General features: G+C 38.9%; 229 protein-coding genes, 1 tRNA gene, 1 other RNA gene, 1 riboswitch and 7 other annotated features (2 of these 239 only partly in view). Of the genes, 26 read left to right on the top strand and 205 right to left on the bottom strand.

Going from position 1 to position 230686, the window contains the following annotated elements; translation table 11 throughout:
* From AC0C45_RS01815 to gpr, 14 genes are all read right to left on the bottom strand, one after another.
* Positions 1–180, bottom strand: partial view of an NfeD family protein gene (locus tag AC0C45_RS01815; RefSeq protein WP_237892970.1) — the start only. 1152 nt of this gene lie to the left of the window's left edge; the window shows 180 of its 1332 coding nt (coding positions 1–180); its start codon is at positions 178–180; the stop codon falls past the left edge of the window.
* Positions 181–357: 177 nt separating this feature from the next.
* Entirely contained in the window at positions 358–801 is a 444-nt protein-coding gene (locus AC0C45_RS01810) for a GatB/YqeY domain-containing protein (RefSeq protein ID WP_013059236.1), read from the bottom strand.
* 15 nt (positions 802–816) lie between these two features.
* Entirely contained in the window at positions 817–990 is a 174-nt protein-coding gene (gene rpsU / locus AC0C45_RS01805; RefSeq protein ID WP_013059237.1) for a 30S ribosomal protein S21, read from the bottom strand.
* A gap of 226 nt (positions 991–1216) precedes the next feature.
* Positions 1217–2575 carry a tRNA (N(6)-L-threonylcarbamoyladenosine(37)-C(2))-methylthiotransferase MtaB gene (gene mtaB, locus AC0C45_RS01800; protein WP_237892971.1) on the bottom strand — a complete coding sequence of 453 codons (1359 nt, stop codon included), beginning with the start codon at positions 2573–2575 and terminating at the stop codon, positions 1217–1219.
* A gap of 5 nt (positions 2576–2580) precedes the next feature.
* Complete coding sequence (locus AC0C45_RS01795; protein WP_034648864.1) at positions 2581–3333, bottom strand: 16S rRNA (uracil(1498)-N(3))-methyltransferase; 753 nt, start codon at positions 3331–3333, stop codon at positions 2581–2583.
* A gap of 19 nt (positions 3334–3352) precedes the next feature.
* Entirely contained in the window at positions 3353–4294 is a 942-nt protein-coding gene (gene prmA, locus AC0C45_RS01790) for a 50S ribosomal protein L11 methyltransferase (protein ID WP_013085059.1), read from the bottom strand.
* A 117-nt stretch (positions 4295–4411) separates the two neighbouring features.
* Positions 4412–5542, bottom strand: coding sequence for a molecular chaperone DnaJ (gene dnaJ / locus AC0C45_RS01785; RefSeq protein WP_013059241.1), 1131 nt, complete (start codon positions 5540–5542; stop codon positions 4412–4414).
* Positions 5543–5777: 235 nt separating this feature from the next.
* Positions 5778–7604 carry a molecular chaperone DnaK gene (gene dnaK, locus AC0C45_RS01780; protein WP_098580655.1) on the bottom strand — a complete coding sequence of 609 codons (1827 nt, stop codon included), beginning with the start codon at positions 7602–7604 and terminating at the stop codon, positions 5778–5780.
* A gap of 30 nt (positions 7605–7634) precedes the next feature.
* A complete protein-coding gene (grpE, locus tag AC0C45_RS01775) occupies positions 7635–8195 on the bottom strand; it encodes a nucleotide exchange factor GrpE (RefSeq protein WP_016765598.1) in 561 nt (186 codons plus the stop codon).
* Positions 8196–8313: 118 nt separating this feature from the next.
* Positions 8314–9342 carry a heat-inducible transcriptional repressor HrcA gene (hrcA, locus tag AC0C45_RS01770; RefSeq protein ID WP_013059244.1) on the bottom strand — a complete coding sequence of 343 codons (1029 nt, stop codon included), beginning with the start codon at positions 9340–9342 and terminating at the stop codon, positions 8314–8316.
* 91 nt (positions 9343–9433) lie between these two features.
* The gene (gene hemW / locus AC0C45_RS01765) at positions 9434–10573 is read right to left on the bottom strand and encodes a radical SAM family heme chaperone HemW (RefSeq protein ID WP_047932588.1); all 1140 of its coding nucleotides are present in this window, start codon (positions 10571–10573) and stop codon (positions 9434–9436) included.
* 175 nt (positions 10574–10748) lie between these two features.
* Positions 10749–12572, bottom strand: coding sequence for a translation elongation factor 4 (gene lepA / locus AC0C45_RS01760; protein ID WP_013059246.1), 1824 nt, complete (start codon positions 12570–12572; stop codon positions 10749–10751).
* Between the two features lie 128 nt (positions 12573–12700).
* Complete coding sequence (locus AC0C45_RS01755) at positions 12701–13036, bottom strand: DUF3679 domain-containing protein (protein ID WP_013085063.1); 336 nt, start codon at positions 13034–13036, stop codon at positions 12701–12703.
* An 84-nt stretch (positions 13037–13120) separates the two neighbouring features.
* The gene (gpr, locus tag AC0C45_RS01750; protein WP_034648856.1) at positions 13121–14233 is read right to left on the bottom strand and encodes a GPR endopeptidase; all 1113 of its coding nucleotides are present in this window, start codon (positions 14231–14233) and stop codon (positions 13121–13123) included.
* A 256-nt stretch (positions 14234–14489) separates the two neighbouring features.
* Here gpr and rpsT point away from each other — a divergent pair, with 256 nt between their 5' ends.
* Positions 14490–14756, top strand: coding sequence for a 30S ribosomal protein S20 (rpsT, locus tag AC0C45_RS01745; RefSeq protein WP_013059249.1), 267 nt, complete (start codon positions 14490–14492; stop codon positions 14754–14756).
* A gap of 34 nt (positions 14757–14790) precedes the next feature.
* On the opposite strand, the gene holA is transcribed toward rpsT, so the two are convergent.
* Positions 14791–15807, bottom strand: coding sequence for a DNA polymerase III subunit delta (gene holA, locus AC0C45_RS01740; protein ID WP_013059250.1), 1017 nt, complete (start codon positions 15805–15807; stop codon positions 14791–14793).
* 326 nt (positions 15808–16133) lie between these two features.
* Here holA and AC0C45_RS01735 point away from each other — a divergent pair, with 326 nt between their 5' ends.
* Positions 16134–16268 carry a YqzM family protein gene (locus tag AC0C45_RS01735; RefSeq protein WP_013059251.1) on the top strand — a complete coding sequence of 45 codons (135 nt, stop codon included), beginning with the start codon at positions 16134–16136 and terminating at the stop codon, positions 16266–16268.
* A gap of 57 nt (positions 16269–16325) precedes the next feature.
* Here AC0C45_RS01735 and AC0C45_RS01730 read toward each other — a convergent pair whose 3' ends face one another.
* From AC0C45_RS01730 to AC0C45_RS01720, 3 genes are all read right to left on the bottom strand, one after another.
* Positions 16326–18617 carry a DNA internalization-related competence protein ComEC/Rec2 gene (locus AC0C45_RS01730; protein WP_237892973.1) on the bottom strand — a complete coding sequence of 764 codons (2292 nt, stop codon included), beginning with the start codon at positions 18615–18617 and terminating at the stop codon, positions 16326–16328.
* Positions 18618–18685: 68 nt separating this feature from the next.
* Positions 18686–19252 carry a ComE operon protein 2 gene (locus tag AC0C45_RS01725; RefSeq protein ID WP_013085067.1) on the bottom strand — a complete coding sequence of 189 codons (567 nt, stop codon included), beginning with the start codon at positions 19250–19252 and terminating at the stop codon, positions 18686–18688.
* 96 nt (positions 19253–19348) lie between these two features.
* On the bottom strand, positions 19349–19984 hold the full coding sequence (locus AC0C45_RS01720; RefSeq protein WP_047932585.1) for a helix-hairpin-helix domain-containing protein: 636 nt from the start codon (positions 19982–19984) through the stop codon (positions 19349–19351).
* Between the two features lie 96 nt (positions 19985–20080).
* Between AC0C45_RS01720 and comER the strand changes: the two genes are divergently transcribed.
* Positions 20081–20911 carry a late competence protein ComER gene (gene comER / locus AC0C45_RS01715; RefSeq protein WP_013085069.1) on the top strand — a complete coding sequence of 277 codons (831 nt, stop codon included), beginning with the start codon at positions 20081–20083 and terminating at the stop codon, positions 20909–20911.
* 40 nt (positions 20912–20951) lie between these two features.
* Here comER and AC0C45_RS01710 read toward each other — a convergent pair whose 3' ends face one another.
* The 8 genes from AC0C45_RS01710 to AC0C45_RS01675 are packed head-to-tail and all read right to left on the bottom strand — an operon-like array spanning position 20952 to position 26044.
* Positions 20952–21710 carry a class I SAM-dependent DNA methyltransferase gene (locus AC0C45_RS01710; protein ID WP_047932583.1) on the bottom strand — a complete coding sequence of 253 codons (759 nt, stop codon included), beginning with the start codon at positions 21708–21710 and terminating at the stop codon, positions 20952–20954.
* On the bottom strand, positions 21707–22060 hold the full coding sequence (gene rsfS, locus AC0C45_RS01705) for a ribosome silencing factor (RefSeq protein WP_472927887.1): 354 nt from the start codon (positions 22058–22060) through the stop codon (positions 21707–21709). Before rsfS ends, AC0C45_RS01710 begins: the two co-directional genes overlap by 4 nt.
* The gene (yqeK, locus tag AC0C45_RS01700) at positions 22053–22625 is read right to left on the bottom strand and encodes a bis(5'-nucleosyl)-tetraphosphatase (symmetrical) YqeK (protein WP_034648849.1); all 573 of its coding nucleotides are present in this window, start codon (positions 22623–22625) and stop codon (positions 22053–22055) included. The genes rsfS and yqeK overlap by 8 nt, the downstream gene beginning before the upstream one ends.
* Entirely contained in the window at positions 22612–23184 is a 573-nt protein-coding gene (locus tag AC0C45_RS01695) for a nicotinate-nucleotide adenylyltransferase (protein WP_171777810.1), read from the bottom strand. The genes yqeK and AC0C45_RS01695 overlap by 14 nt, the downstream gene beginning before the upstream one ends.
* A gap of 60 nt (positions 23185–23244) precedes the next feature.
* Positions 23245–23544, bottom strand: a complete 300-nt coding sequence (yhbY, locus tag AC0C45_RS01690) for a ribosome assembly RNA-binding protein YhbY (protein WP_013059260.1) — start codon at positions 23542–23544, stop codon at positions 23245–23247.
* Between the two features lie 18 nt (positions 23545–23562).
* The gene (aroE, locus tag AC0C45_RS01685) at positions 23563–24402 is read right to left on the bottom strand and encodes a shikimate dehydrogenase (RefSeq protein ID WP_016765605.1); all 840 of its coding nucleotides are present in this window, start codon (positions 24400–24402) and stop codon (positions 23563–23565) included.
* Positions 24403–24421: 19 nt separating this feature from the next.
* Entirely contained in the window at positions 24422–25528 is a 1107-nt protein-coding gene (yqeH, locus tag AC0C45_RS01680; RefSeq protein ID WP_013085075.1) for a ribosome biogenesis GTPase YqeH, read from the bottom strand.
* A gap of 3 nt (positions 25529–25531) precedes the next feature.
* The gene (locus tag AC0C45_RS01675; RefSeq protein WP_013059263.1) at positions 25532–26044 is read right to left on the bottom strand and encodes a YqeG family HAD IIIA-type phosphatase; all 513 of its coding nucleotides are present in this window, start codon (positions 26042–26044) and stop codon (positions 25532–25534) included.
* 549 nt (positions 26045–26593) lie between these two features.
* On the opposite strand from AC0C45_RS01675, the gene AC0C45_RS01670 reads away from it, so the two are divergent.
* Positions 26594–26734, top strand: a complete 141-nt coding sequence (locus tag AC0C45_RS01670) for a sporulation histidine kinase inhibitor Sda (protein WP_013059264.1) — start codon at positions 26594–26596, stop codon at positions 26732–26734.
* 73 nt (positions 26735–26807) lie between these two features.
* Here AC0C45_RS01670 and AC0C45_RS01665 read toward each other — a convergent pair whose 3' ends face one another.
* Entirely contained in the window at positions 26808–27590 is a 783-nt protein-coding gene (locus tag AC0C45_RS01665; protein ID WP_013085076.1) for a phosphatidylserine decarboxylase, read from the bottom strand.
* Between the two features lie 114 nt (positions 27591–27704).
* Between AC0C45_RS01665 and pssA the strand changes: the two genes are divergently transcribed.
* Positions 27705–28244, top strand: a complete 540-nt coding sequence (gene pssA / locus AC0C45_RS01660; RefSeq protein WP_034648840.1) for a CDP-diacylglycerol--serine O-phosphatidyltransferase — start codon at positions 27705–27707, stop codon at positions 28242–28244.
* 174 nt (positions 28245–28418) lie between these two features.
* Here pssA and AC0C45_RS01655 read toward each other — a convergent pair whose 3' ends face one another.
* Positions 28419–28568 (bottom strand): hypothetical protein, encoded by a 150-nt coding sequence (locus AC0C45_RS01655; RefSeq protein ID WP_013085077.1) that lies wholly within the window; start codon positions 28566–28568, stop codon positions 28419–28421.
* Positions 28569–28784: 216 nt separating this feature from the next.
* Between AC0C45_RS01655 and sigK the strand changes: the two genes are divergently transcribed.
* A complete protein-coding gene (gene sigK, locus AC0C45_RS01650; RefSeq protein ID WP_013059268.1) occupies positions 28785–29513 on the top strand; it encodes an RNA polymerase sporulation sigma factor SigK in 729 nt (242 codons plus the stop codon).
* Between the two features lie 170 nt (positions 29514–29683).
* Here sigK and AC0C45_RS01645 read toward each other — a convergent pair whose 3' ends face one another.
* The 6 genes from AC0C45_RS01645 to AC0C45_RS01620 form a co-directional block, all read right to left on the bottom strand.
* Positions 29684–29824 (bottom strand): YrzI family small protein, encoded by a 141-nt coding sequence (locus AC0C45_RS01645; protein ID WP_013059269.1) that lies wholly within the window; start codon positions 29822–29824, stop codon positions 29684–29686.
* Between the two features lie 391 nt (positions 29825–30215).
* Positions 30216–30446, bottom strand: coding sequence for a YrhC family protein (locus AC0C45_RS01640; RefSeq protein ID WP_013085078.1), 231 nt, complete (start codon positions 30444–30446; stop codon positions 30216–30218).
* A gap of 81 nt (positions 30447–30527) precedes the next feature.
* The gene (locus tag AC0C45_RS01635; RefSeq protein ID WP_047932577.1) at positions 30528–31661 is read right to left on the bottom strand and encodes a bifunctional cystathionine gamma-lyase/homocysteine desulfhydrase; all 1134 of its coding nucleotides are present in this window, start codon (positions 31659–31661) and stop codon (positions 30528–30530) included.
* A gap of 1 nt (position 31662) precedes the next feature.
* Positions 31663–32586 carry a PLP-dependent cysteine synthase family protein gene (locus AC0C45_RS01630; RefSeq protein WP_472927886.1) on the bottom strand — a complete coding sequence of 308 codons (924 nt, stop codon included), beginning with the start codon at positions 32584–32586 and terminating at the stop codon, positions 31663–31665.
* A gap of 142 nt (positions 32587–32728) precedes the next feature.
* Positions 32729–33424: a 5'-methylthioadenosine/S-adenosylhomocysteine nucleosidase gene (mtnN, locus tag AC0C45_RS01625; protein WP_013085081.1), complete on the bottom strand. Its 696-nt coding sequence runs from the start codon at positions 33422–33424 to the stop codon at positions 32729–32731.
* A 17-nt stretch (positions 33425–33441) separates the two neighbouring features.
* Positions 33442–34083: a class I SAM-dependent methyltransferase gene (locus tag AC0C45_RS01620; protein WP_472927885.1), complete on the bottom strand. Its 642-nt coding sequence runs from the start codon at positions 34081–34083 to the stop codon at positions 33442–33444.
* A gap of 138 nt (positions 34084–34221) precedes the next feature.
* On the opposite strand from AC0C45_RS01620, the gene AC0C45_RS01615 reads away from it, so the two are divergent.
* Positions 34222–34437 (top strand): DUF2536 family protein, encoded by a 216-nt coding sequence (locus AC0C45_RS01615; protein WP_013085082.1) that lies wholly within the window; start codon positions 34222–34224, stop codon positions 34435–34437.
* A gap of 13 nt (positions 34438–34450) precedes the next feature.
* Here AC0C45_RS01615 and AC0C45_RS01610 read toward each other — a convergent pair whose 3' ends face one another.
* From AC0C45_RS01610 to cymR, 21 genes are all read right to left on the bottom strand, one after another.
* Positions 34451–35131 carry a YrrS family protein gene (locus AC0C45_RS01610; RefSeq protein WP_328142806.1) on the bottom strand — a complete coding sequence of 227 codons (681 nt, stop codon included), beginning with the start codon at positions 35129–35131 and terminating at the stop codon, positions 34451–34453.
* 117 nt (positions 35132–35248) lie between these two features.
* Positions 35249–37015, bottom strand: coding sequence for a peptidoglycan D,D-transpeptidase FtsI family protein (locus tag AC0C45_RS01605; RefSeq protein WP_171776598.1), 1767 nt, complete (start codon positions 37013–37015; stop codon positions 35249–35251).
* Between the two features lie 121 nt (positions 37016–37136).
* Complete coding sequence (locus tag AC0C45_RS01600; protein ID WP_026106703.1) at positions 37137–37694, bottom strand: isochorismatase family protein; 558 nt, start codon at positions 37692–37694, stop codon at positions 37137–37139.
* Between the two features lie 119 nt (positions 37695–37813).
* A complete protein-coding gene (gene greA / locus AC0C45_RS01595; protein ID WP_013059279.1) occupies positions 37814–38290 on the bottom strand; it encodes a transcription elongation factor GreA in 477 nt (158 codons plus the stop codon).
* 218 nt (positions 38291–38508) lie between these two features.
* On the bottom strand, positions 38509–39144 hold the full coding sequence (gene udk, locus AC0C45_RS01590; protein ID WP_013059280.1) for a uridine kinase: 636 nt from the start codon (positions 39142–39144) through the stop codon (positions 38509–38511).
* Between the two features lie 7 nt (positions 39145–39151).
* On the bottom strand, positions 39152–40414 hold the full coding sequence (locus AC0C45_RS01585; protein WP_034648827.1) for a peptidase U32 family protein: 1263 nt from the start codon (positions 40412–40414) through the stop codon (positions 39152–39154).
* 39 nt (positions 40415–40453) lie between these two features.
* Positions 40454–41383 carry a peptidase U32 family protein gene (locus AC0C45_RS01580; RefSeq protein WP_016765613.1) on the bottom strand — a complete coding sequence of 310 codons (930 nt, stop codon included), beginning with the start codon at positions 41381–41383 and terminating at the stop codon, positions 40454–40456.
* Positions 41380–42036 carry an O-methyltransferase gene (locus AC0C45_RS01575; protein WP_013059283.1) on the bottom strand — a complete coding sequence of 219 codons (657 nt, stop codon included), beginning with the start codon at positions 42034–42036 and terminating at the stop codon, positions 41380–41382. The genes AC0C45_RS01580 and AC0C45_RS01575 overlap by 4 nt, the downstream gene beginning before the upstream one ends.
* A gap of 181 nt (positions 42037–42217) precedes the next feature.
* Positions 42218–43321, bottom strand: coding sequence for an endolytic transglycosylase MltG (mltG, locus tag AC0C45_RS01570; RefSeq protein WP_013085087.1), 1104 nt, complete (start codon positions 43319–43321; stop codon positions 42218–42220).
* A 412-nt stretch (positions 43322–43733) separates the two neighbouring features.
* Positions 43734–44018 (bottom strand): DUF1292 domain-containing protein, encoded by a 285-nt coding sequence (locus tag AC0C45_RS01565; protein ID WP_013059285.1) that lies wholly within the window; start codon positions 44016–44018, stop codon positions 43734–43736.
* A gap of 154 nt (positions 44019–44172) precedes the next feature.
* Positions 44173–44589: a Holliday junction resolvase RuvX gene (ruvX, locus tag AC0C45_RS01560; protein ID WP_013059286.1), complete on the bottom strand. Its 417-nt coding sequence runs from the start codon at positions 44587–44589 to the stop codon at positions 44173–44175.
* Positions 44590–44859, bottom strand: a complete 270-nt coding sequence (locus AC0C45_RS01555; RefSeq protein WP_013059287.1) for an IreB family regulatory phosphoprotein — start codon at positions 44857–44859, stop codon at positions 44590–44592.
* 84 nt (positions 44860–44943) lie between these two features.
* Positions 44944–47577 (bottom strand): alanine--tRNA ligase, encoded by a 2634-nt coding sequence (gene alaS, locus AC0C45_RS01550; protein WP_257061253.1) that lies wholly within the window; start codon positions 47575–47577, stop codon positions 44944–44946.
* A 388-nt stretch (positions 47578–47965) separates the two neighbouring features.
* Complete coding sequence (locus AC0C45_RS01545; protein ID WP_013059290.1) at positions 47966–49027, bottom strand: AI-2E family transporter; 1062 nt, start codon at positions 49025–49027, stop codon at positions 47966–47968.
* Between the two features lie 113 nt (positions 49028–49140).
* On the bottom strand, positions 49141–49275 hold the full coding sequence (locus AC0C45_RS01540) for a YrzQ family protein (RefSeq protein ID WP_013059291.1): 135 nt from the start codon (positions 49273–49275) through the stop codon (positions 49141–49143).
* 25 nt (positions 49276–49300) lie between these two features.
* A complete protein-coding gene (locus AC0C45_RS01535) occupies positions 49301–49492 on the bottom strand; it encodes a hypothetical protein (RefSeq protein ID WP_013059292.1) in 192 nt (63 codons plus the stop codon).
* Between the two features lie 141 nt (positions 49493–49633).
* Positions 49634–51991, bottom strand: coding sequence for an SF1B family DNA helicase RecD2 (recD2, locus tag AC0C45_RS01530; protein ID WP_034648822.1), 2358 nt, complete (start codon positions 51989–51991; stop codon positions 49634–49636).
* 24 nt (positions 51992–52015) lie between these two features.
* Positions 52016–52675 carry a tetratricopeptide repeat protein gene (locus AC0C45_RS01525; RefSeq protein ID WP_013085089.1) on the bottom strand — a complete coding sequence of 220 codons (660 nt, stop codon included), beginning with the start codon at positions 52673–52675 and terminating at the stop codon, positions 52016–52018.
* A gap of 157 nt (positions 52676–52832) precedes the next feature.
* Entirely contained in the window at positions 52833–53945 is a 1113-nt protein-coding gene (mnmA, locus tag AC0C45_RS01520) for a tRNA 2-thiouridine(34) synthase MnmA (RefSeq protein ID WP_034648820.1), read from the bottom strand.
* A 106-nt stretch (positions 53946–54051) separates the two neighbouring features.
* Complete coding sequence (locus AC0C45_RS01515; protein ID WP_237892986.1) at positions 54052–55194, bottom strand: cysteine desulfurase family protein; 1143 nt, start codon at positions 55192–55194, stop codon at positions 54052–54054.
* 23 nt (positions 55195–55217) lie between these two features.
* Positions 55218–55634 carry a cysteine metabolism transcriptional regulator CymR gene (gene cymR / locus AC0C45_RS01510; protein WP_013059297.1) on the bottom strand — a complete coding sequence of 139 codons (417 nt, stop codon included), beginning with the start codon at positions 55632–55634 and terminating at the stop codon, positions 55218–55220.
* Between the two features lie 226 nt (positions 55635–55860).
* On the opposite strand from cymR, the gene AC0C45_RS01505 reads away from it, so the two are divergent.
* Positions 55861–57138: a replication-associated recombination protein A gene (locus tag AC0C45_RS01505; RefSeq protein ID WP_016765622.1), complete on the top strand. Its 1278-nt coding sequence runs from the start codon at positions 55861–55863 to the stop codon at positions 57136–57138.
* Between the two features lie 46 nt (positions 57139–57184).
* Here AC0C45_RS01505 and pstA read toward each other — a convergent pair whose 3' ends face one another.
* The 8 genes from pstA to AC0C45_RS01465 form a co-directional block, all read right to left on the bottom strand.
* On the bottom strand, positions 57185–58114 hold the full coding sequence (gene pstA / locus AC0C45_RS01500; RefSeq protein WP_016765623.1) for a phosphate ABC transporter permease PstA: 930 nt from the start codon (positions 58112–58114) through the stop codon (positions 57185–57187).
* Positions 58111–58998 carry a phosphate ABC transporter permease subunit PstC gene (gene pstC, locus AC0C45_RS01495; protein ID WP_013059300.1) on the bottom strand — a complete coding sequence of 296 codons (888 nt, stop codon included), beginning with the start codon at positions 58996–58998 and terminating at the stop codon, positions 58111–58113. The genes pstA and pstC overlap by 4 nt, the downstream gene beginning before the upstream one ends.
* A gap of 124 nt (positions 58999–59122) precedes the next feature.
* Complete coding sequence (locus AC0C45_RS01490; RefSeq protein ID WP_013059301.1) at positions 59123–60007, bottom strand: phosphate ABC transporter substrate-binding protein PstS family protein; 885 nt, start codon at positions 60005–60007, stop codon at positions 59123–59125.
* A gap of 422 nt (positions 60008–60429) precedes the next feature.
* Complete coding sequence (locus AC0C45_RS01485; RefSeq protein ID WP_013059302.1) at positions 60430–61194, bottom strand: tRNA threonylcarbamoyladenosine dehydratase; 765 nt, start codon at positions 61192–61194, stop codon at positions 60430–60432.
* A gap of 162 nt (positions 61195–61356) precedes the next feature.
* Positions 61357–61538: non-coding RNA, 6S RNA (gene ssrS, locus AC0C45_RS01480), on the bottom strand.
* A gap of 118 nt (positions 61539–61656) precedes the next feature.
* Positions 61657–63435, bottom strand: coding sequence for an aspartate--tRNA ligase (gene aspS / locus AC0C45_RS01475; RefSeq protein ID WP_237892988.1), 1779 nt, complete (start codon positions 63433–63435; stop codon positions 61657–61659).
* A 12-nt stretch (positions 63436–63447) separates the two neighbouring features.
* Positions 63448–64716, bottom strand: coding sequence for a histidine--tRNA ligase (hisS, locus tag AC0C45_RS01470; RefSeq protein ID WP_237892990.1), 1269 nt, complete (start codon positions 64714–64716; stop codon positions 63448–63450).
* A gap of 68 nt (positions 64717–64784) precedes the next feature.
* Positions 64785–65017 (bottom strand) — a binding site (T-box leader).
* An 87-nt stretch (positions 65018–65104) separates the two neighbouring features.
* Positions 65105–65281, bottom strand: a complete 177-nt coding sequence (locus tag AC0C45_RS01465) for a hypothetical protein (RefSeq protein WP_013059305.1) — start codon at positions 65279–65281, stop codon at positions 65105–65107.
* Positions 65282–65447: 166 nt separating this feature from the next.
* Here AC0C45_RS01465 and AC0C45_RS01460 point away from each other — a divergent pair, with 166 nt between their 5' ends.
* Entirely contained in the window at positions 65448–66332 is an 885-nt protein-coding gene (locus AC0C45_RS01460; RefSeq protein ID WP_280168731.1) for an N-acetylmuramoyl-L-alanine amidase, read from the top strand.
* Here AC0C45_RS01460 and dtd read toward each other — a convergent pair.
* The 6 genes from dtd to AC0C45_RS01430 all read right to left on the bottom strand — a co-directional run bounded on the left by dtd (position 66323) and on the right by AC0C45_RS01430 (position 74863).
* Positions 66323–66784 (bottom strand): D-aminoacyl-tRNA deacylase, encoded by a 462-nt coding sequence (dtd, locus tag AC0C45_RS01455; protein WP_016765630.1) that lies wholly within the window; start codon positions 66782–66784, stop codon positions 66323–66325. The two genes, AC0C45_RS01460 and dtd, sit on opposite strands and share 10 nt — an antisense overlap.
* A gap of 15 nt (positions 66785–66799) precedes the next feature.
* Positions 66800–68998: a RelA/SpoT family protein gene (locus AC0C45_RS01450; protein ID WP_013059308.1), complete on the bottom strand. Its 2199-nt coding sequence runs from the start codon at positions 68996–68998 to the stop codon at positions 66800–66802.
* 185 nt (positions 68999–69183) lie between these two features.
* The gene (locus tag AC0C45_RS01445; protein WP_013059309.1) at positions 69184–69696 is read right to left on the bottom strand and encodes an adenine phosphoribosyltransferase; all 513 of its coding nucleotides are present in this window, start codon (positions 69694–69696) and stop codon (positions 69184–69186) included.
* A 15-nt stretch (positions 69697–69711) separates the two neighbouring features.
* Positions 69712–72054, bottom strand: coding sequence for a single-stranded-DNA-specific exonuclease RecJ (gene recJ / locus AC0C45_RS01440; RefSeq protein WP_237892996.1), 2343 nt, complete (start codon positions 72052–72054; stop codon positions 69712–69714).
* A gap of 140 nt (positions 72055–72194) precedes the next feature.
* A complete protein-coding gene (gene secDF, locus AC0C45_RS01435; protein ID WP_016765632.1) occupies positions 72195–74432 on the bottom strand; it encodes a protein translocase subunit SecDF in 2238 nt (745 codons plus the stop codon).
* A gap of 137 nt (positions 74433–74569) precedes the next feature.
* Positions 74570–74863 carry a post-transcriptional regulator gene (locus tag AC0C45_RS01430; protein WP_016765633.1) on the bottom strand — a complete coding sequence of 98 codons (294 nt, stop codon included), beginning with the start codon at positions 74861–74863 and terminating at the stop codon, positions 74570–74572.
* A gap of 64 nt (positions 74864–74927) precedes the next feature.
* On the opposite strand from AC0C45_RS01430, the gene spoVB reads away from it, so the two are divergent.
* Positions 74928–76538, top strand: coding sequence for a stage V sporulation protein B (spoVB, locus tag AC0C45_RS01425; RefSeq protein WP_080743079.1), 1611 nt, complete (start codon positions 74928–74930; stop codon positions 76536–76538).
* A 20-nt stretch (positions 76539–76558) separates the two neighbouring features.
* Here the strand turns inward: spoVB and AC0C45_RS01420 are convergent, their stop codons facing one another.
* Positions 76559–77212, bottom strand: coding sequence for a DUF421 domain-containing protein (locus AC0C45_RS01420; protein ID WP_412762250.1), 654 nt, complete (start codon positions 77210–77212; stop codon positions 76559–76561).
* A gap of 146 nt (positions 77213–77358) precedes the next feature.
* On the opposite strand from AC0C45_RS01420, the gene AC0C45_RS01415 reads away from it, so the two are divergent.
* Positions 77359–77742: a TIGR04086 family membrane protein gene (locus AC0C45_RS01415; protein ID WP_014458132.1), complete on the top strand. Its 384-nt coding sequence runs from the start codon at positions 77359–77361 to the stop codon at positions 77740–77742.
* Positions 77743–77777: 35 nt separating this feature from the next.
* On the opposite strand, the gene yajC is transcribed toward AC0C45_RS01415, so the two are convergent.
* From yajC to AC0C45_RS01380, 7 genes are all read right to left on the bottom strand, one after another.
* Entirely contained in the window at positions 77778–78041 is a 264-nt protein-coding gene (gene yajC / locus AC0C45_RS01410; protein ID WP_013059316.1) for a preprotein translocase subunit YajC, read from the bottom strand.
* Positions 78042–78113: 72 nt separating this feature from the next.
* On the bottom strand, positions 78114–79253 hold the full coding sequence (tgt, locus tag AC0C45_RS01405; protein ID WP_013059317.1) for a tRNA guanosine(34) transglycosylase Tgt: 1140 nt from the start codon (positions 79251–79253) through the stop codon (positions 78114–78116).
* 23 nt (positions 79254–79276) lie between these two features.
* Positions 79277–80305: a tRNA preQ1(34) S-adenosylmethionine ribosyltransferase-isomerase QueA gene (gene queA / locus AC0C45_RS01400; protein WP_034648797.1), complete on the bottom strand. Its 1029-nt coding sequence runs from the start codon at positions 80303–80305 to the stop codon at positions 79277–79279.
* Between the two features lie 23 nt (positions 80306–80328).
* The gene (locus AC0C45_RS01395) at positions 80329–80529 is read right to left on the bottom strand and encodes a DUF2905 domain-containing protein (protein ID WP_016765637.1); all 201 of its coding nucleotides are present in this window, start codon (positions 80527–80529) and stop codon (positions 80329–80331) included.
* A complete protein-coding gene (ruvB, locus tag AC0C45_RS01390) occupies positions 80526–81527 on the bottom strand; it encodes a Holliday junction branch migration DNA helicase RuvB (RefSeq protein ID WP_016765638.1) in 1002 nt (333 codons plus the stop codon). Before ruvB ends, AC0C45_RS01395 begins: the two co-directional genes overlap by 4 nt.
* A 16-nt stretch (positions 81528–81543) precedes the next feature.
* Entirely contained in the window at positions 81544–82155 is a 612-nt protein-coding gene (gene ruvA / locus AC0C45_RS01385) for a Holliday junction branch migration protein RuvA (protein ID WP_237892998.1), read from the bottom strand.
* A 297-nt stretch (positions 82156–82452) separates the two neighbouring features.
* On the bottom strand, positions 82453–82989 hold the full coding sequence (locus AC0C45_RS01380) for a BofC C-terminal domain-containing protein (RefSeq protein ID WP_053215313.1): 537 nt from the start codon (positions 82987–82989) through the stop codon (positions 82453–82455).
* 291 nt (positions 82990–83280) lie between these two features.
* Here AC0C45_RS01380 and AC0C45_RS01375 point away from each other — a divergent pair, with 291 nt between their 5' ends.
* Complete coding sequence (locus AC0C45_RS01375) at positions 83281–84360, top strand: YsnF/AvaK domain-containing protein (RefSeq protein ID WP_013085108.1); 1080 nt, start codon at positions 83281–83283, stop codon at positions 84358–84360.
* Positions 84361–84463: 103 nt separating this feature from the next.
* Here the strand turns inward: AC0C45_RS01375 and AC0C45_RS01370 are convergent, their stop codons facing one another.
* The 6 genes from AC0C45_RS01370 to nadB form a co-directional block, all read right to left on the bottom strand.
* The gene (locus tag AC0C45_RS01370; RefSeq protein ID WP_013059324.1) at positions 84464–85123 is read right to left on the bottom strand and encodes a YhcN/YlaJ family sporulation lipoprotein; all 660 of its coding nucleotides are present in this window, start codon (positions 85121–85123) and stop codon (positions 84464–84466) included.
* Positions 85124–85217: 94 nt separating this feature from the next.
* Positions 85218–86183, bottom strand: coding sequence for a phosphotransferase (locus AC0C45_RS01365; RefSeq protein WP_230586505.1), 966 nt, complete (start codon positions 86181–86183; stop codon positions 85218–85220).
* A complete protein-coding gene (gene safA / locus AC0C45_RS01360; protein WP_047932158.1) occupies positions 86173–87453 on the bottom strand; it encodes a SafA/ExsA family spore coat assembly protein in 1281 nt (426 codons plus the stop codon). The genes AC0C45_RS01365 and safA overlap by 11 nt, the downstream gene beginning before the upstream one ends.
* A 214-nt stretch (positions 87454–87667) precedes the next feature.
* On the bottom strand, positions 87668–88768 hold the full coding sequence (gene nadA / locus AC0C45_RS01355) for a quinolinate synthase NadA (RefSeq protein WP_026106706.1): 1101 nt from the start codon (positions 88766–88768) through the stop codon (positions 87668–87670).
* Positions 88725–89618, bottom strand: coding sequence for a carboxylating nicotinate-nucleotide diphosphorylase (nadC, locus tag AC0C45_RS01350; RefSeq protein WP_237893003.1), 894 nt, complete (start codon positions 89616–89618; stop codon positions 88725–88727). Before nadC ends, nadA begins: the two co-directional genes overlap by 44 nt.
* A 36-nt stretch (positions 89619–89654) precedes the next feature.
* Entirely contained in the window at positions 89655–91199 is a 1545-nt protein-coding gene (gene nadB, locus AC0C45_RS01345) for an L-aspartate oxidase (RefSeq protein WP_171776590.1), read from the bottom strand.
* Between the two features lie 89 nt (positions 91200–91288).
* Here nadB and AC0C45_RS01340 point away from each other — a divergent pair, with 89 nt between their 5' ends.
* Both AC0C45_RS01340 and AC0C45_RS01335 read left to right on the top strand, forming a co-directional pair.
* Positions 91289–92425 (top strand): IscS subfamily cysteine desulfurase, encoded by a 1137-nt coding sequence (locus AC0C45_RS01340; protein WP_472927884.1) that lies wholly within the window; start codon positions 91289–91291, stop codon positions 92423–92425.
* A gap of 15 nt (positions 92426–92440) precedes the next feature.
* Positions 92441–92986, top strand: a complete 546-nt coding sequence (locus AC0C45_RS01335; RefSeq protein WP_047932161.1) for a transcription repressor NadR — start codon at positions 92441–92443, stop codon at positions 92984–92986.
* A 28-nt stretch (positions 92987–93014) separates the two neighbouring features.
* On the opposite strand, the gene pheA is transcribed toward AC0C45_RS01335, so the two are convergent.
* The 23 genes from pheA to AC0C45_RS01220 form a co-directional block, all read right to left on the bottom strand.
* On the bottom strand, positions 93015–93887 hold the full coding sequence (gene pheA, locus AC0C45_RS01330) for a prephenate dehydratase (protein WP_028410569.1): 873 nt from the start codon (positions 93885–93887) through the stop codon (positions 93015–93017).
* 28 nt (positions 93888–93915) lie between these two features.
* The gene (locus AC0C45_RS01325; RefSeq protein ID WP_013059332.1) at positions 93916–94365 is read right to left on the bottom strand and encodes an ACT domain-containing protein; all 450 of its coding nucleotides are present in this window, start codon (positions 94363–94365) and stop codon (positions 93916–93918) included.
* 33 nt (positions 94366–94398) lie between these two features.
* Entirely contained in the window at positions 94399–95685 is a 1287-nt protein-coding gene (obgE, locus tag AC0C45_RS01320) for a GTPase ObgE (protein ID WP_013085117.1), read from the bottom strand.
* 51 nt (positions 95686–95736) lie between these two features.
* Positions 95737–96273, bottom strand: coding sequence for a Spo0B C-terminal domain-containing protein (locus AC0C45_RS01315; protein WP_047932163.1), 537 nt, complete (start codon positions 96271–96273; stop codon positions 95737–95739).
* 171 nt (positions 96274–96444) lie between these two features.
* Entirely contained in the window at positions 96445–96738 is a 294-nt protein-coding gene (gene rpmA, locus AC0C45_RS01310; protein WP_013059335.1) for a 50S ribosomal protein L27, read from the bottom strand.
* Positions 96739–96754: 16 nt separating this feature from the next.
* Positions 96755–97087 (bottom strand): ribosomal-processing cysteine protease Prp, encoded by a 333-nt coding sequence (locus tag AC0C45_RS01305; protein ID WP_013059336.1) that lies wholly within the window; start codon positions 97085–97087, stop codon positions 96755–96757.
* Positions 97088–97096: 9 nt separating this feature from the next.
* Positions 97097–97405: a 50S ribosomal protein L21 gene (gene rplU, locus AC0C45_RS01300; protein WP_013059337.1), complete on the bottom strand. Its 309-nt coding sequence runs from the start codon at positions 97403–97405 to the stop codon at positions 97097–97099.
* A 14-nt stretch (positions 97406–97419) separates the two neighbouring features.
* Positions 97420–97491 (bottom strand) — a sequence feature (ribosomal protein L21 leader region).
* Positions 97492–97569: 78 nt separating this feature from the next.
* Positions 97570–99039, bottom strand: coding sequence for an Rne/Rng family ribonuclease (locus tag AC0C45_RS01295; RefSeq protein ID WP_016765650.1), 1470 nt, complete (start codon positions 99037–99039; stop codon positions 97570–97572).
* An 83-nt stretch (positions 99040–99122) separates the two neighbouring features.
* A complete protein-coding gene (locus AC0C45_RS01290) occupies positions 99123–99989 on the bottom strand; it encodes a M50 family metallopeptidase (protein ID WP_016765651.1) in 867 nt (288 codons plus the stop codon).
* Positions 99982–100764: a M23 family metallopeptidase gene (locus AC0C45_RS01285; RefSeq protein ID WP_171776587.1), complete on the bottom strand. Its 783-nt coding sequence runs from the start codon at positions 100762–100764 to the stop codon at positions 99982–99984. The genes AC0C45_RS01290 and AC0C45_RS01285 overlap by 8 nt, the downstream gene beginning before the upstream one ends.
* Positions 100765–100884: 120 nt before the next feature.
* The gene (gene minD, locus AC0C45_RS01280) at positions 100885–101685 is read right to left on the bottom strand and encodes a septum site-determining protein MinD (RefSeq protein WP_013059341.1); all 801 of its coding nucleotides are present in this window, start codon (positions 101683–101685) and stop codon (positions 100885–100887) included.
* A gap of 2 nt (positions 101686–101687) precedes the next feature.
* Complete coding sequence (minC, locus tag AC0C45_RS01275; RefSeq protein ID WP_472927883.1) at positions 101688–102371, bottom strand: septum site-determining protein MinC; 684 nt, start codon at positions 102369–102371, stop codon at positions 101688–101690.
* A 116-nt stretch (positions 102372–102487) separates the two neighbouring features.
* A complete protein-coding gene (gene mreD, locus AC0C45_RS01270; protein WP_013059343.1) occupies positions 102488–103006 on the bottom strand; it encodes a rod shape-determining protein MreD in 519 nt (172 codons plus the stop codon).
* Positions 103006–103887: a rod shape-determining protein MreC gene (mreC, locus tag AC0C45_RS01265; protein ID WP_013059344.1), complete on the bottom strand. Its 882-nt coding sequence runs from the start codon at positions 103885–103887 to the stop codon at positions 103006–103008. Before mreC ends, mreD begins: the two co-directional genes overlap by 1 nt.
* Before the next feature lie 19 nt (positions 103888–103906).
* The gene (locus tag AC0C45_RS01260) at positions 103907–104932 is read right to left on the bottom strand and encodes a rod shape-determining protein (protein WP_013059345.1); all 1026 of its coding nucleotides are present in this window, start codon (positions 104930–104932) and stop codon (positions 103907–103909) included.
* 229 nt (positions 104933–105161) lie between these two features.
* Entirely contained in the window at positions 105162–105848 is a 687-nt protein-coding gene (radC, locus tag AC0C45_RS01255) for a RadC family protein (protein ID WP_128819570.1), read from the bottom strand.
* Between the two features lie 15 nt (positions 105849–105863).
* A complete protein-coding gene (locus AC0C45_RS01250) occupies positions 105864–106433 on the bottom strand; it encodes a Maf family protein (RefSeq protein ID WP_034648762.1) in 570 nt (189 codons plus the stop codon).
* Positions 106434–106543: 110 nt separating this feature from the next.
* Positions 106544–107626 (bottom strand): SPOR domain-containing protein, encoded by a 1083-nt coding sequence (locus AC0C45_RS01245; protein ID WP_171776586.1) that lies wholly within the window; start codon positions 107624–107626, stop codon positions 106544–106546.
* Between the two features lie 118 nt (positions 107627–107744).
* Positions 107745–108500, bottom strand: a complete 756-nt coding sequence (locus AC0C45_RS01240) for a prepilin peptidase (RefSeq protein ID WP_026106707.1) — start codon at positions 108498–108500, stop codon at positions 107745–107747.
* The gene (locus AC0C45_RS01235; protein ID WP_047932168.1) at positions 108497–108691 is read right to left on the bottom strand and encodes a hypothetical protein; all 195 of its coding nucleotides are present in this window, start codon (positions 108689–108691) and stop codon (positions 108497–108499) included. The genes AC0C45_RS01240 and AC0C45_RS01235 overlap by 4 nt, the downstream gene beginning before the upstream one ends.
* Before the next feature lie 186 nt (positions 108692–108877).
* Complete coding sequence (locus tag AC0C45_RS01230) at positions 108878–109435, bottom strand: DUF420 domain-containing protein (protein WP_013059351.1); 558 nt, start codon at positions 109433–109435, stop codon at positions 108878–108880.
* A gap of 156 nt (positions 109436–109591) precedes the next feature.
* A complete protein-coding gene (locus AC0C45_RS01225; RefSeq protein WP_237893006.1) occupies positions 109592–110890 on the bottom strand; it encodes a bifunctional folylpolyglutamate synthase/dihydrofolate synthase in 1299 nt (432 codons plus the stop codon).
* A gap of 96 nt (positions 110891–110986) precedes the next feature.
* A complete protein-coding gene (locus AC0C45_RS01220; RefSeq protein ID WP_016765658.1) occupies positions 110987–113629 on the bottom strand; it encodes a valine--tRNA ligase in 2643 nt (880 codons plus the stop codon).
* 82 nt (positions 113630–113711) lie between these two features.
* Positions 113712–113956 (bottom strand) — a binding site (T-box leader).
* A gap of 230 nt (positions 113957–114186) precedes the next feature.
* Here AC0C45_RS01220 and AC0C45_RS01215 point away from each other — a divergent pair.
* The gene (locus AC0C45_RS01215; protein WP_013059354.1) at positions 114187–114384 is read left to right on the top strand and encodes a hypothetical protein; all 198 of its coding nucleotides are present in this window, start codon (positions 114187–114189) and stop codon (positions 114382–114384) included.
* 11 nt (positions 114385–114395) lie between these two features.
* Here AC0C45_RS01215 and ysxE read toward each other — a convergent pair whose 3' ends face one another.
* The 8 genes from ysxE to hemA form a co-directional block, all read right to left on the bottom strand.
* Complete coding sequence (ysxE, locus tag AC0C45_RS01210; protein ID WP_013085128.1) at positions 114396–115445, bottom strand: spore coat protein YsxE; 1050 nt, start codon at positions 115443–115445, stop codon at positions 114396–114398.
* A 77-nt stretch (positions 115446–115522) separates the two neighbouring features.
* Positions 115523–116671, bottom strand: coding sequence for a stage VI sporulation protein D (gene spoVID, locus AC0C45_RS01205; RefSeq protein ID WP_280168734.1), 1149 nt, complete (start codon positions 116669–116671; stop codon positions 115523–115525).
* A gap of 147 nt (positions 116672–116818) precedes the next feature.
* Entirely contained in the window at positions 116819–118108 is a 1290-nt protein-coding gene (gene hemL / locus AC0C45_RS01200) for a glutamate-1-semialdehyde 2,1-aminomutase (protein ID WP_237893007.1), read from the bottom strand.
* Positions 118109–118124: 16 nt separating this feature from the next.
* Entirely contained in the window at positions 118125–119105 is a 981-nt protein-coding gene (gene hemB / locus AC0C45_RS01195) for a porphobilinogen synthase (RefSeq protein WP_171776583.1), read from the bottom strand.
* Between the two features lie 17 nt (positions 119106–119122).
* The gene (locus AC0C45_RS01190; RefSeq protein WP_016765661.1) at positions 119123–119896 is read right to left on the bottom strand and encodes a uroporphyrinogen-III synthase; all 774 of its coding nucleotides are present in this window, start codon (positions 119894–119896) and stop codon (positions 119123–119125) included.
* Positions 119896–120828, bottom strand: coding sequence for a hydroxymethylbilane synthase (gene hemC / locus AC0C45_RS01185; RefSeq protein ID WP_016765662.1), 933 nt, complete (start codon positions 120826–120828; stop codon positions 119896–119898). The genes AC0C45_RS01190 and hemC overlap by 1 nt, the downstream gene beginning before the upstream one ends.
* Positions 120829–120841: 13 nt before the next feature.
* Positions 120842–121675, bottom strand: coding sequence for a cytochrome C assembly family protein (locus AC0C45_RS01180; protein WP_013059361.1), 834 nt, complete (start codon positions 121673–121675; stop codon positions 120842–120844).
* A 14-nt stretch (positions 121676–121689) separates the two neighbouring features.
* Positions 121690–123030, bottom strand: coding sequence for a glutamyl-tRNA reductase (gene hemA / locus AC0C45_RS01175; protein ID WP_034648743.1), 1341 nt, complete (start codon positions 123028–123030; stop codon positions 121690–121692).
* A 329-nt stretch (positions 123031–123359) separates the two neighbouring features.
* Between hemA and AC0C45_RS01170 the strand changes: the two genes are divergently transcribed.
* Positions 123360–123845, top strand: a complete 486-nt coding sequence (locus AC0C45_RS01170) for a LiaF transmembrane domain-containing protein (protein WP_047932173.1) — start codon at positions 123360–123362, stop codon at positions 123843–123845.
* Between the two features lie 93 nt (positions 123846–123938).
* Here the strand turns inward: AC0C45_RS01170 and yihA are convergent, their stop codons facing one another.
* From yihA to AC0C45_RS01050, 24 genes are all read right to left on the bottom strand, one after another.
* A complete protein-coding gene (yihA, locus tag AC0C45_RS01165) occupies positions 123939–124526 on the bottom strand; it encodes a ribosome biogenesis GTP-binding protein YihA/YsxC (protein WP_013059364.1) in 588 nt (195 codons plus the stop codon).
* Positions 124523–126847 (bottom strand): endopeptidase La, encoded by a 2325-nt coding sequence (gene lon / locus AC0C45_RS01160; RefSeq protein WP_016765665.1) that lies wholly within the window; start codon positions 126845–126847, stop codon positions 124523–124525. The genes yihA and lon overlap by 4 nt, the downstream gene beginning before the upstream one ends.
* A gap of 259 nt (positions 126848–127106) precedes the next feature.
* A complete protein-coding gene (gene lonB, locus AC0C45_RS01155) occupies positions 127107–128774 on the bottom strand; it encodes an ATP-dependent protease LonB (RefSeq protein WP_013085136.1) in 1668 nt (555 codons plus the stop codon).
* A gap of 153 nt (positions 128775–128927) precedes the next feature.
* Positions 128928–130193: an ATP-dependent protease ATP-binding subunit ClpX gene (gene clpX, locus AC0C45_RS01150; RefSeq protein ID WP_013059367.1), complete on the bottom strand. Its 1266-nt coding sequence runs from the start codon at positions 130191–130193 to the stop codon at positions 128928–128930.
* Between the two features lie 384 nt (positions 130194–130577).
* Complete coding sequence (gene tig, locus AC0C45_RS01145; protein WP_016765666.1) at positions 130578–131864, bottom strand: trigger factor; 1287 nt, start codon at positions 131862–131864, stop codon at positions 130578–130580.
* A gap of 221 nt (positions 131865–132085) precedes the next feature.
* On the bottom strand, positions 132086–133087 hold the full coding sequence (locus AC0C45_RS01140) for a tetratricopeptide repeat protein (protein WP_472927882.1): 1002 nt from the start codon (positions 133085–133087) through the stop codon (positions 132086–132088).
* Positions 133088–133188: 101 nt separating this feature from the next.
* Complete coding sequence (gene leuD / locus AC0C45_RS01135; RefSeq protein WP_013059370.1) at positions 133189–133779, bottom strand: 3-isopropylmalate dehydratase small subunit; 591 nt, start codon at positions 133777–133779, stop codon at positions 133189–133191.
* Positions 133780–133793: 14 nt separating this feature from the next.
* Positions 133794–135209, bottom strand: a complete 1416-nt coding sequence (gene leuC, locus AC0C45_RS01130) for a 3-isopropylmalate dehydratase large subunit (protein ID WP_472927881.1) — start codon at positions 135207–135209, stop codon at positions 133794–133796.
* 58 nt (positions 135210–135267) lie between these two features.
* Positions 135268–136377: a 3-isopropylmalate dehydrogenase gene (gene leuB / locus AC0C45_RS01125; protein WP_013059372.1), complete on the bottom strand. Its 1110-nt coding sequence runs from the start codon at positions 136375–136377 to the stop codon at positions 135268–135270.
* Between the two features lie 19 nt (positions 136378–136396).
* Positions 136397–137932 (bottom strand): 2-isopropylmalate synthase, encoded by a 1536-nt coding sequence (locus AC0C45_RS01120; protein WP_472927880.1) that lies wholly within the window; start codon positions 137930–137932, stop codon positions 136397–136399.
* Entirely contained in the window at positions 137919–138944 is a 1026-nt protein-coding gene (gene ilvC, locus AC0C45_RS01115) for a ketol-acid reductoisomerase (protein ID WP_013085141.1), read from the bottom strand. The genes AC0C45_RS01120 and ilvC overlap by 14 nt, the downstream gene beginning before the upstream one ends.
* A gap of 64 nt (positions 138945–139008) precedes the next feature.
* Entirely contained in the window at positions 139009–139521 is a 513-nt protein-coding gene (gene ilvN, locus AC0C45_RS01110; RefSeq protein ID WP_013059375.1) for an acetolactate synthase small subunit, read from the bottom strand.
* Complete coding sequence (gene ilvB, locus AC0C45_RS01105; RefSeq protein ID WP_211186082.1) at positions 139518–141245, bottom strand: acetolactate synthase large subunit; 1728 nt, start codon at positions 141243–141245, stop codon at positions 139518–139520. The genes ilvN and ilvB overlap by 4 nt, the downstream gene beginning before the upstream one ends.
* A 68-nt stretch (positions 141246–141313) precedes the next feature.
* Positions 141314–141567: a binding site (T-box leader), on the bottom strand.
* 324 nt (positions 141568–141891) lie between these two features.
* Positions 141892–141965: transfer RNA gene (locus AC0C45_RS01100), tRNA-Arg, on the bottom strand.
* Positions 141966–142090: 125 nt separating this feature from the next.
* Positions 142091–142603: a metallophosphoesterase gene (locus tag AC0C45_RS01095; protein WP_013059377.1), complete on the bottom strand. Its 513-nt coding sequence runs from the start codon at positions 142601–142603 to the stop codon at positions 142091–142093.
* Positions 142604–142618: 15 nt separating this feature from the next.
* Positions 142619–143212 (bottom strand): XTP/dITP diphosphatase, encoded by a 594-nt coding sequence (locus AC0C45_RS01090; protein WP_472927879.1) that lies wholly within the window; start codon positions 143210–143212, stop codon positions 142619–142621.
* Between the two features lie 9 nt (positions 143213–143221).
* Positions 143222–143968, bottom strand: a complete 747-nt coding sequence (gene rph / locus AC0C45_RS01085; protein WP_013085143.1) for a ribonuclease PH — start codon at positions 143966–143968, stop codon at positions 143222–143224.
* A 134-nt stretch (positions 143969–144102) separates the two neighbouring features.
* On the bottom strand, positions 144103–145188 hold the full coding sequence (locus AC0C45_RS01080; RefSeq protein WP_013059380.1) for a GerMN domain-containing protein: 1086 nt from the start codon (positions 145186–145188) through the stop codon (positions 144103–144105).
* 113 nt (positions 145189–145301) lie between these two features.
* Complete coding sequence (racE, locus tag AC0C45_RS01075) at positions 145302–146096, bottom strand: glutamate racemase (RefSeq protein WP_013085145.1); 795 nt, start codon at positions 146094–146096, stop codon at positions 145302–145304.
* A gap of 10 nt (positions 146097–146106) precedes the next feature.
* Positions 146107–146550, bottom strand: a complete 444-nt coding sequence (locus AC0C45_RS01070; protein WP_013059382.1) for a MarR family winged helix-turn-helix transcriptional regulator — start codon at positions 146548–146550, stop codon at positions 146107–146109.
* A 211-nt stretch (positions 146551–146761) separates the two neighbouring features.
* Positions 146762–147376, bottom strand: coding sequence for a PH domain-containing protein (locus AC0C45_RS01065; protein ID WP_013085147.1), 615 nt, complete (start codon positions 147374–147376; stop codon positions 146762–146764).
* A gap of 113 nt (positions 147377–147489) precedes the next feature.
* Positions 147490–148488 (bottom strand): inorganic phosphate transporter, encoded by a 999-nt coding sequence (locus AC0C45_RS01060; RefSeq protein WP_013085148.1) that lies wholly within the window; start codon positions 148486–148488, stop codon positions 147490–147492.
* Positions 148489–148503: 15 nt separating this feature from the next.
* The gene (locus tag AC0C45_RS01055) at positions 148504–149136 is read right to left on the bottom strand and encodes a DUF47 domain-containing protein (RefSeq protein WP_029711160.1); all 633 of its coding nucleotides are present in this window, start codon (positions 149134–149136) and stop codon (positions 148504–148506) included.
* A gap of 442 nt (positions 149137–149578) precedes the next feature.
* Complete coding sequence (locus AC0C45_RS01050) at positions 149579–151597, bottom strand: penicillin-binding transpeptidase domain-containing protein (RefSeq protein ID WP_257061245.1); 2019 nt, start codon at positions 151595–151597, stop codon at positions 149579–149581.
* A 240-nt stretch (positions 151598–151837) separates the two neighbouring features.
* On the opposite strand from AC0C45_RS01050, the gene AC0C45_RS01045 reads away from it, so the two are divergent.
* Positions 151838–152044, top strand: a complete 207-nt coding sequence (locus AC0C45_RS01045) for a hypothetical protein (RefSeq protein ID WP_013059387.1) — start codon at positions 151838–151840, stop codon at positions 152042–152044.
* A 66-nt stretch (positions 152045–152110) separates the two neighbouring features.
* Here AC0C45_RS01045 and ssuD read toward each other — a convergent pair whose 3' ends face one another.
* From ssuD to AC0C45_RS00980, 13 genes are all read right to left on the bottom strand, one after another.
* The gene (ssuD, locus tag AC0C45_RS01040; RefSeq protein WP_016765674.1) at positions 152111–153235 is read right to left on the bottom strand and encodes an FMNH2-dependent alkanesulfonate monooxygenase; all 1125 of its coding nucleotides are present in this window, start codon (positions 153233–153235) and stop codon (positions 152111–152113) included.
* A complete protein-coding gene (gene ssuE / locus AC0C45_RS01035; protein ID WP_016765675.1) occupies positions 153232–153786 on the bottom strand; it encodes an NADPH-dependent FMN reductase in 555 nt (184 codons plus the stop codon). Before ssuE ends, ssuD begins: the two co-directional genes overlap by 4 nt.
* 69 nt (positions 153787–153855) lie before the next feature.
* Positions 153856–154710, bottom strand: a complete 855-nt coding sequence (locus AC0C45_RS01030; RefSeq protein ID WP_016765676.1) for an ABC transporter permease — start codon at positions 154708–154710, stop codon at positions 153856–153858.
* Between the two features lie 10 nt (positions 154711–154720).
* Positions 154721–155707 carry an aliphatic sulfonate ABC transporter substrate-binding protein gene (locus AC0C45_RS01025; RefSeq protein WP_237893013.1) on the bottom strand — a complete coding sequence of 329 codons (987 nt, stop codon included), beginning with the start codon at positions 155705–155707 and terminating at the stop codon, positions 154721–154723.
* A gap of 33 nt (positions 155708–155740) precedes the next feature.
* Entirely contained in the window at positions 155741–156484 is a 744-nt protein-coding gene (locus AC0C45_RS01020; RefSeq protein WP_026106708.1) for an ABC transporter ATP-binding protein, read from the bottom strand.
* Between the two features lie 190 nt (positions 156485–156674).
* A complete protein-coding gene (locus AC0C45_RS01015; RefSeq protein WP_025750630.1) occupies positions 156675–157886 on the bottom strand; it encodes a cation:proton antiporter in 1212 nt (403 codons plus the stop codon).
* Entirely contained in the window at positions 157887–158387 is a 501-nt protein-coding gene (locus AC0C45_RS01010) for a cation:proton antiporter regulatory subunit (RefSeq protein WP_013085158.1), read from the bottom strand. It lies immediately after the preceding gene.
* A gap of 148 nt (positions 158388–158535) precedes the next feature.
* On the bottom strand, positions 158536–158865 hold the full coding sequence (locus AC0C45_RS01005; protein WP_237893016.1) for a hypothetical protein: 330 nt from the start codon (positions 158863–158865) through the stop codon (positions 158536–158538).
* 200 nt (positions 158866–159065) lie between these two features.
* On the bottom strand, positions 159066–159290 hold the full coding sequence (gene gerE, locus AC0C45_RS01000; protein ID WP_013059396.1) for a spore germination transcription factor GerE: 225 nt from the start codon (positions 159288–159290) through the stop codon (positions 159066–159068).
* 174 nt (positions 159291–159464) lie between these two features.
* On the bottom strand, positions 159465–159914 hold the full coding sequence (locus tag AC0C45_RS00995) for an acyl-CoA thioesterase (RefSeq protein WP_280168739.1): 450 nt from the start codon (positions 159912–159914) through the stop codon (positions 159465–159467).
* A 63-nt stretch (positions 159915–159977) separates the two neighbouring features.
* Positions 159978–160751, bottom strand: coding sequence for a succinate dehydrogenase iron-sulfur subunit (sdhB, locus tag AC0C45_RS00990; protein ID WP_013059398.1), 774 nt, complete (start codon positions 160749–160751; stop codon positions 159978–159980).
* A 3-nt stretch (positions 160752–160754) separates the two neighbouring features.
* Entirely contained in the window at positions 160755–162542 is a 1788-nt protein-coding gene (sdhA, locus tag AC0C45_RS00985; protein WP_237893018.1) for a succinate dehydrogenase flavoprotein subunit, read from the bottom strand.
* A gap of 29 nt (positions 162543–162571) precedes the next feature.
* Positions 162572–163180, bottom strand: coding sequence for a succinate dehydrogenase cytochrome b558 subunit (locus AC0C45_RS00980; RefSeq protein ID WP_013059400.1), 609 nt, complete (start codon positions 163178–163180; stop codon positions 162572–162574).
* Positions 163181–163669: 489 nt separating this feature from the next.
* On the opposite strand from AC0C45_RS00980, the gene AC0C45_RS00975 reads away from it, so the two are divergent.
* Positions 163670–164197: a YslB family protein gene (locus AC0C45_RS00975; protein WP_013085162.1), complete on the top strand. Its 528-nt coding sequence runs from the start codon at positions 163670–163672 to the stop codon at positions 164195–164197.
* 49 nt (positions 164198–164246) lie between these two features.
* Here AC0C45_RS00975 and AC0C45_RS00970 read toward each other — a convergent pair whose 3' ends face one another.
* From AC0C45_RS00970 to AC0C45_RS00935, 8 genes are all read right to left on the bottom strand, one after another.
* Positions 164247–165479: an aspartate kinase gene (locus AC0C45_RS00970; protein ID WP_034648714.1), complete on the bottom strand. Its 1233-nt coding sequence runs from the start codon at positions 165477–165479 to the stop codon at positions 164247–164249.
* A 141-nt stretch (positions 165480–165620) separates the two neighbouring features.
* Positions 165621–165798: riboswitch (Lysine riboswitch) on the bottom strand.
* Positions 165799–165863: 65 nt separating this feature from the next.
* Positions 165864–167630, bottom strand: a complete 1767-nt coding sequence (uvrC, locus tag AC0C45_RS00965; protein WP_472927876.1) for an excinuclease ABC subunit UvrC — start codon at positions 167628–167630, stop codon at positions 165864–165866.
* Between the two features lie 224 nt (positions 167631–167854).
* Positions 167855–168169, bottom strand: coding sequence for a thioredoxin (gene trxA, locus AC0C45_RS00960; RefSeq protein ID WP_013059404.1), 315 nt, complete (start codon positions 168167–168169; stop codon positions 167855–167857).
* A gap of 408 nt (positions 168170–168577) precedes the next feature.
* Positions 168578–169558 carry an electron transfer flavoprotein subunit alpha/FixB family protein gene (locus AC0C45_RS00955; RefSeq protein WP_034648713.1) on the bottom strand — a complete coding sequence of 327 codons (981 nt, stop codon included), beginning with the start codon at positions 169556–169558 and terminating at the stop codon, positions 168578–168580.
* Positions 169559–169591: 33 nt separating this feature from the next.
* Positions 169592–170365 carry an electron transfer flavoprotein subunit beta/FixA family protein gene (locus AC0C45_RS00950; RefSeq protein WP_237893022.1) on the bottom strand — a complete coding sequence of 258 codons (774 nt, stop codon included), beginning with the start codon at positions 170363–170365 and terminating at the stop codon, positions 169592–169594.
* Positions 170366–170383: 18 nt separating this feature from the next.
* The gene (locus tag AC0C45_RS00945) at positions 170384–171157 is read right to left on the bottom strand and encodes an enoyl-CoA hydratase (RefSeq protein WP_013059407.1); all 774 of its coding nucleotides are present in this window, start codon (positions 171155–171157) and stop codon (positions 170384–170386) included.
* Positions 171158–171236: 79 nt separating this feature from the next.
* A complete protein-coding gene (locus AC0C45_RS00940; RefSeq protein WP_013059408.1) occupies positions 171237–171821 on the bottom strand; it encodes a TetR/AcrR family transcriptional regulator in 585 nt (194 codons plus the stop codon).
* Between the two features lie 112 nt (positions 171822–171933).
* On the bottom strand, positions 171934–173631 hold the full coding sequence (locus AC0C45_RS00935; protein WP_034648708.1) for an AMP-binding protein: 1698 nt from the start codon (positions 173629–173631) through the stop codon (positions 171934–171936).
* A gap of 211 nt (positions 173632–173842) precedes the next feature.
* On the opposite strand from AC0C45_RS00935, the gene AC0C45_RS00930 reads away from it, so the two are divergent.
* A complete protein-coding gene (locus AC0C45_RS00930; RefSeq protein WP_047931076.1) occupies positions 173843–174949 on the top strand; it encodes a 5-methyltetrahydropteroyltriglutamate--homocysteine S-methyltransferase in 1107 nt (368 codons plus the stop codon).
* Between the two features lie 151 nt (positions 174950–175100).
* Here AC0C45_RS00930 and AC0C45_RS00925 read toward each other — a convergent pair whose 3' ends face one another.
* From AC0C45_RS00925 to zapA, 5 genes are all read right to left on the bottom strand, one after another.
* Positions 175101–175508, bottom strand: coding sequence for a DUF350 domain-containing protein (locus AC0C45_RS00925; protein ID WP_013059411.1), 408 nt, complete (start codon positions 175506–175508; stop codon positions 175101–175103).
* Positions 175509–175689: 181 nt separating this feature from the next.
* Entirely contained in the window at positions 175690–178053 is a 2364-nt protein-coding gene (locus AC0C45_RS00920) for an endonuclease MutS2 (RefSeq protein ID WP_237893028.1), read from the bottom strand.
* A 19-nt stretch (positions 178054–178072) separates the two neighbouring features.
* Positions 178073–179785: a DNA polymerase/3'-5' exonuclease PolX gene (gene polX / locus AC0C45_RS00915; protein WP_237893030.1), complete on the bottom strand. Its 1713-nt coding sequence runs from the start codon at positions 179783–179785 to the stop codon at positions 178073–178075.
* Positions 179786–179982: 197 nt separating this feature from the next.
* On the bottom strand, positions 179983–180540 hold the full coding sequence (locus AC0C45_RS00910) for a CvpA family protein (RefSeq protein WP_014458067.1): 558 nt from the start codon (positions 180538–180540) through the stop codon (positions 179983–179985).
* On the bottom strand, positions 180537–180797 hold the full coding sequence (zapA, locus tag AC0C45_RS00905; protein ID WP_013059415.1) for a cell division protein ZapA: 261 nt from the start codon (positions 180795–180797) through the stop codon (positions 180537–180539). The genes AC0C45_RS00910 and zapA overlap by 4 nt, the downstream gene beginning before the upstream one ends.
* A gap of 143 nt (positions 180798–180940) precedes the next feature.
* On the opposite strand from zapA, the gene rnhC reads away from it, so the two are divergent.
* A complete protein-coding gene (gene rnhC / locus AC0C45_RS00900; protein WP_237893032.1) occupies positions 180941–181855 on the top strand; it encodes a ribonuclease HIII in 915 nt (304 codons plus the stop codon).
* 33 nt (positions 181856–181888) lie between these two features.
* Here rnhC and pheT read toward each other — a convergent pair whose 3' ends face one another.
* The 3 genes from pheT to AC0C45_RS00885 form a co-directional block, all read right to left on the bottom strand.
* Positions 181889–184303: a phenylalanine--tRNA ligase subunit beta gene (gene pheT, locus AC0C45_RS00895; RefSeq protein ID WP_095378889.1), complete on the bottom strand. Its 2415-nt coding sequence runs from the start codon at positions 184301–184303 to the stop codon at positions 181889–181891.
* Positions 184304–184316: 13 nt separating this feature from the next.
* Positions 184317–185351: a phenylalanine--tRNA ligase subunit alpha gene (pheS, locus tag AC0C45_RS00890; protein WP_014458064.1), complete on the bottom strand. Its 1035-nt coding sequence runs from the start codon at positions 185349–185351 to the stop codon at positions 184317–184319.
* A 54-nt stretch (positions 185352–185405) separates the two neighbouring features.
* Positions 185406–185641, bottom strand: a binding site (T-box leader).
* Positions 185642–185689: 48 nt separating this feature from the next.
* Complete coding sequence (locus tag AC0C45_RS00885) at positions 185690–186454, bottom strand: TrmH family RNA methyltransferase (RefSeq protein ID WP_171776576.1); 765 nt, start codon at positions 186452–186454, stop codon at positions 185690–185692.
* A 140-nt stretch (positions 186455–186594) separates the two neighbouring features.
* Here AC0C45_RS00885 and sspI point away from each other — a divergent pair, with 140 nt between their 5' ends.
* The gene (gene sspI, locus AC0C45_RS00880; protein WP_013059420.1) at positions 186595–186801 is read left to right on the top strand and encodes a small acid-soluble spore protein SspI; all 207 of its coding nucleotides are present in this window, start codon (positions 186595–186597) and stop codon (positions 186799–186801) included.
* A 56-nt stretch (positions 186802–186857) separates the two neighbouring features.
* On the opposite strand, the gene AC0C45_RS00875 is transcribed toward sspI, so the two are convergent.
* Both AC0C45_RS00875 and AC0C45_RS00870 read right to left on the bottom strand, forming a co-directional pair.
* On the bottom strand, positions 186858–187943 hold the full coding sequence (locus AC0C45_RS00875) for a M42 family metallopeptidase (RefSeq protein ID WP_472927875.1): 1086 nt from the start codon (positions 187941–187943) through the stop codon (positions 186858–186860).
* 77 nt (positions 187944–188020) lie between these two features.
* On the bottom strand, positions 188021–188509 hold the full coding sequence (locus tag AC0C45_RS00870) for a dUTP diphosphatase (protein WP_025750644.1): 489 nt from the start codon (positions 188507–188509) through the stop codon (positions 188021–188023).
* 132 nt (positions 188510–188641) lie between these two features.
* On the opposite strand from AC0C45_RS00870, the gene AC0C45_RS00865 reads away from it, so the two are divergent.
* On the top strand, positions 188642–189019 hold the full coding sequence (locus tag AC0C45_RS00865) for a hypothetical protein (protein ID WP_237893034.1): 378 nt from the start codon (positions 188642–188644) through the stop codon (positions 189017–189019).
* Between the two features lie 18 nt (positions 189020–189037).
* Here AC0C45_RS00865 and AC0C45_RS00860 read toward each other — a convergent pair whose 3' ends face one another.
* From AC0C45_RS00860 to AC0C45_RS00750, 23 genes are all read right to left on the bottom strand, one after another.
* Positions 189038–189298 (bottom strand): DUF1294 domain-containing protein, encoded by a 261-nt coding sequence (locus AC0C45_RS00860; protein ID WP_237893036.1) that lies wholly within the window; start codon positions 189296–189298, stop codon positions 189038–189040.
* Between the two features lie 60 nt (positions 189299–189358).
* Entirely contained in the window at positions 189359–189718 is a 360-nt protein-coding gene (gene rplT, locus AC0C45_RS00855) for a 50S ribosomal protein L20 (protein WP_013059425.1), read from the bottom strand.
* 39 nt (positions 189719–189757) lie between these two features.
* Positions 189758–189958: a 50S ribosomal protein L35 gene (rpmI, locus tag AC0C45_RS00850; RefSeq protein ID WP_013059426.1), complete on the bottom strand. Its 201-nt coding sequence runs from the start codon at positions 189956–189958 to the stop codon at positions 189758–189760.
* Between the two features lie 21 nt (positions 189959–189979).
* Entirely contained in the window at positions 189980–190483 is a 504-nt protein-coding gene (infC, locus tag AC0C45_RS00845) for a translation initiation factor IF-3 (protein WP_013059427.1), read from the bottom strand.
* 69 nt (positions 190484–190552) lie between these two features.
* Positions 190553–190675 (bottom strand) — a sequence feature (ribosomal protein L20 leader region).
* Positions 190676–190846: 171 nt separating this feature from the next.
* Positions 190847–192805, bottom strand: coding sequence for a threonine--tRNA ligase (gene thrS / locus AC0C45_RS00840; protein ID WP_211186090.1), 1959 nt, complete (start codon positions 192803–192805; stop codon positions 190847–190849).
* 44 nt (positions 192806–192849) lie between these two features.
* Positions 192850–193098: a binding site (T-box leader), on the bottom strand.
* A 60-nt stretch (positions 193099–193158) separates the two neighbouring features.
* Entirely contained in the window at positions 193159–194019 is an 861-nt protein-coding gene (gene ytxC / locus AC0C45_RS00835) for a sporulation protein YtxC (protein WP_047931071.1), read from the bottom strand.
* A 96-nt stretch (positions 194020–194115) separates the two neighbouring features.
* The gene (gene dnaI, locus AC0C45_RS00830; protein ID WP_237893038.1) at positions 194116–195048 is read right to left on the bottom strand and encodes a primosomal protein DnaI; all 933 of its coding nucleotides are present in this window, start codon (positions 195046–195048) and stop codon (positions 194116–194118) included.
* A gap of 32 nt (positions 195049–195080) precedes the next feature.
* A complete protein-coding gene (locus AC0C45_RS00825) occupies positions 195081–196508 on the bottom strand; it encodes a replication initiation and membrane attachment family protein (protein WP_028410528.1) in 1428 nt (475 codons plus the stop codon).
* Between the two features lie 72 nt (positions 196509–196580).
* The gene (gene nrdR / locus AC0C45_RS00820) at positions 196581–197042 is read right to left on the bottom strand and encodes a transcriptional regulator NrdR (RefSeq protein WP_013059432.1); all 462 of its coding nucleotides are present in this window, start codon (positions 197040–197042) and stop codon (positions 196581–196583) included.
* A 243-nt stretch (positions 197043–197285) separates the two neighbouring features.
* Positions 197286–197672 (bottom strand): hypothetical protein, encoded by a 387-nt coding sequence (locus AC0C45_RS00815; RefSeq protein ID WP_013085185.1) that lies wholly within the window; start codon positions 197670–197672, stop codon positions 197286–197288.
* A gap of 93 nt (positions 197673–197765) precedes the next feature.
* Positions 197766–198146: an adenosylmethionine decarboxylase gene (gene speD, locus AC0C45_RS00810; RefSeq protein WP_013059434.1), complete on the bottom strand. Its 381-nt coding sequence runs from the start codon at positions 198144–198146 to the stop codon at positions 197766–197768.
* Between the two features lie 423 nt (positions 198147–198569).
* Positions 198570–199601 carry a glyceraldehyde-3-phosphate dehydrogenase gene (locus AC0C45_RS00805; protein WP_016765702.1) on the bottom strand — a complete coding sequence of 344 codons (1032 nt, stop codon included), beginning with the start codon at positions 199599–199601 and terminating at the stop codon, positions 198570–198572.
* Positions 199602–199819: 218 nt separating this feature from the next.
* Positions 199820–200416 carry a dephospho-CoA kinase gene (coaE, locus tag AC0C45_RS00800; RefSeq protein WP_074893726.1) on the bottom strand — a complete coding sequence of 199 codons (597 nt, stop codon included), beginning with the start codon at positions 200414–200416 and terminating at the stop codon, positions 199820–199822.
* 23 nt (positions 200417–200439) lie between these two features.
* Complete coding sequence (ytaF, locus tag AC0C45_RS00795; RefSeq protein ID WP_016765704.1) at positions 200440–201069, bottom strand: sporulation membrane protein YtaF; 630 nt, start codon at positions 201067–201069, stop codon at positions 200440–200442.
* Positions 201070–201129: 60 nt separating this feature from the next.
* A complete protein-coding gene (gene mutM / locus AC0C45_RS00790) occupies positions 201130–201963 on the bottom strand; it encodes a DNA-formamidopyrimidine glycosylase (RefSeq protein ID WP_013085189.1) in 834 nt (277 codons plus the stop codon).
* Between the two features lie 20 nt (positions 201964–201983).
* Positions 201984–204611, bottom strand: coding sequence for a DNA polymerase I (gene polA / locus AC0C45_RS00785; protein ID WP_034648666.1), 2628 nt, complete (start codon positions 204609–204611; stop codon positions 201984–201986).
* A 328-nt stretch (positions 204612–204939) separates the two neighbouring features.
* Positions 204940–206712, bottom strand: coding sequence for a two-component system histidine kinase PnpS (pnpS, locus tag AC0C45_RS00780; protein ID WP_472927873.1), 1773 nt, complete (start codon positions 206710–206712; stop codon positions 204940–204942).
* The gene (locus tag AC0C45_RS00775; RefSeq protein ID WP_013085192.1) at positions 206705–207421 is read right to left on the bottom strand and encodes a response regulator transcription factor; all 717 of its coding nucleotides are present in this window, start codon (positions 207419–207421) and stop codon (positions 206705–206707) included. Before AC0C45_RS00775 ends, pnpS begins: the two co-directional genes overlap by 8 nt.
* 178 nt (positions 207422–207599) lie before the next feature.
* On the bottom strand, positions 207600–208076 hold the full coding sequence (locus tag AC0C45_RS00770) for a MaoC family dehydratase (RefSeq protein WP_016765707.1): 477 nt from the start codon (positions 208074–208076) through the stop codon (positions 207600–207602).
* 133 nt (positions 208077–208209) lie between these two features.
* Entirely contained in the window at positions 208210–209148 is a 939-nt protein-coding gene (gene mdh / locus AC0C45_RS00765) for a malate dehydrogenase (RefSeq protein ID WP_016765708.1), read from the bottom strand.
* A 28-nt stretch (positions 209149–209176) separates the two neighbouring features.
* Entirely contained in the window at positions 209177–210469 is a 1293-nt protein-coding gene (gene icd, locus AC0C45_RS00760; protein ID WP_255255780.1) for an NADP-dependent isocitrate dehydrogenase, read from the bottom strand.
* A gap of 75 nt (positions 210470–210544) precedes the next feature.
* Entirely contained in the window at positions 210545–211663 is a 1119-nt protein-coding gene (gene citZ / locus AC0C45_RS00755) for a citrate synthase (protein ID WP_013059445.1), read from the bottom strand.
* A gap of 360 nt (positions 211664–212023) precedes the next feature.
* Entirely contained in the window at positions 212024–212485 is a 462-nt protein-coding gene (locus AC0C45_RS00750) for a DUF441 domain-containing protein (protein ID WP_013059446.1), read from the bottom strand.
* A gap of 113 nt (positions 212486–212598) precedes the next feature.
* Between AC0C45_RS00750 and ytvI the strand changes: the two genes are divergently transcribed.
* Positions 212599–213708 carry a sporulation integral membrane protein YtvI gene (gene ytvI, locus AC0C45_RS00745; RefSeq protein ID WP_171776574.1) on the top strand — a complete coding sequence of 370 codons (1110 nt, stop codon included), beginning with the start codon at positions 212599–212601 and terminating at the stop codon, positions 213706–213708.
* 39 nt (positions 213709–213747) lie between these two features.
* On the opposite strand, the gene AC0C45_RS00740 is transcribed toward ytvI, so the two are convergent.
* The 7 genes from AC0C45_RS00740 to dnaE all read right to left on the bottom strand — a co-directional run bounded on the left by AC0C45_RS00740 (position 213748) and on the right by dnaE (position 224002).
* Complete coding sequence (locus tag AC0C45_RS00740; protein ID WP_025750656.1) at positions 213748–214140, bottom strand: FxsA family protein; 393 nt, start codon at positions 214138–214140, stop codon at positions 213748–213750.
* Between the two features lie 79 nt (positions 214141–214219).
* The gene (gene pyk, locus AC0C45_RS00735) at positions 214220–215980 is read right to left on the bottom strand and encodes a pyruvate kinase (RefSeq protein WP_013059449.1); all 1761 of its coding nucleotides are present in this window, start codon (positions 215978–215980) and stop codon (positions 214220–214222) included.
* 479 nt (positions 215981–216459) lie between these two features.
* Entirely contained in the window at positions 216460–217437 is a 978-nt protein-coding gene (gene accA / locus AC0C45_RS00730; RefSeq protein WP_013059450.1) for an acetyl-CoA carboxylase carboxyl transferase subunit alpha, read from the bottom strand.
* Entirely contained in the window at positions 217431–218312 is an 882-nt protein-coding gene (gene accD, locus AC0C45_RS00725; protein WP_013059451.1) for an acetyl-CoA carboxylase, carboxyltransferase subunit beta, read from the bottom strand. The genes accA and accD overlap by 7 nt, the downstream gene beginning before the upstream one ends.
* 227 nt (positions 218313–218539) lie before the next feature.
* Positions 218540–219142 (bottom strand): FadR/GntR family transcriptional regulator, encoded by a 603-nt coding sequence (locus AC0C45_RS00720; RefSeq protein ID WP_237893040.1) that lies wholly within the window; start codon positions 219140–219142, stop codon positions 218540–218542.
* Between the two features lie 79 nt (positions 219143–219221).
* Positions 219222–220451, bottom strand: coding sequence for an NADP-dependent malic enzyme (gene ystJ / locus AC0C45_RS00715; RefSeq protein ID WP_013059453.1), 1230 nt, complete (start codon positions 220449–220451; stop codon positions 219222–219224).
* A 200-nt stretch (positions 220452–220651) separates the two neighbouring features.
* On the bottom strand, positions 220652–224002 hold the full coding sequence (dnaE, locus tag AC0C45_RS00710; protein WP_472927872.1) for a DNA polymerase III subunit alpha: 3351 nt from the start codon (positions 224000–224002) through the stop codon (positions 220652–220654).
* A gap of 141 nt (positions 224003–224143) precedes the next feature.
* Here dnaE and ytrH point away from each other — a divergent pair, with 141 nt between their 5' ends.
* Both ytrH and ytrI read left to right on the top strand, forming a co-directional pair.
* Positions 224144–224479 carry a sporulation membrane protein YtrH gene (gene ytrH, locus AC0C45_RS00705; RefSeq protein ID WP_013059455.1) on the top strand — a complete coding sequence of 112 codons (336 nt, stop codon included), beginning with the start codon at positions 224144–224146 and terminating at the stop codon, positions 224477–224479.
* Complete coding sequence (gene ytrI, locus AC0C45_RS00700; RefSeq protein ID WP_016765717.1) at positions 224476–224994, top strand: sporulation membrane protein YtrI; 519 nt, start codon at positions 224476–224478, stop codon at positions 224992–224994. The genes ytrH and ytrI overlap by 4 nt, the downstream gene beginning before the upstream one ends.
* A gap of 38 nt (positions 224995–225032) precedes the next feature.
* On the opposite strand, the gene AC0C45_RS00695 is transcribed toward ytrI, so the two are convergent.
* On the bottom strand, positions 225033–225971 hold the full coding sequence (locus AC0C45_RS00695) for a DHH family phosphoesterase (protein ID WP_237893044.1): 939 nt from the start codon (positions 225969–225971) through the stop codon (positions 225033–225035).
* A gap of 251 nt (positions 225972–226222) precedes the next feature.
* Between AC0C45_RS00695 and AC0C45_RS00690 the strand changes: the two genes are divergently transcribed.
* Positions 226223–226519, top strand: coding sequence for a YtpI family protein (locus AC0C45_RS00690; RefSeq protein ID WP_013085203.1), 297 nt, complete (start codon positions 226223–226225; stop codon positions 226517–226519).
* A 26-nt stretch (positions 226520–226545) separates the two neighbouring features.
* Here the strand turns inward: AC0C45_RS00690 and AC0C45_RS00685 are convergent, their stop codons facing one another.
* The 5 genes from AC0C45_RS00685 to AC0C45_RS00665 all read right to left on the bottom strand — a co-directional run.
* The gene (locus AC0C45_RS00685) at positions 226546–227862 is read right to left on the bottom strand and encodes a CBS domain-containing protein (protein WP_013059459.1); all 1317 of its coding nucleotides are present in this window, start codon (positions 227860–227862) and stop codon (positions 226546–226548) included.
* 81 nt (positions 227863–227943) lie between these two features.
* On the bottom strand, positions 227944–228180 hold the full coding sequence (locus AC0C45_RS00680; protein ID WP_013085204.1) for a hypothetical protein: 237 nt from the start codon (positions 228178–228180) through the stop codon (positions 227944–227946).
* A 346-nt stretch (positions 228181–228526) separates the two neighbouring features.
* Entirely contained in the window at positions 228527–229204 is a 678-nt protein-coding gene (locus AC0C45_RS00675) for a metal-dependent hydrolase (RefSeq protein ID WP_034654962.1), read from the bottom strand.
* Positions 229205–229317: 113 nt separating this feature from the next.
* Positions 229318–230439: an alanine dehydrogenase gene (gene ald, locus AC0C45_RS00670; RefSeq protein ID WP_016765722.1), complete on the bottom strand. Its 1122-nt coding sequence runs from the start codon at positions 230437–230439 to the stop codon at positions 229318–229320.
* Between the two features lie 150 nt (positions 230440–230589).
* On the bottom strand, positions 230590–230686 hold the 3' portion of the coding sequence (locus AC0C45_RS00665) for a hypothetical protein (protein WP_013059463.1). The gene runs 71 nt beyond the window's last position; the window shows 97 of its 168 coding nt (coding positions 72–168); the start codon falls outside the window, past its right edge; its stop codon occupies positions 230590–230592.

Raw genomic sequence — 230686 nt, 5'->3', positions numbered from 1 at the left:
CAAATCTGCACCGTCATTTTCCGCATCTTCAATGGATCTGTTTAAAAAAGAAAGCAATCCATTTTCTACCGTTTTATTGACAGGAATAACGTGTACGCGCTTCACGTCAGCGGTGCTAATAGTGGGGAATAACCCAGTGGCTAAAATAAGAAAGCACGCGAAAGAAAATAAGGTTTTCACCGAATACACTTCCCTCCTTCCATAGATAGTATGAGTATGTACCTGTATATACGTATAACTTTAACAATAGTTTCAAATTTTTTAAAATTTATCTATTTCTTCTTTACACTCGAAACACAAAACATAAGTTCGATTATTATCCATATAAAAAACACCTTACACAAGGTAAGGTGTTTTTTATGATAAGTGTTGAAGGACAAGCTTATTAACAAGAGAGCCATCCGCTTTGCCTTTTACTTTCGGCATAAGCGCTCCCATAACTTTCCCCATATCAGCTTTAGAGGAAGACTGCGTTTCTTCAATCGTCGTTTTAATAATTTCAGATAACTCTTCTTCGGTTAGCTGTTTAGGAGCGTAAACTTCTAAAACCGCTAATTCAGAATGAATTTTATCAACAAGATCTTGACGACCTGCTTTCTCAAATTCATGGAGGGAGTCTTTACGTTGTTTGAATTCGCGAGAAATAACCGTCAACTCGTCTGCTTCAGTTAGGTCAGTCCCTAACTTAATGGCTTCGTTTTGAAGAGATGCTTTGACCATACGAATGACCCCAAGCTTCTCTTTCTCTTTGTTTTTCATCGCTTGTTTCATATCACTATTTAAACGCTCGAGAAGACTCATAAATCCACCCTCTTATTAGAACTTGCGTTTTCTAGCAGCTTCAGATTTCTTCTTACGCTTTACGCTAGGCTTTTCATAGAATTCGCGCTTTCTTGCTTCTTGTAACGTACCAGTTTTTGAAACTGAACGTTTGAAGCGACGAAGAGCATCTTCAAGCGATTCGTTTTTACGAACAACTGTTCTTGACATTCTAATTCCCTCCCTCCGAACAAAACCACTAACATCATAATGAAATGACATGTTAGACATGTCTTTTGCAATTATAATATAATGATTCCTTAAGGTCAACCGCTTTACATAAAGTAATGCAGTTATTCCCCCTTTATTTTATGAACTTTCTTGATAAAACATTACTCGCTCAGCTGTTTTATACGTATGAAAAAAGCTGCGTAAACACGCAGCTTTCCAATAAGTGTTATGAGCTCATTTTTACCTGATCTTGAAGATGAACCTCATCTAGCACGCGAACAAACTCACCTTCATTGTAAGGATATCCAGCTTTTGTAATTTTAACTTTTACAAGCTTTCCAACCATTTCTTCAGACGCTTTAAACACAACCTTTAAGTAGTTATCGGTATATCCTACGTATAAACCACTTTCAGGGTCTTCTTTATATTTTTCTTCCGGAATTACTTCTAGTACTTCTCCTTCAAACGTTGAAGCATATTCTTTTGCCAATTGATTTGAAAGTTCGATTAAACGATGCACACGTTGATTTTTTACTTCTTCATCAATTTGGTCGGTCATACGAGCCGCTGGCGTACCTGTACGTTTAGAATACGGGAATACATGAAGCTCTGAAAAACCATGCTCTTTAATAAAGTTATACGTCTCCATAAACTCTTCTTCTGTTTCACCTGGGAAGCCAACAATAACATCTGATGTAATCGCTAATCCTGGAAGAGCTTCTTTCAGACGGTTTAAGCGCTCACCAAAGAACTCCATTGTATACTTACGACGCATGCGCTTCAATACCGTATTTGAACCTGATTGAAGAGGAATATGCAAATGACGTACAACCATTTCTGATTGATCTAGTACCTCAATCACTTCGTCCGTAATTTGACTTGCTTCAATTGACGAAATACGAATGCGTTTTAATCCTTTTACTTGAGACTCTAAATCACGAAGAAGCTGGGCAAGATTGTAATCTTTCATGTCTTCTCCGTATCCGCCAGTGTGAATACCTGTTAACACGATTTCTTTATAGCCCGCATCCACTAGCTGCTGTGCTTGTGCTACTACTTCTTTAGGATCACGAGATCGCATTAAACCGCGCGCCCATGGAATAATACAGAATGTACAGAAGTTGTTACAGCCTTCTTGAATCTTTAATGAAGCACGCGTACGGTCTGTAAAAGCCGGTACATCTAGCTCTTCATATACGCGTGTTTTCATAATGTTTCCTACGCCGTTAATCGGCTGACGCTCTTTTTTAAATTGTTCAATATAATCAAGCATCTTAACGCGATCTTGTGTACCTACTACGATATCAACACCAGGAATGGCCATAATTTCAGCTGGCGAAGTTTGAGCATAACACCCAGTTACACAAATAACCGCATCTGGATTTTTCCGCACAGCTCTGCGAATAACTTGACGGCTTTTTTTATCTCCTGTATTTGTTACCGTACATGTATTAATTACATATACATCGGCAGCTTGTTCATATTCAACACGCTCATAGCCTTGGCTTTTGAACAATTGCCAAATTGCTTCTGTTTCATAGTGATTTACTTTACACCCTAGCGTGTGAAAAGCAACTGTTGACATAATCGTCACCTCATTAACTCAGTTTGATAAGATATAGCAGACAGCGCATATAAAGGAGCTGTTTCTGCTCGTAAAATTCGCGGACCAAATCCGCTTATTGTAAATTTATTTTCTTCTAATACTCCTACTTCCTGCTCGGTCAAACCACCCTCGGGGCCTACAACCACAAGCACGGAATGGCCGGGTTTTAAAGCCGAAAGAACAGCGTGCAGATGAGATGTTTCTCCTTGCTTTGCTCTTTCTTCATAGGCTACAACTTTATGAGTATAGTCACCGCTAATTTCTACTAGTTTTTTAAAAGAAATTGGGGCTTCTACTGCTGGTACAATCGTACGATGAGATTGTTCTGCAGCCTCTTTAGCAATCTTGTTCCAGCGATCTACTTTTTTTTGACTCTTTTTATCATCCCATTTAACAACTGAACGAGCCGCAATAAAAGGGATAAACTTATACGCCCCAAGTTCTGTCCCTTTTTGGATAATAAGCTCGAGCTTATCCCCTTTAGGCAGACCGTTCACAATTGTAACATGGACTGGAAGCTCTTTTTCTTCGCTTATCCATTCTATAATAGATGCTTTCACTTCGTTAGCGGAAATATTTTCAATTTCACACAAAGCAGCTTGCCCCTGTTCATTACAGGCAATAAACTGTGATCCTTCATTCATTCTCATGACGCGTGAGATATGATGGGCATCATCCTGTGTCACTATGACACTTTGCTCTTGAAATTGATCATTTGGCAGAAAATAACGTTGCATCTTGACACCTTCTCACTTGTTAAGCTTGTTTTTGCGCAATAATTGCTACCCAGTCTTCCATAAGCGTTACTTCTTGAATAACAAAGCCCGCTCCCGTTAACGCTTTTTTGACATCTTCTTTTTTCGCACTAATAATACCTGATGTAATGAACATGCCTCCTGGCTTTAATACCTTTGCAGCATCGTCTACAAAACGAACGATTACTTCAGCTAGAATATTCGCCACAACAATGTCAACCGGTCCTTCTATACCTTGCAATAAGTTGTTTTGACCTACTGTTACGACGTTCCCAACTTGATTTAGTTCAATATTTTCGCGAGCAGAACGTACCGCTACTTCATCAAGGTCTAGAGCTTGTACATTACTTGCTCCTAACAGAGCTGCGCCAATGCTTAGCACTCCTGAACCTGTACCCACGTCAATAACGGTATCTCCTGCTTTCACTGTTCTTTCCAATGCTTGAAGAGACATAACCGTTGTTGGATGCGTACCTGTCCCAAAAGCCATTCCGGGATCAAGCTCGATAATCAATTCATCTGTGCTTACTTTTTCATAGTTTTCCCAAGTTGGTACAATCGTAAAACGCTCTGAAATTTTCACGGGATGGTAATATTTTTTCCAAGCAGTGGCCCACTCTTCCTCGTTCACTTCACTGATCGTAACTTTGTTAGCTCCTAAATCAAAGTCGTAAACAAGCAGTCCATTAATTTCTTTTTTGATACCATCCACAGTTTCTGCTAAAAAGCTGTTAACTGGAAGATATGCTTTAATCACTACACCTTCTTCTGGGTAGTCTTCTACGTTTAAATCGTAGATTTCACCAAAAGTTGTATCTCTGTCTTTCACTAAATCAGCAGGATCTTCAATGACTACCCCGCTAGCTCCTGATTCATGTAAAATATGAGAGATGGGTTCAATTGCTTCTTGCGCTGTATGAATACAAATTTCAGACCATTTCATTGCTACCAACTTCATCCTTTCTGCCTTCAGTAATATAGGATTTTAAATATGAACATGACAGATGACAGGTTGGCAAAGTACCTTTACCAACCTGTCTCTGTTTACTATGAAAGACAATTATTCTCCTTTAATTGCTCGTTTTACTTTTGCAAAAAAGGAATCATGCTGCTCATCAACGGCTTCTTGACCGCTCAGTTCAGCGAACTCACGCAATAATTGTTTTTGTTTTTCTGATATTTTTGTTGGAGTTACAACTCGAACGTGAATATGCTGATCTCCTTGACCATATCCTCGTACGTTTGCCACACCTTTTCCTTTTAAACGGAATTTCGTTCCCGTTTGTGTACCAGCAGGAATCTTCAACTTCACCTTGCCGTGTAGAGTTGGTACTTCTACTTCATCACCTAGCGCTGCCTGAGCAAACGTTAAAGGCATTTCGCAGTAGATATCGTCTCCATCACGTTCAAAGAATTCATGAGTGCGCACGTGGAACACTACGTATAAATCTCCCGGAGGACCACCATTTACCCCTGGTTCTCCTTGAGCACTTACGCGCAGCTGTTGACCATCATCTACACCAGCTGGAATTTTAACATTAATTTTACGTCGTTTTGTTACTTTACCGTCACCGTGGCACGTTGCACATTTGTCTTTAATGATTTTTCCCGTACCATTACAATGATGACACGCACGTCGATTTACCACGCGGCCAAACGGCGTGTTTTGTTCAACGTTTAACTGACCTGAACCATTACAGTGCGAACATGTATCGACTTTTGTTCCAGGTTTTGCACCTGAACCGTGACATGTTTCACACGTTTCTTCACGTGGAATTTCAATTGTTGTTTCTTTTCCGAAAACAGCTTCTTCAAAAGAAAGTGTCATCGTGTATTGTAAATCGGCACCTTGTCTCGGAGCATTAGGGTCACGTCTGCGACCACCACCACCAAAGATCGAGCTGAAAATATCTTCAAAGCCGAAGCCGCCAAAGTCTGAGCCGCCTCCACCAAAGCCGCCAAAGCCTTGATTTGGATCAGTATGACCAAATTGATCGTATTGTGCTTTTTTTTGGTCATCACTCAATACTTCATATGCTTCTTTTACTTCTTTAAATTTGTCAGCAGCATCTTCCGCTTTGTTAATATCTGGATGATATTGTTTAGAAAGCTTGCGGTATGCTTTTTTTATTTCATCTTTTGTAGCGCTCTTACTGATACCGAGTACTTCATAGTAATCTCGCTTACTCATCAATACTCACTCCCGAATCGTTTCACATAAACGTAATTGTATCATTATTAATAATTCCATAGCAACATAAAAGTTACTTTCTATTGCTCCCGTGCACGCAGAGAGCCAAGTGAAAAACTTTCCCTTTCGCTTTTCCACGTTAAAAAAGTCAAAGCCAAGAAATAAGCTTGACTTTGACTTTTTAAAAAGATGTGAATCGCACTATGGCGTCATTCACGTTAGTCGTCAAGATGCATTATTTTTTGTCGTCGTTTACTTCTTCAAACTCTGCATCTACAACATCATCATTTTGAGCGCCTTGTTCACCTGCTTGCTGAGCTTGTTGAGCTTGTTGAGCTTGCTCATACAATTTTACAGTTAACGCTTGAACGATTTCTTGAAGTTCATCTTTTTTCGCTTTGATTTCTTCAAGGTCATTCTTTTCAATCGCTGCTTTTAAAGCATCTTTTGCTTCGTTAGCTTTTGTTACTTCAGCTTCTTCTACTTTTCCTTCAAGATCTTTTAATGTTTTTTCAGTTGTAAACACTAATTGATCTGCTTCATTGCGTAGTTCCACTTCTTCTTTACGTTGCTTATCAGCATCTGCGTTTTCTTCCGCTTCTTTTACCATACGGTCGATTTCATCATCTGATAAACCTGTTGAAGATTTAATTGTAATAGCTTGCTCCTTGTTTGTACCTAAATCTTTTGCACGAACGTTTACGATACCGTTTTTGTCAATATCGAATGATACTTCGATTTGAGGTACTCCGCGTGGTGCAGGTGGAATATCAGTTAACTGGAAACGACCTAGCGTTTTGTTGTCTGCAGACATTGGACGCTCACCTTGAAGAACATGAATATCTACAGCCGTTTGGCTATCTGCAGCCGTTGAGAATACTTGTGATTTACTTGTTGGAATCGTCGTATTACGCTCAATTAGCTTTGTAAATACGCCACCCATTGTTTCGATACCTAGTGATAAAGGGGTTACGTCTAGTAATACAACGTCTTTTACATCACCAGTTAATACGCCACCTTGAATTGCTGCACCAAGTGCAACTACTTCATCAGGATTTACACCTTTATGAGGATCTTGACCAGTTTCTTTTTTGATTGCATCTTGTACCGCCGGGATACGAGTTGAACCACCAACTAAGATTACTTTATCAAGTTCGCTTGCAGAAAGACCTGCATCTTTTAAAGCTTGACGCACAGGAGCCATTGTACGCTCTACAAGACCTGCTGATAACTCGTCAAATTTAGCACGTGATAAAGATACCTCTAAGTGAAGAGGACCAGCTTCTCCAGCAGTGATAAATGGTAAAGAAATTTGTGTAGATGTTACACCTGATAAATCTTTTTTCGCTTTTTCAGCCGCATCTTTTAAACGTTGAAGCGCCATTTTATCTTTGCTTAAATCAACGCCGTTTTCTTTTTTGAATTCAGCTACTAAATAGTCGATGATTACTTGGTCAAAGTCGTCACCACCAAGGCGGTTGTCACCTGCAGTTGCGCGAACTTCAAATACGCCGTCGCCAAGTTCTAGAATAGATACGTCAAACGTACCGCCACCAAGATCATAAACTAAAACTGTTTGATCTTCATCTGTTTTTTCTAATCCGTATGCAAGTGCTGCTGCAGTAGGCTCGTTAATAATACGCTCTACTTCTAAACCAGCAATTTTACCAGCATCTTTTGTTGCTTGACGCTCAGCATCATTAAAGTAAGCAGGAACTGTGATAACAGCTTTTGTTACAGGCTCACCTAAATACTCTTCAGCATAACCTTTTAAATGTTGAAGAATGATAGCTGACATTTCTTGAGGCGTGTATTGCTTGCCTTCAGCTTCCACCTTATGGTCTGTACCCATATGACGTTTAACTGAAATAATTGTGTTAGGGTTTGTAATAGCTTGACGTTTCGCTACTTCCCCAACTTGACGCTCACCGTTTTTGAATGCCACAACTGATGGCGTTGTACGGTTTCCTTCTGGATTTGGAATTACTTTTGGTTCGCCGCCTTCTAATACAGCGACACAAGAGTTAGTTGTACCTAAATCGATACCAATGATCTTACTCATTGACAATGACCTCCTTCATAATATGTAGTGTTATTGATTCACTTTAACCATCGCAGGGCGGATGATTTTATCTTTTAATTTGTAACCTTTTTGAAGCTCTTCTACTACCGTGTTCGGTTCATATTCATCGTCTTCTACTTGCATCACTGCTTGATGCTCGTATGGATCGAATGTTTTCCCGACTGATTCAATTGCTTCAACACCTTCTTTTTGAAGTGCCTCTACTAATTGACGGTATACCATTTCTACACCTTGCAGCACAGATTTAGTTTGTTCGTCCGCTGTGTTAACTTGTAATGCACGTTCGAAGTTATCAAGTGCTGGTAAAATATCCGAAACTAATGATTGAGCACGGTATTTTTGAGCAGCTTCTGCATCGAGACGTGAACGACGACGGAAATTATCGAAATCAGCTTGTAGACGTAAGTAGCGATTCTCTTCTTCTTCAAGCTGTTGCTTTAATTGATCATTTTCTTGTTGAAGAGGGTTTACTTCCTCAGACACTTCAGCTTCAGTTGCTTCAGCAGCGTCTGTTTGAACTTCTTCAACCACTTCTTCGTTTTGTTCTTCTACTTGCTTTTCGTTTGACAATTCATTCACCTCCCTTAAATGTTTACACAAAATGTTTACACACATTTTCACATTTTAAACAACGTTTTTTATTTTATCACAGGGAAAGGATGGAAGTAATATATTCCACCCGATTCCTTTATTCTTTATACAAGTTTGTTAATACTTGAGACATATCTGATGACAGCAGTGTAAGCAAACTAATCACACGCGCATATTCCATGCGGGTCGGTCCCAGTATAGCAATTGTGCCAAGCTGTTCGTGACCAAAGGAATAACTAGCTGTAATTAAGCTGCACCCTACCATTTCATTCAATTTATTTTCATGACCAATTTTCACATGTATGCCAGCCTCATTTGGGCTTAACAGCTTATAAAACTGCTGTTCATGTTCAATAATGTTAAACAGCCCGCGAATTTTATTAAGATCATGAAATTCCGGCTGAGCAAACATATTCGTTTTGCCGCCAACTACTAATTTGCCATTCATGTTGAGCTTTAATGCATCATTGAGTATATCCATCGTCTGCTCATACCCTTGAATGTGGCTTTTTAAGAGCGTCGCTACTTCTTTGTACATTTTATCATGTAAATCAGTAATGCGAACGCCGATGAGCTTTTCGTTTAAAATGTTAACCATTTTTTCAATATCGGAAGGTTGAATACTGCTCGGCAGCGTAATCGTCCGACTTTCAACGTGCCCTGTATCGGTCACAATAATGGCAACAGCTGACTGAGCCGTTAAAGGTAAAATCTGCAGCTGTTTTAACTTATGGCTGACCGCTTTTGGTCCTAGCACAATAGACGTTAAACTCGTTAAATCAGATAAAATTTGCGCTGACTTTTGAACGAGCTGCTCCAGTTCTACAATGCGTTCAGCGAATACCGAACGCACCGTGGAAACGTCGCTTGCTTTCAAGTGCTGCGGGGACACTAGATGATCAACATAATAACGATAACCTTTCTCAGACGGAACGCGCCCTGAAGAAGTATGAGTTTTTTCAATAAATCCAAGTTCTTCTAGGTCTGACATCTCATTACGAATCGTAGCCGAACTAAAATTAAACTCTTCTTTCTTAGATAATGTTCGAGAGCCTACCGGCTGCGCAGATCGAATGAAATCATCAATAATGACTTGTAAAATTAATAACTGTCGATCAGTAAGCACGCTTCATCACCTCTGTTAGCACTCTAAAACTCTGAGTGCTAAATCTAATAATAAATTACCAAATCACTATAGCGATGTCAACGATTTGATATTAGATTATCCCAATAAAGGCTTGAAAAACTTCATTCCCCAAAAATCGACCATTGTGTGTTAAAAAGACTGAGCTATTGTCTTCACCCAGAAGTCCTTTCTCTTTGTATTCTTGAATAGGTTCTCCAAATACATCTTTTAATTCTCGATTGAATTTTTTCTTAAACTCCTCTTTTGAGACTCCTTTCGTTTTACGAAGGCCCAAAAACATTTCTTCTTCCATTTTTTCAGCCTCGGTCACGCTCACTTCATTGAGATATGCATTTCCGTTTTGCTCGACCGAATCAATGTACTTTTTTAATGGTCCAATATTTGCTCGTCTTATTCCGTCTATATAGCTATGTGCGCCTGCGCCAATTCCGTAATAATCGTCGTTGTTCCAATATGTTAAATTATGAATACTCTCGTAGCCTGGCTTTGCGAAATTACTGATTTCGTATTGATGAAAACCTTGTTTGTCCATTTCTTTCATAAGCAGCTCATACATCGCTGCTTCTTCTTCTTGAGCAGGCAACGGCAGCTTCCCCTTGTTCATTAGGTTATAAAATACCGTTTTAGGTTCAATAATCAACGAATAGGCAGACATATGCTCTACCTCTAATGAAAAAGCCGTTTGAAGCGTCGAAGAGAAATCAGCTACCGTTTGTTCTGGCAGGCTATAAATTAAGTCTAAGCTTATATTCGACATTCCAATCTTTCTCGCTTGCTCAACACATTCAAATACCTGTCTGTTTGAATGCACACGTCCAATTTTCTCCAATAATCTTTCATTAAACGTTTGTACACCAATGCTTAAACGATTCACGCCATAATCATGGAGAAGCTGAAGCTTTTCTTTTGTCAATTCATTCGGATTGGCTTCAAATGTAAACTCACCTTTTTCGTCATAAGGGAGGTACATACGAATCGATTCTAAAAAATACTCCAGCTGCTGTTCATCTAAGGCTGTGGGCGTTCCACCCCCAACGAATATCGTGTTTAAATTGGTTGTTGGATAACGTTCGACTGTTTGGTTCATTTCTTCTCGCATGCTTTCCAAATACGGCATAACGGGCTGATTTTTGAAAAACACTTTATTAAAGTCACAATAGTGACAAATATGATGACAAAACGGGATATGCAGATATGCTGCCTTCACCATGGACTTCCACCTCAATCACATTTATAAATGATAAAAATACCGCAGAGTCTCTCTGCGGTATTTTTATCTATGTTCGTTCACACTTATTTACAGCGCTCAAAACTCTTTACTATCGTATCAGATTAGCTTGATTTTCAAAACTAATTTGACATGTTAAATAATAGAATTTCAGCTATTAATCTTCGTCCATGCGAAGCACAGCCATGAATGCTTCCTGCGGTACTTCAACAGAACCAACCTGCTTCATACGTTTTTTACCTTCTTTTTGTTTTTCAAGAAGTTTACGTTTACGAGAGATATCTCCTCCGTAACATTTTGCTAAAACGTTTTTACGAATAGCTTTAATTGTTGAACGCGCGACGATTTTTTGACCGATTGCCGCTTGAATCGGCACTTCGAACTGTTGACGTGGAATAAGCTCTTTAAGCTTTTCTACAATGACTTTACCACGATCGTACGCCGAATCTCTGTGTACGATAAAGGACAGTGCATCGACCGTTTCGCCGTTTAAGAGAATATCCATCTTCACAAGCTTCGAAGGCTGATATCCAATAAGCTCGTAATCAAACGAAGCATAGCCTTTTGTATTTGATTTTAATTGATCAAAGAAATCATATACAATTTCAGCTAGTGGAATTTCATATACAATACTCACACGATTAGCATCCAAGTACTGCATATCAATAAAGTTGCCTCGCTTCTTCTGACAAAGCTCCATCACAGCACCTACATAATCGTTTGGTACCATCATCGTTGCCTTTACATACGGTTCTTCCACACGTTCAATCTTTTGTGGGTCCGGCATATTAGACGGATTATCTACAGACAGATGAGTCTCGTCTGTTAAATACACGTCATAAATAACGCTTGGAGCTGTTGTAATTAAATCAATTTTAAATTCGCGTTCAATACGTTCTTGGATAATTTCCATGTGAAGCAACCCTAAGAATCCACATCGGAAACCAAACCCTAAGGCCTGAGACGTCTCTGGTTCAAACTGAAGTGCAGAGTCATTTAGCTCTAACTTTTCTAGTGCTTCACGAAGATCGTTATACTTTGCTGTATCAATTGGATACAGTCCGCAGTATACCATTGGATTCAGACGACGATAACCAGGAAGAGGTTCACTTGCTCCATTTTTAGCAAGTGTAATCGTGTCCCCTACTCGCGTATCTCCAACGTTTTTAATAGCTGCTGTTAAAAACCCTACGTCGCCAACAGAAAGTTCATCTTTAGCAACGGCTTTTGGCGTTAACACACCTAGCTCCGTTACCTCAAACTCTTTTCCTGTTGCCATCATTTTAATTTTGTCGCCTACTTTTACTCGTCCCTGTACGATACGAATAGATGCAACTACACCTCGGTATGCATCATAAAATGAATCAAAGATTAGTGCTTGAAGCGGTGCATCTGGATCCCCTTCAGGAGCAGGAACTTTTTCAACAATTTGTTCTAAAATTTCTTCGATTCCAATTCCTGCTTTAGCTGAAGCTAATACAGCTTCCGACGCATCTAATCCAATTACGTCTTCAACTTCTTGACGCACTCGCTCTGGCTCTGCACTCGGCAGGTCAATCTTATTAATGACAGGTAAAATTTCAAGGTTGTTATCAAGCGCTAAATATACGTTTGCTAGTGTTTGAGCTTCAATACCTTGAGCTGCATCTACTACTAGAATTGCACCTTCACACGCGGCTAAACTTCGCGACACTTCATATGTAAAATCGACGTGTCCCGGTGTATCAATTAGATGAAAAGTATACTCTTCTCCATCTTTTGCTTTGTATTGAAGCTGCACAGCATTTAATTTAATGGTAATTCCACGTTCACGTTCCAAATCCATCGAATCTAAAAGCTGAGCTTTCATTTCTCGCTGTGTTAACGCATTTGTTTTTTCTAAAATACGGTCTGCTAATGTTGACTTACCGTGGTCTATATGAGCAATAATCGAAAAGTTTCTGATTTTCGATTGTCGTTTCAATCTTGCTTCTCTATCCATATTTTTTTCACTCCTACTGAAAATCGGCAAAATACACTAAACTAAATTATAACAACACATTCGTCAACATTCAATAAGCATTCCATTGGGGATTTTTCCATACAAAAAAGCAGAAAGAGATTCTGCTTTTAATTAAGAAGATGATGGATAGCCTTAAAAGCTTTTCCTATTGTACTTTTTACGCCTTCCGCTAAACTTTGACCTAGCGAGGAGAAAAAGTTAAAAGCCTTTCGTTTTTCTAGAAACTGCTGTTTTTCATCAATATTCACGACTTTTTTTGAACCTAAAACAGCAGCTTCCACCTGACCATCTGACGTTTTAGAAACATTAATAACATGTTCAATCGAAGGGTCATTATATCCCTTCATTTTAATCAACCCTTGCTGAGCCGTCTGCATCCCTAAAAATACAATGCACAGTAAAAAAATGGTTAGCACTACTGATTTTAAAGTAAATTTAATCATATTATTAGGCCCCTTACTTCTTTATCTTCTGTAGTACTAACCATTATGACTATATTGTGAAGAACTCATTCATCTAAAAGCGTATTAATGAGTATATGCCCCAAAGTTCTCTTGATCCACTTCATGATGCAAAGCAGCGTTAAGTCCTCCTGCAACTACATTAGCCATATCTTCAATAAACATATCCACTTCTTTTGGCGTAACCATCAAATTATGGCCTAAAGGTGCAAGCACTTCATGAATAAGACGTCTTTTTTCTTCATCGTGAAGGGTGCCAATCATACCGAGATATGTTTGACGCTGCTCTTCATTAGGTAAATCATCCTCCGTGAGCTTCTTTTTTTCTCCAAACGTCATACCAGACGGAAGCAGCGACTTAGACGGCTTTCCCTGCTCTTTCATTTCTCGGCCAAAATGTTTTAAGATAAAGTCAATTGTATCGCTTGTAATGGAAACAGCATCCACCACCGTTGGAATACCTATTGCAATAACTGGAATGCCAAGTGTTTCATAACTGATTTCTTTGCGTTTGTTTCCAACCCCAGACCCCGGATGAATACCTGAATCTGAAATTTGAATGGTAGCATTTACCCGTTCAATCGAACGAGCGGCCAGCGCGTCGATTGCAATGATAAAATCTGGATTCACTTTCTTTACAACGCCAAAGATAATATCACTTGTCTCAATACCCGTCATTCCCATTACTCCCGGAACAATGGCGCTAACGGGTCTAAAGCCATCTTGCACGCTTTCAGGCTGTAGCTCAAACAAATGTCTTGTAATCAACAAATTATCTACTGCCTTTGGTCCAAGCGCATCTGGTGTAACACTTAAGTTTCCAAGACCCACTACAAGACAGCTAGCATCATCTGGAATGTTGAGGCTTTTAATAAAAAAATTCAGCTCTTTAGCAAATACTTCTTCCATGGCCTCTTGCTTTTCAGTATCCTGTTCGCGAATGCCTACCGATTCAAGGGTTACATATCGGCCTTTTTTCTTACCGATTGCTTCTGCGCCTTCTTCCGTAATTTCTACCATTGAAATTTTGACACCTTGTTCTTCTTTTTCTTTTACAATTACGCCTTTGATTTCTGACTGATTATTCGGTTTAGGCTGATTTTCTAACGCTATGTCTTTTGCTTCGACGGCTAAATCCGTGCGCACGCTATATTGACTTAAATTAAGTTCTTTTTCCATTTCTTAACCTCCTAGACAATCTTTGTTGAAATTATTGTCACCGAGGACTGGCAGATTCATGCATTTAAGAAATGAAAAGTGGAAGGAAGGGCGCAATATCAGCTACAAGCTTTTAAAGAGAGCTCTGTCATATAAAATTCCTTTTCAAGGCTATTGCATTCTGTCCTTGTGTTTGATAAAATATCTTTTGTTCTTATTGTGAAGAATGTCGAGTTCTATATAATCTCGATTGTTATCATTTCGGGAGGTGAAACGGATGCCAAACATTAAATCAGCTATCAAACGTGTAAAAACTACTGAAGCTCGCCGTGCTCATAACATTCAAGCTAAATCAGCTATGCGTACTGCAATCAAAAACTTTGAAGCTTTAGTTGAAAACAACGATGTAGATAACGCAAAAGCAGCATTTGCTGTTGCTTCTAAAAAATTAGACAAAGCTGCACAATCTGGTATTATCCACAAAAATGCTGCAGCTCGTCAAAAATCTCGCTTAGCAGTAAAACTTAACGGTTTATCTGCATAATTGAGACAAAAACGATCCCATTAGGATCGTTTTTTTATTGCGCTCTTTTTAATAAAAACAGCTGTAAAATAAGCGCTTTATCCATTTTCCCCGTCTTCATTTCATAATCTGCCTCTGCTAAATCCTTTAAAATTTCTTTAAGCTGCTGTTCCTCAAAACTTCTGCTCTGCTGCAAAGCAATTTTCACACGAAACGGATGAACCTTAATCGTTTGAGCAATTTGCTGCTGACCGTACCCTTGACTAGACAGCTGCTTCGTATGATAAATCAAACGAAACTGCGTCGCTAACAAAGATAAAATTTTAATAGGCTCTTCGTTATTACGCAGTAAATCCTGATACATATTTAAAGCAGTAGAAACCTTTCGCTGAATAACAGCGTCAATAAGCGTAAATACATTTTGTTCAAGCGTTTTTGCCACAAGCTTAAGCACAACTTCTTTTGTAATGACTCCGTCTTGTCCAACGTATAATACCATTTTTTCAATTTCATTTGTTACAAGCGTTACATTAAGACCCACAAGCTGAATAAGCAGCGTCACAGCATCTTCATCCATATTCACTCCATCTTTTGAAAGTAAATTATGAATCCACTGCTTCATTTCTTTTTCACCAAATTCGTTCGCTTCAATGTAAGCTGCTTGTTTTTTTAATAATTTTGTTATTTTTTTTCTTTCATCCAGCTTTTCATAAGGGGCTAGTAGAATTAACGTTGAAAAAGACGGGGGCTGCTCCACATATTGCTGCAGTTTTGCTAGATCATGCTCGACTTTATCTTTCGATTTTTCAGCCGTTAAAAACGCTGCATTTTTCGCAACCACTACACGCTTGTCTCCTAAAAAAGGAAGCGTTTCAGCATCTTCTAGAACTTGATCAATCGATGTTTCTTCTAAATCGTATAGTGACAAGTTAAATTCTTTATCTTCTTCATTTAACGTATAGTCGACGATTTTATCTCTAATCTTTTTACTCATAAATGCATTGACCCCGTGTATTAAATAAACGGGGGCTATATTATTTTTGGTAATACTTTTTAAGCTATCAACTGCCAACGTATATACGCTCCTCTTTTTTATTCATCTATATTGATTATGTATAGTTACTGATAAACAAAATACAATTTCTATCGTAAAGGTGTTATGAGTTTTTGGCAACAATACAAAAGGAATTGCCTTAAAACGACAATTCCTCAGTTTATGATAAACATTAACAATATAAGCCCTAGGTTACTTATTTGTTAATGATTAAACCCTTATCTCTATTTTCTCCTCATGCTCGTAAAGTATAGTTGTTAACTGTTGTCAGTTTGTGAAAACGCTTTTAAATTGTCTAGATTTTTAAAAAAAGTTAGATTATACTGTAAACAGGAGGGGTGTTAATGAACCAATTTGAAGAAAGTGTCCAAAGTAAACGCAACGACGCTGTCGATTCCGCCGTAGGATTTGGTGTTTCATTTGGCTTTTTCACTGCCTTATTTGTTATTGCAACTGTGATTCACTACTTGGGTTCGTAAAATTGCTTCAAGGCTGCTTCTTAGCAGTCTTTTTTAGTTCGTTTTTCTTACTATAGACTATGGAAGTTGCTGCGAAAACGTTCCTGACTTTTTTGTAAATTCATACATTACCCCACCATCTTCATCCGTTCGATAAATATACACTCCGTAGCTTTTCAGAAGCTCTAATATTTCTTGATGAGGATGACCATAACGATTTTTTTGCCCCGCTGAAACAAGCGCTACTTTAGGATTTAAATGTTGAACAAACTCTTCTGAAGTTGAAGTTTTACTGCCATGATGCCCAACTTTTAATACATCTGCTTTAAGGTTTGGAAAGTCTTTCAATATTCTTTGTTCTCCTTCCTTTTCTAAATCTCCGGTGAATAGCCATCTTAAATTTCCTAACTTAGCGTCTATTACAATTGAGCCGTTGTTGCTCGTTTCTTCGAAACCTGTCGGAGAAATAATCTGAAATAACACACCTCCTTCTTGCCAGCTATCTCCTTGTTGAACAATTTGAACAGGCACGCTTTGTTTTTGAGCAGCGATCACCAAGCCATTCTCTACATCATTTAATTCAGCTTTTTTCCCAAGCACCAGCTCTCCGACAGCCACTTGTGAAAATAAATGCTGTGCCGCCCCTGCGTGATCATAATCGCCGTGTGTAATAATCATTTTATCTACCCTTGTTATTCCTTTTGAATGCAAAAAGGGAACAAGTACATCTTCTCCCACGTCAAAAGAAGAACGACGTTTTTGCCATAGTTCTTTTGGAAATGAAACGGTTCCTCCGGTATCGATCATATACACACCTTTTCGATAAGGAAGCTCAATGATAAAGCAGTCTCCTTGTCCTACATCGACCATTGTGACCGTTCCTTTTGGATTCAAATAAGGATACATACATTGTGCGGCTAACAATGCCACGAGAAGAAACATATAGCGAACGAAAAATTCTCCTTCTTCGAACGCCACAAATAAAGCATAAATGCATAAGTACATGCCCAAAAACAGCACAATGTGGGGTTTTCCCGTTACAAAATCAGCGGGAATCCACTCAAAAGAGCCAAGCAATTTTTCACAAAAAAGTAAAAGAACATGAAGAATCTGCTCCAGCAGTTCACTCACTCCCGGCAAGAAGATACGAACAAAAAGAATGAGCAAACAAAGAGGTAATATAACAAGAGAAAACAGCGGTACAAAAACCATATTTAATGGCAAACTGAGGAGAGATACTCCATAAAAATAGTACAACAATAAAGGAAGTGAACTGACTTGTGCAATCGCTGAAACAACCATGAGCTGGCTGAAAGAAGAATGAAAACGAGGTAAAATCGTCTGACTCGATAAAATCAATGCAAAACTAACGGCAAAAGAAAGCTGAAACCCTACATCAAATAAATAGTACGGCTTAAAAAGCAGCATGGCTATAAAAGCAAGGCTGATGCTATCAACCAAAAGAATTTTTCTTTGTATTTTTATCGATATAAGCATCAGCATACTCATAAAAACAGCTCGGACAACTGAAGCGCTGCCACCGGCCAAAACCATGTATACAGGAAGAAGCAAAAGTAAAAGCGTAATGGCTCGCTCGCGCGTTATTCCAATCCGAATGAGCAAATAAAAACACATTGCTGTCAGCAGTCCAACATGAAGACCTGATATGGCAAGCAAGTGTATTAAACCAAATTGCTGATAGCGCTTGATACTCTCTTCTTCGATGCCGGTGCGCTCGCCGTAAATTAGTGCCTGCATAAACCCAGCGCCTGGATCCGACATATTTTGTTGAATATAATTAATTCCTTTTTGACGAATAAAGGTAAGGTACGTAAGTGGAGTTAGAGTGGGGAGCTGGCATTTTACCAAATCAAGTCTCTTGACGTTAAGCTGCCAATGAATAGACTGATGGTACAAATATTGCTGATAATCAAATGCATGAAGGTTGCGAGCAGGTGAAGGAGAAGTTAATTGCCCCGCTAGTTGACAAACTTGATGAATCGTTAGCTTTTCGAGCTGCTGTTTCTCTTCCAACGTTTTTAGTTTATAAAAAGCCATGACCTCTTCATTTTGAACCGTAAACTTAAAAGTAAGTTTGTCGCCGTCACTATGCGGCACAGATGAAATTTCACCTGTAAAAGAAGAAGATTCAGTTAAAAGAACCGTTTTGTTATGCTTATTTGTCTCAGCTAATAGGTAGACGCACAAAACACTCAACAGTGCAGAAGTAATAACCACTTTCCTCGGACATTGTAGCCATTGAAAAATGAAAAGCACGATTAGCAAAAACAGGCTTACAGCGGAATGATTATCATATACATATAAAGCTAGCATCATGCTAAAAGCACAGTAAATATAATATCCTTTCACTTTTAGCTCCTTTCTTCTTAAAAGAAAGAGGCTTCTTACTGTTACCAAGTAAAAAACCTCTTTTACCTTTAATTTGCCGTAAACAAAGCGAGAGCTTCACGCTGTAAATTCATCACTTCTGCTTCGTCCGCTCCGCTTTTTTCTAAACGAGCGAGAACATCCGTCACAAATTGAAGCTTTTCTTTACTTTTTAAGTCAATGATTGCGTCATCAAGTTCAACTTTTGCTGTTTTCACTCCCGCCTGTTGAAATAACTCAACAGCATACGGATGATTTTTGTAATCATTAGCGTAATATACTGTTTTAATTCCCGCTTGAATAAGGGCTTTACAGCAGTTTAAACACGGAAAATGCGTGACGTATACTTCCGCATCTTCTGTTTTCACACCAAACTTAGCACACTGCAAGAGTGCATTCACTTCTGCATGGACAGTTCTTACACAGTGTCCATCAATCACATAACAGCCTTCGTCAGCACAATGCACGCCTCCGCTGATCGAGCCGTTGTATCCTCCAGCTATAATACGTTTATCACGCACCACTGTAGCCCCAACAGCCAGACGTTCACAAGTGCTTCTTAAGGCTAGCAAATGGCTTTGTGCCATAAAATATTGATCCCATGAAATCCGGTTCATCTCATTCCCTACCTTTTTATTTAAAACTCAATAATTATAATTATACTTGTCTCTTTCATAGTGTAGCGTTTCTTTTCCTTTTTCGTCAATAAGTCTCTACTGTACCGTAATTTGAGCTTTGATTTTTTCTAGCGACTTCTCGCCAATACCTGATACTTGCCCCAAATCCTCTACTGTTTGAAACAAGCCATTTTCCTCTCGATATGAAACGATGGCACTCGCTTTTGAAGGTCCAATTCCATTTAGCGTTTGCAGTTCATCAGTGTTCGCTGTATTGATATTAACCAGGGGCTGATCATTTGAAGTTCCTGAGGAAGAGATTGAAGAAACTGGAGATGAAGGCGGGATTTCTTCTCCAGCAGCTGGAATGTAAACAGCCATTTCATCTTGTAGCTTGCTAGCTAAATTGAGCTGTCTTAAGTCCGCCTCTTTCGTAGCGCCTCCGGCTTGTGCTAGAGCATCTTTTACCCTTGCGTCTTTCGGAAGCTGGTATACACCAGGCTTCTGAACAGCTCCTTTAATATCCACCATAACAAATGGGGAATCTTGGCTCGAAATTACTTGATCAGACGACTCTCCTTCTTTTCTTGCAGCAGAAGATTCTGCCTTTATCATATCTGAGGTTTGAAGAGAACTTTCCGATTTCTCTCCGCCTGTGCGATAGATATAAAAAGCCAACCCAATTGCTAAACAAATACAGCCAATTAGCCATTGTTTTTTTGAAAAAGTCAAATTGTACACTCCTTTGAATTTTGAAGTAACGTCATAAATTCCATTACGTCTTCATAGTGTTTAGAAGAAAAGGCTTTTGAAGGAGGGAATGAATCAGTGAACATAGGGTTTATCGGAACAGGAAACATGGGGAAAATATTAATTGATGCGTTTATTGAATCAAAAGCCGTACGTCCTTCTAAAATTACTATTATGAATCGCACAAAAAAAAGAGCCAAAGAGATTCAACAGCAGCATAAAAAAATTAATGTTGCTGATACAGCTGAAGAAGTTGTTCACGCATCCAAAGTCATTTTTATTTGTGTTAAGCCATTGGATATTCACCCCCTTTTAATAAAATTAGAACCACTGCTGACGAAAGATCATTGCATTGTATCCATTACCAGTCCAATTAGCGTAGAACAAATCGAACGCCTCATTCCGAGTCAAGCAGCTAGAATTATCCCTAGCATTACGAATCGGGCATTAGCAGGTGTTTCTCTTTTCACGTTTGGAGAAAGATGTACGCCTTTTTACCAAAATTATTTACATGAATTATTTTCATCTATGTCAAAGCCTGTGGCTATTGATCAAACGATTACGCGTGTATCATCCGATATCGTAAGCTGCGGTCCTGCATTCTTCAGCTTTTTGCTTCAACGCTTTATTGATGCAGCAGTTCAAGAAACAAATATTTCTGAAGAAGAAGCTACCGTCATGGCCAGTGATATGATTATTGGAATGGGAAAACTGTTGGAAAAAGAAATATTTACGCTTCCTACCTTGCAGGATAAAGTATGCGTAAAAGGCGGTGTAACCGGAGAAGGTATTAAAGTTTTAGAAGCTGAACTCGGAGAGATGTTTGTGCACGTCTTTCAAAAAACACATGAAAAATTTGACGAAGACATTGAGCTTGTTCACAATCAGTTTGATAGTCTTATTCCATAATTTCTGTAGAAATCCTGCTTTGAAACAAAAAAAGAAGCCTCTACTCGGCTTCTTTTTTTTGCGCAGAGAAAAAGATGCGCTCACTGTTTGAAGTAGGCTCACTCATTTTGAAATCTGCACTTACTTCTATATTTATAAAACCAGCTTCGCTCAGCCATGATTGATAATCGTCAATCGACCAAGTGCGCTGAGTATGCACCTCATCAAAGCGATGATATGCATCCATTTCTTCATCATAAGCAAAAAACGTAATATCATGCTCTACGCGCGTGTCTGTATCGTCATAGGTGCAGTTCCAAATATATGACACGTCTTCATCTACGTAAGAAAAAGATTGATTTCCAAATACGTCTTTCATCTTGTGCACTGAATGAACATCAAATATAAAGAGCCCACCTGGTTTTAAGTGCTTATATACACGTTGAATGGTTTCTTGAACTTCTTTATCACTTTGCAAATAGTTCAAAGAATCACAAAAGATTACTACACAGTCGAACTCTTTCAATAACTCAAGTTCCGCCATGTTTTGCTGAAAAAGAGATAGCGTTAACCCTGCTTCTGCCGCCTTTTCCTGGGCTACCATAAGCATATCATCAGACAAATCAACGCCTACTACGGAGAAACCTTCTTGTGCAAATCGAACGGAGAGTTCTCCCGTGCCGCAGGCAAGGTCTAATATACTGTCAGGCTTTTTTTTCGCTTTTGCCACCTGCTGATTAAAAAATTCAGCCCAATCGTCATACGGAACGTCTGCCATTAGCTGATCATATACGTAGGCAAATTCTCCGTACCTGCTCATAGCTGTAGCTCTTCTGAACTTACAAATGGTGCATCTCCCCATAAGCGTTCTAAGTTATAATATCCGCGCTCATCTTTATGGAAAATGTGAACCACAACATCTCCAAGATCAACAAGAACCCACTTAGCCTGCTCAAATCCTTCTAAACGCTTCACAGAAATGCCTTTTTCGTGTGCTTTTTCTTTAATTTCACGAGCGATTGCCTGCACTTGTTTATCTGAGTTACCGTGACAAATAACAAAATAATCTGCCACAAGTGAGATTCCTTCCATATTTAACGCTACGATATCGATTGCTTTTTTATCGTCGGCTGCTTCTACAACAAGAGATAGCAATTCACGTTCAGTCATGTGTTTGACCTCCTAAGATTAAATCATTATATGTCATCATCGTATCGGGATAAACGGCCTGATGTTTCGTCATTAAAAAAGAAATGGTGTTTTTCAGTGATTGAATAAGTGCTGCATTTAAGTCCGTTTTAGCTAACTCCCGCACTTCATCAACACCTGGAAATCTTCTTCCGGGTTCAATGTAATCAGCAACGTACACAATTTTTTCAAGTAACGTCATGCCAGGTCTTCCGGATGTATGGTAAGCAATCGCATCCAATACTTCCTTATCCGTAATCCCTACTTCATTTCTCACTAAAAACGCGCCTACTGGAGCATGCCATAATTCGGTATTGTATTCCAATAAAGAAGGGCTCATGTTTTGATCAATAATAATTTGCTTCATCTCTTCCTTTGGACGAAATTTGGCGTAGTCATGAAAAATAGCAGCCAGTTCTGCTTTTTTTTCGTCTGCTTCAAAACGCTTAGCTAATTCAATTGCTGTTTCCATTACCCCGACAGTATGAATATAACGGCGTTCTGTTAACTGTTTCTTTACGATTTCTAATGCCTCAGTTCGATTCATATAATTGATTCTCCTCGATATATTGTTTAACACTAGCAGGTATAAAATAACGAATGGTTTCTTTCTTTACTACTCGTTCGCGAATAAAGGAAGAGGAGACATCAAACTGCGGAACTTCTACTTCTTTTATCGGGTAAGGGGACGTAATGGTATACCCCGGGCGTTTTACACCTACAAATGTAACCAAATTGACTAATTCATCAATTTCATACCACTTCGGCAAATATTCTACCATATCAGCACCAACGATGAAATGAAACTGATACGTTGGATATTTCTCCGTTAGTATTCTCATCGTATCGTATGTATATGAAGGCTCTTTGCGCTCAAATTCGATCGGCTGCAGGGTAAATTGATCATGTTCTTCAATAGCTAGCTTTAGCATGTGTAAACGATGATATGGCTCAATAGGCTCTTTGATTGTTTTATGAGGTGGAATGTACGACGGCATGAACCATATCTCATCTAATTTCAAGGCATGCAAAACCTCATTTGCCATCATTAAATGCCCCAAATGAGGCGGGTTGAATGTTCCACCTAAAATTCCAATACTCTTCAACAATCCCCGACTCCTTTAATTTACTTCATTTTTAAATAGAGCGGGTTTCCCCGCTCTATTTCATTTCACTTTTGGAAGCATTAACTGCTTATTTTCGCGTGATTCTTTATATAATACAATTGTATTTCCAATCACTTGTACAAGCTCTGCTTTTGTTCCTTTTGTTAATCGAGCAGCAACCGTATCACGATCTTCGTCACAGTTTTGCAGAATGCTTACTTTTAATAATTCTCTTGCTTCTAATGCATCAGCAATTTGACCAATCATATTTTCGTTGACTCCACCTTTTCCTACTTGGAAAATTGGATTTAAATGATGTGCTTTTGAACGTAAAAAACGTTTTTGTTTACCTGTTAACATAAAAACCTCCGTTGTATCTTATCTCTTAGTTAGTGTTGAAAGAACAATGTGTTCCATTGCCTCTTCGTCAGGACGGACGTTCGTCCACTTTTCAAATGCAAGTGCACCTTGCAGTACAAACATACCGACACCGTTATGAGTGCCTGCCCCTTTTGCTTCAGCCTCTTTTAAAAGCTTTGTTTTTAAAGGGTTGTAAATAATATCGCTGACTACGGCTTCTTTTTGCAATAAAGTAAGTGCTAATGGCAGCTCATCCACGTTAGGATACATTCCCACTGAAGTGGTATTAATAATAATATCGAATGTATCTAATTGTTTTTCTGCATCAGAAATAGACATCGCCGCCGTTTTCGTCGAAAAAGGCAGCTCGTTAGCTAATACAGCTGCTTTTTCGACGGTACGATTGCATATCGCAATTACCTCGGGAGCATGCTGAGCTGCAATTGTATAAAAAATAGCTTTTGCGGCTCCTCCAGCTCCAATAATTAAAATTCTTTTTTGGGATAAGCTTCCTTCTACTGCTTTGAGTAAAGACGTCACATACCCCTCTCCGTCGGTATTGTATCCAATATAACGGCCATCTTGATTAACAACTGTATTTACAGCGCCAATTGCCTTTGCTAATGGATCGACTTCATCCAAATGCTTCATAATATCAACTTTATAAGGAATAGTGACATTAAATCCTTGAATGTTTTTATCTTTTAGCTCTCCAATGGCTGACTCAAAATGAACAGGTTCAATTGGAAAAGCTTCATAATGAGCATCCATATTCAGACGTTTAAAGGCATCATTTTGCATCAATGGCGATAGTGAATGCCCAAGCGGATAACCAACTAGCCCATATAATGTACTCAAGATTTTTTCCCCTTTTTGTTTAAATTAAAGAATCGCGCACAAATACGCCGACTCCTTTTGGTGCATGCGCCACAACTTTTGAACCTGACTCATTAACCGTCACCCAGCCCAGCCCTGAAAAAACAATATCCGTTTTTTCATTTTTTATTGTAAATTCATGTGCAACCAGTTCAGGAAACTCATCCATTTGCTCTGGGCGCGGCGGCTGAAGCAGTTCACCTGCTTGCTTTTCATACAACTCATCTGCTTTTTCAAGCTTCGTACGATGGATATGCAAATCGTTTGATACATAACATGTTAATGACTTGCGGCCTCCTTGTACATAATCTAAGCGCGCCAGTCCTCCAAAGTATAACGTTTGCCCTTCATTTAGCTGATAAACCTTCGGCTTTATTTCCTTTTTAGGAGAAATCAGCTTTAAGTCTCGTTTATCTACATAGTGAGCCATCTGATGGTGATTAATAATACCAGGCGTATCATATAAAGATGCGCCGTTATCAAGCGGGATATCAATCATATCCAGCGTTGTGCCCGGATATTGAGATGTAGTAATAATATCTTTTTCTCCCGTTACTTCTTTAATAATGGCATTGATAAATGTTGATTTACCAACGTTTGTACATCCCACAACATATACATCTTTACCTTCGCGATAATGTTCAATGGCTTCGGCAATTTCTCGAATTCCTTGTCCTTTTTGCGCGCTCATGAGGAACACATCCACTGATTTTAGCCCAAGCTCTTTCGCTTCTCGCTTCATCCAATGAATTAGTTTATTTTTCTTTATAGACTTTGGCAGTAAATCTGCTTTATTTCCCACTAAAAGAACCTTGTTATTTCCAACAAATCGATGCAAACCAGGTAACCAGCTGCCGTTAAAGTCAAAGATATCTACAACTTTTACAACTAAACCGTCCGTTTGACCAATTCCATTTAAGATTTTTAAAAAATCATCGTCTGTTAAAGAAACATCTTGTACTTCATTATAATGCTTCAAGCGAAAGCATCGCTGGCAAATAATAACTTCTTTTTCTAGTGCTGATTTTGGAGCATAGCCTAGTTCATCCGGTCGTTCTGTTTGAATCTCCACTCCGCATCCTACGCACTGTAATTTTTCTTCACTCACGTTTTAATCCTCCCAGTTAATCATACCTTTTCGTTTCATCCAACCTAGAATTCTTCGTTCCATTTTACGGTTAAATTTCGTTACAAATCCATCTGTTTGCGCAACTGGTACAACCAAAACCGTATATACGCCGAGACGATTTCCTCCTAATACATCCGTTAAAAGCTGGTCACCAATAACTACAACCTCATCTTTTTGCAGCTCCATATCACGAAGAGCTCTTCTAAATGCTTTACGCATCGGTTTGCGTGCTTTATATACAAATGGAAGTCCAACTGGATCTGAAAACAGCTTGACTCGTTTCTCCACATTATTCGATACAATCGTAATTTTAATTCCACTATCTTTCATTAACTGAAACCACTCAATTAATTCCGGAGTGGCATCAGGGCGATCCCATTCTACCAACGTGTTATCTAAGTCGGTAATAATTCCTTTTATTCCGCGCTCTTTCAAATCGTCTGGCTTAATTTGAAACACGTTTTTCACATGTTCATTTGGTAAAAAAAGTTTCAACACGTATCATGCACCTCGAATATATAGTTACATACTAAAATTAACGCCGTCTATCATTATAACGACTTCTTGTTATTTTCCAACCTAAAATTTTATTCTCTTCAAAAACAGGTCTTTTCTTAGTATAAAGGATATGCCTTGTGAATGCTTTAACTTTATACAGAAAGTTATTGACAAAAGGTAGCAAACCTCTATTTGTTCGTAGGCTTACGATATATTCACTCTCTGCAAACTTAAAATAAAAAATAGTGCAGAAAACGTTTATTACTTATCAAATAGGGTAAGGGGTAAACAAATTCTGTTAAAAGTTTTCGACAAAAAATGATAAGCCTAATTATGTGGATAAGTTTATACACATTATCCTCTGTTATAGTTCAGCAATTAATGGTAATTATAAACAACATACCCACATTTTATCCACCGAAAGCTGTGGATAACAGAACGATTGTTCCTTTATTTGATTCATGTTAGATTATAAATAAGGAATTTAGTAGCATTTAAATATAACTTTTTAGGATATTTATTTTAGTAGGAGGTGGCGGCAATCTTATGAGAAAATTATCAGATGAGCTGCTTATTGAATCATACAGCAAAGCAACCGAACTGCAATTAAGCCCTGATTTTATAAAATTAATTGAAGAGGAAATTGAAAGAAGATCATTAAAGATTAGCATACAAATTCCTTCTTAACGAATAAAAGAGCCTTCTTAATAAAAGAAAGCTGCATCTTCATTTATCTATCTACTCTTTTATTATATAGGCTCTATTTTTTCAAATGAGCAATTGGTTCTCCATACTTTACATAAGAACCTGAGTGAACGTTAGAATCAAAAGTGATTGAGTTCTTCTCAAATAATAAAATGACAGTCGAACCAAACGTGAAGTAAGCCATTTCTTCCCCTTTTTCCACTACTTCTTTTTTAGAAACCGCTTCAATGCTGTTGATAAACATGGCTCCTACTTTTACCATCAGCATGTGACCATTTTCAAATGTTAACTCCGTGAGCTTCCGGAAATTTTTCACCAGCGGTTCTTTCCCGTACTTGATTCCTAATGAATTTACTGGATAAGACTTTTGTCCAACAGTCCACGTATTCCCCACTTGGGCTTTAAGAGGACTGTGAATGCGATGATAGTCTTTCGGACTAAGATAGAGAATAATAAACTGTCCTTCTATATATTTTTCAAGAATGAGATCATTTGAAACCATTTCCTGTATAGAATAAGGTTTGTTTTTTACAATCATTTCTTTTTGAGGCGTAATGACTCCATATGCTTCTATCTTTGCATCTACAGGACTGACAACGCTGTCTTTCTGCTGATCGACCGGACGGGCAGAAGGATTCAAACGGCGAATAAATAGCTCGTGTAAGGTTTGATAGTGATGCAGAGGCTTGTCCATTTCTTCTTTATTTACTTTAAAAACTTTTGTATAGGAGGGTATAACAAACCGACTCCATTTAGAGAAAGTGAATTTTCGAATGAGCTTCGATGATCCTTGATGATTCGTAAGCTCAATAAATGTTCGATACAGGTGCTGCAACAATAATTTTACCTCCACATACTGAATAGTTCTTTACTAGAATAAGGTTTGCGTCTACAATGAAATTACCATTATTTTTACCTTTAGTTCATTCCATCCTTTAAAGGAGTGAGGAAATTGTTTTTATTAGAGTATCTAGATCATACAATTAAAAAGCTGAGATCCCAAGCAGCAAACTCCTTAACGATTGTTAATTTAAGTTTAGGAAGCTTTGCTATTTTATTTGTCATGAAAAATGAATTGAACTTAAGTTTATTACTAATTTTTTTAGCAGCGTTAGCAGACCGATTCGACGGCATGGTAGCCAGAAAGCTGCAAATTGAATCTGAACTTGGAAAACAACTGGACTCCATGTGCGATATTATATCATTTGGCATCGCTCCAGCTCTACTACTTTATCAAAGTATTTTGTCTCACTTTGGTGCTGCAGGTTCAATTGTTACCATCTGTTACATTGCTTGCGGAGCACTTCGTCTTGCCCGCTTTAACATCACAGAAAATACTGGGTATTTTACAGGGCTCCCTATTACCGCAGCAGGTTGTTTATTAACTCTTAGCTACTTGGGCGTCCCTTATTTGCCTTCACACTTTTATATGTTTTTAATTATCGTACTCGCTTGCTTGATGATTAGTACTTTCAAGCTAAAAAAAGTGTAGAGCTCCATTTACTTTTGCAGAGGAATATTATCGTCTTGCTTCTTTTCTTAATTATAGAATAAATCATCTTCTTTAAGAAACAAAGCGAAAATTCCTTAAGAATTCTTAAAAATGAATGGTTCTATTCGGTAGGATATGTCATCTAAAAAAACTCATGCGCATGCATGAGTTTTTTTAATACCAGCAGCTAAAAAACCAATAGAAGCTTCCGAAAATTAATAACAGGACAAACAGAACAATCAACAATCCAAGTCCCCAGCCGAAGCCTCCTCCACATGGGTAAGCTGGATAATTAGGATAACAGCAGCCTCCGTAACCGTACATACTTTCCCTCCTTACACTATGAACTACTACTAGCGTATGTACATACCTTTTCCCTGTATAGGCTGGTAACTATCTATAAAGAAAAATCTGTGGACTTTTTCAAACTCTCTTGTCCCCGGGGGGAATTTTAAACGTACAGGCAAAGACATCCTTCTTTTTACATATAGTGTAATGTTAGTCTCTCACAAGTTGATATCCCCTTATGGAGGTGAAGAGATGTCTGCATTATTTACCGCACTAGGCTATTTCTTTAAAGAATTGGTTTTCCTTGTTTCCTACGTAAAAAACAATGCCTTTCCTCAACCCTTGTCTGCTGCTGAAGAAAAGAGATATTTATCTTTAATGGAACAAGGAGATCAAGAAGCGCGAAACCTTCTTATCGAACACAATCTCCGGCTCGTTGCGCATATTGTTAAAAAGTTTGAAAACACGGGAGAGGATGCGGAAGATTTAATTTCAATTGGGACAATCGGTTTAATTAAAGCAATCGAAAGTTATTCGCAGGGAAAAGGAACAAAATTAGCTACTTATGCCGCACGATGTATTGAAAATGAAATATTGATGCACTTGCGAGCGCTCAAAAAAACAAAAAAAGATGTGTCTCTGCATGATCCAATTGGTCAGGATAAAGAAGGAAATGAAATCAGTTTGATTGATGTATTAAAATCAGAATCAGACGATGTAATTGATATGATTCAACTAAATATGGAATTAGAAAAAATAAAAGAATACATCGATATTCTCGATGATCGGGAAAAGGAAGTAATTGTTGGTCGCTTCGGTTTGGATCTGCAGGATGAAAAAACCCAGCGAGAAATTGCAAAAGAATTAAATATTTCAAGAAGTTATGTTTCGCGAATTGAAAAGCGAGCGCTCATGAAAATGTTTCACGAATTTTACAGAGCCGAAAAAGAGAAAAAAAAGAGCGGAAAGAAGGAGAATTAATCCTTCTTTCCGCTCTTTTTTTAAAATAATTTCCAAATAATAATCCGTAGCAAACACATCATTACTCCCCCTACTAATCATTTAGGTGGAATCTTTCTCCACAAGCAGCCATACAACGATATATCCTTTTTGATTAATCATCATTCATCCACTCCTTTCCACTGTTCAAATTAGAAATGACGGTAAAACTCATACTTGCGGTCTTTTATTTCTTCTTCTAATTGTCTTACATACTGTTCATGCTTAATTTCTGCCTCAGAGTATTGACGAGACTTTATGGTAATAGTTAAAAAGAAAATGTTCAGTGTCATTACAATCACCTCCTTATACACAAAAAAGCCACAGTAATGCATAAGCATCCTGTGGCTGAAAAATAATAAAAACCACAGGGCTACTATTCGCACCTGTGGTGAATTAACGTGTTTTAATGATCAAAGTAAGAAAGTTACTTGATACAGGAACACGGCCGAATAGTATACGTATATAGACGATTTTTGAACATAGTTGAAACTGGATGACCCATAACTGATAAACGTCTTAACATATGACTCGACCTCCTTTTAATAAAGTATTTTCCTTACAATGGTAATTATATCCACGGACTCATAAAAAGTAAACTGTTTTTTTGAAAAATAGGGAATTTTTTTATTTTTTTCAACCCTCATAAAAAAAAGACGATGTATGATCGCCTTTTTATATCTATTATTCTTTTTCTTTCATTAGTTCTTTTTTCAGTTTTTTAGTTTGATAACTAAAATAAAAGGCAAGGGCGGCAAAAAGAATAACGATGGCTTCCATTATTCCAAGCTGCATATCACTTTTTTCACCTTGGCCAATCATAACACCAATGTACAAGAATGTACTTACGGCTAGAAGGACGTAAATAAAGCGGCTGTAATCTTCAATTTTTGCTTTGATGCGTTGAGCTTTCATACAATCACCTTCTCAGTAGAATGTTATAACTCTACTCTATCATAGATCTATAGGTCTATAAAAATCCTATTTTTACCACCCTTATTTCAATGCCTCTTCTAAGTCTTCAATTAAATCTTCTACATCTTCAAGGCCTACAGAAATACGAATTAATCCATCTGTAATTCCTAGCTCTTTACGTCGGTCGCTCGGTATAGAAGCATGAGTCATTTTAGAAGGAATGGAAATAAGGCTTTCAATGGCTCCTAAACTTTCTGCTAATGTAAAATACTTCACTTTGCTCAGTACTTGTTCCGCTTTCTCTTCGCTTCCCACATCAAAAGAAACCATTCCCCCAAAACCTCTTGCTTGCTTTTTAGCAATGAGGTGGTTTGGGTGAGTGTTTAATCCTGGATAATATACTTTTATAACAGCAGGATGAGCAAGTAAAAATTCTACTATTTTCCCAGTGTTGAATTCATGTTCTTCCATTCGTATTCCTAATGTTTTAATCCCCCTCATCAACAGCCAAGAATCTTGGGGTCCTAAAATGCCTCCAGTCGCATTTTGAATAAAATGGAGGTCTTCTGCCAATTTAAGCGAATTCACAACGGCTAGCCCTGCTACAACGTCACTGTGGCCGCCTAGATACTTAGTTGCACTGTGCAGAACGATATCCGCACCTTTTTCGATAGGGTTTTGCCAATACGGGGTACTGAATGTGTTATCAACGATGGTAAGTAAGTGATGCTGTTTAGCTACTGAAGAAGCCTGCTGCAAGTCAGTAATTTTTAGGAGAGGATTCGTGGGAGTCTCGATATAAATAGCTTTTGTGTTAGGGCGAATTTCTTTCTTAATATTTTCGATGTCGCTTGTATCAATAAAAGTAGCTTCAATGCCAATACGGCTCAGCACTTTTGTAATCACTCGGTACGTTCCTCCGTATACGTCATCTGTAATTAGCACATGATCTCCGCTGTTAAACAGCATGAATACAGCAGTAGTAGCTGCCATACCAGATCCAAACGCAAACCCAGCATATCCTCCTTCAATTTCTTTGATAAGTTCTTCTAAGGCGTGTCGTGTAGGGTTACCGGTTCTCGAATATTCGTATCCCGTATGTTTTCCAGCTCCCTCTTGTTTATAAGTGCTCACTTGATAAATAGGAACAGAGACAGCACCCGTCTGTTCATCGCCAACAATTCCACCATGAATTAATTGTGTTTTACGTTTCATCTTATCTTCCTCCACTGTAAATATTTTTACTTAAGTACCGTTCGCTGCTATCGGGAAAAATAGTGACAATATGAGCGCCTTTTTCTGCATTTTTTGCTTCGAGCAGGGCTGCTTCGAAGGCTGCTCCTGAAGAGCTCCCTACTAGTAACCCTTCTTTTAAAGCCAGCTCTTTCACTCTTTGAAAAGCATAAAAATCTTCAACAGTATGAATAGCATTAAAATAAGACCGATCCATATAATCAGGGATGAACTCCATTCCAATTCCTTCAGTTAAGTGAGGGCCGGATTTCCCACCTTTTAAAATCGAACCTTCTGGCTCAACAATGACTGCTTTTAGAGAAGGATTTTTTTCTTTCAAAAATTTTGCTGTACCCATAAATGTTCCACCTGTACCTGCTCCAGCTACAAACACGTCGATTTTCCCATCAAGCTGTTCATATATTTCTGGCCCTAAGGTTTTGTAATAAGTCAGAGGATTGGCCGGATTAGCAAACTGCTGAGGACAATAAGAACCAGGTATTTCACGCAGCAGCTCTTGAGCCTTGTTTATAGCACCTTTCATACCAGCTTCAGTAGGTGTTTGAACCACAGTTGCCCCCAAAGCCTTCATAAGCTGCTGTTTTTCAATACTGAATTTTTCTGGAACACATAATATGACGTTTATTTCGTGCTGAAGAGCAGCTAAAGCCAGCCCAATCCCCGTATTTCCAGCAGTAGGCTCAATCACCGTTCCGCCTCGCTTTAGTCTTCCAGAGCTAAGAGCTTCTTTCAGCAGTTCTTTTCCTAAACGATCTTTTACACTTCCTCCTGGATTAACATATTCCAGTTTAGCAAATATCCTGATTTCTCTGGGTAAATCAAATTGTGTAATCTCAATCACAGGTGTGTTTCCAATCAATTCATGAACGTTTTTGGCTACCTTCATAATCTTGAACACCTCGCTAAAGAATAATATAACTTAACCTATAAATTAAGTCGGAATTAAGGTGAAAATATAGTCTACACCCCATGTTATGATAAACGATGCAGAGTGTAGACGAAAACAAACTCTATATTTTACGAACAGCTTATTTTAATTTTGTAATAAAATTCAATACTAATTTCGTTGAATTAACAGCTGCTTTTTCTAAAAATTGCTCGAAAGAAACATTTGATTCTTTGCCGGCGATGTCAGAAAGAGCACGAAGAATAACAAACGGTACGTCAAATTGATAGCATACTTGAGCAACAGCCGCCGCTTCCATTTCAGCTGCATACAGGTCTGGAAACTTAGAGCGGACAAACTCTACGCGCACAGGATCGTTCATGAACGAATCCCCTGTAGCAATTAGTCCTTTTACAATTTTCATATCCGTTACTTCAAGAGCGCTTTCTTCAGCAAGACGAACTAGTTTTTCATCTGCTTTAAAAGCTGCAGGCAAGTTTGGTACTTGACCGTATTCATAGTTGAATACCGTTACATCTACATCATGATGACGAACTTCTGTTGAAATAACCGCATCTCCTACGTTTAACTCCGGATGGAAGCCGCCTGCTGATCCTGTATTAATAACGTAATCAGGTTTGAACTTTTCTAGTAAGATGGCTGTAGATAACGCCGCATTTACTTTTCCAATACCTGATTTTAATAATACAACCTCCACACCGCTGATTGTTCCTGTCGAGTATTCACATCCTGCGATTACTGTTTCTTGACGATTTTCAATTTTATCGCGTAAAATCGTCACTTCTTCTTCCATTGCTCCAATGATTGCTACTTTCATTTTAAAACCTCTTTCTACTATTGTTTCGTTGCCTCCAATACCCACACAAAGTGATTAAATTGTGTAAAGGTTATGTGAAAACCATTGCTTTCAAAGATTTGCTTTAAGACGGGAATGGTTGTATAGTATTCCCTCTCTAGATCTTCTGCTAGTTGCGTATACCCTTTTCGTTTTGCCTGAACAATGGTATCAGCAAATGAATCCGCTGTTTCAAACATTGTATCAGCAAACACTATTTTACCACCGGTTTGAAGTAACTTTCCATAGTTTATCACAGCTTCTTCTTTTTCTTTATCTGTTAAATGATGAAAAGCATACGTACTAACTAAGCTCTCTGCTGGAAACAATGATGTATCAAATTGTAAAAAGTCTCCTGGTGTGACTAAAACATCTGTCCCTAATTTCTGGTGTGCCAATTGTCTCATTGGTACTGAAGGTTCAATTCCTACTACAGTCAGTTCTTTTTCTAACAGTTTTTTTGTTAAGTTTCCAGTCCCTGTTCCAAATTCTATCACATGCCCTATTGAACGGTCTGCTACATACTCTAAGATTTCATTATAATTGCGAAACACTTCTCTATACTGTTCATCTTTCCCGCTTACCGATGCATCATACTCATTCGCCCACTTTTCAAAGATATCTAAAAACTCTAGACCCATAAAAAACGCCTCCTTATAACTAATAATTCTTATGGATATAGTATGTTTTTAGCTATCGTTTGTTCTTCATTTACAAATATTTTAAGCTTTTAACTTTCTATTTGCTATACTATAGTAATGAGGTAAGGAGGTCGTAAGATGAATTTTGAATTTGAAATGATTGAAGATAAAATAGAATTTTTTGAAGCGCCTGATGTTAAAATGCTTGAGAAACAAATTGCGGAAAAAATTGATCAAAATAAAGCGATTTTGCTTGAGGTGCATAGCGTATCTCATCAAATGTCTGTGGACTATGAACAAGGTAAAAAACTGTACTCTGCGGTTGTTCATTTCAAACTAAAAAAGCAGCGCTAGCGCGCTGCTTTTCTTATTGAAGCTTATCCACTACTGCGGGCTTCCAGCCTTCTCCATCTACCCATTCAATTTGAACGCGATATTTTGTTGATGAGTTGCCTTTAGGACTAACCGTAGCTACGGCTTTACCTACGCCACCGTTATTCCCTAAACGCCATACGGTCATATTGCTTGGGCTAATGCCTGACCCTTCGCCTACAGCTTTTAGCATTTCGTTCCAATCCGTTGATCCTTTTTTATAAGTTGCTGCAGGTGCATCTTGTGACGTACCTACTGAATCCCATGAAGGATCTACCTTGCGTTCTGCCACGCCAGGCTCTGGATTTTTCTCTACTTCAGCCTGTGAATCTGAGTCATTTGATTCTTCATCTGTTGCTTGATCATCTTCAGAGCTTTGGTCATCTTCAGAACTTTGATCGTCCGTTGCTTGATCATCTGTTGCTTGATCATCTGTTGCTTGATCATCTTTCGAAGAATCATCGTCTTTTTTAGCCGTCTTGTCCGTTTTTTGGTCATTTGTTTGCGGATTGTTTTGAGTTGTTTCCGCTTGGTTATCCGATTTATCCTTATTTCCAAGAATCATCGTACCACCGACAAATACAATTAAAACTGCTACGACAGCAATTAACAGATTATATAATCGGTTTACTTTTTTTTCTTTGTTTTCGTGTCTTGAAGAACGATTGTTATTCATTGCTACAATTTCCTCCAACTTTTATAATGCTTTATTCTAACATGTGTTTTCTTATACATGAAGCATCAAAATTTATTTGAAGTATATTTGTAATATTTTTTACAAATTCTTCTTGTTTTAACGTGTATTTAAGTCATACATCCCTTTAACAATATCATAAAATACGCTGTTTGTGGGAGATATCGCACTTTTTGTATTTAAATCCACTACTACCATAGCATATTTTGGATCATCTGCAGGAAAGTAACCCGCAAACCATTTATTGACGATATCGTCTTTCACATTGATTTCAGCAGTTCCTGACTTTCCTGCCACTTCATAAGGAAGGGTTTGAAATCTTCTTCCTGTTCCTTTTTCGCTCTGTACGACACCTTTTAAAAGCTGCTGCATAGAAGCAGCTGTGGCTTTATTAATGGTATCTCCTTTTAGCTTATGCTCTTTAAACGTATACAATGACGTGTTGTTTTTATACTCTAGCGCATCTACAGCTTTTACCTGTTTCTTTTCTCCTCCGCGTGCAATTGTCGCCATCATATTTGCTACTGCAAGCGGAGTCACTTTTACATCAAGCTGTCCAATTGCCGTTTGAGCTACAGCATTTGGTACTTTTTTTTCTCTTTCATTTGTCCAAACTCTTCCCGATTTTTCTCCTAAAAACTGCTTAAAATGTTCAAAATGAAACACATCACCCGTCCATCCTACAGGCTGAATAAGCCCTAACTTATCGGCATATTGTTCAAGGGTATTCGGATTAGATATTATCATTTCTTTTGCTAGCTGTGCAAACGTTGCATTACAACTTTGCGCGAAGCTTTCTTCAAACGTCAGCTGCCCTTTTTGATGATCTTCTTCTACATTATTGCCATAAATACTTTTATCGCAGTTATAGGTAAAAGAAGGCTGAATTTTATTTTGTTCAAGCGCTGCAGCTGCTGTTACGGTTTTAAATATAGATCCAGGAGTTTGTGGCGTCAGCAAACGATTTTCTACGCTGTCTGAACCATTTTGCTTTTTAAATGGATCTTTCTTATTAATCGAAGGCCTGCTGGCCATCGCAATTACTTTATTGTTTTTTATATCAATTAAGACGGCTCCTCCGTCTTTTAACTTATAATGATTTAATGTATTCTCCACTAGCTCCTGAGCAGACAAATCAAGCGTCGTACGCACACTGACTGGATAATAAGGGTTAGCTGTGCCTGTGTATTTTACATCGATGCCAAACATAGGCCCACCTAGGCGATCAACATGATAAAGGAGCTTAGACTCCTGTTCCGGCAGCAAAAACTCGTCAAAAGCCCTCTGCATCCCTGAGATACCTACAGGCGTAGTTGATTTAATTGCTCCATTTTTCAATTTGTCACTATACTTCTCTTCAATTATTTGTCTGCTTTGTGCCTCTAGTCCGATTAAATGTTCAGCAAGAGGAACTGGACGCTCATCTTTTAGAGGAATTCCAAATACGCCAGGTACCTTTAATGCATTTATTTTTTCGACTTGTGCATGGGATAATTCTTTTGTAATAACAACCGGTGTTTTAGCATTCGCTAGTCTGTTCGTTAGTTCCTTTGGTTGCATTCCCACGATTTCACTTACTTGCTGAACAGGCCACTTCATTTTTTCTAAAAACGGAAACAGGACTAAGCGATTATGCGTGATAGATGTTAAAGACTGTCCATTTTTATCTTCAAATTTCCCTCGCCCGTCATCTACCACCATTTCCTGCGTACGCTGTTTTACGCTTCCTTCAATTAAGTTAATCTTTTTGTCAGTAAAAGATTCTGTGCTGACAAGCTGAAGTTGAACAAGCCGTGCTCCCAGTCCACTAATTAATAATAAAATAAAAATAAGAGTAATATAAATTCGCTTGTGAATTATTTTCATGACTACACCTCACTCTTTACAAGTGTCGACGTTGCCATTACTTTTAAAACCATTATCTTAAGAAATATTCATTCTTTTTTTCATTTCACAAAAAACTTGCTGATTCAGCAAGTTTTTATTATTAATTTTCTGTTAAAAATTGTTGAGTTGTTCTTAGCTTTCCTATTTTCGGAAAGATGTAAGAAAGTGTTGCTTCATGCTCTTCTTTTGTAAATGTCGCCATGGCATCCGTGATAAAAATTTGGTTATACCCATACTGAAATGCTTCACGAGCTGTGCTTTCCACACCAATATTTGTTGCAATTCCGCAAAGGACAATTGTATCAATTCCTCTTCGGCGAAGCTGAAGGTCTAAATCTGTCCCAAAAAAGGCTCCCCACTGACGTTTTGTCACAATATAATCATTCTCTTGAACATTAAGTCTTGGATCGAATTCCGCCCAGTCTGCAGGTCTTTCTTGAGGAGCAGATGGCTTTTGATCCGTTTCTGGCGTCAACGCATCTTTTCCATCTTGAAAATCTACTCGTACAAAACTAATAAATCCATTTTGTTCGCGGAAACGATTCACAAGCTGAACAGATTTCTCCACAATTTCGTCTCCTCCAATTGGAACAATCCCTTTTTGTAAATCAATTAAAACAAGCGCTGTTTTAGCAAAATCGATATCTTTCATTTTCATCTTTCCTTTCTTACATATCTTTTCTATTCTCTCCGCTTTTTAAAATCATATAAAAAAAGCTGACGCGTGTCAGCTTTTTTACTTACGAGCATTCAGTAGAACGCTTCCAACCAGATGTTTTACTTAACAGATACAATTTTCACTGACATATCTCCACCAGGAGTTTGAACAGTTACTTGATCTCCAATTTGTTTGCCCATTAGACTTTTAGCAATTGGCGAATCATTTGAAATTTTCCCTTCAAACGGATCTGCTTCTGCACTACCTACAATTGTATACGTTTCTTCATCACCATCTGGCAACTCTACAAATGTTACAGATTTACCTAATGATACAATAGAAGAGTTTTCTACATCTTCTTCAATAATTTTCGCATTGCGAATCATATTTTCAAGCGTTGTAATACGTCCTTCTACGAAAGCCTGCTCGTCTTTTGCAGAATCGTACTCAGAGTTCTCCGATAAATCTCCAAAACTGCGGGCGATTTTGATACGCTCTACAACTTCTTTACGTTTTACTGTTTTTAAATATTCTAGCTCTTGCTCTAGCTTTAGCTTTCCTTCTTCTGTCATTGGAAATACTTTTTCTTGTGCCATAATCCCTTCACTCCTTCTTGAACTCAAAATCTCTAGTGTATACAGTCCATTTCTGTATGTACAAAAAATTTTCCACTCTGTGGAAAAATCAGTTAATAGAGAAATGACAGCTTCAAAATAGAAGCTGCTCGTTTCTCTATTCTTTATAATGTTTGTGTTTAGTTAGCAGAATATGTCTGCATTGTCTTCAAAAAAATTCCTGCATCTATGCTATGTTATTATAAAATGGCATTTTGTTCAAGAATTGTTTGAATTTTAGTGACCATCAAGTCAATCGCTACGTGGTTTTGACCGCCTTCAGGGATGATAATATCTGCATAACGTTTTGTTGGTTCAACAAACTGATTATGCATCGGGCGAACGACAGATACGTATTGATCAACAACTGACTCAAGCGTACGCTCTCGTTCTTTAATATCACGAAGCATACGACGAATGATACGAAGATCCGCATCTGTATCTACGTATAGCTTGATATCCATTAAATTACGCAAGCGCTGATCTTCTAGTACAAGAATACCTTCTAAGATAATAACATCTTTTGGTTCTTCTCTAATTACCTTTTCAGAGCGCGTATGAATTGCGTAATCATATACCGGTTTGTCAATGCTCTCATAATTTAATAAGTTTTGCAAGTGTTCAATCAGCAAATCATTATCAAATGCTAAAGGATGATCGTAGTTTGTTTGCAAACGCTGTTCAAACGGTACATCGCTTTGATCTTTATAATAATAGTCTTGCTCAAGAAGCATAATAGAATGCCCTTTAAAATATTCATAAATAGCTTTGGTTACAGTTGTTTTACCAGAACCGGATCCACCAGCGATACCGATTACAACGGGCTTTTTCCCCATTTTATATTTAAATCCCCTTTCGCATCATGTTATATGAAAATAGAGGTTGGTCCACTTTAAATTTCACAATTTGCAGCGGATGACGCGCAGCATCTAGTTCATTGCCATCTTCGTCCCAAATTTTATCTATTTTTTGCGTAAAGTTTTTAATTTCCGGACCGAAAAATTCCACTTCTTCTCCCGGTTTAAAATAGTTACGCTGTTGCAATGTCACGATGCTTGTTTCTTCATCATAATTCAATACTAAACCAGCAAAATCAAATTTTGTTTTCTTGCCGTGTACGCCAAACATTTGCTCATCTACTCCAGGAACTCCTTCAAAAAAGGCAGGAGCCGTATCGCGGTTTGCACATTTGTCTAGCTCATCAAGCCATTCTTGTTGAATCACAAAATTCTCAGGATCTGCACAGTATGCGTCAATCACCTTGCGATACACGCTCACCACTGTTGCGATATAGTGAATCGACTTCATACGTCCTTCAATTTTTAAGCTATCAATACCCAGCTCAATCATTTGAGGAATAGATTGAATTAAATTTAAGTCTTTTGGACTCATTGCAAACGGATCGTCTTGCTCATCAAATAAAGCCGTTTCCGTTTTACCGTCTTCTACTTTAAATAAATCATAGTCCCAACGGCATGATTGACAGCAGCCTCCGCGGTTTGAATCACGCGCTGTCATATGGTTACTTAGCACGCAGCGGCCTGAATAAGCAATACACATCGCTCCGTGAATAAAAGCTTCAATTTCAATATCCACTTTTTCTTTCATTTCGCGCATTTCTTCAGCACCCGTTTCACGAGCAAGTACAACACGTTCTAATCCTTCTTCTTTCCAAAACTGAACGGCTTTCCAGTTTGAAAGTGATTGCTGCGTACTTAAATGTACTTCAAGCTTAGGTGCAACGCGTCGACAGGTTTCGATAATTAACGGATCAGCTACGATGATTCCAGAAACACCAGCGCGCTCTAATCCCATTAAATAATCTTCAAGTCCGTCCATATTTTCATTATGAGCAAAAATGTTTGTTGTAACATAAATACGTGCACCGTATTTGTTTGCAAACTGAACACCTTCTGCCATTTCTTCAAATGTAAAGTTATCTGCATTTGAACGAAGGCCAAACTCTTTTCCTCCGATAAACACAGCATCTGCTCCATAGTGTACGGCAACTTTTAATTTTTCAAGGTTACCGGCTGGAGCTAACAACTCAGGCTTCTTAGTAATAACTCGTTTACCTTCTACTACAGTATCGATTTGAACAGCCATCGTTTGTACCTCCTTTGTTTATCTTTCTTTGCATGCTTTTTAATATACCGTTTCTTTAAAGAAAAACCCTGTGTCTAACGGACGGTTAATCGGCTGTAAGCTTTCAATTTCTTCTAACAAATCGTCTTTAATGTTTTCGTATTCTTCACGGTCATCTACACATAAATCAATCGCTTGACGATATTTTTTTGTTACTTCTAAAATATATTGCGGTGACTTTAATACGCCGTCAATTTTGAATACATCTACTTCAGCATCAATCATTTCGGAAAGCTCATCGATAATGCACATATCATTTGGACTCATAATGTGCGTTCCATTTTCATCTTCGAAAATTGGATATTTATTGTTTCGCTCATTATCAAGTAAAAACATATCTTTTTCTACTTTACGATTTTCAATTTCCATGACTTTTCCTTGATACTCAAAGTAGTTGCCAAGAAGTGAACGTTTTGATTGGAACATACACGTCATGCCATGCACCTGAACTTCAATTTCTACTTCGGCTTTTTCTTTGATATCAATGATGCTATCCATGCTTAGCTCACGAGCAAGAACTGCGCGTTTAGCTCCTTTACGCCCCCAGTAGTTACATGAATACCAGTTTGTGCCCGTTGTTTCAGTACTCCAGTGCATCTTCATTTCTGGAGCTGTTTCACGCACTGCCATCAATACAGCAGGATCTCCAAATACAATCGCATCCACGCTTGCTTCTTTTAAGAATAAAATATATTCATTTAGTTCGGCGATTTTATCATTGTGAAATAATCCGTTCATCGCTACGTAGACTTTTGCATTATGCTGATGAGCAATATTTACAGCTTCTACGATATCTTCACGTTTGAATTCACCTGCTAAACGCAAACCGTAGCGCTGTTCACCAACCATAACAGCTGTTGCTCCAGCTTGTAGTAATGATTCAATTTCCGAAACTGCAGTGGGTGTCACTAATAGTTCTGGTTTTTTCATTCTTGGTCACCTCTTTTAATACTAATCGCGATTCCGTCTCCAATAGGGAGAATAGTTGTATAATAATCGGGATGATTCATCAGCCACGTATTGTATGCCTGAATTTTTTTAATTAAGCTGCGGCGTCGACGTGTTTCTACTTCGGCCAAATCGGTCGCTACGTGACCTTTAAATAGTACGTTATCCGAAATAATCATTCCTTTAGAAGACAGCATCGGCTCATAATGTTCAAAAAAACGCTGATATTGACCTTTAGCTGCATCAATAAAAACTGCATCATAAGGACCATGACGTTCAATCTCATCTCTAAGCTCTAGTGCATCTCCAAACAACGACACAATTTTATCTTGTTTTCCCGCCCGTTCAATAAATTCTTGCGCTTTTTGGTAACGCTCTTCATTTCGTTCTACCGTAACCACTCGTGCCTCTGGAAGCGCATGGGTCATTCGAATAGACGAATATGCAATCGCTGTTCCAATTTCTAATATATGTTTTGGCTGATGAAGACGAAGAATTTGCAATAGCGTTTCAACACCAATCAATTCCATAATCGGAACGTGATGTTCTTTTGCATAAGCTTCCATTTCTTCAATAAGCTCCTGGCGCTTAGGAATAAGCTTTTCCACATACTGCTCTACGTTTTGTAAAAGCAAAACACTTCCTCCGTTCTCAGAAGTACATTTTACATTATGTTTTCATAACGTTTCATTACTGCAAAATAGTAAGACAACTAGTCTATTATAAGTTTTTTTCGTTTTTACGTAAACCCGATATATTTTAACATAAAAGATGGGGAATGCGAAGTATCGCGATTCCCCAATTTTAAATTCCCACTTATTTTTCGGTATTTTGCTTTTCTTTACCTGTAATATGCTTGGCTTTTTCTTTGTTATGTTCTTCTAACGTTTTGGTAAAAATAACTTTCCCTTCAGGTGTGGCCAAGAAGTATAAATAATCTGTATTGGCTGGATGTAACGCAGCTTTGATTGACATCAAACCAGAGCTGGCAATTGGTCCTGGAGGCAACCCTTTTACTTTATACGTATTGTAAGGAGAGTCCACTTCTAAATGCTTATAGAACACGCGGTCTTTATGCTCTCCTAAGGCATATAAGACGGTTGGATCCGTTTGAAGCGGCATATTTTTTTCAAGGCGATTATAAAAGACGCTGGCAATTTTTTCTCGGTCGACTTTTGCAGTTGCTTCCTCTTCAATCAGAGAAGACATGGTTAACAATTTATGTGCACTGAATTTTTTCTTCTCCATTTGCCCACTGTACTGACCTAATACATTATTTGTTTTCCCTACCATTTTATCCAATATTTCATCTAACGACACATTTTTATCATAAAAATCATACGTAACGGGATATAAATAACCTTCTAGCGGATGTTTAATATCTTTTTGCATCACTTCATCCGTTACTAAATCTGGATATTTTTCTTTCATTTTATTGACGAATGCCTTATCGTCTAGCTTTTTCATGACTTCGTCTTTTGTAAACTTTGTATTTTTAGCAATGATATCAGCAATTTCGACAAGCTGACGTCCTTCTGGAATGGTGACACGAATATCAGGTTGTTTTGAAACCTCGCCTTTTTCCATTTTTTCAACCATTTCCCCTAAGCTCATGGAAGGAGAAAATAAATACGTTCCAGCTTGAAATCCAGACACATGGGTTAATTTTACGTAATAGCGAAATGCACTTTTGCTTTTAATTAAATCTTCTTTTTGCAATACCGTACCAATCGATTGGACGGAAGAACCTTGTGGAATGGTCACATTTACTTTTTTATTGCTGTTTCGATCCACGGGCGTTAAGCGGGATTGAGCATAGAAAAATGCACCGCCAACTAGTAAAAGAAGTACGATAATTGTAATAAAAATAACTCGTTTTTTTCTTGAACGATTAGGTGGTAAAAATGTTTGTTGCGACAAGCAGCTTCCTGGTTAAATCTACTTCTGTAAAAGAAGATACAACCAGTTTCACCTCTTTTCTTCTTGATTTTTTATAAGTATGAACAGAGAGGAGACATGAGATTGCGATTCATTCGTATCGCCTATAGGTGTGAGATGGTATCGCTTCCTTAAACTCTCGCCTCTTCTAAAATTTTTCCATGATTTATGTTATTGTCTACCCAAAGTCTAGTTTCATCCGTTCAAACAATGAATTCTTTTATTAAAATGCACTCTCACACGCAGGAATTATTATACTACAATTTATCTTATTTTTCGTCATTATCATACAATCTGCCCTAAGAATGCAAGGAAAAACCTTTTTATATCTAAAAAGCACAGCCGCTATGTAAAAAAAAGCTGATAACGATTGTCATCAGCTTTTTTACTATAATTATTCGCCTTCTTCGTCAAGGAATGTATTAACCATTTCCTCAACCATGTCCCACTCTTCTTCTGTTTCAATCGGTTGTAGCTCACCGTCTTGACCATCTTCACTTGGTGTGAAAGCAGATGCATGAATTTCAATTTCCTCTTCATCATCTTGGTCTGCTCCGATTGGATAGTAAATTACATATGATTTGTTATATTGATCAGAATCAAATGTGAATAAAATTTCGCATAGCTGCTCATTTCCATTCTCATCGACGATTGTAATTTTATTTTCTTCTACGCTCATGTTTGCACCTCATTTTATATTGTAAGCTCTTAGCTTAACTTTTTCTTCAGTGAAAAGCAAGCCGTTCAGTTATTTCACTTCCCTTTTACGTACAAAAGAATATGCAAAAGGGAAATTCATAACTTTTCAGCTGAGGCAAAGCCTGCTGCTTTTCTTACTGCTTGCTGTCTAAGTATCCTTGAAGAATCATAACAGCTGCCATTTTATCGATTACTTTTTTGCGCTTCTTGCGGCTTACATCGGCAGACAGCAGTACTCGCTCTGCTGCCATCGTCGACAAGCGCTCGTCCCACATCATCGTTTCAATGTTAAGTTTTTCTTTGACGTTGTCAGCAAACTCAATGCACGCTTCGCCTCGAGGGCCAATCGTACCATTCATATTTTTAGGAAGACCCACTACGATTTTCTCTACGGAATATTCGTCAATTAGCTGCTGTAAACGAGGATATGATTGCTCCATCTGCTCATCTGCAATTTTAATTGTTTCAATTCCTTGCGCTGTCCATCCCATTTCATCACTAACTGCCACACCAATTGTTTTGGTTCCTACATCTAATCCTAATACGCGCATTTATGAATCCTTTCGATGCTGTTGTAAATAAGATTTAACAAGTTCTTCAATGAGCTCGTCTCGCTCTAACTGGCGAATTGTGTTTCTCGCATCGTTATGACGAGGAATGTAAGCAGGGTCTCCTGATAACAAATACCCAACGATTTGGTTGATCGGGTTGTAGCCTTTTTCTTGCAGTGCGTCATAAACCGTAAACAATACTTCATGTACGTTTGTTTCAGCTGGCTCATCTTGAAAATTAAATTGCATGGTTTTATCAAATGAACTCACGGTCCCACCTCACTCTCTTAATTTGTGAACACATTGTGCACTATGCTAAGTCTTATTTATATTGTACACCAAGAAAGAAGAGAATTAAACGGATTTAACCCATTCTTCTACAGTGCCAAGTGCTTTTTCAATTTGGCTAGCGTCTTTTCCTCCAGCTTGCGCCATGTCAGGGCGTCCGCCTCCGCCTCCGCCGCAAATCGTCGCTACTTCTTTAACAAGTTTGCCAGCATGATGGCCTTTAGCAATTAAATCTTTTGTTACACCTGCAATAATATTTACCTTTTCACCTTGTGGAGAAGCTAATACGATTACAGCGGATTCTAATTTTTGTTTTAAATCGTCAACCATTGCACGAAGGTTATTCATATCCGTTGCATTCACTTTCGCTGCTAGTACATTCACACCATTAATGTTTTGCACACGGTCAACGAGATTGCCAGCTTCAATATTGCCAAGCTTTGTAGATAGTGAATCATTTTCACGCTGAAGATTACGAATTTCTTCTAGTAATCCTTCAACGCGCCCTACTAAATCACGCGGGTTGGATTTTACTTTTGCCGCAGCTTCTTTTAGTAAGCCTACTTGATCGTTCATTAACTGATAGGCAGCTTTTCCAGTTACAGCTTCAATGCGTCGAGTACCTGCACCGATTCCCGATTCTGATACAATTTTAAATAAACCGATAACAGACGTATTTGGCACGTGACATCCACCACATAATTCTAAGCTGTAGTCGCCTACTTGTACTACGCGCACGATATCTCCGTATTTCTCACCGAATAGCGCCATTGCACCCATCGCTTTTGCTTCGTCAATTGCTTTGTTTTCAATTTGTACAGAGATACTGTCCCAAATCTTTTCATTAACGATTTGTTCAATTTTCTCGAGCTCTTCTTGTGTCACTTGACCAAAGTGAGAGAAGTCAAAGCGCAAGCGATCCGCTGTTACTAAAGAACCCGCTTGATTAACATGCGTTCCTAACGTATCTTTTAATGCTTGATGCAATAAATGCGTTGCCGTATGGTTTTTCACAATCGCACTGCGGTTTTCTTCATCAAGCGTCGCCGTATATGTTTCACCTTTTACAAGCTCACCGTTTGTTACAGCTACCGTTTGGACATTTTGGCCGTTTGGCGCTTTTTGAACGTCTTTTACTTCCGCTGTTCCTGCAGCACTTTGGATCGTACCTTGGTCCGCAATTTGACCGCCGCTTTCTGCATAGAATGGCGTGTGGCTTAAGATGACTTGCGCTTCTGTTCCAGCTTCAGCGCGGTCAACAAGCTCACCGTCTACAATAATTGCTTCAACAACTGTTTCTACTTTATTTTTATCATAGCCAACAAACTCACTTGCAACGGTTACTTCACCAAGTACGCCGCCTTGAACTTGCATAGAACTAGAATCTTGACGAGCAGCACGCGCACGCTCACGCTGTGCTTCCATTTCACGTTCAAAACCTGCATGATCAATTTTCATGTTCTCATCTTCTGCATATTCTTCCGTTAATTCAACAGGGAATCCATACGTATCATATAAACGGAAAACATCTTCCCCTTGTACCGTATCACTGTTTTGCGCTTTTTCTTTTTTAATAACGGTTGCCAAAATAGCTAGTCCGTCATTTAACGTTTCGTGAAAACGCTCTTCTTCATTTTTTACTACGCGCTGGATAAAATCCGTTTTTTCCTTTACTTCCGGATAGAAATCAACCATGATTTCACCTACTACCGGCACTAGCTCGTACATGAACGGACGATTAATGTTTAACTTTTTAGCATAGCGAACTGCTCGGCGTAACAAACGGCGCAGCACATACCCACGGCCTTCATTTGAAGGAAGCGCGCCATCACCTACAGCAAATGTTACCGTACGAATATGGTCAGCAATGACTTTAAATGCCGTATCTTGCTCATCATTTGTACGATATTTAGCGCCTGAAATGTTTTCTGTTGCTTCAATAATCGGCATAAACAAATCTGTATCAAAGTTTGTTTGCACGTCTTGAATAACAGAAACCATACGCTCTAAGCCCATTCCCGTATCGATGTTTTTCTTTGGAAGCGGCGTGTACGTGCCATCAGGATTGTGATTAAATTGAGAAAATACAAGGTTCCAAATTTCTAAATAGCGCTCATTTTCTCCACCTGGATATAATTCCGGATCAGTTAGGTCATTTCCATATGCTTCTCCGCGATCATAAAAGATCTCTGTATTTGGACCACTCGGACCTTCTCCGATATCCCAGAAATTACCTTCCAAACGAATGATGCGCTCTTTAGGCACGCCCATTTTTTCATTCCAAATCTTAAATGCTTCTTCATCTTCAGGGTGAACTGTTACAGATAGCTTATCTGCGTCGAATCCAATCCATTTATCGCTCGTTAAGAATTCCCATGCCCATTGGATGGCTTCTTCTTTGAAATAATCACCGATAGAGAAATTACCAAGCATTTCAAAAAACGTATGATGGCGAGCCGTTTTACCTACGTTTTCGATATCGTTTGTACGAATGGATTTTTGTGCGTTACAAATACGTGGATTTTGAGGAATAACACGACCATCAAAATATTTTTTTAATGTAGCTACTCCACTGTTAATCCATAATAAAGATGGATCTTCATGCGGGACTAAAGATGCGCTTGGTTCTACATCATGGCCTTTTTCTTTAAAGAAATCTAAATACATTTGACGAACTTGTGCTGACGTCAGTTTTTTCATGATTGGTCCTCCTTTAATACTCTTCTTATTTATAGACAAAAAAATGATGACATAAAAGCATCTATTTTCTCTGTGTACAAAACCAATTGCTAGTTATTTGCACACAAAAAAACTCTCATCCCTGTAGCAGGGACGAGAGTTGAACTCGCGGTACCACCCTGATTATAAATGCCTAAAGCACTTATCACCTTCATAGCGTTAACGTTGCTGACACGGCAGGTTTTAGCCTGCACTCTGGACTAGCGTTCAGCTGCTCTTTGTTTAGCGCTTCTTTCAGCCAAGGAAGCCCTTCTCTAAAAACCAGTGTGCAACGTACTCGATCCATCATTGTGTTTAAAATATGTAGCGTTTTCTTATGGCGATATTATGACAAATTAACCGCTCTTTGTCAATGTTTGAGCGTATAAGAGCGGATATGCAAAATAGATATTTTAATGACTGCTAAAATTGGCACAGCCAAAATGAGACCCAATACTCCTCCAAATTCTCCTCCTAAAAGGAGCGCAAGCATGATAAACAAAGGATGAATATGAAGACTCTTTCCTACGATAAGCGGAGACAGCACATTTCCCTCTAGAAATTGCAGCACAAAGATTATAATGACAATGGTAATAACCAACTTTATCGAGATTGTGGCTGCAATAATAGCCGCTGGAACCGCACCAATAATCGGGCCAAAATAAGGAATGATATTCGTTACGCCAATAATGAAGCCTAAAAGAAGTGCATAAGGTACATGAAAGAACCACAGTGCTGCTGTGGCAATCACACCAATAATCAGACAAACAAAAAATTGCCCTCTAATGTAATTGCCGAGCGATTCATTCACATCCGATAAAAAACGTTCGCCTGGTTTGTGCCACTTTTTAGGCGTGACATAAGCTGTTGCTTTCTTAATAGAGGAAAAATCCTTCAGCATATAAAAAACAATAAATGGAATAATGATTAAAATCAAAAAAGAAGTAATCAATGACTTTAATCCTTCGGCCACTTTTGTAAGCCACACGTTGAGCGTAGCCTCTACATCATCAATGCTGCCTTCAATTTTCTCATGTACACCGTTTGGAAGTGAAGTTGTACGATCATGAATCGATTCTACCCAATGTCTATATGTATTCGTAAAATGAGGCAGCTGTTCGTTTAAATCTTTTACTTGTTCCACAAAAATAGGGTACGACTTATAGGCTCCAAACCCAATTCCTCCAAAAAAGATGATGTAGATCAGTAAAATAGCTAGAGGACGAGGCACGCCTTTATCATGCGTTTTTTCAATAAGCGGATGAAGTAAATATGTAATGAATGCTGCAATAAAAAAAGGCAGCAGTGCTTTTAAAAACATGTAAATAACAGGAAGCCATAAAAACTGGACTTTAAAAAAGACTAATATGCACAGCAGCGCTAATAACAGCAGTCCGAATCTATAGAACCATTTGAATGAACTATCTTTCAACGTAAACTCCTCCTCTCTTCTATTTTTTGATAAAGAAAGGAGTTTATACATGCTGTTGTCTCTTCTGCCTGCAAAAAAGCACTATTGCAGCTCAGTGCAATAGTGCTTTTTTATTAGTGAATAGCTTTCATCATACGTTTACGCATTTTTTTCATATTTCTTTTTGTAAACATCTCTCGATCATCTGCCATTTTAAATGCATAAGCTCCAAGACCGAAAGCGACTACTGACGGAATGATTCTGCCCATTGCTCTTCCTCCCGGTAAAAAAGAATTAGAAATTAATTGTGCGCTCGTCGTCTGAGAACAAATCATCAAGCGAGCTCAATGTTCCATCTTCTTCTACTTGGTGAGTATTAATTTGTCCTTTTGAAATAGTCATTTCAATAAAACAATTCCAGCAGTAATACTGATTTACACCAATTTTGCCAACGTCAATACTTTTACAGTTTGGACATTTAAACAAAGTCGACACCTCTTTATACGTTCTACTTATATAAACGCATTATGTCCACTTCTTTCCATGTCCATACTTTATTTTCTGACAATTAGCAAAGAAGGATGGCAACAAAGGAGTTTATTTAACTCTTTGTTAGCATACGAAAGGTTACATGAAATCATACGGCGTAACGTTTTCCATCCCAATATTTGCATCTTTCATAAATGGAATTTCGGGATCTTCTATGTCGTTATCCAAGCTTTCTCGAAGCAACGGCTGTAAATTCGTTTGTCGGATGCTGTCTTCATTTCGGCTGACGCCAAGCTGAAACGCTTCGTCTTCGCCGCATAAAATTAAAAACTGTTTGCTTCGCGTAACAGCGGTATAAAGTAAATTGCGTCGCAGCATCCGGTAATAGCTTTTAACAATTGGAAGCACAACAATGGGAAATTCACTTCCCTGTGATTTATGAATGGAACAGCAGTATGCATGAGTTATTTGATTAAAGTCTTGCTTTGTGTAAGTTACTTCATTTCCTTCATATGAAATAACCAGCATATCCTGTTTTTCCGTATTTTCTTTGGCAAAGAAAACCGAGACGATTTCTCCCATATCTCCGTTAAATACGTTGCTATCCGGCTGATTTACAAGCTGCAGCACTTTATCTCCCACTCGGTACGTGATATCTCCGTGCTTAAGCTCTCTTCTTTGCTCGGAAGCCGGGTTGAATAATTCCTGAAGAACTTCATTCAGCTTATCAATACCTGCAGGACCTTTATACATAGGAGCTAGAACTTGAATATCTTTAGCCGTATAGCCTTTTTTTAACGCATTCCCGCAAACTTGTTGCACGACGTTCGTGATGTGCTGTCCTTGACAACGAATAAAAGAACGATCTCCTTGCTGCCTTGATAAGTCTTCCGGAAGCTTTCCTTTTTTTATTTCATGAGCCAAATCAATAATTGACGATCCTTCCGCTTGCCGGTATACATCTGTAAGACGGACGGTAGGAACTACTTCTGAACTCAGTAAATCTTTTAACACCTGTCCCGGACCTACTGAAGGAAGCTGGTCTTCGTCTCCAACTAAAATAACCTGTAAATTAGCAGGAAGAGATTTAAACAGCTGATGAGCAAGCCACAAATCTACCATTGATACTTCATCCACAATCAGTAATTTTCCGTCAATTGGATTTTCCTCATTATGATCAAATCCTTCTTGTCCGTTCCATTTTAATAATCTGTGAATGGTAACTGCTGGAAGTCCCGTCGCTTCGCTCATTCGTTTAGCAGCGCGTCCAGTAGGTGCCACAAGTAAAACAGGAAAAGCTTCATCTTTTTTATAATCCCCTGGATTTAACGAACATCCGTGAAGTTCTGCATAGAGTTCGACTATTCCTTTAATAACCGTTGTTTTCCCTGTACCTGGTCCACCTGTTAAGAGAAGCATCGGAGACATTAAAGCGGTTTGTATGCCCTTGCGCTGAGAAGGTGCATATTGCACGTCTAATCGCTCTTCTAGTTCACCCAGTGCCAATAAGAATTCTGATTCTGGAAACTGCTCTTCGTACTGCGTTTGAGCCATAATTTTTTGAATAGCTTTAACCAGCCCTTTTTCAGCATAGAAAAGGGGAGGAAAATAAATTTTTTCGTCTTGAATGATAAGCTTTTTGTCTGCTTTTAATGCGTCCACTTCTCTTGTAAGATCCATTTCAGACAGATTCTCATGCCTGCTTTTTCGAAGAAGCTCTGCTGTTTTTCCATACAGCTGATCTGCCGTGACGTATACATGTCCCATTTGATTGCATTCTTGCTCAATGACATATAAAATACCTGCACGCAAACGATCAGGATGATTGGTTGCCATACCAAGCCTCTTTCCAAGTTCATCGGCCCTGCTAAAGCCAATACCTTGAATATCTTCTACGAGCTGATAAGGATTATTTTGAACAATTTCAAGCGCTTCTTGTTTGTACGCTTGGAAAATCTTCATCGAAAGCTGCGGTCCAAACCCAAGGTCTGTCAGCTTTACCATTACTTCTTCTAACCCTTGATGTTCACGAAGCTGCGTGACTAAAGCTTCTGCCTTGTCGGCTGAAAGCCTCGGAACCTCTTTTAGCACAGACTCATTTTGCAAAATACGAAAAATAGCGCGTTCTCCTAGAGCGTCCACAATGTTTTCAGCAGTTTTTTTACCGATTCCGTGAAATAAATCGCTAGACAGGTACTGAACAACCCCTTGCCTTGATTGCGGAAGTTCTTTTTTAAACTGTTCAACATGAAACTGCAGACCAAACTTTGGATGCTCTTTGAAGTCTCCGTAAAACGTGTATACTTCATCTTCATTCAGCTTAGGAAAATAACCTGTGACGACCGTTTCTTTATCTTCAATCTCTAAATTTGTTTTTTTGATCCGTATCCGCGTAACGTTATATAAGTTTTCTTCGTTATGAAAGACGGTTACAATCGACGTGCCGCTTATATAATGACGTTCTGGCTGTGAAGGGTTCACTTGTTCTTCGTTCATGTTATCCTTCCTTTACCCGCTTTCTTAATGTTCTAATGTAGACAGAACTTGTTTGGCATTTGCTGCCATTACGTGATCTGGCTGCACGTTTAAAGCTTCATCTAACATCTCAATCGCCTTGTCTTTGTCATCTTTCATGGCATACGCTACGCCTAAATTATAAAAAGCATCGGCATGTTCTGGCTCTTGATTGACTACCTTAAGGAATTCAGCAATTGCTTCATCTACCATTTCGAGCTGTGCTAAACAAAGACCGTACTGAAATTTTGCTTCTACATCATGTTCGTTTAGTTCTACCGCCCGCTGAAGATAAGGCATCGCAAAACGAATTTCTTCCATATGAAACAGCGTTAAACCAAGCATAAAGTACGCATCGGATGAATCTAAGCCTTTTTTGATTGCTAAATCAAAGTAGTGCTTTGCCTGCTCAAGCTGCTCTGCATTAAAATAAATATTTCCTGCTCCGTAATACGCTGTTGCCGTTTCTTCATCTAATTCAATCGCACGTTCATAAAATTTCAAAGCACGATCCATCTCACTAACAGCCGCTAACAAATTGCCAAAATTCACATACACAATTGGATCTTTTGGATTATCTTCAATTGCTTCTGAAAATGTTTTAGCAGCCTCTTCAAATTTCCCTTCCTGCATATACTGAATTCCTAGCTGATTTTTATCTGTCATTTTTTCGTTCACTCCACTGTTTTAGTTATGATTTAAGAGATTTTCACATCATGAAAATCTAGAATATGTAAGTTATTAGTTTACCCAATAAGTAAAGTATATCATAGAAAAACCTCAGCTATATACGGCCGAGGTTTTTCGTTCTTGCTTATATGAATTATACGTACCAGATTTGCTCTTCTTCTTGAAATACTTTGTCAATTGTTGCTCCGCCAAGACATTCATCATCTTTGTAAAACACAACTGCTTGACCTGGCGTAATTGCGCGAACAGGTTCAGCAAAAATAACCTTAATTGTATTATCATCGACTTTTTCAACGGTTACTGCTGAATCAGTTTGACGATAGCGGAATTTTGCTGTGCACGTCATTGGTGACGACCAGTCACGTTCGCTTACCCAGCTGACATTGGTTGCTGTGAGAGATGTAGAATAGAGCAGCTCATTGTGAAAGCCTTGATCGACGTACAAAACATTTTTTTCTAAATCTTTTCCGACTACAAACCAAGGTTCACCGCTGCCTCCAATACCTAAACCATGGCGTTGGCCAATTGTATAGTACATGAGACCGTCGTGCTTGCCTTTTACTTCGCCGTCAAGCGTTTGCATTACACCTGGCTGAGCAGGAAGATACTGACTTAAAAATTCTTTGAAGTTGCGTTCACCAATAAAGCAAATACCTGTGCTGTCTTTTTTCGTTGCTGTAGCAAGGCCTGCTTCTTTCGCAATTTCACGCACTTTTGATTTCTCAATTTCACCAATCGGGAACATTACTTTTGAAAGCTGATCTTGTCCTAATTGATTTAAGAAATACGTTTGATCTTTATTTCCATCTACGCCTCGAAGCATTTTATACTCCCCGTCGCGGTACGCAACGCGTGCATAATGTCCTGTCGCTAGATAATCTGCTCCTAGCGTCATTGCATGCTCTAAAAAGGCTTTGAATTTAATTTCTTTATTACACATTACATCAGGATTCGGTGTACGACCTGCTTTATATTCATCTAAAAAGTAGGTAAATACTTTATCCCAATATTGTTTTTCAAAGTTGACTGCATAGTAGGGAATACCAATTTGATTACATACGCGAATAACATCGTTATAATCTTCAGTCGCAGTACAAACGCCGTTTTCATCCGTATCGTCCCAGTTTTTCATAAAGATTCCGATCACATCGTATCCTTGTTGTTTTAATAAAAGAGCTGCTACGGATGAATCAACGCCTCCGCTCATTCCGACTACTACACGTGTATCTTTAGGTGATTTTGTCAACTTCGCCACCTCCGTTTTCTTCATTTTAATTAAATTGTTCGCTAAAAAGCGAAAGAAACGACACAAACCATCAGTGAGGGATGAAGACCCTACTGATGGCTGCTATTTACATCGTTAGTCGCTTAACGATGTTTGCTGTTTGACGTGCGGTTTTTTCAATTTGCTCAGCTGTGTTTCCTAAGCCAAAGCTAAATCGAATAGAAGTTGTTAAACGTTCAGACCCTTTTCCAAACATAGCTACAAGCACATGAGAAGGATCGATTGCTCCCGCTGTGCAAGCTGAACCGCTCGATGCCGCAATTCCTGCTAAGTCTAAATTCACGAGCATCGATTCAACATTTGTTTTTGGAAATGATAAATTTAACACATGTGGCAGAGAATTTTCAAGATGTCCGTTAATTTCAAAGGAAATACCTTCTTCTTTCAACACAGCTACCATTATTTCTTTGTATCTTCTATATTCATCTGCACGTGTTTGCAGCGTTTGTTGCGAAATTTTCACAGCCTCTTCAAACCCGACAATACTTGTCATGTTCTCAGTTCCAGCTCGTCGTTTGCGCTCTTGTTCTCCTCCAAATAGCAAAGGAGACAGTGAAACGTGAGCAGCTGCATATAAAAAGCCCATCCCTTTTGGTCCGTTAATTTTATGAGCCGAAACGGATAAAAGATCGACACCTAATTGTTGCACATTTAACGGAATTAATCCATAAGCTTGCACTGCATCCGTGTGGAAATATGCTCCATGCTCTTTTAATAGAACTCCAATTTCCCCAATTGGCTGAATAGCACCTACTTCATTATTTCCAAACATCACCGACACAAGAATTGTTTGATCGGTTAGGGCTGATTTTATTTCATCTACAGATACTTGTCCGTACTCATTAACTGGTAAGTAAGTCACTTCAAAGCCCTGTGTTTCTAAATATTCACACGTATGAAGCACAGCGTGGTGTTCAATTTGCGTGGTAATAATATGATTTCCTTTATGGCGGTTTGCAAGAGCTACTCCGATCAGTGCCATATTATCTGCTTCTGTCCCACCACTTGTAAAAATCAGTTCATTTTCGTGTGCTCCAATACTTGCTGCAATCGTTTGGCGAGCTTCGTCTAAATAGCGTCGACTTTCCCGCCCATAGTGATGAATACTAGACGGATTTCCAAAGTACTCATGCATAAATGTCGTCATTTTCTCAACGACTGCTGGATGTATTGGAGACGTTGCTGCATGATCAACATAAATACGTTCCAAAATAAACGCCTCCTAGCTCATTATTAAATATAAAACATATAAGACGCTTGATCATCATCAGAATGATTTGCTAAATCTTCAAGCGTTGTACTATCTAGCACTTCTTTAACCGCATCTCGAATACGAATCCACAGCTCGCGTTTTGCAGGCTCTTCATCTTCAATTCCTTCTACAGGACTAATAGGACCTTCTAAAACAGAAATAATATCACCAGAAGTAATGTTAGCAGGTTCATGGGCTAAGATGTAACCTCCATAAGCTCCGCGCACGCTTTTTACAAGCCCAGCGTTACGCAGCGGTGAAATAAGCTGCTCTAAATAATGTTCAGATAAGTCATGCGTTTGAGCAATAGTTTTAAGCGAGATAGGACCTTCGCCAAAGCGCTTCGCAAGCTCAATCATAATCGTTAAACCGTAGCGTCCTTTTGTTGAAATTTTCATACGATACACTCCTTCAATACACTTTTTTTATTTATGAAAAAAATAAGACCCTCACGTTGTCACTGAATGCTGTGATGAGTCGTTTTTTACTAAGCTATATGAACTTCTCTATATGCATTTCTTGCAAATGTAACTGTTGATATTATAACATACTATGCCTATAAGATAAATTTCCACCACCTATTCACCGCTTGTGATACAGTGAAAGAAAAGAAAGGAGAAAAACATGGCTACAAAACCTCTCGCATTTCGAATGCGTCCGACTCATTTAGATGACGTTATCGGACAGCAGCATTTAGTTGGCAAAGATAAAATGATTTATCGAATGGTAAAAGCAAATCACTTAAGCTCGATGATTTTATATGGACCTCCAGGCGTTGGAAAAACAACAATTGCCACAGCTATTGCAAAAACAACCAACACGGCGTTTCGTCAGTTAAATGCCGTTGTAAACAATAAAAAAGATATGGAAATTGTCGCCGAAGAAGCCAAAATGTCAGGCAAAGTAATTCTGCTGTTAGATGAAGTTCATCGGCTTGACAAAGCTAAGCAAGACTTTTTGCTTCCTTACTTAGAAAACGGCATGATCATTCTAATCGGAGCGACAACAAGCAATCCTTATCACGCAATTAATCCTGCTATTCGAAGCAGATGCCAAATCTTCGAATTAAAATCTCTTACGCCAGATGATATCAAAATGGCGCTAACAAGGGCGCTCAACGATCCATCAAACGGATTTGGGGATAGAAAAATCATCGTAGAAGATGACGCCATGAACCACTTTGCCAACAGCTGTAACGGTGACGTGCGCTCGGCTTTGAATGCTCTGGAACTGGCTGTTTTATCAACAGGTGAAAGCGATGGTAAAATCGTTATTACCTTACAAACAGCAGAAGAATGTCTGCAGCAAAAATATTTTTCACATGATAAAAATGGTGACGCTCACTATGATGTATTATCGGCTTTTCAAAAATCGATTCGCGGCAGCGACGTAAATGCCGCTCTTCATTATTTGGGACGGCTAATTGAAGCAGGAGACTTGATCAGCATCAATCGTCGCCTTTTAGTCATTGCGTATGAAGACATTGGACTAGCTGATCCGGATGCCGGCATGAGAACTCTCGCAGCTATTCAAGCAACTGAGCGATTAGGTCTCCCAGAAGCACGTATCCCGCTTGCAAACGCCGTTATTGAGCTTTGTCTATCACCGAAGTCCAACGCTGCTTACAAAGCATTAGATGAAGCGATAAGCGATATTAAAAAAGGGTTTTCCGGCGACGTTCCCCCTCATTTGAAGGATGCTCATTACAAAGGAGCAGAGAACCTTGGCCGAGGCGTTGAATATCAATACCCGCATGATTTTGATAACGGATGGGTCCTTCAACAGTATTTACCGGATCGCATCAAAAACAAACAATATTTTCATCCTAAACAAAATGGACAAGAAAAATACTTTTCAAAAGTTTTCAATCGTTTAGAGACATTAAAAAAAGAAAATGGCTGAAACTGTTGCTCAGTTTCAAAGCCATTTTCTTTTTTGTCTTTATCTATTAAGCTGCACTTTTAACTTCTTTGCGTTTTTTCGTTTTTGTTGAACCTTTAAAGTAGCTGTCTAAAAGTTTAGCGACTAAACGAGCGATTATGTTAAACAACAGAACCATAATGATTAGAATAGCAGCTGACTTTGTTGCAATCAATCTTGCATCAGGTACGATTCCTTCAGAGTTTAATTTCCAAATGTGAACGGCAAGCGTCTCTGCTGGTCGAAAAATATTAAACGGGTTTACAGGACTCGTTAAGTCAGCATTTGAATTTAACATCGGCGTGGTTAAGCCAGCCGTATAAATCAACGCAGCTGCCTCTCCAAAGATTCGTCCCGCAGTTAAAATAACGCCTGTGATAATTTGTTGAATCGCTGATGGAATGACGACTTTGACAATTGTTTGCCATTTAGTCGCACCCAACCCTAAACTCGCTTCTTTTACACTCGCAGGAACAGATGCAATCGCACTTTCACATACGCGCGTTAAACCCGGTAAATTTAAAATTGTAATCACAAGTGCTCCACCGATAAGCGTATAGCCCCAGCCTGAAAATGTGACAAAAATTAATAATCCAAATAAACCAACTACAATGGACGGTAATGACGCCATTGTTTCAATACATAAGCGGACGAAATTTAAGAAACGACCTTGCTTCGCGTACTCCGCTAAGTAAATTCCGGCTCCTAAACCAAGAGGAATAGAAATGATCAGCGTTAAAACAAGCATGTAGAACGAGTTAAACAGCTGAGGTCCGATACCGCCTCCCGCCATCGTATTGCTTGGCTTTCCAAATAAAAAGTTCGGGTCCCAAAATCCCCAGCCTTTAGCGATAATTTCAACAACTAAATACACTAATAGCAACACAACTAGAGCGGCAATGCCATAAAAAATACCTGTCCATATATTATTTACTGTGCGTGCATTTTTGTTTCTCATTGATGAGCACCTCGTTTCCCAATTGCTCGGATAATTAAAATGAACACGAAAGAAATAAGCAGTAAAATCATAGCTAACGTCCACAATGCGTTATTCCATGCCGTTCCGTTTAACGTATTAGACATATCCATTGTTAAAATACCTGTTAATGTTGCCGTTGGACTATATAAGCTTTCAGGAAGCTTAACCGTGTTTCCGATAACCATTTGAACAGCTAGCGCTTCTCCGAATGCGCGGGCAAGTCCTAACACGATACCTGTTAAAATACCTGTTTTAGCAGATGGAATAATGACTCGGCTAATTGCCTGCCATCTTGTTGAACCTAGTCCATAAGAAGCTTCTAAATATTCAGGTGCTACGCTTCGAATTGCATCGTCAGCAATACTTGCAATTGTCGGAAGAATCATGACGCTTAAGACAATAATTCCGGCAATCAAACTAAAGCCCACTCCGCCGAAGTTATCGCGAAGAAGCGGTACTAAAATGGTAACCCCTAAAAGGCCGTATACCACTGAAGGAACTCCGACTAAAAGTTCTAAAACCGGTCGTAAAACCGTTGAACCAAATTTAGGCGAAATATAGTTGTTAAAAATGGCGATAGCAATTCCAATTGGAGCACTTATAATCACGGCTCCGATTGATACAAGCATGGAACCCAGAATAAACACAAGTGCCCCGTATTCTTTATTGTTTGGGCTCCATTTTGTTGAAGTCAACATTTCACCGATTGATATATTACTTTGTAAAAATGACTGTATGCCTTTTTCACAAATAAATACGATAATAGCTAACGTAACAAGTACAATTAGAATACCGCAAAATGTAGAAAGCGTACGGCCAATGTATTCGCTTTTTACATAATTAATGGATTTTTTCCCCTTCATCGCTCTGTCTCCTTACATATTCAGTATATATTCGCTTTTCTTTTTATTCGCTATATACTTTATTAACATTCAAATAGAATAAGACTGACTGTGTTAGTCAGCCCTATTCTTTTTAAAAACACTCTTATTTTTTGAACTCAGTCATTGGGATATATCCCATATCTTCTACTTGCTTAGCAAAGTCCTTACCAGCTACGTAGTCAATGTACTCTTTTGCACCATCTTTCGGCTCACCGTTTGTAATCATGTACTCATAAGACCAAAACGGATATTTTTTAGAAACAATGTTTTCTGTTGTTGGCTCTACACCATCAATATTAAGCATTTTTAAACTTTCTTTTTTATCGCCAATTAAATACGACATAGCAAGGTAACTTACTGCTCCTGGCGTTGAGTTTACTGATTGCTCAACCGCTCCGTTTGAATCTTGAGCTGTACCAACGCTGTCATTTACTTTTGCGTCACCCATTAATGTTTTCTCGAATGTAGCACGTGTACCAGATGATGCTGGACGGTTGATTACGTTAATTTTCTCGTCGTTTCCGCCAACTTCTTTCCAGTTTTTAATTTCACCAGAGAAAATCTTTTGAATTTGCTCTTTTGTTAACGATTCTACTTTTACATCTTTATTTACAACAAGTGCGAACCCAATGCCCGCTACTTTCGTATCTACAAGTTTATCTGCTTTTGATTTATCTTCGATTTTATCGGCTGCTGGAACATCAGAGTTTCCAATGTCAACTGCTCCTGATGCTACTTGGTTAACACCCGTTCCACTACCTCCACCTTGTACCGTTACTGAAAGGTTTGGATATTTTTCAGTAATTCCATTCGCTGCTTCTTCTGCAAGTGGTTGTAAAGCTGTAGATCCCGCCGCTGTTAACGTACCTGACACTTCTTCTTTGCTGCCCGAACCACTGTCGTTGCTTGCTCCGTCTTTACCACATGCTGCTAGTGCTCCTACCATTAAAAAAGCTGCTAATGTTACTTTAAAACCCTTTGTTTTCATTACATTACCCTCCAATAAATATATGTGTAATTAGTACTAGTCCTTTGTACTCGAACAACAGGTACAAGACACATTATACGAGTAGATTGTTGTCTTTATATGAAGTGAATTTTAAGTTACTGTAAACTTACTTATTTGGGGTTTATTTTTTCTTATTTCTATCAAAACCCTTGATATATAAGACTTTCTGAATATTGCTGTAGAAGATATAAAAGAAATAAAGCCAAAACGTAAATTTTATGTAAATAAAGCGTTAAATAAATTTACATAAATCTCTTTTTTTAATACAGTGTAAATTCACCATCAAGCCATATTTTTCAATTTATTAGTACTTTTTATACATATCAAACAGAAGATTCCATCCAAAGCATAAATAGAACAGATATTTCCATAAAAAAAAGAAGGCTACGATAGCCTTCTTTTTATTCATCACCTACGCGGCGAATCTTAATATCACTTAATAATTCATTGATAACATGACCGCCCATAATTAATCCTGCTACAGATGGAACAAAAGCATTAGAAGATGGGGGCATTTTCGCTTTGCGAATTTGCGCTTGATCGTTTCCTACTTCTTTGCGAACTTCTTCGCGAATAACGATTGGACGTTCATCAGAAAAAACGACGTTAATTCCTTTGCGAATTCCTTCTTTACGCAGACGAGTACGAACTACTTTTGCAATTGGATCTGTATGTGTCTTTGAAATGTCTGCAATTTTGAAACGTGTTGGATCCATTTTATTCGCAGCACCCATGCTTGAAATAATCGGAATATCACGTTTTAAACATTCTTTCATTAAATGAATTTTATACGAAATCGTATCGGATGCATCCACTACGAAGTCCGGTTTGTAACTAAAGAACTCTTCATATGTTTCTTCCGTATAAAACATTTGAAGAGAAACGACGTCACAGTCTGGATTAATATCCAAAATACGTTTTTTCATTAATTCTGTCTTGGGCTGACCTACCGTAGAAAGCAGCGCGTGAATTTGACGATTTACGTTTGTAATATCAACATCGTCTTTATCTACAAGAATTAAACGTCCTACTCCTGACCGAGCCAAAGCCTCAGCAGAAAACGACCCTACTCCTCCTATCCCTAAAATAGCAACTGTACTGCCTTTTAAAGTAGCTAGCCCTTCTTTTCCTATCGCCAGTTCATTACGCGAAAACTGATGCAACATGTTAAAACACTCCTCTATTAAATACACCAACGTGTATGATTAATTCAAATAAACAACGAAATTGAATATACCATATTTTTAGCAAAACGAACATGAGCATTCGTTATTTATCCATAAAAAAACTCTATGCAAATAATTACATAGAGGATTTTTTATATGTATGCTAGTCCCGATCGTGCCGTCTCGAGTGCCTTCGTTTTGAACCCGCTCTCGGCAGGTGGGTGCTCTGCTTTAACCATTGTAAGTCCTCGAGATGAGGCATGTACGCTCGTTAAAAACTCCGAGCTCCCAAGCAAAAAATTGTTCGGTCAAAACTGGATTAAGGACGAACACATCAGGACTATTTAGTTCTTGAAAGTATCTTATCACAGAAAAAATCACTTTGCAATTAATAAGTAAAACAAAAAAATCGAGCCTGTGACTGGAACGTGACAAGCTCGATTTAACAGACGGTTCAATCGATTACGCTTCTGTTTTTGGCTTTTTTACCTGCAAATGCAGCTCGTCTAATTGCGCTTCACTTACTTCACCAGGTGCGTTTGTTAATAGACAACTTGCACTTGCTGTTTTAGGGAAGGCAATTGTATCACGCAAGTTTGTGCGTCCTGCTAGAAGCATAACCAAACGGTCAAGACCTAATGCAATTCCGCCGTGAGGAGGAGTACCGTATTCAAATGCTTCAAGTAAGAAACCAAACTGCTCATATGCTTCTTCTAATGTAAATCCAAGCGTTTTAAACATTTTTTCTTGAATATCACGCTCGTAAATACGTAAAGATCCTCCGCCAAGTTCGTAACCATTCAATACTAAGTCATATGCTTGTGCACGGACTTGTCCAGGATCGCTTTCTAACATTGGTAAATCTTCACGAACTGGCATTGTGAATGGATGATGAGCCGCGTAGTAACGGTTGTCTTCTTCATCATGCTCAAGAAGAGGCCAATCTGTTACCCATAGGAAGTTAAATTTCGTTTCATCAATAATTCCTTGTTCTTTTGCAAGCTTTAGACGAAGAGCGCCAAGTGCATCTGCTACAACTGACTTTTTATCAGCTACAAATAAAAGTAAATCTTCTTCTTCCGTTTGAAGAGCTTCAGCAAATTGCTTTTGCTCATCTTCATTGAAGAATTTTGCAATTGGTCCTTTTAAGGCATCAGCTTCAACTTTCAGCCATGCTAACCCTTTAGCACCGTAAATTTTCACGAACTCTGTTAGAGCATCGATATCTTTACGTGAATAGCTAGAAGCGGCACCTTTTACGTTAATGGCTTTTACTTCTCCGCCGTTTTCAACTGCTGCGCTAAATACTTTGAACCCGCAGTCTTTCACAAGCTCTGATAAGTTGACTAACTCCATTTCAAAACGTGTATCCGGCTTATCTGAACCGTAGCGACTCATCGCTTCATCATATGACATGCGCGGGAAAGGTGTCGTTATATCTAAATCTTTTACGCGTTTCATTACTTTAGACATCATTTCTTCCGTCATTGTCATGATGTCCTCTTGAGATAAAAATGATGTTTCAATATCGATTTGAGTAAATTCAGGCTGACGATCTGCACGCAAGTCTTCATCGCGGAAGCAGCGAGCGATTTGATAATAACGCTCAACTCCGCTTACCATTAGCAGCTGCTTAAAGATTTGCGGTGATTGAGGAAGAGCATAAAACTCCCCTTCGTGCACGCGGCTTGGCACAAGATAATCACGCGCGCCTTCTGGCGTACTTTTCGTTAGAATAGGTGTTTCAACATCTAAAAAGTCATTTTGATCTAAGAAGTCACGAATTGTTTTTGTAATGTCATTGCGCATTTTAAGCGTGTTAAACATCTCAGAACGTCGAAGGTCTAAATAACGATATTTTAATCGAACATCTTCTGATACTTCCGTTTGATCCGCAATAGCAAAAGGAGGTGTTTTGGCTTTGTTTAATACCGTAATCTGCTCAGCATGAACTTCAATTTTACCTGTTTTTAAGTTCGGGTTAACGGTTCCCTCTTCACGAGCCACAACAGTTCCTTGCACTTCCAGTACAAATTCATTACGTACATCTTCAGCAATTTTTAGCGCTTCAGCAGATTTTTCAGGATTAAATACAACCTGTACAACTCCGCCGCGGTCGCGTAAATCAATAAAGATTAATCCCCCTAAATCACGGCGTTTTTGAACCCATCCTTTTAATAGAACTGTTTCGCCAGTTGCTTGTTCTGTTACATCTCCACAGTAGTATGAACGTTTTGTCATCATGGTTCCCCCTTATACTTGTTTTTGCAAATAGCTGACCAATTGATCAATTGATACTTCTTGCTGTTCGCCAGATTCCATATTCTTTACGTTTACAACTTGTTTTGCTAGCTCATCTTCACCTAGAACAACAACAAATTTTGCTTGTACACGATCAGCTGCTTTGAACTGAGCTTTCATTTTTTTATCTTGATAATCTTTATCGGCTACAAAGCCTGCGCGTCGAAGCGTATTTACAATTGAAACGGATTTTTCTTTTGCTTCATCGCCCATAGTTACTACATAGCAATCTACGCCTGTTTCTACCGGAAGCTCAATTCCTTCTGCTTCCAAGGCAGATAATAAGCGTTCGATACTTAAAGCGAATCCGATACCCGGTGTTTCAGGTCCGCCGATTTCTTGAATCAGCCCATTATAACGGCCTCCGCCACAAAGAGTTGTAATGGCGCCAAATCCTTCTGCTTCACTCATTAGTTCAAATGCTGTGTGATTATAATAATCTAACCCGCGTACTAGCGTCGGATCTACAACATAGTCAATGTCTAAATCGGTTAAGTACTGCTGTACTTTTTCAAAATATTCTTTTGAATAGTCGTTTAAATAATCAAGAATAGACGGCGCTGTAGCCATCAGTTCATGGTCACGATCTTTTTTACAGTCTAAAATACGAAGAGGATTTTTCTCCAATCTGCTTTGGCAGTCGCTGCAAAACTCTCCAATGCGAGGTGCAAAGTGGTCAATAAGCGCTTGACGGTGAGCTTGACGACTTTCTGTATCTCCTAAACTGTTAACAACCAACTTTAATTTTTTCAATCCAAGCGATTGGTAAAAGCTCATTAACAGGGCAAGAACTTCAACATCAATAGCTGGATCATTTACCCCTAATGCTTCTACGCCAAACTGAACGAATTGACGGAAACGTCCCGCTTGAGGTCGTTCATAGCGAAACATAGGACCAATATAAAACAGCTTTGTTGGCTGCGTTGGATTTCCAAACATCTTATTTGAAACAAATGATCGTCCAACTGCAGCTGTTCCTTCCGGACGAAGCGTTAAGCTGCGGTCACCTCGATCTTTAAATGTGTACATTTCTTTTTGCACGATATCTGTTGTTTCTCCCACTCCGCGCAAAAATAATTCAGTGTGTTCAAACATTGGTGTACGAATTTCTTGGTAGTTGAACGCACGGCAGATTTCTCTTGCTCGCTGTTCAACAAACTGCCAATATTCTACTTTGCCCGGTAAAATATCTTGTGTGCCTCTAGGTATTTGAACTGACATAACGTGATATGCCTCCTATTTTTTAAATTTACAATACAAAAAAACTCTCGCCTCTACTATTTTTCCATAGTAGGGACGAGAGTTAATCTCACGTGGTACCACCCTAATTGAAACATATGACATGTTTCCACTCATTTCGTTAACGCACGAACACGTTCATCTCCTACTAAGTTTCCCTTTTCAGAGTGAAGCCTCCTGAGTGTTCTTTCATAAAGTCATCATGTAGAAATGCTTTCAGCCTAAGACATTTCCTCTCTAGCCATGTGTCATCTTTACTACTTTTCTCGATCTTTGGCTTATCAATATAAAAATGTTATACATTCATTTTAATTTAGCAATTGCTTTCTATATTACGAATGAAATGAGCAGTTGTCAAGCACCTTTCATGTTAAGAGCGGTCTAATTGTTTTCTTAGTTTCTGAATATCTCGAAGCGTTAAACCAAATTCAGAAGCCAATTCAAGGGATGAAGCTTCACTTTCTCTGTCAATAAAATCATGAAAATGAATGCCAAATACCGGATTTACCTGCTGAAATGATTGTTCACCTTTTTCACTAAACTTCATCGTTTCTTCCTCCCTGCCTACACTTACTTATCCTTTTATTAGCATTGCCCAAAAAAGATGTTTTTACATAAGAAAAAGGATTTTTTTTATTTTCATCGAATACTCTATTTTGTTATAAAAAGGAGGTCTATCTATTCGCCATCTAAACATGAAGTCTGTATCTGTTTTGGCTGCAAGTATCCTTTTATTACTGTGTTCTTCCTCATTTGAGCGCCCACATGTACCGGTCCATCAACCCATTATTGTAACAGCTGACTCTCTTCATGTACGCAGCGGTCCAGGACGTTCATTTTCAATTACAAATAAATTTACGAAGAATACAAGACTATCCGTTTCAGACCGTCAAGGAGATTGGTATTATGTAGAAAGCTCGGATATTCAAGGATGGGTGTTTAAAAAATTTACGAAAACCGTAGCGCTTCGCAGCGTTCAGCCTAGCATGCAGGTAGCGCAGCGCCAGCCTGTTTATACGCTGAGTAAAAGCTTGCAGCACTTAAAGGGCAAAACAATTATTATTGATGCAGGCCATGGAGGAAAAGACAAAGGAGCCATCGGCACACAGGGCACATATGAAAAAGACCTCACTCTTCGAACAGCACTTATTTTACAAAACAAACTTCAAAAAGAAGGCGCACACGTCATTTTAACCCGCACCCATGATGAGTACCTTCTACTTTCACAGCGCACGCTGCAATCGACTAAAGCAGATGCTTTTATAAGCATTCACTACAACAGTACGAACAGCTCACAGCTAACTGGCCTTATGACGTATTATTACCATCAGCATCAGGACAGTCCACTCACACATTCTATTCATCAGTCCCTTATTAATCATGCAAAATTAAAAGACAAAGGAGAACGTTTTGGAAACTATTATGTTCTTCGCGAAAATACACGCCCGAGTACATTAATTGAACTGGGCTTTTTAAGCAACGAACGGGAAGAAACGTATATTAATTCCATCAGTTATCAGCAAATGATTACGTCCGCTATCGCTGAAGGATTAAATCACTACTTTCAAAGCAAAGAAAAAACGCAGACTCATCTGTGAGCCTGCGTTTTTTCTTTGCTTTCTACAATAAGCGTGACCGGTCCGTCATTTGTAAATGATACGTCCATCATTTCACCAAATGCGCCGGTTTCTACTCGAACATTTTTTTCTGATAATATTTTATTAAAATAGTTGTAAAGCGTTACAGCATGATCTGGCCTAGCAGCTCCCATAAAGTTTGGTCTTCTGCCTTTTCGGCAATCTCCGTACAGCGTAAATTGAGATACCGATAAAATTTCTCCTTCTACATCTAGAAGCGACAAATTCATTTTGCCAGACTCATCATCAAACACTCGCAAATTCACAATTTTATCCGCTACATACTCTGCATCAGCTTCAGTATCGTCATGGGTAATGCCCACTAAAAGCATATATCCGTGCTTAATCTCACCGACCGTCTCACCTGCAACAGTTACTTTTGCATTCTTTGCTCTTTGTACGACTACTCTCATGTATAACGACCTTTCTTAATGCATAATTCGGCGAACTGAATAAATGTCTCGAAGCTGCTTAATGCGCTCAACCACTTTATGAAGGTGACTGATGTTATGAATAGAAATTGACATATGAATCGTAGCCATTTTGTTTCGGTCCGATTTTCCTGAAACGGCTGAAATATTCGTTTTAGTCTCGTTTACAACCTGCAGAACTTCATTTAGTAAGCCCCTGCGGTCGTATCCGGAAATTTCAATTTCCACGTTAAACTCTTTGCCTTCTTTAATATGTGTTTCCCACTCTACAGGAATAAGGCGGCTTTCAGCATCATCTGTGTGAACGTTTAAACAATCTGCTCTATGAACAGATACTCCTCGCCCCTTTGTAATAAAACCAACAATCTCATCTCCAGGAACTGGATTACAGCATTTAGACAAGCGAATCAGCATGTTCTCTACACCCGGTACAATAACCCCGGAATCTTTTCGTTTATGCTGGCGAACACGCTTGGCCGCAGTGTCGCGTGCAATATCATCAATTTGGATCTCTTGTTCTTGATCGCGCTGCTTTCTCCACTTCTCGGTTAAACGATTAGCTACTTGAGCCGCAGTTAATCCGTTATACCCAATAGCTGCATACATATCATCTTCGTTTGAGAAATTAAACTTCTCCGCTACTCGTTTGATATTATCAGCTGTTAATACTTCTTTTAAGTCAAACTCCATTTGACGAATTTCTTTTTCAACCAGCTCTTTGCCTTTTTCAATATTTTCATCGCGGCTTTGCTTTTTAAAGAATTGGCGAATTTTATTTTTGGCTTGAGACGTTTGAGCAAGCTTTAACCAGTCCTTGCTTGGACCATACGAATGCTTAGACGTCAAAATTTCAATAATGTCCCCCGTTTTCAAACGGTAATCAAGCGTAACCATCTTGCCGTTGACTTTTGCTCCAATAGTTTTATTTCCGATTTCAGAATGAATACGATAGGAAAAATCAATTGGAACAGAACCCGAAGGAAGCTCAATGACGTCGCCTTTTGGCGTAAAAATGTAAACCATGTCGGAAAACAAGTCAACTTTTAGAGATTCCATAAATTCTTCTGCATCGTTTGCGTCATTTTGAAATTCTAAAATTTCTCTAAACCACGTCAACTTTTCTTCAAATGAAGCATGCTCAGCTGTTTTTCCCTCTTTGTAAGCCCAATGAGCAGCAATTCCATACTCAGCAATTTGGTGCATGTCAAACGTTCGAATTTGAACTTCTAACGGATCACCTTTTGGTCCGATAACCGTCGTATGAAGAGACTGGTACATATTTTGTTTTGGCATTGCAATATAATCTTTGAAACGTCCCGGCATTGGCTTCCAGCACGTGTGAATAATTCCTAACACCGCATAGCAATCTTTAATGCTATTTACAATAATGCGCACAGCTAGTAAATCGTAAATTTCATTAAACTGCTTGTTTTGCAGTGCCATTTTACGATAGATGGAATAAATATGTTTTGGGCGTCCTGAAATTTCAACTTTAATCGACACTTCATCTACTTGCTCTCGAACTTCATCAATAACTTCAGCCAAATACTGCTCGCGTTCCGCACGCTTTTTCTTCATCAAATTTACAATGCGATAATATTGCTGAGGATTTAAGTAACGTAAAGCTGTATCTTCAAGCTCCCACTTAATTTTTGAAATACCGAGACGATGAGCAAGAGGAGCAAAAATTTCAAGCGTTTCATTTGAAATGCGTCGCTGTTTTTCCTGCGGTAAATGCTTTAGCGTACGCATGTTATGAAGACGATCTGCAAGTTTGATCAGTATGACTCGAATATCTTGAGCCATTGCTACAAACATCTTGCGGTGATTTTCAGCCTGCTGCTCTTCTTTAGACTTATATTTAATTTTTCCCAGTTTCGTTACGCCGTCTACTAACATTGCTACTTCTTCATTAAAAGCTTTTTCTAAATCTTTTAGTGTTATCTCTGTATCTTCAACCACATCATGTAGAAATCCAGCTGCAATTGTTGCTGGATCCATATCTAGATCAACTAAAATTCCTGCGACTTGAATCGGGTGGATAATATATGGTTCACCCGACTTGCGATATTGTTCTTTGTGAGCTTCTTTTGCAAAATCATATGCTTTTTGTACAAAAGCCACATCTTCTTCATTTAAATATCGCTTCGTATTGTCAATGACCTGTTCCGCTGTTAGGACTTGCTCATTTGCCATGAAATCACCTTTTATCAACTAGCATTTTTAATTCATATTGTAACTATTATCTTGAAAAAATCCAAGGATGTAAAGCCTTTGCGTTTAATTTATCAAATTTACATCATTTCCATTTTACGTATTAACGTTTTTTAACGAAAAAAGAGCACCTGTATCAGGTACTCTTTTTTATGTGATCGTTCTTCTTAATACGTCATTAATGTGAATACATCATAACCGTCTAGTTTGTCACGGCCGTCAAGGTAAGAAAGTTCAATTAAGAACGCAGCTCCAACAACAATTCCGCCTAATTCTTCAACAAGCTTAATTGTCGCTTCAATTGTACCGCCTGTTGCTAATAAATCATCTGTAATCAACACGCGCTGACCTGGCTTAATTGCATCTTTGTGAATCGTTAATACGTCTTTACCGTACTCTAAACCGTAATCTACTTTAATTACTTCACGCGGTAATTTTCCTTCTTTACGAACAGGTGCAAAACCGATACCTAACGCATATGCTACTGGACAACCAACGATAAATCCGCGAGCTTCCGGTCCTACGATAATATCAACTTGTTTATCATTCGCATATTTTACAATCTCATCCGTTGCGGCACGGTATGCATCACCATTGTCCATTAATGTTGAGATATCTTTAAATGTAATACCTGGTTTTGGCCAGTCAGGTACAATTGTAATATAATCTTTAAAATTCATTCTAATGTTGCCTCCTCATTCAATCGAACGCTTAAAAATATCTTGAAATTGATTTTTAAGCTGTACATATGACGTATAAATAAAGTTTTTTTCTATTTCAATCTGCTGCTGCTTTTGGCGATAAGTCGCAGATTCTATTAAATCACGTTTCGCAGAATTTTTCACTAACGAAATTAAGCCATTGTTTATTGTAACAAATTCTAACTCAAAAAACACCTTTGCCATAAAATCAATCGTTTCTTTCGACCAGCCCTTATGAATCGCTAAATCTTCTTTGTAGCGTTTTAAATCAAAAGGACCCTTTTTCGCTAAAAAGCCGTAGAACCATTTAAAGTGATCGCGAGTTGGGATTGTATCAAAATAATGGTCTTCTTCCGTTAAGAAAATAGCGTATATTCTAGAAGGAATACCTTGGAAAAACAAACATTCAAGCCACTTCTGTAAAGGAGGCAAATCTAATAAAACAATCTGTTCCCCTGCAAACATACATGCTTTTGCCTGTTCTTCATCTTGAATAAGAACAACATGCTCCATCGGCAGCATCGACTTGTATTTATCAATTGTTGAATCGTGAAAAGCAACAACTTTCATTTGATCCGTGAATACCTGCTCAAAGAAACGTTTGACATCAATAGCACTGCGATAATCAAACATCTGCCACTCATCTACAGAGATATCTTCTACCATCAGCTGCGGTTTGCGCATATTGTTCCACTCATTAATAGATAGTTCACCTACTAATGATACTTTAGCTATAGGAGATACTTCATCTAATATATAGCCTAACCCAAATCCTACTGCATCAACCGATACACCGCTGTCTTCAAATACCAGTTTTAAATGATTTTTATTAGCACCAATTTTCCGCATAGATGTTGTATGAACATCTTTAATGAGAACTTTTGGCTTCGGGTTATGCATACCAAATGGAGCAAGCGCACTCATTTGTTCAATATTTTCCAGCGTAATTTCCTCTGTTGTGCATACTGTATCAACTGATGTAATTGGAATAAAATCCTGTTCGGTTAACACGTTGCTTGCTTGTTCATTAAGACGTGTGCGCAGCTCTTCTACATCATCGCTGTTTAACGTCATGCCGGCTGCCATTGGATGCCCTCCAAAATGCGGCAAAATGTCACGGCATTTAGATAAGTTCGCGAATAAGTCAAAGCCTTCGATACTTCTTGCTGAACCTTTGGCAATACGGTTTTCAGAGTCAATACTTAGTACAATTGTTGGTCTGTAGAACTTTTCTACGAGCCTAGAAGCGACAATTCCAACAACACCTGCATTCCATCCTTCTCCCTCTACAATAAGAACGCTGTTTTCATCCGGAGGATACATATTTTTAACAAATTCAACGGCTTCTTCCGTAATATCGTTTACGATTTGCTGCCTTACCTTGTTTAACGCATCAATTTCTTTAGCTAAACCTTTTGCTTCTTCAGCATTTGTTGTCATAAGCAAGTGAACAGCTGGATCAGCATCTTGAAGACGTCCTACTGCATTAATGCGAGGAGCCATAGCAAATCCAATTGTATCTTCAGTAATTTCTTCGCGTTTTACTCCACATACGCTCAGCAGCGCTTCAATTCCAGTGCGCTTCGTGAGCTTGAGATAGTCAAGACCTTTGCGAGCAATTAAGCGGTTTTCGTCGACTAAAGGAACCAAGTCAGCAATCGTCCCAATCACTGCTAGTTCTAACAAATGTTCCGGAAGCTCCCCTAACAGCGCATGAGCGAGTTTAAAAGCCACTCCTACACCCGCCAGTTCTTTAAATGGATATGTACTTCCCGGCAGCTTTGGATGAATAATTGCATACGCATCCGGTAAAATCGGACCCGGCTCGTGGTGATCCGTAATAATTAAATCAAAATCTAATTCACGTGCATACGCCGTTTCTTCGACTGCCGAAATACCTGTGTCTACCGTAATCACCAGCTGATAGCCGCCTGCGTTTATTTTATCAAATGCTGCCTTATTCGGCCCATAACCTTCTGTAAAGCGATTAGGAATATAAAAATCAGTATCAGCGCCGAGCTGCTGTAAAGCAGATAACATAACAGAAGTACTGCTGACGCCGTCCGCATCGTAATCTCCATAGATCATAATTTTTTCATTATGATCAATTGCTTGCTGAATACGAGCTACCGCTTTGTCCATATCGTGCAATAAAAACGGATCGTGGAACGTTTGTGCATCAACGTGTAAAAACTCACGTGCCGCTTCTACTGTTGTCCTGCCTCTATTAAGTAATAACGAAGCTACTAGAGGTGTAATATTGAGGTTTTCTACAAATTCATTAACAAGTTGTTCATCACATTCTTGAACATTCCAACGTTTTTTTGACTGTAACATGTCTCTTCACCCCTTAACCCACATTATTATACTAGAGTGGATGAAATGGAGCAACGAAAGAAAATAAGCATATTTTTCTGACAGTGCGCCTTGAATTTTCACAAACAAAAAAACGTGCGAACACTTCGCACGTTTTTGAATTACTTGCTTTCTACTTCTTTTTGTTCCTCGCGCTTCAACTGTTTCCCTTTCCACACAAGCCATAGCTGAGCAGCAATAAACACAGATGAATATGCACCAAGAATTAAACCTACTAACAGGGCAATTGAGAAGTTTTGAATTGATTCACTTCCGAATACAAGAAGTGCTACAACTGCAATCACAACTGTTAACACGGTGTTCATTGAACGAGTAAACGTTTCACGCAAGCTTAAATTTACGATAAACGCCAAATCGTCAAACGTTTTGGATTTGAATTTCTGCATATTTTCACGAATGCGGTCAAACGTAACAATCGTATCGTTAATTGAGTAACCAACAATCGTCAAGACAGCGGCGATAAACGTTAAATCTACCTCTAGCTTTGTTAAGCTAAAGACCGTAACGATAAAAAACGCATCATGCAACAAAGCAAGCACGGCTGCAAGCGCCATGTAGAACTCGAATCGAATCGTTACATAGATGATAATTCCAATTGAAGCAATTACAATCGCCATCATTGCATTTTTCGCCAGTTCTTTTCCAACTGTCGGCGAAACGGTGCTTACGTTTGGTTCAGAACCGTATTTATCTTTAAAGTGATCTTTTAAGTTGGCAATTTCTTTTTTATTCAAGACCCCAACTACACGTACAACACCCGTATCATTACTTTTTCCTGTAATGACTACGTCATCCGTTTTGATATCAAGAGACTTCATTTCACGCTGTATCTCAGCCTGCGTAACGGTATGATTTGCCGGAATCTCTATGCGAGTTCCGCTCGTAAAGTCAATACCTAGGTTCAGCCTAAACACAGCAACCGAGATAATACCGATAATGACGAGCACGCTTGAGAATGTGAAGAACGCTTTACGGTATTTAACAAAGTCAATTTTATCCCACACTGTAGGTAAAACGGTTGTGCCGTCATCTTTGCTTAAATCGTGAATTTGCTCTTTCTTCACGCCAAAGTAGCCTGGTTTTTTATCAAACCAGCGGCTGTTTACTAAAAGACTCATTAATAATCGCGTACCGTATACGGCCGTAATAAAACTTAGCACAATCCCGATCATTAATGTTGTTGCAAATCCTTTTACTGAACTTTGACCATAAAAGAATAATACAAGAGCCGCTAACATCGTTGTAATATTGGCATCAAAAATGGTCGCAAGTGAGCGACGATTTCCTGCTCGGTAGGCCGATATAACAGACCTTCCTGTTTTCAGTTCATCTTTAATCCGCTCGTACGTAATGATATTCGCATCTACTGCCATACCTACACCGAGAATAAGAGCCGCGATACCTGGAAGCGTCATAACCACATGCATCAAGTCAAATACAAGCAGGTTTAAATACACGTAGAAGCTGAGTGTAATAATGGCAATAAGCCCCGGTAAACGGTAGAAAAACAGCATGTAAAGGAATATAATTCCAATTCCAATAATACCCGCTAATATAGTCGTGTGAAGAGCTTCTTCCCCAAACTGCGCTCCAACGGATGTAGAGTATAGCTCATCTAATTTAACCGGCAACGACCCGGCATTTAGCAATTCCGCCAGCTGCGTTGCACTTTTCACTGTGAAGTTGCCACCTGAAATCTCAACATCTGGCTGTGTTAACACGCTGCTAACAGAGGCTGCAGACAGGTACTTCGGATTTTGTTTTGTCGCTTCTTTTTGGTACGAGTCTTTTCCTTCTTCATAGTCCAGCCAAATGACAATTAAATTGTTAGGTGCTGGTTTTTGAGAAAGCTCTCGCGTGATCTTTTCAAATTTTTTCGCATTTTTTAACTTTAGTGAGACGCTAGGCTGATTGCTTTGGTCAAACGATTGCTTTGCTCCGCCTTGCGCTAAGTCTGTACCATCCATCAGCACCTTATCGTTCACGTCACGGAACGTTAAGTTTGCTTGAGTTGATAACAGATCCCTGGCTTGCTTTTGATTCGTGACACCAGCTAGCTGAACGCGGATGCGGTCGTTTCCTTCAATTTGAATGCTGGGCTCACTAACTCCCAGTACATCGACACGTTGACGCAGCGCTTCAACCGTGCTGTTAAGTGCCTTTTTGTCAATGACATCGCCTTTTTTAGCTGGACTGACTTTATATAAAATTTCAAATCCACCTTGAAGGTCGAGGCCAAGTTTAATATCTTTTGTAATTCCAGTCATCGTTGTTCCGATTGTACTAAACACAAGCAGTACTAAGAGGAAAAAGGCAACGATACGTCCTCTTTTAACCATCGACAGAAAATCCTCCTTCTTATGTAAAAAACATGAAATGATAACAATAGATAAATGACCAATCTAATTATCATTCATAACCTAATGTCTGTCAAATAAAGACCTTATCAAATTTTAATACATGTATTTTACAAACTCTACTTTAATAATTCTTTCCAGTCTTCTCCATTATTAACACTTGAGAACATATCAGATTTATAAGATTCAATTGTTACATAGCTCATCACCTGCGTGATCTTAACAGATAAAATATCATTTACCACTTGATGGAGAGATAGCTCTCTTTCTTTTTTCCATTTTTTCATTTCTAAATAACCCAATAAATCGTTCTCCGTTACTTCTTCATATCCAAGCATATGAAATTCTTCCATTTTGCTGGATAAGACAGGCTGTATAAGTTCTTTCGAAGCTGAAATAAATGGATGTGTCATATCGATCCTCCTTCCTGTTTGACATTTTGCGTAAAATTTCTTTCTCGTATGAGGAATACTTGTCATGCTTGGACACCGACGGCGCATATATTCACTGTATAAACCTCAAGAAAGCAGTGAGTATATGTCTAAATTTTTACAGGGAACTATTATTTTAATAATTGCTGGCTTAATTACACGTGTACTCGGGTTTGTCAATCGAATTGTGGTGGCTCGAATGATTGGAGACGAAGGTGTGGGACTTTATATGATGGCGGTCCCCACGCTGGTATTAGTAATCACCTTAACACAGCTTGGGCTACCGGTTGCCATATCCAAGTTAGTGGCAGAAGCAGAAGCTTTAGGTGACAGGCATAAAATAAAAAAAATACTTGTCGTCTCTTTAAGCATTACGTGTACGCTTAGCGTTTTATTTACGCTCGGACTAATATTATTCGCTCCCGTTGTAGCAAAAACCTTCTTTACAGATTCACGTACGATCTATCCGCTGCTGGCGATTATTCCTGTTATTCCAATCATCGCCGTTTCGTCTGTCATCCGCGGATATTTTCAAGGAAAGCAGCAAATGAAGCCTGCTGCTTATTCTCAAATTATCGAACAAGTGGTGCGCATTACGTTAATTGCCGTATGTACAAAAGCATTTTTGCCCTATGGAATTGAGTACGCTGCGGCTGGTGCTATGCTATCTTCCGTATTTGGAGAACTAGCTTCACTGTTTTATATGATGTTTATGTTCAAGCGAAAGAAGAAAATAACGGTAAGACGAAAATTTTTTGCTTCTTTACATGCGGGCAAAGATACGTTCTTTGACTTAATGGGAATTGCTCTTCCCACGACAGGAAGCCGCATGATTGGGTCAATTTCTTGGTTTTTAGAACCGATTGTAGTAGCTCAAAGTTTAGCAATTGCAGGAGTAGCGACAGCTGTAGCAACGAAGCAGTACGGAGAATTAACAGGCTTTGCACTCCCTCTCCTGATGCTGCCTTCTTTTGTAACGGTGTCTCTATCCACGTCTTTGGTTCCCGCAATCAGTGAATCTCTTGCACAGAATCAAATGAAGCAAATCGAATATCGACTTCATCAAGCTCTCCGCTTGTCGTTTGTAACAGGCGGGCTAGCCGTTGTTGTTCTTTATGTATTTGCTAATCCGGTAATGGAATTGATGTATGGTTCTGACAAAGCTGCTATTTTTGTCAAAGTAATGGCGCCTTTTTTTATCTTTTATTACTTTCAAGGGCCGCTTCAAGCTGTTCTGCAGGCGCTAGACCTTGCAAAAGCCGCCATGATTAACAGTTTTATAGGAGCAGCGGTCAAAACATCTCTTATCTTCTTACTCGCAACTCAGCCAAATCTAGGCATTATGGGAGCTGGTCTTGCAATTGTTGTGGGAATGATGCTTGTCACTCTTTTACACCTGTCTACCGTCATGAAAAAAATCACGTATAAGATTCATGTGTTTGAGTATCTTCGCAGTTTTTCTGTAATGGGGATATCAGGTTTTACCGGACACTTCGCTTATATGAACCTTTTCACTTCCATCCCTTTGAGCTTACGAACCGTTTTATCGATTGCACTTACAAGCATTGTATACGTACTGTTTTTGCTGCTTTTTAGACTGATAACAAAAGAAGAATTAAACCGTTTTTCTGTTTTACGCTATTTTAAACGAAAATAAAACGCGGAGCAATCCGCGTTTTATTGTTTCACATCTACCAAATCTATAAAAAATTTTCCGTTGTCATAGCTGCAATATGAAACCTTATCTAAGTTTGAATACCCTAGCTTTTCTAGCTCTGTCTTTAACCATTCCGTCGTTTTATGTTCATGCAGCAGATGCTCTTCTTGAATAATGCCATCAATGATAAAAGGCAAATTCAAATTGCCTTTTTTGCCTGGTTGCTGATCTTTCTCAAACACGGATAGCCTTCCTGAAGATTCTAAAATAGCAAATTCAACATCAGCTACATTTTTTATATTTTTATCACGCAGCTGCACGAGCAAGTCATTGAAGTTATATCGCTGCCTTTTCATTTCATGTTCGTTTATTTTTCCATTTTCAATGATAATACTAGGTTTGCCATCAATAAAATTTCGCATTCGATTGCTTTTAAGAGACCATATAGCTAAGCCGATTTGAATAATAAGAAGCGTTAACATCGGAAGAATTGAATACAGCAAAGGATCTTTTGGGTTTTCAATAGCCATTACTGCCATTTCAGCAATCATAATAAAGACAACTAAATCCAAAATGCTCAGCTCTCCTATTTCCCTTTTACCCATGACGCGAAAAATAATTAAAACTACTACGTATAAAAGCACGGTTCGCGCAACCATGATCAATAGTTCCACTGCAAAGACCTCCTTTATGTATTCCCTTGTAGTTTGTACCATTTATTTTAAAATAGCCTTACTTTTATGCGTCTATTTTGAAGTCATCCCGAATATGCTCGTACTAAGGGTTCACCTATCTTTTTATTTCATGGGGGGGAAACAAGTTGGGTGCAAAACGAATGAGCAATGCTGTATTTGCAGGAGTAGCAACAATCTTAGTGATGGCTTTAGCGATTAGCATTATCTTTTCGCTTATTTTAAAATTTACATCGCTTGAAGAACAGTCGGTCCGTTTATTTTTACTTATTCTCTCATTTATTACACTGTTTATCGGAGGATTTATCGCGGGAGGACGAAACGGTTCAAAAGGACTTCTCGTTGGAGGAGCCACTGGTATTTCTTATTCTTTTTTAATGTTTTTACTACAATTTCTCGGCTATAGTCACCTGTTTTCTGCACAGCAGCTCTTATTTCACGCTGGATTTATTGGAGTCGCTATTCTAGGGGGAATTGTTGGCGTAAACATTGCCGGTTCACGAGAAGCATAAAAAAACGTCACGTACATGTACGTGACGTTTTTTTATTAATCTACGCTTCTTACTTCACGAATAGCATTGCGGTCAAACGTTAATTTTGAACCGTCAGTGCTGCGAACCACAACTTGTGACTCATCGATTGCGTCTACCAAACCGTGCATACCGCCAATTGTAACAACCTTATCACCTTTTTTAAGTGCTGATTGCATTTGCTGTACGTTTTTTTGACGTTTTTGCTGTGGACGGATTAACAAGAAATAGAAAATGACAAACATTAAAAGTAATGGCCAAATATTTTGTAAAACACCCATGAAAACTCCTCCTTTTATTTATATTATCAACAGGTACTCATTCATAAATTTGATGAAAATTCCTGTAGTGACCTAGAAATTCTTTGCGTCTGGACCGTTAAACCCATATTTTTCAAAGAACTCATCACGGAAATCGCCAAGTCGGTCTTCGCGAATGGCTTCACGGACTTGCTCCATTAAGTTTAGCAGAAAATATAAGTTATGGTAAGATGTTAAACGAATTCCAAACGTTTCATTACAACGAATTAAGTGGCGAATATACGCTCTTGAATAATTTTGACACGTGTAGCAGTCACAGTTTGGATCAATCGGACCGAAGTCTTCTGCATATTTTGCATTTTTAACAACAAGACGACCTTCGCTTGTCATAAGCGTTCCGTTACGTGCAATACGCGTTGGTAATACGCAATCAAACATATCGATCCCGCGAATCGCTCCATCAATTAACGAGTCAGGTGATCCTACTCCCATTAAATAACGTGGTTTATCGGTTGGTAAGTATGGCGTCGTAAACTCAAGCACACGATTCATCACATCTTTTGGTTCTCCAACTGACAGCCCTCCCACAGCATAACCTGGGAAGTCCATTGAAACTAAATCAGCTGCACTTTGACGGCGTAAATCTTCAAACTCTCCGCCTTGAACAATTCCAAAAAGACCTTGGTCTTGAGGGCGGCTGTGAGCCTCAAGGCATCGCTCTGCCCAGCGGCTTGTGCGTTCAACTGAACGTTTTAAGTAGTCATATTCTGCTGGATAAGGTGGGCATTCATCAAATGCCATCATAATATCAGACCCAAGCGCATTTTGGATGTCCATCGCTTTTTCTGGAGATAAGAAAAGCTTGTCTCCATTCAAATGGTTGCGGAAATGGACGCCTTCTTCTTCAATACGGCGCAAATCACTTAAGCTAAAAACTTGGAAGCCGCCTGAATCCGTTAAGATGGGACGATCCCAGTTCATAAATTTATGAAGGCCTCCCGCTTTTTTAACAATTTCATGACCAGGACGAAGCCATAAATGATACGTATTACTTAAAATAATGCCTGCTCCCATTGCTTTTAAATCTTCCGGAGACATTGTTTTTACTGTAGCTAATGTGCCTACTGGCATAAAAATAGGCGTTTCAAATGAGCCGTGAGGCGTATGGACAATCCCTAAACGCGCTCCTGTTTGTTTACAAGTTTTTATATGTTCGTAACGAATTGCTGTCATTGATGTATTCCTTTCATGTTAAATTACAAAATTAGCATCGCGTCGCCGAAGCTAAAAAAGCGATACTTCTCTACTACAGCTTGTTCATAGGCAGAAATGACGTTTTCTCTTCCTGCTAAGGCACTTACAAGCATAATGAGCGTAGATTTTGGAAGGTGGAAATTTGTAATCATTCCATCAATTGCTTTAAATTCATACCCTGGGAAGATAAAAATGTTGGTCCAGCCTGAAGAAGCAACAAATTTGCCGTTATGCTCAGTTGCAATCGTTTCAAGGGTACGGGTAGAAGTTGTGCCTACTGAAATAATGCGACCGCCTTTTTCGCGTACGCTGTTTAGTAAAGCAGCGGTTCCTTCACTCACTTGATAAAACTCTGAGTGCATATCGTGCTCTTCTAAGTCGTCAACGCTGACTGGACGGAATGTACCCAATCCGACATGAAGCGTTAAAAATGCAATATGCACACCTTTTTCTTTTAACTGTTCAAGCATCTCTTCTGTAAAGTGAAGACCTGCTGTTGGCGCTGCTGCAGAACCTTGTTCGCGAGCAAAAACCGTTTGATAGCGCTCTTGATCATCCAAGCGTTCTTTAATATAAGGCGGCAGCGGCATTTCTCCCAGTTGTTCCAGAACCTCATAAAAGATGCCTTCATAGTTGAATTCTAACAAACGTCCGCCTTGGTCGCTCGTTTCTTTACATACAGCTGTCAGACGTCCGTCACCAAACGAAATAACCGTGCCTTCTTTTACTCGTTTAGCCGGTTTTACAAGCGTCTCCCACGTATCGCCTTGTGTTTGTTTTAAAAGCAATACTTCAATATTAGCACCTGTATCTTCTTTTGTCCCAAATAATCGTGCAGGAAGAACACGCGTGTCGTTTAACACTAAACAATCTCCTTCTTGCACATAATCAAGAAGGTCATGAAACATATGATGCTTCACACTTCCTGTTTCCTTGTTTAATACCATGAGTCTTGACGCATCTCGCTGCTCAAGCGGCGTTTGGGCAATCAATTCTTCTGGTAAATGAAAATCAAATAAATCTACTTTCAAAATGTTCACCTGTTTCTACTTAATTATTTAAATTTGCCAATTACATAAAAAATAAGTGATAATACAACGCTTACTAGAATACATGTCACAACCGGGAAATAAAAGGTTGTATTTCCTTTTTTGATAAAAATATCGCCAGGAAGCTTGCCAACGAACTGCCATAACAGCCCAATGACGACTAAAATGCCCCCTAATGTGATAAGCATCTTAGGCATATCATTCACTGACCAGGCACCTCCAGCTGAAAATGATCATAAACCAAAGGCGTCACAATTCGTCCTCGCGGCGTTCGCTGCAAAAAGCCGATTTGCAATAGATACGGCTCGTATACGTCTTCAATTGTGTGAGACTCTTCACCAATAGTAGCCGATATGGTGTCTAACCCTACAGGTCCGCCCCTAAATTTTTCGATAATCCCTCTTAATAATTTATGGTCAATATGATCAAGACCTAAACGGTCCACCTGCAACATTTCTAATGCTTCGTTGGCAAGCCTTTCGGTTATGGCTCCGTCTCCTTTGACCTGAGCAAAATCTCTGACTCTTCGAAGCAAGCGATTCGCAATACGCGGGGTTCCCCTAGCACGCCTAGCCATCTCAAACGTAGCTTTCTCATCAATCTCTACATCTAAAATAGCGGCTGTCCTTTCTACTATCGAAGCAAGATCTTCTTCTTGGTAATATTCTAAACGGCTTAAAACGCCGAAGCGATCACGCAAAGGAGAAGATAAAAGCCCTGCTCTTGTCGTTGCACCTACTAGCGTAAACGGAGGCAAGTCCAGACGGACGGAACGTGCACTCGGTCCTTTTCCAATAACAATATCTAAACAGAAATCTTCCATTGCTGGGTATAGTACTTCTTCAACTGAACGATTTAATCGATGAATTTCATCAATAAAAAGCACATCTCCAGGCTCTAAGCTGGTTAAAACTGCGGCTAAGTCGCCTGGACGCTCAATAGCTGGCCCTGAGGTCGTTCGGATTTGCACGCCCATTTCATTAGCGATAATAGTAGCAAGAGTTGTTTTCCCCAATCCTGGAGGACCATATAAAAGCACGTGATCTAACGTTTCGCTTCGCATTTTGGCAGCTTTAATAAAAATATCAAGATGGGATTTTACTTTATGCTGACCAATGTACTGCTGTAAGGTTTGCGGCCGCAAACTTTGCTCGATGATTTCTTCTTCACCAAGAACATCTCCCGTTACAATACGATCGTCCATTTTACTCCTCCCTTACTTATTGTTTCAATAATCGCTTTAACGCTTCTTTAATATACTGATCCGTTGTCATCGTTTCCTTCATTAAAGCCGGAACAATTTTTTTGATTTCTCTTTCTGCATAACCTAATACTTTAAGTGCTTCAATCGCTTCATCGAGTGCTTCTGAACTTTGAGATTTGACTTCTTGTGCATTCAAATCTGCAAATAAAGAAGGAACGGCATCTGGTACAATATCTTGCAGCTTTCCTTTTAAATCTAGAATCATCTGTCGAGCTGTTTTTTTACCTACTCCTGGAAACTTAACCAAAAATTTCTCATCTTCCTCTTCCACAGCTTGGACAACCTGCGCTGGATTACCTGACGCTAAAATAGCTAAACCGCCTTTTGGGCCGATTCCTGACACGCTAATTAACTTCATAAATAAATCCTTTTGTTCTCGGGAAGCAAACCCGTAAAGTGCAATTACGTCTTCTCTTACATATTGATAGGTGTAAACCGTCTTTGGTTGTTCATCAATTGAAAATACATATGGATTCGGCGTAAATACTTGATAGCCTATCCCGTTGTTTTCGATTACTACATACTCAGGATTTATATATGTAACAGTACCTTTGATATAATCAAACAATAAGCTCTCTCCTTAATCACGTACGCGCGGGCAGTGACCTTCAACTTTGCCTACGAAGAATCCTGCCCGCATCGTTCTCTATTTTCCTTTAAAGCTGCTTTTTAAAAAGACGTTCAAGAGAACGTTTGCCTCTTTTCATCTTTGCCAACCTATTTTTACAATAGCTATAAAAAATAGAACCGCACATTTTTATTGATGAATGACCTTTTAAAATATATACCATACTAGACTGCTGAATACCATTTTAACATATCGCCAAAAGCAAATAGAAGCAATTTAGAATGTTGAATTCAATAATTATTTTACCATACTAAAAAACGGCTGCTTGATTGAAAGCGGCCGCTGCTGGAGCTGATAGATTTTATAGAAATTAATGAGGGAAAGATATTCATCTTTTGATTGAACGCGAATACCTTTCTTTAATTGTTCATGTTGATAGCTCTCAAGCCTTTTGATGTCAATTTGAAAAAACGATTGTATAATATGCTGTGACGCAGCTGGTTTGCCTTCAAATGCTGAGAGAATACCGTTAACAGAAAGCCCTACATAACCGTTCTCTTTTAAAATAGGTGAAATATCGTCTATGCTTGTTCTAAAAACTAGCTCTTGATCCGTTTCTTTAAGCAGTCGCCAATTTTTATATTTTTTCATTAATTGTTTTTTCGTCATAGAGGGGCTTTTGATCATCTCTTGACTTATAACTCCATCCACATACACGCGCTCAAGAAATAATGTTATCGGCTCCTTTTCATTCGCATCTGCACGGTATGGCATTATACAAAGCACAATACTTACTAGCATTAAAAAAGCTGCTTGATGAATGACTTTCTTCACTCACCTTCACCTCACACGTTAATCATACTCTTTTTAGTATTATCTAAAAAGGTTTTGTGAAAATCTACACTAATAGTTTGACCTACTTATTTTCTTTTATCCTCTTATTTTATGAAGCAAATCCCTTTTACGATATTATGTTAAGAAAACATGGAGTATTTGTTACATTTGCACACTATTTGTAAAATTTTCTCTTGAACGTTTTAATTAAATTTTCGCAGGGTATGTACATAGTGGAAGTAATTGTAAGGACTTCTATTATCTATTTTAATAAAAAAGGGAGCTGAAGTAATGAGAATGAATAAACGTGTAGTCGGAACTTTTTTTTCAGAGAAAGAAGCTTTAGATGTTATCCATAATTTAAAGCGTCAAGGTTATCGAGAAACAGACATTATGGTTATTTCTAACAGTAAAAGCAATACATTTCAAATAGGTCACGATACAAATGTAATTATTGAAGCTGGTTCACCTGCCGTAAGTTCATTAGCTGGCGTCATGATGGATAACTTTTTTACCATGATGACAGGCGGCATGGGGCTCAAACAAGGAAACGGCTTGAAATCAAAGTTAATCCGCATGGGCATACCAGACTTCTCAGCCGTGCAGTGCGAGACAGATGTAGCTGCTGGTAAAATTCTAATCTTGATAGATGCCGTAAGCTCTGAACAAACTCCAGCGTACGGAACCTATACGGAACACAACGAGCATAGAGCCGTCCAACTACGTGAAGAAAAATTAGATGTCTTAAAAGAACGCGTCCAAGTCGGTGAAGTAAAACTCCACAAAAAAGTAATAGAGGAAGAAAGAACTGTACACGTTCCTGTTACGAGAGAAGAGTTTTATATTGAACGTCGGCCTGTAGTTGACGGAGACTATAACGCTGGGCCACTTACAGAAGATGAAATTATTCGTGTTCCAATCATGGAAGAACGAGTGGAAATAACCAAACGACCAGTTATTGTTGAAGAAGTAATTATAGGAAAAAAACTTATTCAAGAAACAAAAGAATGGACTGAAACAATTAAGAAAGAAGAAGCAAGCGTAGAACCTGATGGACTCGCGAGCCCTGAAGTATACGAAAATATGATGAACTATACAGACCATACTTACGCTCAAGTTTCTGCAGCTCTAGCAAGCGACGTGGAAGCTGAATACGAAAATAGTCAGACAACTAACAACGAGAAGCCAAACACACAAGCTAATGAGACAAGCTCTTCTGCAAAAAATGTAAAAAATACAAAGAGTGTCGCTACGGCACCAGCAGATACGAAAAAAAGAGAAGGTCGCCTCAAACAAAATGAAACTAACGCTCAAAAGGAAGAAGCGGAATCCAAAACAACAAACAAATCTGCTTCTAACAAGAAAAATTAATAGTTACATGTTCGAGGAATAGCTGCCTGGCTTCAATGGCAGCTTTTTTATATGTCTTCTCATCAAAAAAACAGCCGTCCTTCACAGACAGCTGCTTCTTCATTTAACGATGTTTATGATTGACATTCTCATCGACTGATTCAAATAGACCATTGAAATTAGTTTGAATCGTATTACGGTCTTTTCCATTTCGAATATCGTCATCAAGAGAGCGAGCGTTCATAAATACATCATGATCTACTTTTACTTGAACATTGTAGTCCTTTGCAATAGGCTTTACTTTATCGAGCACGTTTTGTTTTAAACGGCCGTTATTTATGTCTTTGGCGGGATCCACAGCAACTAATAGCTGATCTCCACGGACAACGGCGCGACTATTTTCTACACCTTTAACGCTTGCAGCCCGATCAGCCACTTTTTCCGTAAAGTCTCTTGGATAATCTTCACCATAATACATATTAGCAACGCCATTTGTACGATCATTTGTATTATTGATGTTTCCATAAGGGTTTGTCGGATTATCAAAACGTCCATCACTTACGTTTAACGGATAATTAGGTGTTCCATTCCCATCTAAAACTTCAGTCATTGGACCTTTCGGATTATCTACGCGATGTTCATTCGCTTTTTCATTTGTATGATACCCAACAGGCTGTGTCGTATCTGTATAGCGCTGTTCCATACCTTGGTCTTTGTTATTGCAAGCGCCAAGTCCCATCATACATGCGAAAGCTAAAGAAGTTGCTACATACCTATTCAACATAATCGCCCCCTAATTTAAGCTCTATTTACTCTGAGCTTACTATTAGGATTAAAAGACGAGCCGTTTCTTATTCGATGAATTGTTTATAAACTCTTTACATGTCATGTAGGTTTTGTAAGTGCTGGTAAATCACTCGATAAAAATGTGTACGCTGTGACCATTCTTCTACTGATTGCTGCATTAACCTTTGGCGATTTGCCCATGATAAAGCAGAGACATTTATATTCCAGTTTCTCATCAGCATCGATGGAAATAGTAAAGAAGCAAGAAAAAAACGCTGCTTGCTTAATTCTTTTATTTTCGAGTGTTGAAGTAGTTCTTTCATCGACCACTGGACGTAAGGCAAAAAGCGCTGCACAAGCTGAACATAGTCATAAAGAGCAGGAGCTTTAGCCGATAAGTCAAAATCAATCATAACAATACCCAAGTGGTTTGTTTTCAAGAAATTATGTGAAGCAACGTCACCGTGAATAATGGAACAATTCAACCCACTATCTTTGAAACGTTCCATTAAGACTAAAGCTTTTTCTCCCCAAGTCACAATGTCTTTATATACATGAAATTGATTAAATTCCCTGAATATATGTGAGGTTTCTCGAAAAGAGGAAAGCCGCTTTTTCCATTTTAAAATAAGGTCATACTCAGAAAGCTTTGTATACGCGGCTAGTTTCTTTTTATGAACTTCTCCATGATAGCGGATCAATGTTTGTAATACTTCTTCCCGATCCTGAAAACTTTCATACGTTACCTCTTTTACTTGCTTAACAAAAGGCATCATCGCCCAGTACAAATGACGGTCCTTTATATAAAGTTCACCTTCTGGGTAAGCTTCGAAATTAACAGCATACCCTTGTTGAATCTGAGATAAAAAATGATAAACATGTTCAATTTTACTTTTGTCTCTGTATGCTTTTATTACTTTTTTTCCTTTATTCGTATCCGCTATGATGACATGAGGCTTTTTCATACGATAGGTCTCAACGTGAATATCTCTTTTTTTCAAATAGAGAAAGAGACGATTTAAATTAAAATCGTCTCGTGTATAATAATCAATCTTCATCTTCGTCGTACTCATCGTATTCTGGAATACTAAATGCATTTGGATCAAACGCAGGATACGGAGGTACACCAATCATGCCATATGGGGCTGGATAGGGTGCCCTTGGGTCCTGAAAGCCATAAGGTACCTGCTGTTGGTACTGTGGATAAGGCTGCTGTGGTGAATAGTCGTCAGGTCTTGGTTCACCGCATCCGCAGTCTCCTTGCTGCTGTGGCGCATATTGCTGCCCATAATGGTAAGGCGCGTTTCCAAAACCATCGGACGAACTTTCATAATGGCCACCTGTCATAGCTCCTTGTACTTGTGGATACATCGGTGCTTGATGATAGGCCGGATAAACGGGCTGCTGATATCCCCATGGAGGCGGACAAGGAGAACATTGTACCGGTCCATAGCAGCTGTGTGGCATCATTGGATACATTGGCATCGGTGCCATGTGAGCGCCCATCGCATGTTCTTCAAACGATTCGTGTTCATAACCGTGATGATACATTGGAGCCTGTTGATACATTGGCATTGGATATGGTTGCGGTGCATACATTGGCGGATGACACGGCATATAATTAAATCCGCAGCCTGGCATCACAGGCGATATCGGCATGATTGGGTAACATGGCATTTGAGGAGGCATTTCTATACTCTCCATCTCAGGACTTTCTGGCGATTCATGCTTAGGCAGTTCTTTTGGTGCTTCTTTTTTTGGAGCCTGCATCGCCATATTAACGGTGTAATAATTGTTAATATCAATCTCAGGTGCAATTGGCTTTAATTTAGGAAGCTTTGGCGCAACTGGCATTTCTTTTTTAGGCTGCACAATTGGTGCTTCTTTTTTAGGCTGTGCGACCGGTGCTTCTTTCTTTGGCTGCGCAATCGGCGCTTCCTTTTTCGGTTGAGCAATCGGTGCTTCTTTCTTTGGCTGCGCAATTGGTGCTTCTTTTATCGGTTGCATAAACGGTGTTTGAGCAGGCTGATTAGCTGACTTTTTCTCATCCGGACTTTCATCAATTTCCGTTACTGGATAAGCTTTTGTGGATTGGTCACTATAAGGGTGTTGAACTTTAGGCATTTCTTTTATACCAGGTGAAGGAGCTCCTTCTTTTTGAACAGGCACTCCGCTTGTCGGCACTTTAATTTTCATTCCAGGCATGATCATGTCTGGATTGCTTAATTGAGAATTCGCTTTTTTTAACTCTTCAAAATTAACCCCATACTTTTCAGCGATTTTCCAAAGGGTATCCCCTTTTTGAACGATATGGATTTTCAACGTCATTCCCCTCCCGAGTAGAGTCTCTGCCATCTATATGTGCAAAATCAAAGTAAGTTCTGTTTGTTCATCACAAGATATGCCTTGAACCATTTTTTTATTCATTTTGCCCACAGTTTGGTTCAAGTTTTTATGATAAAGAAAAAAAGACTTATCAACACAAACAATATGTCAATAAGTCTTCTTTTAGACCTTCTCTTTTTAATTGTCTTAAAAATCTTTATGCTCGTTCTAACATATTCGTTAGCGCTTTGATCGCTCCTTGTGCTGTATGTTTATCCACTTTGATTTGATTCACTTCTGTTCCTTCTTCTATGCTTTCTAAAGCCCACAGCAAGTGAGGCAAATCAATTCGGTTCATCGTCAAACAAGGACACATATAGGGATTAAGCGAAACAATTTCTTTATCCGGATGACTGTTGATAATCCGTTTCACTAAGTTCATTTCCGTGCCAATAGCCCATTTAGAGCCTGAAGGAGCTTTTTCAATTGTATCAATAATATATTTTGTAGAACCTGCATAATCTGATTTTTGCACCACTTCATAAGAACACTCCGGATGAACAATAATATTCATCTCAGGCTGCTTCTCGCGTAAATAATCAATATTTTTAACCGTGAAATTTTCGTGCACAGAACAGTGACCTTTCCATAGAATCACCTTGATGTTGTTTATATCCCCTTCATATTCAAGTATTTCTTCAATAGGATTCCAAATAGCCATTTCATCTAGTCCAACACCTAAATCATAAGCAGTGTTTCTGCCTAAATGCTGATCTGGCAAAAAGAGAATGCGCTCTTTTTTAGAAAATGCCCACTCCACCATATTTTTTGCATTTGAAGATGTTACTGTTGCTCCATCATGTTCACCTACAAAAGATTTAATTGCAGCTGTAGAGTTCACATACGTAAGCGGAATAATCGTATCTCCGAAAAGATCCTGTAAGACAGGCCATGCCTTTTCTGTTTGCTGAATAGTAGCCATATCAGCCATTGAACAGCCAGCTCGCATATCGGGTAAAATGACTTTTTGATTTTCAGCTGTTAAAATATCAGCTGTTTCTGCCATGAAGTGAACGCCGCAAAACACAATATGCTCAGCTTCTCTATTTTCAGCTGCTATTTGAGCCAGCTGCAAGGAGTCTCCTACCGCATCTGCAAATTCGTACACTTCATCTTTTTGATAGTGGTGGCCGAGCAGAAACAATTTGCTTCCGAGCTTTTTCTTTATTTCTAGTACTCTTCTTTTCATTTCATTTTCTGTGAGCTCCGTATATTTAGCGGGCAGCGTTTGCTGCTGAAGCGTTTGTAATAAACTCATGATTTCCTGTTCCCCTTTCTGTTAATAAGTCCAAGCTGATATCGATAGACCCTGCTGAATGCGTTAAAGCTCCAAGTGAAATATAGTCCACTCCGCTGTCTCTAAAAGAATGGAGCGTGCCAAGCGTGATTCCACCAGATGCTTCTGTGACAATATGAGTGGGAACCAGTGGTATCCAACCTTTAATGACTTCTGGAGAACAGTTATCGAACATAATAACATCTGCTCCTGCCTCTATTGCTTCTAGCAATTGACTTTTGTTTTCAATTTCCACTTCCACCTTAACCATATGTCCAACCTGCTCTCTTACTTTCACAACAGCGTCTAGAATAGATCCTGCATGTGCAATATGGTTATCTTTTAACATGACGCCATCGTACAATCCAAAACGATGATTATAACCTCCTCCAGCACGAACGGCATACTTCTCTAACATTCGCATACCAGGCGTTGTTTTTCGCGTGTCACATATACGCGTATGTGAGCTGCCAAGCAGCGCTACGGCTTTGTGCGTCATCGTGGCAATGCCACTCATTCTTTGAAGTAAGTTTAAGATTACCCGTTCACCGGTCAAAATAGATCGCACGGATCCTGAAACAGTAGCTATTTTATCTCCAGGCTTAAGAACATCTCCATCTTTTTTCTCGAAATTCACTTTCACGTTAGGATCTATTAAATGAAATCCTTCTTTAATCAATTCCACTCCTGCAATAATACCTGATTGCTTTGCCGTGAACACAGCCTTCCCTTGGTCAGACGGAGAAAAAATAGCTTCACAGGTTATATCTCCATCTCCAATGTCCTCTATAAAAAAAGACTGCAATAGTTTTTGTAATTTCAACGTGTTCATTGTGCTACCTTCACCTTTCTTTTTAAATTTCCTTGCTTATAAAATCAATGATTGTTTTGTTGAAATAGCAGACTGCTTAATAATTCGCTTATGCTCCCATTCTTGCTTTTCATACGGAAAGTCACTTCGGTAATGACCTCCTCTACTTTCTTTTCTTGCAAGAGAGGACTCAGCAATAAGCAGACCTGCAGTTAGCATATTGCAGATGGTCGCTGCTTCCCTCGAATATATAACTTCTTGGTCAAGAGGTATTCCATCCAGATGATTTGTGAATTCATGCACAATAGTAGCCAATTCGTTTTCATGACGAATGATGCCTACACAATCCATCATCTTATGCTGAATTTGTTTTGTGGCAGGCAGTATTTTAGGCATGCCTTTATACACGTAACGGACGGGGGGATAACGAGATATCGTTCTCGCTTTATGTAAAATATGACGCCCTGTCCGTTTTCCAAATACAAGACACTCTAACAATGAATTGCTTGCTAGACGATTTGCTCCATGAACGCCTGTAAAAGAAACTTCCCCCACGGCATACAATCCTTCAACGCTTGTTTGTCCATAACCATCTACTTCAATTCCACCCATTAAAAAATGTGCGCCGGGAGTAACAGGTATTCGTTTTTTGTCCAGTCGAATTTTATACTTCCGACACAGTGCCGTAATCGTAGGAAATTTTTGTTGGAAATGAGCCACTTTTTCAATGTCTAAAAATACGGATCTTCCTTTTTTCATTTCATTAAAAATTGTCCTTGCTACAACATCTCGCGGTGCTAAATCCTTAAAGGGATGAACTCCTTCCATGATGCGTTCATTCCATTCATTTACCAGTACGCCACCTTCGCCCCGAACCGCTTCGGATACTAGACCTTTCGCTTCCTTTTGATACAAAAGCGTCGGATGAAACTGAACAAATTCTAAGTCCGCTAATTTTGCTCCAGCCCTGTACGCAAGCGCTAGCCCATCTCCTGTCGCCAGCGGCTGGTTAGATGTATGCTTGTACAAAGCGCCGATTCCTCCGGTAGCAATAATCGTTTGACGAGCATGATATATAGTAATTTTGTTGTTTTCACCTTGTCCGATAGCACCTCTGCACGTTCCATCTACAGTTATTAAATGCTGAATCATTTCGTTTTCAATGACTGTAATATATGGCAGTACTGCTTTTTTCAAAAAAGCGAACAGCGCTTGTCCTGTTGCATCCCCACCTGCATGCAGAATACGATTCGTACGATGGGCTCCTTCTTTTCCAAAATGCAGCGTACCATCTGGATTTTTATCAAACTTCATTCCTTTATGAATCAATTCATTTACTACAGCCGCACCTTCTTCCACTAAAGTGCGTACCGCTTGTTCATTGCAATGCTTATTGCCCGCAACCAACGTATCATAGAGATGTTCACTCCAGTGATCGCTGCTTCCAATAGCAGCTGCTACTCCGCCTTGAGCAAGAACTGAGTTATTGCGGTCAAGTTTCCCTTTCGTTACCATTACAACTCTGTTATGACGACACAGTTCATAAGCTGCAGAAAACGCTGCTAATCCGCTTCCAATAATTAAAACATCCGTCTCTAACATTTCACACCTCTTTATTTACATGTGTCTTGACACCTATATTTACATATTATTAAATGAAAGACAAGAAGTTTTTTTATCGGAGGGAGAAAATGATTTATCTGGACTATGCAGCGACAACGCCAATGAGACAAGAAGCAATTGAGGTATATACTGAAGCGGCAACAAGCTATTATGGAAACTCCAGCAGTCTTCACACACTTGGAACACAAGCAGAAAATTTACTGACTCTATGCAGAAAAAAATTAAGCCTGTTAGTAAATTGTCGAGAGGATGATCTTTTTTTTACAAGCGGGGGAACAGAAGCTAATTACTTAGCTATTCGTTCTCTTTTAAAAGGAAAAAATGATGAAAGAAAACATATAGTGACAACGAAGCTTGAACATTCTTCGGTGCTTCATACGTTGCAGCAGCTTGAAAAAGAAGGATTTTCCCTATCTTACGTATCTGTAGATCAAAACGGAGTTGTGTCTGTAGACGACTTAAAGAAGACGATTCGACCTGACACTGTGCTAGTAGCCATTCAGCATATCAATCATGAGCTCGGTACAATTCAGCCAGTTGAGGATATTGGCCATTTTTTATCTAAAAAAGAAATTCTCTTTCACTGTGATTGTGTTCAATCTTTTGGTAAGCTTCCTATTGATGTTAAAAAGCTGAAAGCTGATAGCATCTCAGTCTCTAGTCATAAAATTTACGGACCAAAAGGTGTAGGAATGGTATACATGAATTCAAGTTCTTCTTGGAAGCCTATTTACCATAAAGCAACTCATGAAAAAGGCTTTCGCCCTGGGACTGTAAATACAACGGGCATTGCTGCCTTTACTGCAGCAGCTGAATGCGCATATGCAGAAATGAAGACCGCCCGAAGCCATTATGAGCGCTTAAAATCGTACTTACTGGAAAACCTAGAGCCTCTTACTCCTTTTATAGAAGTAGAAGGCCTTGGGAACTCTCATTTTCCTGGAATTATGGGACTGACGTTTTCAAACATACAGGGTCAATATGTTATGTTACAATGTAATCGTCACGGAATTGCTATCTCTACGGGAAGTGCCTGTCATGTAAATCAGCAGGAACCATTAGCTTCTCTGCTTGCGATTGGCAAATCGACTGCGAATGCTAAGAATTTTGTCCGTATTTCATTCAGTCAACATTCAACGTTTAAGCATATTGATCGACTCATATCCGTTTTTCATTTATTACAGCAAGAATTTATGACAGTGTAAAAGGAGGGATTAAAGGTGCCAGGAACTCAAAAGAAAATTCTTGGAGAAGAAAGAAGAGAACTTATTCTACAATGGTTAAAAACAGAGAATAAACCAATGACAGGCAGTGAGCTTTCGAAACGAACGAACGTTAGCCGCCAAGTCATTGTACAAGATATTTCGCTGCTTAAAGCTAAAAATGAGCCCATTATCGCAACGAGCCAAGGATATATTTACATTCAAAATCCATCTCAAACTACCGTGCATCAGCGAATTATTGCTTGTCAGCATACGCCAGAAGATGCTGAAAAGGAGCTTCTCCTGCTTGTTGACCACGGCGTTCTCGTAAAAGATGTAACCGTTGAACACCCTGTGTATGGTGAATTGACGGCTTCCGTTATGATTCAAACCCGAAAAGAAGTAGAAACGTTTATAGAAAAAATTCAAGAAACAAACGCAACTTATTTATCTCAGCTAACAGATGGGATTCACCTTCATACGATTGAAGCAGATACAATTGAAAAACTGAATGCTGCCTGCTTAGCTCTTGAAGCAGAAGGCTATTTAGTTTCGAATGAATAAGAAGGTGTTATAACAAAAAAATCCCGCTTTAAAGCGGGATTTCTGTTTCAAGTAGTGTATGGGGATAGCTTCCTAAAAGCTCTACGCTACAGCCTAGTGCCTCAAGTTCAGCCATAGCCCCAGGGATTAATACTTCATCCATTTTTTGTTCAATATCAACGATAAAGAAATAGTTTCCAAGCCCTGTTTTCATAGGACGGGATTCAATTTTAGACAGATTTAGCTTACGCCAGGAGAAGGCTGAAAGCACTTGATGCAGCGCTCCTGCCTGATCAGATGGAAGTGTAATCATTAACGTTGTCTTGCACCCGTTTCCAGCTAAAAATGGCACCTCTTGCGCTCCATCTTTATGCAAAATAACAAACCTTGTTGTATTATGATCATAATCATGAATGTTCGGGCAGGCAATATGTAATCCATATTCATGGGCTGCTAACCCATTCGCAATAGCTCCAATATTAAGCTCAGGGTGTTCGCTTACATACTTAGCAGCAAACGCCGTTGATGTCATCTCTTCTACTGCAGTTGACGTACATTCTCCGTGTAAAAATTTATGACACTGCGCAATTGCATGAGGATGAGAATAAATCGTTTCAATGTTTTTCCACTGTTCTGCACGAGATGGATGAACCATTAAATGCTGACGAATCGGAAGCACAATTTCCCCAACAATCGGCAGACGACGTTCATGAATAAGATAATCAAGTGTTAAATTTACAGATCCTTCAAGTGCATTTTCTAACGGTACAATTCCATACTCAATTTCTCCGTTATCCACTGCATCAATGCATGCTGGAATTGTCTTGTATGGAATATGGTCGTGCTGTTTAAATACGCCTTGGACGGCTACATGTGTAAATGTTGCCTTTGGTCCTAAATATCCTACTTTCCCCACAATCATGCCTCTCCTTATCTATATCTGTTTGCCATTATGCCCCTGAACCAAGCACGTCCACTTTATCTACAAACTCTAAGCTTTTCAGTCTTCGCAGCATTTCATTTAATTCAACATTCATGCTTGCTGTATCTAATGAAAGAGTTACGTTGGCACGCCCTTGTAAAGGGATGGTTTGGTGAATCGTTAACACATTGCATCCCGATGATGCAACGGTGCTCAATAAATGCGATAAAGTTCCTGATCGATCTTCAATATGAAAAAATAGTGAAATAATTCGCTGTTTGACAACCGTCTGAAACGGAAAGACCGTGTCGCGGTACTTATAAAAAGCACTGCGACTCAAGTCTACGGCTTGTACAGCATCTGCTACCGATTCAGCTTTTCCCCGTTCAATTAACAGCTTCGCATCCAATGTTTTTTTCATCGCTTCTGGTAATACATCTTCGCGAACTAAATAAAACTGCTTATCGCTCTTATGCAAGTAAAGCCCCTCCCCTTATCCTATGAACAACAATTAGTCAATAAATTCAAATTCATATTCAAACAGCTTTACAATATCGCCATCTTTTGCTCCTCGTTCACGAAGGGCTTCATCGACGCCCATGCCTCGAAGCTGACGCGCAAATCGACGAACGGATTCTTCACGTGAGAAGTCGGTCATCTTGAATAATTTTTCGATTTTTTCACCGCTTAATACGTATGAGCCATCGCTATCACGCGTAATAACAAATTCCACTTCTTTCTTTTCATGCTTGTACAGTACGCGGTGCATAGATAGATCTTCCTCTTCTTGCATTGGGAATTCCGGCGTAGTTTCTACAAGATCAGCTACTGTAAATAACAGTTCGCGGATTCCATTACGCGTTGCTGCAGAAATTGGAAAGACTTTCACTTCGTCTCCTACTTTTTCTTTGAATGCAGCTAGATTCTCTTCAGCTTGCGGGATATCCATTTTATTTGCTACCACTACTTGCGGACGTTCTGTTAAACGCATATTATATTGACGCAGCTCTTCATTAATGGTTAAGTAATCTTCATATGGATCACGGCCTTCTAAACCTGACATATCGATTACATGGACAATAACGCGGGTACGTTCAATGTGACGTAAAAACTGATGACCTAATCCTACACCTTCATGTGCACCTTCGATTAGCCCTGGTAAATCTGCCATCACAAAACTGCGGTTATCTTCTGTTTCAACTACTCCTAAATTCGGATTAATTGTTGTAAAATGATATTCAGCAATTTTTGGCTTTGCAGCAGACGTCACGGATAATAACGTTGACTTTCCAACACTTGGAAAACCAACTAATCCTACATCGGCTAATACTTTTAATTCAAGAATTACATTTCTCTCTTTACCTGGCTCTCCATTTTCTGAAAGCTCCGGTGCTGGATTTGCAGGTGTAGCAAAACGCGTATTCCCACGCCCTCCGCGTCCACCTTTAGCAATCACTGCACGCTGGCCGTGCTCAACTAAATCAGCAATCGTTTCGTTCGTATCTTCATCTAACACAACCGTACCTGGTGGAACTTTTACAACCATCGGCTCAGCGTTACGTCCGTGCTGTCCTTTTGACATTCCATGTTCACCGCGGCTTGCTTTAAAGTGACGCTTATAGCGGAAATCCATCAGCGTACGCAATCCTTCTTCTACTTCAAAGATGACATCTGCACCGTGACCACCGTCACCACCTGCAGGACCTCCTTTTGGTACGTACTTTTCGCGACGAAAGGCAACCATTCCATTTCCTCCGTCGCCACCTTTTACATATACCTTGACCTGATCTACAAACATTTCTTTTTCACTCCGTTCTATATCTTAGCTCCTGCAATAGCAAAAGCGCTGTTAACTTATTGTGAGCATAAGGCTAAATTCATCTTCAGACATATGCTGTTGAACCAATGCAACTCCTTGAGCGCACTCATAACATTGTAGCTTGTTTTGTAGCTTCTGTATATCTGTTAGTATTCCACTAAAGTCAAAAAAGAAACGAATTCCCTGTTCTTCAATGCATACTGAAATACTCAAATAGTTTTCTGCATGATAATCAACATATTTTTCGAGTGCTTCTGTCAAATAGCAACACCAGTTGTATACGAACTCATCGTATTGTGATAAATCCTTCAATTCTCCCAGCACTTCCACATCTAAGCGAACAGCATGGTTATTCCAATGATAGGTCATAACAAAGCCCGCAAACAGTCGCATATTGATGTTTGTTAACTTGGATTCATGTTTGGATTCATTTACAATTTCTTCAATGATTTCATTCGCTCGATCAAGCCGATTCAACGCTAGATTGCCTTTGATTAATTGCAGCTTATTTAACCAATCATGCCGCGCGTATCTTAATACTTCTACGACATCCCATTCTTTTTCCATCTTAGCACTCCTAACTTTGACTCGAGCATAAGTATTTCACAACGCTGACAAACATCTCGTATCAATCTTCTTAGATATGTTCGATTATAACAAATTCCAATGGGTAATAGGTGAAATATTCTACAAAAAGAAAACTCTAACCTACTTGGGTTAGAGTTTTCTTTTTGTATCTTATGCTTCTTGAGCAACAGGGTATACAGATACTTTTTTACGGTCACGACCGAAACGTTCAAATTTAACGATACCGTCGATTTGAGCGAATAAAGTATCATCTCCACCACGACCTACGTTTGCACCTGGGTAAATTTTAGTACCGCGTTGACGGTATAAAATTGAACCACCAGATACGAATTGGCCATCAGCACGTTTAGCACCAAGACGTTTCGAGATTGAATCACGACCGTTTTTAGTACTACCTACTCCTTTTTTAGAAGCGAAGAATTGAAGGTCTAATCTTACTAACATGACATCCACCTCCTGTTTAGTTGTCGTTAATTTTTATATAATTACTGTAATCTAATTCGATCGTTTTCAGTGAAACAACCATACCTTCTAATAGCAATTGAATCTGTTCCAATGTGAACGAATCCACATCTTTTGGGATCTCACAACGGAGATACCCACCATCTCCACCTTGCTCTAAGTGCGGTTCAACCCCACTTATTGAAAAGATAGCATTAATTGTCCCAAATGAAACTGCAGATGCTCCCGCACAAACAAGATCTTTTCCGTGTTCGGAAAAGTCAGCATGTCCACTCATCGTGAACCCGTCAACTTTCTTATTTGCATCACGAGAAATCGTCACCTTAATCATTTGTTATAATTACGCGTTGATAGCGTCGATTACAACTTTTGTGTAAGGTTGACGGTGACCTTGCTTACGACGATAGTTTTTCTTTGCTTTGTATTTAAATACAGTGATCTTTTTAGCGCGACCTTGTTTTTCAACTTTAGCCGTAACTGTTGCACCTTCTACGAAAGGAACACCAACTTTCACGCTGTCGCCACCTACAAATAATACTTTGTCAAAAGTAACTGTTTCGCCTTGTTCACCAGCAAGTTTTTCAACGTAGATTGCTTGACCAGCCTCTACTTTAATTTGCTTACCACCAGTTTCAATAATTGCGTACATTCTCTGCACCTCCTCTAAAAACTAAGACTCGCCATCACAGGTGTTCAAGTGAACTTAAAACCTGTTCTGAGCGGTTGTAGCACGGGTGCTACAAACCAACATATTAAATCTTACTACAAATCAAAGGTTAGTGTCAATTGGAATTCATGTTTTCTTCTAAAATTTTATATAGAAGCAGAGACCCTTTTTTGAATCTGCTCATTCGACCCCAATTGACGCAAAACAAATGCGTTTGTATAATCATCGCTTGGCGTAAGATATACGGTTTTTTTTACCATTTTCTCTAGAGCGTTGAGAAATCCTTGCGCCTTCATTTCATTTATAACATCACTTCGCGTCTCAATCCAAATAGCCTCTTCTTCCGCGCCTCGATGTTCCCAAATTACACGTTCAATTTGAAAAGCAGCCGTTTTGGAATCAATCATTTTACCGGTTCCTTCACACACTTCACAAGGCATAGTTAATGTTGATCCAATACTATTGCGCACTTTCTTCCTCGTTAATTGCAATATGCCGAGCTCTGTAAAGCCAACTACATTCGTCCGCACTTCATCTTGTTCACATAGCTTTTTCATGTATCTTTCTACTTCTGTCCGATCTTCTTTGTGAGGCATATTTATAAAATCAATTAAGATCATGCCGCCTAAGTGACGTAATTGCATCTGTTTGGACAGTTCATACGCAGCTTCCATATTTGTTTGAAGCATTGTCTTTCGAATATTATCTTTTCCTGAAAACTTCCCCGTGTTCACGTCCACGACCGTCATCGCTTCCGTTTCGTCAATAACGATATAGCCTCCGCTTTTGAGCCATACGATTCGCTTTAAAAGCTTCTCTATTTGCCGTTCCACATCGTAAAAAGAGAAAATATTTTCATTTCCTTTATAGTACTCTATTGACGAGTTAGGATAGGTAGTTTGAAGGTGCTGATATAGGTCGAAGTCATCTACTACTATCCCATCAATTCCTTGTTGAAGTGCAGCTTGCACTCTTGTTTCAAGAAAATCTTGTCCTTTGCTGACTAGGGTAGGAGCTTTCATTCCCTGTGTCTGTCGTTCAAGGCGCTCATATTTTTCCTGTAGCTCTTTTATTTTATGTTGGACCGCGGCTTCTGATTTTTCTGCAATCGCTGTTCGAAATAAAAAGCCTTCCATCCCTTGTTTTAACCGCTCACCAAGCTGTTTCCACTGTTGTCGTTTTGGCTCGGCTATTTTTTTGGATACAGCGACATAGTTTCCGTGCGGTAAATATACAAGCTCATCAGAAGAAAATTCAATGATACCCGTCAGCTTGGGCCCTTTTGTCCCAATGCCTTCTTTTACAACTTGAACCAATACTTTTTCTCCTTCACGAATAAAAGCAGACATCGGCTGCTGATCTTTGTGAGGATTCTCTGACTGCTGATAGGATACAAGTTCATTTCGATGAATAAATCCGTTCATTGATAAACCGATATCAATAAAGGCTGCTTGCATATGCGGCAGTACTTTTACTACTTTACCCCAATATATATCACCAATAATTTGATTCTCGCTTTGTTCTTGTAAATAGATTTTTTCTAGTGCTTTATCGTTTATCACGGCTATACGTTTTGAAGAAGTAGCCGCGTTAATAATACATGCCTTCACATACATTGCCTCACTTTAATCTAAATTCATAGGAAAAAGTTCGGTCAGTGCAACCGAACTTTTTTCATTCTATTCTATGTTACTAGAAATCAGTAAACTGTTACAAGTTCGTCTAGTTGGCTATTTGTTCTTTTTTCTACGAAGTAAGCGTGTAAAAGTTCATTTTCATCAATTTGTACATGCTCGCCTGTTTGAGATGTAGCAATAATCATATGCTTACAACCTCTTTGGAATTTTTGCAGAACTTGATGGAGCGTCTCACTGGTTGATACACTTAGTGTTTTTAAAGCTCCAATTGGATGCTCTTTGCCATGATATCTCTCCAACAAAAAGCGCATGTAGACAAATTGCCTGCTCTTCCATTCCAAATATCCGGATATAATTAAAAATGAAATAACAATCCATAAGTGCAGCTGAAAAGGATGCATAATGACGGCATAAATAATACCGACAGCTAAAAAAAACGTTGATAACCGGAGCGCAAGCTTATGCGCTTCTAAAAATGGTAAAGACCGACTGCAAATTAAAAAAAGCAGCTTCCCTCCGTCCAATGGCCAAATGGGCAAAAGATTAAACAGGAAAATCACCGTGCATTGAAACATAAATTGCTCATACGTTTCGAAGGACAACACATTTATTTTCATTAATAAGAAAGCAGCTCCAAACATCCAGAGATGCTGAAGAGGTCCACTTATTGTCACAATAAACTCTTCTCGAAATGGACGATTCCCATGTTCATCTACTTCTGCTACTCCCCCAAAAGGTAAGAGCATAATTCTGCGAATCCGCCAAGAAAAACACTGAGCCGCTACGGCGTGGCCCAGTTCATGAATAATTACAATAATAAATAGCAAAAAAAGCTGCTTTACCGTAGCGGTTAAGATACCAATTACGAAAATCCCCCAAAACAATGGATGAATGTGAATTTTCATCAATAACGAAAAAGCACTATTCAAATTGAATCACCTGACTAGGATCAACAAACTTATCGCCTTTTTTAATAGCAAAATAGAATGTTCCAGCATCGCCTTTTTTACTGTTTTCCACAATTCCTACTTCTTTGCCTTTATTCACAAAATCATACATACTAACATTGATTTTTTTGAGCTGTCCATACCAAGTTTCGCTTCCATCGGCGTGTTGAATAATAACGGTATTCCCAGTATCATTACGCTTTCCTACATACCTTACGATACCTTCACTCATTGCTTCTACAACCGAATCCACTCCTGTTTGAACCGTCACGCCTTGCTTACTTTGAGCAAATGTTTCCGTTACTTTCCCTGAAGCTGGAGTAGCATATTCTCCGCTTACACTTTGCTCCGTTTTTCTAGACTCTTTATTCGGCAATAGCGTTAACGGCTTCCCAAACTTATCTTCATACCAGGAGGAAACAGCTGCAAACTGAAATTCTTTATCCATTGTTTGTTGAACCACTACTCTGGCCTGTTCAAAAGTAGGAGAAGCGTTCTTGAACATAATTCCTACAATTAACACTAAGCAGGCTGAAGCTAAAATTTTAAATAAAAAGCGTTCTTTTCGAAATAACGGGTGGTATTCCTTTGCTGATGGTGTGTATTCAACCGCAGAATAATCCATCGATCCATATTTTTCTTCTTCACTCATTAAGGACGTATGAAGAGGTTCTTGAGGAAGACGCTTCGTTGTATTTAATTGTTTTCGCTTACGCTCAGCAATTCGTTTACGGATTTCATCAGCACGTCGATTCATGATTCATCATTCTCCTTGTTCTTATCGTATAATCAACTATATGACTTGTCCGTGGAGCTTATGACAGCTTGACTCTACAAAATCAAACAAATAAAAAAAGCTTCCTCTATCGGAAGCTTTTTAAGAACGAACACCAAAGAATCGTTTAATACGTGCAAACATTCCCTTATCTTCTTCATCTAACGATTGAAGAGGAACCGTTTCACCTAGAATACGTCTTGCAATATTACGATATGCAATTGATGCTTTGCTTGATGGGTCCATGACAATTGGTTCACCGTTGTTAGAAGCACGAATAACATTTTCATCGTCAGCAACGATTCCAATTAAATCAACAGCCAGAAGCTGAGAAATTTCTTCCACGTCCAGCATGTCTCCATTTTTCATCATATGACTACGGATTCGGTTAATAACCAGTTTTGGAGACTCGATATCCTCTTGCTCCAATAATCCAATAATACGGTCAGCATCACGAACAGCTGAAACTTCCGGTGTTGTCACAACGAGTGCCTTATCAGCGCCAGCTACGGCGTTCTTATAGCCTTGTTCAATACCAGCTGGGCAATCAATAACCACATAGTCATAGTCTTGCTTTAACTGAAGAACTAACTCTCGCATTTGTTCTGGTTGAACAGCTGTTTTGTCACTCGTTTGAGCAGCAGGAAGTAAGTACAAACATTCAAAACGCTTGTCCTTAATCAAGGCTTTTTGCGGTTGGCATCGACCTTCTACCACGTCTACAAGATCATAAATAATACGATTTTCAAGCCCCATTACAACATCCAAGTTGCGTAAGCCGATATCAGTGTCTACTAGACACACGCGCTTTCCAGCTAATGCTAGAGCAGTACCTAAATTGGCTGATGTCGTTGTTTTTCCAACTCCACCTTTACCAGACGTAACAACAATAGCCTCTCCCACTGTCAAATTCTCCTTTCTACCTTGGTCAAATTCGGTCTTAGATGCGGTAAAGTTTGCACGCGATCTATCACCATTTGATCATTATCATCTAAGTATGCACATTCCATTATATTCTCTTCCTTCTCACTGCGCTCTTCTTCTGATCGGGTAATGATATCAGCAATGCGCAGCTGTGAAGGTTTCATTAACGATGCAGCAATAACGGCGTTTTTATTGCCGCGATATCCTGCATGAGCAATCCCTTTTAAAGCACCTAATACAAATAAATTTCCTCCAGCTACAACGGTCCCTCCGGGATTTACGTCTCCGACTAGAAGCAAATCGCCTTCTACATGGAGAACCTGTCCTGAACGAACTACCTTTGTAACAGATACTAATTCACTTTCTTCTCTTACGCGGACTGCATCTTGCTTTAAAATAACGTTACTATCAATTTGTTTAACTACTAAATACTGATTTTCTTCTATGAGCGCCTTCAATTCGGTTTCCTGCTCTGTAGTTAAATAACGATTTCCGATTTTGACATACACTGTGACGATCTGATCGGCATCGCCATGCTTATTTGTCAAAAGCTTCGTCTTAAGTTCCGTCAAAAGCTCTGCAAATGAACATGTATCATTGAGATGCAACGTTAATCCATCTTTTGTTCCTTTAATTGTCACATTTTGTTGCTTTTGTTTATTCAAGACGCTCACCTCAACGAATATATAATTTCGACAGAGACTTACTCAATTCCTTTTTTTCGTTTCTTCAATCAGCATTTTTATCCTATCACGAACGAGAAGCGTAATATATGTTCCGATCAGCGTTCATCGATAAATTTAGCAAAATATTGAAAACATCTTTGAAGCGGAAATGCAAAAATGAGTGCAAATATGGCATTTAAAATGATGGTTGCGTAAAATCGCTCTTGCAAGAAGCGACCAATGGTCATATCAGATATATTAATAATGCTATTAATTCCATATACATAAAACTCAATAATGGCTACAGCTAATAGCGACATGCAGATTACGATAAGCGTATTTTGCTGAAAAATCTTCATTAGTTTTGATACGATATAGCATACGGCCGGTAATCCAAGCGCGTATACTCCTAAGACATCCGTAAAGGCAATATCGTACATGAATCCAAGGATTACCCCATATAGCATCGCTTGCTTTGGGTGATAATACACTGACATAAAAGCCAGTACCACTACAACAAAGTGAGGAGATAGAATCCAGTCTCGCCATGGTGATGCCATGGCGACAAAATTAACAAAGATACTTTCAAACATAAAAACGACAAGCACGAGAATAGGAAGGACAAACCGCTTCATCAGTTAGCCTCCTCCGCCCCTAAATCGTCTTCAGCAGCGGGCGCACTTCTTTTAGCTACAACTACGTTATCTAAGTCATACAAGTCAGCAGCAGGTTTGATATAAGCTTTTTTCGTTAATCCATATTCATCAGGCTCAATTTTTGTGATAACGCCAATTGGAAGATTGCTAGGGAAAATGCCGTCTTCTTGTCCTAGACCAGACGTTACTACTTTTTGCTTTTCTTTAATATCAGCATCAAATGGAATACGACGCATAACAAGCGCCTGTTCTTTATCATCATAGCCTTCAATTAAACCAAATACTTCTTTTTTAGCCTGAATTTTAGCAGATACACGGTTTGTACGATCTGATGAACTAATTAACTGCACAGTAGATGTGAACTTAGATGCATGCTTCACTTTACCAATCAGCCCTTCAGGAGTCATAACAGCCATATTTTCCTGCACATTATGAACCGTCCCTTTATCAATGGCAATTACCTCATGCCAACGGTCTGGATTACGAGCAATAACTGTTGCTTCGATTGGGTTGTATTGACTTAAATCCGTTTTTTTGTCGAGCTGTGCTCTTAATTTTTTATTTTCTTGCTGCAAAGCGTTGGCTTTCGTTTCTAATTGCATGCGTTCGTCTAAACGGGCTTTTAATACCTCGTTTTCTTCGTATGTACGCTTTAAGTCACCTACATTCTGAAAGAAACCCGCTACAAATTGTGCGGGTTCATTAAAGGTAGCCTGAACAAGACCAACCGTATCTTTGACAAACTGTTCAGGCCACGTTACATTTTTACGACCATTTAACGAAAAACCAATCAATGCCACTAATACAATAATACTGACTAATAAAATAACTAAACGTTTATTTAAGAAAAATTGTGGCACGATCTACACCTCTTAATATTTAGCGATATGAATCGCTTGTACGATTTTTAAATAAATCAATGTGTTCTAACGCTTTACCAGTTCCAATTGCAACACAGTCAAGCGGATCTTCTGCGATGACAACCGGCATATTTGTTTCTTCACTAATAACTTTATCTAAATTACGTAGCAATGCGCCACCGCCTGTTAATACAATACCGCGATCCATAATATCTGCCGCAAGTTCAGGTGGTGTTTTTTCTAATGTACTTTTTACTGAATCTACAATAGAAGCCACTGTATCTTTTAGCGCTTCTGCAATTTCTTCTGCTGAAATTTCGATTGTTTTCGGTAGACCTGTTAGTAAGTCACGTCCGCGAATTTCCATGTTTTCAATACCTTCTGGAATTCCGGCAGAACCGACTTCTACTTTTAATGCTTCTGACGTACGCTCACCGATCATTAAATTGTAATTCTTGCGAATATATTGAATAATCGCTTCATCCATCTCGTCCCCAGCGATACGGATTGACTGACATGTTACGATTCCTCCTAAAGAAATAATCGCAACTTCTGTTGTTCCTCCGCCAATATCTACTACCATACTTCCCGTTGGCTCCCAAACCGGTAGATTGGCGCCGATTGCTGCAGCAAACGGTTCTTCAATTGTATACGCATCGCGCGCGCCAGCCTGACGAGTCGCATCAATAACGGCACGTTTCTCAACAGCTGTAATGCCAGAAGGTACACAAACCATTACATACGGCTTACCCGCAAACAAACTTTTTGTTTTTTGAGCTTGATTGATGTAATATTTCATCATCGTCGCAGTTGTTTCGTAATCTGCAATAACTCCATCTTTCATTGGACGAAGGGCTACTACATTCCCAGGTGTACGACCAATCATATTTTTTGCATCGTTACCTACCGCAACGATTTGTTTTGTATCAGTTTGCAAAGCCACAACAGACGGCTCACGCACAACAATTCCTTTTCCTTTTACATAAACGAGCGTATTTGCAGTACCCAAATCTATTCCAAGGTCTCTAGTACCGATTCCAAACATGTGTCTCTTCCTTTCTCTTACCAAAATGCAAAGGTAAAAATTCCATAATTCAATTTCTTCATTTCATAAGTAACATTTTTTATTTTCTATACTTTTTTCATAGATGTCAACGCCAAATATTGTATGATAAAAAGTCATACTTTGTCTATTAATAACGAATGATTGTAAAGAACTTGTCATTTAAAATCATGACTACTATTATAACCCAAGGATTTTAAAAAGCATAGCCTTACATGTATCCTTTTTCTTTTAAACTAATATATTTTCGATCTCCGATAATTAAATGATCTAACAATTCAATTCCTATGATAAATCCGCACTCTTTTAAGCGCTTCGTTACCTCTATATCTTCTCTGCTGGGAGTAGGGTCGCCGGAGGGATGATTATGAATACAAATAAGGGATGCAGCTGAACGACGAAAGGCTTCTTTAAATACTTCTCTTGGATGGACAATAGATGAATTGAGGCTTCCGATAAAAATGGTTTGCTTGTGGAGAACTTGATTTTTCGTGTTGAGGTATAAACAGACGAAATGCTCTTGAGACAGCACGCGCATTTCTTCCATCACATAATTAGCTCCGTCTTCAGGGCCATGAATGGTATATCGCTGACTAGATTTCCGCTGTACAATCCTCTTACCTATTTCAATAGCCGCTATAATTTGAATTGCTTTTGCAGGTCCGATACCTTTAATATTCATCATTTCATCAAGCGATGCATGCTGCAAAAGTTGAAGACCTTCAAAATGCGTTAATATGCGATTGGACAGCTGAAGAACAGATTCATCTTTGGTTCCAGTGCGCAGCAAAATAGCAATAAGCTCGTGGTTAGAAAGACTAGAAGCACCCATTGACATAAGGCGCTCTCGAGGTCTTTCATCTTGAGGAAAATCTTTAATTAACAATGATTGATCCAATTTCGCCACTCCTTTTTAGTAAACGAAACCGTATTGTTTTAGCTCACGTATTGTTCGGGAGAGCGGCAAGCCCACCACGGAGAAATAGTCTCCTTCAATTTTTTTAACTAGCGCAGCACCGAGACCTTGAATTCCATAAGAACCAGCCTTATCCATAGGCTCTCCTGACTCTACGTACTGTACGATTTCATCTTGTTCAATCGGCCAAAACTCTACATCTGTTTGTTCATAAAACGTATGAACTTTTGCATTTGATACGAACGCTACTCCAGTTAATACCTGATGTTTTTGACCTGACAGCATCGTAAGTGTTTCAATCGCTTCTTGTTTCGTTTTTGGCTTTCCTAAAATACGATTGCCATATACGACAACTGTATCGGCACCTAGGACAATATCCTCTTTATGATGCGAAGCGACGTCCACTGCTTTTTGCCTAGCTAAATCCATTACTACCTCGGACGGAGTGTATAATGGATTGACGATTTCTTCAATTGTACTAACGTGAACGGTAAAGGGAATGTGAAGCTGCTGAAGTAATTCTTTTCGACGAGGAGAGCCTGAGGCTAAAATTAATGTTTGTTTCATACATCTCACCTTTGCATTTTGATTTAAAAAAGAAGGACACACCGTTATTTTAGCAATTTCATCTCCAAATGACAATAAACAAGTGAGGCAGCATTACACTACCTCACTTGTTAAGACGTTACAAGGCTTTCATACTGCTGAAGAGCTTTTAACACGTATCGCTGAGCAAGCCAAGCATCTTTACTGCTTTTATTGTCTTCATATGAAGAAAGAGAAGCAGCAGCTTTTTGAAGGGTGCTCACCATGGTTTTAATGTCTTCATTTGACGCTTCTTTCTGAACTTTTGTCAGCTCTTTTTTCAGAGATTTGATATCGGCTACCCGCTGTCCTTCAATCGCTTTAACAGATTGATCTAAGAGATTAGCCATAAACGGCTGCGCTGTGGTTATAACCGTTTGATCTTTTTTCCCTAATTCGCTAGTGGGCTTAATTTCATAAGACTTTACATATACATCTTTACCTTGTTGTTTATACGCTTTACTAAGTGCGTTCGCTTTTTCTTCTCCAGTGGCAGCACCAACGACAAGAGAATAGGTTTTAGGTGAAAAGATCTCGCCTGCTTCGTTCTCTTCTTTCCATTTATCCATTGCTTTATTTGCAGCAGTTTTTGATGAAAAAGCACCTGCTTGAACAATGTAAAAGGAAAAAGGTTCTAAAGTAGAAACAGCAGCTGATGTCCCCTTCGATTCCTGTTCGTTTTTCTTTTCAGCTTTACCAACACTTTCAGTGGCAGACGCTGTTTGAGAAGTTTTTTCTTCTTTCGTTTGCTCACTTGTTTGTGCTTTGCTTACAGGCTGTTCGCTTCCTGTCATCATTTTCACACCAACCATACCGATGCCGCTGCCTATTCCAACTGCTAGCAGTACAATCACAGCTGTTCGTTTGATCACACCGCCGTTTACCGTTTTAATCGAAACATTTTTAGGATGTAATCGCGGCTTTTTCTTTTTTTCATTTCTTACATCTTCAATAAATACCACTTTATTTTCTTCCACATGAGAATCTTTGGATGCCGGCTCCGGAAGAACCCATGTAAATTCGTCTTTTTCTGGCGCTTGTTCTTCCTTCTCATCCTTGGATTGACCATTGATTTTAATTGAAATTTTTCGTTCCTGCTTGTCCACTTCCCCACCGCCTTTAGTTAACGTAGTCTTAATACCGGTTGCAAGCTGAGGTAAACCGACATAAAACATACACTTTTTTCCATGCTATCATAGAAGAAAAAAAAAATAACAAGACATTTGTCGTCTTGTTACAAAAGGTTTTCGCTATTTAGTTACAGAAATTTCAAATTTGTCGAAGATTTGAAGCTCAATAAAAATAGTTGCTAACATACCAATCTATCAATTCGTTTCCATGAAAATAAGCAGCGATTGTCCCTATAAAAATAAAAGGAACGAAAGGAATTGGTACACCTACCTTTGCCTTTTTCATTAATAACGCTCCTATGCTAACGGTTCCGCCTATTAATATAGCTAAAAAAAGCGATAGCAAAACAAGCTTTACTCCAAGCACAATACCAATCAAACCATACAATTTAATATCTCCTTCTCCAAGGCCTCCTCTGCTGAGAAATGCGACTAGAAAGAGGAGAAAAAATGCTATTCCTCCTCCCATTAAGGAATCACTCCACGAAGTTAAAGGAATGAAAAGACGCTCAAGAAGAAAGATAGGCAAAAAGAAAAGCAGTACCTTATTTGGGACAATCATATAAGCTATATCTGAGACAACTATAATTGTTAAAAAAGAAACAAAGGTTAATATGACAATCAGTTCTAACGTCATATTCAACCTAAAAAAAGCATATACAAATAAACTTCCTGTCGAAAATTCTACGAACGGGTAGATGAAGGAGATTTTTTTGCGACACATACTACATTTTCCTGCATTTTTAATGTAGGAGACTATGGGAATTAACTGTTGTGGAGAAAGAACGTATAAACAGTGTGGACAATGAGATCTTGGAGATAAAATAGATTTTTTCTGAGGAATTCTAAGGCCTGCTACATTATAAAATGAACCTAGAGTGAGACCTGAAACAAATAGATAAAGGTAAATTAAACTCATACGACTCCTTCCATTTCAGGGGTACAGAATACTAACTGTAGATTTTCTTTTGAATGAGGCAATGTATCTTTTCCTTTTAAATAGCTGCCAATAAACGGAATGAGAAAAGCTGCTAGAAGACCTATTATGATAACCAGTATGATCACTTGCATTAGAGAAAGTCCTTTATTCTTCGTGGACAGTTTATCCATTTCCACACCTCTCCTTTATTGATTAGTATCAAACAGCTCCTTGATTAATACACTGAATCATAATACCCATAAAAGTCATATTCTGTATGCCTCCTTCCTTAAAACACACCTTTTATAGGTAATAAGGATTATACCACTAAAAAACAATAACAGCATAAAAAAAACGTCTGCAAAAGCAGACGTTTTTTAATAGTAAGGAGCCATAAATAAGTAGACAATTACACCTGTAAGACTTACATAAAGCCAGATTGGCATTGTCCATCGCACAATTTTTTTATGTTTTTCAACTTGCATTGTCCATCCCCACACAAGTGCAAACAGTGCCAGCGGAACAATAATCGCTGCTAGGAAACTGTGTGTGATCAAAATAAAGAAGTAAATGGGACGAACGATTCCTTCTCCACCGAACGTGGCTGTTTCTGTGGAGATGTAGTGGAACGTTAAATATGAAACTAAAAAGAGCAGTGTGGAAGTGAATGCTGCTAAAATAAAACCTTTATGAGCATTAATATTTTTCCTGAAAATTGAAATCAACGCTGCAACTAAAAAAATAAACGTAAAACTATTCAAAATAGCATTTAACCGTGGAAAGATAGTCAAATCAAAACTTACTTTTCCTTGATAGCCAATATTCGAAAAGAATAGCAGTAAAATAATAACATTCGCTATCACTGAAAAGGTAAGAATAATACCGGTAAAGTTTTTATTACTTTTCGGTACAATTTTTTCATTATTCTTACTCATGTTAACAATCTCCTTATTTAGTGATGTACATGTTTATTATATATCACTTACCTAGGGGGTGAAAGTGACAATACTTTGAACTTAGTGCTTACTTATTATCCCTATCCCTTCCTTACATTGTGTTAAAAGCAGCAAGATTCCACTTGCTGCTTTTGCTCATTTGAGAAGAAAAGCCCGCACTTCTGATATAAAATACAGAGACCCTGTAATCACGACCATGTCTTGTTCACCTGTCGCCTTTTCCTTTACGTAAGCAATTGCTTTTTTCCAATTCTCGTCCATATGCTTATTATGATGAGTACTCATCTCATAAAGCTCTGCGGCTGTGCGAGCACGAGGAAAGTCAAACGACGTAAATGTAATACTTGCAGCGATTGTTTCAAGTTCTTGGACCATTCGATCAGCGCTTTTATCATTTAAGCAGCTGAAAACTAAATGAATGTTTCGACCTTCATAATGAAGGCGTAAAGTAGATAACAAGCTATCAATGCCTTCTGCATTATGAGCCCCATCAATAATCGTTAAGGGATGCTCATTTACTATCTCAAAGCGGCCGTTCCACTTTGTATGCTGAATCCCTTTTATCATTTGCTCTTTGGAGATAGAAAGCTTTTTCTTTTCTTTTAAATAACAAACGGCCATGAGAGCCAAAGCTGCATTTTTAACTTGATGATAGCCAAGCATATTTAATTGCAAGTGTTTAAATGTGCTATACGGCGTTTTTAACGTAAAGCCTTCTCCATTTGCTAAGGGCTCATAGTTTTCAATTTTAAATTCTTTTCCTAACACAAATAACGGAGCCTGCTTCGAATTTGCCTCTTCTGTAATGACGTCAAGCGCCTTTACCTGCTCGGCACCCGTAATAATAGGGACTTCTTTTTTAATAATCCCCGCTTTTTCTGCTGCAATTTCTTCTACCGTATCACCTAGTATCGCCATGTGATCAAATCCAATGTTTGTAATAACACTCACCATAGGACTCACAACGTTTGTTGAATCATATCGTCCCCCAAGACCTGTTTCAAACACAGCATAGTCAACTGAATCATGATAGCCGAAATAAAGAAAAGCCATGATTGTAATCACTTCAAATTCCGTTGCTGACCCTAAGTCCGTATGTTCTAGTCGCTCCACTACAGGCTTTACTTCCTGAACAAGAGCGGTCATTGCTTCATTTGAAATAGGCTGTCCATTCACGCTAATCCGCTCATTAAATGTTTCGATATAAGGGGAAGTAAACGTTCCAACTTTATACCCTGCTTCTTCTAACATGTTTCGCAAATAAGAAACAGTAGAACCTTTACCATTCGTCCCAGCAACATGAATAGCATTTATATTTTGCTGCGGAAAATCAAGCTGCTCTAGCATCCATTCCATTCGTTCTAACCCCGGCTTGATTCCAAAGCGAAGTCTGTTATGAATCCAATCAAGCGCTTCTTCATATGTCGTTATCATCTTTTATTCACCTTTCTTTTCCATCGCTATTATTATGTAAAGAAAAAGCGTCGCTATACAAGCCACGCTTTTTCTGTTCATTCATTAACCCATTGATTATCCGCGTAATTCAGCAATACGAGACTGAACAGCTTCACGTTTTTCAACGTAATCTTGCTCTTTTGCACGCTCTTCTTCTACTACTTTAGCAGGCGCTTTTGCAATAAAGCCTTGGTTGTTTAATTTCTTTTGTACACGTTCTACTTCTTTGTTTAACTTGTCGTATTCTTTTTCTAAACGTGCGATCTCTTCTTCGATATTAATTAAACCTTCAAGAGGTAAAATTAATTCTGCTCCTGTTACAACAGCACTCATCGCTTTTTCATCTAATGAAACATCGGTTGAAATCACAAGCTCACTTGGATTACAGAAACGTTCTACATACGCACGGTTCTTTTCAAGCTGGCTTTGAATATTTTCATCTTTAGCTTTAATAAATAATTTTACTTGTTTGCTCATCGGCGTGTTCACTTCAGCACGAATATTACGAACAGCACGGATAATATCTACAAGTAAACGCATATCGTTAGCAGCTTCTTTATCCGAAAGCTCAGCGCGTACTTCCGGCCATTTAGCTACTGTAATTGATTCGCCTTCATGCGGCAAGCTTTGCCAAATTTCCTCAGTAATAAACGGCATGAATGGATGTAAAAGTCGCATTGTGTTATCAAGTACATAAGCTAAAATTGAGCGTGTTGTCTTTTTAGCTGCTTCATCTTCTGCGTAAAGAGGAAGTTTAGCCATTTCAATGTACCAATCGCAGAAATCATCCCAAATAAAGTTATAGAGAATGCGTCCAACTTCACCGAATTCATATTTGTCAGCTAATTTTGTTACGTGCTCAATCGTCTCATTTAAGCGCGTTAAAATCCATTTATCGGCAACGGATTTTTCGCCTGATAAATCAAGCTCTTCAAATGTGATGCCATCCATGTTCATTAATGCAAAACGAGAAGCATTCCAAATTTTATTTGCAAAGTTCCACGTCGCTTCGACTTTTTCAAAGCTGAAGCGTAAATCTTGTCCCGGTGAGCTTCCTGTAGATAAGAAGTAGCGAAGAGAATCCGCACCGTATTTCTCGATTACTTCCATTGGATCTACGCCGTTACCAAGTGATTTACTCATTTTACGACCTTCAGCATCTCGGACAAGACCGTGAATCAGTACATCGTCAAACGGACGTTTACCCGTAAATTCAAGACCTTGGAAAATCATACGAGATACCCAGAAGAAGATAATGTCGTAGCCTGTTACAAGCACATTTGTTGGGTAGTAGCGTTTGAAATCAGCTGCATCCACATCCGGCCAGCCCATTGTTGAGAACGGCCATAGCGCTGAGCTGAACCATGTGTCTAATACATCTGAATCCTGTTCCCAGTTTTCGATATCTGCTGGAGCCTCATGATCTACGTATACCTCTCCAGTTTCTTTGTGATACCAAGCTGGAATGCGGTGTCCCCACCAAAGCTGACGCGAAATACACCAGTCGCGAATATTTTCCATCCAGTGTAAGTATGTCTTTTCAAAACGGTCAGGTACAAAGTTTACTTTTTCTTCTTGTTTTTGAAGATCTACTGCTTTATCTGCTAACGGCTGCATTTTTACAAACCATTGAGTTGATAAATAAGGTTCAACAACGGCACCGCTTCGTTCACTGTGACCTACTGAATGCATGTGGTCTTCAATGTTGAACAATACGCCGTCTTCTTGAAGGTCTTTAACAATTTGCTTACGACAAGCAAAACGATCCATTCCTTCATATTTACCTGCTTTGTCATTCATCGTACCGTCTTGATTCATCACTAAAATACGCTCTAAATTATGACGGTTTCCAATTTCAAAATCGTTCGGGTCATGAGCAGGCGTAATTTTTACCGCACCAGAACCGAATTCCATATCAACATAATCATCGCCTACGATAGGAATTTCACGCCCTACAATCGGAAGGACAACCTTTTTGCCGATTAAGTGCTTATAGCGATCATCTTCAGGGTGAACAGCTACAGCCGTATCTCCTAGCATCGTTTCAGGACGAGTTGTTGCGATTTCAATATGTCCAGAACCATCTGCCAACGGATAGCGCATATGATAAAACGCACCTTGTACATCTTTGTAAATAACCTCGATGTCTGAAAGAGCTGTTTTTGTAGCTGGATCCCAGTTAATAATATATTCTCCGCGATAGATTAACCCTTTTTTGTAAAGCGTTACGAATACTTCGCGCACTGCTTTAGAAAGGCCTTCATCAAGCGTGAAGCGCTCGCGTGAATAGTCTAAGCCAAGTCCTAGCTTCGACCACTGCTGGCGAATAAAGCTTGCATATTCTTCTTTCCATTTCCATGTTTCGGCTACAAAATTTTCGCGGCCTAGATCGTAGCGGCTTTTCCCTTCGCTGCGAAGCTTTTCTTCTACTTTTGCCTGCGTTGCAATCCCCGCATGGTCCATGCCAGGAAGCCATAAAACGTCATAGCCTTGCATGCGCTTCATACGCGTTAAGATGTCTTGTAACGTTGTATCCCAAGCGTGGCCTAAATGCAGCTTGCCCGTTACGTTTGGGGGTGGAATTACAATTGTATATGGCTCTTTTTCAGGATCATTTGTTGCTTCAAAAAACTTCCCGTCTAACCAATACTGATAACGATTTTCTTCAACGGCTTTTGGATCATACTTCGTTGGAAGAGTCACTTCTTTTTCAGACATAATGTATACCTCCATAATATAAAGTTTCAGTCTTTAGAAACTGTGTAAAGCTTTTATAAACATAAAAAAACTCCTTTCCTAATAAAAGGACGAAAGGAGTTGATTTCGCGGTACCACCTTTTTTTATAGACCTATCCCGTTTGATAAGCCTATACACTTCATTTCATAACGGTTGATTAACCGGCTTTTTCTACTGAGCTATGCAGCTGTTCAAAAAAGCTACTCATAGGCGACATTCCGAGTGCACATTCTTAAGAAATCTCACAGCAGCTGATTTCTCTCTCTGAAAGACGAACATCCCGTACTCTTCCTATTCACTGTATTTATGTATGAAATTCTCTTAATTATACTATATGAAAAAATGTTGAATCGTCAATAATCTTCTCCACTTTTTTACGATTATATTCATAATTTTTTTGTTCTGCTCTTTATTTTTTCATTCACTCGCTAATTTTGGAAATAAAATGAAGAGTCCGCTCAAAAAAATGGCACCATTTCTTTCTTTTTTCATATACTTACTTTAACCTGGGCACGTGGATTGAAAGGGGCATGTACAAATGAAGAAACGAATAAATGTAAATTCGTATCAGCTGCAGCGGTGGCTCAAAACAGCAGGAGCGGCTTGTGGACAGTTTATCGTTCCTTTAACAATTTTTCAAGGTATACGTACACTATTTTTCCCTACAACCTTTGATGTACTGTTGTTGGCACTGCTTGCCATACTAGCGGTTGCTTTATATTCGGACTGGATTTAAAAACCCAAGCGCTATTCGTTCGCTTGGGCTTGTGCAGCTGCTTCCGCTGCCATTTTTTTTTGCTGATCTACTTCAAATATTTTAATATTGAGCTGTTCAATGTTTTTCGTCAGCCAGTATGCTCGAATAAATGACTGCATATGTTCAAGCTCTGTTTTACTTTCTTTATGCTGCCTATATTGAACGATACACTGATACAAGGGTTCTGGAAACGCCAAATAACTGTGTAAAAGCAGCCGTTCCTCTTCTCTGAGAGCAAAATGTTTTTCATACGTACTAAACCACTCATAGCTGTCATAGGTAGTTACTGGGTATGTGCGAAGAGTACGGAAATAAAATGAGACCAAATCATAAATCGGTGAAGCATCTTTTGCATGTTCAAAATTAATAAAAAAACCATTTCCCCGTTCGTCATAGATAAAATGTTTAGCCGATAGCTTTCCATGAGACGTAACCAGCCGGATCTTTTCCTTTTCTTCCATTTCATCGTTCCACTGATCGAGCTTTCCAAAACCAAATTCAAGCGCTCTTGTCATTTCATAATAAAATGTACAGTAGTGCAATTCAAACGGGGACATATAAACTTTCTTCTCGCATTCTACTACGTACTGCTTCAGCTCTTCCTGACGTTTTTCCCACGTTTCTTTCATCGATGTATAATGATTTTCTATATCTTCTTTTTTCACTTCTACTTCCTGCGCCGAAGCGCCGTGAAGCTTAGCAAGCTCTTGAAATAATTTATGATATCGAATATCACGCTCTTCGGTCGGATTATTTGGGAGCCACGGCATTAAGTAATACGAGCCGCTTTCATCTGAAACAATGGGCTGAGAACGCTTCGTCTGATAAATAGGGACAAATCCCATCCATCCTTTTTGATACACGTTCTGCAGCTTTTGAATGAAGTTTTGATTTCGTTCTTGATGATTCGCCATTTCTTTAAGCGCAAACACGCCGGTTTTCGTATAGACTTTTTTTACTTTTCCGTAGTCTTCGATAAAGTCAACATCTAAGTCATATTCTTTTAACAATACTTTATAGTCTGCTACTGTCCGCTGCATCTATATTCTCCTTCCTCGTAAAAAATAAAGAAAACAGTTAAGACATTATATGCGTCAAAACTGTTTTCTTTCCGACTTTAACGAACGGGAATATTTAAGATGCTTCCTTCTTCCAGCTCATATTCATCTTCTAAATTATTTACTCGTAAAATGTTTTGTACATTCGTATTATAGCGGTTTGCTATCGTATCAAGCGAATCTCCGTCTTGAACAATACAAAGCTTCCAAGTTGAAAAAGCTTCTTCTTCCCGCGAAAAGAGCTTTGTTAAATAAAGGGCGTTTTCATTTCGGCCGCTTTCATTTTCTTCTTTCCGAAATTCAACAATAATCTTTTCCTCTTCTTGTTCAGCTTCTTCTTGCTCAGCCTCTTGTTGAACGTCAGCATACGTATTCAATTCACTAGCTTGCGATTCTTCGAAGCTTTCTTGCTCTTGACGAAGCTGAAACAGTTCAATCACATTGTCTTCTCTTTCTTCCTCGATTTGGGCCTCTTTTTTCACTTCGACTTCAAATGGTTCATATGCTTCCTCTTCATATTCCACGACCGGCTCAGCACGAGATTCTTTTTTAAATACAGATGAAAAATAACTAGGGGTCTCTTCTGAATGCTCTTCTTCTGAATGCTCTTCTTCAATAGCCTCTGCTTCTAAAAGTGCGGGAGCTTCACGATAGCTTACGTCAAACTCTTGTTCTTCTTCTTGAGCAACGTTTTCAGTATATACCTCTTCATCATCGTCCACTTCTTCATAGGAGACGATGTGCTGTTCCTCCGAAAACTCTTCCTCTTCTTCTCGTTCTTCATGCTGTTCGTACAATCCTGTGATGGACAAGTCAGCCATTAGCTGCAGCTGATTTGTGCCTGGCAATTCATAATCAAATAAATCAATAGATACATATACGTCTTCAATACTTTGAATACGATTTTTAGGAATGGTAATATCAACAGGAAATTGATGTGATAATTCAGCCGTTCCGTCTTCACGGACAGAGATAGATTGCACTTGATTCTCATTTGTATATTCGCGTAACGAGTGCTCTCCCTCGTACGTTTCGTATTCACCTGTTAATTGTAATGCTCCTCGAATAGACACGTATTGGTCATATTCTTGAATAGATACTTGAGGCTCTAAGGAGATAGACAAAAGTTGTGAGACTTCCTGTCCTTTTTGAAACCATACTGATTCTTCTACGGAAAAACGCAGACATGATAAATTATCCTGCGACAAATTGTTCTCCCCCTTCCAACACCCGCCAGGTAATAGCGCGGTCATTAAAGATGTATGAACAAATAAATTAAAATATGTCTTTAAAACTAAAAAAGCTTACGGAATCCTCCGTAAGCCTTGATATAAAAGTCAATCTTATTTAGCTGTTTATCCACGTAACTTCGAAAAAGCTTTTTCAGCTGCTGCAATTGTATGTGCAATGTCTGCATCTGTATGAGAAGTTGATAAAAACATTCCTTCGAATTGAGAAGGAGGTAAAAATACGCCTTCATTAGCCATTTCACGATAGTAAGCTGCAAAATAATCTAAATTCGATGTTTTCGCTGTTTCGTAATTTATTACCTGTTCGTTTGTAAAGAAGAAACCAATCATTGAACCAGCTCGGTTTACGGTAAACGGCACATCATATTTTTCAGCTGCTGCCATCAATCCTTCTTCTAAGCGATCTGCTTTACGAATGAACTCATCGTAGGATTGAGGTGTCAGCTGCGTTAACGTCTCGTATCCAGCTGTCATCGCAAGCGGATTACCTGATAATGTACCTGCTTGATAAATCGGGCCGCTTGGTGCAACTCGCTCCATAATTTCAGCTTTACCACCGTAAGCACCTACTGGTAAACCACCACCGATTACTTTTCCTAAGCAAGTTAAGTCAGGAGTAATATTGTAGTATCCCTGTGCACAGTTGTACGCTACGCGGAACCCTGTCATTACTTCATCAAAAATGAGCAGTGAGCCATATTCTGATGTGATATCACGAAGCCCTTGTAAGAAACCTGGCTGAGGGGGTACCACACCCATATTTCCTGCTACCGGTTCAACGATTACTCCGGCAATGTCATCTCCGAATTCTTTAAAAGCATATTGTACGCTTTCTAGATCATTGTACGGCACTGTAATCGTGTTTTTAGCGATTCCTTCAGGCACTCCCGGGCTATCTGGTAGGCCTAACGTTGCAACGCCTGATCCAGCTTTAATTAGAAGAGAGTCACCGTGCCCGTGGTAACAGCCTTCAAATTTTAAAATTTTGTTGCGACCCGTATAGCCACGTGCTAAACGCAGTGCGCTCATCGTTGCTTCCGTACCTGAACTCACCATACGGACGATTTCGATTGAAGGAACGCGCTCAATCACAACCTTAGCAAGCTCATTTTCAATTAATGTTGGTGCACCAAAGCTTGTACCAGATTCCGTTACTTTTTTGACTGCTTCAACTACTTGATCGTTGGAATGTCCGTGAATTAAAGGTCCCCATGATAAGACGTAGTCAATATATTTGTTGCCGTCAATATCGTAAATCGTAGCGCCTTTTCCTCGTTCCATAAAAATAGGATCCATATCTACTGATTTAAATGCACGAACAGGACTGTTTACTCCACCCGGCATTAATTGCTGCGCTTCTAAAAAAGCTGCTTTTGACTTTTCATAACTTCTCATGTGTAAGCCTCCTTAATTACTTGTCAGATAACCAGCGTGCTGCGTCTTTAGCATGATACGTTACAATTAAATCCGCTCCTGCACGCTTCATGCTAATTAATTTTTCAAGAACAATCTCTTTTTCATTTACCCAGCCGTTTTGAGCTGCCGCTTTAATCATCGAATATTCACCACTCACATTATAAGCCACTACCGGTAAATTAAATGTATTTTTCACATCGCGCATAATATCTAAATAAGATAGAGCTGGTTTTACAATTAAGAAATCTGCTCCTTCTTCTACATCAGATTCTGCTTCTCGAAGTGCTTCTAAGCGATTGGCTGGGTCCATTTGATATGTTTTACGGTCTCCAAATTGAGGAGAAGAATGCGCTGCATCGCGGAATGGTCCGTAAAAAGCAGATGCATATTTAACAGCATAAGACATCACAGGCACATCTTCAAATCCAGCTTCGTCTAGACCATGGCGAATAGCTGCCACAAAACCGTCCATCATGTTTGAAGGCGCAATAATATCCGCTCCTGCTTTAGCTTGACTAACCGCTGTACGCGCTAATAAGTCAAGGCTAGGATCGTTTAAGATTTTTCCGTCTTCAATTACACCACAGTGGCCATGATCTGTGTATTGACATAAGCATGTATCTGCGATAACAACAAAGTCTGGAAAATTTTCTTTAATTTGACGAATACCTTTTTGAACAATTCCCTGGTCATGGTATGCCTGTGAGCCGACCGCATCTTTTTCAGCGGGAACACCAAATACCATAGCTGACTTGATTCCTAAATCGACTAACTCTTGGATTTCATCATTCAAGTAGTCTAAAGAAATTTGATCCACACCTGGCATTGATTTTACAGCATTTCTTTTTTGTTCACCTTCTACAATAAAAATAGGATATATAAAGTCTTCAGGATGTAAATGTGTTTCACGTACAAGCGCACGCATATTTACAGAATTACGAAGACGACGATGACGTGTAAATTGTAAATCTTTCATGTTAAAATCCTCCTTTATTATTCAAAACAACTAACCAACATATCTATCATACCATTTATTGTGTATGTGTTAGGAACAAGATGCTTAATTCCATATTCGCTCGCTGTCTGACTGGTAATAGGACCGATGCAAACAACTTTGGTTCTATTTATAAGCTCAAGCCAATTCGGAATATCTTTAATTGACTCGACAAAAAATTTCACTGTAGAAGAACTTGTAAAAGTAATGGCATCAATTCCTGTTTCTAAATGTTGCTTAACCAAGCGTTCAGAGTCTTGATTTCGAATGGTCTGATATACAACTAAATCCGTTACCTCACACTCTTTTAAGCCATCTTTTAAAACAGAGCGGGCTAATTGTCCTCGTACAAGGAGAACTCGCTCGTGATGTGACACATTTGCTTTTAACGACTCAAGAAGTGATTCCGCCACGTATTCTTTTGGAACAAGTTGCACGTTAACATCATGTTTTTCTAGCAATTTTGCGGTTTTTTCTCCAACCGCAGCCACTTTTAATCTTTTTAAAGCACTCCAACTGATATTTAACTCTTTTAGCCATTCAAAGAAAAAAGAAATGCCGTTTTGACTTGTAAAAACAATCCAATCAAAACAGTCAATTGACAGCAGGACCTCTTCCACTTCTTTTTCATTGTTAGAACGTGCGAACGTGAGGACTGGTAAGCTTAAAGGTATGCCTCCAAGCTTTTTAATCTGTGCTGCAAATGAATGAGCCTGCTTCGCTTCTCTTGTAATCAAAACTGTTTTCAAAAAAAGAGGAGCCTCATGACTCATTATTTGTCCAGCTCCTCTTTTACACGGTCAATTAAAAGCTTAGCTCCTTGAGATGTTAAGCGCTCAGCAGCTTCTGAACCGATAGCAACGGGGTCTTTTCCCGTAATTTGCTCTTTGTAAATCGTTTTGCCATCAGGAGACGCGACTAGCGACGTTAGCTCAATGTTTCCGCCGTCCAATATACGCCCATAACCCGCAATCGGCACTTGGCATCCGCCTTCCATCTCTTTTAAAAATACGCGTTCAGCTCTAACAGCACGAGCGGTTTCATCATGATTTAGAGCTTGAAGAAGCGATAATAATTCATGGTCATTTTCTCGGCATTCGATAGCTAAAGCTCCTTGTCCTACAGCGGGAACGCTTATTTCCGGCTCTAGGTACTGAGTGACCGTATCTCTCGACCAGCCCATACGAGATAACCCTGCAGCTGCCAAGATAATCGCATCGTAATCTTCATTTTTTAATTTCTCTAGGCGTGTGTCGATATTTCCTCGAATCCATTTAATTTCGATATCTGAACGCATAGATAGAAGCTGTGCCCCTCGACGCAAGCTGCTTGTCCCAATCACAGCACCACTTGGTAGCTCCTCAAATCGTTCACCATTTTTTGAAATAAGCGCATCACGATGATCTTCTCGTAAAGGAATACATCCAATCGTTAATCCTTCTGGCAAAACAGCTGGCATATCTTTCATACTATGAACGGCCATATCAATTTCTTCATCTAACATGGCTTGTTCAATTTCTTTTACAAAAAGACCTTTACCGCCTACTTTGGACAGCGTTACATTTAAAATTTGGTCCCCTTTTGTAACCATTTCTTTAATTTCAAACTCAAAAGGAAGACCTTGTTTTTTTAACTGTTCAATGACCCACTTGGTCTGTGTTAACGCAAGTTTGCTTCGACGAGAGCCGACAATAATTTTTCGCATGTTGTCCTCCTAATTACGAACCCCAAAAGTGAAAATTCGATAAACTGCCAAATAAAAAGAAATTAATAAGTAAGACTAAGAACAATCCAATATTCCACATTGCGATTGCCTTTCCTTGAATACCTCTACGCAGTCTAGCATACAAGTAAGCGCTGTATGCAACAAACATTAAAAATGAACCTAACACTTTTGTATCGTACCAATGAAAATCTACGTATTTAATATAAGCCCATATGATTCCTAAGATTAACGAAAGCAATAACAGCGGTACACCAATTAAAATTAATACATAGGACATGTAATCTAGCTTTGTTAAATCTTCAATTCTTAGCAAGCGCTTGCCCCACTTCTTCTTTTTCAATAAATTATACTGAACAAGATACAGAGCGGAAAAAACAAAAGAGACTGAAAAAGCGCCGTAAGATAAAATAGCCATGGTAATATGAATGATTAATAATTCTGACACAAGGCGCTCCGACTGGACAGCAGTGTATGTTTCAAGTGGAGCAAACGTATGAATAGCCATAATTAAGAAACCAATCACATTTGTAAAAAATACCATAAAATCAACGCGAAACAGGCGATTAATCACAAGTGAAAGAGTAATTAAGACCCACGCGTAAAAATACAGCCCTTCAGAAACGGTAAGAATAGGAAACCTTCCCGTCTCAAACATTCGTAAAATTAAAAAGGCTGTTTGCAAAACCCACACAATAGAAAGTAACCAGAAGGCTATCGAGTTTGCCTTCCGGTTATTTTGTACAAAATCAATAAAATATAATAAAACGCTCACCGCGTATAAAATCACAATCAATTCATAGATTCTGGTTAATTCCATATCAACCATTATTCAATCCTCACTTAAGACTGATAAGCTACTGAATGAGACGTAATCGATGTATGAAGCTGCTCTTCTTTTTCTTTTTGCAAAGCAACTTCCTGTTCAATATTAAAAATCTTCATGAACAGCTCTAAAGACTCTTCAGCATGTTTCTCTCCAGCCAATTCTTTCGCGTATAAAATTGGATCGCGAAGAAGTTGATTAATTATACTTTTTGTATGTTTATTTAAAACTTTGCGCTCACGCTCAGATAAATCTGGGAGCTTACGATCAATGCTTTTCATCGTTTCAGCTTGAATGGTAAGTGCTTTTTGACGAAGTGCAGAAATAACAGGCACAACGCCTAATGTACCAAGCCAAGACTTGAAAGCAACAATTTCAGCTTCAAGCATAATTTCAATTTCATCCGCAGCTTTTTGACGCTCTTGCAAATTGGTTTCTACAATCCCGTTTAAATCGTCGATATCATATAAAAAGACCGTCTCTAGCTCATCTAGTTCTGGATCTAAGTCACGTGGAACGGCGATGTCTACCATAAACAATGGACGACCTTTACGCGTACGCTCGGCTTCACTCATCATTTGTTTCGTTACTACATAGTCATTAGCCCCTGTTGAACTAATTAAGATATCTGCTTCGCTTAAAGCATGTTGAAGATCAGCAAATGGTTTGGCTTCTCCAGAAAAACGGTTTGCTAGCTCTTGTGCCTTTTCAAATGTTCGATTCACTACCGTTACTTTTTTAGCTCCGCTGCCATATAAATTCTGTACGGCAAGCTGACCCATTTTTCCCGCACCAAGAATCAACACATGTTTGGACGATAAATCTCCAAAAATCTTTTTAGCAAGCTCTACGGCTGCATAGCTGACAGAAACTGCATTTGCACCAATTTCTGTTTCATGATGAGCTTTTTTGGCTAATGTCACAGCTTGTTTAAACAGCTGATTAAAAACCGTTCCAATTGTTTCTTCTTCTTGAGCAAGCAAAAAGCTTGAACGCACTTGTCCAAGAATTTGTGTTTCACCAATCACCATTGAATCTAACCCACATGCTACTCGGTATAAATGTTCGATGGCTCCATCATTTTCATAGATGGTTAAATAAGGCGAAAACTCTTCTTTATCTATTCCGAACCATTCAGCTAAAAATGCTTTTACATAATAACGGCCCGTGTGTAATTGATCAACAACAGCATAAATTTCCGTACGATTGCATGTTGAAACAATGATGTTTTCCAAAATACTTTTTTGGCCGCTTAACGTTTTCATGGCAGATGCTAGTTCTTGCTCATTAAAACTAAGCTTTTCTCTTATTTCAACAGGGGCTGTTCGAAAGTTTAAGCCGACTGCTATAATATGCATTTGTACATACCCCCTATAATTGAAATGTGCTTATTTATCCGAATTTGACGGGCAGTAACCCCTAAATTCCCAAAGAGCTACAGTGAGATAACTGCCCGTAAAATCCGACGTTCTTCATTCTACTATTCGTAAAAAGCGGCGTACATTACACAGGTGTAAGCTTCGCCTTATCTCTAACTATTATAACATGTTCTATAAGTCATTCGAAAAAAAAATGTGAACAGTCTTTGAAAACATGTGTTAAGATATTAACTGTTATTCCGTAATAAATTGTATCAAAAAAGCAGCGTTTTATCACGTTTTCTGTTTTGAAACACCTGGAGGTTACTATGAAAAAGCAATCAATGTTTTTTGGTGTCTTACTAGTTGGATTTGGAATCTTTTTCTTACTGAATGAACTACATATGAGCATTGCAGCAAAGGTATACACGTGGCCTGTACTGTTAATTTTAATAGGAGCAGCCCTGTTAACTGAGTCTGCTTTATCTCAAGATCATTCAAACTTGCTTGCAAGCTACATATTAATCACTTTAGGTATTCATTTCTATGTAAGTGAACAAATTCCCTTTTGGCCTACGAATATTAGCATGGTCGTTTTTATGGTGGCCATTAGCTTTTTACTTAGTGCTAGAAAAGCCAAATCAGGCTTTTTCCAAGGCGGCACCCTTTTAATTATTTCCATTTTAATGATGTTTTCAGACCGTCTTAAACTATTTTTGCCAAAAGTTGAAGACGGCGTAAATTATTTAACAACCTTCTGGCCTATTTTATTGTTACTAGTTGGGCTATATTTATTATTTTTCAAACGAAAGTAATCTATGTAAACAAGTTAAAAAAATGGAACGTTTGACTCACTTCCTGTTAGAGTGATGATAAACGTTCCATTTTTTTAGCTTCTATTCCTTTGTTTAGTGAGTCATGCGATACTGCAAAGATTTCCACGCTTTATCTTTTCCTTCACCTGTTTCAGATGAGAAATGAATTAATTCATCATTTGGATCCAAGTCCAGCGTTTCTCTCACTACTTTTAAGTGCTTTTGCCATTTTCCTTTAGGAATTTTATCAGCTTTCGTCGCGATAACCATAACGGGAAGGTCATGGTGCTTCAAAAACTCATACATCATAACGTCATCCTTTGAAGGTGCATGGCGTAGATCAACAATCATTAACACAGCTTTAAGCTGCTCACGATTTGTTAAATACGTTTCAATCATTTTCCCCCATGCTTCACGCTCTTTTTTAGACACTTTTGCAAATCCGTAGCCAGGTACGTCTACAAAGTGAAGGATTTCATTAATTAAAAAGAAGTTAAGCGTTTGAGTTTTTCCAGGCTTAGACGACGTACGCGCTAAGCTTTTGCGATTGAGCATCTTATTAATAAAAGATGATTTTCCTACATTTGAACGGCCTGCTAACGCAAACTCTGGCAGGTTTTCTTTAGGATATTGTTCAGGGCGTACAGCACTGATGACAATATCGGCTTGAGTTACTTTCATTTTACCTCTCCTACTAGCGCATGTTCCAATACTTGGTCCACATGTGACACAAGAACGATGTCTAATTCCTCTTGTACACTGTCAGGGATATCTTCAATATCACGTTCATTATCATGAGGGATTAATATTTTAGTTAATCCGGCACGATGTGCACTAAGTGACTTTTCTTTTAAACCGCCGATTGGTAATACGCGACCTCTTAGTGTAATTTCTCCTGTCATTCCTACTTCTCTACGCACCGGTTTACCCGTTAGTGCTGATACTAGAGCAGTGGCAATGGTAATTCCTGCAGAAGGTCCATCCTTTGGTACAGCTCCTTCTGGAACATGGATATGAATATCATGTTTTTCATAAAACTTTTCATCAATTCCTAGTTTCTCTGCATTTGAACGCACGTAGCTAAATGCTGCCTGAGCTGATTCTTTCATCACGTCTCCAAGCTTTCCAGTTAGCACTAGTCTTCCTTTACCAGGGGACAAGCTTACTTCAATGGCTAGCGTGTCTCCTCCTACAGTTGTGTAAGCAAGACCTGTAGCAACGCCGACTTGATCTTCCGTCTCAGCCTGTCCGTAACGGAACCTAGGCTTACCAAGGAATTCTTCAAGCGTTTTGGCCGTCACCACCACGCGTTTTTTCTCGCCAGAGACTACGATACGAGCTGCTTTTCGACAAATGGAAGCAATTTCGCGTTCAAGGTTACGAACACCAGCTTCTCTCGTATATAAACGGATGATTGCTGTTAATGCGTCATCACGAATCTGCAAATTGCCCTTTTGCAATCCGTGATTTTCTAGCTGGCGCAGCAATAGGTGACGCTTCGCGATTTCAAGCTTTTCCAGCTCCGTGTAACCAGCAATTTGAATAATTTCCATTCGATCGCGCAGCGGCCCTGGAATCGTAGCTAAGTTATTAGCTGTAGCCACGAACATCACTTTTGATAAATCATACGTTTCTTCTATATAGTGATCGCTAAAATTATGGTTTTGTTCAGGATCCAATACTTCTAACAAAGCAGAAGATGGGTCTCCACGGAAATCATTTGACATTTTATCGATTTCATCAAGCAGAAATACCGGATTAATCGTTCCCGCTTTTTTCATTCCTTGAATAATGCGTCCAGGCATAGCTCCCACGTACGTGCGACGATGACCGCGGATTTCTGACTCATCTCTCACGCCGCCTAGAGACACTCGTACAAAATGACGATCTAGAGACGTAGCAATTGAACGGGCTAGGGATGTTTTCCCTACGCCAGGAGGTCCTGCTAAACATAAAATAGGACCTTTAAGAGATTTTGTCAACTGCTGCACAGCTAGATATTCTAATACGCGTTCCTTCACTTTTTCAAGGCCATAGTGCTCATCGTTCAGCACTTGTTCAGCATTATGAATATTGAGCGTATCTTCCGTTTCATTTGTCCAAGGTAGCGCAATCAACCACTCGATATAATTTCGAATGACTGAGCTTTCAGCGGAGGTAGCAGGAATTTTTTCATAGCGATCCAATTCTTTAAACGCCACTTGTTTGACGTGGTCCGTCATCCCACTTGCTTCAATTTTTTCGCGAAGTGTTGCTACCTCTCCCGTCTTTCCTTCTTTGTCTCCAAGCTCTTTTTGAATCGCCTTCATTTGCTCACGAAGATAATACTCTTTCTGAGTGCGTTCCATTGATTTCTTTACACGCTGTCCAATTTTTTTCTCCAGCTGCAAAACTTCTTGCTCGTCTTGAATATGAGAAATGATCGTATTTAATCTTTCTTTCACATCAGTTATTTCTAAAATTTCTTGTTTAAGCTGAATTTTTATTGGTAAATGAGAGGCTACAATATCCGCTAATCTTCCTGGTTCTTCAATATCGCTTACGGTTGAAAGAGTTTCAACGGACACCTTTTTGGAAAGTTTTATGTATTGTTCGAAATAGTCTAAAAGCGTGCGCATCAGCGCTTTATCTTCTACATCAACCTGATGTTCTTCGTTTTGCTTTTCCACGTGCACAACAAAATATTCTTCACTGTCTTCAAATTCTGTAACGGTTACGCGATTTAGTCCTTCTACTAAGACGCGCATCGTTCCATTTGGCAACTTTAGCATTTGTTTAATTTTTGCTAACGTACCGGTTCTATATAAATCCTCTTTTGTTGGTTCATCGATACCCATATCTTTTTGTGATACTAAACAAACTAAGTGATCATCCATCATTGCTTTTTCTAATGCTTGCACAGATTTATCTCGCCCAACATCTAAATGAAGCACCATTGTCGGATAGACGATCAAACCTCGTAAAGGCAATAGCGGCATTGTCAATTTTTCTTTTTCTGCCATGCAATGAACACCTCCAATGCTCGTCAATTAAAGTATGTAAAGTGTGAATTCTTTTAACAATTTTATCTCATTTGTATACACATGTCTAACAATAGTAATTACTAATTGTACCATGAGAAAGAATTAAAAGGCAAAATATATCTTTTTAAGCTCTTTTCATAAAAAAACGCCTTTTTCGTTGGCTGTGTATAAAGGTTTTATACGCGAAAAAGGCGATGAATATTCATCTGACCATTAATTTTTAATTATCATGATAGAATTAGCTAGATTCTCTAGTTGAAATAGCTGGATCTACCGACAAATGTGCAACATGCTCATGTACAGACAATAGCGCTTGTTCAAACACCTCTGTTAAATGATGGACAGGAATAATATCGATACCTTTTACCTTTTCTACCATTGCATTCATATTTTCCTTTGGTACAATCACCGTCTGAACGCCTGCTTGTTTTGCTGCCTTGATTTTTGGAATCACACCGCCAATTGGCTTTACGTTACCGTGCAGACCAATTTCTCCTGTCATTGCTACCGTATGTTTAATTGGCACTTCATAAATCGCTGAGTAGATACCTGTTGCCATCGCAATACCAGCAGAAGGCCCATCAATTGGCACGCCCCCCGGAAAGTTTACATGAATATCATACTCATCGGCTGGAACATCCATGGAACGAAGAACCGTTATGACATTTTCAATTGAGCTTTTAGCCATACTTTTACGGCGAATAGACTTCCCTTGAGTCCCTATACTTTCCTCTTCAACGATACCTGTAATAATAATGTTCCCTTTCTCTTTTGCAGGAATCGCTTTGACTTCAATTTCTAAAAGTGCTCCAGAGTTGGGCCCGTACACTGCTAATCCATTAATAAGTCCCACTTTTTCCTCATCTGCAATTTTCGGATCGTGCCTTGGAGATAGTTGACTAGAATGAACAATCCATTCAATATCTTCATTTTTAATGTCCGTTCGTTCCTCTGATATCGCTAATCCAGCCGCAATTTGCATCATATTAACCGTTTCACGTCCATTGCGTGCATATGTAGAAAACAGAGATAAACCTTCTTCTGATATATCCATTCTTACTTTATTTGCTGCTTTTTTTGCAACTGTAATAATTTCGTCGCGATCAAGCTCACGGAAAAATACCTCTACGCATCTGGAACGGATGGCAGGCGGAATTTCATTAGGCGTTCTAGTCGTCGCACCAATCAAACGAAAGTCTGCTGGCAACCCATTTTGAAAAATATCGTGAATATGTGTTGGGATTTGTGTGTTTTCTTCGCTGTAATAGGCGCTTTCCATAAACACTTTTCGATCTTCTAGAACCTTTAACAGCTTATTCATCTGAATAGGATGGAGCTCTCCAATTTCATCAATAAATAAAATTCCCCCGTGTGCATCTGTAACCGCTCCTTGTTTTGGCTGCGGAATTCCAGCTTGGCCCATGGCACCTGCTCCTTGGTAAATAGGATCATGAACAGACCCAATCAAAGGATCAGCAATGCCTCGCTCATCAAAACGCGCCGTAGTTGCATCTAACTCTACAAATACAGCCGATTGTTTGAAAGGTGATTTTTTATTTTTTTTTGCTTCTTCTAACACTAAACGTGCTGCTGCGGTTTTTCCTACTCCAGGCGGCCCGTATACAATCACGTGCTGTGGATTAGGACCGCAAAGGGCAGCCTTTAGTGACCGAATTCCATCCTCTTGTCCGACAATATCGGAGAAGCTAGACGGCCTCACACGTTCGGCAAGCGGCTCAGTTAAAGAGATGGCTCTCATTTTCTGCAATTGCTCCATTTCTTTCTTTGAATCCCGGTCAATTGAGACTTTTTGCGTACGCTGATTGCGTAATAAATTCCAAAAATATAAGCCAATGATGATACCAAAAAAGAGTTGGACCATTAAGGCAATATTCGTCCAGTTCATAGATAAACCTCCTGCGCAGTTTAGTAAGATAATTATCAGTTATTATCTCCCTGCAGCAGTAGGAATAAACAAGATTCTAGTAAAAAGTAAAATTTAGTTGTGCTTCATCAGCATAAAAAAAGCCGGGTACTCAATTTGAGTACCCGGCTTTTTTTATGCTGATGTTTTGCTGCCTTCTTGAATAGTAGATCCGTCTTCTAATACGAACTTAGGAGCCGCTTGATCACGAACAGTTTCACCTGTGATAATACATTTTGTAATATCATCACGTGAAGGAAGATCAAACATTACATCTAACATAATACCTTCAATGATTGAACGTAGACCACGAGCACCTGTTTTACGCTCGATTGCTTTTTTAGAAATTTCTACTAAAGCCTCGTCTTCGAACTCAAGTTCAACGTCATCAAGTTCAAGCATTTTTTGATATTGTTTCACTAGTGCATTTTTCGGTTTTGTTAAAATCTCAACTAGCGCTTCTTCATCAAGAGGCACTAAGCTAGCAGTAACCGGTAAACGACCAATAAACTCTGGAATTAAACCAAATTTTAATAAATCTTCCGGTAATACTTTTGCTAGTAACTCTTTTTCTGTAAAGTCTTGTTGTTTTGTTTCTGAACCGAAACCAATTACTTTTTTACCTAGACGGCGCTTAATAATAGGTTCGATTCCGTCAAATGCACCACCGCAAATAAATAAGATATTTGTTGTATCAATTTGAATAAATTCTTGATGAGGGTGTTTACGCCCACCTTGAGGAGGAACGCTTGCTACAGTACCTTCTAAGATTTTAAGAAGAGCCTGCTGCACACCTTCACCTGATACATCACGTGTAATAGATGGGTTTTCAGACTTACGCGCTACTTTATCAATTTCATCGATGTAGATGATACCTTTTTCAGCTTTCTCCACATCGTAATCAGCTGATTGAATTAATTTTAATAAGATGTTTTCAACATCTTCTCCTACATAACCCGCTTCTGTTAGAGATGTTGCATCTGCAATCGCAAACGGTACGTTTAAAATACGAGCCAATGTTTGAGCTAGTAAAGTTTTACCGCTTCCTGTAGGTCCAATTAATGCAATATTACTTTTTGATAACTCAACGTCATCAATTTTGCTGTTTGAATTGATTCGTTTGTAATGGTTGTATACCGCAACGGATAACGATTTTTTCGCATCCTCTTGACCAATTACATACTCATCTAAAATGTCACGAATTTCTTTTGGTTTTGGTACATCTTTAAATTCTACTTCTTCTTCTGTACCTAACTCTTCTTCTACGATTTCCGTGCAAAGTTCAATACATTCATCGCATATGTAAACACCTGGACCCGCAACTAACTTGCGTACTTGTTCTTGTGTTTTACCACAAAATGAGCATTTTAACTGCCCTTTTTCATCGTTAAATTTAAACATAATTTTCACCCCTTGTAGTATTTACTAAAGTGCTCGAAGCTGATTTCTATCCGCGCTATAGCCCAACAACATGAACAACTCATCTATTTGTAGGTAAATGCCCCTCTTTATTACATAGTAAAAGCGCTATGAAAAGATTTGTATTGCATTTTACCATACATTTTCTTGAATAGATACTAAAACGTTTTATGTATATGTTGTTGATGAGCATAACAGAATGGAGATCTGCTATTATATAGTGTCCTCTTATTGGGCCTATTTCATAACCACGGATTTCAAACAATGGGTTAAAGCTGCTTCTACGGTGTTGGTTATGATATAAAAAAACTATTGAAGTTTATAAAACAAGGCACGATCAAGTCGCGCCTTGTTTCTTACTTACTATTATGCAACAGCTTTGCTGTTTTCTACAAGAAATTCAACTGCTTTACGTACTTTCATGTCTTCTTTAATGCTATCAAGACTGCCAAGCACTTTCTTAATTTCTTCGACAGGCATGTTGTACATTCCTGCCATGTTTTCTAATTCTTTTTCTACTTCTTCTTCGCTTACTTCAAGATTTTCAGCTTTTGAAATAGCTTCTAGCGTTAAGTTGATTTTCACACGCTTTTCAGCATCCGGACGCATTTGGTCGCGAAGAGCTTTTTCATCTTGACCTGAGAATTGGAAGTAAAGTTCAAGGTTAAGACCTTGCATTTGTAAACGTTGTTCAAACTCTTGCATCATACGATCCATTTCAGTGTTGAACATTGCTTCTGGAATTTCTACTTCAGCGTTTTCAGCAGCTTTTTCTACTAAAGTGTCGCGAAGAGCTGATTCCGCTTGATTCTCTTTATCGCTTTGTAATTTTTCTTTTGTTTTTGCTTTTAACGCTTCTAAAGTTTCTACTTCTTCATCTACGTCTTTTGCAAACTCATCGTCTAAAGCTGGAAGCTCTTTAGATTTGATTTCGTGTAATTTCACTTTGAATTTAGCAGCTTTACCAGCTAGCTCTTCAGCGTGATACTCTTCAGGGAATGTTACTTCCACTTCTTTTTCAGCGCCTACTTCAAGACCAACTAGTTGCTCTTCAAAGCCAGGGATGAATGTGTTAGAACCGATTTCTAAAGAATAGTTTTCACCTTTTCCGCCTTCGAATGCTTCGCCATCAACGAAACCTTCAAAGTCGATTACAGCTGTATCACCTTCAGCTACAGTTCCTTCTTCTTTAACAACTAGTTCAGCGTGACGCTCTTGAAGTGTTTTTAATTCAGCTTCAACGTCTTCATCTGTTACAGTTGTATCTACTTTTTCTACTTCTAAGTTTTTGTATTCGCCTAATTTAACTTCAGGCTTAACAGTTACTTTAGCAGTGAAAACTAGAGGTTGTCCTTTTTCGATTGTTTCAACATCGATTTCTGGACGATCAACCGGCTCGATACCAGCTTCAACAATTGCATTGCTGTAAGCTTCAGGTAATAAGATGTCTAGTGCATCTTGATATAAAGATTCTACGCCAAAACGTTTTTCGAAAAGTGGACGAGGCATTTTACCTTTACGGAACCCTGGTACGTTTACTTGTTTTACAACTTTTGTGAATGCTTTATCTAAGGCTTTATCAAACTCAGCAGCTTCAACTTCTACTGTTAAAACGCCTTGATTTCCTTCTTGTTTTTCCCATTTTGCAGACATGAATGTTTCCCTCCAAAATCATTTTAAGTAGTGATTTCTAAACTAGATAATGCAGATAGCCTATCAGTTCAACCCTCAATCATTATCTATTTAACTCCCTATTACTTTAAAGTAAGTAGGAATGTAATGTAAAGATGAAATTCTACTATACGTATTTAAGTGCATTTTACAACCATTATATTATAACATACAACAATGACGTTTCAACTAAACACCACATTTTATATAAAAGAAATTTCTTCAATTTCTTTTAGCTCTTTAATTGCCTTTCTTAATTCAGCTGCGGAGAAACTTCCGTCTTCCTCTGCTACAGCTGCATCTGACTCTTCTCCTTGCATCATCAGACTAACAGCATACACCGCTGCTGTCCAAAGTTTTACATTATCACCCGGTAAAAACGGAAATGTAATAAATAAATGACGCTGCCATATTTCAACGGCAACCTGCAGCAATGTAGGATTTTCATGCTCCAGCTTTCCCATCAGCTGTGCTTCTACTTGCTCGGCAAACAAATACGGTGTTGTTCGTTGAAGCTGAAGCGCATTTACTTTTTTCGTCTCTCCAAACTTAGTAATCATAAAATCAATGTCTACTTCTTCTTCCATAACTGTTTTTAAAGCGACTGTTTTTACGATAGGGTGAACAGCTTCAGATGAAAATAGCTGTTCCAGAAAGACGCGCTGCTTTTCAATTCTCTTTGTTTTTAATGAATGAACCCATTCAAGCTGATCCTGAATATTGTCTAGAGCTGTGAATGATTTAAACTGCTCTAGCTGTTCTTCTTCTGTTTGTTCTTCTATGACTTGTTCTTGATTCATTCTATTCTTGCAGAACTCCAACAGCTGATAAAGCTGTTCAGCATGTTCAGAAGGGAGTTTGTGTTCTTGAATAACTGCTTGTAGAGTGACATATCCTTCATGATAGTGACCAAGCTGAATTAACACCATGAGGTACATTTGCAAATTATGATAATAATCGCCAATATCTTCTTTCAGCATTTGCTCACATAATTTTTTAGCTATGCCTGCATCACCGAGCTCCACGTGACAAATAACAAGGCCAAGCAAGATTTCATGATGCTTATTATCAAGTTCGTAGGCCTGCTCAAATAAAGGAAGTGCTTCTTGAAATTGCTTGTGCTGCATATGATCTGTAGCTTTTTCAACCAACCGTTCTTTTAATAGAGGAAAAGCTACAATTTTGTTTTGTTGTTCATTCGACATGTTTTCTCCCCACTTCGCGGTCCATTTGCTTTACAGTTTAGCAATTCGGTTAACGGAACGCAAAAAAATCGAGCAAAATCATAATTTTGCTCGATTTTTGGTTAATATCTTACCGTTTTTGCTTCATAAGCAGAAATGTCGTCTTCAAAAGAAAGCGTATAGCCAATTTCATCATATCCGTTAACAAGCATATATTTCCAATGACCATTGATATCAAACGTACGTTCAAAACCTGCTTCATCGGTAATTTTTTGCTGATGAAGATCGATTGTACAGGCGTAAGAAGCACTTTGAGACTCTTTCATTAAATAGGAAACATCTTCTTTTGGTAAAACAATAGGTAAAATACCATTTTTTAGACAGTTTTGTTTAAAAATATCCGCAAATGAAGGTGCGATAATAGCACGAAACCCGTAGTCTAAAAGCGCCCATGGCGCGTGTTCACGTGACGAACCACATCCGAAGTTCTCGTCAGCTACAAGAATTGTTGCTCCTTGATTTTGAGGCTGATTTAATTCAAACGTTTCATTTAACGTCTCATCTTCATTATATCGCCAATCAAAAAATAGAAATTGGCCAAAGCCAGTACGCTCAATTCTTTTCAAAAATTGCTTTGGGATAATTTGATCAGTATCTACGTTTGCTCGGTCGAGACCTGCTACTTTCCCTGTGTGGATTGTAAAAGCATTCATCTGTGTTCTCCTCCTTATCGCACCGCTTGTTCTTGTAGTTTGCGTACATCAACAAAATGTCCATATACCGCTGCCGCTGCTGCCATTACCGGGCTTACTAAATGCGTTCTGGCGCCTTTTCCTTGACGTCCTTCAAAATTCCGGTTAGAAGTGGACGCACAGTGTTCGCCTTGTGGAACTAAGTCAGAGTTCATGCCTAGACACATGCTGCAGCCTGAGTCTCTCCAATCAAAACCTGCTTCAATAAAAATAGCAGATAACCCTTCTTCTTCAGCCACTCGCTTTACTTTTTGAGAACCTGGTACAATGATCGCTCGCACATCTGATGACACTTTCTTTCCTTTAATAAAGGCTGCCACGTCACGAAGATCAGACAAACGAGCATTCGTACATGAACCGATAAATACATGCTGAACTGGAATCTCTTCTATTGCCATGCCAGGCTGTAAGCCCATATACTCAAGTGCTCGTGACAAAGACTTTCTCTCAGCTTCTGTTTTACACTCTTCTAATGTAGGAACTTGCTTGCTAACATAAGAACTCATCGCCGGGTTTGTTCCCCATGTTACAACAGGTTCAATTGTATCTGCATCAATTTCCAGCGTTTCATCGTACGTTGCACCTTCATCTGTTGCTAAAGCTGCCCAAGCTTCCACTGCTTTTTCAAACTGTTCTCCTTTAGGAGCATACTGACGTCCTTTAATATAAGAGAACGTGACATCGTCTGGACTGATTAAACCAGCTTTTGCACCGGCTTCAATAGACATATTACAAATGGTCATGCGCTCTTCCATTGAAAGATCGCGAATACATTCGCCCGTAAATTCCACGATTGAACCCGTTCCAAAATTCACGCCGAATTTTTGAATTATTGCTAACACAATGTCCTTAGCATAAACGCCAGGCTGCTTTTTGCCATTCACTTTCACTTGTAGCGTTTTTGGTTTCGCTTGCCATAGCGTTTGTGTTGCTAAAACATGCTCTACCTCACTAGTTCCTATCCCAAAAGCAAGCGCTCCAAATGCACCGTGAGTAGATGTATGACTATCTCCGCACACAATGGTTTTTCCAGGCTGAGTTAATCCTAATTCCGGTCCAATGATATGCACAATTCCTTGCTCTTCACTTGTTAAATCTAAAAGCTTCACACCAAACTCATGACAGTTTTCAGATAGTTTGTCTACTTGTTTCTTTGCAATCGGATCTTTAATATTAAAACGGTCAACTGTTGGAATGTTGTGATCCATTGTAGCAAACGTTAAGTCTGGACGCTTCACTTGGCGATTTGCCACGCGAAGACCTTCAAATGCTTGAGGAGACGTTACTTCATGAATAAGATGAAGATCGATATATAATAAGTCCGGCTTCCCCTCTTCTCGACGTACAACATGTTGTTCCCAAAGCTTATCAATAATTGTTTTTGGTTTCATACTGCTCCTCCTTTCTGATTATGAAAAACGTTTCTCACAAAACGTGAGAAACGCATGATTAACTGTAAGCTGTCATAATGCTTGAAATGGCAGAATCATTGGCAATTACCGCAGTTATCGCCTCCACCATTTTATCGGTACCTAAATAATGATTACCGTCTGCTAAGTCAGCTGTTCGATGACCTGCATGTAATACACTTTCAACCGCTTGTTCAATCACTGCTGCTTCTTTTTCTAATCCAAACGAATGTCTAAGCAACATTGCTGCAGATAAAATAGCAGCAATCGGATTAGCTTTGTTTTGACCAGCAATATCTGGTGCAGAACCGTGAACCGGTTCGTATAGAGACGGACCATCAGCCGTTAAGCTCGCAGATGGCAACATTCCTAACGATCCTGTCAGCATAGAAGCCTCATCACTCAAAATATCACCAAACATATTTTCAGTTACCACTACATCAAAATACTTCGGATTACGAATTAACTGCATAGCAGCTGAATCTACAAGCATATGCTCAAGCTCTACATCCGGGTAGTCTTTTGCTACTTCTTCAGCTACTTCACGCCACACTCTACTAGACTCAAGCACATTCGCTTTATCAACAGACGTTACTTTTTTACGTCGATTTACAGCCGTGTCAAATGCTTGGCGAATAATTCTTTCTATTTCTGTACGCTTATAAAATAATGTGTCGACAACTGTTTCTTCATTTCCTTCTGTTCGGCGCTCGCTAGGCTTACCAAAATATAAGCCTCCTGTTAGCTCACGGACGATAATGAAGTCAACACCTTCAATGTATTCTTTTTTCAGAGGAGAGGCATCCGCTAAGCTATCATAAAACGTCACTGGACGAAGATTAGCATATAAATCCAGTTCTTTTCGAATAGCTAGCAAACCTTTTTCCGGTCGCAAATGTGAAGGGTTACGATCCCATTTTGGCCCTCCAACCGATCCAAGTAATACAGCATCCGCCTGCTTACAAGTCTCAATTGTACTTTCTGGAAGAGGTGTGCCCGCTTCATCAATTGCAGCTCCGCCAATTAGTCCATACGTAAACTCAAATTGATGATCAAAGCGCTCTCCAATTGCTTTTAAAACGGCAACAGCGCCTTTGGTTACTTCTGTTCCTACGCCGTCACCCGGTAATACAGCGACTTTTTTTGTCATGGTGGTCTCTCCCTTCAGTTCACATTACTTCTTGCTTTGAACGATGCTGCTGAATAGCAATTAAACGATTAATGGCGTTCAGATATGCTTTCGCTGACGATTCTAATACGTCAAATGCTACTCCGCGTCCGCTTGCTTCAGTTCCTTCGCTTTCAACCTTCACAAATACTTCAGCCAGTGCATCCGGCCCACCGTTAATAGACTGAATACGATAGTCTAATAGTTTTACATCTTGTTCAACACAGCGCTGCAGCGTATTATAGATAGCTTCCACGCTTCCAGATCCCGTAGCTGCTTCTTGAATCTCTTCGCCATTTTCTTTGCGAAGCGTAATCGTAGCCGTTGGAATATTGTTCGTACCATACTGAACTTGCAGACTTTCAAGCTTATATTCACTTTCTTTGCTAACTTGCTTTTGAATGACTAATGCCAATAAATCATCATCGGTAATGTCTTTTTTCTTATCTGCTAAGTCTTTAAACTTCTCAAAAAGCACGTTTGCTTCTGTATCTTCCAATGTGAATCCAAGCTCTACTAAGCGTGTACGGAACGCATGACGGCCTGAGTGTTTACCAAGCACAATTGGATTTTGTTTAACACCCACAAGTTCTGGGGAAATAATCTCATATGTTAACGGATTTTTTAAGACGCCATCTTGGTGAATACCTGATTCATGAGCAAAAGCATTTTTTCCGACAATTGCTTTATTTGGTGCAATATTCATCCCGGTAAGCTTACTGATAATATCACTCGTACGCTTGATTTCAGGCAAGATAAGACCTGTGCTCGCTTGATAGAAATCTTGACGGACATGAAGCGCAAGTGCTACTTCTTCAAGAGCTGCGTTACCCGCACGTTCTCCGATTCCGTTAATCGTTCCTTCAATTTGAGTAGCTCCTGCTTCAATCGCAGCCATTGAATTGGCCACAGCTAGCCCTAAGTCATCGTGACAGTGAGCTGACAAATCAACTTTATGAATATTTGACACATGTTCTTTTAAGTAATTAAATACTGATTGATAGTCACCAGGAGTGATAAATCCTACTGTATCTGGAATATTAACGACTTTTGCACCAGCATCAATAACTGCTTCTACAATTCTAGCTAAAAACGGTAAATCTGTTCGACATGCATCTTCAGCAGACCATTGAACAACTGGGAATTTTTCACTTGCGTATTTCACCATTTCCACTGCTGTTTCAAGTACTTCATCAGGTGTTTTTTTCAATTTATGCTGCATATGAATTTCGGAAGTAGCGATAAAAACATGCAGTCTTGGTTCTGCACTTTCTTTTAACGCTTCCCATGCAATGTCAATATCTTTTGTAACAGACCTTGCAAGGCCTGTTACAGAAGAATTTTTGACAATAGACGCAATTTCTTTTACGGATTGAAAATCACCTTTTGAAGAAGCGGGAAATCCGGCTTCAATGATGTCGATACCTAATCGCTCTAACTGCTTAGCAATTTCAAGCTTTTCTTGTAGGTTCAAATTGACTCCAGGTGACTGTTCACCATCGCGTAGCGTCGTGTCAAATAGTTTAATTTTTTGCACTAGCGATCACCGCTTCTTTCTTTTGTTTTTTAACAAATGGCATCATTTCACGTAATTGAGCGCCAACTTTTTCAATTAAATGTTCATTTTCACGGTTATTGATAGCAGTAAATTCTGGACGATTTGCTTGATTTTCTAAGATCCAGCCTTTTGCAAATTTACCTGTTTGGATATCTTCAAGCACTTTTTTCATTTGTTCTTTTGAACGCTCATCTACAACGCGTGGTCCTGAAACGAAGTCACCCCATTGAGCTGTATCAGAGATTGAATAACGCATGCCTTCCATTCCGCCTTCATACATAAGGTCAACAATTAATTTTAATTCGTGTAAACACTCAAAATATGCAACTTCCGGTTGGTAGCCAGCTTCTACAAGCGTTTCAAAACCAGCTTTAACTAATGAAGTTAAACCACCACAAAGTACTGCTTGCTCACCGAAAAGATCTGTTTCTGTTTCTTCTTTAAATGTTGTTTCTAATACACCCGCACGAGCTGAACCGATTGCTTTAGCATAAGCTAACGCTACGTCTTTTGCTTCTCCAGTTACATCTTGGAATACTGCGAATAACGCCGGTACACCAGCTCCTTCTTCATACGTTCTTCTTACAAGGTGACCAGGGCCTTTTGGAGCTACTAAGAATACGTCAACAAATTCAGGTGCTACGATTTGGTTAAAGTGAATGTTGAAACCGTGAGCAAATACTAAAGATTTTCCTGGTTTTAGTCCTGGAAGAATTTCTTCGTTATAAACTTTTGGCTGATACTCATCTGGAAGTAATACCATTACTACTTCTGCTTGTTGAACTGCATCTTTTACAGATAATACAGTGAAACCGTCTTGCTCTGCTTGGTCCCATGATTTACCTTTACGTAATCCTACTACCACGTTTACTCCGCTGTCGCGTAAGTTTTGTGCATGGGCGTGACCTTGTGAACCATAACCTACGATTGCTACTGTTTTACCTTGTAATAATTGATCCTTTGCATCTCCGTTATAATATACCTTTGTCATAATAAATCTCTCCTCTTAGTTTATATAGTTTTATATAGTTTACTTGGTTAGTAACTAGCTAGAATTAAATGATTGATGAAAGTTTGGCTGCTGCTTTTTGCGTACCACGCGGAACAGCTACTGTGCCCGTGCGCGTTACTTCTTTTAATCCATAAGGCTGAAGCAGATCAATCATCGCTTCAATCTTGCTGGATTCACCTGTTACTTGAATAATTAAGCTGTCGCGGCTTACATCAATGATGGTTGCACGGAAAGGTTCAATTACTGCATAAAGTTCGTTACGGCTCGCTGGGGTAGAGGCTACTTTCATTAAAGCAAGCTCTCTTGATACCACCGCTTGATCTGTAATATCTTGAACCTTCAACACGTCAATCTGCTTATTTAACTGCTTAATCACTTGTTCAGCAGCGTTATCATGCTCTACGTTTACAACAAACGTCATGCGTGATACATCTTCAGATTCAGTGTGACCTACCGAAATACTCTCAATATTGAAATTTCTTTTTGTAAATAACCCCGTCACGCGATTTAATACGCCCGCACGGTTTAATACAGTTGCTGTAATAATTCGCTTCATGGTTTCACCCCCACCATTTCATGTAATCCTTTTCCAGGTGCAACCATTGGATATACGTTTTCTTTAGGTGCGACAAAGAAATTTAGTAGAACAGGTCCATCTGTTTCCATTGCTTCTTTCAAAGCCGCATGCGCTTCTTCTTCAGTAGAAGCTTGTAAACCTTTGATATCATAAGCTTCTGCAAGCTTCATTAAATTAGGCTGATTCGGAATTAAAGAGTGTGAGTAGCGTTCTTCATAGAAGATTTCCTGCCACTGACGAACCATACCAAGCGACTGATTGTTAAGTACAACCACTTTTACAGGTAAATTTAATTCTCTAATAACTCCTAATTCTTGAAGCGTCATTTGAAATCCACCGTCACCAACGACTGCTACAACTGTTTTATCTTTGTTTGCTAGCTGAGCGCCGATTGCAGAAGGTAATCCAAAGCCCATGGTGCCAAGACCACCTGAAGTTACCCATCGATCTGGATTATTAAATGTGTAGTATTGAGCTACCCACATTTGATGTTGCCCAACGTCCGTTGTAACCACGGCATCTCCATTTGTATACTTGTGAAGCAACTCAACTACTTTTTGTGGTTTTAACACGTCCGCTGAGTTCTGATACCATAATGGATATTCTTGCTTCCACGCCGCTAATTTCTCATGCCATTTCGTATAATCTCCAACTTCTCCTTCTTGCAGAAGCAATTGCTTCAATACTTCTTTTGCATCTCCAACAATTGGAATCTTGGTTGGAACATTCTTTCCAATTTCCGCTGGGTCGATGTCAATGTGAGCAATTTTTGCATTTGGTGCAAAATGCTTTAAGTTACCTGTTACTCGGTCATCAAAGCGTGCACCGATACTAATGAGGAGGTCACTCTCATAAATTGCCATGTTTGCTGTGTACGTTCCGTGCATGCCAGCCATTCCCAAATGAAGCGGATGATCTGCAGGAAAACAGCCCAATCCTAAAAGCGTATTAATAACGGGAATATTTTGACGCTCAGCATAATTTTTTAATTCTTCTGAACCTTTACTCAATAACACTCCCGCACCTGCTAAGATAACAGGTTGTTTTGCAGCTGCTACTGCGTCTGTTAATTTTTTAACCTGCAGCTGATTTGGAAAATAAGTTGGCTGATAGCCAGGTAAATCAATTTCTCCTTCGTAATTAAATGTTCCATCACCCTGTGCCATATCTTTTGGAATGTCGATTAAGACTGGACCAGGTCTTCCTGTTGTCGCAATATGAAATGCCTCTTTGATGATTCTTGGCATATCGCTGATATTGCGTACTTGATAGCTATGTTTTGTAATTGGCATTGTGATCCCTAATACATCTGCTTCTTGGAACGCGTCAGAACCAATTACACTTGAAGCTACTTGACCAGTAAAAACAACTAAAGGAAGTGAGTCAATCATCGCATCTGCCAAACCTGTTACGATATTTGTTGCACCAGGACCACTTGTTGCGATAACTACACCGGGTTTGCCTGAAATTCTTGCGTACCCTTCTGCTGCGTGAATTCCACCTTGTTCGTGACGAGCAAGTACGTGAAACATTCCTGAACCATATAGCTTATCGTAAATCGGTAAAACGGCTCCCCCTGGGTAACCGAAGATGACGTCAACATTTTCTCTTCTTAGAGATTCAATCAACATGTCAGCTCCATTCATTTTTGCCCCAGTGCTTACAGGTTCTTTCGTTTGCATATTGGCTCCCACTTTTCTCATCCTTTCGTTTTCTAGATAAAAGAAAAAAGACTTCTCACCCCTAAATAGACCCTATCAAATGATATAGGTCAAGGGGCGAAAAGTCTTTTGTACTTTACGCGGTACCACCCTCGTTTGTAATCGTAATGATTACCTTATGAATGTATACTGTACATTCTTTTTGATAACGAGTGCTTTGGAAGTACACTCGGTCACCCTTACTGAATTTCAGGGTGACACTCTGAGGTGAGTTCATTTTGAGTTGGTAACGTCGGCTTCCAGCAACCCGACTCTCTGTTGATACCTAAACATCAAAACTACTTATCCTCTTCAACGTTTTAAAACGCTATATGCTTTTTGAACAATGCTTTACACATCATATTTTAAATTAATTACAATTAATTAAAATTTTTAGAAAACTTATATTTGAGGACTATCTTACGCCCATTTTTATGCATAGTCAACCACTTTCCAAGATTTTTTTAGACAATTTAGACTAAACAGAATATTTGAATGCGTTTTCATTATTGATGTAATAAGGGTTTACAGCAGTTCAAAAAGTTTTTCTGAAACGTTCATTTGTACACACTGAATGAACAAACATTCACTTTTAAGATAAATAAAAAAAACGGTTTTTACTTTTTAGTAAAAACCGTTTTTTTTTGGACGTCCCAGGAGAGATTCGAACTCCCGACCGACGGCTTAGAAGGCCGTTGCTCTATCCTGCTGAGCTACTGGGACATAATGTTAAAGTGTATCAAAGACAATACTTATTATATTCAAATATAATTTAAAAGTCAACGTTTTTTTGAAATTTTATGAGAAGAGAGGTAAAAAACCTTCTCTTCTCCCTATATTTGGCTATATTATGCTGAAAGTGTACAGGTTAACTGCATGCTAGGAATATGTTTACCGCTTATATCGTAAAACTGCACGGTAGCTTCTGTACCATCCATTACTAGTATAGCATACGTACGTTCTTTTCTCATACGAGGAAGTAACATACTTCCTGGATTGATAAATAAAACTCCGTCCATGAGCTCAGCTCCCGCTATGTGAGAATGCCCAAAACAAACCACGTTTGCCCCAACTTCTCTCGCTTTGTAATGCAGATTCATCATAGACATTTTAACATTATATAAGTGACCGTGTGTAACCAGACACGTAGCTTCTCCAAGCGACTCTACTCGATCATTAACGTAAGATGCATCGTAGTCACAATTTCCTCGAACGCCTAAAAATGCAGACATTTCTTTGCTGTCTTGCGGCAACTCAGAGTCCCCACAATGGATCATCTTATCTACATCAGCATGTCTCTCTCTGATAGTGAGCAGCTCTTCTTGTAACCCGTGGCTATCGCTTACAATTAATAGTTTCACACGTCATCACTCCTTCTAAAATTGCGCATCAATTAGCGGTGCTAGTCTTTTTAACGCATTTGCTCGGTGACTAATCTGATTTTTTTGCTCTTTGGTCAATTCTGCCATGGAGCATCTCCATTTTTCTACAAAGAAAATGGGATCGTACCCAAAACCGTTTTCCCCTCTTTTTTCCTCCAAGATGTGCCCTTCACACGTGCCTTCTACAATTTCGGTTCTCTTTCCAGGCACTGCAATAGCAAGAGCACAATGAAAGCGTGCCGTGCGCTTTTCAAACGGCACGTCATTTAATTTTTGAAGTACCTTCTCTATATTAGCATTATCATCTTTATTTTCACCAGCATAACGCGCGGAATAAACGCCTGGCTCCCCGTTTAAGGCATCAATAGCAAGCCCCGAATCATCGGCAATGACCGGCTTATTTAATGCGGATGAAATGGCCTTTGCTTTTAGCGTGGCATTCTCTGCAAATGTAACGCCCGTTTCTTCCACGTCTTCAATCTCAGGAAAATCAAGAAGCGATTTTACTTTAAATCCCTTCGGTGAGAAAAGTGTTTCAAAATCTTTTACTTTGCCTGCGTTTTTAGTTGCAATAATGATTTCACGCACGTTAATCCCTTACCTTTCTTTAACCGGAATGTAGGCAGCCAGGTGATCAAGAACTTCCTTTTGCTGTTCAATCAATTGATAAACACCCTTTTCCCCTAAATCTAGAAGATGGTTTAACTGTTCTCTCGAAAACGTCGATTCCTCTCCCGTTCCCTGTAATTCTACAAACTGTCCGCTTCCTGTCATCACAATATTCATGTCAACTTCCGCTGTCGAATCTTCTTCATAATTTAAATCTAAAATCGAATTTTCTCCATGAATACCTACTGAAGTCGCAGCTAAGTAGTCACGAATAGGAATTTCTGTTAGCTTGTTCTCTTCAACCAGCTTTCCAAACGCTAAAACCATAGCCACAAAAGCACCTGTAATCGACGCTGTTCTTGTGCCGCCATCTGCTTGAATAACATCACAATCAATCCAAATTGTCTTTTCTCCGACCTTTTCCAGATCGACTACAGAACGAAGAGCTCGTCCGATTAGACGCTGAATTTCCATTGTTCGTCCTGTGACTTTACCTTTTGATGATTCACGTATATTTCTTTGTGCCGTAGCTCGAGGCAGCATAGAATATTCAGCTGTAATCCATCCTTTTCCTTGCCCACGCATAAAAGGAGGCACTCTGTCGTCTATGCTTGCTGTACAAATAACCTTTGTGTCTCCCACCGAGATTAATACAGATCCTTCCGGATGCTTTAAGTATGAAGTATGAAGAGATACAGATCTCAATTCATTAAATTCCCTACCGTCCAAACGCATTAAGCATGTCCTCCTATTCATTCATTTATATGTAATAGTCTCTTCCATTTAAACTATAAAACAGCGGAAAGAGGTCGCTATTTCAGCAGACCTCTTTCTACTTAGTCCTTTACTAGTATAACAAAAATTTGTTTTTAAAAACTACCTGTGTTCACATTTTTAGGTCTTGAAACTGGTTCCGTTAATTTTTTCCCTTTTTCATCTTTTAGCGTTTTTTTGCCATTCACCTTAATAGCAACGCTGTCTACGGCTTTTTGTTCCGTCAGAGATAACACTAAGGAGTCGAGAACATGCTGAGAAATTTCCGTTCCTTTTAAATTCCCAAAGATGTTTTTATTAAAGTTCAGCGTTAACTCACCGTCCGCATACTTTGGAGCTGCTACGAGCTTTGCATCAGGATTAAAGTCTGTCACTAAACCTGATGCAGGCGCAGGTCCTTCTACAAGCTCGTTCACAATTGCAGTGTACATATCTTTGTCATCAGAAGCAATTCGTTTTGTGACAGGAACATAGTAAGTTTGTTTGCCCTCTTGAGCTAAGTAATAAATCGTAACTGGCTTCGTTTGAGTTACGTCAACTACTCCAGTATTATCAAAGTTAATGCCATCTGCTCTGCTCAACCCTTTACTGATTGGCGTATGATTTACAGGCATCTCATCTTTATCATAGCCGTTAATGCGAATTTTAACTTTATTTACGCCTTCAAACTGCGTCAGCGTCCAAGTGACGGCCTGCAGAATACGGAGTTCATCTTCTTTTTTATACTCAGCAAATTCAGGTGAAAAATCTGCTACCATCGTACCGTCACTTTCCAGCTTTGTCCCTAAAACTCTTGTATCAGCAGGAAGAACCGCTCGGAAATTATTTGGCAATAAGTTTGTGACCGGTCCACCCTCTACTAAATATTCAAGAGACTGTTTAGCGACACCTTTTGATTTAGGAATTTCAAGCGTCTGGGGAACAACGTACCCGTTTTTATCAATTAAGTAGAGTTCTCTTTTGGTAGGCGCAGATGTTTCTGCGGCTTTACTTTGTTTTTTATTAGCTTCCGTTACTTTCGCTTCAGTCGCTAATGATTTTTCATCTTTCACATAGGTGACATCCTTTGGCGGATCAATTTCCTTTGCTGCGTTATCCCCTCCGAAAAGTCCACAGCCGGATAACAATACAGACGTGGTCACCACGGCGGATATGAGAACAAATTGGGTCTTTTTGGACATTCCTTTCCCTCCTCAGACTGTTTGTACTACTATGTATACGAGCTTTTTTGCATTTTAGACCAGCTCAAAAAAGTTTTTGTCCGCAAAAAAAACCGAGCATGATATGCACGGTTTTAAAGCTTGATATGTTCAACATTATATACAGGGTGCTCAAACCATTTAGATGCAATAGATTGAAACAGTTCTGTTGATCCTGTTGTAAAGAAGTAGTGTTCAGGCTCCATGTTTCTAGGAGCTAGTAAATTGCTATAAGAAAGAATGGCACTTACCTCTATTGCCGTTTCTTCGCCAGAACTGATTAACTGAACTCTAGGCCCAATTGCTTCTTGAATAACTGGCTTTAATAACGGATAATGCGTACATCCTAAAATAAGGGTATCCATATCTGTATGATAAAAAGGTTTTAATGTTTCTTTTACAATTCGCTGTGCTTCCGGTCCTTCATAATTACCGCTCTCTACAAGAGGTACAAACAAAGGGCATGCTAAATTTTCCACTTCCACTCTCGTATGAAGAGCGCGGAGTGCATGTGTATAGGCTTGACTTTTCACGGTTCCGTTTGTGCCGATTACGCCTATTTTATGATTTTTAGTTACTTTAAGCGCAGCGCGTGATCCTGGTTCAATGACGCCTATAACGGGAATATCGAGCTGTTCTTGAATTTCATCCAGCACAACTGCCGTAGCCGTATTACACGCAATAACAAGCATTTTAATATCTTTAGCTATTAAATAATTAGTCATTTCCCATGTGAAAGCTCGTACTTCTTCACTAGGACGGGGACCGTATGGGCAGCGGGCTGTATCTCCAATGTACATAATTTGTTCTTTCGGAAGCTGTCTCATAATTTCCTTTGCTACCGTTAATCCGCCCACACCTGAATCTATAACACCAATTGGTCTACTCAAAACAATCGCCTCATTTTTCCTTCATTTCATCATGCAATTTTCGTAACGTTACTCGTAAAACTTCCGTTTCACTAGGGGAGAAGTTTGCCAGTACGCCATTTAAATACGTTTGTCGCTTTTCAATCACTTCTTCGATAACACGTGCTCCTTCAGGAAGCAAATGAATACGCACTACGCGGCGGTCTTTTGGATCTTTCACCCGAACCACCAACTTATTTTTTTCCATACGATCTACTAAATCTGTCGTTGTACTACAAGCGAGAAAAATACGATTTGATAAATCGCCAATCGTCATATCTCCACGTTCAAACAGCCACTGCAAAGCAATAAACTGAGGTGGCGTAATCGTATAATCTTCTAAAATTTCTCTTCCTTTTTGCTTCACAATCGCTGCAATATGTCGAAGTGACTTTTCTAATTCTGCCACTGTATCCTCATTATTTTTTGCTGTCATACCGTAATCCTTTCCACCTATAAGTCTTATTTTCTATTATTTCTTTCAGTTAAACCCGTCTCTACTGTTTCTCTTTTCTATTTTATATTGTGCTCTTTTTTCGGTGATTTTTCAAGGTTAACATGAGGATTCTACGACGTTCATCATAAGTCTACATACTCTCATTCAGCATCAAAAAACAGCTGCTCCATAAAAGGAGCAGCTGTTTCTATTAATTATTGATATACAGCTCGAAAACTGAGCTGAAATCTTTTGTTGTGTAGGCTGTTTTTTTATCTAATAACCAAGAAAACGCAGCTTCGTTAATTTCTTTAAATTCACTAGCAACACTTCCACTTGTATTTCTTGTACTGCTTAGTGTAGAAGAAGCTAGCTGAATGCTTTGTTTAGCAAAATCGAGCGCAATTTCATTTTCACGCGTTATTTCAGACATTTTAAACAGCGCTTTATATAAATCTTTTACCTCTTCTATATGCTTTTTGTGTACATCGATAGAAAAAGTTTCAGAGCCAATTTTAAATTTAATTTCCACATCTAAATCGACAGTTCCAGCCGTTTCTAGCATCACGTTTGAAATGTGATTTGTGCTGTAGTTATAGCGGCGAAGCATTCGCTTTTTACTTGTAGCACTTGTTCCATCAAGGTGAATGAGCGCTTTATTGGTAAAGCAATATTCATCTGACTTTGATTTGATCAGAAAATAAATTTTTTCTTGTTCTTCATGCATAACGTAATCGTCTGCATCTACCTTGTCATAATCAACTGGCTTAATAACAGAACCAATATCACTTAGCCCCAATACATCAGCAGCTACTTTTCCAAACATTTCCCCATCTCCCTTTTAAAAACGATTGTGTTATTTTCATGTTTTAAGTGTACTGTGCAAATGAGGGGATGTAAATAAAAAAAGGAGCTTCTTTACAAGAAGCTCCACATTTATTAAAAGAACAAATTTAAAATCATATAGATAAGTGCAGCTAATGAAGCTGAAATTGGCAATGTGATAACCCATGTAATCACCATGCGCTGTGCAGTTCCCCATTTTACACCTTTCACTCGGTGAGCAGAACCTACACCTAAGATAGAAGATGAAATAACATGAGTAGTACTGACAGGTAGATGAATAAACGTTGCTCCAAAGATAATGGCAGCACCTGTTAAGTCCGCAGCTACTCCATTAACAGGACGAATTTTCATAATTTTACCGCCGACGGTTTTAATGATTTTCCATCCACCAATTGACGTTCCAAGCCCCATTGCTACCGCACAAGCCAGCTGTACCCACCACTGAATATCAGTACCGCTTTGCATATTGTTAGCAATAAGCGCTAGCGTAATGATACCCATTGCTTTTTGCGCATCATTCGTACCGTGTGTGTAAGATTGTAGGGCTGCAGTCAGGATTTGAACGCGTCGAAAACGCTTATTCGTTTTCGTCAAGTTATGGTTTTTAAACGTTAGTTTGATAATCGTATAGACAATATAACCTACTACAAAGGCTAAAACTGGTGAAATTAGAAGGGCTTCAATGATTTTGATGAAACCTTTGTAATTTAAAGCACCAAATCCAGCAGCTGCAATAGCTGCTCCTGCAATCGATCCAATAATTGCATGAGAAGAACTACTCGGGATACCGAAATACCATGTGATTAAGTTCCATGCAATAGCAGAAATTAATGCTGCTAAAATAACGACAGAACCATTTTGAAGCGTATAAGGATCAACGATATCCTTTGTAATCGTTTTGGCTACGCCCGTGAACGTCATAGCACCGACAAAGTTCATGGTTGCAGCTAAAAGAATTGCATGTCGCGGTTTTAAAGCTTTGGTTGAAACAGAAGTCGCAATGGCATTAGCTGTATCGTGAAATCCGTTGATAAAGTCAAAACCAAGTGCACCAACTACAATTAGAATGGTTAATATTAGCATCGAATCCATTATAATATAGCCCCGTTACGCATTCTTCATAATAACTGATTCTAAGTTGTTCGCAACCGTTTGACAATAATCCGCGATTTCTTCTAGCGTTTCATAAATTTCTTTATATTGAATAACTTTAATTGGATCTTTACATGTTGCAAATAATTGTTTTAGTGCACGACGATATAATGTATCACAATGTGACTCATACTCTTTAATTTTAATTGCATGCTCACTAATTTGAAGAAGCTTTTTCTCAGACAACAAATTAATCGTAATTAAAATTTCTTCAGCACAGCCTTGAATATTCTTAACAAATTCAGCTACATATTCATCAAATGTTGTAATTGAATGAATTTCCATTAAAGCAGCAAAGCTGTCGATGCCATCAAGTACATCATCCATGCTCATCGCTAGCTGTAAAATATCTTCACGCTCAATTGGAGTAATAAATGCTTTGTTCAACTCAGTAATCACTGTATGCACGTATTTATCACCTTTTGATTCATACGCTTTTAAAACGTTGGCAAATTCCTTTAGGTCAGATACATTTTGAAGTTCAAAGCTGCCTAAAAACTCCGCTGAGTCCTTAATATTTTGGGCAATGTCCATTAACATTTCAGAAAACTTGTCTTTTTTTCTTTTGATCACGTTGCAATCCTCCATCCAATTTATCGAAACTTTACCACTCGTTTTTTCTCTCTATCTTTTTATATGTGTTCTAGTTTCTTTTTTCATTTAAAGTAATGGATAAAACTTAGCTGTTCATTACTATAACGAGAGAAACCACCTCTCTTGTGTATCAAAAAATTCTAAAAAAACAAACGTTTACCAGAGCAAAAGTCCCAAAAAGTGGTTCTTTCACCTATAGGTTATGCGATTCATTTTTTTACGCCAAGTCAAAAATTACTCCTATTATTGTTAATTGTCAATAACTTTTCAAACACATTTTTTTAAGCTTATTTACAATACATTAACAATAATACGTTGATTCCTTTTAAAATAAGGGTTTTCAGAGTTTGTATAAAACTGGGATTTACAAAAACTTAACATTACTCCCCTTGTGTAAATAATAAAAGCCAGCTCTTTTAGAACTGGCTTTTATTATTTACTTATTATATTGCTGAAATACATTTTTTAGTTTCGGCACGACGTAATGACTTCCGCCTTTATCTTCTACCCCTTCAACCATCATTGAAACGAGTAAGTTTTTCTGTTTTGTGTCCACAGCTACAAACCATCCGTTTTCCTGTCCTTTTTCACCTTGAGTTTTCTTTAGCTCTGCCGTTCCAGTTTTTCCAGCCAGGGTTAACCCATCTATCTTTGCAGCATGACCCGTACCGTTTTTATCTTCAATGACATCAACTAAATCATTTTGAATTAATTGCGCCGTTTCTTTAGATATTACTTGTTTTTTCCATATCCCACTCTCATCACCGTTCATAAGAATAGGCTTTACTATGTTTCCATCGTTTACAATCGATGTATACATCAATGCTAAGTGGAGAGGATTCACTTGCAGTTTCCCCTGGCCATAGCCAGAGTTTGCTAATACTCCCTCATCTTTAATATCTTGATCACCTGCAATTTTAGACGTTTCAAAAGGGTAATTAATAGGCATTTTTTGATTGAACCCAAACTGTTTTAAACCACTGTTAAATTTGTCTAAACCTAGCTTCAAAGCAGTCTGCGCAAAATAAATATTATCAGATGTAACATAAGCATCACGTAAATTAACATTCGGCTTGCTTCCCACTCGTGTTACGTAGAAATTCCCCCAGCTTTTATCTTTTTGCCATTTCTTCCCGCTGATTGATATACTTTCGTTTGGATTTACCACACCTTCATCAACCGCTAAAGCTCCCGTGACTAACTTAAATGTAGATCCCGGAGAATACGTTTTGGTAAAGCGATTCATTAACGGCTTATCGGGATTCGTTGAAAGGGATTGGTACGTATTAGCATCGATTCCAAAAGAAAAAGAATTCGGATCAAAAGCTGGCGTGCTTACAAGACCTAATATTTCTCCCGTTTTAGGTTGAAGAGCAGTAGCTACTCCTTTTTCATCTTTTAACTGTTCATAAAGGGATTTTTGAACATTCGTGTCCACCGTAACTTGAATGCTTTCCCCGTCTTTTGGATTCACTTTTGCAATTTCATTCTTTTTATTACCATCTTTATCTACAGTATAAATCATGACGCCGTCTCGAGCACGAAGCTTATCTTCATATAAAGACTCTAAGCCAATCATTCCAGCTTTAGACTGAGCATTATAGCCTTCATCTTTATGCTCTTTTAAATATTCCGCTGTGACAGGCGCAACGTATCCAACTAAATGGGCACACGCTTCTTCACAAGGATATACGCGCGCATTTACCTTTTTTTGTTGAATGCCTTCTACTTTTTTCAAAGAATTCTCTAAATTAGAGGCGTCTTTTTGACTAACTGTCTTAATAGGAACAAATTGATTCTTTTTCACCCAAGAAGCGCTCAGTGCTTGATTAATACTTTTTTCTGAAAGAGCAAGAGTCTTGCTTAATTGTTGTATAGCTTGCTCGCCGCCTTTAGAAAACTGCTGTGGAACAACTCCAACTTGAATCGCTTCTCCGTTTTGAGCTAAATATTTCCCTGAACGATCCATAATTTCTCCACGCACAGCTGACTGAGTAGCTACTCTTACTTGCTCTCCTTGCTTAAGTCCTTTAAAAATCATATTAGGCTTCCAATTAATATACCAATTCTCTGTATCCCCTTGTTTTTCTTGAACTACAGCAGCATTTTCTTTAAATGAGATTTCACCGGCTACAGAGTTCATGTTTACTTCAAAAGGTAAAACAGCTTTATGGTCTTTTATTTCTAAGTCTTCTATTTTACTTGCCTTCACTTTAAGCTTGTCCGCTTCAATTGCATCATAGATATTTTTATATCGATTTACAAAATCTTTTTCTGAAATCGTCTTTTTAGCATCTTTAGACAAGTATCCATACATGCCTTTAAAATCTTCTTTATTCCACATGGCTACATATTTATCAAATCGTTCCTGTGCTTTCTGTTGATCATTTGAGCAACCGGCAGTTATTAATAAGAGAATTGCCATAGTAAAAAATAGCCACCCAATTCGTCTCATGATGATTTTCCCCCTTTTTTCAATACCATTTCTCTATCATATAAAATTTTACATAAACTTTCCATCGGAAAGTTACAATCAGGAATTAATTGGTATTACAACCCACTAAATTTACATATCGACAAAAAAATCAATAGGTAAATAAGAAAAAAATTGAACATTTTGTGAATATTTTGTGTCTTTTTTGGAAAGTATTTGATATAATAATTGTAAGAAGAAAAAGAATAGGAGGCGACTAAAATGAGAAGATTCTTACAGTTTTACTTTATGTTTAGTTCTCTGTTCTGTTTTGGAAGCGTTTTCGTCCTACTTATGTCTCAAGAATATTATTTTGCACCGTTATTCCTCACACTGGGCTGTTTAAATATTTTTCTCTTTAAAGTATATATTCAAGAAAGTCGAAAAGATAAACAAGCTGCACCTGAAAAACCTAAACCAACAATTTAAGGAACTCGTCTCTCGGCTGAGATGAATGTAAAAGAAGAACCGGTGAATTTTTCACCGGTTCTTCTTTTACGACGTTGAAGCTTTTGGAAACCTATCGTTTGCAATAATCTCACCGATGCTTTCACTCTTTCCTTCACCGTCATCAATATTTAAAAGCGGGAACAATAATTCTCCTACGTGATAAGCCTCTTCTAAATGCGGATAGCCTGATAAAATAAAAGATTCAATTCCTAAAGCTTCATATTCTTTTATTCGTTTCGCTACATTTTCAGCACTGCCTACTAGTGCAGTTCCTGCGCCTCCCCGGACGAGCCCTACACCTGCCCATAAGTTAGGGCTAATCGTAAGTTCCTCTCGGGTTCCTCTATGAAGGCTCGCCATTCGCTGCTGCCCGACTGAGTCATACCTAGCAAAAGTACGCTGTGCAGCTTGAATCGTGTCGTCGTCCAAATGCTGAATTAATCGATCGGCTGCTTGCCAGGCTTCTTCTTCCGTTTCGCGTACAATAATATGCAAACGAATCCCAAACTTAACGGTTCTGCCTTCTGCTTCTGCTTGCTTTCTCACAGCCGTTATTTTTTCTCTTACTTGTTCAGGAGGTTCGCCCCACGTTAAATACACGTCAGAATGTTTTGCTGCAACTTTTTGTCCTGCAGGTGAAGATCCGCCAAAATAAATAGGTGGAGAAGGTTTTTGAACAGGTGGATACAACAGCTCGCTGTTCTCTACATGAATATGTTTTCCTTCATAATTAACCGTATCTCCAGCCAATAACCCTTTCCACACATCTAAAAATTCATCCGCAGCTTCATAACGTTCATCATGTGATAAGAAAAGGCCGTCTCCGGCTAATTCTGCTGGATCTCCTCCTGCTACTACGTTAACTAGTAAACGACCGTTTGAAATTCGGTCAAGAGTCGAGGTCATGCGCGCTGCCACGGAAGGAGCCATAATGCCGGGACGTACCGCTACTAAAAATTTCAAACGCTCTGTTTCAGGTATAAGTGAAGCAGCCAATAGCCACGGGTCTTCGCATGATTTCCCCGTTGGAATCAAAACTCCTTCAAACCCTAACCGGTCAGCTGCTTGAGCAACTTGCCGAAAATATGAATAGTCTGCTGAACGACCTCCTCGATTTGTCCCTAAATATCTTCCATCTCCATGGGAAGGAATAAACCATAACATTTTCATGATTCAACACTCCTTTTCGTTTGTTCTAGATGATATCCCAGCTCTTTTAATGAACGTTTAATTCTCGCTTCTGCTTCTTCCGCAATAAACTCAATTTCATTTTCTTTCGTATAGGCCACCTCAGAATCAACAATATAAACTCCATGAATAAGAGCAGTAGCTCCTAAAATGGATAAAGTCGGCTTAAATACATAATCAAGAGCCAGTAGGTGAGCAATGGTTCCCCCTGTAGCTATCGGCAGCACGGTTTTATTGTGCAAACCTTTTTCAGGTATTAAATCTAAAAATGTTTTTAAAATTCCTGTGTAGCTAGCTTTATATATTGGGCTGACAATAATAACGGCATCAGCATCTGCCACTTTCTTTTGAGCTTCTTGAATCGCAGGGCTAGAAAAGTTAGCATATACTAAGTCTTCAGCGGGCAAGTCACGAACATGCACGGTTTTCACTTCATATTTTTCATCTTGTAGATGTGCTGCAATATACTCGCTTAAAGCAGCTGACCTTGATTGCTTTGAAGGACTTCCTGTAATAATTGTAACCTGACTCATTATCATCTCTCCTTTTAACTTATAAAACTGATAGATTTACAAGGATTAATACGTATATAAATCCTTCTTTTATTTTTCACCTGCGTAGCTGTCTCTCCATTTAAGAAGACGCTTTTCTAATACTCGGACAAATGAATCGGTTAATTTGCCTACAACAGCAAAAATGATAATTCCGACAAAAACTACGTCCGTTTGAGAAAACTGTCTAGCATCCATAATCATGTATCCTACACCTTCACTTGCTCCCATTAATTCAGCAACTACCAGTCCGAGCCATGCAATACCTAAAGACAATCGGACACCAAGTAAAATATTAGGAAGAGCAGCTGGTAAAATAAGTTTTGTAATTTGTTTCCATTTACTAAATTGAAGAACACGAGCAACATCAAATAATTTCGAATCAACGCCGCGAATACCTAGATACGTATTAACATAGATTGGGAAAAATGCACCGTTTGCAATTAGCAATATCTTTGAAATTTCACCAAAGCCAAACCATAAGATAAATAAAGGCGCCAACGCAAGGTGAGGAACAGTTCTAAGCATTTGAATAGATGGATCCATATAGTGCTCCGTTTTCTTTGAGAAACCGACAATTACACCAAATAGTAACCCTAGTCCAGCTCCAACGGCAAAACCTATGGCAGCACGCAAAATACTGATTTGAAGGTTAGCTCCGAGTTCTCCAGATACGATGAGCTGTTTGAAAGAAAGTATGATATCAACAGGTGTAGGAAGAACAGTTTTGGATACATAGCCCGCAGAACCAATGATTTGCCACACGACAATAAGCAGAAGTGGCACGACAAGAGAACGAAGAAAAATTCCCTGCTTATTTTTCGCTTCTTCCTTTCTTTTTTTCATTTTTTGCAAGTGAGCTGCTGAAGACTGGACATGTCCTGAAACCACAGATGTTTTACTCATTTTCATCACCTCATTTTTCTTTTAATGCTTTTTCAATAAATGAATTATCAACGACATCTCCAGTATCAATTTTCTTTTTAATAACGCCTAAAGATTGTTGAAAATCAGCTGTCCGCTGTTGTTCTGCAATAATTTCTTTAGAGGTTGGGCGATTATAGGCAGGATTATTTTTTAACACTTGTCTTACTACGTCTTTATCTAGATTTTTTTGTTTTGCTAAAATATCCACAGATTCTTCAAAATGTTTGTTTTGCCATTCAAGCGCTTTTTGATAAACTTGTAAAAACTTAACGACTAACTCTGGATGATCTTTTGCAAAGCCTTCTCTTACAATAGTAAAACCTGGTGAAGCAACCTTTAATGAATCGCCGTCTGCTAAAATGCGAGCTTCATTTTTTAAGTTTTGCAGTGAGATAAACGGTTCCCAGATTGACCATGCATCCACTGATCCATTTTCAAATGCTGGCTGAGCTTCGTCTGGCTGAAGCTGAATAATCTTTACATCACTTGGCTTCAACCCATTTTGGTCAAGAGCTCTGTACAATAAATTAAAACCGCTGCTTCCTTTCGCAACCGCGATCTTTTTACCTTTTAAATCTTTTACGCTTTTAATCTTGCTGTTTTTCCCTACTAAAATGGCATTTCCTTTCAACCCGTCGCTGGAATTAGCAATTTCTAAAAACGGAATGTCTGCGCCTTGACCAGAAATAACCGGTGAATTTCCAACTTGGCCGAAATCCAAATGTCCAGATGCTAAACCTTCAAATTGCGGAGGTCCGCTTTGAAACTCTGTCCATTTAACATTTACACCTATTTTTTTAAATTCTTTTTCAAACCATTTTTGGTTTTGTGCCAGCATTAAAGGACCTAAGCTTTGTTGGATACCAATATTAATCGTAACGTTTTTTGAATCTTCTCCGCTCGCTTTTTCTTTCGTCCCGCACCCAGCCAATGCGAGAACAAGTACAATAGCTGCAGTTAAAAGTAGCTTTTTCATCTGTTCTGTCCCCTTCTCTGTCTTATTGAATCTTTAATGTTCTCCTGCTTCTTCAAATTCTTTCAGTACTTGCTGCCTTAGCTGCTGAAACGGTAACTCTGTCTTTTTTCGCGGATGACTAATTTCTACTGGAACGACCCGGCTAATTTCTCCTGGTCTGGCACTCATAATCACAATTTTAGTCCCCAAGTAAATGGATTCATCTAAATCATGGGTAACAAAAATCATGGTTGTTTTTTCTTTTTTCCATATGTCTAGCAGTACATCTTGCAAATGAGTGCGCGTAAAAGCATCTAACGCACCAAACGGTTCATCTAACAATAAAACTTCTGGATTTCTTAAAAGAGCACGCGCAATAGCAACTCGTTGAGACATCCCCCCAGATAGTTCTCGAGGATAAGCTTTTTCAAATCCTTTCAGCCTGACAATATCAATTAACTCATCTACGCGGCGCCGAACGTTCGAATCTTTTAGCGATAAGTCAGCCGCTATATTTTGCTCCACATTAAGCCAAGGGAACAAGCGGTGTTCTTGAAAGATCATTCCTTGTTTAATGCTAGGTCCGGCTATGTACTTCCCGTTGATTTCAATACGCCCTTCATAATCCATATCAAGTCCTGCAATCATTTTAAGCAGTGTACTTTTTCCGCACCCGCTCGGACCAATAACGGTAATAAATTCACCTTTATTAATCGTAAGATTTACATTTCGCAATGCTTGAGTTACTTGTTCTCCTTTTTGAAATGAGCGGTTAACAGATTGAATGACAACACTCACAGCAGTTCCTCCTCCTTGAATTTTTAAATCAAAAGCTCGTTCATCTAAAAACACAAAAGCTCCTACCTGAAAAAGGTAGGAGCTTTCGGTTGGCCGATCAGCCCATTGCTATATTTAACTGATTTGTTATTGGATTATTTTGAATTTTATCATATTAATCCTATTTGTCAACTGTGTTTTATATATTTTATCACTTTGATTCTTGAGGATTTGGCTTTTTCCATTTAAATACTGAGTTTAAAAATCCGTATATATGCTTAGACTCCTTCGTTAACAAAGGGCCAATAATAGCTAAAATCAATACATAAAGCGCGGCGAATGGCTGAAGAATTGCGGATAATCCTCCTTCAATTCCAATGTTAGCCATAATGATCGAAAACTCGCCTCGTGACATAATCGTTAACCCAATGTTGGTAGAGGCCTTGTGTGACAGCCCGCTTTTTCTTCCTGAAATCATACCGGCTGTAAAGTTACCAATGATCGTAAGCGCAACTGCGCCAAGCGCAAGCCATCCTGCATCCCACAGCGTAAGAGGATCAATACTTAACCCGAAGCTGAAGAAAAAGATAGCTCCAAAGAAATCACGAAACGGTACGACAAGATGTTCAATCCGATCGCGATGTTCCGTTTCAGAAAATACAAGTCCAAGCAATAACGCACCAATTGCTTCTGCCACGTGAATTGTTTCAGAGAAGCCTGCCACAAAAAACAATACCGCAAAAACGACGATTATAAAGATTTCGTTTGATGAAATATTTAAAAGTTTATTTAGTAGCGGCGTGGCTTTTCGAGCAATGATAAAGAACAGCATCATATAGCCAAACGCAATTAAAATAGATGTTAAAGATCCAGCAAGCGATCCGTGGTCTCCAAGCACCAACCCTGAAACGACAGAAAGATAAACGGCTAAGAAAATATCTTCAAACATGATGATCCCTAATATCAGTTCCGTTTCTGGATTCGCTGTTCGTTTTAAATCAACCAATACTTTTGCGACAATTGCGCTGGACGAAATCGTAATAATTCCAGCGATAATCAGCACTTCAAGGAGAGGATTTCCTGTCAGGTATCCATACAATAATCCTAAAGTGAAGTTAATTAAAATATAAATAGATCCTCCCACTGCGATGGACCTACCTGATTTAATTAGCTTTCCAACTGAAAATTCTAATCCTAAATAAAAGAGTAAAAAGAGAACTCCAATTCTCCCCATGAATTCAATAATCTCTTGGCTTTCAATAAACTTTAAACTGAATGAGCCAAACTCAGGAGCATGGGGACCGACCGCCATGCCCAGCAGAATGAGGAATGGAATAATCGTAAATTTAAATTTATGTGCTAGTATAGCCGCTAAAGCCACTAGTAACAAAGCTGTCCCAACTTCAAATACTAAATGATCCAATTATGAACTACCTCCTTGTGAAAGCAATTCTTTAATGAGCGTTTTTAAATTCCCTCGTTCTCCAGAGATAACAAGCGTATCTCCTTCTTCAATCAACGTATCTGGTCCTGGAGTTGATAATTTTTTTTGCGTGTTTTTAATGACGGCGATGATAGTGACATCATAGTTGCTGCGAACGTCAATTTCACCAATTGTTTTACTGTGAGCTTTCGCTTGTTTTTCAACTTTATACCATTCAATAACTAAGTCATTGAATGCTACTTCAATGGTTTCCATTGCTTTTGGCTTGTAAATCATGCCGCCTAAAATTGCAGCTAGCTGTCTTGATTCCGTATCTGTTAACGTAATATCAAAAATGCTTTCTTCTAAATCTTTTTGATCGAAGTGATAGATTTCACGTCGTCCATCATCATGAATGATAACAACTACGCGGTTTCCTCCGCTTGTCTCAATTTCAAATTTACGGCCGATTCCTGGCAATTCCGTTTCTTTAATCATCATTGAATGATCACTCCTATAAAGTTTTTAAAAAGAATTTTTTAATTTTGCCGCGTTATTTGCCTAGAAAATCCGCATAGCAAATAAGCCTAAGAATAGTTGGTAATTTTAGGTTTGAAGAAAAGGCTGTTGAAATTTCAACCTTTTTTATTTAATTGAGGTAACTTGATTGAAAGATTTTTGGATAAAAAAGTGTTTTCTTGAGGATAAAATACGCAATTTGATGCGTCGGAATGATGAGTTTGGCACTCACCCATACTAAAGCAAAAGTTACTATCACACTTTGTATGAGAGATCCTATTTGTTTAACGCTGTGCTTAGCTCCTGGAGACATGTGCACGATATCCGTGGAATGCTGAACCGAACTTTTTGCGACCTTCACTTTTTCAAAGTCGTTATCAATAAATTTATCTGGCAAACTCGCAAAAGGCAAACAGAATATCATGCATAACAATAAGCTCATCCATATATTTTTCATCATCTCACCTCTCTTTCTTCTGAACTAGTATCTCCTCACTTAAAAGTATACGTACTCTGAAATTCAATTTCAAGCAATAAGTTTTTTTTATAAAGATTTACCTTTTTTATAATTTTTTCTTAACGTTATTCTTTTTAGATATGTATGCGACACTGAAAAAAATATACAAAAAGCTGGCTTTCTAAGAAGAAAGCCAGCTCATGTTATAGTTCAAGTTCTCCCATTCGAAGGAGTTCTACGACTGCTTGAGAACGCCCCTTGACTCCAAGCTTTTGCATCGCATTAGAAATATGATTTCGAACTGTTTTTTCGCTAATGAATAGTTCACTCGCGATTTCTTTTGTTGTTTTGTCCTGTACTAAAAGCTCGAATACTTCTCGTTCACGCTTTGTAAGTAGCGGTTTAGGTTGAAACTCTTTTTCTTTCAATGTAACCCTCCTTGCCTGATCCTGAGTTGAACTATCGGATGGGTGTAAATTTAGTCAACATATCTTATGTGCGGTATGCCTACGCGGTTACTAGTTTTAGAAAAAATATGCAAAAAACTCTTTTTCACTTTTAAAAAAGAAAAAAAGCCTGAAGAAAGAGCCTTCAAGCCATTTTCATATATTTGATAAACGCCTTTTCATCTCTTCATTCCAAGGGACGCTTTTTCCTGTTTTTTTAGAAATTTGCACCATTGTTCCTCTCCCGGTGAGTACAACCTCTTTTTGCTCATTTTGAATCATATAGTGTAAATCAACCGACGAACGTCCAATTCTATGAGCTTTTACAAAAACAGATAGCGCGTTGCCAAAATAAACTTGTTTGACATAATCGCACTGCAAATCAGCCACCACCGGTATCGTTCCCTCATGCTCACTCGTCCACTTTTGCATAAAGCCAATATGGTGAAAGAATTCAGTACGTATTTGTTCAAAATACACAAAAGGGACCGTATTATTTAAATGCCCAAACATATCTGTTTCCGAAAATCTTACCTTGATCTCCTGCTTAAACGAAAATGACTCTTTCCAATGATCCATGTCTTCAATATACGAAATATTATTCATCTGTATTTCCTCCGTTCGTCATAGACAAAATAAAACCTCTCCGCGTGGAGAGGTTTTGAGTGATTATACTTGATCGCTACCAAAGAAACTTCTGAATGCTTGAATTGTTGTATCGCGGTTCAAAGCTGCAATTGAAGTAGTCAATGGAATTCCTTTTGGGCATGATTGAACGCAGTTTTGAGAATTCCCGCAGTTCGCTAGTCCTCCATCACCCATAATCGTCTCTAAACGTTCTCCTTTATTTAACGCACCGGTTGGATGGGCATTAAACAGGCGAACTTGAGAAAGCGGTGCTGGACCGATGAAGTTTGACTTGTCGTTTACATTTGGACAAGCTTCTAAGCAAACGCCACATGTCATACATTTGGATAACTCATACGCCCACTGACGTTTCTTTTCAGGCATACGCGGTCCTGGACCTAAATCGTATGTGCCATCGATTGGAACCCAGGCTTTTACTTTTTTTAGTGAATCAAACATACGGCTGCGGTCTACTTGCAAATCACGAACCACAGGAAATGTTTTCATTGGTTGTAAGCGAATTGGCTGTTCTAGTTTATCAACAAGAGCTGTACATGACTGACGAGGTTTACCGTTGATGACCATTGAACAGGCTCCGCATACTTCCTCTAAACAGTTCATTTCCCAGTTTATCGGAGCAACCTCTTTACCTGAAGCATCAACAGGGTTACGTCTGATTTCCATCAGTGCTGAAATAACGTTCATATTCGGACGATACGGAATTTCAAACTCCTGATTGTAAGGAGCAGATTCAGCTGAATCTTGACGTGTAATAATGAAGCGCACTGTCTTTTGGACTGTTTGTTGTTCACTCATTGATTAACGAACCCCCTCTTGTTGTTTTTTTGGTTTTTCATCTTTTTTCTTTGTGTAGTCGCGCTTACGCGGTTTAATTAACGATACGTCTACCTCTTCATAATGGAAAGAAGGAGCCGTTTTCTTATCCACAAAAGCTGCCATTGTTGTTTTTAAGAATTCTTCATCGTTACGATCTGGGAAATCTGGCTTATAATGAGCACCGCGACTTTCGTTACGGTTGTAAGCTCCTAGCGTTACAACACGTGAAAGCTGAAGCATGTTTTGCAGCTGACGAGTAAATGTTGCCGCTTGATTACTCCATTTAGCTGTATCATTAATGTTGATACGATCATAGCGTTCAATTAATTCTTGAATCTTTTCATCTGTTTTTAACAGTTTGTCATTGTATCGTACGACTGTCACGTTGTCAGTCATCCATTCCCCTAGCTCTTTATGAAGAACGTATGCATTTTCTGTACCTTGAAGATTCATGATATTGTTCCATTTCTCTTCTTCTTCTTTCACATGACGATCATATACGTTTGAAGAAATAGCGTCTGCGCTCTTTTCTAAACCATTGATGTATTCAACCGCTTTAGGACCGGCAACCATACCACCATAAATAGCTGATAATAATGAGTTTGCTCCTAAACGGTTCGCTCCGTGCTGTGAATAATCACACTCACCAGCTGCGAATAAGCCAGGAATATTTGTCATTTGATCGTAATCCACCCATAAACCGCCCATTGAATAGTGTACGGCTGGGAAAATTTTCATTGGTACCTTGCGCGGATCATCGCCCATGAATTTTTCATAGATTTCGATGATACCTCCAAGTTTAATGTCTAGCTCTTTTGGATCTTTATGTGAAAGGTCCAGATAAACCATGTTCTCTCCGTTGATTCCTAACTTCTGCGCTACGCAGACGTCAAAAATTTCACGAGTTGCAATATCACGAGGTACTAAGTTACCGTATGCAGGATATTTTTCCTCTAAGAAATACCAAGGTTTACCGTCTTTATATGTCCAAACGCGTCCGCCTTCTCCACGAGCAGATTCACTCATAAGACGAAGCTTATCATCTCCTGGGATAGCAGTTGGATGAATTTGAATAAACTCTCCGTTTGAATAGTATGCACCTTGCTGATACACGATAGATGCCGCTGAACCTGTATTAATAACTGAGTTCGTCGATTTTCCAAAAACAATTCCAGGTCCACCTGTAGCCATAATAACCGCGTCAGCTGGGAACGTTTTAATTTCCATTGATTTTAAATTCTGTGCAGAAATTCCGCGGCAGCTGCGCTCATCGTCAAGAACAGCACCTAAGAATTCCCATCCTTCGTACTTTGTCACAAGTCCGGCAACTTCATAGCGACGAACCTGCTCATCTAATGCGTACAATAATTGTTGACCCGTTGTTGCTCCAGCAAAAGCCGTACGGTGATGCTGCGTCCCGCCAAATCGTCTGAAGTCTAACAAACCCTCAGGAGTACGGTTAAACATAACACCCATGCGGTCAAGTAGGTGGATAATACCAGGAGCTGCTTCACACATTGCTTTTACAGGTGGCTGGTTGGCTAAAAAGTCTCCGCCGTACACTGTGTCATCAAAGTGTTCCCATGGTGAATCCCCTTCACCTTTCGTGTTTACGGCTCCGTTGATTCCACCTTGCGCGCAAACTGAGTGAGATCTTTTTACCGGAACTAGTGAAAATAAATCTACTTGCTTGCCAGACTCAGCAATTTTTATTGTTGCCATCAAGCCAGCTAAACCGCCACCGACTACGATGATTTTTCCGTTACTCATCGGAACCCCACTCCTTCAAAACCTTAATTTTATGCAAATGCGAATAATGTACGAACACCTACAAATGTAAGTGCTAAGAAGATTGCTAATGTCACATAAGTTGAAATTCTTTGAGAACGTGGTGTTACAGTTAACCCCCAGCTAACTCCAAATGACCATAGACCGTTTGCAAAGTGGAAGATCGTAGATACAACACCAACTATGTAGAATGCAAGCATTGCCGGGTTGCTTAAAATTCGTTCCATCATTTGAAAATCTACTTCTTTTCCAAGCGCAGCTTGTATTCTGGTTTCCCATACGTGCCATGTGATGAAGATAAGTGTGATTACACCTGAAACACGCTGAAGGATAAACATCCAGTTACGGAAAAAACCGTAGTTGTTAACGTTTGTTTTAGCAGTGAATGCGATGTAAAGACCGTATATTGCGTGAAAAACGATTGGTAAGAAAATAATGAAAATTTCTAGAGCATAGCGGAAAGGTAAGCTCTCCATGAAGTGAGCTGCTTGATTAAATGATTCTTCTCCCTTTGTCGCGAAATGATTCACAACTAAATGCTGTGTTAAGAAAATCCCGATTGGTATTACCCCAAGTAATGAATGGATTCTCCGATATTGAAACTCTCTGTTTGCCGCCATCTGCGTAGACCCCCCTTAGTTAAATGAACATAGTTTGTGAAGAACTTTCTTACTCCCACTAGACAAATAGATTAATCGTGAATACAGGAAATGAAAACCTTTGCATTTCCTAATAAAGTATGTGACAGGTTAATTTTACTCCCATCGATTAAGAGCGTCAAGGCAAGATGTTTAAATCTTCTATAAAATATAAATTTATAAAATTTTATATTTGTTAACGCTTACTGTATTGATGTTACAGGTTTTTTCTTTCTATTATAATATTGCTTGCCACAAATAAGTAAGCGTTTACTTTACACTTTTATTGTAAACAAGTTCACAAAACATTTACACAGGTAAAAGTACCCTTTTAAAAGGTATATTATGGATTTTTTATCTTTACATCTAACTCTTTTTACCATAATAAAGATCCTCTTACATTTTATTAAAAAAATGCGTGAGAGGTTTTTTAGATTTGTATATAATAGTAGTAAAGAAAGAGGGGAAACCATGAGCAATTTACAAACAGAATCACAGCAAGAACTTGAAGAGACGATGGAAACATCAGAACCTAATGTCACAGCTGAAACAGAGGGAACTCTTGATCACGTTTCATATTTCGGATACAGCCTTTTGCGTGATGTGTTAATTCCAGAGCTTCTTGGAGACGAGACGAATGCCATTTCATACTGGGCAGGAAAACACCTTGCGCGGAAATACCCGTTAAATACAATGGATGAAATCGTCGCTTTTTTTAAAGCAGCTTCCTGGGGAACACTGACACTTGCAAAAAAAGATAAATATTCACTAGAACTTGAGTTATCAGGTGATGTGGTCAGCAAAAGATTTCAGCAGGAAACTTGTTCGTTTCATCTTGAGTCAGGATTTGTGGCTGAACAGATTCAGCGTCAAAACAACTGCCTAACAGAAGCCTACTTAACACATAAAGAAAAGAACGGAAAAGTGCTGATTTCCGTGCAGTGGGACCGAAAAGATATCTTACCTACCGAAACACGCGCGGAGCGTTATAAAAAGTAGGAAATACGTATATAAAAGACGTGGAGATACCACGTCTTTTTTCTCTTCTTTATACTTGCACTGCTTGCTGCTCTTCTAATTCAAATGCTATGTGAAGCGTCTCAACAGCTTTTACCATATCAGCATGCGGTACAACTGTAGATACTTTAATTTCAGACGTGCTGACCATCTTCACTTCAATTTTCTCTCCTGCCAGCACTTCAAACATTTCCGCTGCAACGCCTGGATTAGAAATCATGCCAGAGCCAACAATTGATACTTTAGCCAGACCGCTTTCATGTTCAATACGCGTATATCCTAAAGTAGATTTATACTCTTTTAAGACGGCAAGAGCGGCGTCTACGTCTACGGTTTTAATAGAAAATGAGATAGAGAGACGATTATTAGCGGTTACGTTTTGAATAATAATGTCCACATTTAACTGTTCTTTTGCTAATGCTGTAAAAATAGTAGAAAGAGTTTGCAACTCGTTGTTTAACCCTTCAATTGTTACTCGTGAAATATTATCTTCAAACGCAATTCCTCTTACGACCAAGTTTTGTTCCATTGAAACTTCCTCCTCAACAATCGTTCCATTCTCGTTTTCTAAGCTTGAACGCACTTCTAGCGGTACCTGATAATTTTTTGCAAACTCAACAGCGCGCGGATGCAGCACCCCTGCTCCCAAATTAGCTAATTCTAACATTTCGTCATATGAAATAGAGTGAAGCTTACGAGCATCTTCTACATAGCGCGGATCTGTCGTAAACACTCCTGTTACGTCTGTATAAATATCACATTTTGCAGCTTTTAATGCTGCGGCAAGAGCTACTGCCGTCGTGTCAGAGCCGCCTCGACCTAATGTTGTAATGCTTCCATCTTCTGAACAGCCTTGGAATCCAGCTACTACTACGATTCGGCCTCTATCTAATTGGCTTTGAATACGAGTCGTGTCAATGTGCTGGATTCGTGCATTGCTGTGAACTGCTTCCGTCTGGATACCAGCTTGCCAACCTGTTAGCGAAGTTGCTTCATACCCTTTATATTGAAGGGCCATTGTTAACAGGGAAATCGTTACTTGTTCTCCAGTTGTAAGAAGCATATCCATTTCGCGTTTGCTTGGACTGTCCGTAATATCACTTGCTAATTTCACCAGTGCATCTGTAGTTTTGCCCATTGCCGATACAACAACTACTACTTGGTTACCGCGCTCTGCTTCTTGAATAACACGGTTTGCTACATTTTGGATACGTTCAACAGAACCAACAGATGTTCCACCAAATTTTTGAACGATTAATGCCATAATTTTGTTCATTCCTTTTCAATAAATTTGCATATGCAGGATGATGAGAAGCTAAATTTTTTTACTCAGACAATAAAAAAAGCAATGAGATGAGCTCTCATTGCTTAACGAACGAAAATTATAAAATATAACCGTCCACTGCCGTGAGATAGCTCTCCAAGAATCTACATCTTGACAATCCTACGTTTATTCAACGCAGAACCAGCAATCATTACTATGAGGTAATGTTCACTTCGGCAAATTTCCCTTTCCGCATCATTCATAAGAGCTCATACCCTTCCTGATACGTACTGATTAAATTTGCACCTCTATCTTCACTTCATTTGATGAAGTGTCGTATGAAATTAGTTAATAGCTTATCAAATATTTTCTATTATTTCAAGACTATTTTTGCAATGTTTCATAAATTTTTTCAGCGATGTTTTGAGGAACACCTGAATTTCGAATATCATCAACCGTTGCTTCTTTCAATTTTTTCACGGAACCAAAATACTTTAACAAAGCTTTTTTACGCTTTTCGCCCACTCCCGGAATATCGTCCAGAACAGACTGAAAAGCAGACTTAGAGCGCACTTGACGGTGGAAGGTAATCGCAAAGCGGTGAACTTCATCTTGAATTCGCTGAAGCAAATAAAATTCTTGACTATTGCGTTCAAGCGGTATGATTTGAGGAGGCTCACCAATCATCAGGTTGGAGGTTCTGTGCTTATCATCTTTGACAAGACCTGCTGTAGGCACTAAAAGTCCCAATTCATTTTCGAGAACGTCCTGTACTGCAGCTAAATGCCCTTTGCCTCCATCTACAACAATTAAATCTGGAAGCGGAAGACCCTCTTTTAACGCTCTGGAATACCGTCTGCGAACGACTTCTCTCATGGAACTGTAATCATCTGGTCCCTTTACCGTCTTAATTTTATATTTGCGATATTCTTTCTTTTCCGGTTTCCCATCAACAAAAACAATCATCGCAGAAACGGGATCTGTCCCTTGAATATTTGAATTATCAAATGCTTCGATCCGATAAGGAACGGCAATTCCAAGCTCTTCTCCTAACCGTTCAACTGCGCCAACCGTGCGCTCTTCATCTCGTTCAATTAAATAGAATTTTTCACTGAGCGCAATTTTTGCATTTTTACACGCAAGTTCTACTAATTCTTTCTTTTTGCCTCGCTTTGGATGCTGAACCTCTACTTCCACTAATTTCTCAGCCAACTCTGCATCAATCGTTGCTGGAACCATCACTTCTTTTGGCTTAATATTTTTGGCATAAAACTGACCGATAAAAGTTAAGAAATCTTCTTCTGGCTCTTTATAAAAAGGAAACATAGAAACTTCTCGCTCAATTAACTTCCCTTGGCGAATAAAGAAAACTTGAACACACATCCAGCCTTTATCATAAGAATAGCCAAACACATCTCGATTAACAAAATCATTAAACGTTACTTTTTGCTTTTCCATTGTCGCTTCGATATGAGCAATTTGATCTCGATATTCTTTAGCCCGTTCAAAGTCAAGTTCTTCTGAAGCTTTTAACATTTTTTCAGTTAACTCTGTTTTGACATGCTCATATCCACCATTTAAAAACCGCGTGATATTTTCAATAATTTGTTTGTTTTGCTCTTCTTTTACTTCTTTTATGCAAGGAGCTAGGCATTGCCCGATATGGTAATACAAACAAGGCCTGTCTGGCATGGTAGAGCACTTTCTTAATGGATAAATGCGATCAAGAAGCCGCTTTGTTTCATTTGCAGCTTGAACGTTAGGATAAGGACCGAAGTATTTCCCTTTATCTTTTTTTATTTTTCTTGTAATAACAAGTCGGGGCTGTTTTTCAGCTGTAATCTTAATAAAGGGATAACCCTTATCATCTTTAAGCATGATATTGTATTTTGGATCATGCTTTTTAATTAAATTCATTTCTAAAATAAGCGCTTCTAAATTAGAAGATGTGACGATATATTCAAAATCGACAATGTCGTTTACAAGTCGAAGCGTCTTTCCGTCATGAGATCCGGTAAAGTAGGAGCGCACTCGATTTTTTAATACTTTTGCTTTTCCTACGTAAATGACCGTTCCATATTTATCTTTCATTAAGTAACAGCCGGGCTGATCCGGTAAAATAGCCAGCTTTTCTTTTAAATAATCGTTCATATTTTTCTCCTTCCTCTTCTCTTACTCTGTCCATCTATACATTCGCTTATGAAGCGTAACCTACATTCTTTCCTGCCTTACAATACATGCACATAAGCCGGATTTATGGCGGTGTTCCTTACATCTAGTATAAAACAAACGAACGCATATTCGCTAAATAAAAGTATTCCCAAAAGAGAAAAAGTGGAGAAAAAGAAAAAACCTAGCCTGAGCTAGGTTTTGACTTACGCGTGTTTATTAATTAATTCTGTTAATGCTTCTTTTGGTTGGAAACCAACTACTTGGTCAACTTTCTCTCCATCTTTAAATAATACTAAAGTTGGGATACTCATAACACCAAATTTTCCAGCCGTTTCTTGGTTTTCATCAACGTCTACTTTCACGATTTTAACTTTATCGTTAAGTTCGCCATCGATTTCTTCAAGAACTGGAGCAATCATTTTACAAGGTCCGCACCATGGTGCCCAAAAGTCAACAAGCACTAGGCCTGATTTAATTTCATCTGTAAAGTTTTTATCTGTAGCATGTGCAATAGCCATTTTAATTCCTCCTAAATATATGCAATATCCAAATTCTACTCACAGTATATCACCTTCAAATAAGGTTTGCTAACTTTTTGCTTACATTTATACTGTTTATTCTCCGATCTAGTTTGTACAATTTGCCTAAAAATATGCGTAGAAAATTTCGCTTTCCACGTAATAAAAGAGATTGAGACCTAACTAAATCAACCGAATCTAAAAGCGAACAGATTGGATAAATAAGCTCGTACAAATCACTTGTTCCACCGCTGTTGATTTCCGTGCAAGACTTCGCTTTCCGCGGGAGTCTTCGCCTTGCCCTCCAATCACCAGCTAAAAGCAACTACGTCCATGAAAAAATCCGAACGATTAATCGTTCGGATCTTCCTTCAACAAAAATACGTTTGTCCTAGCCTCTTTTACTATTTACGCAGACTGCACTTTCAGCTTTTTAAATTCTTCCGTTAACAGAGGCACCACTTCAAATAAATCTCCAACGATTCCGTAATCAGCTACTTTAAAAATATTTGCCTCGGGATCTTTGTTAATGGCAACAATAATTTTTGAATTTGACATGCCGGCCAAATGCTGAATGGCTCCCGAGATTCCGCAGGCAATGTATAAATCTGGTGTGACTACTTTGCCCGTCTGACCGATCTGAAGAGAATAGTCGCAGTAATCTGCATCGCACGCTCCGCGAGACGCCCCAACAGCTCCATTTAACACGTCCGCTAGTTCTTGGAGAGGTCCAAAACCTTCCGTGCTTTTTACACCTCGACCACCTGCAATCACGACTTTTGCTTCGGATAAATCAACCCCTTGCGTTGCTTTCCGTACAACTTCTTTTACAACTGTACGCAGGTTTTTGATTTCAACATTTAAATCCTCTACATGGCCTGTACGTCCCTCATCTTTTGCAAGCGGTGAAATATTATTTGGACGAATCGTGACAAACGTAAAAGCATCGGTCATGATTTTCTTTTCAAATGCTTTACCAGAATAAATTGGGCGGGTGAAGACTACTTGATCCCCTCCAACTTCTACATCTGTCACATCTGAGATAAGTCCTTTGTCTAAGCGAGCTGCCAGTTTTGGCGCTAGATCTTTGCCAAGAGCCGTATGGCCAAATACGATAGCTTCAGGCTGTTCACTTTCAATGATGGCTAATAACGCCTGAGCATAACCATCCGATGTGTAAGCAGCTAAATCTTCATGCTCCGTCACAACAACTTTATTCGCTCCGTACGCAATAAGCTCTTCACTTAAAGCTTTTACGTCCTTTCCTACTAAAGCTGCAACAATTTCCCCACCGTCAGCTACAGTAGACGCTGCGGAAATCGCTTCAAACGATACGTTTCGTAATCCCCCATCACGTGCTTCTCCTAGAACTAACACTTTGCGTCCCATTGCAATACCCCCATTGTTTTGACTTTTGACTTATTAAATGACTTTTGCTTCTTTATGCAGTAAATTGACCAGTTCTGTCACTTGATCTTTTATATCTCCTTGTAGTACGCGTCCTGCGTCTTTTTTCGGAGGCAAATAAATTTCAATTGTCTTTGTTTTTGCTTCTACATCATCTTCATCTAAATCTAAATCATCCAATTCCACTTCAACCAACGGTTTCTTCTTGGCTTTCATAATCCCTGGAAGAGATGGATAGCGAGGTTCGTTAAGTCCCTGCTGAGCTGTTACTAAAAGAGGAAGCGACGTTTCGATAACCTCGGCGTCACCTTCCACATCGCGTACAACAGTCACTTTTTCACCTTCGATATCCAATTTTGTAATCGTCGTAATATAAGGGATTTCTAACTGTTCTGCTACGCGCGGCCCCACTTGGCCCGAACCTCCGTCAATCGCTACGTTTCCTGCCAAAATTAAGTCAGGAGATTGTTCTTTTAAGTACTGTGCCAGCAGCCTAGAAGTCGTGTACTGATCGCCATCTTCTATGTCATCTTCCGTATTGATTAAAACCGCTTTATCTGCTCCCATAGCCAAAGCTGTTCGGAGTTCTTTTTCTGATTCTTCCCCTCCTACACTCACGACCGTAATCTCCCCACCATGCTTTTCCTTTAGCTGAATAGCTTCTTCAACTGCATACTCATCGTAAGGATTAATAATAAATTCAGCCCCATCTTCAACAATTTGACCATTTTTTAATGAAAGTTTCTCCTCTGTATCGAATGTTCTTTTTACTAACACGTAAATATTCATTCAATTCCCCTCCTAAGCTTATTTTCCTAAAAATTTAGGCTGGCGCTTTTCAATAAAAGCAGCTACGCCTTCTTGAGCATCCCGGCTTTTGAATACGCTTCCAAAAAACTGCGCTTCTTTTTTGATACCGCTGTAATAAGCATCTGTTTTTACATGCTGAAGCAGCTGCAAGGTAGCTTTAACAGAGATTGGGCTTTTTTTGGCAATTTTTCTAGCAAGTAAAAAAGTTTCATTGATAAGCTGACTTTCTTCAAAAGCTGCATTTGCCAATCCTAACTCCACTGCCTCGCTTCCGGATATTGGATCACTTGTCAGCATCATCTCACAAGCCTTATGAACTCCTACATAACGAGGTAATCGCTGAGTTCCTCCAAATCCTGGTATAATCCCTAACTGAAGCTCAGGCAAGCCCAGCTTAGCATTTTCTGTTACCAAACGGATATGGCAGCTCATAGCAAGCTCCAACCCTCCGCCTAAAGCAGCTCCATGAATAGCTGCAATCACTGGTTTTGGGTAATTTTCAATATACTCAAAGAGCTCTTGACCGTTAACAGCAAGCTTCTCGTATTCTTTTTCCTGCTGAAGTGATGTGAATTCTTTTATATCAGCCCCGGCACAAAAGAATTTCCCTTCACCTTTAATGACGATAACCCTTGTCTCTTTGCTATCTTCTAAATGTTTTAAAACACTTGAAAGATCTTTTAATAAATCTTGAGACAAAGCGTTAGCAGGTTGTCTATTCAACGTAATGAAGCTTATTGCATCAACAGTTTCAACCTGGATAATCTCCATTTGTTTACGCCACCCTTTCTTTCTATTTTCATTACCTTGCGCTTTTCCCCTCGCAGGGGAGCAGCAGGCTCACTTACGATTATGAGCCGCTGCAGCCGTTTAACAGCAGGGAATGGACTTTATCTACCGATTCTATTAGACCATATCGATGATCGTTCATTACCCATGTTGTGACAGTTTCATCAATCGTTCCAAAAATCATCTGTCGCGCAAGACGAATATCTATATTTTCAGAAAACTCACCCGTTTCGATTCCTGTCTGCAAAATAGAATCAATGAGAGTCAGATAATCTTTTAATACATCGTTAATTTTTAATCTTAAATCTTTGTTCGATTGACGCAGTTCGAGCTGTGTCACTGTAGCTAAATGATGATCCTCCGCTAGAAACGAAAAATGTTTGTCAATTAACACATGAAGTTTTTCTGCCGCGGTTTCAATTCCCGCCAGTTCTTCATAAATTTTTTCTACAAATTGTCCCATCTTCTCTTGAAATAAGGAAATCAAGACATCTTCTTTGTTTTTAAAATATAAATATATCGTACCGTCTGCAACTCCAGCCTGCTTAGCAATTTTAGAAACCTGAGCATTGTGGTATCCGTTTTCTGCTATTACTACTACAGCTGCATCGATAATCTGTTTATACTTTGGCTTATTTCTTCTCAATCTTATACGCTCCTTTAAAATATGAATGATTATTCATTCATATCTTTATAATAAAGAAACCGCAAGTATCTGTCAATTATGTTTCAGTAAAAAAATCAAAGGCGACGATCGATTACGTCGCCTTTTTATGCTTTTCATTTTCTTCATCAATCAGCGCTCGTCGCAGAATCTTACCGACCGCTGTTTTGGGAAGCTCATTTCGAAATTCATAAAGGCGCGGAACTTTATAAGCAGCTAAATACTTTCTAGAAAACTCATTTAACTCTTCTTCAGTACATCTTACACCATTTTTTAATACAATGTAAGCCTTCACCGTTTCTCCTCTATATGGGTCAGGAACACCCACCACTACAGCTTCTTGAATTTTTTCATGCTCATATAATACTTCTTCAACTTCTCGAGGATAGATATTATATCCCCCGGCAATAATAATATCTTTCTTCCGATCTACTACATAAAAATAACCTTTATCATCCATATAGCCAACATCACCTGTTAGCAACCATCCGTCTCGCATAACAGCCTCCGTTTCTTCAGGCTGCTTCCAATATCCTTTCATTACCTGAGGACCTTTAACCGCAATTTCTCCTACTTCGCTTACAGCAGCTTCTTTACCTGTTTCAAACGAGAGAATTTTGGCATCTGTGTCTGGCCAAGGCACCCCAATGCTTCCTGGTATTCTCTCTTTCCAAAGAAAATTAGCATGAGTAACAGGAGAGGTTTCCGTTAATCCATATCCTTCCACTAATTTACCTCCGGTGAGCTTTTCAAACTGCTCCTGCACTTCCACAGGAAGTGGAGCCGAACCGCTCATACATGAATCAATAGAAGATAAGTTGTATTTTGCTAAATCAGGATGGTTTAATAATGCAATGTAAATCGTCGGAGCACCTGGAAATAAAGTAGGCTGCTGCTTATGAATGGTTTTGAGCGTCGTTTTTGCATCAAATTTAGGCAGAAGAACCATCTCATAGTTTTGCAAAACTGATAAAACAAGAACCGTTGTTAAACCATACACATGAAAAAATGGAATAATTCCAAGTACTTTTTCTTCTCCATACCTGCAGCGGTATAACCAATGTGAACACATTGTTGCATTGGCTACCAAGTTTTTATGAGTAAGCATGACTCCTTTTGGAAAACCTGTTGTTCCCCCGGTGTATTGTAAAATGGCGATATCTTCGTCTGAAATTCCCTCAGCGTTACATACTGCGGGAGAGGATTCATTTATAATACGTTTAAATAAATGAGTAGTCTCCGTATGACTCACATCCACACTTATCTTCTGCTGCTTGCGCTGAATAAATGGATAGATTATGTTTTTGGGAAATGGGAGATAATCTTGAATGGAGGTGATAACTACGTGCTTTATCTTTGTTAACGCTTTCATTTTAACTACACGCGGATATAGCAAATCGAGTGCAATAATCATGGTCGCTTCTGAATCATTAAGCTGATACTCTAACTCTCTTTCCGTATACAAAGGGTTTGTTTGAACGACTACTCCTCCGGCAAGAAGAACAGCATAAAAGGAAATGACAGCTTGAGGGCAATTTGGAAGCATAATGGCTACTCTATCCCCTCTTTTTAATCCCAGTTCAATAAGGTAAGATGACAGCTTCAGAGAATCTTGATGCAGCTGGGAAAACGTCATTTTTTTCCCTAGAAAATAGATTGCGCTTTTTTTAGGATCCTTTTGAACTGCTTCTTCAAAAAGCTGTGCTAAATTTTTTTGTTCATAATGAAGCCTATCAGGTATTTCATCCGGATATTGAGAAAGCCATATCTTTTCGGTGGATTCCACACGCATCCTCTCCCTCAAAAAAATAAAAAATTAGAATTTTCTAATTAAAATTATAGTTCATTCTTTTTTTAGATGCAATCGTTATTGAATGTTCTCTTTCCTACCTAATCACTCTTTCATTCTGCAGCGTAATAAATAAAAATTGGATTTACCCCTGTACATTATCCGAATTTTTTGTATATAATAAAAATTAGATTTTTTTAAGGAGCTGTATGAATTGACAACAACATTGACTAAAGGACCGTTCAAAGCAGATCACGTTGGAAGCTTTTTGCGTCCCGAGCGTATCAAACAAGCACGATTACAAGTGGAAAACGGGGAAATGACAAAGAAACAGCTTCGAGCAATTGAAGATGAAGAAATTCGTAAACTCGTAGAAAAGCAAAAACAAATTGGATTAAAAGCCGTCACAGACGGTGAGTTTCGCCGCGCGTGGTGGCACTTTGATTTTCTGTCAGAGCTTGTTGGCGTAGAACTTTACGAAGCAGAGACGGGAATTCAGTTTCACGGAGTCCAAACAAAAGCTCACGGTATAAAAGTGACTGGAAAACTAGATTTTAATCACCATCCTATGATTGAAGATTATAAATTTCTTCATCAAGCTGCTGGAAAAGAACACGTAGCTAAGTTCACCATTCCAAGTCCTAATATGCTGTTTTTCAGAGGTCATATTGAAGAGTCTGCTTACTCGGATACGGATGTATTTTTTGCTGATTTAGTTAAAACATATCAAAAAGCCATTCAAGCATTTTATGATGTCGGATGCCGCTATTTACAGTTAGATGATACTGCGTGGGCAGTCTTTTTCTCAGAAAAAGGACAAGAACAAATCGCGTCAAAAGGTTTCACACCCCAAGAATTACTGAAACGTTTTACAGATGCGATCAATGAATCCATTGCGCATAAGCCAGATGATATGGTCATTACAATGCATATTTGCAGAGGGAATTTCCAGTCCACTTATACAGCAAGCGGGGGATATGAAAATGCGTCCAAAGCTATTTTCAGTCAGTTAAACGTAGATGGACTATTTTTAGAATTTGATGATGAACGCTCAGGAGGATTCGAACCTCTTCGACATGTAAGGCGAGATGATCTTCAGATTGTCCTTGGTCTTATCACATCAAAATTTGGAGATTTAGAAGATCCTGAAGCAGTGAAAAAACGAATTGCTGAAGCAGCAGAATTTGTTTCTCTTGATCAAATCTGTTTAAGTCCCCAGTGCGGATTTGCTTCTACAGAAGAAGGAAATTTACTAACTGAAGAACAGCAGTGGGATAAAGTAAAGCACGTGATTTCAATTTCTGAAGACGTATGGAAGTAATCATTAAAAAAGCTGACCTGCTTTAAGGTCAGCTTTTTTGCTGTCATCATGATGTTAGGAAAAGCTATATAGATAAATAGATAAGACCAATAAGCATAAACACTCCGCATAAAACGAGTAAAATTTTCGCTAACTTCTCCATGACTCTCTCCTATCCTATCCCTGCTCCTATTACATAGGACATACCGATTGAAATAACAAGTGAAATAAACCCAACGGCTCTGTTATCTTGTTCAATTTCGTCATCGATTCGAAATTTTGGCGTCAAAAATTCGAAAATAAAATAGCTGACTAGTAAAAGAACGAATCCATATATTCCCCATCCTAGCATTCTTAACAAGTTGTCGTTATGCTCAATCGAATAGCGAAAAATATTAGCTAATCCAAATATTTTCCCACCTGTTGCCATCGCAACAGCCATATTTCCTTTTTGAATCTCTTCCCAATTCTTATACTTAGTAACGAGCTCAAACACAACAAGAAAGACGACAATGCTCAAGACAACCACGCTGTAATAAGCGGCGGATTCAATATACGGGTCTTTCCAAAAATCCCTCATTTTTGCATCACTCCTAATTTATATTACGCTCCACGCAATGAACTGACAGGTCTCTTTCCTTTACTTGTATCGTTCTTAAAAGAGATAGAAAACCCAGCATAGTCCATGAGCCATGTCGGATTTTCTATCTTCACATATGCTTGTTCAGCGCATCGACTGACACCTTTATTTCAGCGTTCTTTTATTTAAATTCCACAACCGTAACGCCAGAACCTCCTTCAGAAGCTTCTCCGAAACGAATATTTTTGACAGAACTATGATTTTTCAAATATTCCTGTACACCTTTACGAAGAGCTCCAGTTCCTTTACCGTGGATAATCGAAACGCGCGGATAGTTGGCTAATAAAGCATCATCAATATATTTTTCAACTCGAATCAGCGCATTTTCATAGCGCTCTCCTCTTAAATCCAGTTCTAGATTTACATGATAATCTTTTCCTTTTACCGTAGCAAGCGGCTTCGTTTCTACAGGTTTTGGAGAACTGATATATTCGAGGTCTTTTTCATTCACCTTCATTTTCATAATTCCCATTTGTACTTGCCATTCATTATTGCTTACTCGTTCCACAAGCGTTCCTTTTTGTCCCCAGCTTAAGACTTTCACTTCATCTCCAGCTTGAAGAGTGCGCTCTTGTTTTTTCGGCACAGCCGGTTTCTTTTTACTTTTTTCAAGAGTTGGAACTGCATCTTCTAGACGCTTACGCGCCTCAATCAATTCATGCTCTTTTACAAGCGCATGATTTTTTTGACTCATTTTACGCAAATCGCTAATGATTTTCTCTGCTTCTTCAGATGCTGCTTTAACTGTGGCTTGAGCTTTTTCTTCAGCTTTTTCGTACAGCTTATCTCGCTTTTCATTAAACTCAATAATCTGACTCTGTAATTCTTTATGAAGCTTCTGAGCCTCTTTTCTTAGTTCTTCAGCTTCTTCTAGCTCGTGTTCAGATTGACGGCGGCTATCTTCAAGAGAGGCAATCATATTTTCTACTTTATTTGTTTCTGAGCCAATATAGCCTTTGGCACGTTCAATTACTTCAGCACTTAAACCTAAACGTTTTGAAATCTCAAAAGCATTGCTTCGGCCCGGTACACCAATCAGCAGCTTGTAAGTAGGGCTCAATGTTTCAATATCGAACTCTACGCTAGCATTGACCACTCCTTCACGATTATAGCCGTACGCTTTTAATTCAGGATAGTGAGTAGTCGCAACTACGCGAGCGCCTCTTTCATATACTTGATCTAAAATCGAAATCGCAAGCGCTGCACCTTCTTGAGGATCCGTTCCTGCTCCCAATTCATCGAACAAGACCAGACTTTCGTGATCTACTTTTTGTAAAATATCTACAATGTTGACCATATGAGATGAAAAGGTACTCAAACTTTGTTCAATCGACTGCTCATCTCCAATATCAGCAAATACGTGTTTAAACACAGCCATTTCCGATCCATCCAGCGCAGGAATCTGCAAACCTGCTTGAGCCATTAACGTAAATAATCCAAGTGTTTTTAACGTTACGGTTTTACCGCCGGTATTTGGCCCTGTAATAACGATGGACGTATATTGATCACCTAGCTCAATATCATTCGCAACGACATCTTCCTGTGCAATAAGAGGATGTTTTGCCTTCACTAACTTAATATAGCCTCGATCGTTCATTTTAGGTTTTGAAGCTTTTAGCTCATGGCTATAGCGCCCTTTAGCAAACATGAAGTCCAGCTCACCTAACAGATAAACGTTTTGACGGAGTTCATTTGCCACTTCCGCTACCTGAACGGTTAAAGCAATGAGAATACGCTCAATTTCTTGTTTTTCTTTTACTTTTGCTTCTTGAAGCTCATTGTTTAACGTCACAATCGCCTGAGGCTCAATAAATAAAGTTGCTCCGGATGAAGATTGATCGTGCACAATGCCTCCATACGCACTGCGATATTCTTGCTTAACAGGAATAACAAAACGTTCGTTTCGAATGGTAACAATTGCATCTGACAACATTTTTTGAGCAGACGAGGAGCGAATAAGGCTCTCTAGCTTTTCTCGAATACGAGACTCCGTTGAGCGAAGTTTTTGACGAATGCCTCTTAGCTGGTCGCTTGCACCGTCTAGCACTGTGCCATTCTCATCAATACTCATTTTAATTGTTTGTTCTACCTCAGGAAGAGGCATTAGTTTTTCGATATGTTCAGTTATAATTGAAAGCTGTAAATCTTCGTCTTCCACTACTTGCTCGATAAATTGCTTGACTTGTCTTGCAGCATAAATAGTGCTTGCTACATCAAGAAGTTCATTAGAGCTTAGCGTTCCCCCAATTTCAGCGCGCTTCACGCTAGGTCGAACGTCAAAAATGCCCCCTAGCGGTACGTTGCCACGCAATCGCAGCACGGTTGTAGCTTCATCTGTTGCTTCCTGCCATTTAACTACTTCTTCATACTGAGTCGAGGGAATCAAATTCGCTACTTTTTCTCGGCCTAAAGAAGAAGCTACTTTTTTCTGAAGCTGTTCCTTAACTTTATTAAACTCTAGTACATGAAAAATACGTGATTGCAAAACTGATTCCTCCTGTTGCTTATTTATGTCGATTTAAAAAGGCGGTTAATTTTTTGAGGCTATACGTATTTAATACCGTTTCTGGTTTAAGCCAGCCTTTAATTCCCGTAGATATTCCAATTTCCATATGCTCTAGCATGTCTAGATTGTGAGCATCTGTATTAATAGCAATTTTAACTCCTGCCTCTTGGGCTTTTTTTATGTGCTCAGCAGCTAGATCTAAACGGTTTGGATTCGCGTTTAGTTCAAGAGCCGTTTTTGTTTCTTTAGCTAATTCAATCAGCATATCAATATCTACATCATATCCGTTGCGGCGACCAATCAAACGACCGGTCGGATGAGCGATTAAATCTACATGAACATTGTTTAACGCTTGCTTTAAGCGATTCATAATTTCTTCGCGTGATTGCGAAAAACTAGAGTGAATGGACGCAATAACAAAATCTAGCTCAGCTAGCAGTTCATCATCATAATCAAGTGCTGCATCAGGCAAAATATCCATTTCAATTCCTGCTAGTATTGTAAAATCATCGAACTGTGCGTTTAAACGATTAATTTCTTCACGCTGTTTACGAATGCGTTCAGGCGTTAGACCGTTAGCTACTTTTAAATACTGAGAATGGTCTGTAATCGCCATGTACTCATAGCCTCGCGCGCGACATGCTTCCGCCATTTCTTCAATCGAATACGCCCCGTCGCTCCACGTGGAGTGCATATGCAAATCACCTTTTACGGCACCGTAGGTCACAAGCGTTTGAGGCTTTACAAATGCATCTACTTCCGTTCCATCTTCACGAAGTTCCGGCGGAATAAAAGACAGCCCAAAATGTTCATAGAATGCTTGTTCAGACTCAAAAGTCATAACTTCGCCTGTATCCGCATTTTCAACGCCATACTCGCTAATTTTTTCACCGCGCTCTTTTGCTAATTGACGCATACGCACATTATGATCTTTTGATCCTGTAAAATGGTGAAGCGTTGTGGCAAACGCTTTATCTTCTACAAGACGAAAATCCACAGACACATCGTACTCATAGGCTAACGTTACCGATACTTTTGTATCTCCATTTGCAATGATATCCTTCACATTTGGCAGCGATACTAGCTGTTCACGGACAGCATGAGGCTCAGCTGTTGAAATAATAAAATCAAGGTCTTTTACGGTTTCCCTCATGCGGCGAATGCTCCCTGCTTGAGAAAAACGCTCAATGCTATGCATCTGTTTAAGGGCTTCTAAAATTTCTTCCGCTATTGGAAGCATAAAAGCAAGAGGCAAACGATCAGGACGCTTCCCAAACTCTTCAATAGCAGCGATAATTTTTTCTTCGGTCTTTTTACCAAAACCGCTTAGTCCCTGCACTCGATTTTCCATACAGGCCTGATGCAGTGATTCCATATCTCGAATATCTAGCTCTTTATATAATTTAGCAATTTTTTTACCTCCAAGCCCCGGCAGCTTAAGCAAAGGAATAAGTCCTTCAGGAACTTCTTGCTTTAGTTCTTCCAATACGCTTGACTCATTTGTTTCCATATACTCTGTAATGACTGCAGCCGTTCCTTTTCCAATCCCTTGGAGCTTGGTAAAATCCTCAATCTCTGTCAGCGTTCTTTCGTCCGTTTCTAGCGCTGCAGCTGCTTTTCGAAAAGCGGAAATTTTAAAAGGGTTATCTCCTTTTAATTCCATATATGTAGCAATTGTTTCTAACAATTTAATAATATCCTTTTTATTCATCTCTTTTCACCAGCCTATTATCATAATAACGAACTTCCAAAAACATGATGAGTGACATATTTACTCTCTCAAATTTTCATCTAGACATACTTTTATCCTCGTGAAAACCGCAGATTAGACTGCGATAAAAAAAGAGGGTATCTCAAAAGTATTATGACACTTTCGACACACCCTCTCAACAAGCTATTGTAATTTCATTACATTACACCATACTGAGTCCACAAATCTTGAATCGCAGACGATAAGTATGGAGTATTTTGTACGATATTGATTGCAATTGAAGACTGTTGAATTGGCGTTTGAATTTCACTTACAGGGATCACGGCTCCAATGTATAACAAAATAAAAACGATGATATACACTTCAACGAATCCAAGTGCACCTCCGCCCCATTTATTTAACTGGCGCAGAATTGGCAGTTCGGTTAAAGCCGTTAAAACAGAGCCTGCAAGGCGAAGTACAATGTGAGTAGCAAAAAATAAAATCGCAAATGCAATCATTCGATAAAAAGCGTCTTCTATCGTTCCAGAATCAAATACAAACGATGCGACACTTTGCTGCTGAATATTGTCCGGAAACGGAATCAACAAGCGAAGTCGGCTTGCCAAATCTCCACTAAACATATAAGCGACGATAAACGAAACCGCAAAACTGACAATATGAATGAGCTGCAAAATAAATCCTCTTTTAAGACCTGTTACAAAGCCTAAAAGAAGCAATATAATTAAAATGATATTAAGCATTGACTCAGTCATTCCTCTTTTCCATAAAGTTTTTGTTCAAGTCTCTCATAGTCTTCTTTCAGTTTTATATATTCGTGTACAGCATTCACAGCTGTTAATACTGCTAATTTATTGATATCTAAAGAAGGGTTTTTAGTACTGATTTCACGCATTTTTTCATCCACTATAGAGGCGACAAGTCGAATATGGCTTGTACTTTCGCTACCGACGATGCTGTACTGCTGACCAAAGATGTCAACTGTCGCACGTGTTTTATCTTGTCTTGACACGAGAAAATCCTCCGTTCCACGAAAAATCCTAATCCCTATCATACCACGAAGAAGACTTCAATGGAAACATATCTATATTTAAGCTATCATAAGGGATAGTGCTTATAAAGTAAACTAAAATACCCCGAAAGGAGTGAAGCATTATGTCACATGCTGTTATTAAGGTATCAGCTGATCAAATAGCTAAAATGAAGCTTCATTACACATCCTATCTGCAGCCTAAACTGCCGCAGGGAAGTATTTTTTCGGCTAAAACTCCCGGCTGTTCTATCACTGCGTACCGCTCTGGAAAAATACTTTTTCAAGGAAAAGAAGCTGAAACAGAAGCGGCTAAGTGGGGAGGCTCTTTAGATGCTGCGAAAAAGGATCCTGTCTCACACCTCCCATCAAACTTCAGCTCACTATCGGTCATCGGTTCTGACGAGGTAGGGACGGGAGATTATTTTGGTCCTATGACCGTAGTTGCTGCCTATGTTCAAAAAGAGCAGCTTCCTTTGTTAAAAGAATTAGGAGTACGAGATTCAAAAGAGTTAACGGATGCTAAAATTATTGAAATTGCCAAACAGCTTGTTTCGTTTATTCCCTATAGTTTGCTTGTTTTACATAACGAAAAGTATAATGCATTTCAAGAAAAAGGAATGTCACAAGGTAAAATGAAAGCTCTATTGCACAACAAAGCTTTATCCAACGTGTTAAAAAAATTGGATCCTGAAAAACCCGATGCCATTTTAATTGACCAGTTTGTCGAAAAAAACACCTATTATAAACACGTGGTAAAGGAAAAAGAGATTATCAAAGAAAATGTCTTTTTCAGTACAAAAGGAGAAAGCGTTCATTTATCTGTAGCTGCTGCTTCCATTATTGCCAGATACGCATTTTTAAAACAAATGGATTTGCTGACGGAAAAGACCGGGATGGTTATTCCTCGCGGAGCTGGCGCACAAGTTGATATCGCTGCTGCTAAAATTATTAAGAAACATGGCGTCAATGCGCTGAACTCTTTAGCTAAAATTCATTTTGCTAATACAGAAAAAGCTTTAAAATTAGCTAAAAAATAAGAGATGTGGAAATCCACATCTCTTTTCTTATTCTTATGAACGAAGCGTTGCACCAAATTCTTTTTCTACAGCTTCTAACACTGCACCATGTGCTTTTGCTACTTCTTCATCTGTTAATGTACGTTCAGGATCTAAGTAACGTAAAGAGAAAGCTACAGATTTCTTGCCTTCTTCCATACGCTCGCCTTCATATAGATCAAATACCGTCACGTCTTTTAAAAGTTCTCCGCCCGTCGTATAGATGACGCGCTGAACTTCTCCTGCAAGAACGTTTTTATCTACCACAAGTGCAATATCACGTGTAATAGATGGGAATCTTGGAATTGCTGAATAACGAACTTCTTCGACATCTGCAGCTAATAGCTCTTGAAGGTGTAATTCAAATACGTATGTTTCACGAAGACCATACTGTTTCTGAGCAACAGGATGAACTTGACCTACGTATCCAATTTCTTTTTCATCTAGCCATACAGCCGCTGTACGTCCAGGGTGCATACCGTCTTTTTTAACGGGAGCATATGAGATTCGTTTCTCCAAACCAAGCTGTGCAAATAACCCTTCTAGTACACCTTTAATCACATAGAAATCAACGACTTTCTTTTCACCTTGCCAGCCGTGAGCATGCCATAGACCCGTGATTGCACCAGCTACGCGCTCCTGCTCATCCGGTAATTCTCCTTCACCTTTAGATAAGAACACTGAGCCTGTTTCGTATAGCGCAATAGAATCCGACTGACGAGCATTATTATGCTTCACTGCTTCTAGCAAATGAGGCACTAAGCTTTGACGAAGGATACTGCGATCTTCACTCATCGGCATTGCTAAACCAATCGTACTTGTTGCATTTAGTGCAAACTGAGTAGCTTTTTCAGCGCTCGTTAGCGAATATGTTGTCGTTTGTGCTAATCCCGCACCTTCTAAGAAACGGCGAACTTTACGGCGTCCAAGCTGATACTCTGTTAGTTTTCCTGGAGTTGCCACTGTCACAGGAAGCGTTGTAGGAAGGTTGTCATAGCCATACATACGCGCTACTTCCTCGACGATATCTTCTTCAATTGTAATATCGCCTCTACGAGTTGGCACTGTTACAACAATGGTTTCGTCTTCCACTTTGTTTTCAAATTGAAGACGGTTCATAATGTCTTGTACTTCTTCCATTGATAGCTCTGTACCAAGCACATCGTTAATACGTCCAAGTGACACAGCTACAACAGCAGGTTCCACAGTTAGTGTATCTACTTCTACAGTACCGCTTACCACTTCACCTGAAGCGTATTCAGCCATTAATTCTGCTGCGCGGTCAGCAGCTACACGCGTACGGTTAGGATCAATTCCTTTTTCAAAACGAGCGCTTGCCTCACTGCGAAGACCGTGGTCTTTTGAAGCTTGGCGAACCGTTAAGCCTTTGAAGTAAGCTGATTCAATGAGAACATTTACCGTATCGTCTTTTACTTCGGAGTTCGCTCCGCCCATTACACCTGCAAGAGCTACCGGCTCACTGCCGTTTGTAATGACAAGCTGATTGTCTTTTAATACGCGCTCTTGATCATCAAGTGTTACAAACTTTTCGCCTTCTGAAGCGTGACGTACAACAATTTCTTTTGAACCAAGACGATCATAGTCAAAAGCATGCAGCGGCTGGCCGTATTCAAGCAAAATATAGTTGGTAATATCAACAACGTTGTTATGAGGTCGAATACCAGCTGCCATTAAACGCGTTTGCATCCATAATGGTGACGGAGCAATTTTTACGTTTTTCACAACGCGCGCTACGTAAAGCGGATTGTCTTCTTTTGCCTCTACTTTAACGGAAATATAATCAGCTGCTTGCTCATCAGACGTTTGCACGTTTACTGACGGATACTTCACTTCACGACGTAAAATAGCAGCCACTTCATGTGCTACACCTAACATACTTAAGCAGTCTGAACGGTTTGGTGTTAGCCCTAGTTCTAATACTTCATCGTTTAAGTTTAATGCATCTAGTGCATCCGCTCCTACTTCAGCATCGCTTGGGAACACGAAGATACCTTCTTGATAATCTTTTGCCACAAGCTTGCTTTCAATGCCAAGCTCTTGAAGAGAACAAATCATACCGTTCGATTCTTCACCGCGAAGCTTAGCACGCTTGATTTTAAAGTTACCTGGAAGTACAGCTCCCACTTTTGCAACCGCTACTTTTTGACCTTGTGCCACGTTCGGTGCTCCGCACACGATTTGAACGATTTCTCCTCCGCCAAGATCTACTTGACAGCGGCTTAATTTATCAGCATTCGGATGCTGTTCACGTTCTACAACGTGACCAATTACCACTCCGCTGATGCCTTTATTTAAGTTTTCTACACCTTCAACTTCAATTCCACTTTTTGTGATTTTATCTGCTAACTCTTCTGCCCTTACGCCTGATAAGTCAACATACTCTTGTAACCAACGATAAGATACAAACATCGTAGTCCCTCCTTTATACTTGTTTAAATTGATCTAAGAAACGAACATCATTTGTATAGAAATGACGAATATCATCCACGCCGTGTTTTAACATAGCAATACGCTCTACACCGATTCCAAAAGCAAAACCACGATATTTAGTTGAATCGTATCCAGCCATTTCAAGAACATTTGGATGAACCATGCCAGCTCCTAAAATTTCAATCCAGCCTGTTTGTTTACATACATTACAGCCTTTACCTCCGCATTTTGCACACGATACGTCTACTTCTACAGACGGCTCAGTGAATGGGAAGAAACTTGGACGAAGACGAATTTCACGGTCTGCACCGAACATCTTTTTCACAAATACTTCAAGCGTGCCTTTTAAATCGCTCATACGAATGTTTTCGTCTACTACAAGACCTTCAATTTGCATGAATTGATGAGAATGCGTAGCATCATCGTCATCGCGGCGGTACACTTTACCTGGGCAGATAATTTTAACAGGTCCTTTGCCTTCATTCTTGTTCATAACACGAGCTTGAACAGTTGATGTATGCGTACGAAGAAGCGTTTCTTCCGTAATATAGAACGTATCTTGCATATCACGTGCTGGGTGACCTTTTGGCAAGTTCAGCGCTTCGAAATTATAGTAGTCCTGCTCTACTTCCGGCCCTTCTGCTACTTCATAGCCCATTCCTAAAAATAAATCTTCTACTTCTTCAACCACGCTTGTTAGCGGGTGATGCGTACCTGCTTTAACAGGGCGTCCTGGCAGCGTTACGTCGATTGTTTCTGAAGCAAGTTTACGCTCTACCTCAGCTGCTTCTAACGCCGTTTGTTTTTCTTCAATTTTAGATGCAATAGCTTCACGCACTTCATTTGCAAGTGCTCCCATTACAGGACGCTCTTCAGCTGAAAGTTTTCCCATACCGCGAAGTACTTCGGTGATAGGGCCTTTCTTTCCTAAATAAGCTACGCGTACGTCGTTTAATTCTTTTAAAGCACTTGCTGCTTCGACTTTTGCAATTGCTTCTTGTTGAAGTTCTTGTAAACGTTCTTTCATCACTTATTCCTCCTTTTAACGTAAAAAATGACAAATAAAAAAACCTCCTCCCAAAAAAGGGACGAGGATTAGTCGCGTTACCACCCTTGTTAACTATATACACAGACGTATACAGTTCACTTCATTCAAGTTAACGGAATCTCCGGAACACCTTTACATCTATGTAAGATGGTCTAAGTGTCAACTCAAGAGGTGAATTCACTTATTACATTTATAAAAATGCTTTCAGTCGCGGCATTTTCTCCCTGCATAAACGGACATAAGCTACTGCTCTCTTTCATCGTTTTTTACATATGTAACTATTGTATTATTATAGTGAAAACACGTTCTCGATGCAACTACATTCCGCGTAAATAATAAAGTAAGATTCCAGAAGCGATGGCAACATTTAGCGACTCGCTCTTTCCATAGATGGGAATGTACAGATTCTGATCCGTTTGTTCCAGCACTTTCTCGCTTACGCCGTTTCCTTCATTTCCCACAATCAGCGCAAATTCGTTTGAAGGTTTTACGCATGTGTAGACCTTTCCATTTTGTAGAGACGTGCCGTAAACTGCTATTCCTCTTTCTTTTAACAGTGAAATCATTTCGAGTAAATCGCCTTTTACAATTGGAAGATGAAAAATAGCTCCTTGCGTTGAACGAACGACTTTTGGGTTGTACACATCCACGCTGCCCTCTCCAACGATAATAGCGTCCACTCCGGCAGCATCAGCAGTTCGAATAATCGTACCTAGGTTACCTGGATCTTGCACCGCATCTAAAAGCAATACTTTCTGTGCTGTATGAATGATTTCTGCATGCTTCGTTTGAAAACACACAGCGATAATTCCTTGAGGTGTTTCGGTGTCAGATAATAATTTGATTATTGCTTCGTTGACAACGGTTATTTCGATACCGTCTATGTTCCACTGTGCTGGCACTTCGATCGATTCGCGTATAATTAGTTCCTTTACGCAATCCTTATTTTTGATAGCTTCTTCGACTAAATGAAAGCCTTCTACCATAAAAAGGCCCTGCTTATCACGGTCTTTTTTATTATGCAGCTTTTTCCACGCTTTTACCTGCGGATTTTTAACTGAATCAATTTGTTTCACAAACATAACTCCTTTATCTATATAAAAATAAATAGTTCGATTACATTTTGCTCAATAATCATTAGATAAGTTTCACTTTATTGTACATAGAAATCGCAAAGAAAACAAAAACTATTGGTAACTTTACGATAGCTGAGGTGAAAATGATGGATCTTAATTTACGAAATGCTGTTATTGCAAATGTTTCAGGAAACTCAAAAGAAGAGCTTGAAGCTACAATTTCTGACGCTATTCAAAGCGGCGAAGAAAAAATGCTCCCTGGACTTGGTGTTTTATTTGAGGTGCTTTGGGAAAAGTCTCCAGAATCAGAAAAAGAAGAAATTCTGACAACGCTTGAAAACGGTTTAAAATAAATAGCCTTGTCCTATGTACAGCAAAAAGCTCATTCTCCTAGGAGAATGAGCTTTTTTTAATTATACGTAATTGCGTTCACCGTATTTCGGTCTAAGCGTTTAATTACTTCCGCAATTAATTTAACTGCATTTTCATAATCATCACGATGAAGCATCGCTGCATGAGAATGGATATAACGAGTTGCGATCGTAATCGAAAGTGCTGGCACCCCGTTAGCTGAAATATGGATAGAACCTGAGTCCGTACCGCCTCCAGCGATTGCATCAAATTGATATGGAATATTTAATTCATCTGCCAAATCTACCACTGTATCTCGAAGTCCTTTATGAGAAACCATGGAAGCATCATATAAAATGATTTGCGGACCCTCTCCCATTTTAGAAGATGCTTCTTTATCAGAAACACCAGGTGTATCTCCAGCGATGCCGACATCAACAGCAAATGCAATATCCGGTTCAATAAAGTTAGCGGATGTTTTTGCACCTCGAAGTCCAACTTCTTCTTGCACAGTTCCTACACCATACACAACATTTTCATGTGTTTCATTTTTTAAAGCTTTTAATACATCGATAGCGATTGCACAGCCGATACGGTTATCCCAGGCTTTCGCTAGCAGCATCTTTTCGTTGTTCATAACCGTAAATTCGAAATAAGGCACAACCTGATCACCAGGTTTCACTCCCCACTCCGCTACTTCTTCTCTGCTAGAGGCACCAATATCGATGAACATATCTTTAATGTCAACTGGCTTTTTACGAACTTCTGGAGGCAGGATATGAGGAGGCTTTGAGCCAATAATCCCCGTCACCTCTCCTTTAGATGTAACGATGGTTACGCGTTGAGCAAGCATCACTTGAGACCACCATCCGCCTACCGTTTGAAAACGAATAAAGCCGCGTTCATCAATTTGAGTCACCATAAAGCCTACTTCATCTAAGTGACCAGCTACCATAATTTTAGGCCCTTGTTCGTTGCCCACTTTTTTTGCAATCAAACTGCCTAGCCCATCCGTCGTTACTTCATCTGCATAAGGTGCAATATATTTCTTCATAACCTCACGCGGTTCACGCTCATTGCCAGGAATTCCTTTTGCATCTGTTAGTGCTTTAAGCATCGTCAATGTTTCATCTAACTTTGTCATATGGATTACCCCTTTCATATGTATACCTCTATTATAGCTAAAAAGAGGTTGAAGTAAAATTTCCCATCCCTTTATTTCTAGTATCCTTGTTCTTGGCGTTTAAAATTCACTTCATTTTTTGAGATGTACGCCTTTTCAATATGTTCAGCGGAAAAACCAAACATATCGCCAAGCGTCATGTAAGATACAAACATGTCCACATAGTTTTCTTTCGACTGATCCTGCTCGAAAGCAGCAACTTGTGCAAATACCTGTAAAAATTGTGCTGTTTTTGAATCACTTGCTTTTGCATTTGGTAACTCAGTTAAATCATCGTATCCTTTTTCAATCCCTAAAGAAAGGATAAAATGTACGCCGTCCACAAATTCTTCTAAAATAACAGCGTCTTCAGCCGGAGGTTTGACGCTCCAAAATTTGAAGCAGCGCGTTTCGTTTGCCAGCTCTCCCATTTCGACAAGCAGTGCTAAAAGCTTTCTCGGAATCAAATCTTCCTTATGAAGCTCATGCTTATCCTCTATATGCTGATCCAGCTGGCGCTGCATGGTAAATAGCTGCTGTAAATTCAATGTAATCACTCCTGTAATTATGTATATCTTCTTCTTTTTTAACCAATAAAGAAATTATATCAAAAATCATGAAACTTTTTAGAAACTCGAACGTAAAGTAAGAAAACTGTGCCTTGTAAAGGAGGGAGCGTTATGTTTGTTATTATTATCGTTCGCGTGTTCATTTTCGCGCTTGTTACTTACACATTATTAAAGCTGGTTCAGCATTTTCGCAGTCCAAAGCGGAAGCTTGTAGCAGCTCAGGAACATCAGCAATTTTTTGTCGTTGACGAAAAAACGAATATCCGCAAAAATTTTCTACTAACGTATAAAGGTATTTTATTTGAAGGAGAAAAATACAGCAATCCCAATGAACCAGAATCTTTGTCAATTACAATGGTGTTAACAGATCCATCTCGATTACATGAACTGCAAAAACAAGATTTCAAGCTGCTGGAAAGCCACGTACACGACATGTATCCAAATGCTCCTATTCGCTGGAAAAGCCCCGTTCGAGAATTTTTACACTGAGCACAAAATCATTTGTGCTCAGCTGATAACAAAAAAGAAAAGTAAATCAAGAGCAGCAAGAATAGGAAAACCTACTGTAAACGATGTGTGCTTCGTTTTATGACGATAGGAATACATACCAATCAGTCCTCCAAGAGCTCCTCCGATAGCAGCTACCGTCCACAGTGTGCTTTCGGCAATTCTCCACTCATGTCTTTTCGCTTTTTGTTTATCTCTATACATCATTCCTACCCCTACTATATTAATAGCAATAAAATAGGTAAGCAGCAGTTCATTCATGATAGGTCCTCCGATAGCAAAAAAGCCTCATCATCTAAAGATGACGAGACTTTATATTCATTACTTATCTAAGCCTTTTTTAGCAGCAGTTGCTAATTCAGCAAATGCTTTTTCATCAGCTACAGCTAAGTCAGCAAGCATTTTGCGGTTAACTTCAATACCTGCTAATTTTAAACCGTGCATTAAACGGCTGTAAGAAAGACCGTTCATACGAGCAGCTGCATTAATACGTGTGATCCATAATTTACGGAAGTCACGTTTTTTCTGACGACGGTCACGATAAGCATACATGTGAGATTTCATAACTTGCTGATTAGCAACTTTATATAATCTATGCTTCGAACCGAAGAAACCTTTAGCTAATTTTAAAACTTTTTTACGACGTTTGCGTGTTACTGTACCGCCTTTTACGCGTGGCATAATTGTTTACCTCCTGTATTGTTTCTATCTCAACCCAAATTACTTAATGTTATCTAATAAGTGACGGATACGTTTGAAGTCACCTTTGCTTACTAAAGAACCTTTACGTAATTTACGCTTTTGTTTTGTAGATTTGTTAGCGAATAAATGGCTTGTATAAGCACGAGCACGTTTTAATTTACCGCTTCCAGTCTTTTTGAAACGCTTTGCAGCGCCACGATGTGTTTTCATTTTTGGCATGGGGTGTTCCTCCTCGTTCTATTACTTTTCGTTTTTAGGTGCCAAGACTAAGAACATGCTGCGGCCTTCCATTTTAGGAGCCGATTCAACTGAACTTACATCTTCGCAAGCTTGTGAAAAACGTTCAAGTACTTTTTGGCCAATCCCTTTATGAGTAATGGCACGACCTTTAAAGCGAATAGACGCTTTCACTTTGTCACCTTTTTCAAGGAACTTGCGTGCGTTACGAAGTTTAGTGTTAAAATCATGTTCATCAATTGTTGGACTTAAACGAACTTCTTTTAAGTTTACAACTTTTTGGTTTTTACGAGCTTCTCTTTCTTTACGTTGTTGCTCATAGCGGAATTTACCGTAGTCCATAATACGACATACCGGCGGTTTCGCATTTGCAGCAACCATTACTAAGTCAAGATTTACTCGTGAAGCAATTTCTAATGCTTCATTTTTTGATTTAATTCCTAATTGTTCACCATTTTGATCAATTAGACGAACTTCGCGAGCTCGAATGCCCTCGTTTACCATCATGTCCTTGCTAATAAGTAGCCACCTCCAAGGTTTAATGAGCGAATACGCTTGCTTAGACCGATTATTAACTCACACAAAAAAGTGTGAGTACATACTGCACCCACACTTCTATCGTTTTAATTAAGATACGATGTACCTGCTAACTGCTCTATGCGTCACTCAGGTGAGAAGCGGGTGCTTCTTCTTCTGTATAAACAAGTATTCAATTACTTAAGCTATTATAGTATCAACAAAGACAAAAGTCAATGATTTCGTTCTTTTTTCACAACAAAAATTATTGTATCAAAGGAAAAACATTTATGCAACAGTTTTTTATAAATGTTAGATAAAAAAGCAGAGAATTTCAATTCTCTGCTTTTTTCATTAGCGAGATGCTTCTGCTTTTACATTTTGTAAAAAGGCTTGGAAGTCCACTGTTTCTGAATTCTGCTCACCGTATTTACGTACGTTTACTGCTTTATCTTCTACTTCTTTATCCCCTACAACAAGCATATAAGGAATTTTTTGCATTTGAGCCTCACGGATTTTATAGCCGATTTTCTCATCGCGAGAATCAAGTTCCACACGAATACCCGCCAGCTGAAGCTGTTCTTGCACTTCTTTTGCATACTCAAGGTGAACGGTAGGTGATACCGGAATCACTTGAACTTGTACAGGTGCTAACCACGTTGGGAAAGCTCCTTTGTATTCTTCGATTAAGAAAGCTACAAAACGTTCCATTGTTGACACCACGCCGCGGTGAATAACAACCGGTCGATGTTGTTTTCCGTCTTCTCCTACATACGTTAAATCAAATCGTTCAGGAAGTAAGAAATCCAATTGAACCGTAGATAGTGTCTCTTCTTTACCAAGCGCTGTTTTAACTTGAACGTCTAGTTTTGGACCGTAGAATGCCGCTTCGCCTTCAGCTTCATAATAATCAAGGTCAAGCTCATCCATTGCGTCTTTTAACATGCTTTGTGCTTTTTCCCACATTGCATCATCATCAAAGTATTTTTCTGTATCTGCAGGGTCACGGTAAGATAGACGGAATGAATAATTTTCAAATCCAAAATCTTTATAAACCGCTTCAACTAAGCGAACTACACGAATAAATTCTTCTTTGATTTGGTCGGGACGTACAAAGATATGCGCATCATTTAGCGTCATGCCTCGAACACGCTGAAGTCCTGATAATGCTCCTGACATTTCGTAGCGGTGCATCGTTCCAAGCTCAGCAATACGGATTGGAAGCTCACGATAGCTGTGAATACCTTGTTTGTAAACCATCATGTGATGAGGACAGTTCATCGGACGAAGAACCAGGTCTTCGTTATCCATTTCCATTGCAGGGAACATGTCATCTTGGTAGTGCTCCCAGTGACCAGACGTTTTGTAAAGTTCTACACTTCCGAGCACTGGAGTGTAAACGTGCTGATAACCAAGGCTTACTTCTTTATCTACGATATAACGCTCGATAATACGGCGGATCGTCGCACCTTTTGGAAGCCATAAAGGCAGACCTTGTCCTACTTTTTGAGAATTTGTAAATAAGTTTAGCTCTTTACCAAGTTTACGGTGATCACGTTCTTTTGCTTCTTCAAGAAGACGAAGATGCTCGTCTAAATCTGCTTTTGTAAAGAATGCTGTACCGTAAATACGCTGCAGCATTTGATTATCGCTGTCTCCGCGCCAATAAGCACCCGCCACGCTTAATAGTTTAAATTCTTTAATTTTGCCTGTTGACGGCACGTGCACACCTCGGCAAAGGTCAAAGAATTCGCCTTGTTGGTAAATCGTAACCTTTTCACCTGCTGGAATTGCATCGATCAATTCAAGCTTCAGTTCATCGCCAACTTCTTTAAAAAGTTGAATGGCTTCTTCACGAGAAACTTCTTTTCGTTCAATTTCAATATTTGAATTAACGATTTTTTTCATTTCTTTTTCAATTTTACCTAAATCTTCAGGAGTAATTGATTCTTCCATATCGATGTCATAGTAAAAACCGTTTTCGATAACCGGCCCTACACCTAGCTGTACTTTTGTATCTTTGTATAAACGTTTGATTGCTTGAGCCATTAAATGCGCTGTACTGTGACGCATAATTTCAAGCGCTTCAGGAGCATCTTGCGTAATGATTTCAAGACTGCCATCTTCTTCGATTGGCGTACGTAAATCCAGCAGCTCGCCGTTTACTTTGCCTGCTAATGCTTTTTTCTTTAATCCCGGGCTAATAGAAGCCGCAATATCTTCTGTTGATGATCCTTTTGGATACTCTTTAACAGCTCCATCAGGGAATGTCATTTTGATTACTTCTGACACAACTTTCCACTCCTTTAACATAACTGAATAAACTTTTTGTAAAAACAAAAAACTCGTCCCTTATCAAAAGGGACGAGTTGTGTATACACGCGGTACCACCCTTGTTTCCTCTTCGTATCTTGGATAACCCAAAGAACCCGAAGCGGCTCGAGGTTTTATAACGGAAATTCCGTCAGTAATTACTAGAGGCTCTGCTCGTTTACTACTGAAGTTTAGAGGTGGTAAGAATATATTCCGTGTTAGGAGATTTTCAGCCTGGATCTCCCTCTCTACAAACCGTAAATATACACTCATGTCCTCATCATAACTTGTAACATATAGCTGTTTTTCAATATGCATTTATTATATTCATTTTCAAAATAGAAATCAACCTTTCACGTTATATTTTGCTTTTGATCAAAAGGAAATTCATTTTTTTCGTATAACATGACTTTTTCTTGGAAGATATTTTGAATGGTATAAACAAAATCATGATCATGCTGGTCGCTATACAAATGAATAGCAGCTGGAGATAAACTTAGCAAAGGCGCGATAATAGTTGAGTCTATGTATAATGATTCTTGTTCAGATAAAAAGGCCTCTGCTAGAGCTGCACATTCACGTTCAGGAACATATCTACTGTGGTGGTCGTACAGTACAAACTTGTTTTTATTCAAGTGCATTACATACACGTTACCTGTAGATGACTGTCTTTCATTAGCTGCTTGACGCAGCTGATGAATAAGAATTTGATAGTCTTGTTCAAGCTTATATTCATCAATCGCCAGCTCAGCATAATAGCGCAGCCGCTCTTGATATTCTTTTAAACGGAATTGGAGAAAAGACTCAAAGGTGAATGTTACATTATGAATGAAGAAGTCTTGAAGAGCCTGGCGGATAAGTAATTCTCTTGGAAGAGAAAATGTTTTTTGCGGAATTTCGCCTCTCTCTCCTTCCATAATCCCCCCCATAATTTGAAGCAGCAAATCTTGCTCTTCCTCTTCTGAATAGAAAAATTGTTCTTTTAATATGTTTACCATCATCTTTTTTTCTTTCTTTTTTAAAATTACGTGCGTTAATACCGGTATCACCATGTCTTGTAAAATGGCCTCTCTATTGTATGTCTCATCAATGACTAAAAGCTGATTATTCACCAGCTTCAAGCACTGTGAACCATATGATAAAGCGCTTCGCTTCGCGCATAAAGACTCATATACAACGACTGCGTCTTCTACATATTTAAAGAATATTTTCATTCCTCATAGCCCCCCTTTGGACACGCTTTATTAATGTATATGGGGCAACATGCAAAAAAATGAGCAAGTCGTTACAAGAAATGTAAAACGACCTGCTCATCTATTTCGTTTATTCTCTCCATTCATTTCAACAGGAACGGCTAGAGACTTAATTCGTTCCATGACACGAGCGGCTTTGAGCTCTTCCTGCTCGCCTCTTTGGGTATAAGTCAAATGATGTTGAAGCTCTTTAAAATTTAAATTCGAGCTGAAAAATGTCGGCAAATTTTCGAGCATACGGAATTGTAAAATGGTTCCGAGCACATCGTCTCGCATCCAGCTCGTTACGGATTCAGCTCCGAGATCATCAAGCATAAGAACCGGTACTTTTTTGACATACTCTATTTTCTCATTGAAACTTTGATCTTGAAACGAACCTTTTAACTCACGCAAAAACTCAGGGACATACAGAATGGTAGATTTCACTTTCTTTTCGGCTAACGCATTGGCAATTGCTCCAAGAAAATATGTTTTCCCCACACCAAACGAACCATGTAAATATAAAGCTTTCATTTTCTTATTCGGCTCATATTCTCGCACAAAATCTCTTACTAGTTTAATGGCTTCAAATCTTCCCTGCTCAATTTCAATATCAGACATTGTTGCCTGTAAAATTTCTTTAGGCACGTACATACACTGAATAAAAGATTCTTGTTCTTTTCGCTCATCTTCTTGTACTTTTCTAGGACAGCGTTCATACTGCACATCAATATTACGGCCTTTTACAACCAACTGAGGGTGGTATCCTTTCACCATGTTGACACAGCTTTGCAGAGAAGGACACTTGTCACAGCATTTGCTTTGATCGATAAATTCATGCATCTTCATGAGACCTCGGTCGACCATTTGCTCATCTAACTCATGGCGATGCTCTTGCAAAAACGTTTTGACTTCGGGATTAGACAGGATACTGTTTCTTAATGCTTCTAAGCGTGCTTTAAAATCCTTTTTGTTCACTAACTGATTTAGTGAATCATTGATAGGCTTCATCTTTTTCACCTCATCTCTATCATACCTGCTTTTTATTCTTTATGCTTTTGTTTTAGCTCTTGATCTAACTGCTTGAGCTCTTCTTGTAGCTTTCGTTTTTCTTCTTCAAATCCGTCCACTTCTTTTGAAGGCTGCTTTTTCTCTTCTTTTTCTTCATCGCTCAGCCACTCTGGCACCATTTCTTTACGCACAATTTTTCGTCCAGCCGTTTTTTTATTTTGCTTTGCTTCGGTCCAATTCTGATATTCTTTCTGTTCATTTTTAGCTAAATTCATGGCATCTTGAACAGTTTGTACCTTTTTGCGCGCCCAGTGTCCAGCAATCTTCTCTACATAGCTCTTAGATAATTTCATATCGGACCTTAGCATAACATAGTAAATCAGAACATTTACTACCCCTGGTGAAAGCTTTTGATTAAACATCACTTCTTCAATCATTTGCAAATCTGCTTTTGACGGCTCTGCTCCCCCTGAAAACTCGATCAACAGCTGTCGAGGAGAGGTGACTTCAAGCTGTTGAATGAGCTGCTCTTCCTTCGTCTGAGGTTGCTTTTCCTGCATGGTACGAAGCATAGGCGGCTGAATTTGTTCGCTTAGATTGGGAAGCGCTTCTCCATTTTCAAATTGGTAAAAGGACTGTGCTGCTTTTCTAAGCAATTCAATATCAACTTGATCGTTCTCATTTAGCGAGTCGAGCACCACATTTTTCATTTGAAGAGGATCGATACCGTATAAAAAGGCTAGCTTTTCAATCGCTTGTTTTACTTTAGATGTAATGGACCTTTTTGAAATCATTGAATCTGTTAGACCTGCTAAAAATAAATCAAAATCAAAGGAATCCGGGCTCATCTCAATAGAAGCGCGTTTGGAGGAATCCACAAAGTCCGTTTGAGCATCAGGAGAAAATACATCCTTGCTTTCAGACTGAAAACTTGGAGCCAGCTCTGTTGCTTTAACTGATTTAAATACATCATTAAATGAATGCGTCACATCTTTGAACGATTGGTCATCGACGAGTGAATCAGAAAAATAATTTTTTACTTTTTGAAAGATAGATTTTCCGAGTCGGTTATATAAATATACATTTAACACGCCATCGTTAAAAAACTGATGGGGCGTCAGAGGAGGAATGAGCTCATAAATGAACACACGAACATCATCTTCTTCCTTAATATATGTTTTTAACAAACCAATGCCTTCTAATTTTAACCGCTCATGGTAAATAGCTTTCAAATTAATTTGCATCATTGACATTAGATGATGATGCGTAGACTCTTTCCCCCATAAACGATCTTGTTCCAGCTCGCTCCATAACGTCATATACAGACCAAAGCACGTTGTACCCACCAACGGCTGATAGAGCATGGTTAAAATCTTTCGGTCGTATTCCTGCAGTATGCCGTTCGAACGAACAACATAACGATCGACCGGTATCATTTCTTTCCAATGTTGTTCTTTCATGTCGTTCCCTACCTACTTTTAAAGTAATAGAAATGACAAAAAAAGAGCCTAAAGAATACTTCAATAGCTCTTTTACAGTCGTTCCTTCTTAATTAAATCTTTTAATTCATCAATAAATACATTGATGTCTTTAAATTGTCGGTATACAGAAGCAAATCGAACATAAGAGACTTCATCGATAGCAGCTAATCGCTCCATCACCATTTCTCCTACCACATCTGACTGCACCTCTGATGTACCCTGACTGCGCAGCTCTGTTTCAATATCGTGTACGGTATCTTCTAATTGTTTTAAGCTTACTTGGCGTTTTTCGCACGCCTTGATTAACCCTCGAAGGATTTTGTCTTTGCTGAACTCTTCTCTCGCTCCATCTTTTTTTACAACAATTAACGGAAGTTCTTCTACTTTCTCAAAAGTTGTAAAACGATAGTGACACTCTTCGCATTCACGTCTTCTACGAATAGAGCGGCCTTCTTCTACAGGGCGCGAGTCCAGCACTCTCGTTCCATTGTAATGACAGGATGGGCACTTCATATTCTCAGCTCCAATAATAAACCTTGTTTTTCTTTTTGTTTTCTCTTATATAAGTTAATTTCCATCTATGTTAGTCGGCTATTTACCATTTATTATGATTTTTATCATCATTTCCTTTAACAAACACGATGCTGTATTAAAGGATTTGCTTTATTCCATCTTATAGAAAACAAGGCTTGAATACAAGTAAAGGAAAAGGAATTTCCCCATTTTATTTCCTGAAATTCAAAAATGATAAGGAACTTACGAAGAAAGAGGAATAAGTTTTTGATCAAAGCTCTTATAAAGCGTACGTACAAGTTCTTTACTAAAACCAAAATCAACCGGCACCACTTTTGATTCTGTTGTAGCAGAAAAATCGATAGCGGTTTCAAGAGGACGTACGTTAATAATGGTAATCACAACAAAAGCTTTTCTTCCTTTTACAACGTTTAAGCTAATCTCTCCTCGCTCTTCATATGCAGCAAGTATCTCTATCCCTTGCATGTGCTTCAACATTTCATGAACTTGCTTAAATGCATTCCCGGCCGTTGTTTTGTAATAATGCGTTTTTAGAGTCGGATCTGAATGGTGATCGCTTGTTTCTACATGATTAGAAAATAAAGATTTAACTGCTTGTACTACCCCCATGTTCTTATCCCCTTTGTGTTTGCGTATTAAAAATTTATATACCAAAAAGAGGTGTGTAATACACCTCTTAACTTACGTAATCAATCGACACTATTAAAGTGCATTCGCTTTAGTTTGTTTTACCTGAACAGGACCCATTCCACGTGGTAATTCAATTGTTTCACGTGTCTGTGCACTTAGAGCATCTGCAATATAATCTGCTGCGATTGTAGGATCTAAATGACCACAAGTATAAACATCGATACTTGCATAACCATGCTCTGGGAAGCTGTGAATCGTTAAATGTGATTCTGAAATAATAACAACGCCACTTACACCTTGAGGTGCAAATTTATGGAACGCTACTTCGCGAACTTCCGCACCAGATTTTAAAGCTGCATCAACAAACGTTTTTTCAATATAATCAATATCATTTAACTTATCGAAATCGCATCCCCATAATTCTGAGATGACATGACGACCCATTGTTTCCATAATGATATTTCCCCCTTTAACAATTTTTAATCGTTAAACATGAAGTTCTTTCGCCATATAGCATGTTAACTACCACGGGGGAAAGTTAGTCCAAAGAGGTCCTAACCCTTTAAGTAGCCACATCACCGAAAGGTACACAAGAAGTTCACGAAACATAGTATACTTTGTTTACATTTATTTTGCAATACGTGTTTTGATTTTATTAAAGATTGTTCTTGCAGATAGACCTATACAAATTACCCCTGTATTCTCGTGAGACAGTGTGTAAAAGCTGCTAAACGACTATTAATTTTTTATTAAAATTGAGGAAAATAAACACTCCTTTGCATGCTTATCTTATTGCTTTTCCCTATTCTTTTGAATAAAAACAAAAAAAAACAGGGCGACAGCTCCCTGTTTTTTTAAAAGCAATCAATAGCTTTCTTAGCTTACTCTTATTTTTGATCCATTACGCATTTCTGCAGCAATATATCTTACCAAATCGACTACGCGCTGCGAGTAGCCCCACTCGTTATCGTACCAAGCTAACACTTTAATTTTATGATCTTCCATTACGATCGTGGATAGTCCATCTACAATAGCTGAATGAGGATTTGTATTAAAGTCAATTGATACGAGTGGTTCCATTGTTAAATTTAAAATATTCTTTAATGGTCCTTCAGCAGCTTTAATAAACGCTAAATTAACATCTTCCATCGTCACAGGTTTCCTTACATCCACAACTAAATCGACAAGCGATACGTTCGGCGTTGGCACACGAAGCGCCATCCCATGAAGTTTTCCTTTTAAATGAGGAAGAACTAATGAAAGTGCCTTGGCTGCTCCAGTGGTTGTAGGAATAATTGATTGAGCACACGCACGAGCTCTTCGCAAATCTTTATGCGGATTATCGATATTCTTTTGATCATTTGTATATGCATGAACGGTCGTCATTAAACCGTTTTCAATTGTGAACGCTTCGTCTAGTACCTTGACAACTGGAGCTAGACAATTTGTCGTACAAGAGGCATTGGAAATAATGTTATGCTGATTCACATCAAACTCTCGTTCATTTACGCCCATCACAATGGTGATATCTTCTTGTTTACCCGGTGCCGTTAAGACAACTTTTTTCGCACCTGCTTCAATATGTAACTGCGCTTTTTCTCTTGAATTAAATTTTCCCGTTGCTTCAACAACTAGATCAATCCCAAGCTCTTTCCAAGGCAAATTCAGCGGATCACGTGAATTTAATAGCTGAATTCTTTTACCGTTAACAATTAGCGCATCATCATCACATTTGACATCTCCATTAAATGCTCCGTGGATAGAGTCATATTTGATTAAATGTGCTAACGTTTCTGCTGGATAAGATGCATTTATTGCAATAATATCTAAATTCTCCTCTATAATCGCTGTGCGAAACACCATTCTTCCTATTCTCCCAAAACCATTAATGGCAATACGTGCTTTCATGGCTATACCCCTCTCTATATGTGTTATACTATTTAACTTTTTATATTGAATAGTATAACATAAATATTTAAAAAGTGAATAATATTAATTTTTTTTAATAAATTATTTTAATTAAGTTTTACTATATGTATATAGCGAGAACAGATATTTAACACATTCTTTTTTAGAAGCCCTTAAATATTCCCAATAAAAAAAGAGTGAATGCAATCATTCACTCTTTAATCTAGCCATAGGGCTAATATACTTAAAAGCTGTTGTTTTGTTTCTTCCACAGGACCGTTGTTATTGATCACCGCATCGGCTAAGGCTACTTTTTGAATCAAAGGCAGCTGTGCATGGATACGCGCATAAGCATCCTCCACCGAGAGGTTATTACGCGACTTTAACCTTTCTAGCTGCACAGACTCATCGACATATACAACCACTACTTTATCGACTAAATGTGTCAAATCGCTTTCAAACAGCAGCGGAATATCTAATACAACGGCTTCGTAACCTTCCTCTATATAGCTTTCCTTTTGAGAAAGCATTTCTTTTCTTACGGCAGGATGTACAATTGCATTCAACTTTTTACGTTCTTCCTCTTGATAAAACACAATTTCCCCTAAAGCCGCTCGATTGATCTCCGCGTTCTCGTGAAGAATAGAACGGCCGAACGTCTCGACAATTTGTTTGTATGCTTCTTTTCCTGGTTCTACGACTTCTTTTGCAATGTGATCAGCGTCGATTACTGGAATATTGATATCTCGTAGCATTCCGGTTACCGTACTTTTCCCGCTTGCAATTCCGCCTGTTAATCCAATTACAATTGACATCGGCCTCTCCTTTATCTCTTTATTTAAAATCTAAAAATACCTAAAATAATGAGCAGAACTCCTGGTACAAATGAGAACATTTTCATCCATGATAAACGTGAAAAAACCTTGCCAAATTGTATGCCCGCACTTAAAAAAAGAGAACTCATAAGAGCTACAGCAATTGCTAGAGCATACGGCGAATAACCTAATAAAGCCGCTCCAAACCCCGCTCCAAATGCATCAAGAGATAATGCAATTCCAAGTATAAATGCTTCAATACCATTGATGGAACCTGAATTATCTAAATCTGCTGCAATTGGCTTTTTTAATACGTTAATGACTAGGCCAATTGACTTAATTTCAATTTTTACTAATGTTTTTTCTTCTTTCACTCGAGGTGAATCTGCCGGACAAAAAAACTGGTATAAAATCCACATCCCAAGCAGAACAAGAATACCTCCGCCTACTTTATTTAGTACATCCACTGAAAATAGATGCGTAAGTACTTTTCCTAAAAACATAGAAAACATTAAAGAAAATGCTGAGCAACATGAAATGATAAAAATGGATTTCAGCGGGATTTTCACCTTTCGAAGTCCGTATGTCAGGCCAACGCTAAAGCTGTCAAGACTTACGGCAAAAGCAAGAATAAGTAAAGAAAATGTTATCATGATGAGAGGACTCCTTTCCTTTCTGTCTATACGTAGTATATGAAAGGAGCCCATCCATTGTTATTTTTTAGCCGGCTGACAATTTGGGCAGATATGTGTTCCTCTACCGCCTACAACAAATTTTTCAATTGGGGTACCGCACATTTTACAGGATTCGCCTTTTCTTCCGTACACATAAAGCTGCTGCTGAAACATGCCTATTTGTCCCTGTGTATTTACATATGTGCGAATTGTGCTGCCTCCTTGTTTCACAGCTTCTTGAAGAGTCGCTACAATTTCTTTGTACAATTTTTCATACTCTTCGTCTGTTAATTGGCTGGCCACTCGTTCAGGATGAATCCCTGCGCGAAACAGTGCTTCATCTACATAAATATTTCCAAGCCCAACCACGACATTTTGATCGAGTAAAACCGGCTTGATTTTTCGAGAGGTTTTTCCGATTCTCATTTTTAATTGACTAGGATTAAATGTTTCGTCAAACGGTTCAGGTCCAAGGCCAATAAGAGGAGGAAACAGATCTTCCTCTCCCTTTTTAAATAAGTGCATAGTGCCAAATTTCCTTACATCCCGGTATCGCAATTCCGTTCCATCCGTGAAGTGAAAAAAGACGTGTACATGCTTATCTGGTTCTTCTGCATTCTCATGGAGAGCATATTTACCTTCCATACGCAAATGAGAAACCATCGTATAATCATCGAGCACAATTTTCAAAAATTTACCTCTTCGTTCAACATCTCGAATGGTTTGTCCAACAAGCGCATCGCAAAACTGTTCAACTTGTTCAGGGCGTTTGATAATATTAGGCCATTTAACTGTTACACGCTCAATGGTCTTTCCACTGGCTAATTCAATTAACGTACGTCTGACGGTTTCAACTTCTGGTAATTCTGGCACGTTTGTCACATCCTTTTCCACTACTTTGCTTCGTACCAAGTCTTTCCGTAAGAATAATCTACTTTCAATGGAACTTCTAGCTCTAAAGCGTTCTCCATTACTTCTGGTACGATTTTCTCTAAAATTTTAATTTCTTCTTCTGGGGCTTCAAAAATCAGCTCATCGTGTACTTGAAGCAGCAGCTTAGCCTGAAGGTTTTCATCTTTTAGGCGCTTATCCATTTCAATCATTGCTTTTTTTATAATATCAGCTGCCGTCCCTTGGATAGGCGTATTCATAGCCGTACGCTCAGCGAAGCTGCGGAGGTTAAAGTTTCGGCTCGTGATTTCAGGCAAGTAACGTCGGCGGTGCAAGAGCGTTGTTACATATCCCTTTTCTTTTGCATCTCGTACAATCGTATCCATATACTCCTGTACACCAGGGAAGCTTTTTAAATAGCGTTCAATAAAAGTAGCCGCTGCTTTTCTTGTAATTCCTAAACTTTGCGATAAACCGTAATCACTGATGCCATAGACGATTCCAAAGTTAACTGCTTTAGCCTGACGGCGCATATTCGACGTTACTTCTTCTCTTTCGACGTGGAACACATCCATCGCTGTTTTCGTATGGATATCTAAGTCATGCTTAAACGCATCGATTAGCTTTTCATCATCTGCAATATGAGCCAGTACGCGCAGCTCAATTTGTGAATAATCCGCCGCAAATATTAACCAATCAGGCTGTGAAGGCACAAACGCACCTCTTATTTTTTTGCCTTCTTCAAGACGAATCGGGATGTTTTGCAAGTTAGGATCTACTGAGCTTAGCCTTCCCGTTTGAGTTAATGTTTGATTAAAGCGGGTATGAACTTTTCCATCGCTTTCATGAATAACCTTTTTTAATCCTTCAATATACGTAGACTGTAATTTTCCTAGCTGACGGTATTGTAAAATCTCTGGGATAATATCATGGGTACTAGCTAATTGCTCTAATACATCAGCTGATGTGGAATAGCCTGTTTTTGTTTTCTTTATGACTGGAAGCTGCATTTTTTCAAAAAGAACAACTCCTAGCTGCTTTGGCGAATTAATATTGAATTCTTGTCCAGCGTATTCGTAGATTTTCGCTTCAATTTTTTCAAGCTGTTCTCGAAGATCTTCGCCCATTTCATCCAAACGCGCGCGGTCAATTTTCACCCCTTGATATTCCATATCAGCAAGGACAATGGCAAGAGGCATTTCAAGCTTCTCAAACAGCTCAAACTGTTCATTTTCTACCAATTCTTTTTCTAGCACTTCTTTTAAATAAGCTACGGCGGCTGCTTTTCTTATAACATGCTCAGCTAGCTGATCAGCTTCTGCAATACTTCGCTTAGCTCCTTTTCCATACACAGCTTCATCTGATTGCACTTGATGGTATCCTTTTAATTTTGCAATTGTCGCTAGGTCATCATTTGCCTCAGCAGGATTCAAGATGTAAGAAGCAATCATTACATCATGTTCAATTCCTTTAATTTCATGCCCCGCCCATTTTAACGATACAATCGTACGTTTCCCATTAAACACCGTCTTTTTTACACGTCCATCTTCTAACCATGCTTTAAATTTAGAAGATGAAAGAGCTGTATCTTTATCAATAAAATAGTGGCCATTTTTGTTGCTGATTCCAAAACCGAGCAGCTGATTGTGATGGTAGTTTTCTTCATACCCTTCTACGATCAGAGCTGCTTCGCTTGTTAACATATCATCGTGAACTTCCTGCGCTACTTCAAACGTTAGTTCTTCAAAATCTGCTTCCTCTTCTGCTGATTCACCAAATTTAGCAAGCAAAGAATTAAACCCAAGCTCTTTAAATAATGAGATGACCTTTGAAGATTCAAACCCGTCATACTTTGCATCTTCTACAGATACTTCAAGAGGTGCTTCGCAATAAATAGTTGCAAGCTTTTTACTCATGATAGCTGATTCACGATTATCTTCTAGCTTTTCTTTTAATTTTTTACCGCTGACTTGATCGATAGATTTTAATACATTTTCAACCGTTTCGAACTCTTTTAATAACTTTAAGGCTGTTTTTTCGCCGACTCCGGGCACGCCTGGGATATTATCTGAGCTGTCCCCCATAAGGCCTTTCATATCAATAATTTGTGCAGCCGTAATACCATACTTCTCATCAATGGCTGCAGGCGTATAGGAATCGACATCCGTAATTCCTTTTCTCGTAATATCTACGGTTACATGTTCTGACACAAGCTGAAGTAAATCTTTATCACCAGAAATGACTTTTACGGCCATTCCTTTTTGTTCAGCTTGTTTTGAAAGCGTACCAATAATATCATCTGCTTCATAATCAGGCAGTTCATAGCGCTTAATCCCATATGCATCTAATAACTCACGAATAAAGGGAAACTGCTCTGAAAGTTCAGGAGGCGTCTTTTGTCTTCCTCCTTTGTATTCTGTAAATGTTTTGTGGCGAAACGTTGTTTTCCCTGCATCAAATGCCACAAGTAAATGTGTCGGCTTCTCTTCCTCTAAGATACGTGTCAGCATTGTAGTAAAGCCATATATGGCATTTGTATGTATTCCTTTATCATTGTTTAAAAGCGGCAAAGCAAAAAATGCACGGTAGGCAATACTATTCCCGTCAATTAATACTAGTTTTTGTGTCATTCATGTTCCTCCATTTCGCTCTCTTCTTATCTTACCTTTATTTTAGCAAACAATAAGCTTTAAGGACAAAAAGTAATCTTGAGTTCAACGTTTTATTTTCATGTGGTGATAAGATCTGTACATCATAAAATAAAAACACCGCCTAGTTATTTTAGGCGGTGTAACATGTGAATGGATAGAAATTGTCAAAAAGAATCGGCGAAAATAGCACGGTTAAAGCTATTTTCGCCTTACACATTGGCTCCTTGGATGAAGGGGTTTCCATGAAAAATTGTATCAATTAATTATTAAGCTACATTAAATAAATTGTAAAAGGAACGTAAACATTTTACATCTGCGGCAAATACTTGTGCAGCTTCACCGAAAAAGTTGTCCCTTTATTGACTTCACTTTTCACTTCAATTTCCCCTTTATGAGCTTCAACAAGATGTTTAACAATTGCTAATCCAAGACCTGTTCCTCCGGAATTACGGCTTCTTGCCTTATCTACTCGGTAAAAGCGCTCAAAAATACGTGAAATTTCATCAGAATCAATACCGATACCTGTATCTTGAACATGAACCGTAATCGTTTCTTCTTCCTCTTCAAGCGAAACGTGAACAGTTCCTCCAGGCATTGTATACATGAGCGCATTGCCGATTAAGTTAACAAACACTTGCATAAGGCGCTGACTGTCACCATCAATCCACGCTTCTTCTGGAAGCGTATCTAACGTTAGCGTGATTTCTTTTTCAGTTGCTCGGTTTGATAGCACGGTCGTCACTTCGTAAAGAAGCGTATTCAAATCTACTGAATGAATGCTTAGTTTAAAGCCTTGCTGTTCAACTTTAGACAAATCTAAAAGATCTTGAATCAAGCTCTCCATGCGCTGACTTTCCGTTAAAATGATCGATAGAAACTGCTGGCGCAGCTGTGGATCTTCCATGGCACCGTCTAACAATGTCTCACTAAACCCTTTTATAGACGTAATAGGAGTTTTTAGTTCATGAGACACATTCGCTACAAAGTCACGGCGAACTTGTTCTAGTTTTTTTAGCTCGGTAATATCATGAAAAACAAGCACAATCCCTTTCCATTCATCGTTTAAGCCAATAATCGGCGCTCCGTAAACATCAAAATATCTTCGTTCAATATTTAAAGACAGGACCACTTGTTTTCGAACCTTTACTTCCGTCATAAATATTTTTTCCACAAGCTTAATGATTTCTCTATGCTCAAATACCTCGTAATACAAATGATAAAGGAAGTCATCCGGATGTATATGAAACTGCTCTTTATAAGCTCGATTCACTAAGTTTATATAGCCTCGACTATCAATAAGAAGCATGCCGCTTCCCATATTTTCAATTAGCGTGCGCAGCCTGTCCTGCTGCATTTCTTGATTAGTGATAGACTCTTGCAGATTACGAGCAAGTGCGTTAATAGACTGACTCAGCATCCCTGTTTCATCTACATAATCTTCATATGTACGAGCTTTATAATTCCCTTTTGCAAGTTCCATAGCCACTTTGGTTGCCGATTCAATAGGACGGGTATAGCGTCCCATAATCTTTACACCTAAAAGTAAAATCACAATCAAAGCTAGACCTAAGCTTCCAATAAGAAGGCCCCAAATTTGCTGATTTACCTGTTTTAATGAATCAAACGATGTACTCAGCACAACAAATCCCTCTTGCTTACCTTCTATAATCAGCGGGATACCATAGTAATATAAGTCATAATCTTCTTTAATTTGATCAAAGCTTTTTTTACTGTTTAACTGCTTTTTTAATACTTGTTGGATTACGATACTTTTTTCGATTCTTTGCTGCTTGCTGCCTGGATTTGAGTCAACTAATATTTTTCCGTCTTTTTGAACGATAGTCGTTCGTACACTTAACGAATGGCTGATTTGATCAACTTTAGATTTTAAAGCAGGACTTGTGATACCTTCTTCGCTAATGTACATTTCTACAAGCTTTGCCTCTTTTTCCATTCGCTCTTGAAACGTCTGAAAATAAAAGTTTTTAAACAACTGTCCCAGCAGCAGGCCAAGACCTACTAATACAATAATAATAAGTACTAATAGAGCCAAAAGTAGCCTTGAACGAAATTTATTCATCTACCTTTGGTTCCTCCAGCTTATATCCTAATCCTCTAATCGTTTTTATATAAACAGGTTTTCGCGTATTGTGCTCAATTTTCTCACGCAAATGGCTGATGTGAACATCTACAATTCGCGTATCTCCGGCAAAATCATAATTCCACACTGCACTTAGCAGCTGATCACGAGTTAATACCCGTCCTTTGTATTTTGCCAAATATAATAATAACTCAAATTCTTTCGGAGTAAGCTCAAGCTGCTCTTGATTAAAGTAGGCCTCATAATGATCTGGAAGAATTTTTAAATCACCGATCATGATGCGCTCGCCATCTTCCTCTTGTTCATTTTCCTGAGCAATGATTTGTGTTCTGCGTAAAATGGCTTTTACACGCGCTACTACTTCTCGAGGGCTAAATGGTTTCGTCATGTAGTCATCTGCGCCAAGCTCTAGCCCTAATACTTTGTCGAACTCATCGTCTTTTGCAGTTAACATTAAAATAGGCGTCATCACTTTTTGCTGACGAAGCTTTTTACAAACTTCAATTCCATCCATCTTAGGAAGCATCAAGTCTAACACAATTAAATCCGGTTTTCCTTCTAGTGCCTTGTTGTATCCTTCTTCCCCGTCTTCAGCTGTTTCTACTGTAAAGCCAGCTTGCTGTAAATTATATTGTAATAATGTTGAAATTGATTGTTCATCATCTACGACTAATAATTTCTTACTCATATTAACGATATAAGCCTCCATCTAGTTAAATTAAACCGCAGCTTCATCCAAATGATATTATTTTCTATTTATCTTCTCTTATCATACAATGTTTTAGCCTCGTTCTCCAATACATTTCAACATTTTCAGAAAATATGACCAAACAGTTTCTTCTATATTTATAAATATTTAAGGTGTTTTAAAAATTTTCAAAGTCGTGTGTCTCTACTGATGGAAGTCTAAACGGCGGATAAACAAGAAACCGCGCCGTTACTACTTTCTCTTTTTGCTCATTGACCGCTTCCACCTCAATCGTAACAGTTCTAGAAGAAACATCTACCTCTGTCACTTCAAATAAAAATTCAATCGTGCTATAATGATGAATCTTTTTGGGGAAGGCTACCGTATGTTCTGCAACGTGGCTTCCAGGTCCAGGCAAATACTTTGAAATGGCTGCTGTCATAATACCGGTAATCATAATACTTGGCACAATAGGTTTTTTAAAAGGGGTCTGAGATGCGTAATCATGCTGAATGTATAAAGGGTTAGAATCATTTGTCAGCCCTAAGTACAATAAGATGTCTTTATCTTCAATTCGTTCCGTTAGCGTTAATTTTTCTCCAACTTTTATATCTTCAATACTTCGGCCTATTTTTTGTTTTTTACCTAATACCATCATCATTCCACCTTTTGTATAAAGTAATAGCTTTTCTTTATATACAAGAAAAATTCGAGGTTTCCCTCGAATTTTCCTTGTGACTATTGTTTGAATATTGATAAAAACCTATACTCAAACCTATTTTATTGTATTAAGCTAATACACCCATGACAGTTTTAACTGATTTTGCTGATTGATCTAAAGAAGCTTTTTCAGACTCAGTCAGTTCTAATTCAATTACCTGCTCAATTCCTGCAGCTCCTAATACGGTTGGAACACCTAAGTAGATCCCGTTATAACCATATTCACCCTCTAGGTAAGCAATCGCTGGTAAAATACGACGCTGATCTTTTAAGATCGCTTCTGTCATTTCCACTAAGGAAGCAGCAGGCGCGTAGTATGCACTTCCGTTACCTAATAAGTTAACGATCTCGCCGCCGCCTTTGCGTGTTCTTTCAACAATTGCTTCAAGACGCGCTTTTGGAATAAGCGTTTCAAGAGGAATACCGCCAGCATATGAGTAGCGTACAAGAGGCACCATATCGTCGCCATGTCCACCAAGTACAAAACCTGTGATATCTTTTACTGAAATGTTTAACTCCTGCGCTACGAACGTACGGAAACGTGCAGAATCTAATACGCCTGATTGACCGATTACGCGGTTTTTAGGAAAACCAGATTCTTTAAATACTGTATACGTCATAGCATCTACCGGGTTTGTTAACACTATAATGTGACAGTTTGGCGAGTATTTAACAACTTCTTGAGTAACAGACTTCATGATTTTTTGGTTCGTTGTTACTAAATCATCGCGACTCATACCTGGCTTGCGCGCGATACCAGCTGTAATAATGACAATGTCAGAATCAGCTGTGTCTTCGTAGTTGGCTGTTCCTGTAATGTTAGCGTCAAATCCTTGTACAGGACTTGCTTCTAACATATCCAGCGCTTTACCTTTAGCTGGATTTTCTAATTGCGGAATATCAACTAATACAACATCAGCTAACTCTTTTTGACCAATTAAAAAAGCAGTTGTAGCTCCCGTAAAGCCTGCTCCGATAACAGATACTTTTTTACGCATATTTGCCATTATAATTCCTCCCCTAAATGAATAGCTATTAAACTGTTACTTGTTTTCCTAGATTGCTAATTAATTCATCAGCGAACTCTGAACACTTCACTTCTGTTGCACCATCCATTAAACGTGCGAAATCATATGTTACTACTTTTGAAGCAATTGTTTTTTCCATTGATTTCATAATTAAATCCGCTGCTTCGTTCCAGCCAAGGTGTTCAAGCATTAACACACCTGATAATAATACAGAAGATGGGTTTACTTTATCTAAACCAGCATATTTAGGTGCTGTACCGTGAGTTGCTTCAAAGATAGCATGTCCAGTTTCATAGTTGATGTTTGCTCCTGGAGCAATTCCGATACCACCAACTTGTGCTGCTAATGCATCTGAAATGTAATCTCCATTTAAATTCATTGTTGCTACTACATCGAATTCACGTGGACGAGTTAAAATTTGTTGTAAGAAGATATCTGCAATTGAATCTTTCACAATAATTTTCCCTGCTGCTTCCGCTTCTGCTTGAGCTTTGTTTGCAGCCTGTGCACCTTCTTTTTCAACGATACGGTCATATTGAGCCCAAGTAAATACTTTATCGCCGAATTCTTTTTCAGCTAGCTCATAGCCCCAATTTTTAAATGCGCCTTCTGTATATTTCATAATGTTACCTTTGTGTACAAGCGTAACAGACTTGCGGCCTTGTTCAATTGCATAGTTGATTGCTGCACGCACAAGACGCTCTGTTCCTTCAGAAGAAATAGGCTTAATACCTAATCCAGAAGTTTCAGGGAAACGGATTTTATTTACGCCTAATTCCGTTTGTAGGAATGAAACAAGCTTTTGTACTTCTTCAGAACCCTTCGCATATTCAATACCAGCATAAATATCTTCGGTATTTTCACGGAAGATAACCATATCTGTATCTTCAGGGCGCTTAATTGGAGAAGGTACGCCGTCAAAGTAGCGAACAGGACGTAAGCATGTGAATAAGTCTAATTCTTGACGCAATGCCACGTTTAGAGAACGAATTCCACCGCCTACTGGTGTTGTTAATGGTCCTTTGATTGCAATTATGTATTCGCGAATTGCATCTAACGTTTCTTCCGGTAACCATTCTCCAGTTTGATTAAATGCTTTTTCACCTGCTAATACTTCTTTCCAAACGATTTCTTTTTCACCATTGTATGCTTTTGCAACCGCTGCTTCTAATACGCGAGAAGCTGCTGCCCAGATATCCGGGCCAATTCCGTCACCTTCGATAAATGGAATAATTGGGTTATTTGGTACGTTTAACACGCCGTTTGCTACAGAAATTTGTTCACCTTTTGTCATGAGAATGACCTCCCTAAAAAATTTGTCTACTTTCACTTATGGAAAAGTGCTCAACGAACGTGAGCACCTTCGTCACATTGTTTAGCTGCGCTCTTCAAGCGGAATGTACGTTTGTTTTCCAGGACCGATATAATCAGCTCTTGGACGAATCAAACGATTGTTTGAATACTGCTCTAAAATGTGAGCAATCCATCCTGATACGCGGCTTACGGCAAAGATCGGAGTAAATAGATCGTGATCAATCCCTAAGCTGTGGTATACAGAAGCTGAATAGAAATCAACGTTTGGCGGAAGTTTTTTCTCGCCTGTTACGATCTCTTCAATTTTCACTGACATATCGTATAGCGTTGTATCTCCTGCTTGTTTGGTAAGTTTTTCAGACATTTCTTTCAAGTGCTTGGCACGAGGATCACCCTGCTGATACACACGATGTCCAAATCCCATAATCTTTTCTTTTTTCGCGAGCTTTTCGCGAATATAAGGTTCCGCGTTTTCAACTGTTTGAATGTCAGACAACATTTTCATAACAGCTTCATTCGCTCCCCCGTGAAGAGGACCCTTTAACGCTCCAATAGCGGCTGTAATTCCTGAATAAATATCGGATAACGTTGCCACACAGACACGAGCTGTAAAAGTTGAAGCATTTAGCTCATGATCAGCATGTAAGACAAGTGCTTTATCAAATGCCTCTACTTGGATATCAGTTGGCTCTTCGCCGGTTAACATATATAAAAAGTTAGCGGCAATGCTATAGTTTTCGTTTGGTTCAATTGGCTCTAATCCGTTACGGACTCTTGAAAAAGCCGTTACCACCGTTGGTAATTGTGCTTGCAAACGAACAGCTTTGCGATAATTTGCTTCTTCATCCATTAAATCAGCTTCAGGATCGTACAACCCCAATAATGATACGACTGTTCTTAAAGCTGCCATTGGATGAACATCTTTAATTGGATAAGTTTTGAAATGCTCTAAGACTTCTTGGGGTAATTTAGCGTTTTCTGCTAGTAATCTAGAAAACACAGATAATTCTTCTTTGTTAGGTAATTTTCCGTGCCATAGTAAATACACCACTTCTTCAAATGTTGCATAATTCGCTAAATCATCAATATTGTAGCCTTGATATGTTAAAGTGTCATCAATAATTGAACTTACTGCTGACGTTGTAGCGACTACCCCTTCTAGACCTCGAGTTGCTGTCATAAATCTCCACTCCTTTACAGAAAAAATTCCCCATACCTTTCTGTGTAAAACGTGAAAAACAAAATTGAGCCTCTGCTCAACTAGACATTAAATGATATACGAAGCGCCTCTTTTGAATATATATCTTGGAAGAACATTCCTTCACCCCACGTAAAGAAAATGCTTACATTTCCATTTGTTTCAATAACACACAAAATCAAAACATCTGCATGTGTCATTGCTTTGTTACAGCCCTATAGGTAAAACATACAATTGTATGTAAAAAGATGCGGCCTCAAAATATATTATAAACAATTATCTGACTTTTGTGAATCAAAAGAGAGAAGAAATTTTAAAAAAATTATTATTATACAAAAATTTCTACGAAAAAAGTTCGGTTAATTTCATAAATAAATAAGCGATTCCAGCACCGATTAACGGACCTACTGCTACCCCTTGAAACAGCGCCACAGCAAGAATTGTGCCAAAAACTAAAGCGGTCGTAATATGCGGATCATCTTCCAAGAGTGTAAGTCCATATTTAGCAATAATTGCTACAGCAATTCCGGCTCCTAGAGCAATCCAGGCATACGAAGATTTCACAGCTTCTCCTAATTGTTTGAACCCTATGTCTCCTGTTGCAATTGGCACAAGAACGGCAATTGTAATAACCGTTACTCCAATATTAATTCCTTTTGATTGTAGAAACGGAAAAACCTTACCGTCTAACCCGATTAATTTTAAAATAAGTAAAAATGCAACTGCAATGATTAATGATTGATTTTTAGCCACTAATCCAATTACGAGTAAAACAGCTAAAAAAAGCATGGGTTGTGAGAACATTTTACTCATCCTTTCTTTTTTTATTGTGATAAATCTAAAGCGTATTACGTAAATATTTTATGAGTAGCTTTTTCTTTTGTTGACTATCGTTTACAAGGAGGCCTCTATTTATTGTGTACAAGCTTCATTTACATCGACTATTTCGCTTAGCTTGTGTGTTGGTAATTATTGCAGCATCTATATTTCTTAGTTATTATGTCTCTTCTCTCATATATCCATTTATTATCGCCTGCTGCATCGCTTTTTTTATAAATCCTATGGTTAATCTATTTGAATTGAAGCTGCGTTTACCTCGCTACTTAGCTGTTTTACTGTCAATGGTTCTTATCTTCTCTCTTTTGGCCGGACTTATTACCTTACTTATCACAGAAATCATTGCAGGAAGTACGTATTTAGCGAAAGTTGTTCCCACAAATTTCAAAGAAGTGGTCATATTTATTGAAAATATTGCTACAGAACAAATACTTCCGTTTTATGAACGCATTACTTCTATGTTTAATAACTTAAATACTGGTCAGCAAGCAACTATTTTATCGAACATTAAAGGGGTAGGCAACCATATCGCTCAAACGGTGGGCGATTTTCTGCAAAATGTATTGCAAAGCATCCCAGTACTTTTATCCGTATTGCCTAATGCAGCTACTGTGATTATTTTTTCATTGCTGGCTACTTTTTTTATTAGTAAAGATTGGTACAAGCTGATGGCTAAAAGCAGCGTGTTTATTCCTAAAAAAGTAAGAGAAAATGGACAGACAGTTGTTCTGGAGCTTAAAAATGCACTGTTTGGATTTATTAAAGCTCAGCTTACGCTTATTTCGATTACCACAATCATCGTTCTTTTTGGTTTACTTGTTCTTAGGGTTGATTATGCTATTACAGTCGCTTTATTGATTGGCCTAGTAGATATTCTTCCTTACCTCGGAACAGGACTGGTTTTTGTTCCTTGGATGATTTATGCCTTTGCCACAGATAACGTGTCATTTGCTGTAGGGCTTTCGGTACTATATGCTGTAGTACTTGTGCAGCGACAAATTATGGAACCAAAAATTTTGTCATCAAGTATTGGTCTTGATCCTCTCGCTACATTAATTTCTTTATTTGTAGGATATCAATTGATTGGATTTTTCGGATTAATAGCTGGCCCTGTGATTCTTGTTATTCTAAAAACACTTCATACAACGGGGGTTTTTAAAGAAACGTGGGAATTTATTATAGGAAAATGAAAAAGTGTGTGAAAGAAGCTTCTTTCACACACTTTCTAGTTAACGAATAATCGTCATTCGATTACGTCCTTGAAAAAATCTTCTTAGCCACGTTAAAAGAAAAGGCTTAACGATTCTGCGTGTAAACGGCAGTAAAAAGATAAAGCCCACAACATCTGTCAAGAAGCCTGGAAACAGCAGAAACAGTCCGCCAAATAGTACACACATACCATCAAGGATTTCACCGCTTGGAACATGTCCCTGGCTCATCTGACGCTGTGCCTTTTGAAAAAGAGATGTTCCTTGTTTTTTCGCTAGAAACGCACCAATAAAACTGGTAGCAATAATCAGTAAAAATGTTGACATTACACCAATGAGATGACTTGAATAAATCAAAATCATTACCTCAACAGCAGGTACAATAAGAAGGAGCGGAAGGAGCTTCCTCACCATCATCACCTCTTCGCTTATTGAATTGCCTAAACAAAAAGAGAAGGATTCCCCTTCTCTTTTTTCTATCATCTACGTGTTCTTACAGTACGCTTGCGTGTCCGTTGTATACGACACCACGTGAAGCATCAACTGTAATATCTTGATCTTCTGAGAATACGCTTGTTGCATTTTCTACGCCTACAATGACAGGAATGCTTAAGTTTAACCCTACTACAGCTGCATGGCTTGTTAGACCGCCTTCTTCTGTAATAAGAGCTCCTGCTTTTTCGATTGCACTGATCATATCGCGATCTGTGCTGTTTGTAACAAGGATAGCACCTTCAGTCATTTTTGCATTTGCTTCTTCAGCAGTTTTAGCAATAACTACTTTACCAACTGCTGCTTTACGGCCAATTCCTTGTCCTTTAGCAAGAACGTCACCTACAACTTGAACTTTCATTAAGTTCGTTGCACCTGATTCTCCAACTGGAACACCAGCTGTAATAACCACTAAGTCGCCGTGTGCTACAACGCCTGTTTTTACTGCGTCATTTACAGCGTGATCTAACATATCGTCAATTGTATTTACGCGCTCACCAACAACTGGTGTAACCCCCCATACTAGAGACAGACGACGTGCAACAGAATCGTTTGCTGCAACAGCTACGATTGGAGATTGCGGACGATATTTAGAAACGATTTTCGCTGTATAACCACTTTCTGTTGGCGCTACGATTGCACTAGCGTTTAAGTTAAGCGCTGTGTGTACAACAGATTGTCCAATTGCATCTGTAATAGATGGGCCAACTTGCTTGCTGCGCTGTTGTAAAATCTCAGAGTAGTTTAGAGCTTGCTCAGCACGAGAAGCGATTGAATGCATTGTTTGTACAGCTTCAACTGGGTAAGAACCCGCAGCTGTTTCACCAGATAACATAATTGCATCTGTACCATCAAAGATAGCATTGGCAACGTCACTTGCTTCCGCACGAGTCGGGCGCGGGTTGCGTTGCATTGAATCAAGCATTTGTGTAGCTGTAATAACTGGTTTACCAAGCGCATTACATTGTTTGATTAGATCTTTTTGTACTAATGGTACTTCTTCAGCAGGAATTTCTACTCCTAAGTCACCACGAGCAACCATTAAACCGTCTGAAACTTCAAGAATTTCCTTGATGTTATCTACGCCTTCTTGGTTTTCGATTTTTGAGATGATTTGAATGTGAGCTGCATTGTGTTTTTCTAGTAGTTCACGAATTTCTAATACATCAGATGCGCGACGCACAAAAGAAGCAGCGATAAAATCAATGCCTTGTTCGATACCGAATACAATATCGCTTGCATCTTTTTCAGTGATACCAGGAAGGTTTACACTTACGTTTGGCACGTTTACACCTTTTTTATTTTTTAATGTACCAGGGTTAAGTACTTTTGTTTTGATTTCACCATCAGTTTTATTGATGTCTAGTACTTCAAGACCGATTAAACCGTCATCTAAAAGGATTTTTGATCCTACGTGTACGTCATCGATTAGACCTGGATATGTAATTGAGAATTTTTCAGTTGTTCCCACTACTTCTGTCATAGAAACAATGATTTCAGAGCCTTCTTCTAACTCAATTGCACCATTTTCCATTGTGTTTGTACGAATTTCAGGTCCTTTTGTATCAAGTAAGATACCTACTGTTTTACCTGTTTGTTTCGCAGCTTCACGAATGTTAACAATACGTGCACCGTGCTCTTCAAAGTCACCGTGAGAGAAGTTTAGACGACAAACGTTTAAGCCTGAGTTAATTAGTTCAACTAATTTTTCTACACTTTCACTCGCTGGTCCAATAGTACATACAATTTTAGTTTTACGCATTCAAATTTCCTCCTATATATTTACTATTTACTCTTTAGATAGGGCAAATAGCTATTTCTTTTACTAACCTTGTACTAGCAGGCTGTGAACAAACATTTTGTTGCCCTGACTTGTTCACCTTGCTTTACGTGTAACTTATGAAATACCTATGTAGCGCTGAATCAAATAGCAAACAAATACACAGCACTTTAACGATGAATTTCTTCATCGTTTGCTTCTTGTTTTACTATTCCCTGCAATTCATACAGCAATACTTGCTGCCTGATTTGTCTTATATATCTCACGTTTTAGAGAAAAGACAAACGCTAGCACAGCTGCTAATAACCATAGGAAATTTTTTAAAAACACTCTTTTTCTACTTTTACTTAAAGGTTTTTGCTGTCTATAAAATACCACGAAGAACTTGTAAACACAATAGAGAAGGGCTATACAAACCGCACAAAAACGCGCACCCTTATTTTTCAAGAGTGCACGTTTCTTTATTTTATAGTAATGGCATCGTTTTCAGCTGCAAATTGTCCGATTTTTTTGTATTTTAAATAACGCTCTTCCACTAGCTCTTCTTTTGATAAATTCATCAGCTCTTTTAATGATTTCTTGATAATGCCCTCCATGTATCCAGCTTGTGCATCGATATCTCGGTGAGCTCCGCCTTTTACCTCTGAAACCATTTCATCTACAATACCCAGTTCTTTCAAATCTGGTGCTGTAATCTTCATCGTTTCAGCAGCTTTTTTCGCAAGAGAAGAATCTTTCCAAAGAATGGCTGCCGCTCCTTCTGGAGAAATAACTGAATACGTCGAGTTCTCAAGCATATGAAGGTGATTTCCTAAGCCTAATGCCAAGGCTCCCCCGCTTCCTCCTTCTCCAATTACAATGCAAATAACAGGTACAGTTAAGCCAGCCATTTCGAAAAGGTTTTTCGCAATAGCTTCGCTTTGTCCGCGCTCTTCTGCCGCTTTCCCTGGATAAGCTCCTTTTGTATCAATAAAGCAAATAATTGGGCGGTTAAATTTCTCCGCTTGCTTCATTAGACGCAGTGCTTTACGGTAGCCTTCAGGATGAGGCATACCAAAATTACGGCGAATATTTTCTTTCGTATCTTTACCTCTCTGATGTCCAATCACGGTAACAGGCACGCCATTAAACTTAGCAATTCCTCCTACGATTGCTTCATCATCTCCATAAAAGCGATCTCCATGACACTCTAAAAAGTTTGTAAACAAGCGAGAAATATAATCGAGTGTTGTAGGACGCTCAGGATGACGAGCAATTTGAACACGGTTCCATGGGCTTAGATGATTGTAAATATCGTTTTCTACTTTTTCTAAGCGATTTTCTAACTTATCAATTTCGCTAGATAAATCCACTTCTGTATTTTTAGCAAACTCTTTAAGCTCTGCAATCTTGTTTCGCAACTCAACAATTGGACGTTCAAATTCTAATTCGCTTACCACTCGATGTCACCTCCTGCTACGTGTATATCTAAAATAGTTGTTAACGTTTCTTTTAAATCATGACGGTCAATAACTCCGTCTAGCTGACCATGCTTCAACAGAAATTCCGACGTCTGAAAATCTTCTGGAAGCTCTTCTCTAATTGTTTGTTCAATAATACGTCTTCCAGCAAAGCCAATTAACGCGCCCGGCTCGGCTAAATTATAATCACCTAACGAAGCAAAGCTTGCTGACACGCCTCCTGTAGTAGGATGTGTCATAATCGAAATGATTAAGCCGCCTTCATCACTGAACATTTTAAGAGCTGCGCTAGTTTTAGCCATTTGCATCAAGCTCAGAACACCTTCTTGCATACGTGCACCGCCTGAAGCTGTGAAAATAAGGAATGGAACGTGCATTTCCTTCGCTTTTTCAATGGCGCGAGTAATTTTCTCGCCGACTACAGAACCCATGCTTCCCATACGGAAGTGTGAATCCATAACAGCAACTACTACTTTAATGCCTTCAATATCTCCTTCACCCGTAACAATCGCTTCACTTAAATTAGTTTTCTCACGATCTTTTTCGAGCTTTTCAAGATAATCAGGGAACCCAAGAGGATTTTCTGACGTCATATCTTTGTCGTATTCAACAAACGTTCCGCTGTCGATTAAGCTTTCGATACGCTCTGGTGCTGTCATTTGGTGATGATATCCACAGTTTAAGCATACTTTTAAGTTTTTATTTAACTCTTTCGTATACATTATTTTTTTACACTTTTTACACTTGGTCATAATTCCTTCAGGTACATCTTGTCTCATATGCTCAGAAGGAATCGTAGCATATTTTCGTTTTTTTGGAGTTTTTGTGTTTTTTGTAAATAAATCTCGTAACAAGGTGTAACCTCCTTTTGGTTCTTTTCTTTATCATAAGAACCTTTATTCTTCCTCTTCTTCTACTATTTACAAGTTGTGAAAATCCGCCTCAAATACAAATCAAGTGACGGATAGACAAAAATTGGACGAATTGTTCGCTTCACTTTATTAGTTGCTATTTACTTTACTAGATGACTGTTTGATTTTGTGTAGAAAGATGGCATGTCTCTTTCGACAAATTCCTTCTTTCACACTTGTTTGTAGCACTGATGGTGAAGATTTAATACAGCTGCTTCATCTTTTTTAGCTAACGCCTCTACTAATTCACTTATCAGAATGTCGCTTGGCGCTGAGTTTTGTTGAAAAGTTTGAGAAAAACGGCAAATAATCAGCCAGATTCGGTGTAATAGCCGATTAGGCTGCAAAGAAAACAAATAGTCAAACAAGTTCTTCAAACAATCGTCATTCTGCTTTTGAATTACTTTCGAAACATTGATTTCGTCCTGTTCCGCTAAAACAAAATACAAACAGCTCTTTTCAAGAATATATCTAGTCTGAATTAAATCTGATTTTGTTTTACCGTCTTGTACTAAAAAAGTAGCTAATAAATCAATAAATTGATGATCCCCTACTTCTTTAATAAACGTACCTTCACCTCTTCTAGTTTCAATCAACCCAATTAGCTCTAACGCTCTGAGCGCTTCTCGAACGGAAGAACGTCCTGCGCCTAACCGTTCAGAAAGCTCTCGTTCTGACGGGATTTTATCCCCCGTAGTTAAACGATCGTCTTCCATTAGCTGGCGAATTTGTTTTAGAATTTCTACATATACTTTTGAACGTTCATTCTTCAAGTTTACTACCACTCACTTTACATTACTTTAACAGGCATGCTTGAAGCATCATGCCTGTCAAAGAACAGTTGATGTAACCTTATTCAATAATCGCTAAGCGACGTGTGTTTTCAGCTACGGCTTCTGGCTTTACCTTTATCCGGGCAACGCCTGTTTCCATAGCTGCTTTTGCAACAGCGGCGGCTACTGCCGGAGCCACTCGTGCATCAAATGGACCTGGAATCACATAGTCTGTATTCAAGTCCTCTTCCGTAATTAAATTAGCAATGGCCTCAACTGCAGCCATTTTCATTTTTTCATTAATATGAGTAGCACGTACATCTAGTGCACCTCGGAATATCCCCGGAAACGCTAAGACATTGTTCACTTGATTAGGAAAATCAGAACGTCCGGTGCCGATTACTTTCGCGCCAGCTTTTTTAGCTTCTTCTGGCATAATTTCAGGCACCGGATTTGCCATTGCAAAAATGATTGGGTCTGGATTCATCTTTCCAATCATCTCCGGTGTGAGTGCTCCTTCAACCGAAACTCCAATAAATACGTCAGCTTCTTCTAAGGCATCAGCTAACGTACCTTCTACTTTGCTTCGATTTGTATAGGCTGCAACTTCATCTTTTATACGGTTCATGCCGTGAGGACGCTTGTCATAAATCGTTCCTTTGGAATCACACATAATGATATCGCGCACTCCATAGCTGTATAATAATTTAATAATAGCAATGCCAGCAGCTCCTGCTCCATTCGCTACCACTTTGATTTGTGACATTTTTCTTCCTGTCAGCTTCAGGGCATTAAGAAGGCCCGCTACCGTAACAATAGCCGTCCCATGCTGATCATCATGAAAAACCGGGATATTTGTTTCCTTTTTCAACCGCTCTTCAATTTCAAAACAGTTAGGAGCCGCAATATCTTCTAAATTAACGCCTCCAAAAGTAGGTTCTAGCAATTTAACAGTTTCTATAATTTTGTCCACATCTGTCGTGTTTAAACAAATTGGGAATGCATCTACGCCGGCAAAACTTTTAAAAAGGACAGCTTTCCCTTCCATTACTGGCAGAGCAGCTTCAGGACCTATATTGCCCAAGCCCAATACGGCAGTGCCATCAGATACAACAGCTACCATATTTCCTTTCATCGTATATTCATATACATTGTTTACATCATCATATATTTCTTTGCAAGGTTCTGCTACACCAGGGGAATAAGCAAGGCTTAAATCCTCTGCGTTTCGAACAGGAATTTTGGACTTTGATTCTAGTTTACCTTTGTTAATGCGGTGCATATGCAATGCTTCTTCACGTAAAGACAATGAATTTCACTCCCAATAAACAAAATGATAACAAATACTGCGCCTGAACCATGTTCTTTCCCACACTCATATGATGTTATAAATCCAATTGCATTTCATTTCAAGAAAAACGCATCTAATTCGTATATTTCATAAAAAACGGTGGTCAGACCACTTTTTTAACTATTTTACCATATAACATCACATGAAATCTGTAAAGACTATATCTTCTTGAACACAACGTGCTTCTCTCCTAGCATTGCTTTTAAAGTTTTTATTAACTCGTCGCTTCGTTCAATAGAATAGTGAACGGGAAGCTTGACCAATTGACTTTCTGCCTCATAATAAATTTTCACGGGAATTTTTCCTCGATGAGACTGAAAGTGCTGGTAAATAGTATGAAGCAGCTTTTCTGTACCTTGCTTTGTTTCTATACGTAAGTATAATTCTTCTGACGGTAGTTTTTGAACCGCCTCGCTAGCAGCTTCAGCACGTTGACAAACAATTTGCTGCTGCCCATTTCTTTCATCTATCTTTCCCTGTATCAGTAAAACCGTACCTTGTTCAAACAGCAGACGATTCTGCTCAAATACGCGGGGAAACGCAACAACTTCTCCTTCTCCACTTTCATCCGTGATGCGTAAAAAGGCCATTTGCTCTCCTTTTTTCGTTCGAATGACGCGAATTTCCAACACAAATACTAAAAGAGAGACCGCTTTTCCTGAAGCGTATTCTTTCATATCGTGAAGAGAAACAACAGAATAAAAGGAATTCAGTGCTTCATACTGAGAAGCAGGGTGGCTTGATAAATAAAAACCTAGCATATCTTTTTCATACTGAAGCCGATCTTCTATTTTCAGTTCCTCTTTTTCCATATATTTAGGTTTTAACGAAAATTCATCTCCAAATCCAAAGTCATCATCTGGGAGTACCAAGCTTGCATGTTCAAACGCTACATCAATCGTTGCTAATAAAGTAGCTCGATTTTCTCCGAACTCATCAAAGCCTCCAGATAGAATCAAAGCTTCAAGCCCCTTTTTATTCACGGCTTTTTGTGAAACACGGGCACAAAAATCAAATAAGTCTTCAAATCTTTTTTTCTTTCGCTCTTCTGTTATTTCCTGCATAGCTGCTGCACCAATATGTTTAATCGCTGCAAGGCTATACCTTATACTTTCACCTTCTACGTTAAACGAATACATGCTCTTGTTAATAGAAGGTGGGAGAACTTGTATTTTTTTTCTTTTTAGTTCATTAATATATTGAGCAATTTTCCCTTCATTTCCAATAACGCTCGTTAGTAAAGCTGAAAAGAACTGCAGCGGGTAATGTGCTTTCAAATAAGCTAACTGATAGGCTACCATACTGTAAGCAACAGCATGACTTCGGTTGAAGCCATAATCAGCAAAACGCACAATAAGGTCATACACTCGATTAGCAACGGATAAGTCATACCCTTTCTTCTTGCTTCCTTGGATAAAATGAGCTCGTTCACGATCCAGCACTGCCCGTTCTTTTTTACTAACTGCTCTTCTCAACAAATCTGCTTCTCCAAGAGAAAAACCGGCCATTTTTGAAGCAATCTGCATAATTTGCTCTTGATACACGATAACGCCGTGCGTGGATTGTAAAATGTCTTTGAGCGTAGGATGATCATATATTACCTTCTCCACTCCATGCTTGCGCTTAATATAGGTTGGAATATTTTCCATCGGACCAGGTCTATACAGCGCGTTAACTGCTACAATATCTTCTAGCTCTGTAGGTTTTAATTGCTGAAGCACTCTTCTCATTCCATCTGACTCTAGCTGAAAAATACCGGTCGTATCCCCTTTGCTCAGCAGTTCAAAAGTTTTCTGATCGTTAAATGGTATATGAGACAGCGACAGCTTTCGATTCATATCCCGCTCAATTTTCTTTAAAATATGATCTAAAATGGTTAAGTTGCGCAAACCTAAAAAGTCCATTTTCAAAAGCCCAACGTCTTGCAGAGCTTCCATTGGATATTGAGTCAGATATACATCGTCATGTCCTTCCTGTACAGCTACAGATTGCGTCAGCGGCTTCTCACTAATCACAACGCCTGCTGCATGCGTAGAAGTATGCCTTGGCAGTCCTTCTATCTTCATGGCAATGTTGTACCATTGTTTTCTGGCTTCATTTTCAGATAAATAGTCTTGAAGAACTCTTGAATCACGAAGAGCACTTTTCAACGTTGTACCTGGTTTAGTTGGAATGGCTTTGGACATTTTGTTTAGCGCTTCTTGATCAAATCCCATCACTCTCCCTACATCACGTACGGCTGCTTTAGCTGCTAGTGTTCCAAATGTAATGATTTGAGCTACATGCAGCCCTCCATATTTTTGCGCCACATACTGAATGACTTGATCTCGTTTGTTATCAGGAAAATCAATATCAATATCAGGCATCGAAATACGTTCAGGGTTTAAAAAGCGCTCAAATAAAAGCTGATGCTGAATTGGATCAACATTTGTAATTCGCAAGGCGTATGAGACCAGTGAGCCTGCCGCTGAACCTCGGCCTGGACCCGTTAAAATACCGTGTTCATGAGCATAATTCATAAAATCCCATACGATAAGAAAGTAATCCCTAAAGCGCATATTTTCAATAATGTTTAGCTCATAATCCAAGCGTTCCTCATATTGTTCCGTGATCACTTGAACTCTTTCTTGCAATCCTTTTTCGCAGAGAGTGCGCAAGTAGGTTGATGATGTAACAGACGGGGGAACAGGATATTTTGGAATGGACATTACGCCTAGAGAAATTTCGAGCTCGCATCGTCTTGCGATTTTTATACTTTCTTCTATTAAAAAATGCTGGTCATGAAAGAGATCTTCCATTTCATCAGGTGATTTGAAATAGTACTCGCTGCTCTTACTTTTCACCTCTTCATCGCTATGTAATTTCTCTCCGTCTCGAATAGCTGCTAAACACTCATACGCATCCCGATCTTCTTTTTTTAAATATTTCACTTGATTCGTCGCAACAAGCGGAATATTTTCTTCAGCGGCAAGTTCCGTTAACTGCTGATTTATAAAAGCTTCATCCTGTCCGTGGCGCTGTATAGATATATACAAAGACTGCGAATATACTTTTTTAAAGAATTGAAGCACTCGCTTAGCATTTTGAAGTTTGTTTTCTGCTAGCAGGGTTTCAACTTCTCCAGTTACACCGGGTGTAATAGCAATCAACCCTCCGCTGTAATGATGGAGCCATTTTTTATTTACACCGTGTTTTTCCTTGGTTTGAACTAAACTGCTTAGTTTTAATAGATTTTCATATCCCTTATCATTTTCCGCTAACAAAACTAAAGGGTACGCTCGCTCGCTTTCTTCATGTTCTAGGATTGATAATGTGAGCCCAATAATTGGCTTGATCCCCGCTTTCACGCAGGCTTTATAAAAAGGAATGACTCCGTACATCACGTTTTCATCAGTCAAAGCAATCGCTTCATAGTTCATTTTCTTAGCTGTTTCTACAAGTTCATTAATACGAACGGAACTGCTTAATAAGCTATAAGAACTTTGAAGCTGCAAGTGAACAAAAGGCACAGGACTTCCCACCTTTCTTTAATTCTTTATTCTTATTATAAATTTTGTTGCCGGCGTAGACAAATTACATAACTCTGAGCGTTTGTCCATATATATGTAGGAAGCGTGATTCATTGATAAAATAGTAAAGGAGGACACGTCATGACAAAAGAGCCTTTTATGTCTCTTTTCATTTGGAGTTACTTCACTTCATTAGGTATTATTTTAGGCGGTTCATTAATTGGAGCATTTGCGGGGTTTTTAATTGGCAAATCTCCTTTATACGTCATGCATACCCTCAGCAATAGTTTGAAAATCTGGGCAATTGTCGGAGCAATTGGAGGAACATTTGATACGTTTTACAGCTTTGAGCGAGGACTCTTTGAAGGGGCCACAAAAGATGTATTCAAACAAATCCTTTTAATTCTATCCGCTATGGGAGGAGCTCAGACCGGGGCTCTTATCATCAAGTGGTTAACTCAGGAGCATTTTGTATGAGGGTACCCAGCGAACGAATGTTCAAGCGCTCCGACTGGCAGCGTTTTTTTGCCGGCATAGTCATTGGAGCAATTGTTAGCTGGGGGGTGTTTTTAACGATTTATGGCGTTTCAAGAGATAGAGAGCTAGAAGAAATTCGAATTGCTAATGATAAGCTAGAAAAAGCAAATTTGCAAATTAGCGCATGGCAAGAAGATGTAAAAGCATTAAACAAGGAAATGAAGCAGCATTTAATTATTCAGAATGTGAAAGTAAAATTAGTAAACGGCAATCGTTATAAAGTAAACTCTGTGGTTGAATACAATATTCAAAAAAGCGTGGACAAAGAAGCACAGCACTTAATTGCCCAAGATATTGAAAGTGCATATCGAAGCAGGGATATCTTAAAAAAAGCAATTGAAAATAAAAAATACGAATTCGATAAAACGATTTATGAAGTTGAAGTTCATCAAATTTATTTTTATACAACGCTTTCGATTGAAGTTCGAATTAAAAAGATGGAAAAAGTACTATAATAAGCCGCTGATTTAAAATCAACGGCTTATTTTACAGATTACTCCTGACTGCAGAGCTCTTCTAAATCAAGTAGTAAAGGCTCTACTTCTTCCCATGAATAAATGGAAGCGCCGGACGCAAGAGGATGGCCTCCTCCGTTGTATTTTCTAGCAATTGTATTAATGACAAGCTCTTTTGAACGAAGGCGAACACGAATTTGATTTTCTTCTTCCACAAAAAACACCCACGTTTTTACTCCATCAATTTGCCCTAACGAACCGACTAGCTGAGAGGCATCAGCTGGTGTCACATCATATTTTCGAAGAATTTCATTCGGAATTTTCATATGAGCCACTCCTGCTGGAGACATCGTAAAGTTTTGCAGCACATATCCGTGTAAGTGAGCGACGTTTTCTTTTGTTTTGTATAACTGATCATATACATCTTTAAAATCGAAACCATATTGAATCAATTCACTTGCATAGCAAAACGTTTTCGGCTTTGTATTTGGAAATAAAAATCGACCCGTATCTCCAACGATACCGCTGAAGATCAGCTTTGCTCCTTCATCATTCAGAGATAATCCCTTTTCTTTTCCTTCCAAGTAAAATTCATAAATCATTTCGCTTGTTGAAGAAGCAGACGTCTCAATCCAAAGCAAATCACCGTAAGGAGTTTGGTTTGGATGGTGATCAATTTTAATGACCATTTTCCCATTTACGTAGCGCTGATCTGATACTCGTGCTTCATTAGCCGTATCACAAACGATGACAAGCGCATCCTCGTAGGTGTCATCAGCGATGTCATCCATCCGGTATAAAAATTTTAATGACTCCGCTTCTTCTCCCGTTACGTATACCTTCTTCTCTGGAAAAGATGTTTTTAACAATTCCGCTAATCCGCACTGAGATCCGTATGCATCTGGATCTGGACGAATGTGCCGGTGAATAATGATGGTGTCAAACTGCTTAATAGCTTCTAATATTTTTGCTTTCATTTTCTCTCTCCTGTCAATACTGTTCTTGTTTTATGTACGTACCGCTTGCACTTACATTTCCGCAGCGCTGTATCCATATTATTTATTAAATCATATCTCTTCTCTTTTTTGAAAGAAGAATCAATCAATAGTAGAATTTTCTGTCATCTGCCTGTAAAATAATAGATACTACTGTAAACACTTTCAACACTACGCATTACTAACATCTAGAAACATTATGGATAGAAATACACCGGACTGGAGGGGCTTCTGTGCCATTTTTTATGATTTTAATCGTTGTGTCCTTTGTTTTCTACATGTATTTAAAAGTAAAATACGTACGTTCGAAACGCCCAATGGAACGAAAGTGGATTTCCGCTAAGTCGAGTATTTGTCTTGGCTCTTTTGTATTATTTTTTGGAATCAATCAATGGTTTATTTACGAAACAAGCCTTTCACTTATCATCGGCATACTATTTGTATTATTCGGTTCAGGCAGCATATTAGCAGGTATCAAAGCTTACAAGTACTATCAGCCTTATGCAATAAAAGAAGCTGGTCAAATGTAAAAGAAGCTGCAAAGCAGCTTCTTTTTTTATACTCTTTCCAATAACTGAGCCATCATCATCGCTTTCCCTACTACAACCCCGGCATTGTAGACTTCTACATCTAATTTAGCAAACTTCCGACCAAGTTCTAATAGCTTAGGGCGAATTTCAATTACGCTTTCAATTTGAACTGGCTTAATAAAATAAACGGTGATGTTTTCAATAACCAAATCACCTTTTTTATATAAGCGAAGAACACGATTGGCGGCTTCCGTTACAATAGTAGTGAAAACTCCGTATGAAATAGTCCCCATATAATTCGTCATTTGCGGCGTTACTTCACAGCGATACACCGGTGCTTCTTTTGTCTCTTGCACGTCCATAAATTGATTGGTTACAATGTCGTCAATAGTTTCTCCTACCTGCGGTTGACGCTGAATCATTTGCAGCGCCTTTAAAACATCTTGACGGCTGATAATGCCCTCTAGCCGGTGGTAATCATCCACTACAGGCAGCACTTCAATCCCTTCCCATACCATCATATGCGCAGAAGAAGCGACCGATGTTTTCCCGTGAACCGTCATCGGATTTTTCGTCATTACTTTTTCAATTGAAGTAGAAAGGTCATATCCAATAACATCTTTTGAGGTGACCATACCGTGAACTTTCATATGCTGATCCACTACAGGAAAACGACTGTGGTGAGTCTTATCGTTACATTCATGCCATTTTTCAATCGTATCGGTTAACTGCAAGCTAACCGCTTCAGAGATAGGTGTTAAAATATCCTCTACAAGCACAATTTCTTTTTTTATCAGCTGATCATAAATAGCACGATTAATCATCGTTGCAACTGTAAACGTATCATAGCTCGTTGAAATAATAGGAAGCTTAAGATCATCCGCAAGCTTCTTAACCCATTCTTCCGTATCAAAGCCGCCCGTAATTAACACGGCTGCTCCTGCTTCAAGAGCTAATTCATGAGCGTTTACTCGATTCCCTACGATAAGAAGGTTTCCGGCCTCGGTATATCTCATCATAGCATCAAGCTTCATCGCTCCAATAACAAACTTGTTTAACGTTTTATGCAAACCTTCACGTCCGCCCAGCACTTGTCCATCCACGATGTTTACTACTTCAGCAAACGTGAGCTTTTCAATGTTTTCTTTCTTCTTTCGTTCAATTCGAATGGTCCCAACTCGTTCAATCGTTGAAACATATCCTTTATTTTCCGCGTCTTTTATTGCTCGGTACGCCGTGCCTTCACTGACATTCAGTTCTTTGGCAATTTGGCGCACTGAAATTTTTTCACCAATTGGAAGCGAATCGATATACTGTAAAATTTGCTCATGTTTTGTCGCCACGTGTACTTCACCCTTCTAAAACGTTTTTACGTTTCATATGTCTTTTCTTTTATTATACGGGGGAAGTGAAATGGATTCAATCTAACCTCTTTGACGCAAAGGCTTTCTCGCACTATTTTTTTGAATACCTGCCTTCTTGCGGCGCGGTGCATAAAGCAGTGATGACAAATTGCCTCCGGCTACAAAAAGAGCAAAGGTAAGCCAGCTTATGCTAAAAACCCCTTGCAAACTCGAAGTTGTTAACACTAAGTGCGGCATTGCATAGTAAAGCATCACTCCGCATAATAAAAGCGATAAAATAACTCGATTTTTTTCCATAGCTCTCCCTCCTTATTATTACTATCGTATGCAGGGAAGTAAAAAAAGCAGAACGTTTCTTTACAAATAAAAAGAGATTAAGACATAACTGCATCGATTCAATCTAAAGACGAACAAATGTGAGGCATGAGCTGAACCGCTTGTGACACCGCAGTTGATTTGCGTGCAAGACTTCGCTTTCCGCGGGAGTCTTCGTCTTGCCCTCCAATCAACAGCTAGAAGCCGCTACATATATGAAACTTACGTTCACCTTAACAATAAAAAAAGAACGGGTAATCGATATTATCGATTACCCGTTCTTTTTTAACTTTAACTGAAATCGTTTTGTCCCAGCCTTTATTTATGATTAAAGATCCAATCCTTCTCCAACTTTTAATACTTTTCCTTCAATACCAGATAAAGACTCAACAAATTGATGAGGATCTTGCTTAATTACAGGAAATGTATTGTAGTGAATTGGCACAACAAGCTTTGCCTGCACCCATTCCGCTGCGATAGCCGCATCTTCAGGTCCCATTGTAAAGTTATCTCCAATTGGAAGAAATGCTACGTCAGGCTCATGGCGACCAATTAACTTTAAATCAGAAAATAAAGCCGTATCTCCAGCATGATAAATTGTCTTTCCTTCAATAGTTAAAAGCAAACCAGCCGGCATTCCTGTATAAATAATTTTCTCATTATTTTCTGTATAACTTGAACCGTGGAAAGCTTGTGTCAATTTTACCGTACCAAAATCAAATGTATAGGCTCCTCCTATGCTCATTGGATGTACGTTTAAGCCTTGCCAGCTAAGATATGTAGCTAATTCTGCTACTGCCACAACAAGTGCACCGCTGCGCTTAGCAATTTCCACCGTGTCGCCTACATGATCATTATGGCCATGAGTCAGTAAAATCACATCTACTTTTACATCTTCAGCATTTAAATCTGTTAATTCATTTCCAGTGATAAACGGGTCAATTAAAATTGTTTTTCCTTTTGTTTCAATTTTAACAACAGAATGTCCATGATAAGAAACGTGCATCATATATTCTCTCCTTTTACACTAACCTTTTCTATATTCTACCCGTCTGTTTTGGTTACAAAACAAGTGAATACGCGGCTATCATATCACAAACTGCGCAAAAACATGTCTTATTATGCTTGCTCTAATAAAGTTGTTGCATCAGCGTAAGTGAGACCGTGTGCATCTGCAACAGCCGCGTAAGTGACAAACCCATTTAAGGTGTTGATGCCTTGAAGAAGGGAAGGGTTTTTTAAGCACGCTTTTTTATATCCCTGATTTGCTATTTGCAGAGCATAAGGAACCGTTACGTTGGTCAGCGCTAAGGTCGACGTACGTGGAACAGCTCCAGGCATATTAGCAACAGCATAATGCAAGACCTCATGCTTCGAATAAGTCGGGTTATCGTGAGTGGTAATGCGATCAGTTGTTTCAAAAATCCCCCCTTGATCAATAGCAATATCAACTACAACGGACCCTTTTGACATCGTTTGAACCATTTCCTCGGTGACAAGCTTGGGCGCTTTAGCTCCTGGTATGAGAACCGCTCCTATCACTAAATCTGACTCTTTTACAGATTGTGCGATATTGTAGTGATTTGACATTAATGTCGTCACTTCTTTACCAAATAAATCATCAAGCTGGCGAAGGCGATCAGCGTTTAAATCAATTATTGTAACATCAGCCCCTAATCCGACCGCAATTTTAGCAGCGTTGGTTCCTGCTACTCCTCCTCCAATAATTGTTACTTTTCCTCTTTGCACGCCTGGAACTCCACTTAATAAAATCCCTTTGCCACCTTTGGTTTTCTCCAAAAATTGAGCTCCAATCTGAGAAGACATTCTTCCTGCAACTTCGCTCATCGGAGTTAACAGAGGCAAGCTTTTGTTTGGAAGCTGTACAGTTTCATAAGCGATGCCTATCACCTTTTTATCAATCAATGCTTTCGTTAATGCTTCTTCAGCTGCCAAATGTAAATAGGTAAACAAAATAAGTCCTTCACGAAAATATCCGTATTCTTCTGAAATCGGTTCTTTTACTTTCATAACCATTTCAGCATCCCATGCTTCTTTTGCAGTATTTACGATAGAAGCTCCTGCATTTGTGTAATCTTCATCATGGAATCCAGAGCCTTCTCCTGCCTGTGTTTCAATATATACATCATGCCCACCGTTAACTAAAGCTGTAACACCAGCTGGAGTAATAGCCACGCGATTTTCATTGTTTTTTACTTCTTTCGGCACTCCAATTTTCACCTTTATCCCTCTTTTCTTATATCAGTGATTAACTAAAAAAAGAACGCCACACCAAATCCTTTAGAAAACCGGATTTACTATGACGTTACCTTTCGATAGAGCTCAGCATAATCCTGCTTTTCTTAGTCTATATACAGTATATGCATCTAGTTATTCATATAGTTCGTTATCACTCTGTGCTTCTGGATTTTCCACTACAGAAGCCATAGCATCGCCAATGACGCCGCTTGAATAAGAATCCATTAGC

The organism is Priestia sp. VA7, assembly GCF_055710015.1.
This window is presented reverse-complemented; position numbering and strand designations above follow the sequence as displayed.

Coding starts and splice junctions, on each gene's coding strand:
- AC0C45_RS01450 (WP_013059308.1), bottom strand. CDS start 68,998: ATGGCAAATGAGCAAGTCCTAACAGCGGAACAGGTCATTGACAATACG.
- clpX (WP_013059367.1), bottom strand. CDS start 130,193: ATGTTTAAATTTAACGATGAAAAAGGGCAGTTAAAATGCTCATTTTGT.
- AC0C45_RS00825 (WP_028410528.1), bottom strand. CDS start 196,508: ATGAAAGAACAACATTGGAAAGAAATGATACCGGTCGATCGTTATGTT.
- AC0C45_RS01610 (WP_328142806.1), bottom strand. CDS start 35,131: ATGAATAACAATCGTTCTTCAAGACACGAAAACAAAGAAAAAAAAGTA.
- AC0C45_RS01655 (WP_013085077.1), bottom strand. CDS start 28,568: ATGTACGGTTACGGAGGCTGCTGTTATCCTAATTATCCAGCTTACCCA.
- nadA (WP_026106706.1), bottom strand. CDS start 88,768: ATGAGTTTATTACAAACGCTTCAGCAGCAAACGCTGCCCGCTAAATAT.
- AC0C45_RS00995 (WP_280168739.1), bottom strand. CDS start 159,914: ATGAATAATATTTCGTATATTGAAGACATGGATCATTGGAAAGAGTCA.
- rplT (WP_013059425.1), bottom strand. CDS start 189,718: ATGCCACGCGTAAAAGGCGGTACAGTAACACGCAAACGTCGTAAAAAA.
- AC0C45_RS01190 (WP_016765661.1), bottom strand. CDS start 119,896: ATGAGTCATGAGGCTCCTCTTTTTTTGAAAACAGTTTTGATTACAAGA.
- yihA (WP_013059364.1), bottom strand. CDS start 124,526: ATGAAAGTAACTCAAGCCGATATTGTCATCAGTGCTGTACGCCCTGAA.
- ssuD (WP_016765674.1), bottom strand. CDS start 153,235: ATGAAAATGTTATGGTTTATTCCTTCCCATGGAGATGGAAGATATTTA.
- AC0C45_RS01315 (WP_047932163.1), bottom strand. CDS start 96,273: ATGGAAAAAGAATGGGATGTCGTAGAAGTATTAAGATACGCGCGGCAT.
- AC0C45_RS01445 (WP_013059309.1), bottom strand. CDS start 69,696: ATGAATTTTAAAGATTATATTACAATTGTACCTGACTGGCCAAAACCA.
- AC0C45_RS01630 (WP_472927886.1), bottom strand. CDS start 32,586: ATGAAGGTAGCCAAAAACGTTCATGAATTGATTGGAAACACACCTGTG.
- ilvB (WP_211186082.1), bottom strand. CDS start 141,245: ATGAGAAAAGTGGGAGCCAATATGCAAACGAAAGAACCTGTAAGCACT.
- AC0C45_RS00695 (WP_237893044.1), bottom strand. CDS start 225,971: ATGAAAGCAAAAATATTAGAAGCTATTAAGCAGTTTGACACCATCATT.
- ytrH (WP_013059455.1), top strand. CDS start 224,144: ATGACAAAAGAGCCTTTTATGTCTCTTTTCATTTGGAGTTACTTCACT.
- AC0C45_RS00935 (WP_034648708.1), bottom strand. CDS start 173,631: ATGCGTGTGGAATCCACCGAAAAGATATGGCTTTCTCAATATCCGGAT.
- rpmI (WP_013059426.1), bottom strand. CDS start 189,958: ATGCCAAAAATGAAAACACATCGTGGCGCTGCAAAGCGTTTCAAAAAG.
- speD (WP_013059434.1), bottom strand. CDS start 198,146: ATGGAAACAATGGGTCGTCATGTCATCTCAGAATTATGGGGATGCGAT.
- hemL (WP_237893007.1), bottom strand. CDS start 118,108: ATGAGAAGTTATGAAAAGTCAAAAGCAGCTTTTTTAGAAGCGCAGCAA.
- pheA (WP_028410569.1), bottom strand. CDS start 93,887: ATGATTGTGGGGAAAGTAGGATATTTAGGACCAAAGGCAACATTTACA.
- AC0C45_RS01525 (WP_013085089.1), bottom strand. CDS start 52,675: ATGACAGATAAAAATCAGCTAGGAATTCAGTATATGCAGGAAGGGAAA.
- infC (WP_013059427.1), bottom strand. CDS start 190,483: ATGATGGTAAACGAGGGCATTCGAGCTCGCGAAGTTCGTCTAATTGAT.
- tig (WP_016765666.1), bottom strand. CDS start 131,864: ATGTCTGCAAAATGGGAAAAACAAGAAGGAAATCAAGGCGTTTTAACA.
- AC0C45_RS01490 (WP_013059301.1), bottom strand. CDS start 60,007: ATGAAAACAAAGGGTTTTAAAGTAACATTAGCAGCTTTTTTAATGGTA.
- ysxE (WP_013085128.1), bottom strand. CDS start 115,445: ATGCAGCGGACAGTAGCAGACTATAAAGTATTGTTAAAAGAATATGAC.
- AC0C45_RS00675 (WP_034654962.1), bottom strand. CDS start 229,204: ATGCACGTTTCTTATCATGGACATTCTGTTGTTAAAATTGAAACAAAA.
- AC0C45_RS01465 (WP_013059305.1), bottom strand. CDS start 65,281: ATGAAGTTTAGTGAAAAAGGTGAACAATCATTTCAGCAGGTAAATCCG.
- ssuE (WP_016765675.1), bottom strand. CDS start 153,786: ATGAGTCAGGTTACAATTATTACAGGAAGTCCTTCAAAGCAATCAAGG.
- nadC (WP_237893003.1), bottom strand. CDS start 89,618: ATGAACACGTTGAAATTACAAAAACTATTGCAGTCTTTTTTTATAGAG.
- AC0C45_RS01810 (WP_013059236.1), bottom strand. CDS start 801: ATGAGTCTTCTCGAGCGTTTAAATAGTGATATGAAACAAGCGATGAAA.
- AC0C45_RS01640 (WP_013085078.1), bottom strand. CDS start 30,446: ATGAAAGCTCAACGCATCAAAGCAAAAATTGAAGATTACAGCCGCTTT.
- hisS (WP_237892990.1), bottom strand. CDS start 64,716: ATGTCAGTTCAAATACCTAGAGGCACACAAGATATTTTACCGGGCAAA.
- pstA (WP_016765623.1), bottom strand. CDS start 58,114: ATGAGAAACAAAAATGCACGCACAGTAAATAATATATGGACAGGTATT.
- nadB (WP_171776590.1), bottom strand. CDS start 91,199: ATGTTAGAGACGGATGTTTTAATTATTGGAAGCGGATTAGCAGCGTTT.
- cymR (WP_013059297.1), bottom strand. CDS start 55,634: ATGAAAATTTCAACAAAAGGACGCTACGGTTTAACGATTATGATTGAG.
- AC0C45_RS01305 (WP_013059336.1), bottom strand. CDS start 97,087: ATGATTAAGGTGACGATTTCTCGTGATGCAAATAAGAAAGTTGACGGG.
- AC0C45_RS01295 (WP_016765650.1), bottom strand. CDS start 99,039: ATGTATGTGAAGGCATGTATTATTAACGCGGCTACTTCTTCAAAACGT.
- rplU (WP_013059337.1), bottom strand. CDS start 97,405: ATGTACGCAATTATTGAAACTGGTGGTAAGCAAATTAAAGTAGAGGCT.
- AC0C45_RS01285 (WP_171776587.1), bottom strand. CDS start 100,764: ATGAATCGACGTGCTGATGAAATCCGTAAACGAATTGCTGAGCGTAAG.
- AC0C45_RS01065 (WP_013085147.1), bottom strand. CDS start 147,376: ATGTTTGGAAAAGTAGCTGCTGATGTATTGGGGCTAAGTGATATTGGT.
- AC0C45_RS01580 (WP_016765613.1), bottom strand. CDS start 41,383: ATGAAAAAACCAGAACTATTAGTGACACCCACTGCAGTTTCGGAAATT.
- AC0C45_RS01050 (WP_257061245.1), bottom strand. CDS start 151,597: ATGAGACGAATTGGGTGGCTATTTTTTACTATGGCAATTCTCTTATTA.
- rsfS (WP_472927887.1), bottom strand. CDS start 22,060: ATGACTGAACGTGAATTGCTATCTCTTGTTGTAGAAGCAGCCGACGAT.
- ilvC (WP_013085141.1), bottom strand. CDS start 138,944: ATGACAAAGGTATATTATAACGGAGATGCAAAGGATCAATTATTACAA.
- AC0C45_RS01365 (WP_230586505.1), bottom strand. CDS start 86,183: ATGAAGATTGATTATTATACACGAGACGATTTTAATTTAAATCGTCTC.
- yhbY (WP_013059260.1), bottom strand. CDS start 23,544: ATGTTAACAGGTAAACAAAAACGTTTTTTACGTTCAAAAGCACATCAT.
- AC0C45_RS00910 (WP_014458067.1), bottom strand. CDS start 180,540: ATGACTGAGTCAATGCTTAATATCATTTTAATTATATTGCTTCTTTTA.
- rph (WP_013085143.1), bottom strand. CDS start 143,968: ATGCGTTTGGACGGTAGGGAATTTAATGAATTGAGATCTGTATCTCTT.
- mtnN (WP_013085081.1), bottom strand. CDS start 33,424: ATGAAAGTAGCAATCATTGGAGCAATGGAAGAAGAAGTGACGATTTTA.
- AC0C45_RS01170 (WP_047932173.1), top strand. CDS start 123,360: ATGAAAAAGCAATCAATGTTTTTTGGTGTCTTACTAGTTGGATTTGGA.
- AC0C45_RS00885 (WP_171776576.1), bottom strand. CDS start 186,454: ATGTTTGTGAAACAAATTGATTCAGTTAAAAATCCGCAGGTAAAAGCG.
- sdhB (WP_013059398.1), bottom strand. CDS start 160,751: ATGAGTGAACAACAAACAGTCCAAAAGACAGTGCGCTTCATTATTACA.
- mreD (WP_013059343.1), bottom strand. CDS start 103,006: ATGAAGCGGTTTGTCCTTCCTATTCTCGTGCTTGTCGTTTTTATGTTT.
- rpsU (WP_013059237.1), bottom strand. CDS start 990: ATGTCAAGAACAGTTGTTCGTAAAAACGAATCGCTTGAAGATGCTCTT.
- AC0C45_RS01795 (WP_034648864.1), bottom strand. CDS start 3,333: ATGCAACGTTATTTTCTGCCAAATGATCAATTTCAAGAGCAAAGTGTC.
- AC0C45_RS00680 (WP_013085204.1), bottom strand. CDS start 228,180: ATGGAAAAAAATCGAGTTATTTTATCGCTTTTATTATGCGGAGTGATG.
- AC0C45_RS00875 (WP_472927875.1), bottom strand. CDS start 187,943: ATGACAAAGTTAGATGAAACATTGACGATGCTTAAAGCACTAACAGAT.
- AC0C45_RS01725 (WP_013085067.1), bottom strand. CDS start 19,252: ATGAACCGGATTTCATGGGATCAATATTTTATGGCACAAAGCCATTTG.
- AC0C45_RS01260 (WP_013059345.1), bottom strand. CDS start 104,932: ATGTTTGGAATCGGTACTAGAGACCTTGGAATAGATTTGGGTACTGCA.
- AC0C45_RS01340 (WP_472927884.1), top strand. CDS start 91,289: ATGATTTATCTGGACTATGCAGCGACAACGCCAATGAGACAAGAAGCA.
- yajC (WP_013059316.1), bottom strand. CDS start 78,041: ATGGGTGTTTTACAAAATATTTGGCCATTACTTTTAATGTTTGTCATT.
- AC0C45_RS01585 (WP_034648827.1), bottom strand. CDS start 40,414: ATGGCTGTTCAAATCGATACTGTAGTAGAAGGTAAACGAGTTATTACT.
- AC0C45_RS01670 (WP_013059264.1), top strand. CDS start 26,594: ATGAGAAAATTATCAGATGAGCTGCTTATTGAATCATACAGCAAAGCA.
- AC0C45_RS01245 (WP_171776586.1), bottom strand. CDS start 107,626: ATGTTTTATGTCGGTTTACCTCAGCTTGCAACCGGTATTAAGACTACG.
- pnpS (WP_472927873.1), bottom strand. CDS start 206,712: ATGAATAAATTTCGTTCAAGGCTACTTTTGGCTCTATTAGTACTTATT.
- ytrI (WP_016765717.1), top strand. CDS start 224,476: ATGAGGGTACCCAGCGAACGAATGTTCAAGCGCTCCGACTGGCAGCGT.
- hemW (WP_047932588.1), bottom strand. CDS start 10,573: ATGGTGAAGGCAGCATATCTGCATATCCCGTTTTGTCATCATATTTGT.
- AC0C45_RS01645 (WP_013059269.1), bottom strand. CDS start 29,824: ATGACACTGAACATTTTCTTTTTAACTATTACCATAAAGTCTCGTCAA.
- AC0C45_RS01215 (WP_013059354.1), top strand. CDS start 114,187: ATGAAGAAACGAATAAATGTAAATTCGTATCAGCTGCAGCGGTGGCTC.
- nrdR (WP_013059432.1), bottom strand. CDS start 197,042: ATGAAGTGCCCATCCTGTCATTACAATGGAACGAGAGTGCTGGACTCG.
- sdhA (WP_237893018.1), bottom strand. CDS start 162,542: ATGAGTAACGGAAAAATCATCGTAGTCGGTGGCGGTTTAGCTGGCTTG.
- leuC (WP_472927881.1), bottom strand. CDS start 135,209: ATGAAACCAAAAACAATTATTGATAAGCTTTGGGAACAACATGTTGTA.
- udk (WP_013059280.1), bottom strand. CDS start 39,144: ATGGGGAAAAAGCCCGTTGTAATCGGTATCGCTGGTGGATCCGGTTCT.
- citZ (WP_013059445.1), bottom strand. CDS start 211,663: ATGACAGCAACTCGAGGTCTAGAAGGGGTAGTCGCTACAACGTCAGCA.
- AC0C45_RS01370 (WP_013059324.1), bottom strand. CDS start 85,123: ATGTTGAATAGGTATGTAGCAACTTCTTTAGCTTTCGCATGTATGATG.
- AC0C45_RS00865 (WP_237893034.1), top strand. CDS start 188,642: ATGTTTGTTATTATTATCGTTCGCGTGTTCATTTTCGCGCTTGTTACT.
- hemC (WP_016765662.1), bottom strand. CDS start 120,828: ATGCGAAAAATTATTGTCGGCTCTCGTCGAAGCAAACTTGCGTTAACA.
- recJ (WP_237892996.1), bottom strand. CDS start 72,054: ATGTTACAGTCAAAAAAACGTTGGAATGTTCAAGAATGTGATGAACAA.
- AC0C45_RS00860 (WP_237893036.1), bottom strand. CDS start 189,298: ATGAATGAACTGCTGCTTACCTATTTTATTGCTATTAATATAGTAGGG.
- sigK (WP_013059268.1), top strand. CDS start 28,785: ATGTCTGCATTATTTACCGCACTAGGCTATTTCTTTAAAGAATTGGTT.
- prmA (WP_013085059.1), bottom strand. CDS start 4,294: ATGAAATGGTCTGAAATTTGTATTCATACAGCGCAAGAAGCAATTGAA.
- AC0C45_RS00805 (WP_016765702.1), bottom strand. CDS start 199,601: ATGAAAGCACGTATTGCCATTAATGGTTTTGGGAGAATAGGAAGAATG.
- AC0C45_RS01485 (WP_013059302.1), bottom strand. CDS start 61,194: ATGTTGCATCAGTTTTCGCGTAATGAACTGGCGATAGGAAAAGAAGGG.
- AC0C45_RS01620 (WP_472927885.1), bottom strand. CDS start 34,083: ATGGGTCTAGAGTTTTTAGATATCTTTGAAAAGTGGGCGAATGAGTAT.
- dnaK (WP_098580655.1), bottom strand. CDS start 7,604: ATGAGTAAGATCATTGGTATCGATTTAGGTACAACTAACTCTTGTGTC.
- AC0C45_RS00775 (WP_013085192.1), bottom strand. CDS start 207,421: ATGAGTAAGAAATTATTAGTCGTAGATGATGAACAATCAATTTCAACA.
- AC0C45_RS00950 (WP_237893022.1), bottom strand. CDS start 170,365: ATGAATATTTACGTGTTAGTAAAAAGAACATTCGATACAGAGGAGAAA.
- dnaI (WP_237893038.1), bottom strand. CDS start 195,048: ATGAAGCCTATCAATGATTCACTAAATCAGTTAGTGAACAAAAAGGAT.
- pheS (WP_014458064.1), bottom strand. CDS start 185,351: ATGAAAGAACGTTTACAAGAACTTCAACAAGAAGCAATTGCAAAAGTC.
- lonB (WP_013085136.1), bottom strand. CDS start 128,774: ATGAACTGGACGAATATTGCCTTAATGGTCCAACTCTTTTTTGGTATC.
- aspS (WP_237892988.1), bottom strand. CDS start 63,435: ATGACAAAACGTTCATACTACTGTGGAGATGTAACAGAACAAGCAACT.
- AC0C45_RS01030 (WP_016765676.1), bottom strand. CDS start 154,710: ATGAGTAAAACATCTGTGGTTTCAGGACATGTCCAGTCTTCAGCAGCT.
- AC0C45_RS01250 (WP_034648762.1), bottom strand. CDS start 106,433: ATGAAACAAACATTAATTTTAGCCTCAGGCTCTCCTCGTCGAAAAGAA.
- AC0C45_RS01010 (WP_013085158.1), bottom strand. CDS start 158,387: ATGATGATTAAAGAAACGGAATTGCCAGGAATCGGCCGTAAATTTGAA.
- hemA (WP_034648743.1), bottom strand. CDS start 123,030: ATGCATATTATAGCAGTCGGCTTAAACTTTCGAACAGCCCCTGTTGAA.
- dnaJ (WP_013059241.1), bottom strand. CDS start 5,542: ATGAGTAAGCGAGATTACTATGAAGTACTCGGTATCAGTAAGAGCGCT.
- polA (WP_034648666.1), bottom strand. CDS start 204,611: ATGACACAAAAACTAGTATTAATTGACGGGAATAGTATTGCCTACCGT.
- dtd (WP_016765630.1), bottom strand. CDS start 66,784: ATGAGAGTAGTCGTACAAAGAGCAAAGAATGCAAAAGTAACTGTTGCA.
- greA (WP_013059279.1), bottom strand. CDS start 38,290: ATGGCACAAGAAAAAGTATTTCCAATGACAGAAGAAGGAAAGCTAAAG.
- obgE (WP_013085117.1), bottom strand. CDS start 95,685: ATGTTTGTAGATCAGGTCAAGGTATATGTAAAAGGTGGCGACGGAGGA.
- AC0C45_RS01235 (WP_047932168.1), bottom strand. CDS start 108,691: ATGGATAAACTGTCCACGAAGAATAAAGGACTTTCTCTAATGCAAGTG.
- yqeK (WP_034648849.1), bottom strand. CDS start 22,625: ATGAATCGAACTGAGGCATTAGAAATCGTAAAGAAACAGTTAACAGAA.
- AC0C45_RS01025 (WP_237893013.1), bottom strand. CDS start 155,707: ATGAAAAAGCTACTTTTAACTGCAGCTATTGTACTTGTTCTCGCATTG.
- coaE (WP_074893726.1), bottom strand. CDS start 200,416: ATGTCAATTGTAATTGGATTAACAGGCGGAATTGCAAGCGGGAAAAGT.
- leuB (WP_013059372.1), bottom strand. CDS start 136,377: ATGACAAAAAAAGTCGCTGTATTACCGGGTGACGGCGTAGGAACAGAA.
- AC0C45_RS00740 (WP_025750656.1), bottom strand. CDS start 214,140: ATGGTGAGGAAGCTCCTTCCGCTCCTTCTTATTGTACCTGCTGTTGAG.
- lepA (WP_013059246.1), bottom strand. CDS start 12,572: ATGGATAGAGAAGCAAGATTGAAACGACAATCGAAAATCAGAAACTTT.
- AC0C45_RS01565 (WP_013059285.1), bottom strand. CDS start 44,018: ATGAGCGTAGAAGAAAATAAAATTACAATCGTCGATGAGAATGGAAAT.
- tgt (WP_013059317.1), bottom strand. CDS start 79,253: ATGACAGCAATTCGTTACGAACATATAAAAACTTGTAAACAAACAGGA.
- AC0C45_RS00750 (WP_013059446.1), bottom strand. CDS start 212,485: ATGTTCTCACAACCCATGCTTTTTTTAGCTGTTTTACTCGTAATTGGA.
- AC0C45_RS01735 (WP_013059251.1), top strand. CDS start 16,134: ATGAACCAATTTGAAGAAAGTGTCCAAAGTAAACGCAACGACGCTGTC.
- AC0C45_RS01615 (WP_013085082.1), top strand. CDS start 34,222: ATGAATTTTGAATTTGAAATGATTGAAGATAAAATAGAATTTTTTGAA.
- ruvB (WP_016765638.1), bottom strand. CDS start 81,527: ATGGACGATCGTATTGTAACGGGAGATGTTCTTGGTGAAGAAGAAATC.
- pstC (WP_013059300.1), bottom strand. CDS start 58,998: ATGAAGGGGAAAAAATCCATTAATTATGTAAAAAGCGAATACATTGGC.
- AC0C45_RS01060 (WP_013085148.1), bottom strand. CDS start 148,488: ATGGATTCGATGCTAATATTAACCATTCTAATTGTAGTTGGTGCACTT.
- ruvX (WP_013059286.1), bottom strand. CDS start 44,589: ATGCGCGTATTAGGATTAGATGTAGGAACCAAAACAATTGGTGTGGCA.
- AC0C45_RS01600 (WP_026106703.1), bottom strand. CDS start 37,694: ATGAAAATGAAAGATATCGATTTTGCTAAAACAGCGCTTGTTTTAATT.
- ytxC (WP_047931071.1), bottom strand. CDS start 194,019: ATGAAAATATTCTTTAAATATGTAGAAGACGCAGTCGTTGTATATGAG.
- rpmA (WP_013059335.1), bottom strand. CDS start 96,738: ATGTTAGTAAGATTAGACCTTCAATTCTTCGCTTCTAAAAAAGGAGTA.
- AC0C45_RS01710 (WP_047932583.1), bottom strand. CDS start 21,710: ATGAGCAGGTACGGAGAATTTGCCTACGTATATGATCAGCTAATGGCA.
- AC0C45_RS01055 (WP_029711160.1), bottom strand. CDS start 149,136: ATGGAGGATTGCAACGTGATCAAAAGAAAAAAAGACAAGTTTTCTGAA.
- ilvN (WP_013059375.1), bottom strand. CDS start 139,521: ATGAAGCGAATTATTACAGCAACTGTATTAAACCGTGCGGGCGTATTA.
- AC0C45_RS01505 (WP_016765622.1), top strand. CDS start 55,861: ATGGCTACAAAACCTCTCGCATTTCGAATGCGTCCGACTCATTTAGAT.
- AC0C45_RS01220 (WP_016765658.1), bottom strand. CDS start 113,629: ATGTCTGAAAAAGAAGTGACTCTTCCAACGAAGTATGATCCAAAAGCC.
- AC0C45_RS00815 (WP_013085185.1), bottom strand. CDS start 197,672: ATGGGGGTAGTACAAGCAGTTAAATCTTTATTTTCTAATCATGTAGAA.
- AC0C45_RS00955 (WP_034648713.1), bottom strand. CDS start 169,558: ATGGGACGCAAAGTGTTAGTTCTAGGAGAAGCACGTGATGGGGGATTA.
- AC0C45_RS01080 (WP_013059380.1), bottom strand. CDS start 145,188: ATGTCCAAAAAGACCCAATTTGTTCTCATATCCGCCGTGGTGACCACG.
- AC0C45_RS00980 (WP_013059400.1), bottom strand. CDS start 163,180: ATGGCGGCAAACAGAGAGTTTCAATATCGGAGAATCCATTCATTACTT.
- AC0C45_RS01635 (WP_047932577.1), bottom strand. CDS start 31,661: ATGAAACGTAAAACACAATTAATTCATGGTGGAATTGTTGGCGATGAA.
- AC0C45_RS00945 (WP_013059407.1), bottom strand. CDS start 171,157: ATGGAGATTATCCAGGTTGAAACTGTTGATGCAATAAGCTTCATTACG.
- alaS (WP_257061253.1), bottom strand. CDS start 47,577: ATGAAAAAACTGACGTCAGCACAAGTTCGTCAAATGTATTTAGATTTC.
- sspI (WP_013059420.1), top strand. CDS start 186,595: ATGGATCTTAATTTACGAAATGCTGTTATTGCAAATGTTTCAGGAAAC.
- AC0C45_RS01045 (WP_013059387.1), top strand. CDS start 151,838: ATGAGAAGATTCTTACAGTTTTACTTTATGTTTAGTTCTCTGTTCTGT.
- pheT (WP_095378889.1), bottom strand. CDS start 184,303: ATGTTTGTATCTTATCGTTGGTTACAAGAGTATGTTGACTTATCAGGC.
- AC0C45_RS00770 (WP_016765707.1), bottom strand. CDS start 208,076: ATGGTATTAGGTAAAAAACAAAAAATAGGCCGAAGTATTGAAGATATA.
- gpr (WP_034648856.1), bottom strand. CDS start 14,233: ATGGAAAAAGAACTTAATTTAAGTCAATATAGCGTGCGCACGGATTTA.
- AC0C45_RS01180 (WP_013059361.1), bottom strand. CDS start 121,675: ATGGTTGATATGGAATTAACCAGAATCTATGAATTGATTGTGATTTTA.
- AC0C45_RS01225 (WP_237893006.1), bottom strand. CDS start 110,890: ATGATAACGACATATGAAGAAGCGCTTGATTGGATTCATAACAGACTT.
- AC0C45_RS00925 (WP_013059411.1), bottom strand. CDS start 175,508: ATGAGGGATTTTTGGAAAGACCCGTATATTGAATCCGCCGCTTATTAC.
- rpsT (WP_013059249.1), top strand. CDS start 14,490: ATGCCAAACATTAAATCAGCTATCAAACGTGTAAAAACTACTGAAGCT.
- thrS (WP_211186090.1), bottom strand. CDS start 192,805: ATGTTAAAGGAGTGGAAAGTTGTGTCAGAAGTAATCAAAATGACATTC.
- AC0C45_RS01070 (WP_013059382.1), bottom strand. CDS start 146,550: ATGACAGCAAAAAATAATGAGGATACAGTGGCAGAATTAGAAAAGTCA.
- rnhC (WP_237893032.1), top strand. CDS start 180,941: ATGTCACATGCTGTTATTAAGGTATCAGCTGATCAAATAGCTAAAATG.
- recD2 (WP_034648822.1), bottom strand. CDS start 51,991: ATGAACGAAGAACAAGTGAACCCTTCACAGCCAGAACGTCATTATATA.
- pyk (WP_013059449.1), bottom strand. CDS start 215,980: ATGCGTAAAACTAAAATTGTATGTACTATTGGACCAGCGAGTGAAAGT.
- lon (WP_016765665.1), bottom strand. CDS start 126,847: ATGGCAGAAAAAGAAAAATTGACAATGCCGCTATTGCCTTTACGAGGT.
- AC0C45_RS01005 (WP_237893016.1), bottom strand. CDS start 158,865: ATGATGAAAAATATATGGATGAGCTTATTGTTATGCATGATATTCTGT.
- AC0C45_RS01140 (WP_472927882.1), bottom strand. CDS start 133,087: ATGTCGAATGAACAACAAAACAAAATTGTAGCTTTTCCTCTATTAAAA.
- AC0C45_RS01230 (WP_013059351.1), bottom strand. CDS start 109,435: ATGAGTAAGAATAATGAAAAAATTGTACCGAAAAGTAATAAAAACTTT.
- AC0C45_RS01430 (WP_016765633.1), bottom strand. CDS start 74,863: ATGACACATCCATTTATTTCAGCTTCGAAAGAACTTATACAGCCTGTC.
- AC0C45_RS01240 (WP_026106707.1), bottom strand. CDS start 108,500: ATGAGTTTAATTTACCTTTATCTATTTGTTTCAGGTCTCACTCTAGGT.
- mtaB (WP_237892971.1), bottom strand. CDS start 2,575: ATGTCAACAGTTGCTTTTCACACGCTAGGGTGTAAAGTAAATCACTAT.
- AC0C45_RS00970 (WP_034648714.1), bottom strand. CDS start 165,479: ATGGCATTAATCGTTCAAAAATTTGGTGGAACATCTGTTGGTTCTGTT.
- trxA (WP_013059404.1), bottom strand. CDS start 168,169: ATGGCTATTGCACATGCTACAGATAAAAACTTTACAGATGAAATTAAA.
- AC0C45_RS00975 (WP_013085162.1), top strand. CDS start 163,670: ATGAGCAATTTACAAACAGAATCACAGCAAGAACTTGAAGAGACGATG.
- AC0C45_RS01755 (WP_013085063.1), bottom strand. CDS start 13,036: ATGATTAAATTTACTTTAAAATCAGTAGTGCTAACCATTTTTTTACTG.
- mdh (WP_016765708.1), bottom strand. CDS start 209,148: ATGGCAAATATGCGTAAAAAAGTATCTGTTATCGGAGCAGGCTTTACG.
- hemB (WP_171776583.1), bottom strand. CDS start 119,105: ATGAAAGATTTACAATTTACACGTCATCGTCGTCTTCGTAATTCTGTA.
- AC0C45_RS01375 (WP_013085108.1), top strand. CDS start 83,281: ATGAGAATGAATAAACGTGTAGTCGGAACTTTTTTTTCAGAGAAAGAA.
- AC0C45_RS01605 (WP_171776598.1), bottom strand. CDS start 37,015: ATGAAAATAATTCACAAGCGAATTTATATTACTCTTATTTTTATTTTA.
- ytaF (WP_016765704.1), bottom strand. CDS start 201,069: ATGATAACATTTTCTTTACTTATTCTTGCTTTTGCCGTAAGTCTTGAC.
- AC0C45_RS01540 (WP_013059291.1), bottom strand. CDS start 49,275: ATGGGCAGAATCATTCCGTCAGTAGTCGCTTTCGGTCTTGGAGCTTAT.
- uvrC (WP_472927876.1), bottom strand. CDS start 167,630: ATGAACGATTATTTAAAAGAAAAGCTGGCTATTTTACCGGATCAGCCC.
- leuD (WP_013059370.1), bottom strand. CDS start 133,779: ATGAATGCTTTTACAATCCACACAGGGAAAGTAGCAGGTCTCGACCGA.
- secDF (WP_016765632.1), bottom strand. CDS start 74,432: ATGGTTAAAAGAGGACGTATCGTTGCCTTTTTCCTCTTAGTACTGCTT.
- polX (WP_237893030.1), bottom strand. CDS start 179,785: ATGAATAAAAAGGATATTATTAAATTGTTAGAAACAATTGCTACATAT.
- spoVB (WP_080743079.1), top strand. CDS start 74,928: ATGCTTGGACACCGACGGCGCATATATTCACTGTATAAACCTCAAGAA.
- safA (WP_047932158.1), bottom strand. CDS start 87,453: ATGACGTTGAAAATCCATATCGTTCAAAAAGGGGATACCCTTTGGAAA.